Annotated in this window: 204 protein-coding genes, 3 tRNA genes, 1 other RNA gene, 2 pseudogenes and 2 riboswitches (1 of these 212 cut by a window edge); of the genes and pseudogenes, 112 read left to right on the forward strand and 98 right to left on the reverse strand. The window is 43.6% G+C overall.

Features of this window, described 5'->3' with window-relative positions; genetic code table 11:
• The 4 genes from RTJ53_RS00005 to RTJ53_RS00020 form a co-directional block, all read left to right on the forward strand.
• A partial coding sequence (locus tag RTJ53_RS00005; RefSeq protein WP_312275292.1) for a ComEC/Rec2 family competence protein occupies positions 1–1,430 on the forward strand: 1,430 nt, incomplete at its 5' end.
• 91 nt (positions 1,431–1,521) lie between these two features.
• Positions 1,522–2,604: a signal peptide peptidase SppA gene (gene sppA, locus RTJ53_RS00010; protein WP_312275293.1), complete on the forward strand. Its 1,083-nt coding sequence runs from the start codon at positions 1,522–1,524 to the stop codon at positions 2,602–2,604.
• A 116-nt stretch (positions 2,605–2,720) separates the two neighbouring features.
• Positions 2,721–3,548, forward strand: coding sequence for an alpha/beta fold hydrolase (locus RTJ53_RS00015; RefSeq protein WP_312275904.1), 828 nt, complete (start codon positions 2,721–2,723; stop codon positions 3,546–3,548).
• Between the two features lie 29 nt (positions 3,549–3,577).
• Positions 3,578–4,312 (forward strand): CPBP family intramembrane glutamic endopeptidase, encoded by a 735-nt coding sequence (locus tag RTJ53_RS00020; RefSeq protein ID WP_312275294.1) that lies wholly within the window; start codon positions 3,578–3,580, stop codon positions 4,310–4,312.
• Positions 4,313–4,329: 17 nt separating this feature from the next.
• Here the strand turns inward: RTJ53_RS00020 and dusA are convergent, their stop codons facing one another.
• From dusA to RTJ53_RS00035, 3 genes are all read right to left on the reverse strand, one after another.
• A complete protein-coding gene (dusA, locus tag RTJ53_RS00025) occupies positions 4,330–5,298 on the reverse strand; it encodes a tRNA dihydrouridine(20/20a) synthase DusA (protein WP_312275905.1) in 969 nt (322 codons plus the stop codon).
• A 121-nt stretch (positions 5,299–5,419) separates the two neighbouring features.
• Positions 5,420–6,742, reverse strand: coding sequence for an MFS transporter (locus RTJ53_RS00030; protein ID WP_312275295.1), 1,323 nt, complete (start codon positions 6,740–6,742; stop codon positions 5,420–5,422).
• Between the two features lie 299 nt (positions 6,743–7,041).
• Positions 7,042–8,607, reverse strand: coding sequence for a phospholipase D family protein (locus tag RTJ53_RS00035; RefSeq protein WP_472795532.1), 1,566 nt, complete (start codon positions 8,605–8,607; stop codon positions 7,042–7,044).
• A gap of 268 nt (positions 8,608–8,875) precedes the next feature.
• Here RTJ53_RS00035 and RTJ53_RS00040 point away from each other — a divergent pair, with 268 nt between their 5' ends.
• Positions 8,876–10,117, forward strand: a complete 1,242-nt coding sequence (locus RTJ53_RS00040; protein ID WP_312275297.1) for an O-succinylhomoserine sulfhydrylase — start codon at positions 8,876–8,878, stop codon at positions 10,115–10,117.
• A gap of 99 nt (positions 10,118–10,216) precedes the next feature.
• Here RTJ53_RS00040 and RTJ53_RS00045 read toward each other — a convergent pair whose 3' ends face one another.
• A complete protein-coding gene (locus RTJ53_RS00045) occupies positions 10,217–10,981 on the reverse strand; it encodes an NAD-dependent deacylase (RefSeq protein WP_312275298.1) in 765 nt (254 codons plus the stop codon).
• A gap of 165 nt (positions 10,982–11,146) precedes the next feature.
• Between RTJ53_RS00045 and RTJ53_RS00050 the strand changes: the two genes are divergently transcribed.
• The 3 genes from RTJ53_RS00050 (at position 11,147) to RTJ53_RS00060 (ending at position 13,526) form a co-directional block, all read left to right on the forward strand.
• Positions 11,147–11,476: a YbaB/EbfC family nucleoid-associated protein gene (locus RTJ53_RS00050; RefSeq protein WP_312275299.1), complete on the forward strand. Its 330-nt coding sequence runs from the start codon at positions 11,147–11,149 to the stop codon at positions 11,474–11,476.
• 147 nt (positions 11,477–11,623) lie between these two features.
• A complete protein-coding gene (gene recR, locus RTJ53_RS00055) occupies positions 11,624–12,232 on the forward strand; it encodes a recombination mediator RecR (RefSeq protein ID WP_239742825.1) in 609 nt (202 codons plus the stop codon).
• Between the two features lie 82 nt (positions 12,233–12,314).
• Positions 12,315–13,526 carry a ribonuclease D gene (locus RTJ53_RS00060; protein ID WP_312275300.1) on the forward strand — a complete coding sequence of 404 codons (1,212 nt, stop codon included), beginning with the start codon at positions 12,315–12,317 and terminating at the stop codon, positions 13,524–13,526.
• A 76-nt stretch (positions 13,527–13,602) separates the two neighbouring features.
• On the opposite strand, the gene RTJ53_RS00065 is transcribed toward RTJ53_RS00060, so the two are convergent.
• The 6 genes from RTJ53_RS00065 to gcvT all read right to left on the reverse strand — a co-directional run bounded on the left by RTJ53_RS00065 (position 13,603) and on the right by gcvT (position 21,237).
• Positions 13,603–14,994, reverse strand: coding sequence for a GntP family permease (locus RTJ53_RS00065; RefSeq protein ID WP_312275301.1), 1,392 nt, complete (start codon positions 14,992–14,994; stop codon positions 13,603–13,605).
• A gap of 169 nt (positions 14,995–15,163) precedes the next feature.
• On the reverse strand, positions 15,164–18,046 hold the full coding sequence (gcvP, locus tag RTJ53_RS00070) for an aminomethyl-transferring glycine dehydrogenase (RefSeq protein ID WP_312275302.1): 2,883 nt from the start codon (positions 18,044–18,046) through the stop codon (positions 15,164–15,166).
• A gap of 92 nt (positions 18,047–18,138) precedes the next feature.
• Complete coding sequence (locus tag RTJ53_RS00075; RefSeq protein WP_312275303.1) at positions 18,139–18,873, reverse strand: nitroreductase family protein; 735 nt, start codon at positions 18,871–18,873, stop codon at positions 18,139–18,141.
• 134 nt (positions 18,874–19,007) lie between these two features.
• Entirely contained in the window at positions 19,008–19,388 is a 381-nt protein-coding gene (gene gcvH, locus RTJ53_RS00080; RefSeq protein WP_312275304.1) for a glycine cleavage system protein GcvH, read from the reverse strand.
• 214 nt (positions 19,389–19,602) lie between these two features.
• Positions 19,603–19,989: an MliC family protein gene (locus tag RTJ53_RS00085; RefSeq protein ID WP_312275305.1), complete on the reverse strand. Its 387-nt coding sequence runs from the start codon at positions 19,987–19,989 to the stop codon at positions 19,603–19,605.
• Positions 19,990–20,103: 114 nt separating this feature from the next.
• On the reverse strand, positions 20,104–21,237 hold the full coding sequence (gcvT, locus tag RTJ53_RS00090) for a glycine cleavage system aminomethyltransferase GcvT (RefSeq protein WP_312275306.1): 1,134 nt from the start codon (positions 21,235–21,237) through the stop codon (positions 20,104–20,106).
• A gap of 140 nt (positions 21,238–21,377) precedes the next feature.
• Positions 21,378–21,511: riboswitch (glycine riboswitch) on the reverse strand.
• Positions 21,512–21,542: 31 nt separating this feature from the next.
• Positions 21,543–21,659, reverse strand: a riboswitch (glycine riboswitch).
• Positions 21,660–22,105: 446 nt separating this feature from the next.
• On the opposite strand from gcvT, the gene RTJ53_RS00095 reads away from it, so the two are divergent.
• Both RTJ53_RS00095 and ruvB read left to right on the forward strand, forming a co-directional pair.
• Positions 22,106–22,558 carry a hypothetical protein gene (locus RTJ53_RS00095; RefSeq protein ID WP_312275307.1) on the forward strand — a complete coding sequence of 151 codons (453 nt, stop codon included), beginning with the start codon at positions 22,106–22,108 and terminating at the stop codon, positions 22,556–22,558.
• Between the two features lie 93 nt (positions 22,559–22,651).
• Entirely contained in the window at positions 22,652–23,635 is a 984-nt protein-coding gene (gene ruvB / locus RTJ53_RS00100) for a Holliday junction branch migration DNA helicase RuvB (RefSeq protein ID WP_409418121.1), read from the forward strand.
• Between the two features lie 71 nt (positions 23,636–23,706).
• On the opposite strand, the gene RTJ53_RS00105 is transcribed toward ruvB, so the two are convergent.
• A complete protein-coding gene (locus tag RTJ53_RS00105; protein ID WP_312275308.1) occupies positions 23,707–33,138 on the reverse strand; it encodes a beta strand repeat-containing protein in 9,432 nt (3,143 codons plus the stop codon).
• A 345-nt stretch (positions 33,139–33,483) separates the two neighbouring features.
• On the opposite strand from RTJ53_RS00105, the gene RTJ53_RS00110 reads away from it, so the two are divergent.
• The 3 genes from RTJ53_RS00110 to rnt all read left to right on the forward strand — a co-directional run bounded on the left by RTJ53_RS00110 (position 33,484) and on the right by rnt (position 37,078).
• Complete coding sequence (locus tag RTJ53_RS00110; protein WP_312275309.1) at positions 33,484–35,079, forward strand: hypothetical protein; 1,596 nt, start codon at positions 33,484–33,486, stop codon at positions 35,077–35,079.
• A 175-nt stretch (positions 35,080–35,254) separates the two neighbouring features.
• Positions 35,255–36,337, forward strand: a complete 1,083-nt coding sequence (pyrC, locus tag RTJ53_RS00115) for a dihydroorotase (protein ID WP_312275310.1) — start codon at positions 35,255–35,257, stop codon at positions 36,335–36,337.
• 45 nt (positions 36,338–36,382) lie between these two features.
• Positions 36,383–37,078: a ribonuclease T gene (gene rnt, locus RTJ53_RS00120; RefSeq protein WP_312275311.1), complete on the forward strand. Its 696-nt coding sequence runs from the start codon at positions 36,383–36,385 to the stop codon at positions 37,076–37,078.
• A 67-nt stretch (positions 37,079–37,145) separates the two neighbouring features.
• On the opposite strand, the gene RTJ53_RS00125 is transcribed toward rnt, so the two are convergent.
• The 4 genes from RTJ53_RS00125 to RTJ53_RS00140 all read right to left on the reverse strand — a co-directional run bounded on the left by RTJ53_RS00125 (position 37,146) and on the right by RTJ53_RS00140 (position 40,799).
• Positions 37,146–38,360, reverse strand: coding sequence for an SEL1-like repeat protein (locus tag RTJ53_RS00125; protein ID WP_312275312.1), 1,215 nt, complete (start codon positions 38,358–38,360; stop codon positions 37,146–37,148).
• A 188-nt stretch (positions 38,361–38,548) separates the two neighbouring features.
• Positions 38,549–39,178 (reverse strand): 3-oxoacid CoA-transferase subunit B, encoded by a 630-nt coding sequence (locus tag RTJ53_RS00130; RefSeq protein WP_050325035.1) that lies wholly within the window; start codon positions 39,176–39,178, stop codon positions 38,549–38,551.
• A 17-nt stretch (positions 39,179–39,195) separates the two neighbouring features.
• Positions 39,196–39,903: a CoA transferase subunit A gene (locus RTJ53_RS00135; protein ID WP_060994364.1), complete on the reverse strand. Its 708-nt coding sequence runs from the start codon at positions 39,901–39,903 to the stop codon at positions 39,196–39,198.
• 260 nt (positions 39,904–40,163) lie between these two features.
• A complete protein-coding gene (locus RTJ53_RS00140) occupies positions 40,164–40,799 on the reverse strand; it encodes an FxsA family protein (protein ID WP_312275313.1) in 636 nt (211 codons plus the stop codon).
• A gap of 209 nt (positions 40,800–41,008) precedes the next feature.
• On the opposite strand from RTJ53_RS00140, the gene ruvC reads away from it, so the two are divergent.
• The 7 genes from ruvC (at position 41,009) to RTJ53_RS00175 (ending at position 48,288) form a co-directional block, all read left to right on the forward strand.
• The gene (gene ruvC / locus RTJ53_RS00145; RefSeq protein ID WP_312275314.1) at positions 41,009–41,611 is read left to right on the forward strand and encodes a crossover junction endodeoxyribonuclease RuvC; all 603 of its coding nucleotides are present in this window, start codon (positions 41,009–41,011) and stop codon (positions 41,609–41,611) included.
• 154 nt (positions 41,612–41,765) lie between these two features.
• Positions 41,766–42,626, forward strand: coding sequence for a formyltetrahydrofolate deformylase (gene purU, locus RTJ53_RS00150; protein ID WP_312275315.1), 861 nt, complete (start codon positions 41,766–41,768; stop codon positions 42,624–42,626).
• A 105-nt stretch (positions 42,627–42,731) separates the two neighbouring features.
• Positions 42,732–44,123, forward strand: a complete 1,392-nt coding sequence (locus tag RTJ53_RS00155) for an MFS transporter (RefSeq protein ID WP_312275316.1) — start codon at positions 42,732–42,734, stop codon at positions 44,121–44,123.
• Between the two features lie 86 nt (positions 44,124–44,209).
• The gene (locus tag RTJ53_RS00160) at positions 44,210–45,313 is read left to right on the forward strand and encodes a calcium:cation antiporter (RefSeq protein WP_312275317.1); all 1,104 of its coding nucleotides are present in this window, start codon (positions 44,210–44,212) and stop codon (positions 45,311–45,313) included.
• A gap of 266 nt (positions 45,314–45,579) precedes the next feature.
• On the forward strand, positions 45,580–46,089 hold the full coding sequence (gene lysM / locus RTJ53_RS00165) for a peptidoglycan-binding protein LysM (protein ID WP_007114907.1): 510 nt from the start codon (positions 45,580–45,582) through the stop codon (positions 46,087–46,089).
• Between the two features lie 759 nt (positions 46,090–46,848).
• Positions 46,849–48,054 carry an RtcB family protein gene (locus RTJ53_RS00170; RefSeq protein ID WP_312275318.1) on the forward strand — a complete coding sequence of 402 codons (1,206 nt, stop codon included), beginning with the start codon at positions 46,849–46,851 and terminating at the stop codon, positions 48,052–48,054.
• Between the two features lie 3 nt (positions 48,055–48,057).
• Positions 48,058–48,288 carry a hypothetical protein gene (locus tag RTJ53_RS00175; RefSeq protein ID WP_312275319.1) on the forward strand — a complete coding sequence of 77 codons (231 nt, stop codon included), beginning with the start codon at positions 48,058–48,060 and terminating at the stop codon, positions 48,286–48,288.
• On the opposite strand, the gene RTJ53_RS00180 is transcribed toward RTJ53_RS00175, so the two are convergent.
• The 6 genes from RTJ53_RS00180 to leuC form a co-directional block, all read right to left on the reverse strand.
• On the reverse strand, positions 48,285–48,971 hold the full coding sequence (locus RTJ53_RS00180) for a hypothetical protein (RefSeq protein WP_312275320.1): 687 nt from the start codon (positions 48,969–48,971) through the stop codon (positions 48,285–48,287). The two genes, RTJ53_RS00175 and RTJ53_RS00180, sit on opposite strands and share 4 nt — an antisense overlap.
• 270 nt (positions 48,972–49,241) lie before the next feature.
• Entirely contained in the window at positions 49,242–50,591 is a 1,350-nt protein-coding gene (locus tag RTJ53_RS00185) for a L,D-transpeptidase family protein (protein ID WP_312275321.1), read from the reverse strand.
• A gap of 210 nt (positions 50,592–50,801) precedes the next feature.
• A complete protein-coding gene (gene leuB / locus RTJ53_RS00190) occupies positions 50,802–51,872 on the reverse strand; it encodes a 3-isopropylmalate dehydrogenase (RefSeq protein WP_312275322.1) in 1,071 nt (356 codons plus the stop codon).
• A gap of 129 nt (positions 51,873–52,001) precedes the next feature.
• The gene (locus tag RTJ53_RS00195) at positions 52,002–52,640 is read right to left on the reverse strand and encodes a hypothetical protein (RefSeq protein ID WP_312275323.1); all 639 of its coding nucleotides are present in this window, start codon (positions 52,638–52,640) and stop codon (positions 52,002–52,004) included.
• Between the two features lie 285 nt (positions 52,641–52,925).
• Positions 52,926–53,576, reverse strand: coding sequence for a 3-isopropylmalate dehydratase small subunit (gene leuD / locus RTJ53_RS00200; RefSeq protein ID WP_007114912.1), 651 nt, complete (start codon positions 53,574–53,576; stop codon positions 52,926–52,928).
• Between the two features lie 9 nt (positions 53,577–53,585).
• On the reverse strand, positions 53,586–55,004 hold the full coding sequence (gene leuC, locus RTJ53_RS00205) for a 3-isopropylmalate dehydratase large subunit (RefSeq protein ID WP_099808268.1): 1,419 nt from the start codon (positions 55,002–55,004) through the stop codon (positions 53,586–53,588).
• Positions 55,005–55,250: 246 nt separating this feature from the next.
• Between leuC and RTJ53_RS00210 the strand changes: the two genes are divergently transcribed.
• Complete coding sequence (locus tag RTJ53_RS00210) at positions 55,251–56,141, forward strand: LysR family transcriptional regulator (RefSeq protein ID WP_095356087.1); 891 nt, start codon at positions 55,251–55,253, stop codon at positions 56,139–56,141.
• 52 nt (positions 56,142–56,193) lie between these two features.
• Here the strand turns inward: RTJ53_RS00210 and RTJ53_RS00215 are convergent, their stop codons facing one another.
• The gene (locus RTJ53_RS00215; RefSeq protein WP_312275324.1) at positions 56,194–57,597 is read right to left on the reverse strand and encodes a hypothetical protein; all 1,404 of its coding nucleotides are present in this window, start codon (positions 57,595–57,597) and stop codon (positions 56,194–56,196) included.
• Positions 57,598–57,869: 272 nt separating this feature from the next.
• Positions 57,870–58,574 carry a DUF3108 domain-containing protein gene (locus tag RTJ53_RS00220; RefSeq protein ID WP_312275325.1) on the reverse strand — a complete coding sequence of 235 codons (705 nt, stop codon included), beginning with the start codon at positions 58,572–58,574 and terminating at the stop codon, positions 57,870–57,872.
• Between the two features lie 402 nt (positions 58,575–58,976).
• Between RTJ53_RS00220 and RTJ53_RS00225 the strand changes: the two genes are divergently transcribed.
• A complete protein-coding gene (locus RTJ53_RS00225; protein ID WP_198001374.1) occupies positions 58,977–59,270 on the forward strand; it encodes a co-chaperone GroES in 294 nt (97 codons plus the stop codon).
• A 156-nt stretch (positions 59,271–59,426) separates the two neighbouring features.
• Complete coding sequence (groL, locus tag RTJ53_RS00230) at positions 59,427–61,067, forward strand: chaperonin GroEL (RefSeq protein WP_312275326.1); 1,641 nt, start codon at positions 59,427–59,429, stop codon at positions 61,065–61,067.
• Between the two features lie 227 nt (positions 61,068–61,294).
• On the opposite strand, the gene yaaA is transcribed toward groL, so the two are convergent.
• From yaaA to RTJ53_RS00270, 8 genes are all read right to left on the reverse strand, one after another.
• A complete protein-coding gene (gene yaaA / locus RTJ53_RS00235; protein ID WP_312275327.1) occupies positions 61,295–62,101 on the reverse strand; it encodes a peroxide stress protein YaaA in 807 nt (268 codons plus the stop codon).
• 98 nt (positions 62,102–62,199) lie between these two features.
• Positions 62,200–63,120 (reverse strand): ornithine carbamoyltransferase, encoded by a 921-nt coding sequence (gene argF / locus RTJ53_RS00240; protein ID WP_312275328.1) that lies wholly within the window; start codon positions 63,118–63,120, stop codon positions 62,200–62,202.
• A gap of 126 nt (positions 63,121–63,246) precedes the next feature.
• Positions 63,247–64,332: an alanine racemase gene (alr, locus tag RTJ53_RS00245; RefSeq protein WP_312275329.1), complete on the reverse strand. Its 1,086-nt coding sequence runs from the start codon at positions 64,330–64,332 to the stop codon at positions 63,247–63,249.
• Positions 64,333–64,359: 27 nt separating this feature from the next.
• Entirely contained in the window at positions 64,360–65,781 is a 1,422-nt protein-coding gene (gene dnaB, locus RTJ53_RS00250; RefSeq protein ID WP_036594166.1) for a replicative DNA helicase, read from the reverse strand.
• A gap of 275 nt (positions 65,782–66,056) precedes the next feature.
• Positions 66,057–66,515, reverse strand: a complete 459-nt coding sequence (rplI, locus tag RTJ53_RS00255; protein ID WP_060994380.1) for a 50S ribosomal protein L9 — start codon at positions 66,513–66,515, stop codon at positions 66,057–66,059.
• A 15-nt stretch (positions 66,516–66,530) separates the two neighbouring features.
• Positions 66,531–66,758, reverse strand: a complete 228-nt coding sequence (gene rpsR / locus RTJ53_RS00260; protein ID WP_036594162.1) for a 30S ribosomal protein S18 — start codon at positions 66,756–66,758, stop codon at positions 66,531–66,533.
• Positions 66,759–66,773: 15 nt separating this feature from the next.
• The gene (rpsF, locus tag RTJ53_RS00265) at positions 66,774–67,202 is read right to left on the reverse strand and encodes a 30S ribosomal protein S6 (protein WP_007114929.1); all 429 of its coding nucleotides are present in this window, start codon (positions 67,200–67,202) and stop codon (positions 66,774–66,776) included.
• A 145-nt stretch (positions 67,203–67,347) separates the two neighbouring features.
• On the reverse strand, positions 67,348–67,815 hold the full coding sequence (locus RTJ53_RS00270; protein WP_312275330.1) for a hypothetical protein: 468 nt from the start codon (positions 67,813–67,815) through the stop codon (positions 67,348–67,350).
• A gap of 409 nt (positions 67,816–68,224) precedes the next feature.
• Between RTJ53_RS00270 and RTJ53_RS00275 the strand changes: the two genes are divergently transcribed.
• Entirely contained in the window at positions 68,225–68,437 is a 213-nt protein-coding gene (locus tag RTJ53_RS00275) for a hypothetical protein (RefSeq protein WP_312275331.1), read from the forward strand.
• 184 nt (positions 68,438–68,621) lie between these two features.
• On the opposite strand, the gene RTJ53_RS00280 is transcribed toward RTJ53_RS00275, so the two are convergent.
• A complete protein-coding gene (locus RTJ53_RS00280) occupies positions 68,622–70,094 on the reverse strand; it encodes a L,D-transpeptidase family protein (protein WP_312275332.1) in 1,473 nt (490 codons plus the stop codon).
• A 689-nt stretch (positions 70,095–70,783) separates the two neighbouring features.
• Here RTJ53_RS00280 and prmB point away from each other — a divergent pair.
• From prmB to tfpB, 12 genes are all read left to right on the forward strand, one after another.
• Positions 70,784–71,806, forward strand: a complete 1,023-nt coding sequence (gene prmB / locus RTJ53_RS00285; RefSeq protein WP_312275906.1) for a 50S ribosomal protein L3 N(5)-glutamine methyltransferase — start codon at positions 70,784–70,786, stop codon at positions 71,804–71,806.
• A gap of 151 nt (positions 71,807–71,957) precedes the next feature.
• The gene (aroC, locus tag RTJ53_RS00290; protein WP_312275333.1) at positions 71,958–73,061 is read left to right on the forward strand and encodes a chorismate synthase; all 1,104 of its coding nucleotides are present in this window, start codon (positions 71,958–71,960) and stop codon (positions 73,059–73,061) included.
• Positions 73,062–73,136: 75 nt separating this feature from the next.
• Positions 73,137–73,958, forward strand: coding sequence for a hypothetical protein (locus RTJ53_RS00295; protein ID WP_312275334.1), 822 nt, complete (start codon positions 73,137–73,139; stop codon positions 73,956–73,958).
• Between the two features lie 121 nt (positions 73,959–74,079).
• On the forward strand, positions 74,080–75,183 hold the full coding sequence (serC, locus tag RTJ53_RS00300) for a 3-phosphoserine/phosphohydroxythreonine transaminase (protein ID WP_312275335.1): 1,104 nt from the start codon (positions 74,080–74,082) through the stop codon (positions 75,181–75,183).
• Positions 75,184–75,349: 166 nt separating this feature from the next.
• On the forward strand, positions 75,350–77,221 hold the full coding sequence (locus RTJ53_RS00305) for an extracellular solute-binding protein (protein WP_312275336.1): 1,872 nt from the start codon (positions 75,350–75,352) through the stop codon (positions 77,219–77,221).
• A gap of 14 nt (positions 77,222–77,235) precedes the next feature.
• Positions 77,236–78,036 (forward strand): hydroxyacylglutathione hydrolase, encoded by an 801-nt coding sequence (gloB, locus tag RTJ53_RS00310; protein ID WP_312275337.1) that lies wholly within the window; start codon positions 77,236–77,238, stop codon positions 78,034–78,036.
• A 47-nt stretch (positions 78,037–78,083) separates the two neighbouring features.
• The gene (yejB, locus tag RTJ53_RS00315; RefSeq protein ID WP_312275338.1) at positions 78,084–79,133 is read left to right on the forward strand and encodes a microcin C ABC transporter permease YejB; all 1,050 of its coding nucleotides are present in this window, start codon (positions 78,084–78,086) and stop codon (positions 79,131–79,133) included.
• Entirely contained in the window at positions 79,133–80,155 is a 1,023-nt protein-coding gene (locus RTJ53_RS00320) for an ABC transporter permease (RefSeq protein WP_312275339.1), read from the forward strand. The genes yejB and RTJ53_RS00320 overlap by 1 nt, the downstream gene beginning before the upstream one ends.
• A 21-nt stretch (positions 80,156–80,176) precedes the next feature.
• Positions 80,177–81,022: a hypothetical protein gene (locus RTJ53_RS00325; RefSeq protein WP_312275340.1), complete on the forward strand. Its 846-nt coding sequence runs from the start codon at positions 80,177–80,179 to the stop codon at positions 81,020–81,022.
• Between the two features lie 5 nt (positions 81,023–81,027).
• Positions 81,028–82,695, forward strand: coding sequence for an ATP-binding cassette domain-containing protein (locus RTJ53_RS00330; RefSeq protein WP_312275341.1), 1,668 nt, complete (start codon positions 81,028–81,030; stop codon positions 82,693–82,695).
• 186 nt (positions 82,696–82,881) lie between these two features.
• Positions 82,882–84,351 (forward strand): DHA2 family efflux MFS transporter permease subunit, encoded by a 1,470-nt coding sequence (locus RTJ53_RS00335; protein ID WP_312275342.1) that lies wholly within the window; start codon positions 82,882–82,884, stop codon positions 84,349–84,351.
• Between the two features lie 177 nt (positions 84,352–84,528).
• Positions 84,529–86,301 carry a type IV pilus assembly ATPase TfpB gene (gene tfpB, locus RTJ53_RS00340; RefSeq protein WP_312275343.1) on the forward strand — a complete coding sequence of 591 codons (1,773 nt, stop codon included), beginning with the start codon at positions 84,529–84,531 and terminating at the stop codon, positions 86,299–86,301.
• Positions 86,302–86,728: 427 nt separating this feature from the next.
• Here tfpB and RTJ53_RS00345 read toward each other — a convergent pair whose 3' ends face one another.
• The 15 genes from RTJ53_RS00345 to RTJ53_RS00415 all read right to left on the reverse strand — a co-directional run bounded on the left by RTJ53_RS00345 (position 86,729) and on the right by RTJ53_RS00415 (position 95,279).
• Entirely contained in the window at positions 86,729–87,013 is a 285-nt protein-coding gene (locus RTJ53_RS00345) for a hypothetical protein (RefSeq protein WP_312275344.1), read from the reverse strand.
• Positions 87,010–87,723: a hypothetical protein gene (locus RTJ53_RS00350; protein ID WP_312275345.1), complete on the reverse strand. Its 714-nt coding sequence runs from the start codon at positions 87,721–87,723 to the stop codon at positions 87,010–87,012. Before RTJ53_RS00350 ends, RTJ53_RS00345 begins: the two co-directional genes overlap by 4 nt.
• Before the next feature lie 142 nt (positions 87,724–87,865).
• Positions 87,866–88,537: a hypothetical protein gene (locus RTJ53_RS00355; protein ID WP_312275346.1), complete on the reverse strand. Its 672-nt coding sequence runs from the start codon at positions 88,535–88,537 to the stop codon at positions 87,866–87,868.
• Positions 88,538–88,578: 41 nt separating this feature from the next.
• Entirely contained in the window at positions 88,579–89,616 is a 1,038-nt protein-coding gene (locus tag RTJ53_RS00360) for a RecT family recombinase (protein WP_312275347.1), read from the reverse strand.
• Position 89,617: 1 nt separating this feature from the next.
• Entirely contained in the window at positions 89,618–89,875 is a 258-nt protein-coding gene (locus tag RTJ53_RS00365; RefSeq protein ID WP_312275348.1) for a hypothetical protein, read from the reverse strand.
• Complete coding sequence (locus RTJ53_RS00370; protein ID WP_312275349.1) at positions 89,872–90,903, reverse strand: YqaJ viral recombinase family nuclease; 1,032 nt, start codon at positions 90,901–90,903, stop codon at positions 89,872–89,874. Before RTJ53_RS00370 ends, RTJ53_RS00365 begins: the two co-directional genes overlap by 4 nt.
• A 3-nt stretch (positions 90,904–90,906) precedes the next feature.
• Entirely contained in the window at positions 90,907–91,092 is a 186-nt protein-coding gene (locus tag RTJ53_RS00375; RefSeq protein ID WP_312275350.1) for a hypothetical protein, read from the reverse strand.
• A gap of 2 nt (positions 91,093–91,094) precedes the next feature.
• On the reverse strand, positions 91,095–91,301 hold the full coding sequence (locus RTJ53_RS00380; protein WP_312275351.1) for a hypothetical protein: 207 nt from the start codon (positions 91,299–91,301) through the stop codon (positions 91,095–91,097).
• Positions 91,302–91,311: 10 nt separating this feature from the next.
• Complete coding sequence (locus RTJ53_RS00385; protein ID WP_312275352.1) at positions 91,312–91,680, reverse strand: hypothetical protein; 369 nt, start codon at positions 91,678–91,680, stop codon at positions 91,312–91,314.
• 70 nt (positions 91,681–91,750) lie between these two features.
• Positions 91,751–91,912, reverse strand: a complete 162-nt coding sequence (locus RTJ53_RS00390; RefSeq protein WP_312275353.1) for a hypothetical protein — start codon at positions 91,910–91,912, stop codon at positions 91,751–91,753.
• 547 nt (positions 91,913–92,459) lie between these two features.
• Positions 92,460–93,164 (reverse strand): hypothetical protein, encoded by a 705-nt coding sequence (locus tag RTJ53_RS00395; RefSeq protein ID WP_312275354.1) that lies wholly within the window; start codon positions 93,162–93,164, stop codon positions 92,460–92,462.
• Complete coding sequence (locus RTJ53_RS00400; protein ID WP_312275355.1) at positions 93,158–93,667, reverse strand: hypothetical protein; 510 nt, start codon at positions 93,665–93,667, stop codon at positions 93,158–93,160. The genes RTJ53_RS00395 and RTJ53_RS00400 overlap by 7 nt, the downstream gene beginning before the upstream one ends.
• Positions 93,668–93,720: 53 nt before the next feature.
• The gene (locus RTJ53_RS00405) at positions 93,721–94,062 is read right to left on the reverse strand and encodes an HIRAN domain-containing protein (RefSeq protein ID WP_312275356.1); all 342 of its coding nucleotides are present in this window, start codon (positions 94,060–94,062) and stop codon (positions 93,721–93,723) included.
• A gap of 237 nt (positions 94,063–94,299) precedes the next feature.
• Positions 94,300–94,491 carry a hypothetical protein gene (locus RTJ53_RS00410; protein WP_312275357.1) on the reverse strand — a complete coding sequence of 64 codons (192 nt, stop codon included), beginning with the start codon at positions 94,489–94,491 and terminating at the stop codon, positions 94,300–94,302.
• Positions 94,482–95,279, reverse strand: a complete 798-nt coding sequence (locus RTJ53_RS00415; RefSeq protein ID WP_312275358.1) for a S24 family peptidase — start codon at positions 95,277–95,279, stop codon at positions 94,482–94,484. The genes RTJ53_RS00410 and RTJ53_RS00415 overlap by 10 nt, the downstream gene beginning before the upstream one ends.
• 104 nt (positions 95,280–95,383) lie before the next feature.
• On the opposite strand from RTJ53_RS00415, the gene RTJ53_RS00420 reads away from it, so the two are divergent.
• The 32 genes from RTJ53_RS00420 (at position 95,384) to RTJ53_RS00575 (ending at position 120,536) form a co-directional block, all read left to right on the forward strand.
• On the forward strand, positions 95,384–95,620 hold the full coding sequence (locus RTJ53_RS00420; protein ID WP_067238553.1) for a hypothetical protein: 237 nt from the start codon (positions 95,384–95,386) through the stop codon (positions 95,618–95,620).
• 9 nt (positions 95,621–95,629) lie between these two features.
• Positions 95,630–95,947: a CII family transcriptional regulator gene (locus RTJ53_RS00425; RefSeq protein WP_248105711.1), complete on the forward strand. Its 318-nt coding sequence runs from the start codon at positions 95,630–95,632 to the stop codon at positions 95,945–95,947.
• Between the two features lie 9 nt (positions 95,948–95,956).
• Positions 95,957–96,166 carry a hypothetical protein gene (locus tag RTJ53_RS00430; protein ID WP_312275359.1) on the forward strand — a complete coding sequence of 70 codons (210 nt, stop codon included), beginning with the start codon at positions 95,957–95,959 and terminating at the stop codon, positions 96,164–96,166.
• The gene (locus tag RTJ53_RS00435; RefSeq protein ID WP_312275360.1) at positions 96,166–96,555 is read left to right on the forward strand and encodes a hypothetical protein; all 390 of its coding nucleotides are present in this window, start codon (positions 96,166–96,168) and stop codon (positions 96,553–96,555) included. The genes RTJ53_RS00430 and RTJ53_RS00435 overlap by 1 nt, the downstream gene beginning before the upstream one ends.
• Positions 96,556–96,658: 103 nt before the next feature.
• Positions 96,659–97,615, forward strand: coding sequence for a hypothetical protein (locus tag RTJ53_RS00440; RefSeq protein WP_312275361.1), 957 nt, complete (start codon positions 96,659–96,661; stop codon positions 97,613–97,615).
• Positions 97,615–98,406 (forward strand): ATP-binding protein, encoded by a 792-nt coding sequence (locus RTJ53_RS00445; RefSeq protein ID WP_312275362.1) that lies wholly within the window; start codon positions 97,615–97,617, stop codon positions 98,404–98,406. Before RTJ53_RS00440 ends, RTJ53_RS00445 begins: the two co-directional genes overlap by 1 nt.
• 4 nt (positions 98,407–98,410) lie before the next feature.
• Positions 98,411–98,800: a hypothetical protein gene (locus RTJ53_RS00450; protein WP_312275363.1), complete on the forward strand. Its 390-nt coding sequence runs from the start codon at positions 98,411–98,413 to the stop codon at positions 98,798–98,800.
• Positions 98,797–99,048, forward strand: a complete 252-nt coding sequence (locus RTJ53_RS00455; RefSeq protein ID WP_312275364.1) for a hypothetical protein — start codon at positions 98,797–98,799, stop codon at positions 99,046–99,048. The genes RTJ53_RS00450 and RTJ53_RS00455 overlap by 4 nt, the downstream gene beginning before the upstream one ends.
• A complete protein-coding gene (locus RTJ53_RS00460) occupies positions 99,045–99,452 on the forward strand; it encodes a DUF1064 domain-containing protein (RefSeq protein ID WP_312275365.1) in 408 nt (135 codons plus the stop codon). Before RTJ53_RS00455 ends, RTJ53_RS00460 begins: the two co-directional genes overlap by 4 nt.
• Positions 99,449–99,820: an antiterminator Q family protein gene (locus tag RTJ53_RS00465; RefSeq protein WP_312275366.1), complete on the forward strand. Its 372-nt coding sequence runs from the start codon at positions 99,449–99,451 to the stop codon at positions 99,818–99,820. The genes RTJ53_RS00460 and RTJ53_RS00465 overlap by 4 nt, the downstream gene beginning before the upstream one ends.
• A 566-nt stretch (positions 99,821–100,386) precedes the next feature.
• Complete coding sequence (locus RTJ53_RS00470) at positions 100,387–100,878, forward strand: hypothetical protein (RefSeq protein WP_312275367.1); 492 nt, start codon at positions 100,387–100,389, stop codon at positions 100,876–100,878.
• Positions 100,865–102,319, forward strand: coding sequence for a phage terminase large subunit family protein (locus RTJ53_RS00475; RefSeq protein ID WP_312275368.1), 1,455 nt, complete (start codon positions 100,865–100,867; stop codon positions 102,317–102,319). Before RTJ53_RS00470 ends, RTJ53_RS00475 begins: the two co-directional genes overlap by 14 nt.
• Complete coding sequence (locus tag RTJ53_RS00480; protein WP_312275369.1) at positions 102,319–104,541, forward strand: portal protein; 2,223 nt, start codon at positions 102,319–102,321, stop codon at positions 104,539–104,541. Before RTJ53_RS00475 ends, RTJ53_RS00480 begins: the two co-directional genes overlap by 1 nt.
• Positions 104,519–105,322: a flotillin family protein gene (locus tag RTJ53_RS00485; protein WP_312275370.1), complete on the forward strand. Its 804-nt coding sequence runs from the start codon at positions 104,519–104,521 to the stop codon at positions 105,320–105,322. The genes RTJ53_RS00480 and RTJ53_RS00485 overlap by 23 nt, the downstream gene beginning before the upstream one ends.
• Before the next feature lie 3 nt (positions 105,323–105,325).
• On the forward strand, positions 105,326–106,519 hold the full coding sequence (locus RTJ53_RS00490; protein ID WP_312275371.1) for a P22 phage major capsid protein family protein: 1,194 nt from the start codon (positions 105,326–105,328) through the stop codon (positions 106,517–106,519).
• Positions 106,520–106,577: 58 nt separating this feature from the next.
• Entirely contained in the window at positions 106,578–107,231 is a 654-nt protein-coding gene (locus RTJ53_RS00495) for a Gp49 family protein (protein ID WP_312275372.1), read from the forward strand.
• 5 nt (positions 107,232–107,236) lie between these two features.
• Entirely contained in the window at positions 107,237–107,578 is a 342-nt protein-coding gene (locus RTJ53_RS00500) for a hypothetical protein (RefSeq protein WP_312275373.1), read from the forward strand.
• Positions 107,579–107,615: 37 nt separating this feature from the next.
• Entirely contained in the window at positions 107,616–107,969 is a 354-nt protein-coding gene (locus tag RTJ53_RS00505) for a hypothetical protein (protein ID WP_312275374.1), read from the forward strand.
• Between the two features lie 61 nt (positions 107,970–108,030).
• Entirely contained in the window at positions 108,031–108,714 is a 684-nt protein-coding gene (locus RTJ53_RS00510; protein ID WP_312275375.1) for a hypothetical protein, read from the forward strand.
• Complete coding sequence (locus RTJ53_RS00515) at positions 108,698–110,104, forward strand: packaged DNA stabilization protein (RefSeq protein WP_312275376.1); 1,407 nt, start codon at positions 108,698–108,700, stop codon at positions 110,102–110,104. Before RTJ53_RS00510 ends, RTJ53_RS00515 begins: the two co-directional genes overlap by 17 nt.
• A complete protein-coding gene (locus RTJ53_RS00520) occupies positions 110,105–110,443 on the forward strand; it encodes a hypothetical protein (protein ID WP_312275377.1) in 339 nt (112 codons plus the stop codon).
• Positions 110,440–110,766 carry a hypothetical protein gene (locus tag RTJ53_RS00525; RefSeq protein ID WP_312275378.1) on the forward strand — a complete coding sequence of 109 codons (327 nt, stop codon included), beginning with the start codon at positions 110,440–110,442 and terminating at the stop codon, positions 110,764–110,766. The genes RTJ53_RS00520 and RTJ53_RS00525 overlap by 4 nt, the downstream gene beginning before the upstream one ends.
• A complete protein-coding gene (locus RTJ53_RS00530) occupies positions 110,763–111,209 on the forward strand; it encodes a GNAT family N-acetyltransferase (protein ID WP_312275379.1) in 447 nt (148 codons plus the stop codon). The genes RTJ53_RS00525 and RTJ53_RS00530 overlap by 4 nt, the downstream gene beginning before the upstream one ends.
• Before the next feature lies 1 nt (position 111,210).
• The gene (locus RTJ53_RS00535) at positions 111,211–111,879 is read left to right on the forward strand and encodes a DNA transfer protein p32 (protein ID WP_312275380.1); all 669 of its coding nucleotides are present in this window, start codon (positions 111,211–111,213) and stop codon (positions 111,877–111,879) included.
• Positions 111,880–111,887: 8 nt separating this feature from the next.
• Positions 111,888–113,321 carry a hypothetical protein gene (locus tag RTJ53_RS00540; protein ID WP_312275381.1) on the forward strand — a complete coding sequence of 478 codons (1,434 nt, stop codon included), beginning with the start codon at positions 111,888–111,890 and terminating at the stop codon, positions 113,319–113,321.
• 3 nt (positions 113,322–113,324) lie between these two features.
• Positions 113,325–114,128, forward strand: a complete 804-nt coding sequence (locus tag RTJ53_RS00545) for a phage tail tip lysozyme (RefSeq protein WP_312275382.1) — start codon at positions 113,325–113,327, stop codon at positions 114,126–114,128.
• Between the two features lie 136 nt (positions 114,129–114,264).
• The gene (locus RTJ53_RS00550) at positions 114,265–114,456 is read left to right on the forward strand and encodes a hypothetical protein (protein WP_312275383.1); all 192 of its coding nucleotides are present in this window, start codon (positions 114,265–114,267) and stop codon (positions 114,454–114,456) included.
• Positions 114,457–114,517: 61 nt separating this feature from the next.
• A complete protein-coding gene (locus tag RTJ53_RS00555) occupies positions 114,518–116,671 on the forward strand; it encodes a hypothetical protein (protein WP_312275384.1) in 2,154 nt (717 codons plus the stop codon).
• Between the two features lie 58 nt (positions 116,672–116,729).
• Positions 116,730–119,234: a hypothetical protein gene (locus RTJ53_RS00560; RefSeq protein ID WP_312275385.1), complete on the forward strand. Its 2,505-nt coding sequence runs from the start codon at positions 116,730–116,732 to the stop codon at positions 119,232–119,234.
• A 103-nt stretch (positions 119,235–119,337) separates the two neighbouring features.
• Complete coding sequence (locus tag RTJ53_RS00565; RefSeq protein ID WP_312275386.1) at positions 119,338–119,688, forward strand: hypothetical protein; 351 nt, start codon at positions 119,338–119,340, stop codon at positions 119,686–119,688.
• On the forward strand, positions 119,685–120,068 hold the full coding sequence (locus RTJ53_RS00570; protein ID WP_312275387.1) for a hypothetical protein: 384 nt from the start codon (positions 119,685–119,687) through the stop codon (positions 120,066–120,068). The genes RTJ53_RS00565 and RTJ53_RS00570 overlap by 4 nt, the downstream gene beginning before the upstream one ends.
• Positions 120,069–120,092: 24 nt before the next feature.
• Entirely contained in the window at positions 120,093–120,536 is a 444-nt protein-coding gene (locus RTJ53_RS00575; protein ID WP_312275388.1) for a lysozyme, read from the forward strand.
• Here the strand turns inward: RTJ53_RS00575 and RTJ53_RS00580 are convergent.
• The 5 genes from RTJ53_RS00580 to RTJ53_RS00600 form a co-directional block, all read right to left on the reverse strand.
• A complete protein-coding gene (locus RTJ53_RS00580) occupies positions 120,533–120,727 on the reverse strand; it encodes a hypothetical protein (protein ID WP_312275389.1) in 195 nt (64 codons plus the stop codon). The genes RTJ53_RS00575 and RTJ53_RS00580 overlap by 4 nt on opposite strands.
• 1 nt (position 120,728) lies before the next feature.
• Positions 120,729–121,034, reverse strand: coding sequence for a hypothetical protein (locus RTJ53_RS00585; RefSeq protein ID WP_312275390.1), 306 nt, complete (start codon positions 121,032–121,034; stop codon positions 120,729–120,731).
• 19 nt (positions 121,035–121,053) lie between these two features.
• Positions 121,054–122,301, reverse strand: coding sequence for a tyrosine-type recombinase/integrase (locus tag RTJ53_RS00590; protein WP_312275391.1), 1,248 nt, complete (start codon positions 122,299–122,301; stop codon positions 121,054–121,056).
• Positions 122,302–122,477: 176 nt separating this feature from the next.
• Positions 122,478–122,564: transfer RNA gene (locus RTJ53_RS00595), tRNA-Leu, on the reverse strand.
• Between the two features lie 161 nt (positions 122,565–122,725).
• Positions 122,726–122,799 (reverse strand) — tRNA-Cys (locus tag RTJ53_RS00600).
• 223 nt (positions 122,800–123,022) lie between these two features.
• On the opposite strand from RTJ53_RS00600, the gene folD reads away from it, so the two are divergent.
• The 6 genes from folD (at position 123,023) to RTJ53_RS00630 (ending at position 130,671) form a co-directional block, all read left to right on the forward strand.
• On the forward strand, positions 123,023–123,892 hold the full coding sequence (gene folD / locus RTJ53_RS00605) for a bifunctional methylenetetrahydrofolate dehydrogenase/methenyltetrahydrofolate cyclohydrolase FolD (protein ID WP_312275392.1): 870 nt from the start codon (positions 123,023–123,025) through the stop codon (positions 123,890–123,892).
• Between the two features lie 150 nt (positions 123,893–124,042).
• On the forward strand, positions 124,043–124,753 hold the full coding sequence (locus RTJ53_RS00610; protein ID WP_312275907.1) for a class I SAM-dependent methyltransferase: 711 nt from the start codon (positions 124,043–124,045) through the stop codon (positions 124,751–124,753).
• Between the two features lie 268 nt (positions 124,754–125,021).
• Positions 125,022–126,167, forward strand: coding sequence for a beta-ketoacyl-ACP synthase III (locus tag RTJ53_RS00615; RefSeq protein ID WP_312275393.1), 1,146 nt, complete (start codon positions 125,022–125,024; stop codon positions 126,165–126,167).
• A gap of 135 nt (positions 126,168–126,302) precedes the next feature.
• Positions 126,303–127,397, forward strand: coding sequence for a peptide chain release factor 1 (gene prfA / locus RTJ53_RS00620; RefSeq protein ID WP_060994394.1), 1,095 nt, complete (start codon positions 126,303–126,305; stop codon positions 127,395–127,397).
• A gap of 96 nt (positions 127,398–127,493) precedes the next feature.
• A complete protein-coding gene (gene lysS, locus RTJ53_RS00625; protein WP_239742753.1) occupies positions 127,494–129,041 on the forward strand; it encodes a lysine--tRNA ligase in 1,548 nt (515 codons plus the stop codon).
• Between the two features lie 277 nt (positions 129,042–129,318).
• Entirely contained in the window at positions 129,319–130,671 is a 1,353-nt protein-coding gene (locus tag RTJ53_RS00630; protein WP_312275394.1) for a S1C family serine protease, read from the forward strand.
• Positions 130,672–130,754: 83 nt separating this feature from the next.
• Here RTJ53_RS00630 and RTJ53_RS00635 read toward each other — a convergent pair whose 3' ends face one another.
• Positions 130,755–131,555, reverse strand: coding sequence for a pteridine reductase (locus RTJ53_RS00635; protein WP_312275395.1), 801 nt, complete (start codon positions 131,553–131,555; stop codon positions 130,755–130,757).
• Between the two features lie 97 nt (positions 131,556–131,652).
• Here RTJ53_RS00635 and RTJ53_RS00640 point away from each other — a divergent pair, with 97 nt between their 5' ends.
• Complete coding sequence (locus RTJ53_RS00640; protein WP_312275396.1) at positions 131,653–132,600, forward strand: alpha-glutamyl/putrescinyl thymine pyrophosphorylase clade 3 protein; 948 nt, start codon at positions 131,653–131,655, stop codon at positions 132,598–132,600.
• Positions 132,601–132,689: 89 nt separating this feature from the next.
• Here the strand turns inward: RTJ53_RS00640 and secB are convergent, their stop codons facing one another.
• The 4 genes from secB to rsgA form a co-directional block, all read right to left on the reverse strand.
• On the reverse strand, positions 132,690–133,121 hold the full coding sequence (gene secB / locus RTJ53_RS00645) for a protein-export chaperone SecB (protein WP_312275397.1): 432 nt from the start codon (positions 133,119–133,121) through the stop codon (positions 132,690–132,692).
• Positions 133,122–133,261: 140 nt separating this feature from the next.
• Entirely contained in the window at positions 133,262–133,522 is a 261-nt protein-coding gene (gene grxC, locus RTJ53_RS00650) for a glutaredoxin 3 (RefSeq protein ID WP_036589920.1), read from the reverse strand.
• A gap of 134 nt (positions 133,523–133,656) precedes the next feature.
• A complete protein-coding gene (locus tag RTJ53_RS00655) occupies positions 133,657–134,085 on the reverse strand; it encodes a rhodanese-like domain-containing protein (RefSeq protein WP_007114958.1) in 429 nt (142 codons plus the stop codon).
• A 131-nt stretch (positions 134,086–134,216) separates the two neighbouring features.
• Positions 134,217–135,287, reverse strand: coding sequence for a ribosome small subunit-dependent GTPase A (gene rsgA / locus RTJ53_RS00660; RefSeq protein ID WP_312275398.1), 1,071 nt, complete (start codon positions 135,285–135,287; stop codon positions 134,217–134,219).
• A gap of 202 nt (positions 135,288–135,489) precedes the next feature.
• On the opposite strand from rsgA, the gene orn reads away from it, so the two are divergent.
• From orn to RTJ53_RS00675, 3 genes are all read left to right on the forward strand, one after another.
• Positions 135,490–136,041 (forward strand): oligoribonuclease, encoded by a 552-nt coding sequence (gene orn, locus RTJ53_RS00665; RefSeq protein ID WP_099808247.1) that lies wholly within the window; start codon positions 135,490–135,492, stop codon positions 136,039–136,041.
• A 301-nt stretch (positions 136,042–136,342) separates the two neighbouring features.
• Positions 136,343–138,022: an AMP-binding protein gene (locus RTJ53_RS00670; RefSeq protein WP_312275399.1), complete on the forward strand. Its 1,680-nt coding sequence runs from the start codon at positions 136,343–136,345 to the stop codon at positions 138,020–138,022.
• Positions 138,023–138,108: 86 nt separating this feature from the next.
• Entirely contained in the window at positions 138,109–138,873 is a 765-nt protein-coding gene (locus RTJ53_RS00675) for an SDR family NAD(P)-dependent oxidoreductase (RefSeq protein ID WP_312275400.1), read from the forward strand.
• A 134-nt stretch (positions 138,874–139,007) separates the two neighbouring features.
• Here the strand turns inward: RTJ53_RS00675 and hemP are convergent, their stop codons facing one another.
• On the reverse strand, positions 139,008–139,172 hold the full coding sequence (gene hemP / locus RTJ53_RS00680) for a hemin uptake protein HemP (RefSeq protein WP_007114963.1): 165 nt from the start codon (positions 139,170–139,172) through the stop codon (positions 139,008–139,010).
• A 152-nt stretch (positions 139,173–139,324) separates the two neighbouring features.
• Between hemP and RTJ53_RS00685 the strand changes: the two genes are divergently transcribed.
• From RTJ53_RS00685 to obgE, 7 genes are all read left to right on the forward strand, one after another.
• Positions 139,325–140,344 carry an NUDIX domain-containing protein gene (locus tag RTJ53_RS00685; RefSeq protein WP_312275401.1) on the forward strand — a complete coding sequence of 340 codons (1,020 nt, stop codon included), beginning with the start codon at positions 139,325–139,327 and terminating at the stop codon, positions 140,342–140,344.
• A gap of 66 nt (positions 140,345–140,410) precedes the next feature.
• Positions 140,411–140,980, forward strand: coding sequence for a hypothetical protein (locus RTJ53_RS00690; RefSeq protein WP_312275402.1), 570 nt, complete (start codon positions 140,411–140,413; stop codon positions 140,978–140,980).
• A gap of 89 nt (positions 140,981–141,069) precedes the next feature.
• Complete coding sequence (locus tag RTJ53_RS00695; RefSeq protein ID WP_312275403.1) at positions 141,070–142,569, forward strand: PepSY-associated TM helix domain-containing protein; 1,500 nt, start codon at positions 141,070–141,072, stop codon at positions 142,567–142,569.
• A gap of 243 nt (positions 142,570–142,812) precedes the next feature.
• The gene (locus RTJ53_RS00700) at positions 142,813–143,406 is read left to right on the forward strand and encodes a lipocalin family protein (protein WP_409418122.1); all 594 of its coding nucleotides are present in this window, start codon (positions 142,813–142,815) and stop codon (positions 143,404–143,406) included.
• A 125-nt stretch (positions 143,407–143,531) separates the two neighbouring features.
• A complete protein-coding gene (locus RTJ53_RS00705) occupies positions 143,532–144,884 on the forward strand; it encodes a glyceraldehyde-3-phosphate dehydrogenase (RefSeq protein ID WP_312275405.1) in 1,353 nt (450 codons plus the stop codon).
• A gap of 68 nt (positions 144,885–144,952) precedes the next feature.
• On the forward strand, positions 144,953–145,645 hold the full coding sequence (locus RTJ53_RS00710) for a hypothetical protein (RefSeq protein ID WP_312275406.1): 693 nt from the start codon (positions 144,953–144,955) through the stop codon (positions 145,643–145,645).
• A gap of 57 nt (positions 145,646–145,702) precedes the next feature.
• Positions 145,703–146,923: a GTPase ObgE gene (obgE, locus tag RTJ53_RS00715; RefSeq protein WP_050325079.1), complete on the forward strand. Its 1,221-nt coding sequence runs from the start codon at positions 145,703–145,705 to the stop codon at positions 146,921–146,923.
• Between the two features lie 74 nt (positions 146,924–146,997).
• Here the strand turns inward: obgE and RTJ53_RS00720 are convergent, their stop codons facing one another.
• Complete coding sequence (locus tag RTJ53_RS00720) at positions 146,998–147,879, reverse strand: DegV family protein (RefSeq protein ID WP_312275407.1); 882 nt, start codon at positions 147,877–147,879, stop codon at positions 146,998–147,000.
• A 300-nt stretch (positions 147,880–148,179) separates the two neighbouring features.
• Between RTJ53_RS00720 and proB the strand changes: the two genes are divergently transcribed.
• The 6 genes from proB (at position 148,180) to clpA (ending at position 156,132) form a co-directional block, all read left to right on the forward strand.
• Entirely contained in the window at positions 148,180–149,328 is a 1,149-nt protein-coding gene (gene proB / locus RTJ53_RS00725) for a glutamate 5-kinase (RefSeq protein WP_312275408.1), read from the forward strand.
• Between the two features lie 86 nt (positions 149,329–149,414).
• A complete protein-coding gene (hemE, locus tag RTJ53_RS00730; RefSeq protein WP_312275409.1) occupies positions 149,415–150,524 on the forward strand; it encodes a uroporphyrinogen decarboxylase in 1,110 nt (369 codons plus the stop codon).
• Between the two features lie 21 nt (positions 150,525–150,545).
• Positions 150,546–151,613, forward strand: a complete 1,068-nt coding sequence (argC, locus tag RTJ53_RS00735; RefSeq protein ID WP_312275410.1) for an N-acetyl-gamma-glutamyl-phosphate reductase — start codon at positions 150,546–150,548, stop codon at positions 151,611–151,613.
• 289 nt (positions 151,614–151,902) lie between these two features.
• Entirely contained in the window at positions 151,903–152,763 is an 861-nt protein-coding gene (locus RTJ53_RS00740; protein ID WP_312275411.1) for a hypothetical protein, read from the forward strand.
• Positions 152,764–152,805: 42 nt separating this feature from the next.
• Entirely contained in the window at positions 152,806–153,279 is a 474-nt protein-coding gene (locus RTJ53_RS00745) for an ATP-dependent Clp protease adaptor ClpS (protein ID WP_312275412.1), read from the forward strand.
• 393 nt (positions 153,280–153,672) lie between these two features.
• The gene (clpA, locus tag RTJ53_RS00750; protein WP_312275413.1) at positions 153,673–156,132 is read left to right on the forward strand and encodes an ATP-dependent Clp protease ATP-binding subunit ClpA; all 2,460 of its coding nucleotides are present in this window, start codon (positions 153,673–153,675) and stop codon (positions 156,130–156,132) included.
• Positions 156,133–156,245: 113 nt separating this feature from the next.
• On the opposite strand, the gene RTJ53_RS00755 is transcribed toward clpA, so the two are convergent.
• The 7 genes from RTJ53_RS00755 to RTJ53_RS00785 all read right to left on the reverse strand — a co-directional run bounded on the left by RTJ53_RS00755 (position 156,246) and on the right by RTJ53_RS00785 (position 164,883).
• Positions 156,246–157,397: an AAA family ATPase gene (locus tag RTJ53_RS00755; protein ID WP_312275414.1), complete on the reverse strand. Its 1,152-nt coding sequence runs from the start codon at positions 157,395–157,397 to the stop codon at positions 156,246–156,248.
• Between the two features lie 253 nt (positions 157,398–157,650).
• Positions 157,651–157,735: transfer RNA gene (locus RTJ53_RS00760), tRNA-Leu, on the reverse strand.
• A gap of 111 nt (positions 157,736–157,846) precedes the next feature.
• The gene (locus RTJ53_RS00765; RefSeq protein ID WP_312275415.1) at positions 157,847–158,845 is read right to left on the reverse strand and encodes a serine/threonine protein kinase; all 999 of its coding nucleotides are present in this window, start codon (positions 158,843–158,845) and stop codon (positions 157,847–157,849) included.
• Positions 158,842–160,620, reverse strand: a complete 1,779-nt coding sequence (locus RTJ53_RS00770; protein ID WP_312275416.1) for a sigma 54-interacting transcriptional regulator — start codon at positions 160,618–160,620, stop codon at positions 158,842–158,844. Before RTJ53_RS00770 ends, RTJ53_RS00765 begins: the two co-directional genes overlap by 4 nt.
• A 108-nt stretch (positions 160,621–160,728) precedes the next feature.
• Complete coding sequence (locus tag RTJ53_RS00775) at positions 160,729–161,985, reverse strand: two-component system sensor histidine kinase NtrB (RefSeq protein WP_312275417.1); 1,257 nt, start codon at positions 161,983–161,985, stop codon at positions 160,729–160,731.
• A gap of 283 nt (positions 161,986–162,268) precedes the next feature.
• The gene (locus RTJ53_RS00780) at positions 162,269–164,134 is read right to left on the reverse strand and encodes a TonB-dependent receptor domain-containing protein (RefSeq protein ID WP_312275418.1); all 1,866 of its coding nucleotides are present in this window, start codon (positions 164,132–164,134) and stop codon (positions 162,269–162,271) included.
• A 260-nt stretch (positions 164,135–164,394) separates the two neighbouring features.
• The gene (locus RTJ53_RS00785; protein ID WP_312275419.1) at positions 164,395–164,883 is read right to left on the reverse strand and encodes a hypothetical protein; all 489 of its coding nucleotides are present in this window, start codon (positions 164,881–164,883) and stop codon (positions 164,395–164,397) included.
• Positions 164,884–165,225: 342 nt separating this feature from the next.
• On the opposite strand from RTJ53_RS00785, the gene recJ reads away from it, so the two are divergent.
• The 4 genes from recJ (at position 165,226) to RTJ53_RS00805 (ending at position 172,075) form a co-directional block, all read left to right on the forward strand.
• Complete coding sequence (gene recJ, locus RTJ53_RS00790) at positions 165,226–167,004, forward strand: single-stranded-DNA-specific exonuclease RecJ (protein WP_312275420.1); 1,779 nt, start codon at positions 165,226–165,228, stop codon at positions 167,002–167,004.
• Between the two features lie 263 nt (positions 167,005–167,267).
• Positions 167,268–168,338, forward strand: a complete 1,071-nt coding sequence (locus tag RTJ53_RS00795) for a helix-turn-helix transcriptional regulator (RefSeq protein WP_312275421.1) — start codon at positions 167,268–167,270, stop codon at positions 168,336–168,338.
• A 52-nt stretch (positions 168,339–168,390) separates the two neighbouring features.
• Positions 168,391–169,455, forward strand: a complete 1,065-nt coding sequence (locus RTJ53_RS00800) for a TerD family protein (RefSeq protein ID WP_312275422.1) — start codon at positions 168,391–168,393, stop codon at positions 169,453–169,455.
• A 382-nt stretch (positions 169,456–169,837) separates the two neighbouring features.
• Complete coding sequence (locus RTJ53_RS00805) at positions 169,838–172,075, forward strand: NADP-dependent isocitrate dehydrogenase (protein ID WP_312275423.1); 2,238 nt, start codon at positions 169,838–169,840, stop codon at positions 172,073–172,075.
• Positions 172,076–172,199: 124 nt separating this feature from the next.
• Here RTJ53_RS00805 and RTJ53_RS00810 read toward each other — a convergent pair whose 3' ends face one another.
• Positions 172,200–173,555, reverse strand: coding sequence for an adenylate/guanylate cyclase domain-containing protein (locus RTJ53_RS00810; RefSeq protein WP_312275424.1), 1,356 nt, complete (start codon positions 173,553–173,555; stop codon positions 172,200–172,202).
• Positions 173,556–173,594: 39 nt separating this feature from the next.
• The gene (locus RTJ53_RS00815) at positions 173,595–174,032 is read right to left on the reverse strand and encodes an HIT domain-containing protein (protein WP_036601311.1); all 438 of its coding nucleotides are present in this window, start codon (positions 174,030–174,032) and stop codon (positions 173,595–173,597) included.
• 228 nt (positions 174,033–174,260) lie between these two features.
• Between RTJ53_RS00815 and RTJ53_RS00820 the strand changes: the two genes are divergently transcribed.
• Positions 174,261–176,024, forward strand: a complete 1,764-nt coding sequence (locus tag RTJ53_RS00820; RefSeq protein ID WP_312275425.1) for a mechanosensitive ion channel family protein — start codon at positions 174,261–174,263, stop codon at positions 176,022–176,024.
• Here RTJ53_RS00820 and RTJ53_RS00825 read toward each other — a convergent pair.
• Entirely contained in the window at positions 176,021–176,191 is a 171-nt protein-coding gene (locus tag RTJ53_RS00825) for a hypothetical protein (protein WP_312275426.1), read from the reverse strand. The two genes, RTJ53_RS00820 and RTJ53_RS00825, sit on opposite strands and share 4 nt — an antisense overlap.
• A 516-nt stretch (positions 176,192–176,707) precedes the next feature.
• Entirely contained in the window at positions 176,708–178,996 is a 2,289-nt protein-coding gene (gene nrdA, locus RTJ53_RS00830) for a class 1a ribonucleoside-diphosphate reductase subunit alpha (RefSeq protein WP_312275427.1), read from the reverse strand.
• 538 nt (positions 178,997–179,534) lie between these two features.
• Here nrdA and RTJ53_RS00835 point away from each other — a divergent pair.
• The 3 genes from RTJ53_RS00835 (at position 179,535) to tadA (ending at position 181,409) form a co-directional block, all read left to right on the forward strand.
• On the forward strand, positions 179,535–180,023 hold the full coding sequence (locus tag RTJ53_RS00835) for a MaoC/PaaZ C-terminal domain-containing protein (RefSeq protein WP_312275428.1): 489 nt from the start codon (positions 179,535–179,537) through the stop codon (positions 180,021–180,023).
• 118 nt (positions 180,024–180,141) lie between these two features.
• Entirely contained in the window at positions 180,142–180,858 is a 717-nt protein-coding gene (ung, locus tag RTJ53_RS00840) for a uracil-DNA glycosylase (protein WP_312275429.1), read from the forward strand.
• A 17-nt stretch (positions 180,859–180,875) separates the two neighbouring features.
• Entirely contained in the window at positions 180,876–181,409 is a 534-nt protein-coding gene (tadA, locus tag RTJ53_RS00845; RefSeq protein WP_312275430.1) for a tRNA adenosine(34) deaminase TadA, read from the forward strand.
• A gap of 124 nt (positions 181,410–181,533) precedes the next feature.
• Here tadA and RTJ53_RS00850 read toward each other — a convergent pair whose 3' ends face one another.
• From RTJ53_RS00850 to ilvD, 8 genes and pseudogenes are all read right to left on the reverse strand, one after another.
• Positions 181,534–181,893, reverse strand: a complete 360-nt coding sequence (locus RTJ53_RS00850; protein WP_312275431.1) for a HopJ type III effector protein — start codon at positions 181,891–181,893, stop codon at positions 181,534–181,536.
• Between the two features lie 275 nt (positions 181,894–182,168).
• Positions 182,169–182,351, reverse strand: a pseudogene (gene csrA, locus RTJ53_RS00855) (carbon storage regulator CsrA); the annotation flags it as partial.
• A 318-nt stretch (positions 182,352–182,669) separates the two neighbouring features.
• Positions 182,670–183,953 (reverse strand): aspartate kinase, encoded by a 1,284-nt coding sequence (locus RTJ53_RS00860; protein ID WP_312275432.1) that lies wholly within the window; start codon positions 183,951–183,953, stop codon positions 182,670–182,672.
• 228 nt (positions 183,954–184,181) lie between these two features.
• On the reverse strand, positions 184,182–184,973 hold the full coding sequence (gene yghU, locus RTJ53_RS00865; protein ID WP_312275433.1) for a glutathione-dependent disulfide-bond oxidoreductase: 792 nt from the start codon (positions 184,971–184,973) through the stop codon (positions 184,182–184,184).
• Positions 184,974–185,269: 296 nt separating this feature from the next.
• Positions 185,270–187,942 (reverse strand): alanine--tRNA ligase, encoded by a 2,673-nt coding sequence (gene alaS, locus RTJ53_RS00870; protein WP_312275434.1) that lies wholly within the window; start codon positions 187,940–187,942, stop codon positions 185,270–185,272.
• 178 nt (positions 187,943–188,120) lie between these two features.
• Entirely contained in the window at positions 188,121–189,044 is a 924-nt protein-coding gene (locus RTJ53_RS00875; protein WP_312275435.1) for an HNH endonuclease family protein, read from the reverse strand.
• A gap of 70 nt (positions 189,045–189,114) precedes the next feature.
• The gene (locus RTJ53_RS00880; protein WP_312275436.1) at positions 189,115–189,771 is read right to left on the reverse strand and encodes a DUF262 domain-containing protein; all 657 of its coding nucleotides are present in this window, start codon (positions 189,769–189,771) and stop codon (positions 189,115–189,117) included.
• Positions 189,772–189,808: 37 nt separating this feature from the next.
• The gene (ilvD, locus tag RTJ53_RS00885) at positions 189,809–191,710 is read right to left on the reverse strand and encodes a dihydroxy-acid dehydratase (RefSeq protein WP_312275437.1); all 1,902 of its coding nucleotides are present in this window, start codon (positions 191,708–191,710) and stop codon (positions 189,809–189,811) included.
• A gap of 216 nt (positions 191,711–191,926) precedes the next feature.
• Here ilvD and RTJ53_RS00890 point away from each other — a divergent pair, with 216 nt between their 5' ends.
• Together RTJ53_RS00890 and pal are read left to right on the forward strand one after the other, a co-directional pair.
• Positions 191,927–192,514, forward strand: coding sequence for a DUF6231 family protein (locus tag RTJ53_RS00890; protein WP_312275438.1), 588 nt, complete (start codon positions 191,927–191,929; stop codon positions 192,512–192,514).
• A gap of 234 nt (positions 192,515–192,748) precedes the next feature.
• Positions 192,749–193,267 carry a peptidoglycan-associated lipoprotein Pal gene (gene pal, locus RTJ53_RS00895; protein WP_312275439.1) on the forward strand — a complete coding sequence of 173 codons (519 nt, stop codon included), beginning with the start codon at positions 192,749–192,751 and terminating at the stop codon, positions 193,265–193,267.
• Between the two features lie 73 nt (positions 193,268–193,340).
• Here the strand turns inward: pal and RTJ53_RS00900 are convergent, their stop codons facing one another.
• Positions 193,341–194,132, reverse strand: a complete 792-nt coding sequence (locus RTJ53_RS00900; RefSeq protein ID WP_312275440.1) for an SIMPL domain-containing protein — start codon at positions 194,130–194,132, stop codon at positions 193,341–193,343.
• A gap of 312 nt (positions 194,133–194,444) precedes the next feature.
• On the opposite strand from RTJ53_RS00900, the gene ffs reads away from it, so the two are divergent.
• An RNA gene (gene ffs / locus RTJ53_RS00905) (signal recognition particle sRNA small type) lies at positions 194,445–194,541 on the forward strand.
• 558 nt (positions 194,542–195,099) lie between these two features.
• Positions 195,100–196,677 (forward strand): annotated as a pseudogene (locus RTJ53_RS00910) (DEAD/DEAH box helicase); the annotation flags it as partial.
• Between the two features lie 822 nt (positions 196,678–197,499).
• On the opposite strand, the gene RTJ53_RS00915 reads toward RTJ53_RS00910, so the two are convergent.
• On the reverse strand, positions 197,500–198,516 hold the full coding sequence (locus tag RTJ53_RS00915; protein WP_312275441.1) for an alpha/beta hydrolase: 1,017 nt from the start codon (positions 198,514–198,516) through the stop codon (positions 197,500–197,502).
• 498 nt (positions 198,517–199,014) lie between these two features.
• Here RTJ53_RS00915 and RTJ53_RS00920 point away from each other — a divergent pair, with 498 nt between their 5' ends.
• Entirely contained in the window at positions 199,015–200,154 is a 1,140-nt protein-coding gene (locus RTJ53_RS00920) for an MFS transporter (protein WP_312275908.1), read from the forward strand.
• Positions 200,155–200,243: 89 nt separating this feature from the next.
• Here RTJ53_RS00920 and RTJ53_RS00925 read toward each other — a convergent pair whose 3' ends face one another.
• The 5 genes from RTJ53_RS00925 to RTJ53_RS00945 all read right to left on the reverse strand — a co-directional run bounded on the left by RTJ53_RS00925 (position 200,244) and on the right by RTJ53_RS00945 (position 206,306).
• Positions 200,244–201,737: an alanine/glycine:cation symporter family protein gene (locus RTJ53_RS00925; RefSeq protein WP_312275442.1), complete on the reverse strand. Its 1,494-nt coding sequence runs from the start codon at positions 201,735–201,737 to the stop codon at positions 200,244–200,246.
• 215 nt (positions 201,738–201,952) lie between these two features.
• On the reverse strand, positions 201,953–202,651 hold the full coding sequence (locus RTJ53_RS00930; RefSeq protein WP_312275443.1) for a VIT1/CCC1 transporter family protein: 699 nt from the start codon (positions 202,649–202,651) through the stop codon (positions 201,953–201,955).
• 168 nt (positions 202,652–202,819) lie between these two features.
• Positions 202,820–204,364 carry a DUF3482 domain-containing protein gene (locus RTJ53_RS00935; protein ID WP_312275444.1) on the reverse strand — a complete coding sequence of 515 codons (1,545 nt, stop codon included), beginning with the start codon at positions 204,362–204,364 and terminating at the stop codon, positions 202,820–202,822.
• 32 nt (positions 204,365–204,396) lie between these two features.
• Positions 204,397–204,954 carry a hypothetical protein gene (locus tag RTJ53_RS00940; RefSeq protein WP_312275445.1) on the reverse strand — a complete coding sequence of 186 codons (558 nt, stop codon included), beginning with the start codon at positions 204,952–204,954 and terminating at the stop codon, positions 204,397–204,399.
• A gap of 2 nt (positions 204,955–204,956) precedes the next feature.
• Positions 204,957–206,306, reverse strand: a complete 1,350-nt coding sequence (locus tag RTJ53_RS00945; protein ID WP_312275446.1) for a DUF2868 domain-containing protein — start codon at positions 206,304–206,306, stop codon at positions 204,957–204,959.
• Between the two features lie 164 nt (positions 206,307–206,470).
• On the opposite strand from RTJ53_RS00945, the gene RTJ53_RS00950 reads away from it, so the two are divergent.
• The 3 genes from RTJ53_RS00950 to RTJ53_RS00960 are packed head-to-tail and all read left to right on the forward strand — an operon-like array spanning position 206,471 to position 207,570.
• Complete coding sequence (locus RTJ53_RS00950; protein WP_312275447.1) at positions 206,471–207,061, forward strand: hypothetical protein; 591 nt, start codon at positions 206,471–206,473, stop codon at positions 207,059–207,061.
• A complete protein-coding gene (locus tag RTJ53_RS00955) occupies positions 207,027–207,269 on the forward strand; it encodes a hypothetical protein (RefSeq protein WP_312275448.1) in 243 nt (80 codons plus the stop codon). The genes RTJ53_RS00950 and RTJ53_RS00955 overlap by 35 nt, the downstream gene beginning before the upstream one ends.
• A gap of 58 nt (positions 207,270–207,327) precedes the next feature.
• Entirely contained in the window at positions 207,328–207,570 is a 243-nt protein-coding gene (locus tag RTJ53_RS00960) for a hypothetical protein (RefSeq protein ID WP_065263842.1), read from the forward strand.
• Here RTJ53_RS00960 and RTJ53_RS00965 read toward each other — a convergent pair.
• Positions 207,563–208,474 (reverse strand): ATP-binding protein, encoded by a 912-nt coding sequence (locus RTJ53_RS00965; protein ID WP_312275449.1) that lies wholly within the window; start codon positions 208,472–208,474, stop codon positions 207,563–207,565. The genes RTJ53_RS00960 and RTJ53_RS00965 overlap by 8 nt on opposite strands.
• A gap of 214 nt (positions 208,475–208,688) precedes the next feature.
• Between RTJ53_RS00965 and RTJ53_RS00970 the strand changes: the two genes are divergently transcribed.
• Positions 208,689–211,067, forward strand: a complete 2,379-nt coding sequence (locus tag RTJ53_RS00970; RefSeq protein ID WP_312275450.1) for a hypothetical protein — start codon at positions 208,689–208,691, stop codon at positions 211,065–211,067.
• A 120-nt stretch (positions 211,068–211,187) separates the two neighbouring features.
• Here the strand turns inward: RTJ53_RS00970 and RTJ53_RS00975 are convergent, their stop codons facing one another.
• The 6 genes from RTJ53_RS00975 to RTJ53_RS01000 all read right to left on the reverse strand — a co-directional run bounded on the left by RTJ53_RS00975 (position 211,188) and on the right by RTJ53_RS01000 (position 217,248).
• Entirely contained in the window at positions 211,188–211,532 is a 345-nt protein-coding gene (locus RTJ53_RS00975) for a YbeD family protein (protein WP_248107988.1), read from the reverse strand.
• A 216-nt stretch (positions 211,533–211,748) separates the two neighbouring features.
• A complete protein-coding gene (gene rpoD / locus RTJ53_RS00980; protein ID WP_312275451.1) occupies positions 211,749–213,653 on the reverse strand; it encodes an RNA polymerase sigma factor RpoD in 1,905 nt (634 codons plus the stop codon).
• 271 nt (positions 213,654–213,924) lie between these two features.
• Positions 213,925–214,185, reverse strand: coding sequence for a 2Fe-2S iron-sulfur cluster-binding protein (locus RTJ53_RS00985; protein WP_007115706.1), 261 nt, complete (start codon positions 214,183–214,185; stop codon positions 213,925–213,927).
• A gap of 40 nt (positions 214,186–214,225) precedes the next feature.
• Positions 214,226–215,359: a class Ia ribonucleoside-diphosphate reductase subunit beta gene (gene nrdB / locus RTJ53_RS00990; RefSeq protein WP_060994288.1), complete on the reverse strand. Its 1,134-nt coding sequence runs from the start codon at positions 215,357–215,359 to the stop codon at positions 214,226–214,228.
• 331 nt (positions 215,360–215,690) lie between these two features.
• Positions 215,691–216,284, reverse strand: coding sequence for a Dps family protein (locus RTJ53_RS00995; RefSeq protein WP_409418123.1), 594 nt, complete (start codon positions 216,282–216,284; stop codon positions 215,691–215,693).
• 277 nt (positions 216,285–216,561) lie between these two features.
• Positions 216,562–217,248, reverse strand: a complete 687-nt coding sequence (locus RTJ53_RS01000) for a YcxB family protein (RefSeq protein ID WP_312275452.1) — start codon at positions 217,246–217,248, stop codon at positions 216,562–216,564.
• 280 nt (positions 217,249–217,528) lie between these two features.
• Here RTJ53_RS01000 and serS point away from each other — a divergent pair, with 280 nt between their 5' ends.
• Both serS and RTJ53_RS01010 read left to right on the forward strand, forming a co-directional pair.
• Entirely contained in the window at positions 217,529–218,794 is a 1,266-nt protein-coding gene (gene serS, locus RTJ53_RS01005) for a serine--tRNA ligase (protein WP_312275453.1), read from the forward strand.
• Between the two features lie 190 nt (positions 218,795–218,984).
• Positions 218,985–220,811 (forward strand): ATP-dependent nuclease, encoded by a 1,827-nt coding sequence (locus RTJ53_RS01010; protein ID WP_312275454.1) that lies wholly within the window; start codon positions 218,985–218,987, stop codon positions 220,809–220,811.
• Positions 220,812–220,883: 72 nt separating this feature from the next.
• Here the strand turns inward: RTJ53_RS01010 and acnD are convergent, their stop codons facing one another.
• The 3 genes from acnD to prpB all read right to left on the reverse strand — a co-directional run bounded on the left by acnD (position 220,884) and on the right by prpB (position 225,717).
• Positions 220,884–223,490, reverse strand: coding sequence for a Fe/S-dependent 2-methylisocitrate dehydratase AcnD (gene acnD / locus RTJ53_RS01015; RefSeq protein WP_312275455.1), 2,607 nt, complete (start codon positions 223,488–223,490; stop codon positions 220,884–220,886).
• A gap of 98 nt (positions 223,491–223,588) precedes the next feature.
• Positions 223,589–224,761, reverse strand: coding sequence for a bifunctional 2-methylcitrate synthase/citrate synthase (gene prpC, locus RTJ53_RS01020; RefSeq protein WP_312275456.1), 1,173 nt, complete (start codon positions 224,759–224,761; stop codon positions 223,589–223,591).
• A gap of 62 nt (positions 224,762–224,823) precedes the next feature.
• A complete protein-coding gene (prpB, locus tag RTJ53_RS01025; protein ID WP_312275457.1) occupies positions 224,824–225,717 on the reverse strand; it encodes a methylisocitrate lyase in 894 nt (297 codons plus the stop codon).
• Positions 225,718–226,095: 378 nt separating this feature from the next.
• Between prpB and RTJ53_RS01030 the strand changes: the two genes are divergently transcribed.
• Positions 226,096–226,452 carry a hypothetical protein gene (locus tag RTJ53_RS01030; RefSeq protein WP_312275458.1) on the forward strand — a complete coding sequence of 119 codons (357 nt, stop codon included), beginning with the start codon at positions 226,096–226,098 and terminating at the stop codon, positions 226,450–226,452.
• A gap of 129 nt (positions 226,453–226,581) precedes the next feature.
• Here the strand turns inward: RTJ53_RS01030 and RTJ53_RS01035 are convergent, their stop codons facing one another.
• From RTJ53_RS01035 to metK, 3 genes are all read right to left on the reverse strand, one after another.
• Positions 226,582–227,148 carry a hypothetical protein gene (locus tag RTJ53_RS01035; RefSeq protein WP_312275459.1) on the reverse strand — a complete coding sequence of 189 codons (567 nt, stop codon included), beginning with the start codon at positions 227,146–227,148 and terminating at the stop codon, positions 226,582–226,584.
• An 84-nt stretch (positions 227,149–227,232) separates the two neighbouring features.
• The gene (locus tag RTJ53_RS01040) at positions 227,233–227,547 is read right to left on the reverse strand and encodes a DUF3144 domain-containing protein (protein WP_312275460.1); all 315 of its coding nucleotides are present in this window, start codon (positions 227,545–227,547) and stop codon (positions 227,233–227,235) included.
• Between the two features lie 88 nt (positions 227,548–227,635).
• Complete coding sequence (gene metK / locus RTJ53_RS01045) at positions 227,636–228,802, reverse strand: methionine adenosyltransferase (protein WP_007115720.1); 1,167 nt, start codon at positions 228,800–228,802, stop codon at positions 227,636–227,638.
• A gap of 441 nt (positions 228,803–229,243) precedes the next feature.
• On the opposite strand from metK, the gene uvrB reads away from it, so the two are divergent.
• On the forward strand, positions 229,244–230,686 hold the 5' portion of the coding sequence (gene uvrB / locus RTJ53_RS01050; protein WP_312275461.1) for an excinuclease ABC subunit UvrB. Its footprint extends 675 nt past the window's final position; the window shows 1,443 of its 2,118 coding nt (coding positions 1–1,443); it begins with the start codon at positions 229,244–229,246; the stop codon falls past the right edge of the window.

Below are 230,686 nucleotides of genomic sequence, written 5' to 3' on the forward strand. Positions count from 1 at the left end.
AATTTAGCGAGACAATAGGGACAGTTAGCGCCATTGAAATTAAGGATGTTAGTCATTTACTAGCGCCTACTGCACGCAGCGATGTGCTGAGTGGTTTTGTTAAAATCATAAGCCATCAATTCAAGGCATTATTAAAACTGCAAATTTGGCTATTTATTTGGATGCTGCCCATCGTGGTCTGGTTTTTTGGCAAAGTATCAGTCATCGGCATCTTGGTAAACTTGCTAGCCGTACCATTTTTAGGCTTGGTGGTTGTACCCTTGGATATGTTGGCAGGCGTCGTTAGTGGGCTACCTGTGGTGGGCGATTGGCTGAGTCAAATCATTTGGTCGATGCTAACAACCCTGCTCAATCTATTTCACTTTTTGCTCAACCAGCTTATCGACACGGGTGTTGCCAAACAATCATTTTTCGCCTTGTCACAAACGCAGCTTGCCCTGTGTTTGTTCATTGCGTTACTGGGGTTGTTAAAAGGCTTGTTGCCTAGAATGCTTATATTGCCACTGGCTATCCTATTGATATTATTGCCACTGCAGCAGCGAAGTTTAAGTAACAACAAACCGACTCTAGCCGTTGGTGATAACCCTAAACTGGTCATCAGTTTATTAAAGAAAGGCGATGATAGCTGGCTTATTTTGTCCGACAATCAAGTCAAAGCCACTCAGGTGGATAAACCCAATTTTTTGAAAACCAAACAAGCTATCCGTAATGTTTCGGTTGATGAAGAAATCAGTTCGCTGTTGAACCATGATATTTATCCGCTGTTGGCAAATCAGCAGGTTCATCGATTAACTGCGGTGATTAGTCAAACGCCCAGTGTCCGCGTCAATGAGCTGGTACAACAACTGGCAACCCATGTACCTGTTAAAGTCTACTGGCTGGCAGGGTATGATGTCGAACACAGTAGGCTTGATGTGACAGATAAGGCTGTATCTGCAAGTTTTCGTGCGATTACACCTCGCAGCTGCCAAACCGCGCAACGTTGGCAACAAGATGGCTTGGAAGTGACAGCGGTGTCGGGATGGCACTTGGATTTAGCCTTAACCGATGAGCAAAAGCTAGCGACCCAAACCTGTTATATTCGCATCCGTTTCAAGCCACCAGCAAGCAAACCCTACGATGTACTGATGTTGGCAGGTAATAGTGATATCCCGATGCAAATGACTGAAAAATTATGCACAGTATCGGCGACGCATTTACTCATTCAGCCTTATAATTTATCTATTAAACCATCGTGGCTAGTATTGACAAAACCTTCCTTACTGCATGTGGTGACAGGCGCGTATAAGTCGCAAAAACTGGGCGAAGATAGCCAATTATCACTGGCAAGTTGGTCAGTGGATAAGCCTGCAGACCACCCATTCGAAGTCCTGTATGCCGATCAAGTGGGCGCGGTAATTTACACGCTCGCCCCAGATGATACGGACTGATAATTGACGATTTGGCTACAAGGGAGTGATTGTAATTTTGACCGCTTCCCCCTATCATGGGCGGTAGATTACATATTGCTAAGGAATTTTTATGTCAGATAATTGGCCACCCGATCCCAACCAACCCTCGCAGTCAAAGCCACCTGTTCATCCAAACCATACGCAAAATTTGCCACCCAATGCGCCATACGCAGGCAAAGAATGGCAATTGCTAGAAAAAACCCTGATGGCAAGTCTTGTGGAGCAGCGCCGTGCAAGACGCTGGGGTATTTTCTTTAAGCTCATCACCTTGGGCTATGTGCTACTGTTTGGCGCGTTGGTAGCAAAAGGCTGTAGTGGCTCTGCCAAAAGTGGCATGAGTGATATCGATATGACCAATCCGCATTTAGCCGTCGTCGATGTCAAAGGCGTCATCAGCAGCGACAATGAAGCCAATAGTCAAGCGGTGGGCGAGGCATTGACGGAAGCGTTTAACAACGACCAAGCGCAAGCGGTGGCGTTACGCATCAACTCACCGGGTGGCTCGCCTGTACAATCCGATGAAATCTGGCAAACCATGATCGAATTGAGAAAAGCCCATCCTAACAAAAAACTGTATGCCGTTATCGAAGATATGGGTGCTTCAGGCGCGTATTATATCGCTTCTGCGGCTGATGAAATTTGGGTCAATCCCTCAAGCTTGGTCGGCTCAATCGGCGTGATTATGCCAAGCTACAATGTCCAAGGTTTGATGGATAAACTAGGCGTTAAAGATGGCACCATGACGGCCGGTGCGCACAAAGATATTTTAAGCATGAGTCGCCCGCTCTCCGATTTTGAGCGCCAGCATGTACAAAGTGTCCTTGATAACACCCACGCCCACTTTATTAATGCTGTCAAACAAGGTCGCGGCAATCGCCTCAAAAATCCTGACGCCAATCAGCTTTTTTCCGGGTTGTTTTGGAGTGGTGAGCAAGCGATTAATCTCGGTTTGGCGGATAAAAAAGGCGGCATCAGCACCCTAGAGTCTCAGCTAAAACTAGACAATGTAGTGGAATATAACCCAGAAGACCCAGTGAAAAAAGTGTTCGGTAAATTTGCTAGCCAAATCGGCTATGGGTTTGGCGAAACGGTCTCCAAAGGCTTTGCTAGCCAATTAACTCAAGCTGCTGCAAATGATAAAGGGATGCAATAACCATGTCATCTGAGACGAGCCAGCATCCGCTAGCCAATGGTTTGCCTTCTGCGCCAACGCTAGCGACAGGCATACAGGGCATAATAGAGATAGGAGAGGCAGGGCAGACAGGAGCGATAGCGCAAAAACCCTTGATACACTTTGCGCATGCCAATGGGATTCCATCACGGAGCTATCAATATCTGTTTGATTTGCTGAGTGATGAATTTGATATTGTCTATATTCCAGCGCTAGGCATTGACCCGCGTTATCCGGTTGATAATCATTGGCAAAAACTGACCCAACAAGTGATTGATAGCATCCAAGCGCACTTAAGCGCGCGCGAGCAAACCAAGGTCATCGGACTAGGGCATTCGCTTGGCGCATTGTGTACGCTGCAAGCCAGCTATCAGGCGCCCGAGCTATTTAGCCAAGTGATTGCCTTAGACCCACCGCTCATTCATGGCTACTATTCAATGGCACTACATTGGGCAAAACGCTTTAGCCCACGGTTGGTAGATAGGCTCACGCCTGCAGGTCTATCAAGCCATCGCCGTGATATATGGCCAAGCCGTGAAGTCGCCTACGAGCATCTGCGGCATAAAGCATTCTATCGACACTTTGATGAGCGCTGTTTTAATGATTTTATTCGTTATGGCTTGACTGATACTGCAGATGGGCAAGTGACGCTTACCATTCCAAAAGCGGTGGAAGTAGCGGTGTTTCGTACCAATCCTTCACTATACTGGCAAAAACCTAACCATCCGCCGGCTCTCCCTGCCAAGCAAATAATTGGTAAAGATAGCCTGTTTTTCAAACGTGGGTTTCCTGCGCTGGTCAAACAGCGTATGGGCATTGATTTTGAAGTGCATGAAGGCGGACATATGTTTCCGCTAGAATACCCAGCCAGTACGGTTGAACGAATCAAAGCGCTTATTCACTCAGTCAATCATGATATCCAGTAACAACACAAATGTCCATTAAAGGATTTAATGTGCAAAATCTATCGTTACAGCCTAGCACCCCCATCTACGATTTGCCTAAAACCATTGTGCTATCTATGGTGTTATTGGCGGTGTTTTTTGCCAGTCAATTGATTGGCATGGTGTTATTTGCACCATGGGTGCTACAAGATGCAGCAAATTTGGATATCGCTGAAAAAGTGTTGCAGGGCAGTGAAAACGGCACCTTAATGAGTCTATCGCTAGGCTTTACCTTAGCCATGGTGATAGGCTGCGTTTATTTGTTTATCCGATTTAAAAAAAGCCGTATCAAAGATTATCTTGCCCTTAAACCCTTTACTTGGTATCAGTTGTTACAATGTAGCGCGCTGCTGATTGTGCTAAATGTTATCATCAACCTAGTCACCGTCTGGCTGGGTCGCGAGCCGATGATGTTTATGGACAATCTTGCCGAGTCCGCGCATCCACGGTGGCTGCTGGTAATGGCGATGGTGGTTTTTGCGCCGATTTATGAAGAAGTGATATTTCGCGGGTTTATGTGGACAGGGCTTGCCAGCTCAAAGGTTGGTATGTGGGGTGCCAGTGTGCTAACCAGCATCCTATTTGCGGTGATTCATATGCAATACGGTGTGGTCGAGTTGTTGGGGATTTTTTGTCTAGCGATGTTATTTAGCTATGGGCGTATCATGTCAGGGTCACTGTTATTGCCTGTGGTGTTGCATATGATGAATAATGGTTTGGCGATGGGGCAATATTTGTACGGCTAGTCTTTTTTAGCTAACTTTTAGCCATTATTCAACGCCAATACCGCTTCACCGGCTTCACGAACTTGGGCGACCGAGAGGGATTTTTGCCCGCTAAGTGCCTGACGCCATTTACGACTGCCTGTCAATCCTTGAAACAAGCCCAAATAATGGCGCATAATGACCGTCAAGGGTGTACCACGCGCGTCACTGGCTGCCAAAAAATCTAGCAACTGATAAAAAATATCTGCTCGGCTAGGCACAGGCTCGCCCCACAGCTGCATGGCTTCGGCTAGAATATAAGGGTTGTGATAAGCTTCCCGCCCAATCATCACGCCATCGACTTTCGTCAGATGGGCTTTGATGTCATCAATAGTGGTGATACCGCCATTGATTTCCACAAATACATCGGGAAAATCCTGCTTTAAGCGGTACACATCCTCATAGCGAAGGGGCGGAATTTCACGATTTTGTTTAGGGCTTAAGCCTTGTAGCCAAGCGGTGCGCGCATGGACGATGACATGCTGACAACCTGCTTTCACCACATGATCCACAAAATCCGCCATAAACTCATAACTATCAAAATTATCAATCCCAATGCGATGCTTGACAGTGACGGGAATGTCCACCGCATCACGCATCGCAGAGACAATATCTGCCACCAATTTGGGCTCTGCCATCAAGCAAGCCCCGATTTTGTAATGTTGTACCCGATCGGACGGGCAGCCGACATTTAGGTTGATTTCATGATAACCGTAGTCCTGTCCGATTTTTGCACAGCGTGCCAATTCGTCAGGGTCTGAGCCGCCAAGCTGAAGCACCAAAGGGTGTTCATTGGGATAAAATCGCAGCTGATAGTCTGTATCTCCCTGCAATATCGCAGAGGTACTGATCATTTCAGTATAAAGGTAGGTATAAGGATTGAATAATCGAGCAAAGTAACAATAATCCCGTGTACTCCAATCAATCATCGGTGCGGTGGACAATCGTTTATGCTGCATGGTAGTCATAGGCAGGGTCATCGGCAAATATTCAAAAAAAGTGGCTAATCTATAGCTAATCTATCAGCTAATCAATAAAAGCGGGCGCTAAAAAAAGCGATGGCAAAACAACTATCAGCGATGAAAAAACTCAAGAATTCATCAGCCGCTTATCTTCCATGCGATACAAACCATGCAAATTGGTCAACAATATACCCATGATGATGCCAATCACACAGACAAACACCAGATACAATGCGCTCGAAAGCATTAATTTGCGTGAAAAATAAACCAATAGCACAGGCAATAATGCGCCTGTCAATGCATACGCCACGTTATAGGTAAAGCTAATACCGCTTAGGCGTACACTCACTGGAAACAGACGCACACAAATACTTGGGACTAAGCCAATCACGCCAGAGAAAAAACCTAAAATTGCATAATTAATCAGTAATAGCTCACTACTGTTTTTCAGTGAAATAAAGAAAACAATACTGGCTATGCTTAAAAATATACAGCCTAAAGTAAATACACGACCTGAGTTAAAACGATCGGCAAAATAACCATACGTTAAAGCCCCCAATCCACCAAAGATAATACCCACTCCATTGGATATCATCATCAAACTGGTATCGACATCAAAAAACTGGATGCCCAAAATCGGCAAAAGCAAATAAATCGTCAAATAAACACTGGCGGTAAACCAGGACAAACCCAGCGTCATCACCGTACCATAACGGTATTTGATAATAGCTCGGCGTATCGGCAGACGTTTAACCAAGCGATTTTTAGACTTAGCCATCAGCCAAAGCGGGGTTTCTTCAAGCTTGGCTCGTAAAAGTACTGCAAATAGCGTACCGATACTGGCGATGACAAAAGGAATACGCCAACCATATGATTGCATCTGGGTAGGGGTGAGCATATTTGATAACGTGGAGCTTAAAATATTGCCCATCAAAGTCGACAAAATCAGTGCACTAATAAGACCGCCACACACTGATCCTAATTGACGCCGGGGCATATGCTCAGCAATATATACCCATGAAGCGGGTACCTCAGCCCCATAGCCAAAGCCTTGAATTAAACGCAATAATAGCATGAGAACAATCGCTGCCACACCGATATGATGATAGGTAGGCAAACAGGCAATCACTAAACCAGACGCACCCACCAATAGCAAACTATACAGCAACACATGTTTTCTGCCATAGCGATCGCCGATATCACCCAATATCAAACCGCCTAGCGGTCTTGACATATAACCGGCTAAAATCAGCAGCAAAAAACAAATCGACTTTAACGACTCAGGTATATTTTCTGGGAAAAAAGCTTGATTGATACTATCATTAAAATAAAAATAAATCGTAAAATCAAAGGAAGCAAAAAAAGCCCCAAAAATCGTTAAATACACCACGTTTTTTTCGTAGCGATTTAAATCCCTAATTTCTTCGTTGGCATCATGAAAAAATGGCATAGTCGACAATATTACCTAGAAGCTGGCTAAAGGTTTACAAGCTTTATAATTAATGGACAAATAGGTTATCTAACGCGCTAAAGAATTAAATTCGTCATTATTCACCTGACAATTTAAATCACTTGACAATTTGAACAATAATTTATCAAAACTGCAATAAATTTAATTATTTAAATAAATATTACAAGCAAACGTCATGATTTAACAGTTGAGATATATTACTTTTTGAAACCGCATACTATAGTGATTTTGATACTATTTTTACTATCAAAAATGTGTGTTTTTTGTAATATAGCCGCTTACAATAAGCGCTTAAATGGCAAGGCAGAAAAAATCTTTAGCCAAAGTCCATTGACAAACGTCATATGCGGCTCTTTATCCAAGCTGATAAGCTTTTTATTGGTTTTATCATCATGGGTTTGCCACATCAGTTGTTCATTATCCTTAAGATGCACGCGATAACTGACATTGAGCATGGAGTTATCAAACGTATTATGAAAGGATTTGGCAAGCGCTTTATCTTCAATCAGCACACCAAGCTCGGTATTGATGTTGGCAGAGCGCGGATCCACATTGTAAGAACCGATAAACGTATATTTGTCATCCACCGCAAAGGCTTTGGTATGCAAACTGGTGCTATACTTACTGCGATATAAGCTACGTTTTTTGCGGCGAAAGTCTGCATCGGCAGAGGATTTTAGCTCATACAGTCCAATCCCTGCTTTGAGCATCGGCACGCGTGCCACGTTATACCCTGAATGCACGATAGGCACATCGGTTGATTCATACGAGTTGGTAAAAATATTGATTTTTACCCCGTTTTCCATGAGTTTGCTTAGCTGCAGCACGCCCAAGTCAGTGGGTACAAAATACGATGAGACAATGGTCAATTGCTGTTTTGGGGTGCCAATACGTGCCCGAAGCTGTGATACCAATCGGCTATCTTTATCATCTTGATTAAGCAGTTTTTTGACATCATCTGCCAAAAATTCCATTGGTTGCCAACGAAATTGGATTTTTTTGTTATACAGTTGTTTATCGACTATTGCGCCATTTTGTACCCGGTAAAGTTGCGAGCTTTTATGCAGATGGGACTGGCTGTTTATCGGTGCAATCGCAGTCAAAGTCCCCAAAAATGGCTCATCGCTTTTATTACGATCGGGGTTTTTTGAGGGTCTGACCAAACGTTCGATATCATACGATAGAGGGCTATCCCAATAATCTTCAAAACTATCATTGATTTGGTTGACCACTTTGCCGGCAAGCAAAACATCCAAATCAGCAAACTCAGCGATGCTATCTTTACGCAGATATTCATCGCCAATATTGCGCCCACCAATGATGGATAACTGGCGGTCAAAGGTCATGCTTTTATTGTGCATGCGGCGTTGGTAGCGGGGCAGTGCTACCACAAAATTGGCGGGGGTAAAGCCGCGCACCACTTTGGGATTAATCAATCGCACTTGGATATTAGGATGCGCAGCAAAGGCGAGTAGCTGTTGGTCAAGTTCCGGATTGGTGTTCAAATCATCGAGTAACAGTCGTACTTTGACACCACGATTGGCGGCTTGGTACAAGTCTTTGAGCATCAATTGCCCTGCTGCATCGTTGTGCCAAATATAGTATTGGATATCGATGGTTTGCTGAGCCATTTCGGTCAAAATACTGCGTGAGGCGAACGCATCACTGCTATCAATCAGCGGATAGTAACCGGAAAATTTGCTCGGTGAGGGGTTTTTGCTAGCACTGATACGGCTGATTAAATATTGACCTTGTATACGCGATTTTTCGGAAAATTTTTGCGCACTTGGCAACTGCATTGATACAGTTGGCGTAGCGGCGATATGGGGGTTGTTCGGCAACATTTGGCAAGCGGTAAGTAGCAATGGCAAGCAAAACGTCACAATTTTGGTGGTGAGTTTTTGCGATGCTAGTCTGACAAAGCCAACAGATACCGAATAAAATGCTGCTACCAAAGCCTGAATCCTTTTAAAAAAATCACTAATTAACGTGGCACTCACCTAAGAAAAGTTGGTTGTCATGGCGTTTTTGCGTAAAATACTGACTTGAAAGCCACCGTCAAATCCAACTTATGCTATCATAATTTATTTGATGCACAAAAGATGTAACATTATGACCCAATTAGACCCCAACTGGCAAAGTGATGCACTTGATTTAAGCCTAGAGTATGCCGACCAAACCATCGCCGTGCGCGGCGGTTACCACCGTACCGATGAAGGCGAACATAACGAAGCGATTTTTACCACTAGCTCCTACGTATATAAAAATGCCCAAGAAGCAGCAGACCATTTTAATGGCAATAAAAAAGGCAATGTCTACTCGCGCCATACCAATCCGACCGTGCGCGCTTTTGAACGTAGATTGGCAGCTTTAGAGGAAGGCGAGCGCTGCGTGGCAACCGCATCAGGCATGGGCGCAATTTTGACCATGTGTTTGGCGTACCTTCAAGCAGGTGACCATCTGCTAGCAGCCAAGCAATTATTTGGCTCCTCGGTCGCCCTGTTTGATACCTACTTTAAAGCGTTTGGCGTTGAGGTGAGTTATGTAGACTGTTTTGACAATGACGCTTGGCAGCAGGCGATGCAGCCAAATACCAAGGTGCTGTACTGCGAAAGCCCTTCCAATCCTTTGGCGCAAATTGCCGATTTAAGCTTTTTATCAAGGCTCGCGCATGACCACGATGCGCTATTAATCGTCGATAACTGCTTTGCAACCCCAGCCATTCAAAAACCTTTGATGTTGGGTGCGGATGTGGTATTGCATTCCGCCAGTAAATATATTGATGGTCAAGGTCGTGTGCTAGGCGGTGCACTGGTCGGTAACAATGACTTGATGGAAAAAGCCTTTGGGGTAGTGCGTACCGGTGGGATCAGTCTATCGCCATTTAATGCGTGGGTATTGCTAAAGGGTCTAGAAACCTTGTCACTGCGTATGAAAGCCCACTGTGAAAATGCCAATCAAATCGCTAAATTTTTGCACAATCACCCAAAAGTCAGCAAAGTGCATTTTTCAGGCTTGCCCGATCACCCATCCCATGACATCGCTAAACGCCAACACACCGCACTCAAAAATGTGCAAGGCGGTGCGTTTGGCGCCATTATTGGCTTTGAGGTGGCTGACCAAGCGGCAGCCTGGCATGTTATCGATAGTACCAACATGATTTCGATTACCAATAACCTAGGCGATGCCAAAAGCACCATTACCCATCCTGCGACGACGACCCATTTTCGCATGACACCTGAAGCAAGAATCGAGGCAGGCGTGAGCGAAGGCTTAATTCGCTTCTCGGTGGGGCTTGAAGATGTTGACGATATTATCGCTGATTTAAAACGCGGTTTGGATACACTCGCCTAACAGAAAGCCAAAACCCATTAGCTAGAACCCAAAAGCCAGTAGCAAAATTTACTGGCTTTTTTATGTCACTGTTTTATTGCGCTTTTTTATCTGACTTTTTTATTTCAGCGCCTTGACCAATAACGGCAATATTTTCCCTGCGTTGTCGGGTAACACGATGTCAACCGCTGTGGTGTGGGTCGGATTGGGATTAATCTCGATGACGGTTGCGCCACGTTGTTTTGCCAAATCAATCAAGCCCGCCGCAGGATAGACCACGCTTGATGTGCCGATACTCACCAATACATCACAATTGAGCGTTGCCGTTTCTGCCGTTTGCCAAGCCTCCTGTGGCAACATCTCGCCAAACCATACAATATCCGGGCGAATCAAACCGCCGCATTCACAATGCTTTAGCTCAGTGTCTGTGATAGCAATGGCTTTGGCATACGGCTTGCCGCAATCATGACAACGATTTTTGGCCAAATCCCCATGCAGTTTTGCCACCGTGGCACCGCCTTGCTCATGCAGATTGTCGACATTTTGGCTAAACAGCGTCCAAATTTTGCCTTGCTGCTTTGCCAATGCTTGCCATTCACCCAACGCAAAATGGGCAGGATTGGGCTGTTTATCGGCGATTTGCCCTCGCCACCATTGGTGCCATTGCCACACCAAGGCAGGCTCATTTTCAAATGCTTGAATGCTGACCAAATATTCGGCTTGGTATTGTTGCCACAGTCCGGTAAGTTTATCCCGAAAAGTCGAAATACCACTTTCAGCCGAGACACCTGCCCCCGTCAGGATGACAATATTTTGGGCGCATTTAATAACACTAGCGGCTTTATAGAGAGCGACCTCTAGCGATTGGGGTACAGTTGTTGTCATAGTCGTGGTTTTTTGCTGTTAATGGGTTTATGGTAGTGAGGTTATCTTAGCATTTTTATGTGAGTGATTTTAGATTAGCAGTTTGCACTAACGATTAGCAATAGACAGTTTGCGGTCAAATTCGCTACAATGAGCCACCAACATTAGAAACAAACAGGAACACTCATGAACTTACAAGCCCTCATGCAACAAGCGCAAATGATGCAAAAGCAAGTCGAAAAAAACGTTGAAAATGCCAAGAAAAAACTGGCAGAAAAAGAAGTGCATGCCGAAGCGGGTAGTGGCTTGGTGAAAGTCACCATGAATGGTCGCCATGTGGTCAAACGTTTATCAATCGATCCAGGCCTACTGCAAGACGACCCTGATATGATTGAAGATTTGATTGCGGCTGCTATCAATGATGCCGTACGTCAGGCCGATGAACTACACGAGACTGAAATGGCGAGTGCCACCAACGGCATGGGCTTACCACCAGGCATGAATGGTTTATTTTAAACCCACTAGGGCTATCCATAAAGCTATAAAGTAGCGCTATAAAATAGTGGAAAATTGCCTTGCGATTAGGCAGTCAAACCCCCATAAAAAGCTGATAATTCATTGTCAGCTTTTTTTATTTTTTATCATTTTTATAAGAATGCGCCTATGCTTACGCCAAAATTTGATGAACTTGTAAAACAACTCAAAGTGCTGCCTGGAGTCGGACCTAAATCTGCCCAGCGGATGGCACTGCACTTGCTTAGCTATAAACGCCCGCAAGGTCAAGCACTGGGCGAAGCCTTGATTGTGGCGATGCATGATATCAAGCAATGCCAAGTATGCCGTGGTTTATCAGATGAGGATATTTGCCCGATATGTAGCGATCCGCGCCGCAATGAGCGCGTACTTTGTATCGTAGAGACGGCAGCAGACATGATGGCAATCGAGCAAACCGCCAATTTTAACGGTAAATACTTTGTGCTTGGCGGGCATTTATCACCCATTGATGGCATTGGCGTGGAGCAGCTTGGCATCAATCAGCTGATTGGGCTGTTAAAGCAACACCAAGCCGCGCAAACTCCCGTAGAAGAAATCATCTTGGCAACCAGTACCACGGTAGAAGGGCAAACCACCGCGCATTTTATCAGTGAAGCGGTCAAGCCTTACGTCACTCATATCAGCCGGATTGCCCAAGGGATTCCGATGGGCGGCGAGCTTGAGTATTTAGATAGTATGACACTGGGTCAAGCCCTGCAAAATCGTGGACGGTTATAAAATCTTTTCATTAGTTTGACAAGACAAAATCCTAGATTCATCATAAAATACGCTTAAATTATCCGTCCACAAGACCCAAGTTATGCTCATCCAAAATCCGTTAAGCCCAGCCCAATTACAACAACTTCATGACTTGCCAATCCATTGGGTGAAAACTCAGGATGCGCTTTTTGCCCTGCTCGATGACCTAGAGCAAGTTGATACCATTGCGTTAGACACTGAGTTTATCAAGCGCGATACTTTTTTTCCCATTCTTGCGCTGATTCAAATCAATACAGGCAAAGCGATTTATTTGATTGACGCGCCCAAGCTGTATTTAGAAGAGTTTTGGGAAGTGTTAGCGGATATACCCACCGTGGTGTTACATGCGTGTGGCGAGGATTTGGGGATTTATTACTTACTCTCCAACTTGCCTGCGCTGCGTAATGTGTTTGATACCCAAATTGGTTTGGGTTTTTTGACCGGTGAAAACTCGCTTGGCTATCAAAAATCGCTGCAAGAAACAATTGCTGTGCATGTAGATAAAGGTGAAAGCCAATCAGATTGGTTGCAGCGTCCATTAACACCTGAGCAAGAAAGCTATGCGGTAGACGATGTGCGTTATTTATTGCCGATGTTTGTGGCCATCAAAACACAGTTGATCGAGCAAGGTTTATGGCAATATGCGGTTGAAGACTGTCAAAGCTATACCCAAGAAATTTTTGCCAACTTTAGCACGCCTGATAACGCCTTGTACTTGAGTGTCGCTGATTACCGCGATAATCGCGAGCAACTGGCAATGCTGCAAACTCTATGCGAATGGCGCGAACAACTTGCCAAATCAATCAATAGACCACGCACTTTTATCCTGCGCCCGCAGGCGCTCCGTGAAATCGTCGAAAAACCGCCTTTTAGTATGAAGCAGTTAGGTTTTACCAGTATCAAGCCCAATGTGATTCGCATGTATGGGCAAGAGATTTTGACGCTGATTGATAAGGTGCGAAAAGAAGATGACGCAGCCTATCCAGCCCTATTGCCCTTACCGTATCGCAGTCTGTCTAGCGATGTGCAAAAACAACTGGAAAAAGCGATTAAGCAGCATGGGCAAACCCTGTCAATTGATGAGACAGTATTGATGCGAAAAAAATGGCTGTCAGAGCTGTATGCTTACGCCGTCGCAGCAGAAAAACCGGCGTTGAGCCCTTGGCTTAATGGGTGGCGCAAAGCGTGGATTATGGCAGAGATTTTACCCATTTTGGATACGGTGATTGCCAAAAAACCGCCATCTAACGAGCATGAAACGACCGCTGAATAAATGAAAAAATCCCACCGCTGAGTGGGATTTTTTACTACTAAATGGCTTAAAAATAAACAGGTTAAAAATAAACCGCTTAAAACGAACCCAACATCGTACCCAAAGCAATAACCACCGTCACCGCAATCAGCGGAATTGCCATCGTCACCATGGCGACATCTTTATAAGATTGCTTGTGAGTCAAATGGCAAATGGCAAATAACGTAATCACCGCACCACTATGGGGTAGCGTGTCTAAGCCACCTGCTGCCATTACCGCGACACGATGCAATAACTCAGGATTTATCCCATGCGCCACTGCCTGTGCCAAATATTCTTTGCCTAAAATGGGCAGCGCGATACTCAAACCCCCAGAAGAAGAACCGGTGATGCCCGCTAAGGTAGTCATAGCCACGGCTTCTGAGATTAATGGGTTATTGGGCGATAGATTTAACACGCTATCACGTAACACCGCAAAACCCGCCAATGTCGCAATCACCGCACCATAACCGACTTCTGAACCTGTATTAAAAATAGGTAACATGGAGCTATAAGTGCCTTTATTAAGACTGTGTTGCAAATTTTTCCATTTGCCCAAGCGCAGCACAATCAACGCAATAATCGCCGTGACTAAAGCGATAATGATTGACCAAAGTCCCAAAGCGCCCTTGATATCCAAGTCTTTAAACTGCGCTTGCAGTGCAGAGAAATCCATACTCGGAAAAACCGCATACGTTAACAAAGCATTTATGCCGATGACCAATACCAAAGGAATCATCGCCACCATAAAAGAGGTGTGATGGGGGTCTAGGTTATCAGCATGCAGCTCATCATCTTCATGAATACCATATCCCTCGCCAGCCGTTTTGGCGCTATGGGCGCGTCGCTGCAGCCACAACATGCCCAAACCAAACATCACAAGCGAACCAATAATACCCAATATGGGTGCGGCAAAGGCATTGGTACCATAATAGGGAATGGGAATGGCATTTTGGATGGCCGGTGTCCCGGGTAACGCCGTCATGGTAAAGGTAAATGACCCTAACGCAATCGCCCCTGGAATCAGCCTTTTTGGCACCTCTGCTGACTTGAACAAATCTTTAGCAATCGGATAAATGGCAAAAGCCACCACAAACAGTGACACACCGCCATAGGTTAAAATTGCACAGACCAAAACCACAGCCAGTATGGCTTTATTCGCGCCTAATTTACTAACCACCGTTCTGGCAATCGCTGTGGCAGCCCCAGAATCTGCCATGAGCTGACCAAACACCGCCCCGAGCAAAAATATGGGAAAAAACTTCAATAAAAAGCCACTCAACGCTTTCATAAAAACGGTGGTATAGATAGGCAATGAGCTTAGAATATCACCTGACAGCGCAACCGCTAAGGTGGCCATCAAAGGTGCTAAAATTAATACAGAATAGCCGCGATAGGCAAAATACATTAATAGAAAGAGCGAAATAATAATCGCAATGGTACTAAACATAATGTCATCCTTGACTTATGATGGGTGTAAAATAACGCGTGGTGATTACAATTTTTTTGAGTCCCCTGCATCATAGCAGAATTTTTTTGACTAGCAATTGCCTTTATAGCAAAAAGCCACACATTTTTGCATGGCTTTTGTAAAAAATAGGTTAAGTGTTGAATGATGTTTACTCTGCGATTTCACCATTCTCATAGCTTGAGATATCAGGGCAAGAACAGATTAAGTTTTTGTCGCCATACACATCATCGATACGGCTCACCGATGGCCAAAACTTATTGTCGCGTACATACGCGAGTGGATAGGCGGCTTCTTCACGGCTGTATGGACGATCCCAGTCACCGGTCACCACTTGTGCGGTGTGTGGTGCGTTCACTAGCGGGTTGTTATCTGCTGGCCAGTCGCCGTTTTTAACTTTCATCGCCTCAGCTTTGATTTGAATTAAGGCTGAGATAAAGCGGTCTAGCTCTTCTTTGCTTTCTGACTCAGTCGGCTCAATCATCAAAGTACCTGCCACGGGGAAAGACATGGTTGGCGCATGAAAACCGTAATCCATTAAGCGTTTGGCGATATCAACTTCGGTGATACCTGTTTCGGCTTTTAGTGGGCGGATGTCAATGATACATTCATGGGCGACGCGACCATTTTCACCACTATAAAGTACAGGGTAATGGTCTTTTAATTTCATGGCCGTGTAATTGGCATTTAATAACGCAGCTTCTGTCGCTTGCACCAAGCCATCACGACCCATCATGGTGATATACATCCATGAGATAGGCAAGATGCTGGCTGAACCAAACGGGGCAGCCGATACCGCACTCATGCCATCTTGGGCATTGGGCACCGCAGATACAACGTGGTTGGCAATAAAAGGCGCCAAATGTGATTTCATGCCGATGGGACCCATACCAGGACCACCGCCGCCGTGTGGAATACAGAAGGTTTTATGCAAATTCATGTGTAGGACGTCAGCACCAACATCCGCAGGTTGCATCATACTGACCTGCGCGTTCATGTTAGCGCCATCCATATACACTTGACCGCCGTGTTGATGAATCAAGTCACAGATATCACGGATACCTTCTTCAAACACACCGTGTGTTGAAGGGTAAGTAATCATCAAAGCGCCCAGATTGTCGCTGTATTTTTCCGCTTTTTCAGTCAAGTCAGCAATATCAACGTTACCACGCTCATCGGTGGCTACCACGACGACTTCCATCCCCATCATCTGTGCCGTGGCAGGATTGGTGCCGTGTGCTGAGCGCGGAATCAGACAGATATCACGGTTGGGTTGACCTAAGCTTTCGTGATAACGACGAATCGCCAATAGCCCTGCGTACTCGCCTGATGCGCCTGAATTTGGCTGCATAGAGATAGCGTCAAACCCTGTGATGGCTTTGAGTTGCTCTTGCAAGCCTTCAATCATTTCAATATAGCCGCCCACTTGTTCGCGTGGCGCAAATGGGTGCACATTGGCAAATTCATTCCAAGTAATCGGTAGCATTTCGCTAGTGGCGTTAAGTTTCATGGTACAGCTACCCAGCGAAATCATACTATGATTCATCGCCAAGTCTTTGTTTTCTAGCTTTTTCAAATAACGCAGCATTTCATGTTCGGTGTGATAACGATTAAAGACAGGATGAGTTAAAATCGCATCGGTACGTAGCAGTGATGCTGGCAAAGACAAGCTAATATCATCAGATAATTGAGCGGCTACGCCTGTGAATAACTGTGTGAGTACACCAAAATCTGCTGCATCACTGGTTTCGTTAAAGGCAATGGCGATATGATTATCGTCTACTTTGCGCAGGTTATAGCCGATATTGAGGGCATTTTGATAGATTTGCTCAGTTTGACCTTCGGTATTGACCAACACGGTATCAAAAAACTGCTCATGCACAATCGACATACCAGCTTGTTTGATGGCTTGGGCAAAAGCGCTTGCTAACGCATGAATGCGGGTGGCGATACGTTTGATGCCTTCAGGACCATGATACACCGCATACATCCCTGCCAAATTGGCTAGCAACACTTGCGATGTACAAATATTTGAGTTGGCTTTTTCGCGGCGGATATGTTGTTCACGGGTTTGTAGTGCCATACGCAAGGCTTGTTTACCTTGGGCATCCACCGATACGCCAATAATACGACCTGGGGCAGAGCGCTTGGCACTGTCTTTAAAGGCAAAATAAGCCGCGTGTGGACCACCAAAACCCATCGGCACGCCAAAGCGCTGGGTGTTACCCAGTGCCACATCCGCACCCATGCTACCCGGTGATTTAAGAAGTACCAGACTCATCACATCAGCGGCAACGATTGTTTGCGTGCCTTTGGCTTTGACTGCACTGATGATATCAGTTAAATCAACCACATCGCCTTGCGCGCCCACATATTGGAAAATTGCGCCAAAGAAATCGCCATTCTTGGCAACGTCAAAATCACCGACCACTATATCCCAACCAAAATATTTGGCACGGGTTTTGATAACATCTAAGGTTTGAGGATAGATACGGCTATCAACAAAAAATTGGTTAGATTTACTTTTACCCACGCGTTTTGCCATCGCCATCGCTTCAGCCGCCGCCGTCGCTTCATCAAGCAAACTTGCGCCCGCCAATTCAAGACCTGATAAGTCAATACAAACTTGTTGGAAGTTGAGTAGTGCCTCTAAACGACCTTGGGCAATCTCGGCTTGATAAGGGGTATAAGCTGTGTACCAGCCTGGGTTTTCAAGCACATTGCGCGCAATGACGGCAGGTAGGCGAGTCGGATAATAGCCTAAGCCAATATAGCTTTTATTGACCTTGATTTTATCCGCCAACCCACGCAACTTTGCCAAGGCATCATGCTCAGTCATACTGAGGGGTAAATCTAACTCTTTGCTAAGACGTACAGAAGCTGGCACCGTCTGTTCAATAAAGCTTGCCATGCTATCAGCGCCGACGGCTTTTAGCATTGCTTCTTTTTCATCTTGGCTAATACCAACATGACGATGAATAAATTCTGATGATTGGAATAAATCAGCAAATGATTGAAAAGACGGTTGACTCATTCAAGTTTCCTTTAGCGTCTGATAAAACATTGAAAAAAAATAGCAGGTTTTGCCATGGCTACCATGACAAACATCGGTTGAATGGATAAAAATTACACTTTAACGATAAAGCGCTCACGCTCAAAACGGTATTGCTCACTATAGATACCACGCTCGTCGCGCTCACCGGCAGCAATCACCATACAAATATGCTGGTGGTCATTTAGGTCAAGCAATTTTTTGAGTTGTGGCTCATCAAATCCCCCCATCGGGCAACTATCAAAACCGTGCGCACGGAAGGCGAGCATCAAATTCTCGGCTGCCAGTGAGGTGCTAATGAGCGCCCAGTTTTTAAGGTCATCCGCATCATAGATGGGGTCAACCATCGCACCTTTGACTTTGCGAGTGGCTTGCGTCAGCGCCCATTTGGCAGGGGTAAACACATTCATCACACCGCGCGTCATGGTCAGCGGAATGAGCTTGCCGTAATAATCTTGCACGGGTTTTGGTACGGGTTTGACGGGAAAATACTTGATATTGTCTTTGGCATGTTGACGCCACGTGTCAGTACGAGCGACCACGACAATCAGCTTATTGGCGGTTTTTGCTGCATTTTGACTCATACAATAGGTCACAGTTTTTTGGCGTTTTTCTTCAGATTCAATCACAAAAAATTGCCAAGGCTGTAAATTACTTGAGCTAGGCGCTAGCATCGCCATATCGAGACAGGCGTTTAGCACCTCATCACTGATGGGCGTTTTGGTAAAGCGTCGTACCGAACGGCGAGTGCTCACCACCTCATAAAAACTGGCTTGTTTTGGGTCAGCAAGCGGGGTAAGTGTTGACATAGCAGCTCTCAAGTTAACAAAATAAAGGATGCATTACAGTTAATTGATAGGACAACAGACTAAGGTAATCAAGCGACTACCTTAGTGCTAGACTCTATAAAAAAGACGAGATAAAAACTATGAGATAAAGATGATTAAATACTATCTTGGTACTCGTCCGCGTCCATCAAGCCTTGGTAATCATCGGCATTGTCTGGTTTAATTTTAAAGAACCAACCTTCGCCATAAGGGTCTTCATTAATGGTTTCTGGGGCATCTACTAAAGCGTCATTGACCGCTAGGATTTCACCAGCGATGGGGGCATATACATCGGAGGCAGCTTTCACCGATTCGACCACGGCAATTTCAGCATCCACGTCAACGTGTTCACCCACTTCAGGCAATTCAACATACACGATGTCACCGAGCAAATCTTGGGCGTGGTGAGTAATACCAACGGTGATAGTGCCGTCTTCTTCTTGGCGTAACCATTCATGACTAGCCACATATTTTAAATCTGCTGGAATATTGCTCATAACTATTTTCCTCAAAGCGAAAGTAGGGGTGAAAATAAAAGGCTGTTAGCCAAGCAGTCACACTTGGCGCCTTTTTACTAAACATTTTTAAAAGCCTAGTATTTAAAAGCTAAGTAATTTAACAAACTGAGTAACAAAAATTTGGTCGATACAATGTATATCGACCAAACTTAAAATAACTTAGCGGTTTAACCCATTCAACAAGTGAATCGGATTAAATAGCATTACACACAAAGTTATAATTACGACCTTGTGAAGTCACGGTTAACGCACCTTCTGCACCTTTAACGCCCCAATCATACATGGTAGTTTTGGTCGTATTTGACAAAGTATAGCGGTTACCCGAACCTGACACATCTTGTTTTAACACCATCGCTGCTTGGTTTAGACCTAGCATTGGCGAGGTGATTTTTAAATTAGCGACATTGCTGCCGTTCTCTTCACCGTAGAACGCGACGACTTCAGTATTGTTGTCACATTTAAAGGTTTGTGAATTTGCTTGAATTGCCAACACTTGTGACGGACTAGGCTGTGCCACTGGGGTTGAAGTACAGGCCGCCAAACTTGCTAAAAACGGTACAACAAAGAGTAACTTTTTCATGATTTTACCTTCTAAAGTATGATGAATTTATTATCGGTTTTTCAAAGTACGCTGACTAATTATTTTAATGTTATTCATTAATAAGCGCTAAATCCATCATATCATGATAAAATCTTAGTTGAATTGTTTGTTGCCATTTCTAACAAACGGTAACGAAATGATACGTACTGGTGTCGGTGTGCCCCGCAAATCAACAGTGGCTGCTGTATCTGTCGTCTTCGGAATACGTGCAATGGCAATCGATTGTTTTAGGCTTGGGCTAAAAGTGCCGCTGGTGATTACCCCAGTTTTGCCATTGTCTAGCGTGACCGTCATGCCTTCACGCAGTACCCCACGTGACTCTAGCACTAAGCCTACTTGCATGACGTCATTACCCTCAGCAATCGCTTGGTCTTGTTTGGCTTGCATAGCTTGACGACCCACAAAATCCCGATCGTCTTTTACCGCCAACGTCCATGCCATACCGCATTCATACGGATTGATGGTTTCATCCATCTCATGACCATACAAATTCATACCCGCTTCAAGACGCAATGTATCACGGGCACCTAAGCCTGCTGGGGCGATGCCATGTTCTTTGAGTAAGGTAAAAAACGCTGAGGCTTGTGCTTGTGGCAAAATGACTTCAACGCCATCTTCACCCGTGTAACCCGTACGCGCCACAAACCAATCTGCGCCTTCAATGTCGGTCAAGTCTTTGCCCACAAATGGTTTTAAGGTAGCTAGGCTATCTGCCCAATTTGGTTTGGCTTGGCTCAGTTTGCGCAGGGCATTGGGGCCTTGTACCGCAAGCATAGCAAGTTCTGGGCGCTCGGTAATGGTGACAGCAAAGTCTTTGGCGACTTTGTCAAACTGTGCCAAATCTTTATCACGGGTGGCGGCATTTGAGACGATACGATACTCGGTCTCTGCATCGTTCATTCGGTAAACGATTAAGTCATCAATCACACCGCCGTTTTCGTTGAGCATGGCAGAGTAAAGCGCTTTACCGACAAATTTGAGTTTGGCGACATCATTGGCGAGCAGTTTTTGCAGCCAAGCTTTGGCATCTTTGCCGGCGATGTCAGTCACGACCATATGTGACACGTCAAACATGCCCGCATCCGTACGCACAACGTCATGTTCTTGAATCTGTGAGCCATAATGAATAGGCAATTCCCAACCAGAGAAGTCAACGATTTTGCCGTTGCTGTCGATATGGGATTGATAAAAAGGGGTGCGGTTTAAAGGCTTGTCTGTGGCTGACATGGCAAATCCTTGAGTGGGTAAAAATCAAATAACGGTTTGATGTTTGATTTGATGTTTTAATAGCGTGGGATAAAACGCTAAAACCAAACATCGCACATCAATAGAGCACTAAAACTAATCCAACCTGATGTCGGTAGCTATCAGCCCTATCTGTCCTGTTACCTGAGATTTTCAATCGACTTGTCACTTCTTACTTCTTATAGTACAGATAGACAAGTCAATCTTTTCCCCTTCGGTGGTATTGCAAAACAATACACTCTCCAGATTTGTTATATTTTGATGCAGTGCATACGCCACTGCCAAAAATTACGATTCCAGTCCTTTTACCTGAGCGATTATAGGGTCTTTACGCCTTCGGTGATGGTTTTGGTATTTCATAATTTGATGAAAAACAAAACAACATTCTCTCCTGAAATCTTCGGTTATTATGCTGGGTTTTTAACTTTTTGACAAGCAAATTTGCACAGATTTTATGACCGCCTGATGTTTTGGCAATACTGGATTATGAGCATTATTGTGTTATAGCAAATATAGCCAAAAGCAAGTATGATTAAAGCCACTGATGAGCGTAAAACTTTAACTATTTAAAAAAAGTTAAAGTTTTTAAATAAAGTGCTTAAATAATTTTTGTGGTTTTGGGTTAAATTTTTGCGCGCTGACCCCATTAAAAGCAGAATAATTTAGCCTTTAACATTTTGAATATCTTTGAATATTAACCCCAAATACCAAAATTTGTTATTAAAAGTTACTATAAACGTCGGTACTAACATTGCTGAGTGAAAATTGGCTGATTGAGAACTGGTAGATAAGTTGGGTTGTTACCTTATAAAGATGGCATGATAAAAGGAATAAAATAACGATGGACTTCATGAATATTTCGTTGGTAGGCATTTTAACCAGTTTAGCCATGGGGGGTACGTTGCCCGACGATAGCAAAACCCAACAGCAAGTGGCGCAAGTGTCGACTCATATTTTGCCAAATATCGCAGGACAGTGGCAGCTGCGACTTGATAAAACCGACGCTGCGCAGCCAAGTTGCCAAGAGCGGTATAATTTTGGGCGCGATCAGCAGTTTATCGGTTCAAGCGGTCAGGAATTTACGTACGGCAAATACTTGTATGCTGACACAGGGGATGGTTTACCTGCACTAGCGATTCAGACCCAATATGATAACAATGCAACAGACTGTTCTGGCAATCGCGTTGACCAGACGGGCGATATTTTGGTTGCTTATGTCAAACAGCAAGGCGAGCAAATGCAGTGGTGCAAGGATAGTAAAGGCACCCGATGTGATATGACATTGTACCGTGTGTTCCCTTAAATTTTTTACTTTTTCTCTCTACATCCCATAGCACTGGCAAGATTTGCCAGTGCTATTATTCCTGTTAAAACTTGCAACTAGTGTCAAATACTTATGATTCCACCTTTTTCAAGTACCAATTCGCAGCAACGTCTGATTAGCCCGATGGGGCGCTCAGAAGACCAAAATGACAATAATATCCGTCCAGCCTTACTCGCTGAGTATATCGGTCAGCCTGTGGTCAAAGAACAAATGGGCGTGTTTATCAACGCGGCGTTATCGAGAAAAGAAGCGCTCGACCATACCTTGATATTTGGACCGCCTGGACTGGGTAAAACTACACTCGCCAACATTATCGCCCGTGAGATGGGCGGTAATCTGCGCTCAACGTCTGGTCCTGTGCTTGAACGCGCGGGTGATTTGGCAGCGATGCTGACCAATCTAGAGCCTGGTGATGTGCTCTTTATCGATGAGATTCATCGTTTAAGTCCGATGATTGAAGAAATCTTGTATCCTGCGATGGAAGATTTTCAGCTTGATATTATGATTGGCGAAGGACCTGCCGCACGCTCCATAAAGCTTGATTTACCGCCTTTTACTTTGGTGGCTGCGACCACGCGAGCAGGTTTGTTGACCTCGCCACTGCGTGACCGTTTTGGTATTGTACAGCGATTGGAGTTTTATAATGTGGAGGACTTAACGACGATTGTCACAAGATCGGCAGGATTGCTTAACGTGCCTATGACCAAAGAAGGGGCGGTGGAAGTCGCTAGACGTTCGCGGGGTACACCGCGTATTGCCAATCGGTTGTTACGCCGCGTACGCGACTATGCCCAAGTTAAAGGCGATGGCACCGTCACCGCTGAAATTGCGCATAGCGCACTCGATATGCTCGCAGTTGATAAACGCGGGCTTGATAATCTTGATAGACGTTATCTTGAGATGTTAGAAGAGCGTTTTAATGGCGGACCTGCGGGGGTTGAGTCGATTGCGGCGGCTTTGGCAGAAGATAGAGGGACGCTTGAAGATGTGATTGAGCCGTATCTGATTCAGCAAGGTTATATCGTACGCACCGCGCGGGGGCGGATGTTGACTTAGTTTTTTGAATTTTTGCTAATAAAAAACCCCTTACATTGTGTAAGGGGTTTTCACATTAGATGGCAAATAAATTATGGTAATGGCGCTATACATTTTCCATCGTTGTTAATTTTAATGACATTAGCATACGCAAATGGACTTTTCCAATTTGGTCTAATAGTAAAGTCTGTAACGTCAGAAACAAGTACAGGGAATTCGATTCTTTGTAATTGGTTTCTCGATTCTGTGCCGTCCACCTTAGTTGACACTGTCAGTTTGGCAGTAAACCAGTTTGCTGTATCTTTTGGATAACGTAATTTGAAATCTAATTTACCAGTGTTATCAGTAACTAGTGTTGCAGTACCATCACCACTGAGGGCAACTGGTATACCATCACGACTGAGCAGCGTTACAGGATTAAATGGATCTAACTTACCATTAATATTGACATCCTCAAAGATATCTAATATACCATTGTTATTTATGTCTTCAGATTGGCAAGTAATCTCATCTAAGTTAGTGGCATATCTTAGTGATGTTGTATCAATTTTCATTAAGCTACTATCAGTAAAGTTGCGATAATACTGAAGAGCCCAATATTGAGTACCACTGCTATTCGTGAGGACCGTAAATTCACCACCTCTATAATAATCTGGTGATATAGCGATAGAAACAGGTTGATTTACTGCAGGTTTACCAAGGCTATTTACCACATAGAGCGAGCCGTCTTTAAAATAATAGACTGGATCATTTAAGGTGGTATCTAATTTGTCAGCTAGGCTTACACCGATATAAGAAGCTTGGTTTTGCACTGTCAAACTCGTATCTGTTGTTTGTGGACCTACATCTACATTAGTGTTACCAATACGAACAGTTTTTACCGTAGAACGTATGGTCACACCGTTTGTTTGTGTCGGAATTTTGCCAGAAAAATAACTGATAGTCGCAAGTCCACTATCATCCGTTAGAGCATAGCTACTGCCAATTCTACCGCCTGATGCATCTTTAATTAATGAGAACTCAACAATTGCATTTCTAATCGGTCTATCATAACCATCTTTAACGGTTGCGGTAATTTTTGCTTCGCCATTCGTGTTGACAATACTGATATTTGGATTTAGGAATAGTTTGCGTACATCTTTAGAGATGAATGTAACATTATCCGTTTTTAATTCAATAGCCTTATCTGTTTCAAATTTGATAGTGGCACTACCAGCCACATCAGAATTAATGGTTAATTTAGCTGTCCCATTACCAGCAGAATCAATAATAACAGGAACAGCAATACGAGTCCCCGTTTGTGTGCCCTGAATTAATGTACCTTTAGTCGTTGAAACATATATTACAGGGCTTATAGCATTATTAAAATTAGCTGAAGTGATAATAGCCTTTGGTACATTTAATGTAACAGCATGTGGATCAGTAACTGATACCTCGTTGTTAATAGCTTCATCAGCTTCAATAACAGTAGTAGCATTGTAGACAACCATTGCAATATTGGCTGAGTTAACTTTGGTTAATGTATAGATATCATTAAATACTTGATAAGTAGATAAAGCAGTATCACGAACACGTACAGAAAGGTTCAACTTGCCATTATTGTCAGTTGCACCTAAGTCAGAGACAATTTTATTCAATGTATATTGACCTACTGTATCAGTAATAATAGTTGCTAAAACTTTCGATGGATCAGCGCTATTAAATAACTCAAGTTCTGTATTTGCAATTGGTGTTTCAACACCATTCACTACTTGCCCAGTTACTAATTTGCCACTGAGTATCACAGTTTCACTGTCATTCACAGAAGTTTTAGATGCCGTAGGATTGCTAACTTTTGTACCTGTTATTTTAAATGCTAGCTCTTGTTCTTGTTGTTTATAAACACCATCATTGACGATGACTTTAATTTTACCTGTATGGTCGAGTTTTGATGCTAGACCAATATCAGATTGTACTAAGTCAACAATAACTAGCCCATTTGCATCTGTGGTAAGCTGAGAGGTTTTGTTAAATGATAATCCTTTATCGATACCATCAACCATTTGTAGCTGAACAGGAATACCTGCTTTGATGCCCCCATTGACGTCAGTCACTCTTATCGTTAAGGTTGAAGAATCATTAGCTGTAGTCAAATTCTGTTTTGATGGACTAACAAATAGCTTGTAGGCTTCAGTATTGGCATTGCTTGTCGCACCGCGGACGGTAGTAGTACCCACAGAAACACCAGATTGGGCAGTGACGACTACGCCATTTTGTAGTAAGGTCTTTTGAGCATCAGTCAATGATTTGACCTCAAGTTCAATAATCGCTTCGCCATTGGCGTTGGTATTCACAACCGCACCTGTGTTATTGACCAAGCCAGAATCCGTTGGAACTTTGAAGCTGACTTGCGCATTTGGCACGACGGCGCCATTTTTATCTATTGCCAGCGCTGTGACTTTAACTTTTGAGCCAATAGCCAATTGAATTGCTGAATCACTGGTTAATAGCAATGAGTTGACGCTATTGGCCGTAATCGCTTCTTGGGTTCTTAAGGTGACTGTTGAGCTAGTGATAGCACCGGCAGTTGCCTTAAATGATAGACCACTGGTTTGTAGATAATATTTTTGGTCTGGGGTGAGCGCACCGACTTTTAAAGTTAATACCGCTTCACCATTGGCATTGGTGGTTGCCTGAAGTGGGGTGGTATTAGTTATACCAGTTGCAGCTGCCGCATCCAATAGCGTAAAGCTAACTGGCATGTTCGCTAGGCTGAAATTTTTAGCATCACGCACTTGGGCAGTTACGTTGATTGTATCACCATTATTGGTAGTTAGCGTATTAACATCTGTGACCAAATTGACTTTAGCAATGTCATTCACTGTCGGTTGTGCGGCGGTTTTGGTGAGAGGTACATTGAGTGTTTGTGTTACATTACCGTTAGATACGGCTGTTACCATATAGCCACTTGCAATCAATTTTTCCGCTTTGGTTGGGTCGATCACGCGTAAACGGATATAAGCCGTACCCTTAGGAATAATTACCGCTCGCTCGCCAATCATCGGCTCTACAGGTGCAGCGACTTCACTGGTCAATACTGTAGAAGGTGATAAGCTCACAATGCCAGTAGTTGTCGGGTCGGGTAGGTTGAATGTAACAGGCGCATTGGTAACAGCACCGTTTTGAGCATCGACTGTGTGAGCCATCACAATGAACTCATTGCCTTGGCTCAATACGACTGGCGTATTTGGGAAATTCTCTAAGACCACTTTATCAATGCTCACTTCATTAACGGCTTTGGCTTTTAGCGTGATTTCACCTACAGCGCCACTTGGGGCAGTGACTTTAACTTTTAGACCATTTTGTAGATAGGCTTTTTGGCTAGCGGTTAATAAGTTTTTGACTTCTAAATCGATACTGGCTTCGCCTTTTTCGTCCGTTTTCACGGTTGTACCCGTGATATTAAAGACATTAGTCAACGCTGGATCTGGAATACTAAATGTCAAATCACTTGCAGCGACGCCGCCAAAGTTACCATTCAATGCAGAAGCAGTCACATGGACTTTAGAGCCTGCCATCATCAAGATATCATCTCTATCAGCGGTGACAGCAATAGAGGTAATCACGCTATCAATTCCTGCATCTCTAGCAGAGAGTTTAATCGGATTAATTTGGGTGCCATTTGGTACTGTCGCGTTGACTACTAAACCATTGGTAAGTAGATAATTACGTTGGGTTTTTGATAAAGAGTCAATACGTAACTTAATAACAGCTTTGCCTTGCGTATCGGTAGTAACTGTTGACCCTGATAAGTTAGCGATACCCGTTGATTCCAAACCTGGCAATGAGAAAGTGACAGGTACTTTGCTTAATGGGCCCTGATTGGCATCTGCTACTGTCGCAGTAATATCAAAGGTAGTACCCACGGTCAAATCGAAAATATTATTAGATAAACTACTACTCAATGCACCTTGTTTGACTAATGCAATGTTAGCTTCGACTGGCACTGCTGAAGGATCGATGCCTTTTAGGGTGATATTGCCTTTAACGTCAGCTGGTGTCGTGTTCATGGTATTCTTAGATACCGCTTGGATGCTGATACCGTTTTGAATCAGGTAGTCTTTGGCAGCTGTCGATTTGACTTCTAGCTCAATAGTGGCTTCCCCACTGGCATTGGTAGTGATATTTGAGGTATCAGAAACTGCATATACACCCGATACGGATGGGTTAGTTAGCAGATTGAATTCAACAGGTGCACCACCAATACCAGTATTATTACCATTGAGTACTGACGCAGTCACGGTAAAGCGTTCGCCAATTTTGATATTAAATGGATTAACGGGTGATGTTAATTTGACTGATTTGACATCAAGGCGTTTGACACTGGTATCGACGCCTTTTAATGTTAAGGCAGGTGCAGCTTTACCATTAGAGGTGGCATTGATGGTAAAACCGTTAAGCAAGGCTTGTTTCTGCGCATCGGTGAGGGACTGTGCTTGCAGCGTAATAGTCGCTTGACCTTGGGCATTTGTAGTGATAGTGGAAGGTGATAAACTCACCACACCATATTGAGTCACACTTGGCAAATTAAAAGTCACGGGCACATTCGCAAGTGCGCCATTTTGTCCATCTAAGGCTGTTGCTGTAATAGTAAACTGCGTACCTGTAGTCAAGGCAATAGCAGAAACATTAGAAGCTAACGTTAACTTACTGACTAATGCCTCGTTGACCTGTTTACCTAGTACAGTTGCTTGACCGATAGCACCGTTAGCTGAAACTGCTTGAATCTTAATGCCACTAAGTAGGGCTGCTTTTTGAGCCGCTGTTAACGTAGACTTGATTTCAAGCTCAATCACAGCTTCGCCTTTAGCATCGGTTTTAACCGTTGAGCCAGTTATATTGTAAAGGCCAGTGGTCGCTGGGTCAGGAAGACTAAAGGTTAAATTAGTATTGGCAATACCACCAAAGTTTTTATCAAGTGCAACAGCGGTGACTTTCACTTTACTACCCGCTGCCATTAAGATGCTGTCACTGTCAGCGGTCATAGATACAGATTTAACTAGAGTATCAACACTCGTGACTTGCTTAGCAGTCAATTTAAGTGGGTTGATCTTAGTACCATTTGGTACTGTCGCATTGACTACTAAGCCATTCGCCAATAAATAGTTACGCTGGTCAGACGTTAATGAAGCGATTTCCAAATTAATGGTTGCTTTGCCTTGTGCATCGGTAGTAACCGTTGATCCGGATAGATTGGCGACACCTGTTTGCTCAAGTCCAGGTAAGCTAAAAGTGACAGGAACACCACTTAAAGCACCCTGTGTAGCATCGGCAATATTTGCAGTCACTGAGAAGCTATTACCCACTGTTAAATCAAAGGTATTGCTTGGAGTAGTGCTAGATAATGTCGCTTGAGCTACTTTCGTAGTATTAGCACTAACCGTTGGATCAACCCCAAATACTTTAACCAATCCTGAGACATCTACCGGTGTGGTACCCATAGTGTTTTTAGCGATCGCAGTGATACTTATGCCTTGGCTTAATAAGCGTGCTTTTGCCGCTTCAGATTTAACTTCTAACTCAATGGTCGCTTCGCCGCTAGCATTAGTGATGATGTTAGAGGTGTCAGAGACTGCATACACACCCGTAACGCTTGGGTCTTCGAGTTTAAACTGAACAGGTGCGCCGCCAATACCAGTATTATTACCATTGAGTACTGACGCAGTCACGGTAAAGCGCTCACCGGTTTTAACATTGAACTTACTGATTGGACTGGTAACTTTTACCGCTTTAATATCAAAACGTTGAATTGATGTATCCACGCCTTTTAATGTTAAGGCAGGTGCAGCTTTACCGTTAGATGTCGCATTAACTGTAAAACCGTTAAGCAAGGCTTGTTTCTGCGCATCTGTAAGCGATTTCACCTCTAAAGTAATAACCGCTTCACCCTTATCATCTGTTAATACCGTAGAAGCGGATAAACTGGCTACACCTGTATCTGCAAAACTTGGCAGAGTAAACGTGACAGGCGTGTTTTTAACCACACCTTTTTGGTCGTCCAATACAGTAGCGACCACTTTAACTTGACTACCAATGATTAAAGGAATATTTGAGCCTGTTAGATTAACTGTGCTTACTGATACTTCATTGGCCGCTTTGGCAGCAAGATTAATAACCCCTTGTCGACCATTTTGTGCGGCTACAGTCACATTTAAACCATTTAAAAGTGCCGCTTTCTGAGCATCAGTCAAGGTTGTTTTAACTTCAAGGTCAATAATGGCTTCGCCTTTGTCATCAGTAGTAACGGTAGAGCCGCTTAAATTAAAGACACCTGTTAATGCTGGATTTGGAATATTGACGGTTAGGTTTTGGCCTTTAATCCCACCGAAATTCTTGTCAAGTGCAACAGCGGTGACACGTACACGACTACCTGCCGCCATAATAATATTGTTGGAATCAGCCGTAACTGAAATTGAATCAATTGTATTATCAGGCGTCGTAACGTTTTTAGCAGAGAGCTTTAGCGGTGAAATTACTGTACCATTAGGCACTGTGGCTTTAACTGTCAAGCCATTGGTAAGCAAATAGTTACGTTGGTCTGCAGACAATGATTTAATTTCAAGATTAATGATTGCTTCACCATTGGCATTGGTGACGATGGTAGAACCTGACAGATTAGCGATACCTGTTTTATCTAAATCAGGTAAGGTAAAACTAACAGGTACGTCATCTAATTTGCCATTGTTAGCATCTGCGATGGATGCGGTGATTGACAGCTTATTCCCTACCGTCAAATCAAATGGGTTCACGCTAGATACTAATAAAGCTTTACTGACTTTAGCAATATTTGCACTTAATGTTGGATCGGTGCCAAGAATAGTTTTCTTGCCGCTGACATCAGTAGGTGGATTATTTAACGTGTTTTTAGCAATCGCAGTGATAGTTACGCCATCAGTTAACAGTAATTGCTTAGCGGCTTCTGACTTAACTTCAAGCTCAATAGTCGCCTCACCATTTACGTTGGTAATAACATTGGTCGTGTCAGAGACAGCATAAACACCAGTCAAACTAGGATTATCAATAGTAAACTCAACAGGAGCGCCACCTATACCTGTATTGTTAGCACCTAATACAGATGCAGTAACCGTAAATCGCTCTCCTGTTTTGATATTAAATTTACTGATAGGGCTTGATAAATTGACTGCTTTTACATCAAAGCGCTTTATAGTATCCATGCCTGTTAAAGTAAGCGCAGGTGCCACTTTACCATTGGCAATTGCATTAATGGTAAAGCCTTTTAATAAGTTGGCTCTTTGGCTATCAGTCAGCGATTGAACTTGCAATGTAATAATAGCCTGCCCCTTGTCATCGGTAATAATGGTTGAGGGCGACAAACTTGTCACACCATAATCCGCTAAAGATGGTAGGTTAAAAGTTACTGGTGAGTTGGCAATGGTACCGTTTTGTGCATCGCTCACATTAGCAGTAACTGTGAACTGGCTACCGACAGATAGGGGAATATTGGTGACATTGGAAGTTAAGTTAACATTTGAAACTACAACATCATTGACTGCTTTTGCCGATAATTTGATTTGACCAGTTTTGCCATTGGCGGCAGTGATATCAACTACCAAACCATTAGCCAGTGCCTGTTTTTGTGCAGCAGTTAAGGCAGATTTGATTTGCAGGTTAAAAATCGCTTCGCCTTTTGAGTCAGTGGTAATCGTTGAGCCTGTAATATTGTACACGCCCGTAGTTGATGGGTCTGGAATTTTAACCGTTAGAGTTTGATTAGCCAAGCCACCAAAATTTTTGTCCAGTGCGATGGCAGTGACTTTTACAGTGCTACCCGCTGTCATCAAAATATTATCGCTATCTGCTACGACTGAAACACTTTCAACCGTAACAGGAAGGGTGGAAGATTGTTTCGCTGATAATTTTATAGGTGCAACACTAGTACCATTAGCAACTGATGCATTAACAGTTAAACCATTACTCATTAAGTAGCTACGTTGAGTTGCATTAAGAGAGGTAAGGGATAAATTAATAGTGGCCTTGCCTTGGGCATCAGTGGTGACTGTTGAGCCCGACAAATTAGCGATACCCGTTTGATCTAGTCCAGGCAAGGTAAATGTCACTGGTACGTTAGCTAACGCACCTTGAGATGCATCTAACACATTGGCAGTCACAGTAAAGGTATTACCGACTGTTAAATCAAACTCGTTGTTAGTAAGACTAGAAGAAAGACCGACTTTTGAAACCTTAGTAATATTTTCATTAAATGCGGGGTCTTTACCCAAGATATTTAATTTATTTGTTACATCAACAGGGGTAGTGCCGGTCGTATTTTTTGCAGTGGCGGTGATATTAATGCCCTGTGACAATAGTTTGGCTTTAGCAGCTTCAGATTTTACTTCTAGTTCAATGGTCGCCTCACCACTGGCATTTGTTACGACATTAGAGGTATCAGAAACCGCATAAACACCTGTCGCACTTGGGTCATCAAGTTTAAATTGGACAGGTACACCACCTAGACCAGTATTTGAACTATTTAACACTGAAGCAGTAACTGTGAATTTTTCACCAACTTGTACATCAAAATTGGTTTTTGTTGTCGTTAGATTGACCTTTTGCACATCTAGCTTAGTTGTCGTACTACCTTGCTCGACTCCCTTTAAATTAATAGTATTAGATGCAACACTACCTGTTCTCGCAGTTGAGTTAATGGTTAATCCAGTATTTAACAGGTAACTTATTTGTTCATCTGACAAGGATTTGAGCTCTAACTCTAAATTTGCTTCACCTCTGTCATTGGTTAACACACTTAAATTACTATTAGCAAAAATACCACTAAGAACTGAATTTCCAATATTAAAATCGATGGTCGTGTTCGGAATGATATTATTGTCTTTATCCACTGCTAATGCCGTAACATTAATTTTTGTACCTTTTTCCAACGCAATATTTTGGCTGTCGCTAATTAATAGTAAATTACTGACAGCCACAGTAGGCGTTGGGGTCGTCGTATTAACATCGGTGCCTTTGAGGGTTTTACTTGTTGAAACTTTACCTACTGTGGTAGTCACAACCAAACCATTTTGTTTTAAATAGTTTTTTTGATCATTGGTCAAAGAATTAATATCAAGTTTGATAACCGCTTTACCCGTGTCATCAGTGACTAAATTTGGACCAATTCCACTATACACGCCTGTTACGCTTGGGTCTGTAATCTGAACGCTTACCGGTACACTAGCAACACCGATATTATTACTGTTTAAGGCGTAGACAGTTAACTCTACACTATCGCCAACATTCATATAAAAATCAGAACTGGTACTGACTAATTGAACTTTCTTCACACTGGCAAGATTGGTCGTAGTGGTCGAATCTGTACCCGTGCTTGGGTTAGTGACACTGACCGTACCTGTTTTCACAGGCGGGGGCAATGTATCATTACCGCCACCACCGCCACAACCAGCGAGGGCAAGTGCGGTCGTTAATGCAGAAAGTTGAAAGGATTTGATTAGGTTGGTAGAGATAGCCATAAAGTTATCCTAGAGAAAGTAAGTAAGGCTGCTAAATAAATCGAGAGACATAAATAGAGTCAGAAAAAATTACCAATTTTTCGATGAGCAGAAAATGTTACGTGATTGATGCTAAAATATAATTTTTGATACTGTCTACTTTACTAAGTTTGCACAAAAGTTACAACAAATTCTAATCATAATTTGATGAATTTAATCGAATTGAAATGGTAAGGTATCAACAAGATTTCTAAATTTAACGCTATTTTTTTAGAGGGCGTATAAAGAAGTTGCCCTACATCTAGGATATTGCTAAAAACTCACTAACAACCCCAATGCCAAAAAATGTAAATTAAGTGACAAAAAATGCTGTCAAAAAACCTTTCAACGCCTTTTAATATCATTGACCATATATCGTTATATCATTTTTGGGCAAACGCTCTACCGCCATTGCTACCGATAGTCGCAGATGGGTCGCACATATCAATTTGTCATCTCAAAAAAGTGCTGCCTGAGCTGTTAAAAGTCATGCTGTATCAGTTATCGGCAAAAATTCAGCAAAATCCGTCATTAATCCATCAAACTTTGCCGCAGGTAACAGATAAAAATAGTTTTATCCCCGAATTTTTCACTGCTTTATTTACAAAAAATTTGACTGAAAACGGCATTAATTTTGTAACTCTAAAACAACTGTCTAAAAATAGCCCATCAATTTTTGAGCAGTTGTTTGATGATGAAACCCAAAAAACTATGATTGCCGGCGTGCTACTGGAAAAAACCCATCTACCCTTAGATAACCTGTTAACTATTTGGCAAACCATCACTGCATTAGTGTTGATAAATTTGACAGATATGATAAGTTCACTACGAAACACCATAAACTCAGGGCAGATTAATGAGTGGCTTGCGATGCAGCCGGTTTTTTTTATGTCACCACAAGATACGGGACTGATAAATGCAGTGGGTTTTAGGCGCGCTGTCAGTTTTCAAGCAGTACAACAACAGCAATTAAAATGGTCAAAAATTCAAAATATTGCGGAATCGCCTGTCTATCAACAGCATATTGTCCAGCAAATGACTATTTATAAAGCGTCCAATTTTTTTAACATTGCACCAATGACCATCCCGCATGCTCACCTCAATCTACATGTGATTTCAAACGGTAACCGCCAAATAAACAAAGCGGTGACGTCAAACACACAAACAGTCACTTCAGCCAGCGATATTTTTGCCAAACCGCAAGTTCGCAAACCCGCTCATTGGATAGATAAGTTACAAAAAAATTGGATTGCGACAGCCACCCTATTATCTGTCGCCGTTTTTGGCGGAATAGGGGCGTTGGTGAGCGTCAGAGATAAGTCTGCCGCCACCCAACCCTCAGCAAAAATGTCAGTGGCACAGCCAGTTTATCACGATGTGGCAATAGTAAAAGTCGCCTCTGTAGCAGATATGACTAATCCGATTACAATGACTGAGCGTGGCAAAAAAGCAGCTATCTCTGAATTACAAGATAGAAATGAACCGCGAGATAATCACAAATCACAAGATAATAAGCATTCAGTGCAAGCTGAAAAAGCGCGAGATAAGAAAAAATCCGACAAAAAACAGCCTAACAAAGACCGCAAAAAAACGACCAGCCCTGATTTTGGCAATGACTCTAATGCTGACTCTAAAAAAGATGTTAAAAAAGCTAACTTAGTGACCAAAGGTGACAAGCAACCCTCTGAAAAAACCGCTAACGCTAGCAAAAAATCAGCGGCCAACGATAAAACTGTAAAACAAAAATCGCCACAAAAAGCGCAGAAAGCCTTATCATCAACAACGACCACTGACAAAAAATCGGCTAAAAAGCCTGACAAAAGGGTAGATAACACGACGGATAACAAAGCGAATAACGAGGTGGGTAATAAGTTAAACAATGAGTCGAATAACAAACCTAGCAATAAATCCAAAACCCATTAACATCGTTATTAAAGCGACATAAACTGACGTATTATTTGTCGGTGTACTTGGCTTGCGAATATTTTCATGTCGTTTTTTGCCTAAAACTGCTATGATGCACAAGTTTTTCAACGCTTCAATTATCGGTTTTTGACGTTGTTTTTTTAAGGCATTCTCAAAACTGTTCGAGGAAATCATGAGCGCAGCGACTGCACCTATCAATACTTTTACTATTACTGCCCCTGATGACTGGCATATTCATTTACGGGATGGGCAGGCGCTTGCCACGACGGTGCCACATGCTGCGGCCAATTTTCGCCGCGCTATTTGTATGCCAAATTTGGTGCCACCCGTCAAAACAGCCGCTGATGCTATCGCTTATCGTGAGCGTATTTTGGCGCAAGTGCCCAACGACAGTATCTCCCAGCAATTTGAGCCATTGATGACGCTTTATTTGACCGAGTCACTGACGGCGGAAGACATCGAAGCTGCCGTTGATTCAGGTGTAGTAAAAGCAGTCAAGTTATATCCTGCAGGTGCGACCACCAATTCTGCGGATGGGGTGAGCCATATCAATCATTGCACCGATGTATTTGCCAAGATGGAAGCATTGGGTTTGCCGCTTTTGGTTCATGGTGAAGTGACGCACCATCATATTGATATTTTTGACCGTGAAAAACGCTTTATTGATGAAGTGATGGTCAATCTCATTGATAAATTTCCAAAATTAAAAATCGTCTTTGAACACATCACAACCAGTGATGCCGCTGACTTTGTGTTGTCACAGGGCAAAAATGTCGCAGCGACGATTACCCCGCAGCATTTACTTTTTAATCGTAATCACCTGCTGGTGGGCGGGATTAAACCGCATTTTTATTGCTTGCCGATTTTAAAACGCCAAAGTCACCAAAAAGTATTACTTGATGTAGCAACCAGTGGCAATCCCAAATTCTTTATTGGTACCGACTCTGCGCCCCACGCGACGCATACCAAGGAAAATGCTTGCGGTTGTGCAGGCTGTTATAGCGCATCGATTGCGCTGCCCTTGTATGCCCAGGCCTTTGACAGCGTGGGCAAACTTGATAAGTTAGAAGGATTTACCAGTATGCACGGGGCAAAGTTTTATGGCTTACCTATCAATAGTGATAAAGTGACCTTGGTGCGTGAAGCCTGGCAAGTCCCAGAGTATTATCCTTATCTTGACGGTAAAGATTTGACCCCGCTGATGGCTGGACAAACGCTGGACTGGAAAGTGATGCCATTTAATTTAGCCGTATGATTGTTCACCCTTTATTTTTTCTGTTTTTTTTCCGCAAGGTAACGTATGACCGCCACAACTGAACCCATGACTATTGCCAACCGTTTTCGCAATTACTTGCCCGTGGTGGTGGATGTAGAAACAGCAGGGTTCAATCCAAAAACCGATGCCTTGCTTGAGATTGCCTGTATTCCAATTTTGATGGATGATAGCGGGCGTTTTTACCCAGGTGAGGCGGTCAATGCCCATATTGAGCCGTTTGAAGGGGCAAACCTTGAAGCGCGCGCCCTGCAATTCACCGGCATTAATCCGCATAGCCCGATGCGAAAAGCCATTGCTGAAGATGAAAAAACCGCCATTCGCCGTATTTTTAAATACTTAAAAATGGTGCGTCAATCGACCCAATGTACTAAGTGCATTTTGGTGGGGCACAATGCGCATTTTGACCTCAGCTTTTTAAATGCTTTAATTGAGCGTACCCATAGCAAAAATCAAAGCCAATTTCACCAGTTCTCCGTGTTAGATACCGTCACCTTATCCGCGCTTGCGTTTGGTCAAACGGTATTGGCGAGAGCGTGCAAACTCGCTGGACTAGAATTTGATGGTAATGAAGCGCATTCTGCCTTATATGACACCCAAAAAACGGCTGAATTGTTTTGTTATATCTTAAACAATTATCCGATGCTGACGCCAAACTTGGCGAGCGATGAGCCTAATGATGAGGACGTACTAGTGCCATCTGAAGACCCAACTGATGGCTAAATTTTTTGGTAGTTATTGAGATATTTAACCTTGTTTAGTATCCAAATTGCAGCATTCATCCAAATCTTTAAACTTTAACTGCCACAAATATCAGTATCATGAATATAATCAGCGCCGCAGTCGCAAGCGCCATTTTTTTGCCATAGCTAGTATCTTCGCGCTGGGTTTGCTTGAGTAATGACAGGGTGGCAATACCTTGCGAAATGCGTATGGCGTCAGGGTGACCATGTGCCGCAGCCAGCTCTAGCCAGTATTTGCCCATCTCGCTATCTTGCTCGACCCCATGTCCTGCATAGTACAGTTTACTGAGTAATTTCTCCGCACGATTGTCTTGCTGCGAGGCTGCTTGTTGCAACAGTAGCAAAGCTTGTTGGGAATTTTGAGAAATCTTGAGTAAGTGATTGCCTTCAAATAGCCACAGTGCTCGACGCAGTAATGCATCAGCAAGACCATTCTCGGCAAATTCATCAATTATTTGTACGGCTTTTGCCAAATTGTCTGCTGAGATAGTGTTTTCGACTACATTTTCTTCGAATACATCATTTTCTAATAAATTATTTTCTAATACATTGATTTCTAATAAATTGCCGCTTGATTGCGCTGCTTGAATCAGCGCAACCGCTTTTTCATACATTGCTCGGTTATGCTCAGTCATGTCTGAATCAAGCCATTGAATGGTCTGCAAATCCTGTGCAAGCTCACCAAAAATCGCATGTTTGTTGACCACTGCCTGTGATTCGGCAATGGATTTGCGCTGATTGAGCAGTCCTTCATGCAGTGTGGGATTGAGTAGCGCGGCTTCAACTTCTGCCTTATAGCGCGCAACTTCCTCTGCTTGGCGCTGCTGTTCTTCAAGTTGTTTTTGTTGTTCGATTTGTTTGGCTTGGGCTCTTGCTTGCGCGATGACTTGGCGATTTGAGCGGGTTTTTGATGGGATTTTGCTGGTTAGCGATTGAGAAGTAAGGGGATTGTTAAGCGAAGTGGGCACCGCCGATGACGCCGTTTGTTCAGCGATGCGCAAAGATTTATCACTAGTAGGGGTGACATTTTCCAATACCACTTCATGATCATTGCGCTTATCCATCATATAGGGTGCATCAATCACCGGGGTGATTTGCATCACTGTTTGGCTAAAATCTGGCACCTCGGTAAAGTCAAACCGATAAATTTGCGGCAATGCCACGCCGTCATCGGCAGCCATCTCATTGGGATATTTACGATCAATCAGCGGATTGTCTTCATCGGTGATAAATTTGGGATGAGATAAACGAGATGCAATCATGGTGTTGGATAAATGTTGATAGTGATGTCATTATAGAGGACAAATAACCGAAAGTAAAAAAGCCAAAACAATAAAAAAGGATAGCGTGACTATCCTTTTTTATTATCGTTTTAATGGCAATTAAACGCTGAATTGTACTTTTGACAGCGCTATTTTACAGTCGTTATCTTGCAGGTGTTATAGTGCAATTATTGGGCAATGGTTACAGGCGTTTTTGATTGTAATTCTTCAAACGTGACACCGTCTGCTAGCTCAACCAGTTTTAGACCGTTATCGGTCACATCCATGATGGCTAAATCAGAGATGATACGATTCACCACTTTTTTGCCTGTCAAGGGTAGCGTACATTCAGCCAATACTTTTGGTTCACCATGTTTGTTGGTATGTTCCATCAATACAATGACGCGTTGAACGCCTGCGACCAAGTCCATCGCGCCGCCCATGCCTTTGACCATCTTGCCAGGAATCATCCAGTTGGCAAGATCGCCACTGTCTGAAACTTCCATCGCTCCTAAGATGGCAAGGTTGACTTTACCGCCACGAATCATGGCAAATGATTGTGAGCTTGAAAAAAAGCTCGCACCAGTCGCTGTAGTGACGGTCTGTTTACCCGCATTGATTAGATCTGGGTCAACTTTATCGGGTGTTGGGAATTCATCAATCCCAAGCAGCCCATTTTCTGATTGTAGCCAAACGTTGACGCCTTCTGGAATATAGTTCGCTACTAAGGTCGGTAAACCGATACCTAGATTGACATAAAAGCCGTCTTGTAGTTCTTTTGCGGCTCTTTGTGCCATTTGTTCACGAGTCCATGCCATGGTAATCTCCTTATATCCTAGTTTGTCTGTTCTTTGGTCGTCACTTTTTCGATGCGTTTTTCTGGGTTGGCATTGACCACGATGCGATGCACATAAATACCCGGCAAATGAATTTGGTCAGGGTCTAGCTCGCCAGTTTCCACCAATTGCTCAACTTCGACAATGGTGACTTTACCTGCCGTGGCGACATCTGGGTTAAAGTTTCGCGCCGTTTTGTTGAACATCAAGTTGCCTGCTTTATCGGCTTTTTGGGCTTTGACCAGTGCCACGTCAGCGACTAATGAGCGCTCAAGGATATATTGACGACCGTCGAATTCACGCTCTTCTTTACCTTCAGCAATTTGGGTACCTACGCCAGTGGCGGTAAAGAACGCAGGGATACCCGCACCTCCTGCACGCAATTTTTCTGCTAGTGTCCCTTGTGGGGTCAATTCAACTTCCAATTCACCCGATAAAAACTGCCGTTCAAATTCTTTGTTTTCACCCACATACGACGCAATCATTTTTTTGACTTGGCGAGTCTCTAGTAATAATCCCAAACCAAAACCATCGACACCAGCGTTATTGCTGATACAGGTCAAATCTTTAACGCCGCTATCTCGCAGGGCTTCAATTAAAGCTTCGGGGATACCACACAGACCAAAACCACCGACCGCAATCGTTTGTCCATCTTTGATGACGCCTTCAAGTGCCGAAGCTGCGCTGTCATATACTTTGCTGGTCATACATTCACTCCTTGTCGCTAACCAATGTTGTTAATATTATTTACCAAAAATAAAAATTACGCTCAAACCTAAAAATTCAAAAACGAAACAAATTGTATCATTATAGAATTTATATAACAAATTTTGTCTTAAGTAAATCACATTGCATGAATTTTTGCAAAAAGTAAACCCAGTTTTTCGCAAAAATAGGGCATAAAAAAAGGCATACTAGGGATGCCTTAAATTTATCAATTTTTAACAGTCAATTTTTTATCGATTGTCTAGTCATCATTGGCAGAACGGGTGATGCGTTTGGCGTTCGAGTTGACCGTTTTGGCTTGTCCGTCAATGGTCGTGCCAAATTTACCGCCGTTGTTATTTTTGCTACCAAAGCCCCCGAACGGATTTTGTCCGGCCATACCACCAAATGGATTTTGACCGCCAAACGGGTTTTGTCCACCCATGCCGCCAAGACCCCCTAAGCCACCCATTTTTGAGGGATCCATACCGCCCATTTTGCTTGCCATCATTTGCATCAATTTTTCTGGGTTTTTAGTGGCATAGTCTTTGGCAAAGGCTTTAAACTTATTTTGTACCGCAGGTAATAACACAATAAGTGCCGCAATATCACTCAAAATACCGGGCAGTACCAATAAGATACCTGCCACCGCAAAAGCAATCGCTTTAACCACGGAATTTTCATTGGGACGCATAGCAGGGTTAAGCATGGCGGCTTGGGCTTGTCCAGCCATCGGTTTTAAGGTGGCTATGCCTTTTTTAATGAGTGCGGCACCCACAAAACCCGCCAGAACAAACCATAAAAACACCCACCAGCCACTGACAAATTGTGCGATTAGATACCAAACCAGCATCTCAATAATCAACCAGACAATGGCAATCCCAACTATGTTTCCCATGAAAATACAATTCCTAAATTGTGAATAAACTATAAAGAACAAACGATGAATCATTAACCAATGCAATAATGATGGGGGTAATGAATAAAACTATCAAATAGTTTTTTGAAATTCAGCAAATTTTTCGTTAAATTTTTGATAAATGCTATAATTTGACTGCATTTTTAGCAAAATTTTTTTGTGGGTATCTTTTTGTACGAGCATCTTTTATGAGCATCTTTATTGGTATTGACCCAGGCTCACGTCTGACAGGGTATGGCATCATTCGATTGAGTGGAGATAAACTTGAACATTTGGATGCAGGCACGATTCATGCTTATAGCCAAGGGGAAACCATGCCCGAGCGGTTAAAACGTATATTTGATGGGGTTAGCCGTATCGTTGAGCACTATCAAAAATACACCAATGAACCCATGACCGCCGCCATCGAGCAAGTATTTATGGCATCAAACCCCGATACCGCGCTCAAGCTTGGGCAGGCGCGGGGTGCAGCGATTGCCGCCATGGTTGCCAAAGATTTGCAAGTTGCTGAATATACCGCACGGCAAATCAAACAAGCGGTATGTGGCTATGGCGCGGCAGACAAAGAGCAGATTCAGCTTATGGTCATGCGTTTGTTGAGCCTTGAGATACAGCCGCAAGCGGATGCGGCAGATGGCTTGGCGTGTGCGATTTGTCATGCCTATCATAGCCAGACACTGAATAAATTGCTCGGCGGTGCCGCGGTGATCGGTGGTCAAAGCGCAGGTGGACGCTCAAAGAAAAAAGGTCGCTGGCGCTTGACCGAAGTTGATTTGGGTAATTTAAGTTAAAAGATAGGTTAAAAGATAAGTTAAAAGGCAGTGGGCAAACGAATCTCAAGAAAATTTTTATATCCAACAAGGCTTTTGATGGGTTTAGACTTCTTTGTCAGCACAAAAATCGCTACAATGGCATCTTTTGAAAATTGAACACAAGAAGTACCTCATGAGCCAACTAGCTACTGCAACTTTATTGATTAAATGCCAAGACCGCGCAGGCATTGTGCAAGCTGTATCCGAATTTTTTTATCGTTATGGCGCCAATATTATCAGCCTTGACCAATACTCGACTGAGCCCGAAGGCGGTCAATATTTTATGCGCCTTGAAATGGCTATCAATGATTTGGACAATATCATCGATAATATGAAAGGCAGTTTTGAGCATACCGTCGCTCGCATCTATCAAATGGAATGGAAACTATTTGATAATAGTAAACGTAAAAAAGTGGCGATTTTGGTGTCCAAATACGACCATGCGCTACTTGATTTGCTGTGGCGCTGGCAACAAGGACAACTAGATTGTGAGATTACCTGTGTCGTCAGTAATCACCATGATTTGCGCCAAGCGGTAGAAAATTTTGGTGTGCCATTTCATCAAGTAACTGTGAGCAAAGACAATAAAGTACAAGCAGAAGCCGAGATTCAAGCGCTGGTAAAAAACTGTGATTTGTTGGTGCTGGCGCGCTATATGCAGATTTTGTCCGCTGAATTTACCGCCGCCTGGCACATGAAAATTATCAATATTCACCACTCATTCTTGCCAGCCTTCGTCGGCGCCGATCCATACCGCCAAGCCTATGAAAAAGGCGTCAAACTGATTGGTGCCACTGCGCATTATGTCACAGCCGACCTTGACCAAGGACCAATTATTGAGCAAGACGTGCACCGTGTCAGCCATCGCCACCATGTGGCAGAATTGCGGGCGATTGGGCAAGATGTCGAGCGTAGCGTGCTGACCCGTGCCGTGCGTTGGCATCTACAAAACCGGGTGATTGTCACAGGCAATAAAACGGTGGTATTTAACTAATTTTTCATCCGTTATTTATTGTCATTGCAGCTTATCTTGTTATATTAGGGCGTAGGTTTTACGCCCTTCTCATTATTATAAAAATAATCTACCTGTGGTAGTCCTATGCCATTATCAAAATCGCCTCCGCCACCATCTAACACTCATTTGACGCATTATAAAACCTTGGGCTTACTGCTCACCTTATATTTGGCTCAAGGCTTGCCCGCAGGATTTATCACCCAAGCCTTGCCAGCGATTTTACGTGAATACAAAGTCTCACTGGTTGCCATTGGTTGGTCAGGGCTGATTTTGGTACCTTGGGGGCTTAAATTCCTATGGGCTACTGTCGTGGACGGCTATTATTCACAGAAAATCGGACGCGCCAAAAGCTGGATTTTACCGATGCAAGGGTTGTCGATAGTCATCCTGATTGCGGTGGCATTTTTTGAACCGCATAATTTGGCACAAACCCCTTCGGTGATGACATTGTACGGGATGTTATTTACCTTAAGTCTCATTGGGGCGACACACGATGTGGCGACGGATGGGCTAGCAACCCGTTTGCTTAAAACGGCTATGGCGCCCAAAGAACCGCTGACCCATGATATGCCTGCGCCTGATTCGGTGAATCAAACGACCAATCACCATCATCGCCAAAGCCAAGGCAATGCCGTACAAGTCATCGGCTATCGGCTAGGATTTATCATCGGTGGCGGTGTTTTACTGATGCTGTTACAACAATGGGGCTGGCGTAATAGTTTTCTTGCCATGGCGGCTTTGGTGGCAATGAATACCGTGCCCATTGTGTTTTTTAAAGAGCACACCAACACCTCGATTGAACCCCCAAAAAAACAAGTGCAGGCAGCAAAATCTGGCAGTTTTAAGGCGCTAAAAAATTACCTTAGCCACCATTATCAGTATTTTTGGTCATCGCGGGAGATGCTGGCTTGGCTAGGGGTGTTATTGACCTATAAAATTGCTGATGGTATTTCAAGTGGCATGGTCAAACCGATGATGGTCGATGTCGGAGTCAACTTGCAGCAAATTGGCTTTTGGGCAACCATCTTGGGCTCGGCTGCCTCAGTCGCTGGGGCAGGGGTCGCCACAATTTTGATGAAACGACTCACTCGCTTTGCTTCACTACTATATTTTAATCTTGCCCAAGCGCTGACCACAGGGTTGTACGGCTTGGTCGCTTATGGGTTTTATCATCAGTTACTGACGGACTTTTTGTGGCTATATGTTGTCAATGCGCTGGAGCATTTTTGTGCATCGTTGGCGCTGATTGCGATGCTCACGACCATTATGCATTATTCACGCCCTGCCAATGCGGGGAGTGATTTTACCGTGCAGGTTTGTCTGTTGACGGTGTTGGGCGGCTCAGCGCATTTTGCCAGCGGCTATATGGCGCATTTTTTGGGTTATCAATGGCATTTTTTGGTGAGTATGCTAATTGGCTTTGTTTGCCTTGCACCAATAATTTACTGGCATAAATTACAAAATAATGAGAAATAATTTCATTTTTAATTGAATTTTGATATTTTTGACCATATTATCTATTTATATGATAAATTAGAAAATATAGATAGAGCGGAGGGGATATGGCAAAAACATTTTGGCTGAACCAAAAATTTAATATCAATTTACCCATTTGGACGTTATTGTCACCAACTATTGCCGCTTTAGTGCTTGCGGTGCATTTGATTTGGCATCCATCAGGTATCATCATGAATACCGTGACGGCGATTTTTTTGATGGGGTCAGTTTTTGCTGCCGTGCATCACGCTGAGGTGATTGCTCACAAAGTGGGGGAGCCTTTTGGTACGTTGGTTTTGGCATTGGCGGTCACTGTGATTGAAGTGGCACTTATTTTGGCACTCATGAGTAGTAGCACACCCACCGATGCCGCCGTGCTTGCCCGTGATACGGTATTTGCAGCAGTGATGCTGATTTGTAACGGGATTATTGGTATTTGCTTGTTAATTGGTGGTATCAAAAATTATGTACAGCGTTATAGTTTGCATGGCAGTAAAGCGGCAATTAGTGTGTTATTGGCGATTGCATTAATCGTATTTATTTTACCCAATTTTACCACCTCTGCCGCAGGCGGTTTCATGATTGGCGCTCAGCTGCTGTTTGTAGCGATCTGCTGTTTGATTTTGTATGCCGCATTTATCTTTACCCAAACCATTCGTCACCGAGATTATTTTATTGCTGACGGGGAAGAAGACCTGCATCACAGTGATAATGCGCTAACCACGGCGATGAGTGTGGGATTTTTGTTTCTCAGTTTGGTGACGGTCGTGGGTCTTGCTAAGATGTTGTCGCCTGCGATGGAAGCGGCGCTGCTCGCGATGGGCATGCCAAAAATCGTGTTAGGGATTATTATTGCTGCCTTGGTACTCTTGCCTGAATCTATTGCTGCGCTAAAAGCTGCCTACAACGACCAACTGCAAAACAGTTTAAATTTGGGGTTAGGCTCGGCTTTGGCGTCTATTTCGTTGACAATTCCTGTTATCGCGCTTTATTCAATCTTCACAGCAACGCCTGTCATGTTTGGGTTGTCTGCCAAAGAAGGGCTAATGCTAGTCATTACGCTCATGATAACCATCAATACTTTAAGTACCGGACGCACCACTTTTTTACATGGCATCATCCATTTGGTCATGTTAGCCACTTTTGTGTTTTTCTCCATTATCCCCTAAAGGAATAAATGGCATAGAAAATTGGCGTAATAAATGAAAGACTACTTGCAATCAGTAACATTCTTTTACTAAATACTCATGCTCATCAATTTAAGTTTTTGCTAATCTAGAGGGCAACTAGAATAACGCCATCATTAACACGATTATCATTGTAGTGATTTAAGGTTGTTCTAGTCATTTGAGGTGTTGAAACGGTCATTTAAGAGTTTCAACAAACCAGACATTAAAAATCGCACATTAAAATATTACAATATAAGGAAAAACAAATGGGACTATTTAGTTTTGCAAAAGACATCGGTGATAAAATCTTTCATCGTAACAAAGACGCTGCGCCAGCATCGACACCTGCATCAAACGTCGCACCAACCGCAGCGCCTGCCGCTTCTACTGAGCCATCTGCACAAGAGATTGCAAACTTATTGATTCAGCGCATCCAACAAAATGCCAAAATTGACAATCTATCAGTCAACTATGACGGTAACACTGACAAAGTAACCATTAATGGTTCTGCTGCTAACCAAGCAGAGCGCGAAAAAGCCATTCTAGCAGCAGGTAACGTACAGTATGTTGCACAAGTGGAAGACAACATCACGGTTGCGACGCAAGAGCCAGAATCTCGTATGTACACAGTGAAATCAGGCGATACGCTGTCAAAAATTTCAAAAGAAGTGTATGGCGATACCAACCAATACAACAAAATCTTTGAAGCCAACAAACCATTACTCTCTGACCCAAACAAAATCTATCCAGGTCAAGTGCTTCGTATCCCAGCTTAATTTTTACCTTAAGCCTTTTAAAAAACTAGTGACCCCTGTCGCTGGTTTTTTTATAAAAAAATTTGCATATCGACAAATAAAGTTTTATAGTATATCTCTGATTCATTAGTTTTGATAACATATCAAACTATGAATGCAATCAAATTTTTATTTCCGCTCTGTTTTGGCATTCCGATGTTAGTACCATCGCCAAAACCGCCACCCTAGCAAAAGGGAAAAAGGAGACACATGATGTCCGTACTTACTCACAACGTAAAACGTCTAAACAACACTGTTGATGTGTCTGCCGTCTGTTTTAACTAATTAAAATCTGGTTTTGTAACAGCGTATATGTCATACGCTCTATATTTACCGATTTTGATTTACTAAACCCAAAGTACCACCATCAATAGTAACTGACTGAGAATAAAGCGAATTTTGGCTTTTGATTGTGTTTATTGTGATGGTAACGATTTGGGTTTTTTGTTGTCTAAAATTTCCCTATTTTCCCATATCCCTAGTTTTACATGTCACAGAAATCGTCGGATAGCTAAAACGCAACTTGCGACAATAAACTTTTTCAGAGCAGTAAGTTTTTCAAGCGCATTTATGTATGTCAGTCTTGTTTGCCAGTCGTGTCAAACGATTGGACGGCGTCTTATTGTTTAAATTTACTTATCAAAGTTATTTCAAAAAATTTTAATTATCATTTATTGGTCTAAATTTGCTACGCTAAAATTTTAAGGGTGTGTGAATTTAGCATTCAAAAAGAAAAAATATATGAGTATTCAATTAGTATTAAATAAATCTGCGCAACATGGCGTACCTGTCAAAGTATTTACCAAAGATATTGAACAAGAAGCCATCCAGCAGTTACGTAATCTTGCCCAGCTTGAATTTATCCATCATCACATTGCAGTGATGCCTGATGTGCATGTGGGCAAGGGTGCGACTGTGGGTAGTGTGATTCCGACTAAAGATGCGATTATTCCTGCGGCGGTGGGTGTGGATATCGGCTGCGGCATGAACGCGGTGCGACTGTCGCTCAAAGCCCACCAATTGCCCGATAATCTAGCTAAAATCCGTACAGCGATTGAAGCCAAAGTCCCTGTCGGTTTTAACCAGCACCAAGCCATTACGGTGAAAATGACTACGCTTGACCCACTTACCAAACGCCTAAAACGCATCACCGATAAGCACAAAGGGCTGCTCAAAATGCTGCGCAACTTTGAGCGAACTTGGGCAAAACAGCTCGGTACGCTGGGCGGTGGTAACCATTTTATTGAGCTGTGTATCGATGAAAATGAGGATGTCTGGGTGATGCTGCATTCGGGCAGTCGCGGCATTGGCAACTGTATTGGCGAGTATTTTATTACCCTTGCCAAAAAAGAACAGCAAAGCCGCTTTGGGCATGTGCCTGACCGTGATTTGGCGTATTTTGCCCAAGGCTCCCATAGTTTTGACGATTACCTTGAGGCGGTACAATGGGGGCAGGATTATGCGTTAGAGAATCGCCGTGAAATGATGCGGCTGATTATCAATGTGCTACAGCGTGAACTGCCGCATTTTACCTTGACTCGCGAGGCGATTAATTGCCATCACAATTATGTCAGCCAAGAACACCACTATGGTGAGGATGTGTACGTAACCCGTAAAGGGGCAATTTCTGCTTTCGAGGGTGAGCTTGGTATTATCCCTGGCTCGATGGGGGCAAAATCCTATATCGTCAAAGGCAAGGGCAATAGCGAGGCGTTGTGTTCGTGTTCACATGGGGCAGGGCGACGCATGAGCCGTGGCAAAGCGATTCGGCATTTTAACCTTGATGACTTAAGAGCACAGACGGCGGGCGTAGAGTGCCGTAAAGACAAGGGCGTGATGGATGAAATTCCAGAGGCGTATAAAGATATTGATGCGGTAATGGCGAATCAGTCGGAGCTTGTCGAAGTCGTGCATACGCTTAAACAAGTGATGTGTATTAAAGGATAAACCATGAAAAACCAAAAACAATTAATCAAATTGGGCGAGCAACTGGAGAAAAATCTGTCAATCGCTCAATCCAATTTGGCTGTTAAACCTCGAAATTACTTGGCGTTAAATCCGCTTTTGCAAAAAGGCGGACTGCATGAAAAAGACGATGTCGAAATCGCCCGCAAAAAACAACGCAGACAGACCAAACAAAACTTGCGAAAAACGGATTGGCTAATCAGCCATGAGGGTTAAATCAATTTTGCTCTGAAATAAGGGGGATTCTTACGATGTTTGCCTAGATAGACAAAAATTTCTTTGGCTTTGATGGGGTCAAAAGCCGCAGGATCAGCATACGAAAACCATTCTACATAGTTATCAACAGTTAAAGTCGGCAGGGTAGGTGCGGATAACATTGTCGCCTCGCTATATTCCGCTTGCCAGCGATCGGGACTCAGATACACATACCATTCTGTCCCAGTAATCCCTAAATTAACCGAAGGGGCGATATCATTTGGGGCAAGGATGGTGGGTTGAGCTTGTTCACATAAATCCCGTACTCCAATATTCTTAATCTCATAAGCCCCAAAAATAACTTTTAAATGGTCAATAAAACGTACTAGCTCACTTTTATTTGGTTGGACAAGGGATAGAATAATGTTACAACACTTACCTGTTGTGGCATGACTAAATAAAAGCTGACACAATTCATTGGCTGAATTAAAACCTAACTCACAACGTTTTTTTCGGCATTTACGGTAGCGATCAATGGCTTTTTCTATATCATCGTGGTAATTGAGCAAATCATTGCTGGCAACTTCAAAGTGAATATGAAAAATATCAGTAAGTTTTTTCACCACCTCATGAACATCGGTCATTTTTTTATCCGATTTGGTGAATACGGAAATGAGTAATTTCGTGCGGGTGAGGGTTGGCATTATGTAGATTCACCTTTTACTAGCTAATAAATTTACCCTTTCAAGTTTACATCCCTAACTTTTAAAATTCTAGCATTGAGCCACGAATGACGAAAAGATTTATCTTACGCAACCTTTTAAATATAAAAGCTAGAAAATAAACATAAAACCATAAGCAGACCAAACAAAACCTACGCAAAAAAGACTGGCTAAGCAATTAGAATTAGACAAAATAAAAATCCCCCTAAAATTTGTAAGGGGGATTTTCAATCCAAATTTCTATCAAAGAATTTATTCAAAGACCACATCCGCCCCATCGGCTATCGTGCCATACAGACTTAAGGCATCCCAATTGGTCAAACGTACACAACCGTGTGATTTTTGCGCGCTGATTAACTCAGGCTCAGGCGAGCCATGAATACCATAGCTCCGTTTTGATAACCCAATCCAAGCGCGCCCCACAGGGTTGTTGGGTCCTGGTGGTAGCCACTTTTCTTTGGAAGAAAAATCAGTATTATAGGTGGGGTTTAATACACGGTTTTTAACTTTTAAGGTGCCAGACGGTGAGGGGGTATAGTTGGAACCCACGGTTGTTGGGTAGCTTGCAACGAGTTCACCACTGGCAGCATAGGCGTACAAGATGTTTTTCTTTTTATCGCTCACAACCTTAGTCACTTCCGTCATATTGGGCTGATAAGGATTGTAGACAGTGATAATGTTACCCGCTTTGAGTGGCGTGGTGGGGTTTAATCGACTCACCAGTTTTTGGCTCATATGGAATTTTTCAGCTACCGCTTCACGCGCTGATTTGTATTGCATGTCTTTGGGCGCTTTAGTAATAACCAAATCATCGCGCGTTAGCTGATAATTGATAAAAATCGGCTGCTTATTTAAAGTCTCGTTACTAGTTAACGCCGACCAAGTGGCTTCATCCATTGTAGTCGTTGCAGGCAGATTGTGCTTTTGCTGAAAAACCTGCATCGCTTTGATGGTATTTTTATTCATTATCCCTGTCAGCGCACCCACACTATGCCCATGCCAGTTAAGCAGTGCTTGGGTCTTAAATACAAGCAGTTCATCAGGCTTAATGAGCACTTGTTTTGATGGTAACGCGTCTTTGTTAGCCATGGATGACGGATTATCATTAGCCGATTGTTTGAGCGCAGCATAGTCAATAGTTGATTGAAAACCCGTCACAGATGGGGTCGCTGAAGCAGATGCGGTTGATGCCGCTTGTGACGCCGCCACCGCAGAGGCAGGCATGGCTGGCAAATCAATAGCGCCTGTGGGTGACCAACTCACTTGGTTCACTTGCTGGGCAACCATCGGTAAATTATCAGTGGTATAGGCAATCTCTGGCAAGGCTTGTTTCAGTCGTTGCTGCACCAAGCTTGCGCCAACAAACTGTTGACTGACATTGGCTTTTAGTGTTGGGGCAGGCGAAGAGGCAGCGACACTTGCGGTTGTACTGGCTGCAGTACTAGCTGCAGTACTAGCTGCAGTACTAGCTGTAGTACTTGCTGTCGGAACTGTGGGTACATCCATGGCTTGATTGGGTGACTGTTGACAGGCAGATAAACTGATAGCAAGCAGTAGGCCTGTAAAGCAAGGTAATATTTTATGATAAGCAGACATAGTCATTGAATTTTAAGAAAAATTTAGCAAGTGAGGATGGAAGGTTATCGAGGTTTTAGAGAAACGATAATGGCATACTATAGCAAAACTCGGTTGAAGATAAGCAGGATTTTACAAATTTTTCAAAAAAATGTTGGCAAAAATGCCGTAAAAAAAGGCAGGTTAGACGGGCTAACACTACCTTTAACGCAGGATAAAAATTAGGGTAATCAAAGATTATAAGTTAGCGATAACTGCATCACCCATGTCTGAGCAAGAAACCAGCGTGGTGCCTTGTTCAAAGATATCGCCTGTGCGTAACCCTTGCTGCAATACTTTTTGCACTGCTTGCTCAACTTGTGTGGCACGGGCTTCATCATTGAGGCTATAACGTAACAGCATCGCCAATGACAAAATGGTTGCTAATGGGTTGGCTTTATTTTGACCGGCGATATCAGGGGCAGAACCATGCGATGGTTCATATAGCCCTTTACCTGTGTCATTTAAGCTCGCGGATGGTAGCATACCAATAGAACCAGTCAGCATCGAGGCTTGATCGGATAAAATATCGCCAAAAATATTGCCTGTGGCGATCACATCAAACTGTTTTGGGGCTTTGACTAGCTGCATCGCTGCATTGTCGACATACATGTGAGTCAATTCAACATCTGGGTATTGGGCAGCCACTTCAGTGAAAATCTGCTTCCAAAACTCTGTGGTCTCAAGCACGTTGGCTTTATCAACTGAACAGAGTTTTTTACCGCGTTTTTGCGCCGCTTCAAAAGCGACTTTGGCAATACGGCGAATTTCTGATTCGCTGTATTTCATGGTGTTGTAGCCTTCTTTCTCACCGTTTTCAAGTGTACGAATACCGCGTGGTTCACCAAAATAAATATCGCCGGTGAGCTCACGGACAATCAAAATATCTAAGCCGGATACCACTTCAGGTTTTAAAGTTGAGGCATTGGCAAGCTCTGGGTAAAGAATGGCTGGGCGAAGATTGGCAAATAAATTTAAGTCTTTACGAATCGCCAGTAATCCACGCTCAGGGCGGACTGAGCGTTCAAGGTTATCATACTGTGGGCCGCCGACAGCGCCGAGCAATACTGCATCAGCCTTGCGACACAGATTTTGGGTAGCTTCTGGATAGGGTGAGCCATGCGCATCATACGCGGCGCCACCTAGCAGCCCATACTCATAGCGAGCGTCTAATCCTTGCTCGATTAATTTGTCCAATACTTTGACAGCTTGTCCAATGATTTCAGGACCAATACCATCACCTTGTAATACGGCGATTTGTTTTGTCATGTTACTTCCTTAACGTTAATACACAACTTTTTGCTGACAACGCAGCTTTTAAAATTTTGCTAGTTTCTAAAAAATAATTGAATCAAGCGTTATTGAATGACGCTTTTTGCGTGACGCTCTAAGGCACATCTATAAAGCCACTTTTACAAATTCATTCGATAAAGCGCCTTGCTGATTGGGTTTTTTACACCATTGATTGGTAAGTTTGGCATTTTCGTACAAATCAATACACAGTGGCGTTGGGGCAGACTGCGCTAGCAAACTATAATCGGTCTTTTGAATTTGGCGGTAGGCTTTGAGCTCATAGCGTTTACCGCTTTCAAAACGATGGATAAAACTAAAACTTTCAACCGTCGTCAAGTCTTCATCCAAATAAAAACGGGTGGCAACCATGTGCTGACCACTGGGAAAACTTACCAAGTAATTTGGTATAGTAGACTTGCTCTGCGGCTTACTCATGAAAGGTGTGACGGTCACTGGGCTAGTCACTGAGCTATGGTTGCCAAGTGTAGCGCTAGGGGTGTGAGTTGATTGATTAATAACTGACAACGTGCCAATACGATTGATTTCACAGGCATAAATACCCGTACATTTTAGGGTGCTTTTGCCTGCAGCAATCGGTTGCGGCGCTGTTACCACTGAGGGTTTGGCGCGTGCGCTTGGCTGATTTGTCATTGATTGACAGCCAGATAGCGCCACTGCTGAACAAATTGCAATGGCTACAACAGGCAAACAGTCAAAGTGAAAAAAGCGCTTCGTAAACATCATGGTCGTTATTCCCTCAAATCAAAAAAGCAATTAAAAAATTGCAGTAACAGGGTGCCTGCCATAGTTAGACGATGATAATCATGGCGGATGATGTCATGATTTACACACAGTCCTAGGCAAGCTAAGATGTGACTAACATAACCAATATCCCAACCTTTGTCAAAAAATGCCTTTTTAGACGCGGCTTATACGCAGATTGGGATACATGATGGATAAGCTCTCAATGATAGACTATCAATAATGAAGCGCTACTGACATTGTAGATTTACCTAACCAAGCAGTACTTCAAGCCGCGCCTGTGCCAAATACCCAAGGGCGTGATTGTTTGGCGTTTTCTTCATACGCTTTGATGCTATCAGCTTGCTGTAATGTCAGACCAATATCGTCTAAACCGTTGAGCAGACAGTGCTTACGGAATTCATCGACGTCAAACGCATAGCTTTTGCCAGATGGTGAAATCACTTGCTGTTTTTCTAAATCCACGGTTAATTGATAGCCATCTTGGGCAAAACATTCGGCAAACAATTCACTGACCGCATCTTCGCTTAAAATCACTGGCAACATGCCATTTTTAAAGCAGTTGTTGTAGAAAATATCGGCAAAACTGGGCGCAATCACCGTGCGAAAACCGTATTCTTCGAGCGCCCAAGGGGCATGCTCACGGCTTGAACCACAACCAAAGTTTTTACGCGCAAGCAAAATGTTAGCACCTTGATAACGGGGCTGATTCAAAATAAAATCAGGGTTAATAGGGCGTTTGCTATTGTCTTGACCAGGATAGCCTTCGTCTAAATAACGCCATTCATCAAATAGATTGGCACCAAATCCTGTACGTTTGATAGATTTCAAAAACTGTTTTGGAATGATTTGGTCAGTGTCCACGTTTGAGCGGTCTAGTGGGCAGACAATGCCCTGCTCAAGGGTATATTTTTTCATAGTTCTACCTTAATAATTTCTCACGTCAACAAAATGACCGGCTAATGCCGCGGCAGCTGCCATCGCAGGGCTGACCAAATGGGTGCGTCCGCCATTGCCCTGACGACCTTCAAAGTTACGATTGGAGGTACTGGCGCAATGTTCTTTTGGCTGCAATTTGTCCGCATTCATGGCGAGGCACATCGAGCAGCCTGGCTCCCGCCATTCAAAACCCGCTGCAGTAAAGATTTTATCTAGCCCTTCGCTTTCTGCTTGTTGTTTAACCAACCCAGAACCAGCTACCACAATCGCTTCTTTGACGCTATCTGCGACTCTGCGACCTTTGATAACAGCCGCCGCCGCGCGAATATCTTCAATACGTGAGTTGGTACAGGAGCCGATAAACACCCGATCGACTTTGATGTCAGTGACCGGTTGACCTGCGGTCAAACCCATATACTCATAAGCGCGTGTCCAAGCCTCTTTTTGTACGTCATCTTTTGCGGCATCTAGGGTAGGGACGTGCGCGCTGATATCCACCACCATCTCAGGGGATGTTCCCCAAGACACTTGGGGTGCAATGTCCGCGCCTGCCATCTCAATGACGGTATCAAACACGGCATCAGCATCTGAATGCAGGGTTTGCCAGTAAGCCACGGCTTTATCCCACATTTCACCCGTAGGCGCATAGGGACGACCTTTGACGTATTCAATGGTGGTGTCATCAACGGCCACCATACCAACGCGTGCGCCGGCTTCAATCGCCATATTACACACGGTCATACGCCCTTCCATGCTCATGTCACGGAACACATCGCCTGCAAATTCAATGGCGTAACCTGTCCCGCCCGCGGTGCCGATTTTTGCAATAATCGCTAGTACCACGTCTTTTGGCGTGACACCTTCACCCAATTTGCCATCGACTTTGATAAGCATATTTTTCATCTTGGTTTGCACAAGACACTGTGTTGCCAATACATGCTCAACTTCACTGGTACCGATGCCGTGGGCAAGACAGCCTAACGCACCATGGGTTGCGGTATGTGAGTCGCCACATACCACGGTCATCCCAGGTAACACTAAACCTTGTTCTGGACCTACCACATGCACAATGCCTTGGCGCACGTCATTGATGGTAAATTCAGTGATGTTAAATTTGGCACAGTTTTCATCGAGTGTGGCTACTTGCAGGCGAGAGACGTCATCTTTAATGCCTGCCACCCCTTCTTTACGTTCGCTCGCCACCGTCGGGACATTATGATCAGGGGTGGCGACGTTTGCTGACAAACGCCAAGGGTCACGATTTGCCAAAGACAAGCCTTCAAATGCTTGCGGGCTTGTTACTTCGTGTAATAAATGACGGTCGATATAGATAAGACTAGAACCGTCGTCTCGTTGATTGACTAAGTGATCTTGCCAAAGTTTATCATAAAGCGTTTGCGCTGCCATGACACATATCCTATGGTTTTTTATAAAAGGGCGTAGTAATTGGGTAAACAATAACGCCATTATAACAAAGAAAAATGATAATTTTAATTGATGATTTTTATATTTTATAAAAATTTTAGGAATGTATTGGACGATTAAATAAATTGTATTTGTCCATACGTTGTCTTATAATCTTATTTAATGTATTTTTTAAAGAATGAAACTTTTATTTATATCAAATGGTAGGGTTTTAGTTTTGGGGGAAAGATGAATACCACAAATTTAAATACTTTCTTAGCGGTTATGCAAACAGGTAGTATCTCGCAGGCGGCTGATAAACTATTTATTACACAGCCTGCAGTAAGTAAGCGTATCAAAAACTTAGAAGACGAATTTGATGTCACACTTTTTGATACTGTGGGTCGTGGTATTATCCCAACCCAAGCGGCGCATGACTTGATACCCCATGCCAAACGCTGGCTAGATGATTATGATAATCTAAAAATTAATCTTAAAAACCGCCAGCAAACGGTGTCAGGCAAGCTGATTATCGGTACCAGTCATCATATTGGCTTACATCATTTGCCAGCTGTCCTCAAACAATTTATCCAAAGCTATCCTGCGGTACAGCTTGAAGTGCATTTTGTCGATTCTGAGCAAGCGCATAAAGCAGTCCTTGATGGGGACTTGTCATTGGCTTTTTTAACGCTACCCCCTGTGTATGATAAACGTCTAAATTATCATATGCTATGGTCAGATCCGCTGCATTTTGTAACGGGTGTTTTATCGCCACTGGCGCATAAAATGAACGTGACGCTTGAGCAATTGGCGAATTATCCAGCGATTTTACCCGCCGCCAATACCTTTACCAGCCAAATCACTTTAGCTGAATTTGCCAAATATAACTTAAAACCGTATGCCACGATGAGTACCAATCCGCTAGAATCAATTCGTATGTTGGTATCGGTTGGGCTAGGCTGGTCGGTGTTGCCGCAAACATTAGTCAATCAAGATTTACAGCCGATTAATATGGATACCCCCGTTGAGTTGCAACGCTATTTGGGTTTGGTCACCAACCCCAATATCACGGTATCTGCAAGCATGGCAGCCTTGCTTGACATGTTGGGATTAGAGGTGGATGGTAAACATCGCGATTAATGGTTCGACATAAAAAAAAGCCTATCGATGTGATAGGCTTTTTTTATGGGACTTACTTCTTCTGATAAGTTAAACGCAGGCCGTAAATCCAAGCATCGTTGTTTTGGAAATCCCCCACTAAATCGCCATTGGGGATTTTTGATTTGGCATCGCCAAACATCAAATATTTCACGCCTGCCGACACGGCGACTTCGGGTGTAACATTGTACTTGGCGCCTAGACCCACATTCCAATGACCTTCCACAGGCCCTAAGGTGGTGGTAGGATCACCCGCGCCGCTATCCCAACCCACTGAGCCTGATACTGCCCATTGATTACTTAATTTTTTACCCAAGCCCACTTCTGCTGCCCAGCCATCATCTGAGTAATCAATCAAGTTTAAACCATTGGGGTATAGGGGTTTAAAATCCGCCCCTGTGGCTTTTTTGGTCGTTGCATTATAAAGAGGCGGTTTGATGGAAAAATCACTCCAAGGTACCCAACGCAGTTTTGCGGTCAATAGCGTGGTTGGGTTTAGACCTGTTTGAAAGTCAACATTCACGGATTTTGGGGTAGTGATGGTCATGTCATAACTGCCTGATTCGCTAGTTGCAGGCATGGACTCATACGCTACGGTGTTATGATCAATTTCAGAGCGATAAGTCAACGCCGCTTTAAGCGCAATCTCAGGTTTGCTATAGGCTAAACCTGCCATCCAACCATAACCATTCGATTGGGCAAAGATACCATCATAACCTTGGGTAGAATTGTAGGCTTTACCGCGTAAATGCACTTCACCTTCTAATTTTTGTAATACCGGCCCGCCATATACTTGCCAATTATTTTTTTCGCCAAATTTGACCCCCACCAAACCTGTGAAGTTTTTACTATCAACAGAGACATTGGTACCTTCGTTGGGGTGCTGAGCGATATTGCTAGCTAGATTGTAGACTGCCCCTGCTTGCTGTGCGGTTTTAAGCGCGTTAGCCGCGTTATAAGCGAGTGTTTGGTTGGTTGGATCTGCTTGGTAAGCAGCAGCAGCGGTTTTTGCAGCTGTGGCGGCTGCTTGCGCCGCTTGTCCTGCACCAGCAACCTGCTGCGCGCTGACTGTACCATTGACAAAGTTATTATTGCCTGTGAACTCAACATCCGCGCCCCACGGCTGGTCAAAAAACACACCCACACTGACTTTATCATTGATGTCTGCTTTTGCCCCATAATTGATAAAATCATAGTTTAGCGCCATGTTGTTGGTATCGCGACCTTCTTCATACGTGGTTGGCGAAGGGGTGGTGGCAGCGTTGTCTTTGCCAGTAATCGATGGGTCAATGGTAATTCGTTCGATGTAAGCAAAAGTGCCATCTTGCGTAAACCCCCAACTTGGCTGAGTTGAGCGGTCAAGCCCCGCGGCTTGGGCAGCGCTAGCAAATGAAATGCTGGCAATAGCGAGTGTTAAGGATTGCAATCTTAATGACATGAAATACTCCCTTTTACATGGATATTGATAAAGTGCGAATTGGAGAGCTTGCTAAAGGTTGCTAAAAGGTATGAAAAACTTAGACAGGATAGTGATGCCTTCCAATGGACTTACAAAGAATAGTTAAAAACTTACGCCTTGACAACTTATGGCTTACAAAAATGACGCCAATTTCTGACCTGATAAGTCACTAATAGAGTATTTACAGTGACATAAGTATAAAAAAACACCGATTGATATAATCGGTGTTTGAATCAAAACATGACAAAGTATTAATTTACTCTAGCCAAATTCATTTCCATTTTTCTACCATCATTGTTTTGAACCACTTTGACAGGCAGATAATCAAGTTTTGGGGCTAACCAAAAACTGGTTTGACGGTCTTTGTCATCATGCACGCGATCGATACGCACCACATCAAAAGTGCCCGCTGGCACAGTAATGCGAGTCATGGCAGATTTTTTAAAGGGCACCGCTTCAACTGTATTACGATCTGCCATGTAATAGTTACCACGGAATTTGCCTGCTTTTAAATCCTCGCGAATTTGAATTTCCAAACTCAAATCATCATACGCAGGCTGTGGCAAAGCAATGACTTTATTTTGACCTTTATAATTGGTGACTAGCTGTTTTTTTGCATTATTAAAGTTCAATGTGGTAGTTCGACCCGTTCCTAAGATTTTGTATTGGGTTAACGCGCTGACCGGTAAGATAGCGCCATTAGAATTGACAAAATTGGCGGTTTGCTTGGCACTGGCTAATTTACCGACACTTGCATTGACGTTATAAAAATACTGATTGCCAGTTTGGGTCAATACACGGCTTGCGGTACCATTGTATTTGCCTTCAATATTAAAATTATAGGTTGCATTAAAAGGGGCAACTGCTGCATTCGCCATAGGGGTGATAGCCATCGCTGACACCGCTGACACGAGTGAAGTACTTACTAACAGTTTTTTTACTAAAGAATTTTTCATGTTTCATCCATCAAATAACGTTCATAAGATAAGGTTAAATCTGTTTGGTATGCATACAGTAGTATTGACGGCAAGCAAATACAAGCTAGTTAACAAAAGATTGTGATTGTGCAATAAACGAAAGTCTTTATGAGGTATTTGGGTGAAGGGGTTAAAAAATTGACAACAAATTGCAAAATTTCGTAATTTTCTGCTTGAACAAATTGGCATACATCCCCACTGTTAGACAGTGAATTGATAACATGTGATAAGCATATGATTATTTATGCAAACAGATAGTTATCATCTTTTTGTGGTTGGCAAAATAGCGGTGGTCTTTTGAGCTGACCTCTGAGCTGATCACAGCTTTCAAAGCTAACTACGGCTTTCAAACAATAATTTAACAGTTAATTTATGGAGTAGATTATGGCAATTCGTCCTTTACATGATCGTATCGTCGTGCGTCGCAGCGAAGAAGAACAAAAAACGGCTGGCGGTTTATTACTAGCAGGCAGTGCCCAAGAAAAACCTTCTCAAGGTGAAGTCATTGCAGTAGGTAATGGTCAAATCCGTGAAAACGGCGATGTACGTGCGCTCGATGTCAAAGTCGGCGACAAAGTACTATTTGGTCAATATGCCGGCTCAACAGTTAAAGTAGATGGTGAAGAATTATTGATTATGAAAGAAAGTGATGTATTAGGTGTGATTGAAGGTTAATCAGTCATTGCTCTAAACAATCGTTTTTTACCCAAAAGCTAATTTACCCAGTCTTAATCTAACTGGTTAAGTACTTGGTAAAGTAATTGATAGCAACCGTGGTAGCAATTTGGACTACCTTATACAAATAAAAATTTATAATTTGGAGAATTTAACATGGCTAAAGATGTAAAATTTGGTATTGATGCCCGTGCAAAAATGATTGACGGCGTCAACGTATTGGCAAATGCGGTTAAAGTAACATTGGGCCCTAAAGGTCGTAACGTGGTTATCGACAAATCTTTTGGCGCACCCACCATCACTAAAGATGGCGTATCAGTGGCTAAAGAAATCGAACTTGATGACAAATTTGAAAACATGGGCGCACAGCTGGTCCGTGAAGTTGCAAGCAAAACCAATGATGTTGCAGGTGACGGTACTACCACAGCGACTGTTTTAGCCCAAGCAATTTTGCAAGAAGGCATGAAATCAGTTGCCGCTGGCATGAACCCAATGGACTTAAAACGTGGTATCGATAAAGGTGTACGTGCCGTTGTTGCACAAATCCACGCATTTTCAACCCCAGCCAATGACACCAAAGCCATCGCGCAAGTCGGCTCTATCTCAGCTAACTCTGACCAAACTATCGGTGATTTAATCGCTCAAGCGATGGAAAAAGTGGGTAAAGAAGGCGTGATCACGGTTGAAGAAGGTTCAGGCTTTGAAGATACCCTTGAAGTCGTTGAAGGTATGCAGTTTGACCGTGGCTACATCAGCCCATACTTCGCTAATAAAGCAGATACATTGACCGCTGAACTAGAAAACCCATTAATCTTGTTAGTCGACAAAAAAATCAGCAACATCCGTGAGTTGATTCCACTGCTTGAAAACGTGATGAAATCTGGTAAAGCCTTACTGATCATTGCTGAAGATGTTGAAAACGAAGCCTTGGCAACTTTGGTTGTGAATAACATGCGCGGCGGTTTAAAAGTTTGTGCTGTTAAAGCCCCTGGTTTTGGTGACCGTCGTAAAGCAATGCTTCAAGATATCGCTATCTTAACGGGTGGTACGGTTGTATCAGAAGAAATGGGCATGAGCTTAGAAACTGCGGATTTATCAGTATTAGGTACTGCCAAAAAAGTGACTGTTGGTAAAGAAAACACCGTGATTGTCGATGGTGCCGGTCAAAAAACTGAAATCGATGATCGTGTTGCCTCTATCCGTCGCCAAGTCGAAGAATCAACCTCTGATTACGACAAAGAAAAGCTACAAGAGCGTATTGCCAAACTCGCAGGCGGTGTTGCAGTTATCAAAGTCGGTGCGGCGACTGAAACTGAAATGAAAGAGAAAAAAGACCGTGTGGATGATGCCTTGCATGCAACTCGTGCTGCCGTCGAAGAAGGCGTTGTAGCAGGTGGTGGTGTGGCATTGGTTCGTGCTATCTCTGCGCTTGACAATGTCAACGGTGACAATGATGACCAAACCGCGGGTATCAACATTTTACGTCGTGCGATGGAAGCACCACTTCGTCAAATCGTCAGCAATGCAGGTGATGAAGCATCTGTAGTAGTAAACCAAGTCAAAGGCGGTCAAGGTAACTACGGTTATAATGCGGCAACTGGTGAATACGGCGATATGCTAGAAATGGGTATCTTAGACCCAGCCAAAGTCACTCGCTCAGCGCTTGAAAACGCAGCATCTGTGGCAGGCTTGATGCTTACGACAGAAGCAATGATTACTGACTTGCCGAAAGAAGATGCTGGCGCTGCTGCCATGGGTGGTATGGGCGGCATGGGTGGTATGGGCGGCATGATGTAATCGAAAGATTATATCCCACTCAAGCCATTTAGCTAAAATCAAAACCCTATTAAACTTCAGTTTAATAGGGTTTTTTAATTAGGGAAATTATCACAACCATGACGATGGAACTACCGACCGCTTTACTCCCACAAGCCAAAACTATCGGTGTATTCAATAAAAATGTGTTAAAAGATAGTATGAGTGGGAATTTATGGGCGGATATTTTGCGTTAAATGGCGGCGCAGTTAATCATTATCCCGTCTAAAAACATACTCAGTTGAGCTGGAAGCATTTTCAATAAACTGATAGCCTTCCAAGTTAAAGTCTTTTAACTGTTGCGCGGTTGTCAGCTGATTTTCAGCAGCAAAACGCACCATCAACCCGCGCGCTTTTTTGGCATAGAAGCTTATCACTTTATATTTACCATCTTTGCCGTCTTCAAAACGGGGCGTGATAATATCCGCGCTGATTTTTTTGGGATTGACTGCTTTAAAATATTCATTGGAAGCCAAGTTTACCAAAACTTTGTGTTTATTTTCTGGCATGCGTTGATTGATTAAATCGGTAATCGTATCGCCCCAAAATTGATATAAATTCTCGCCTTTGGGATTTTTTAGTTTTGTGCCCATTTCCAGGCGATAGGGTAGCATCAAATCAAGCGGTTTTAACAAGCCGTACAACCCAGACAATATTCCTAATCGCTCATTTAAATAGTGCACTTGTTGTTCAGTCATTTGCTGCGCTGCCAAACCTGTATAGACATCGCCATCAAATAAATACAGCACCGCTTTAGCAGGTATATCAGCATGATCGGTGCTAAATGGCTGAGTAGTGTCCCATCGCCAATTTTGGTTGCGCACGGCATTTAATTGCCCAAGTTTACCTGAGATACTCATCAACGCCGACAAATCGGTTGGTGCTAATGTTTTTAATTCAGCCATCAATTCGCAAGCGTGCGCCATCAAAGCAGGCTGGGTGTAATGTTGACTAAAATCGAAAGGTAAATCATTTTTTTCATTCAAATTTTTGGCAGGCGAGAGCACAAAGTACATGGGGTATGTTCCGTTTACTTTATCGGTTAAGAATTCGAGCGGTTAAGATAATGATAATGGCAGAGCAGGGCGCAAAGATAACGCCCAGACCACATAGATTAGGCGAGTTTGATTTTATCTTTTAACAAAAATTCCATCAATGCTTTTTGGGCATGCAGACGATTTTCGGCTTCATCCCATACCACAGCGCGCGGATCCTCAAGCAAATCATAGGAGATTTCTTCGCCGCGGTGGGCAGGCAGACAATGCATAAACAATACGTCTGGATCGGCTTTATCCAGTAATGAGCGGGTCACCATATATTGGGCAAATCGCCGCGCACGAGTATTTTGCTCGCTCTCTTGCCCCATACTTGCCCATACATCGGTGGCAACCAAATGCGAGCCTTTGACCGCTTCATTAACATCTTCAACCAGCTCTACACAGTACGAATACTGTTTTATGAGGTCGGCATTGGGTTCAAACCCATAAGGCGCTGAAACCCGCAATTGAAAGCCAAATTGATGCGCGGCATGGATAAAAGAAGCGCACATATTATTACCATCCCCAATCCAAGTCACCGTTTTGCCTTCGATGCTGCCACGGTGTTCCATAAAGGTTTGGATATCGGCTAGTAGCTGACAAGGATGCTGTTCGTCAGTGAGCGCATTGATAACAGGCACTTGCGAATACTGGGCGAATTTTTCAACAATACTGTGTTCAAAGGTGCGAATCATGACGATATCGACCATGCGAGAGATGACACGTGCTGAGTCTTCAATCGGTTCGCCACGGCCAAGCTGGGTATCGCGAGGTGATAAAAATATGGCATGGCCGCCAAACTGTCCCATCCCTGTTTCAAACGAAATACGGGTACGGGTACTCGATTTTTCGAAAATCATCCCCAAGGTACGACCGACAAAAGGCTGATAAATAACCCCTTCATGCTGCATCAAACGCAGTTCGCTGCCACGTTTAATCACTTGCATCAATTCTTCTTTGCTAAAATCCAATAACGTCAAAAAATGGCGGGTACTCATTGCCTGTCCTACATCCCAATTTTGTCAATAAACATTACAGTAAACTATCAGTATAGCGGATTTATCCAAACTGTCTAGCAAATTGACGCATTTGTGTCACTTTAACCTCAGTAGAGTAATTAACAGTTACGACTGATAAATCCACGTTGGACGTCGGGTGACCACGCTTAACAGCTCATAGCTAATAGTGTCATTCCAGCTACCCACTTCATCAATGCTCGGTGCGTTACCCCAAAGCTGCACAGGGCAGTCAAGATTCACTTTAGTAATGTGGGTCAAATCCACCATCAACATATCCATCGCCACGCGACCGATGATAGGCGCCTGTTGACCTGCGACGACGACATACGCATCATCGCTAATCACCCTTGGATAACCATCAGCATAACCCACACTGACAATGCCGATGCGCGCTGGGGCTTGGGCGGTCCAGCGACTACCATAACCCACGCTATCGCCCGCTTTTAGCATATGAATTGCCATGATACTGGCATTAAAATGCATGACGGGTTGCAGATTTAGCTGTTTGGCAGTGGCATGGTTTACAGGCGTTGCCCCATACAAGATAATGCCTGGGCGTACCCAATCATAATGCCGGTCTGACCAGTTGACAATCCCTGCTGAATTACACAAAGAGCCTTTAATCGCTGGGTTTACTTGGTCACGTAGCATTTGTAGGGTTAAATCAAATAACTCAAATTGTTGTTGGTTATTGGGATGATCGATGACATCAGCATTGGCAAAATGGGTGGTCAAAACAATCTTGTAGCCTGCCTCAGTGAGTTGCTGGGCAATTTCCTTGATTTCACCCGATGTAAAGCCAAGGCGGTTCATGCCGGTGTTTAGTTTTAGCCAGACGGTTGCGCCGGTTTTTGCAGGCTGCTGCAATGCCCAGTCTAATTGGCGTTGGTGGTGCACCACGCACTGGATTTGATGCGCTGTACAATATTGCCATTCCGCTAACGAAAACGCGCCTTCAATCACTACCATTAATTTTTGCCAGCCAGCCTGTTGCAGTTCTATCGCTTCTTGCAAACAAGCGACACCTAGGGCATCGGCTTGTGCTACGGCGGGTAAACAGTTGACTGCGCCATGCCCGTAGGCATTGGCTTTGACCATGGCTAACACCTTGGCGGTCGGGGCATAATCTTTGACGCGTTGTAGGTTATGGCTAAGCGCTGCTAAATCGATGGTGATGCTGGTTTGACGCACAATCTTGACCTTGTTGCAGTAAAATTTTTATTCATCAGGTTCGCTAAAGGAAGCGGTTTGGTAAAATTCAGGGGTTAAGTTACCAAAACGGGTAAATTGCCCTTCAAAGGAGAGTCGCACTGTCCCAATAGGTCCATTACGCTGTTTACCGATAATGATTTCAGCTGTGCCTTTAGCATCGCTGTTTTCATTATAAACCTCATCACGATAAATGAACATAATCAAATCGGCATCCTGCTCAATGGCACCCGACTCGCGTAAATCCGACATAATCGGGCGTTTGTTGGGGCGATTTTCTAAACTCCGATTCAGCTGTGATAAAGCGACCACAGGGCAATTCATCTCACGGGCAAGCGCTTTTAAGCTTCGTGAAATCTCCGAAATCTCACCCACGCGGTTATCGCCTAAGCCTGGGACTTTCATCAATTGTAGATAATCGACCATTACCATCCCAAGTTTGCCATCATTGTCTTTGGCAATACGGCGACAGCGCGAGCGAACCTCAGATGGCGGTAGCGCGGTACTGTCATCGATATACAATTTTTTAGCATGCAGATGGGCGATGGCATTGGAAAGTTTACCCCATTCATCTTCGTTCATTTGACCTGAGCGCAAGTGCGTTTGGTTGATCGCCCCCCAAGAAGACAATAGACGCATCACAATTGACTCGGCAGGCATTTCCATCGAAAACACCACTACGGGTAAATCGGTATGAAATAAAATACTCTCTGCCAAATTCATCGCAAACGTGGTTTTACCCATCGAAGGACGCGCTGCCACGATAATGAGATCGCCCGCTTGTAGCCCTTGGGTTTTGTTATTGAGTTCTTCAAACGGGGTCTTAAGCCCAATCATGCCTTCAGGATGGTCTTTAAGTTCTTGGATATTATTGACGACATTGGTAATAACATCGCTCAGTTGGGTAGGACCCTTGTGTTTTGACTGACGACTATGGGTTTCATTGATGGCAAAAATTTCGCTTTCAACGGTGTCTAAAATATCACTGACACTTTGATTTTTTGGGTCAAAGGCAAGCTCTAGCATATGACTGCCGGCTTTAATGATTTGGCGTAAGGTCGAAAATTCCCTGACCCGCTGTGCATAAGCAGTCAAGTTAAACAGCGTCGCTGGGCTTTGTGATAGGATATCGCCTAGATAATCGCTACCTCCCGCGGGCTCAAGCAGTTTTTGCATGTCGAGCCAGTCCATCACCATGGTGGCATCATACGGCTCATTGGCATTGGCAAGATGAGAGATGGCATCAAAAATATATTGATGGCGCTGTGCATAAAAATCATATTTGGTAATAATATCTGAGATGCGATCAAACGACTCTTCAAGGCTCATCAGCGATGCTAGGACGGACTTTTCTAAGTCCATACTGTGCGGTTGATGCTGCGTCAGCGAAGTAGTCTTAAGATCGTTCTCTTTGGTTTTATCGTCTGCCATGATGACCTGTGATAAAGTTATTTTAAATAGTTTGAGAGGGCAAAAGTTTGCTAAAAGTTATCGGTTGCAAATTGTGAGTCTAACACACGCATCGAAATAGAACAGTCAATATACCGAAAAAACCATCCAAATTCTAATGAGAAAAATATAAAAAAACGGCAATTTTTTTGAATGAAATCAGCTTGAATTTTAGGCTTTTTTGTTGAATTTTTACGCCGCAAACAATAAAAAAAAGAGACAGCAAAGCCATCTCTTTTTGATAAGTCAATAATCAATTAAGCAGCTGAATCTTCTGCCAAGATAGTGACTTGAATGTTGGTCATTACATCGTGATGTAATTGGATATCAACATTGTATTCGCCAATTTGACGTAATGCACCTTCAGGCAATTTAACTTCTGAACGGTCAACAGGTAAACCAGATTTGGTTAATGCATCGGCGATATCGCGAGTACCGATAGAACCAAATAGTTTGCCTTCATCACCTGATTTTGCACGGATGATAACATTAACGTCTTGTAGCGCTTCAGCACGGGCATTAGCAGCCGCTAATTCATCAGCTTCTACTTTTTCAAGTTCTGCACGGCGTGCTTCAAATTTTTCGATATTAAAAGCAGTGGCTGGTAATGCTTTACCTTGTGGTACAAGGAAGTTACGGCCGTAACCTGCTTTTACGTTAACAGTATCGCCTAGTTTACCTAGGTTAGCGATACGTTGTAATAAAATAACTTGCATATATCACTCCTCGGTTTATTTTTGGCTGTCAGTGTAAGGAACCAACGCAAGATAACGCGCTTGTTTGATTGCTACAGCCAATTGGCGTTGATATTTGTTTGAAGTACCAGTGATACGGCTTGGTACGATTTTGCCACTTTCAGTGACATACTGTTTTAGGATTTCGATATCTTTATAATCGATATGGGTAATGCCTTCAGCAGTAAAACGGCAAAATTTACGGCGGCGATAAAAACGTGCCATGATTAGTCTCCTTAATTATTCGTCGTTGTTGTCTTCAGCATCAACTTCTGACTCATCATCATTTGATTGATAGTCATCTTGAGCTGTATCGTTACGGCGTGAAGCTTTACGAGCACGTTTTTCTTCAGCACTTTTTGCTAATGGTGATTCTTCAGTAATCGCTTCGTCACGACGGATAACTAAGCTACGGATGATAGCATCGTTATAACGGAATAATTCTTCAAGCTCATCAAGCGTTTGTTGACCCGCTTCAATGTTTAATAGCACATAGTGAGCTTTGTGAACTTTGTTGATTGGGTAAGCTAATTGACGACGACCCCAATCTTCTAGGCGATGGATAGCACCACCTTGTTCTTTTACTAAGTTGATATAACGCTCAACCATGCCAACCACTTGGTCGCTTTGGTCTGGGTGAACCAATAATACCAGTTCATAATGTCTCATAAAGACTCCTCACGGATTAAACAGCCGTTGACCCCGTGTCAACAGCAAGGAGATTGAATGCACCTAAGTTAGAATCGTCTAACTATATTGGTATAAACAAGGTGCGCTATTATATAGTAGCGCACACTCAGTAGCAAGTTAATATTTACTTAACAAATTCACCCACGCATTGCTGCAAGGTATTCGATACCGCACGCGCCACAATGACATTGCGCGCGGTCGGGTCAACTGCTGCTGTGGTCAAATCGACAATGGTGACAGACTGCGGGGCTTTTTCGCTGACGCAGCTACAGACATTGCTCGCTACCTCTGCTTGCTTCTCGGAAGTCATCAACACGCTGCCCAAGCGCCAGTATTGGTTATTTTGTAATTGAGTCTGGCATTGTTGATTTACCGCGGCTTTAAATATCGCCATGCCGACATTGTTGGCAGTGCTGATAGTGCTATTAGCATCCATAACACCGGTACCTGTGGTAGAGGCGCAACCGCCCAAGGCGATGGCTGAGCCAACCACTGCAGCGGCACTTCTTAGGTGTTTAGTAGCTAGGCGTTTATTAGCTAGGCGTTTAGTAGATGGCTTAATAGCGGCAAAAAAAGAAAATTGTCGATGCATGTTAAATACTCCTGTCCTTTACTGTGTTAAACAATTGATAAACACCGCTAACATAGCAGATTATAGAAAATTTTTTTACCCAAATTTTTTAACCAAGTCATGTTATTGGGTCATGGTTACTAAAAAATGTGCCATCGAACTTAAAAAATGGGTGGAATTTTTTTTCATTAATGCTTATAAAGCTAATTAAATTCCTCGATATCAATGATATTAATCGGAAAAAAAGCTAATTTTTTAGATTTCTCAATACATTTGATTCAAATTAAACCTTACTAAAAATGTGGAATTGATAACCAATTGTTTTAGGTTGTGCATTTGTTTAATCTTTTTTTTCCTTGTTTTGAGTGTGGAATTGGACTATAACTATACCTAACAAATACATCTATTTACACAATCATAAGGAATTGTTATGAACTGGCAATTATTTAGCGTAATTTTCACAATCGCTTCTGGTGTGACTATCGGTGTTTTAATGACCATTGCGTTGGTGACAGGTTTTGATGAGGCTCAACACATTGTGACGGCAGCCATCATAGGGCTGGTATTGTCGATTCCGATTGCTTGGGTAGTGGTAAAAAAACTACAGAGTTTGGGTATGAATAAAACCTCTGTCACACCATAACTGTCATACCCTAAACGGCGCTTTGATAATGCAGCAGCTCACTAGATAATAATACATAGTAAAAACCGTTGAACTGAAAAAACCGCTTAACTAACAATAGCTAAGCGGTTTTTTTATGGCTAATAAGGTTAAAAGTGTATAGTACTCACGCTAAACTGTGGTGCTAACCCCTGTGGCTCAACAGCTACTGTAAATCTACTTTGGTGCCTGTATCAACATTGGCATACACTTCGAGCACATCCCAGTTCGTTAAGCGAACACAGCCGTGCGAGGCTTGACGGCTAATGCCTTCAGGAACGGGCGAGCCATGAATACCGTATGATGGCTTACTCAGTCCCATCCATACCACCCCAACTGGACCGTTGGGTCCTGGCGGCAACATAAACACTTTTTTATCTTTGCCTTCACCGCTACTGGCGCGGTACCAAGGGTTTTTGACGCGATTGACAATCGTCAAACTGCCAGTGGGTGATGGGGTGTCGCTACTACCGACCGTGGTAGGATAAGTAGCAATGAGCCTGTCACCGTTATAAGCGTATAAGATATTGTCCGCTTTTTTGGCAACCAAATGGGTGATTTTCTCATTGAGCGGCGTGCCTGGGTTAAAGACGGTGATGGTTTCACCCACAGTGAATTTTTTATCGCCATTAAGCTTTTTAAGATAGCGAATATCCATGTGGAAACGTTCAGCCAACATTTCTTGGACGTCTTGATAGTATAGACCTTTCATTTTAGATTTGGCTTCACTACCACTTGGTGTTGGCTGATAAGGACCTTTGATATCTTCTTGCGTCAAGGTATAACCGACCAAGACAGGCTGATTGGCAGGGATTTTTTCATTTAAGCGTTGCCAAACTTCTGCACTCATACGACCATCTTGGGGTAGTCCGTGCATGGCTTGGAAGTTTTTGAGCGCTTTTTTGGCATTCATACCCCAGCCGCCATCAATCGGACCCGGTGAAGCATGATTCCAATCTAACAAGGCTTGAAGTTTTAAGGTCGTTGCTGAGTTAACATTTTGACCGGGTTTCCAGTCGGCACTATTGACTAGCTGTGCGTAGTCAGACAAATTTAGGTTAGAAAAACTGGCAGGTGTCGTTGCTGTTTTATTGTTACCTACCGTCGTCGGGTCAAAAGTTGGCGCAGCCGTCGTGGTATTGTTGACTTCTTCAGAGCTCGCGCCTGCGACACCTGCCCCCGAGGTATAGTCACTGTCGATACCTGTTTGTGTGGTATCATCTTTAATGCCTAATGCCGTGGTGGTGGCTGGGATTGGAGTCAAAGGGATATCGGTTGCTGCTAGCGTTGGTTTTGCCGCCGTCACCGCAGTAGCCGAGGCGACTTTCGGCGTGGTGGTAGATTGTGTGACGCTCGCTGCGGGCTTGGCTGTTTGCGGTTTTTTAGCAGTAGCAGTCGCGGTTTTGCTTTGCGTTTTTTTAGCCGTTTTGCTATCGGTGGTGGTTTTTTTAGCAGTCGCGGCTGCGGTAGAGGCGCTAGCTGCTTTTGTGGTGGCAGTTTTAGTCGTGGTCGTTTTTTTGGTCACAGCTTTGGTGGCGGGTGCCGTTTTGGCGGTAGTGGTGTCTGAGACCGTGTTGGTGGCTGCAAATGCTTGATTGGCAATCAGACAAGCTAAGGTAGACAGTACAAATTTTTTCATAGATTGACTCAATAATCGGCAATAACAAATAAAAATAAGGAACAATATAAATAACGTACAACAAAAGCATAAATTGGCAGCAATTATACTATAAAAATCAACTTGTCGGGCAATGGCTCATTTGTTGGCAGTACGGCAATCTAAGTAGCGTTTGCCAAGGTGTTTAACAACCTTGCACCATGAAACCTCGCTGCACACTTAGTTTTTACGCCGTTAAATTGTTGTATAGATAAATTGTCCCATAGGCGAATTTACATGCTTTAAGTCTAACATTAACAAATCGCACCATAGACAATGGTAAAATTTTTTAACCAAGCGGTATTTTTATAGCAAGATTAAGGCAAAAAAGGGTTTAAAATATTTAAACCTGCGCGCAACATTTATTTTTACAATGTTTATTTAACAGTTCGATGATGAAAAATTGACTTGTACAAATCTGCGACCCTTTAGATTGTTAAATAACTTTAGCTCGTTAAATAATTTGTAAAAAAATCAAAGTATATTATAATTTTAATTCAAAATTTTTTAGGTTAACCACTATGTCATCATCGCCATTTGCATCAGCCAATGTTTCTCACACACCATCTTTTGACCAAAATCAAGATTCACAAGACTTTGACGATTTGCAAATCGATTTGCAAGCACTTGATATGGATGAAGAAAGCGAATCAGATGACATCTTTGACACCATGCAACAAGAGTTTGCTGAAGCCCACCAAACCCTAAAAACGATTCGCGATTTTATCCGTTTTGGGGTCAGTAAATTACGCGAGCATGATGTGGTAGTCGCGCAAGGTACCACAGATGAGTTTGCTGAAGCTTCTGCCATTGTGCTACAAACCTTGTCGCTTGATTGGTCTGCCGATGAGCAAATTTTAGATTGCCGCCTGACCAATAGCGAAAAATCAGAAGTATTGACACTGTTGCAGCGCCGTATCATTGAGCGTAAACCTTTGAGTTATTTAATTAATTTGTCTTATTTTTGCGATTTGCCATTTTATGTGGATGAGCGGGTATTGATTCCACGCTCGCCAATTGCTGAGCTGATTCGTCAGCAATTTTATCCGTATTTTGAGCCGAATGATTTGGTTGAAAAAATCGCTGGCAGCGACAACAACAAAAAGTTTTTTGAACACGGCTTGTATGATAAGCAGTTAGCACAGCCAGAGCGTATGCTCGATTTGTGTACAGGGTCAGGGTGTATTGCCATTGCCTTGGCAAGCCGTTTCCCTGATGCAATGGTCGATGCCAGTGATATCGATAAAAACGCGCTAGAAGTAGCAGCGGTCAATGTGGATCATCACCATATGAACCATCAGGTCAATTTGATTGAGTCAAACTTATTTGAAAAAGTACCTGCAGAAAATCAATATGATTTGATTGTGACCAACCCGCCGTATGTCGATGCGGCAACGATGGCAGATTTACCACCCGAGTTCTTGCATGAGCCAGACCATGCATTGGCAGCGGGACAAGATGGCTTGGATTTGGTGCATCATATTTTATATAGCGCCCCAGATTATCTAACTCGTGACGGCTTGCTAGTGTGCGAGGTGGGGGATAGTGAATGGGCACTGCGCCAAGCCTATCCTGAAATTCAGTTTGATTGGTTAACCTTTGCACATGGCGGGCATGGGATTTTTGCCATGGATTATGATGAATTGATGGAAAATCGGGCATATTTTGAGCAGTATGTGAGTGCTTGTTCGTAAGCCCTTGTTTAGGGTTGCTATCTTTAACTTGTTGATTGGGCTTGTTGATTTAACAAGTTAGATAATGGCTAAAAAAAGCAATATATGAAAAAGGTGCAACAAACCTATTATTTGATTTGCAAGCATTCATGAAATAGTAAACGGAGCGTAAATGGCAGGCAATACCATCGGGCAAGTTTTTACCGTCACCACCTGTGGCGAATCACATGGCGCAGGACTTATGGCAATCGTTGACGGTGTGCCACCAGGGTTGCCTTTAACCGAAGCAGATCTGCAAATTGACTTGGATCGTCGTAAGCCCGGCACCTCAAAATTTGCGACCCAGCGCCGTGAAGACGATGCAGTTGAAATTATCTCTGGCGTGTTTGAGGGTAAAACGACAGGTACGTCTATCGGGCTTTTGATTCGCAATACCAACCAAAAATCCAAAGATTATAGCGATATTAAAGACACCTTTCGTCCCAACCATGCCGATTATACTTATAGCATGAAATATGGGTTTCGCGATTATCGTGGCGGTGGTCGCTCATCAGCGCGCGAAACGGCAATGCGAGTGGCGGCAGGCGCGATTGCCAAGAAATATTTGAAACAACGGCTGGGGGTAGAAGTTCGCGGTTATGTGACCCAGATTGGACATGTGGTTGCCAAACAGATACCTGAAAATACGATTGATTGGGAATTTGTCAACAGCAACCCATTTTTTTGTGCGGATATAGATGCCTTGCCAAAGTTTGAGCAGCTGATTACCCAATGCCGCGAGCAAGGAACAAGCTGTGGCGCAAAGCTTACCATATTGGCATCGGGTGTACCCGTGGGATTGGGCGAGCCTGTGTTTGACAGGCTTGATGCGGATATTGGGCATGCGATGATGAGCATCAATGCAGTCAAAGGCGTTGAAATTGGCGATGGCATGGCAGTGGCGGGACAGTTTGGGCATGAGTCTCGCGATGAGTTAACCTTGGACGGCTTTAATGCCAACCATGCCGGGGGGATTTTAGGGGGAATTTCATCAGGGCAAACGATTGTAGTGAGTATTGCGTTAAAACCTACTGCCAGTATCACCACCCCGGGCCAAAGTATTGATATTCACGGCAATGCAGTAGAGATGCTAACCAAAGGGCGGCATGACCCTTGTGTCGGTGTGCGTGCTACGCCGATTGCAGAAGCCATGCTTGCCATTGTGCTGTTAGACCATTATCTGCGTCATCGTGGGCAAAATGCAGATGTCACTGTGCCGCTCACCCCGATTGTGTAATTTTTTACTAGGGGTATTTGGTTGCCATAAGATTGCCACACGGCGTTGCCCCATTCAACTTGAGTTAACATTGGTATGACTGTACCTGACCTTACCCTTGATGAGCAGCAGTACGATGCTTGGCAAAGCGAAATACTGGCGCAGATGGGCGTTACGCGTTGGGTGCGCCAAGATTGCCCTGTCAAAACGTTTGCTAATTTAGAAGATTTTGAGGTTGTTTCTTCCTATCAAGCGGTTGAGACGCTTGCTGCCATGCCACAGCAGTTACAACCCGCTCAAACTGGGTCAACTAGCGAACTTGCGCCCATTGATACAACGCCAGACTTCAATCATCCTGTTATTGCGGATGATGCCGTTGAGAGCGTAGCAGAATTACCGCCAGCGAGTGTGGCAGATTTTCACTCCCATGATGTAGCTTTGCCCAACGATTCATCTTTACCCCATGATTCAGCTTTCAAAAGTAACCCTGCGCCAAATAATGAACAGCTCAGTAATGAATTGCTCACTGTCAGTTTTAATGTGCAGGCGATAGTGGTGGGTGAGTGGACACTGGTGGTTGACAGTCATTTTTTGCAGACGGACAGCCGCCAACACCAGCTATGGCAACAAATCATCAGTGGGTTAAAAGCGTCAGTGCATTTTTTTAAGTTTCCTTTGCTCACTGATAACCAGCATTTACCCAAAGCCACGGTGCAATTAATGAGCAGCTACCCGATGGCAGTCGCAGGGTTTTCAGGATTTTTATACCGTATCAATCAAGGCAATCCCAAGGTGGGTGCATTGACGCCATTGCCTGACTGTCTAGATGAACAACCGATACAGCGTCTGCCTTATCTGGTAGATATGCTCGATGATTATCGCCTAAAACGCCAACTTTGGCAGTTGCTATCAAGTTGAGCGCAATGAGCTGCCGATTGATGACTCATCTTTATGATTCATCGACTAGCCATATTGTGGTAAAGTATTTTTTTATTTCATTTCACACGATAACATTTCACACGATAAAAAGGAACGTGCTATGAGTGTCAGCTTTGATCAACGTGTTGCTAACTTTTGTGCAGGACCAGCGTCTATGCCGACTGCGGTGCTGCAAAAAGCGCAAGCCGAATTGTTAAATTGGCATGGCTCAGGCATGTCGGTGATGGAGATGAGCCACCGTAGCAGTGAATTTGTGGGCATTGCCTCAAAAGCCGAGCAGAATTTGCGAAAGCTGATGAACATTCCTGACAATTATAAAGTGCTATTTTTGCAAGGTGGCGCAAGCCTGCAGTTTTCAGCCATTCCTTTGAATTTACTCAAAGGAGAAGCTGATTATTTAGACACCGGCATTTGGTCTAAAAAAGCCATCAGCGAAGCCAAACGCTATGAGCAAGCAGGGCTAGGCAAAATCAATGTCGTCGCTTCTGCCAAAGACAGCAACTATACCACTGTGCCCCCACGTGATAGCTGGCAACTTAATGACAACGCCGATTATTTCCATTATTGCCCCAACGAGACCATTAATGGCTTGGCGATGTTTGATGTGCCAGCGGTGAATGTACCCATCGTAGCGGATATGTCATCTTGCATCCTATCTAGCCCAATAGATGTATCAAAATTTGGACTGATTTATGCAGGTGCGCAAAAAAATATCGGTCCTGCGGGTTTGACACTTGTGATTGTCCGTGATGATTTGATCGGTCATGCCAACTTGGTTTGCCCAAGTATCTTGGACTATAAAAACCAAGCCGACAATGATTCGATGGTCAATACCCCAGCAACTTTTTCTTGGTATTTGGCAGGTTTGGTGTTTGAATGGTTACTTGAGCAAGGGGGTGTCGAGGAAATTTATCAACAAAATTTGTTAAAAGCGCAAAAACTGTATAAATTTATCGACCAAAGCGATTTTTACCAAAACCCTGTCAACAAAGACAACCGCTCAATCATGAATGTACCCTTCACCTTGGCAGATAGTCAACTTGATAAAACCTTCTTAGCTAAAGCCGACGAAGCAGGATTTTTGAATCTTAAAGGGCACCGTACAGTGGGCGGCATGCGCGCCAGTATTTATAACGCGATTGATTTGGCGACCATTGAAAAGTTAATAAAATTTATGCAGCAGTTTGAACAAACTAGCGTATAAAAAAGTTTAACAATCATGCTACATTAAGACTTAACAGCTAAAATGCTTGTTAAGTCTTTTTTATAATTAGCGGGTGTGGGGCATATGAGGGATAACAGCTAGCAATACCAAGGTTTTTTGAAAAATAGTTGAAGGGGTCAGGGGGATGCAAGTGAAAAAAGACAGGATGATAAAACCAGCCCACTGGATGAGGGCAGTCACTCGCCAAACATTCGGCAAAAAATGCTGGGTGCTGGGCTTATTAGTGGTTGCATCCGCTGCCAATACCGCTATCATCACTGGCACATCTATCGCTCACAATAGCACCGCGCAATTTGCCCAAGTCTCTCATTTACCTTATGCCAATCCCAACGCCCCCAAAGGCGGTGTGTTAAGCCTATCTGCCATCGGCACTTTTGACAGTATTAATAAATGGATTGATGTCGGTACACCTGTGACCGGAACCGATTATTTGTTTGAAAGTTTGATGACAGGCTCGCTTTCTGAAGCGTTTGTGCAGTACCCACTACTGGCGGATAAAGTCACTTATGACCCAGATGACCCAAGCTGGGTTATATATCATATCAACCCCAAAGCCTATTTTTGGGATGGCACGCCTGTGACGGCGCAAGACGTCAAAGCCAGTATGGACGCACTGCTCACAAAAGGCGTGATGAGTATGCGTAGCTACCTGTCGGATGTCAAAGAGACCCAAGTGATAGATCGACAAACCGTTAAATTTATTTTTAAATCTAAAGACAATCAAGAAATCAAACTGACCGTCGCGCAAATGCCGATTTGGTCAAAAAAATCGATTGATGGCTATTTTGATAAAGTCGGACTGACGCCACTGATGGGCAGTGGCGCGTATAAAGTCGGCACAATCGATGCAGGACGCGCCATTACTTATGTGCGTGACCCCAATTATTGGGGCGCCAAACCTGACGCAGGCGTGGTGGTAAATGTCGGTCGTTATAATTTTGACCAAATCAAATATGTGTATTATCAAAACCCCGAAGTGGCATTTGAAGGCTTTAAATCCGGCGAATATTTTTTCCGTGCCGAAAACAAAGCGCGGACATGGTCGACGGGTTATAACTTTCCTGCCGTCAAAGCAGGCATGATCACCAAAGCGCAAATCGCCAATAACAACCCAGTACCGATGCAAGCGATTGTGATGAATTTGCGCCGACCGATTTTTCAAGATATTCGGGTGCGCCAAGCGATGACACTGGCGTATGATTTTGAATGGCTCAATAAAACCATGTTTTATGGTCAATATGAACGCTTGCAAAGCTTTTTTCATGGCTCAGCGCTTGCAGCAAACGGCACGCCAACGCCCCAAGAACTGGCGGTTATCAATCCGCTATTACCTGACCTTGAGCCCATTCAAAGACAGGCTGTTTTAAGCGATTGGCAAGCCCCCAAATCAACTGGCGATGGATTTAATCGAGACAATTTATTAAAAGCGCGTGAATTGCTGCTGCAAGCGGGTTTCAAATACCACAATATGAAGCTGTATCAGCCCAATGGTCAGCCCGCCAAACTGGAATTTTTATCCGCCGATGACAAGAATGCGCGCATTGTGCTACCTTTTTTACGTAATTTACAACGACTCGGGTTTGATGCCAGCTTTCGCCAAGCCGATGTCCCCCAGTACCTAGAGCGCACTCGCAGATATGACTACGACATGATTATGGATATGTTTGCCCAAAGTTTGTCACCTGGCGCCGAGCAAACCTATATGTGGGGCTCACAAGCCGCAGACGAAAAAGGCAACCAAAACTCAGCGGGTATCAAAAACAAAGCCATTGATGCGGTGATTGCCAAACTCATAGTTTCGAAGAATCGTGACGATATTGTACTATACAGCAAAGTGTTAGACCGTCTGCTACAGGCGGGCTATTATGTCGTGCCGACTTATGGCAAGCATACTGACAATGTGGCGTATTGGAAATTTTATGAACATGGGCAGCTGCCAAGCAATGCCATCGGTATCGATTATTGGTGGGCGAACAAAGACAAACAAGCACAAGTCATGCAGTATTTAGGAAAATAATAAGGAATAAAACAATGCTAAAAATCCACCCAATCCCGGCCTTCACTGACAACTATATTTGGGCAATTATCAATGATGAAACACAAGAAGTGATTATTGTCGATGCTGGCGATGCTGAGCCTGTTTTAGAGTTTGTAAACCGTGAAAATTTAACCATCACCCAAATTTGGTTGACCCATCATCACAGCGACCACATCGGCGGCGTAACAGCATTGGCAAATGCGTTTCCAAACGCACAGATTTTTGCGCATGCCAATATTTACCCGTTAATCAATGCCACACAGTTAATCCCCGTCGCTGAAGGGCGCGAATTAACCGCTTGGGGCAGTCCTGTGCAGGTGTGGCAGGTGGCAGGGCATACCGAAAATCATTTAGCGTACCTAGTGACGCTTGATAACCGTCTGCATATTTTTTGTGGGGATACGCTATTTCGCGCAGGTTGTGGCCGTGTTTTCACAGGCACGATTGAGACGTTATTTGAAAGCTTTGACCGTTTTGCACAGTTACATGATGATGAAACGCTATTTTATCCTGCCCATGAGTATACCTTGTCAAATCTTAACTTTGCCCAGTTTATCGAGCCCAATAATCCAGCCATTGCACAGGCAATAGCGCATGACAGTGAGTTACGCCAGCAAAATACGCCAACCTTGCCAACCTCGTTAGCCGATGAAAAAGCCATCAATCCATTTATGCGTGCGGTGATTGCACCCAGTGATGAGATGATAAAAACCGTACAAACGCAGACAGGCATTGAGGATGACAGTCCGTTTGAGATATTTAAAGCCTTACGTCAACTAAAAAATAACTTTTAAGGGCAACAATTAAAGGTAACCATTAAGGCTAATAATGAGGGATAACCATGGGCAAATATATTCTTAAACGGCTGTTATTAATCATCCCCACCTTGTTTTTGATTTTGCTCACCAATTTCGCCATTGTCCAATCGGCGCCTGGCGGTCCTGTCGAGCAAAAAATATCCCAAATTGAAGCAGAACAAAAACAGGGCGCCACCCAAACCCAACTGTCAACGACCACTTATCAAGGCAGTCGGGGCTTATCGCCAGACATGGTCGAAGCTATCAAAAAACAATACGGCTTTGATAAATCCGCGCCCGAGCGGTTTTGGCTCATGTTGACAAGCTATGCCAAGGGCGATTTTGGCACCTCATTTTTTAAAGGCAAACCTGTGGCGCAGCTGATTTTGGATAAAATGCCTGTGTCGATTTCGCTAGGACTTTGGAGTACGCTACTGATTTATATAATCGCTGTGCCGCTGGGGATTGCCAAAGCCAGACGCCATAATTCACTGATGGATAAAACCACCGCGTTGCTGCTTGCGGTGAGTTATGCCGTGCCTGTGTTTGTGTTGGCGGTGGTGTTACTGGTGATGTTAGCAGGGGGGAGTTATTGGCAGATTTTTCCGCTGCAGGGCTTGGTGAGTGAGAATTTTGATAAGCTGTCCACGTTTGGTAAAATCAAAGATTATTTTTGGCATTTGGCATTGCCCATCACGGCAAGCACGATTGGCGGGTTTGCGGGACTCGCATATTTGACCAAGTTTAGTTTTATGGAAGAATTGAACAAACAATATGTGCTGACTGCTCGCAGTAAAGGGTTAAGCGAAAAAAAAGTGCTATACGGTCATGTATTTCGCAATGCGATGATGATTATTATTGCAGGCTTGCCGTCGGCGATTGTGGGGATATTTTTTACCGGCAATTTTTTGATTGAAGTGATTTTTAATTTGGATGGTTTGGGACGACTGGGGTTTGAAGCGATTGGGCAACGCGATTATCCGGTGATTTTTGGCACGTTGTTTATTTTTACCTTGATGGGGCTGATTTTACAGTTGATAAGTGATGTGACCTATCATCTCATTGATCCCCGTATTGATTTTGAGGGTCGCTAATGCTGATAAAACATCCTGTTTGGCAAGCGCGCATTCACCGCTTTCGCCGTAACCGGTTGGGATTTTTTTCGCTCGTCATGTTTAGCCTGATTTTCCTTGCCTGCATGGGGGCAAACCTTATCGCCAATGACAAGCCGATACTGGTTAATTATCAAAATCACTGGTATTTTCCCATCGTCAAGTCTTACCCTGAAACCACCTTTGGCGGTGTGTTCGAAACCGAAACCAACTACCAAGACCCTGTGGTCAAAGACCTAATCAACCAACATGGCTATATGATTGAGCCTATGATACCGTTTGCCGACCAAACGCCAAGTGTGAGTCGTGATGTGCCGTTCCCTGCGCCGCCAAATAGCGAGAACTGGCTCGGTACCGACGACCAAGGTCGAGATGTTCTGGCAAGGGTATTGTATGGCTTGCGTATATCGCTATTATTTGGGTTGGCGTTGACGGTGGCAGGGTCAATCATTGGCATTGCGGTGGGGGCGGTGCAAGGGTATTTTGGCGGCTGGACAGATTTGGTGGGTCAGCGGTTGATGGAAGTCTGGGGCGGTCTACCACAGCTGTTTATGATTATTATTTTGGTCAGTCTCTTTAGCCCAAGCGTGTTTGTGTTGTTTGGGCTGATGCTGCTCTTTGGCTGGATGGGGCTCGTTGGTCTGGTGCGTGCCGAGTTTTTGCGAGCAAGAAATTTTGATTATGTGCGGTCGGCAAAAGCGATGGGGGTGTCAGATGCCAAGATTATGTTTCGCCATATTTTGCCCAATGCGATGTCGTCGAGCCTGTCGCAGTTGCCGTTTATTTTGACGGCCAATATCACGGCACTCACCACGCTTGATTATTTGGGCTATGGCTTGCCTGCAGGTTCGCCGTCTTTGGGGGAGCTAATCTCACAGGGAAAAGATAATTTGGATTCTCCGTGGCTGGCGCTTGCCGGATTTTTTAGTTTGACGATTGTGTTGTCGCTGCTGATTTTTATTGGGGAAGCGCTGCGAGATGCGTTTGACCCTAGACAATCTTGATTTGATAATAAGGATAATATTATGAGTTCGTTTTCTGCGGTAAATTCAAAATACCAAAATGAAATTGAAGTCATTCCAGTTTATTTGTTGGATTGGGGTTGGGAAACAAGCTATAACTTTGATATTTTGGAAAAAGAATTAGACGTTAATCAAACCTATCTTGTCCCACAGACAATGGAATTTAACCCCTTATCAAGTTGGTTTAATCATCAATTATTTGATGAAAATGATTTAGGAAAAGAAAAAGTATTTCTGCAAACTAATCGTATGGCAGAAGTGAATGGTATGGAGTTTTTTGAAGAAGAAGTAACCTTTGATAAAATTGTAATTGGCAGAATTATCAAAATGAGCAAGCTTGTTGATAATATAGAACAAGCTTTACCAATGTTATTAAATACTCAAAGTTTTGAATATCATGCTTTAACCCCTACTTATCACATTGAAGTTAAAACTATTTTGCCACTTGTTGATTATTTAAATGACCCAAATCAACATAATCTAACCAAACTTGAAAATTTTAAAATTAAAGAAGGTATAAATGGATATCAATTTAATTTTAGCCAATTAAAATCATGTAAGTTAGGTTTTTTTAACAAAAACTCTTTAATTCCCTATCGGCTTGAAGCTCACCGTTTACCAAATAATTTAATCGTTATCTATACATCATCAAGTGAATATTCTCATCAATATTACTTTGTTAAAAGAGAAAACCAAGATAACCTTATAAACTATGTTGTAAGGTTTTATATTGATTACTTTGATGATAAAGACACTTATCAGTTAGTAAATTATGAATTATCTGCTGAAGAAATTGATTTATTAACGTTGCATAACCCACTATGCAAGAATTTTTTTGCAGGTAGCTAATTAAAATGAATGAATTGCTAAAAGTCGAAGACCTAACCATCAAATCCGCCAATCAAACGCTTGTCGATAATCTTTCTTACACCCTAAACTCAGGTGAAACGCTCGCCATTGTCGGCGAGTCTGGCTCGGGCAAATCCCTGTCAAGCCTTGCCTTACTCGGACTGCTACCAAATAGCCTAAGCATCACAGGAAAAGCCACTTTAACTGATGTTAGCGATAATGTTAGTGATACGCAAAACCCTAAACCAATCATTTTACCCATTGAAAACGATAGCCTAAGCACTTATTCCAAAAGCAGAAAGCAAAACGAAAATATTTTCCGCCAAATCCGTGGCAAACGCATCGGCATGATTTTCCAAGAACCGATGACCGCCTTAAATCCCTTGCACACGGTGGGCAAACAAATCGCCGAATCGCTTGCTATGGCTGGCGTGGCAAAAAAACACTGGCGACAGCGTACCCTAGCGCTGCTTTCCCAAGTCAATATTGCCGACCCTGAAAGCAAACTTGCCCGCTATCCGCACGAGCTCTCGGGTGGACAACGCCAGCGTATCATGATAGCGATGGCACTGGCGCAAGACCCTGACATTATTATCGCAGACGAGCCAACCACCGCCCTAGATGTGACTTTACGCCATGAGATTTTGGGGTTACTGCATCGGCTAAAAAATGAGCGGGGTATGGCGATGCTACTCATTAGCCATGATTTAAACCTTGTTAAACGCTACAGCGACAATCTCGTCGTCATGCAGCAAGCCAAGGTCATGGAGCAGGGGGCAACCCAAGCGATTTTTGACCAGCCACAACAAGATTATACTCGCTCATTGATTTATCAAGATTTTGGAAAAAGTTTGCCAATCATTGACAATTCCCCCAGTGTTTTGGAAGTTAAACAGTTAGCCATTGCTTTCCCCCAAAAAAACAATATATTGGGTCAAACCACTCAATGGTTTGAGGCGGTCAAAGGGTTAAACTTGACCCTTGCACAAGGGCAATCCTTGGGTATAGTGGGCGAGTCGGGTTCTGGCAAAACTACCACGGCTTTGGCACTCATCAAATTATTGGCTAATGCTGCCAAGGTGCAAGGTCAGATTTTGCTGTCAGCCAATGCCCACATGACGGACGTTTTAGCGTTGTCGAATAAAGCCTTTTTGCCGTATCGCTCGGATATTCAAATGGTATTTCAAGACCCGTATGCCAGTATCAATCCACGATTTAGTGTGTTTGAAATAATTGAAGAAGGGCTAACCATTCAAGGTATGGCAAAAACGGAGCGTGAAAAAGCCGTATTAGCAGCCTTAGACACGGTGCGGTTGCCACGAGATTTTATCAGCCGTTATCCGCATGAGCTTTCAGGCGGCCAGCGTCAGCGGGTGGCACTTGCGCGGGCGTTGGTGATGAAACCCAAAATTTTGTTACTCGATGAGCCCACATCGGCACTTGATAGCAGCACCCAAGTGGCAATGGTGAAGTTATTGCGAGATATTCAAGCAAAATTTGGCTTAAGCTATATTTTTATCAGCCATGATTTGCAGGTAGTTAAGGCATTGTGCCAAACGATATTGGTATTGAAAAATGGCGAAACACAAGCGTATGATACGATAGACAATATCTTCAGCCAACCACAAAATCACTATGTGACTGCCCTAATTGCGCACAGCAGTGAAAACTAGACGGTTTGCTGTCAAACTATTAGAAAGTTAACAATTATCGTGAACCACGTTGTTACGTAAGTTTGCTCGGTTATAGCCAATTTATCCTAGTCATTTAACCCTAGTGATTTTATTACAAGCACTTATATAGCTACTTGATTACATGCACTTCACTACAGCCCCTTTAGCAATTGTTAAAAGTTAACCATGCCAAATTCCATCATTACCGAAGACAAAAAGCCACAGCATGACTTATTTGCTATAGCAGCCTTGACCCCCGCGCAAACCAAATATTTGCCAATCGTGGTGGCAATCGCTTTGTTTATGCAAATCTTAGACTCAACGGTGCTCAATACCGCTTTGCCTGCGATGGCGCATGATTTGAATCAGCCTGCGTTATCAATGCAGTGGACAGTGATTAGCTATGCGCTCACTTTGGCAATTTTTACCCCGATTAGTGGTTTTATTGCCGATAAGTATGGCACTAAAACCACCTTTATGGTGGCAATTGGCGTGTTTACCGCAGGCTCGATGATGTGTGCGGTGTCGCCAACGCTCAATAGCCTAATTTTTTCTCGCGTGGTGCAAGGATTGGGCGGTGCGATGCTCATGCCTGTGGGCAAGTTAACGCTGATTAAAAGCTATCCGCGAGAACGTATGCTGTCGGTGATGAATTATGCGGTGATGCCTGCGATGATTGCGCCCGTGATTGGACCTTTGGTCGGGGGGTATTTGGTGGAGCTTGCAAGCTGGCATTGGATTTTTTTGATTAATATTCCCATGGGGGCATTGGGGATGTGGGCGGGGTGGAAACTGATGCCAAACTATCTACAGCGCAATCCCAGCATGGATTTGCTTGGATTTTTGCTGTTTGGTGGCGCGATGGCAAGCTTTACCTTTGCGCTCGAGTTTGCCAATAACATTCATGCCGATAATCTGGCTTCAGCGGTTTTTCCTGTGATGGTTGCTCTATTGGCGATTATGCTGCTTATTGGCTATTATTATCATGCCAAATACTCAGAATCGCGTAATGGACAACAACCGCTATTTGGCTTGGATTTGTTTCAAGTTCGTACCTTTCGCGTGGGCATTGTTGGCAATTTGCTGACCCGTTTGGGGATGAGTGCGATTCCTTTTCTACTGCCGCTACTGCTGCAAGTGGTGCAGGGCTATTCGCCGTCACAAGCGGGTTGGATGTTGGCACCGATTGCGGTGGGCGCGCTGTTGACCAAGCCGCTAGTCACGCGTATTGTGAAGCGATTTGGCTATCGTAGAACATTGGCGGGCAATACCTTGTTGATAGGCGTTAATATCATGCTGCTATCACAGCTCAATCAAACCACGCCGATTTGGCTAAGTGTGCCACTTTTGACTTTTATGGGGGCGTGTAATTCGCTACAATTTAGCACGATGAACACCATCAGTATTGCACGGCTTCGCCCAAGTCAAACCAGCAGTGGCAATAGTTTATTGTCGGTTAACCAACAATTGGCGATTAGTTTTGGGATTGGCTTTGGGGCGATGCTGTTACATTTACTGACACCCGCTCGCGCCTCGCTGGCACAGACGCAAACCGCATTTTCATACAGTTTTATCATTCTGGGTATCATGACGATTTTATCTGGGTTGTATTTTTTGCGGTTGCACCGATTTGATGGCAAAGGACTATACCAGTAGTCGCCCTTATATTTTTGCCCATATTGTTGATACCATGTTGTCAGTATAAGTTGCCCAGCCATACCGATGGGTAGCGTGGTAATTTATTTCACTCATTTTTATGATAATTTTAATCCTTTAACTCGATTGCCCTAGATTGTCCCTAATTGCTATGGGCGCAATCGTTTTGGAAACCCTATGCTCTCCAATGCTTTTTCAATGATAATTGATACCCGTTGGTGTCTTGATGAACTGCTAAAAGATGGCATCATTGACCAACGTGATTATAATTTGGTGATGACCCATAACCGCAAAACCTTGCATCCCCTGCAAGTGATTGCAGGCTTTCATCTGGTCGATAAAACCACGCAAATGGCGCTCACTCTTGACCAGCTTAATCGCTGGCTGGCACAAAAAGCCGGTGTTGATTATGTACGTATCGACCCGCTGAAAACCGATGTGCCCTCAGTGACATCGATTATGTCATTTGAATATGCGCGCTCGCAGCACATTTTGCCAGTCGCCGTCACCCAAGATACGGTGGAAATCGGCACTGACCAGCCATTTTATCAAGATTGGCAGCTCAATATTCAGCATATCGTGTCGCCCAAAAAAATCAAAACCGTATTAATCAGTCCCGAGCAAATCAACCGCTACCGCCAAGAATTTTATCAAGTCACCAAAGCCATTGCGGGGGCAAACCATCAGCAAAAACGCGCGGATGCCGATATCACCAATGTCGAAGCGTTATTACAACTGGGCAATGCCGCCAATATTGAAAACCCCGATGCCAATGACCAACACATCGTCAAAATTGTCGATTGGTTATTACAGTACGCTTTTGACCAGCGTGCCAGTGACATTCACTTAGAGCCGCGCCGAGATAAAAGCAACGTGCGTTTTCGTATCGATGGTATTTTGCATACCGTTTATCAAATGCCGACTGGGATTATGACCGCGGTGGTGGCTCGGATAAAAATTTTAGCAAGACTCAATGTCGCTGAAAAACGTAAACCACAAGACGGACGGCTCAAAACCCGTACCCCTAAAGGTCAAGAAACCGAGCTGCGGCTATCGACACTTCCCACTGCATTTGGCGAAAAGTTGGTGATGCGGGTATTTGACCCCGAAGTACTGGTGCGCTCTTTTGAGCAGTTGGGACTGACAGGGCGGGATTTGCAAAAATGGGATGACATGACCCGTAAAGCCAATGGTATTATTTTGGTCACAGGCCCGACAGGCTCGGGTAAAACCACGACGCTGTACAGTACCCTCAAAAAATTGGCAACAGAAGAAGTCAATGTCTGTACCATCGAAGACCCCATTGAGATGGTAGAGCCGTCGTTTAACCAAATGCAAATTCAGAACAACATTGATTTGACCTTTGCTGACGGTATTCGCTCATTGATGCGTCAAGATCCTGATATCATCATGATTGGCGAGATTCGCGATACCGAAACCGCAGAAATGGCGGTACAAGCCTCGCTGACTGGGCACTTGGTGTTATCGACCTTACATACCAATGATGCACCCAGTTCGTTAACAAGGCTACATGATTTGGGCGTTGCGCCGTTTTTAACCTCAGCGACCATCTTGGGCATCATGGCACAGCGTTTGGTGCGTACCCTTTGCTCGCATTGTAAATCCAATAAGCCCATGAGTGACATTGAGCAGAAGACTTGGCAGGCGTTAGTCAGTCCTTGGAAAGCCGCAGCCCCAGATACCATTAATCATGCTGTTGGCTGTGAACATTGCCGTAATACCGGGTATCTTGGGCGAGTGGGGTTGTATGAAATCATGGTGGTCAGTAATGCGCTTAAAAAATTGATTAGCGAAGGCGCTGACTTGTCGCAAATCGCGCAAAAAGCCTACCAAGATGGGTTGCAGCCGTTAAGACTGGCAGGGGCAAAAAAGATTGCCGAAGGGGTGACCACGTTTGAAGAAGTGATGAGAGTGGTGCCGATAACTTAAGCGGCTACCCATTATTTGAAAGACAATAAGTAAAAGTTAAAAAATAACCGGCAACAAAAAAGCCTAAACGTAAAAGTTTAGGCTTAATCAATGGTGCCCGGGGCCGGACTTGAACCGGCACGCTCGTAAGAGCGAGGGATTTTAAATTCTTAGATAGTTAAATTCATATAAAAACATGATAATTCATATCAATGCTTAAGGCTTCACAAACTCAGTGTTTTCAATGCTTGCAAGGTTTTTTAGACTTCATATAAATTCATAAAAAATCATGTAACGACATATTTCAAGTATATTTTCAGTATATTTTTAGCCAATTTCGCTGATGAAAAGTATATTCAATATACTCGGGTATACTGAAAATTAAGGGAAAAATTTCGGTTCTACGTCGGGATAATGATATCTATTTGAGTATAAAAAAAGCCAGCATTTAGCTGGCTTTCTTGTAATTGGCAGTACATTTGTAAGTCATGCGCTGTAAGAATCCATGTAAGACTCTTGCTTGATAGAGTACGACGCTCCGGCATGGTTTAGAGTATTCAAGCTTGTCGCTATCATTGTCGCGCCAACTTTGCAGTGTGCGAGGTGAGACGCCAATAAACGCTGCCGCATACTCAGGTGTGAAGTACTCGTCTGGACTGGCATGAGTCACAGCGGTTTTCATCAATTCTTTTTCGTGGGCGGTGTAAGTTGCCCACTTTTTGCGTGGTATCATGCCAGTTCTCCAAATAAATCAGGTTGATTTTCTTCAATGGTCTTTTTAGGCTTGGTGGCCGTTGACTTAACTTCGATGGTAGGCGCATAGCTAATACCGTTCACATCCAAAGCTGATTGAAAGCCAAAACTGCCTTCACTGCCAATAAAACCAAGTGGTTTTGGGGTTAAATGAAAATAGTATTTTTCGTACAAGTTATCTAAAAGCATGTAACCTGGTATTGCTACGCCTATGAAAAGGCCAGTCTTGCAATGCTTCATCATGCCTACGTATCGCATCTCAGGTGGGTTCCAACGTATATTACGGTCATTCATGCGACATTCTTCACCGTAGATGCCGTATGGTTCAAATCCCATGTTAAGGATTTTGAGAAGCAATCTCTCTTGGTAATACGTGCCACGAAATACCGTTCTGTGATACATGGTGCTGTAACCACTAACTATGTGTTTGTGGTGATAGTCCGCAAAATATTTACCAAGATACTTTTTCGGGCTTTTCTCAAGCATCTTGTAAAATGCCTCTTTTTCGTCATGATAAGGGATAACAATATCGTGATAGTCAATTGGCTCAATGACTTCGCCAAGCATGTTGCAAGTGACAAAGTAGCCATCTACTGCAATGCCAATATACTCACGGTTCTCGTAGTGATTGCCGTTATAAATCCATGCAATATTAGCTAGGATTTCGGCCTTGGTGGGTTTATTGCTCACGGCTTTCTCCTTATACTTTTATCCATCTTAATCGCTGGCATAGGCAGTGCTTTGACTTCCTGTTTAAACTTTATTTCGCGCTTCACCGACTCATGATAGAGTCGGTGGTTGTTTTGGCGGATGCGCTTGGCAGTTCTTTTGTTCACGCCACACGCTCCGATTTTTCAACCGCATTGACCAATTCTTTTAGGTCATCAAGCGAGAGGGTAAGGGTTTTACTTGTCGCTCGTCGGTCTAAAAAGATTTTGGCTTTGCCTTTTTGCACTTGATATCCCATGATGGGATTGGGCGTAAAAGGCTTATTGCGTGGTTTTTTGGGCGTGATTAATTTTTCGTACGGGGCGTCTTTGGCTTCTTCCAAGATGCTTATTTGTTTGACACCCTCATTAATTATGGCGTCAGGGTCGGTATTCGTATCGATAGCACTTGGATTATCGACCTTGGCACTTGGATTAGCGATTTCAGCACTTGGATTAATTAGGGTAGCTTCGTCGTTATCAGAGGAGCTCGACTCGTTATCATGGTAGTTAACATGGGGAGCTTGGGTATTAAGCTCCTTATCTTGCATATTTACAGGCGCTTCTTGGATATTAACGGCTACTGCATTTAATTCGTGGTCATCACGTGGCAAGTAATAGCCGTTTTCGTCTTGTTTAACGCCTTCAATCTTTGCCAATGTATTTTTGATGACAGTGGGGGATGAGTCGGTGGCATTGACTAGATCGTCGATTGTCATACTAATCATGCTGTCTTTTAAGGCTTCAGTGACTTTGCGGATGGTTTTCTTTGTTTGTGGGGTAAGTTTGGTTGTCATGGTTATCTCCAGTGCCACCGTTGCCAGTGGCACGTTTTTAGTTATTCAGTGGCTTGGTTGATAACGGTCTCAAGGATTTCGTTGAGCTCTTGCACGCGCTCATCACCTAGCTTGTCTTTGGCACCATAGATGCGTTGACGCATTTCTTGAGCATCATCTGTGGTTGACTGATTGATATCGTTTAGCAGCTCGTTATAGATGATAGATGCGCGCTGCTCAGCCCAAGTGTTTTGCAAGATTGACAGGTCATCACCGCATAGGTTCTCAGTGGCTTTGATCTGGGCAATGTCTTTCCCTAGCAGCATCAATTCATCAAGCGTGGTGGCTGATTGGATTTCTTTGACCTTTGGATCAATGTCAAAGCATTCAGCCGCTTGCGCTTCCATCACTGGCTCAGCCTTTTTAGCTTTGATACGGTCTTTGATTGATGCGGTGCCGCCGTTTTTGGTTGGCGTAGGGGTCACGTCTTTAGGCTGTGCGTTGCGGTCTTGCAGTTCATCTTCGCTATATAAGCCTAAGACAACATCTGGGCAGTAGAGACGCGCCCAACGCTTCGCCGCAAGGTAGGCAAGTTGCTGGCGTGGGTCAGCAGTCCAAAGTGGTGAGTTACGCACCGTGCCAACCTGTGCCATTGACAGGTCAAGGACGGTTGGCTCGTCATCACCGCGCATGGTTGCTGATACTTTGACACCTACATCTGCAGGGCTATCAGTCTTGGTTTTGACTTTTGACCAGTCGCCGTAGTATTCAAACTTCAAGCGACCAACGATAGGGGCTTTGCCATTGATGACAGCGATAATTAGCTGCGCTTCATAGCCCAATACGCCATTCACAAGATGGGTTTTTTGGGCAACTGCATAGGGGTCAAACCCCCAGCGCAATGCTTGACCGACGATGGCAAAACAGTCGCCAACATTGCCCTGCAAATGCTTGGGTACGGTGCAAGCGCCGCTTGCCATGATTTGCGCTAAGCGATGGCATTGACCGAACAGGGTATCATCAAGCGCGATTTGCATCGGGCTAAATGCGTCTGCTGTGGCTGGTGCTGTGATTGGGTTTGGGGTAGTTAGGTCGTTCATTTTAAACTCCAAGCGTTTTTAATAAGTTGAATACGCCGCGACCTTTTTTCTTCGTGGCGCGGTTGATGTATAGGCCTGTTGATGGGTAAAAATCGTAAATCACGTCATTGTGGCGCACCACTAGATGGACGCCATGATTATTGCTTTGAAAATTGATGCCACGCTCTTTTAGCAGTTCAGTTGAGCGATTTTTGTTATCTCCTCGCTTAGCGCGACGCATTTCGTTCAGAGCCTTAAAGTCTTCGGCCATCTCGCTCACGACTTCACCCTTAAAACTCGACTAGCTTCGCCAGTCTTAGTAAATTCGGCAAATTTCTCTGCCAGTTCGGGGTAGGCTTTGAGACAGCCTTTTTTGTTGAAAGTCTCACGACCTTTTTGCGCCTTGTATGTCATGACCAGTTCGCCATCGACCGCCAATACTTCGTTAAAGCCAATCAGGTTGATTAACTCGACTTGAGCTAACTCAAGGGCGGATTTGACAAGCTTTTCTTGGTCCTTTAGCTCAACATAGCGGTCAATGATAGCGATGTTGTCATCATCATTGAAATGCAAATCAAGCGTGCTGTCTGGAGTTGACGTTGCATATTTTTGCTTGGCATTGGCTAGGGTGGTGGGTGTTGGCTCAACCCTAGCTAATACATGATTGACCCAGAAGTTTTGAGCTTCATCAATCATGATTTCAAACAATTCGGCATCGAATTTGATGTTGTACTGGCGGTATTTGTTGCCCCCAAGTAGCAAGGCAAGGTCACATTGATCGACGCCTGTAATGCCCATGTACCATTGACACTGCAAGTTATAGTTATCTGGCACTTCGTCGGAGGCTTCATCACCCCATACATTTTTCATGTACTCGGATGCAGTTTTGACTTCAAGCAATTTGTCGGTGGTCAACTTACCGTCTTTGAGTCGCACGTTGCCGCTGATTGATGGGTTGATGACAGCGCGGTCAATGTTGGCTAGCGCAAAATCAAACTCAGGGTGACGGATCATGTAATTGACCTTTTGCACCTTGCAGTCATTACGCAGGGCGTATTCTTTGGCTACCACGTCTTCAAGGATTGTGCCCCAATAAGCCGCATCGCTTTGAGCATCTGCCACCACGTCATTGATTTTGTCGTGGTATAGGTCATACGCGGTTTTGTAGGGGTTAAAGCCCATGATGGCTGAGATATCGCTACCGCCAATACCGCTTTGGCGTAAGCGTAGCCAATCTTCACGGCTTAGGTCTTTGGTGGGGATTGCCAAGGCTTGCTTGGCAGTGCTTTGGATTGCTAAGTTGGTCATGGCTTAATCCTTATTTTGTTCGGCTTTTAGCTCAGCCTTGTAGTTTTCGATATAATCGGCTTCGGCTTTAGCCTGTGCGTCTAATCGACTTGGGATTGAATAAACAGCGATAATCACAAAGATTAAAGCAATAACGATGGCTACCAGTTTTAACACTGGCAGCCATGCTTTAAGGTGGTTGATTTTCATGCTCACCCCGCGACTGGATAAAGCTGATAGCCTTTTTGGTCGGCATCGGCTTCACTCATTTGCAGCACTTCTAAAAACTTAGGCGTGCCACGGTTAACTTCGCGTCTGACGATGTGACCACGGGCTTCCATCTTTGTGTCGCCTCCGACTAATTCGGTCATCGGGATAGGGCAAGCATTGCTCACCCAAGTGATTTCAAATAGTTTCATGGTTAGCCCCTTAAGCTGCGTCATAATGGTCGGTTTCAATCTCTGCGCTCTCGATAAAGCGCGTGATGATTGATTTGATTTCTTCGATACGCGCCATGTAGTTGATGCTGTCGCAGTCATAGCTATCTGCATAAGTGACTTTGAGTGCTGATACGCTTTTAACCTTGCTGTAATCATAAACGCGGCTGTACCAGCGACCACGGCAGATTGATTCATATGGATGCTCAACCTCAGCGCTAAAGTTAAAGCCAATCCATGCGCCGTTATCGCCGATTGCCAGATAAATAACGCCTTTTGCTTGGCTGCTACTGATTTCGATTTCGTGGTCGCATTCGCTATCAATGCGAAGTACTTGCTTTAAAAAGTCTAGTTGTGCCATAATTTGATTGCTCCTTTTTGAGTAAAGCCCTTTTGATTTCCAGTCGAGAAGGGCTTTTTTGTTGTCTTAATTAATTGTCATTTAGCGATAGGCTTGCTGTTGGGAATGTTTTAAAGCCAATTTTTTCAGCAAACTTATAGAGACGCTCATCAATATCTTTCTCGCCATTTTCTTGCTCTGTTTCATTAAAACCGCAATCAATAGCAATTTTTTTGATGTCTTCTTTTTTCATAATCATTCACCTTTGTTGAGTAAAGCCACTGTGATTTGACCGTCTAGTGGCTTTTTTGTTGGTTAATAATCAAAGAAATAAACTTTCTTTGTTGATAACTTCTTGTAGCAAACATACGGTTCATGAAATTCCAAGTTTGCATATTCTTCAAACTGATAAAATTTCTTAAAAAGATTATTAAAATTAAACATAATTTCACCTTCGGTTGTTGTTAATCCCCAACTGCTATCTCGTTGAAATAGCAGTAAGTGAGTAACACTTAGCGGTTCTCTGCACCGCGTTACAGGTTCCTAAGTTTTGATTGAATTTCACGATAATCGGCTTATCGTGTTGGTGAATTAATTATGAACTAATGGTTCTTATATGTCAATCTATATGAGAACTAATATTACAAAATATTAAGAATTATTTGTTCTTATATGAACTGATATGCAATAAAAAACCCGCATTTAAGCGGGTCAAATATTTGTAAGGAATTGTAAAAGGTGAAGTATAGGCAATAAAAAACCCACCGGGGTGGGTGGGTCTTTAATAAACGGATATTAAGTCAAGAGGCTAACATAAGGCTATAAGGCCGTATGTTTGCTACGCTAGATAAGATGCGACTTTCACTATCAAATTTTCGCTGATTGCTATCATCTAAAATTATATTAAATTTGAAATCATTATAAACTAGTTTAACATCCTGTATTTTTCTTAATAAAGCACCAGTGGATTGTCCATTTGGGTGAGCAAAGTCCACCAATGTATTATCTGCCTGAAAGCTAAACTTATGATTAAGACCAGATAGGCCTTTGTATTTAACTTTCGGAATAACATCGTTATATCTTTCTTTTAAAAAACGATAAATATTCTCTAAAATTGCCATAGATTCTTGATGATGGCTGCTCTTTGGCTGATAAGTTGTCAGCATAGCATAGAGGTCTAAAAACTCCCTAAAAGCCACGCCAATTTGGTTGCTCTTGGTCGGTCTAATAAGCGTAAAATGCTCAAACTCAATCCTGCTATCTAGCTTATCAAGCATAGAGCTCATCACTTCAGTAGCCTTACCTGGGTTTGGTAAAGACAAGGTCAACGCATTATGTGTAGAGCCGTAATCATCAAAGATAAAGTTATCAAAATCACGTCTAACAAAAAAACGCGCCGGGTCACCGCTAGCGAATACCTGAGGCGTAGTTACAATAAGATGCTGTCCACGTTCAGTTACATGGAACCCCTGTTGTAAAAATTGGGTTTTATCGAATCCTACCATAATGCTAACTCCCCTTCGTTTGGTGCAGTAACTTTACCCCTTATACTGATATTAGTAGTAGACTTGAAATATTCTAACCATTCATACCATGAAAAACTACTGTAGTTTTGTGGTCGAATTTCATGCACTTGGTTTATCTTATGGATATGTGCGCCAAATAAAAAGCTACCATCGAGATTTGTATGACTAACAATATCATCAGGATATATCTCCATTTGATAAAAAATATGTTGTTGTTCATTTTCTCGAATGAAAAGCTTGAATGAATGATACCAATAGTCAGCTTGAACCATCGACTTAAGAGTCAAGTACAGGCTTTCAATGACATCCCCACTTTCAACAGATAAAATATATGTACTTTGCCATTCTTTAAAGCCGTAGGGAGATTTTTTAGATTTTCTTGGATGTTCAGTAAAAACTATGTCGCTATTGATTTGTTTTGGCATTGTTAAATATTTATCAACATCATTTGCCGCTAAATCACATATTCGTCTGCTACCCATCAAATAAGCCTTTCAATAGAAAAATAAGTAAAATGAATTAGATGCAATTTTTCTTATTCATCTTCATAATCCAAATCAACCCAAACGCCATACATCGTATTGTCACGGCTAAAAATCTTAGCTCTGACAGTTAAGAAAGGCTGGGAGTAATCTTGTCTATACTCACGTGCGATTTGTCTTGATAAGTACCCAATGGGGCCAAGAGGGGACATAACTAGGACGGCTTGATTATCATAAGGATTGTTGTTCTCATGAATTAAGGTGACATCCACAAAAGCTGAGTTGCCTTGTTTAAAGCTTTGCTCGTGATTATATAGCTGTTTGAGCGTTTCAATGTAATTGCTTTCACCAACAATAGGCGTTAGAAATTGATAGCCGTTGTAAATATCTGCCATGATCCATCCTTATATATCCTAAAAATCAAATTTCCCAACTAAACCCTAAAAGGCGCCTTCCGCCCCGTCACCAATAACTGAGCGATATACACCAAGCTAAACGGCACCCAAGCATAAGCCAGAGCTGCTAACCACGTCGATAAAAACGCTGGTCTTACAATAAAAAGAGCGACAATGTCAGCAATCCATATTCCTGCAACGCACGTCCACAAAATCAACCAAATCCATCTGTTCATATCAAAAATCCAACTCAATCTCTCGATAAACACACCATCCCTTTGCCCGTGTCGCTGGCGTGATCAGCTCAGCATTGTAGATAAACCACACGATGAAGTAGTGGTCAGGGTCAACTTGGTCGAGTGACCAGCCTGTGAGTATTGGCTTGGGCGTGGTGTGGTTGTCTAAAAAATATGAATTATCTAGCTCCATTGTCTTTGCTTCCTATATCTCACATATTTCCCGTCAACCACTCCCACCAATCGACACTCGTTCATAGGTCGGATTTCTTGATTATGCCACTCTGGGTTAAGTGGTTTTAAGTACATATCTTCGCTAGTTTCACCCATGACTAACTGTTTAAACGTCGCTTCACCGTCACCGTCGCACGATACAACTACCAAGTCACCGTCGCGCAACCAATAGGGGTTAAATTCTGGCTCAACGTAAATAATCTCGTCAGGTTTAAACTCAGGCATCATGCTGCGGCCACGGATAACCAAACCGAACGCCATCTTAGATAAATGACTTGGGCGCGGTATCCACTCCATAACGTCAGTCAGGCAAGTTGATAGTACAGGTGTCATGTCACCAGCAGCTACCCAACTAATCACTGGCACATAACGCTCAAGCATGGCTTCAATATTATCGGTATCTAACTCATCATCGCCATGGTCAGCGGTCAAATGGTCGCGTAGGGCGGGTGGCATCGAATTAGGGTCATCGATTGCCATTCTGATTGCTGGCTTAGTGGTCATTTCGCCATTGCCAGTGGCGAGCCAGTCAAATCCAACGCCATAGTGTCGAGAAAGAATAGCTAAATTACTATGGTCAGGGATAGATTCGCCTTTTAACCATTTGTTTATAGCTCTATCAGAGATACTTAATTTAGTTTCAGCTAAAACCTTCTGAGCGCGTCCTCTTATTGGATAGCCTTTATCATCCAAAACCTTGTTTAAACGCTCAGCAAATTCAATACGTTCTTTTTCTGCAACTGTCATTTTTATCACCTTATGAACCTATTGTTCATTATCAAAGTTCTTGAAAGAAAAATCACTTCCTGTTAATATGAACCGTATGTTCTTATTTAAGGAATTATCAGTTCATGAAAACCCAAACATTACATGAGTTTTTGAAAGCTAATGGCGGCGTATCAAAAGTAGCCAAGGCTTTAAATCTTACTGCGCGTGGAGTTTATAAGTGGTCAAACAAAAATGCTTTGCCGCGCACTGAATACACTGGCGAATCTAATTACGCTGAAAAACTTTCTGAAATTTCAGGTGTCCCAACTGATGAAATCAAAGAAATGTTTAAACCTCAAACTCAACTCGAAACCGCCTAGGAGCGACCTATGTGCCATAAACCGATAAGTGAATTATCACCTGAGCTGCAGGAAATCGCACGAAAGAACGAACGGCTTTTATTGACTCGACTTTCCGAGATTGGTCAAAAAGAAGTGGGTGAGAAAGTTGGGACAAGTGAAAGCAGTATGTCAAAACTCAAAAGCGAAGGTCGTATTGAGTTTTTTGCTGTTTTGACTGCTGTGCTTGGCATCAAACTATCTGATAAAGATGACTTGATGTGCTCACCTGTCATTGCTGAAGCATTTAAAGAAATTTTAAAGAACTCGGCAGAAAGCCCAGAGTTTTTACAGATTTTATTTCGATAGGAGATACCAATGGCTAAATTCAATCCAAATGACTGCAAATTCTGCAATAACACAGAAGGCAGATGTTGCCATGAAGTGATCATGACTGACGAAAAAACGCCTCGTCATATCATCGACCCACAAGATGAGCATTACAACAAGCAGGCTGATAGCCATGTGTTTATGTTAAATGGCTTGCTAGTCGCTAAAGACGTGGCTATGCCAAAGGCGGGTGTGTGATGAGCGAGCTTGATAAATACAGCAAGCATGATCCATTGGCCAGACATTCAAGCCGACCAAAGAAATCAAAGATTAGCGTAGCTGATACTGATGCATGGTTAAAGAAACATGGTAACGGTATGGACCGACTTAAAAAAACCGAAAAGACGAGTGCGATAAATATCTGGTCCCAATACGGCAAAGTCAGCACTGTGACGCTCATCTACCGCCACTTAAACGCACATGGTGAGATTGTCCCTAGCGACATTCAAGATATGTCATGCCGTCGCTCAGTGCATGGTCAATGTCAGAAAATGGTTAAAAGTGGCGAGTTGGTGGCGTTTAAAGAGAAGCGCTTTATTAACCATGCCAATCAAAAGTATTTGGTCAACGGCTTTAAGCGAGCATGAAAAAACCCAAACGACGGCAATCGCTTGGGTTTTGGTATTAATCAATAAATCAATAAGCAAGGATATTTAACCATGAAAAATCTAAATAAGCAAGGGGACAACAATGTCAAAACAAGATGATGTATCAATCTGGATGCCGATCTATATCGGTGACATTCTTGCCATGACAACTAGGCTCACCACTGAACAAGTAGGTGGGCTTTACTTGCTCATGATGGATTATTGGAAGAATGGTGTTATCCCAAACGATGTAAAAATTATTGGTGCTATTACTGGCTTATCTTCATCTAAAGTAAAAGCCTTCATAAAAACTATCACAAATATTGGCATTTTTTCTATCGAAAATGATGAGTTATTTAGTACGTACTTGGATGATAAAAAATCACAAGCAACTGATAACAAAAATAGCAAATCAGAGAAAGCACAAAAAGCCGCGCAAGCTAGATGGAATAAGGCTTCAAGCGAAAATCAACAAAATGAAAGTGCATCAACCGAGCATACGCCAAGCAATGCTCAAGCAATGCAAACGCAATGCCCAAGCAATGCTACAAATATGCTTGAGCAATGCCCTTCAACATCAACATCATCTATTAATAATACACACACACAGCAAGCCAACGATTCGCAAAACGACAAAGCTGAACAAATCCGTTTAGAGCGTTCTCAAGAAATTCAAGACTGGCAAGCACCAACTTTGGATTTGATGAGACAAGAATTATCTCAAGCAGGGTTTATGGGTGTTTTAACCGAAAATATTTACCAAACCCACATCAAAGACTTCAAGGCGCATTACGCTGAACAAGCCTTAGTGGGTAAGCCGCTAAACACGGACAGCCTTAGAAAATCAAAACTTCGTCTTTGGATTCAATCAGCCAAGCCACCTAAGCAAGCTAAACCAAATCAAAAACTTGCTGGTCCCAATGACCCATTGGCGGTAAATCAAAAATGGCGACCAGGTGAGACGGGCATCGTTGCGCCAAATACAAACTTTGAATTTATTGACGGCCAGTTAGTGGCTACACCACTTGATACATCATCGCCAGTACAAGGAGCTTGGTAATGGACCTACAAGCATTTCGTGATTCATTCAAAAAATTTACTGCAGCATGTCCGATCCATGGCGAAACCAGTTTTAGCAAAATCATGGACTTCCCAGAGCGGTGTGACTTATGCGCAGCTGAACAAAAACGCATCAATGATGAGCGCCAAGCAAAACAAACTTACCGTGAACGTATGCTTAGTGGAATGGCAAGCTGTGGTATCAATATCAATGCCAAGGGTTTTGATGCTTGGGAAATTGATGAGACACAGCGCACGCGCCAAGAAGCGTTATTGGCTAATCTCAAAAAATATGCAACCGATTTTCATACTGGTATGCCAAACCTTTTGTTTTATGGCGGTACAGGGGCGGGCAAGACGATGTTAAGCAATGCCTTAGCGCGTGCCGTGTATCAAAGTCAGTTTAAGAAAAATTCACTATGCCCAGCCAAGTTTATTCGCTCGTCAGAATTTGTTGAGCATTGCAAAGAATCATGGAGTGATAAGAGTAAGCCCACTCAAAACATGATTATCGCTCGTTTGGCTAGTTTTGATTTGCTTGTGATTGATGACTTGGGTGACGGTGATACCACGGGTAATCAATTAAGTGATCGCAGCCGATTGGGTGGCTTGATTGATGCGCGTTATCAACAAAAACCAACGGTTATCACCACAAATTTAAGCTACGAAGAAACTAAAACCTTCATGGGCGATCGTGCATGGGATCGGTTTCAACAAAACCTAATCCATATTAAATGCGATTGGTCAAGCTATCGTCAAAAAGCAGGCGTAGCCAAGATTGGGGGATGGTAAGAGCATGAGCAAAGGCAGCCGTTATTTTGCCGTAAAAATCAAATTATATATGCCTTGGGTGAGTAACCCCAGGGCATGGTCATCAACCTACATCGAAGATTTGCTTTTTGATGAAGAAGAATACAGACCTTCTCACGCATACATTGAAGAATCAGCAAAAGAAGCGTTTGGACTTTTTGACCGCATCGAAATTCTAAATATCGAAGAACTGACAAAGGCTGATTTTGAGCATATCACCAAAGATGGTGATTGGACTGAGGAAACTTTCTTGGAAAAACATAGAAGAATCTTTGAGCAATCGCTAGAAGAACGCCGACGAATCAAAAGCATTGAAAACAGCCAGAACATAAAAAGACGCAAGCCAGTTTTTAAGGTTTTGGATGGTGGTAAATGACCCACCTTAGCCACCCAAATCACAAATTAACCGCTACAGGCTACTACGTCTGTGCGGTTAAGCGCGGCGAGCTCACTTGGCGCGACAACAGGACTAATGAGCTTAAAACAATCAAGTACATAAGCGGACGTATCACCAAAAGCCCACACAAAGAGAACTTGCACCCAGCGCAGTGGGCAAAATGGCGATTAGATGGACGGGCAATTAAACACGAATTTGGGGATTTAATTCTAGGGAGTGAGCAGTGACAGCAATCATGACACCAAAACAAGAGAAGAAATTATTTGCCCAAAAAGGTACCACAAAGGCACCCAAGGCGAAGAAGTCAAAGTATAAAAATATCCGGGTCCAATACAACGGCAAATGGTTTGACAGCAAAAAAGAGATGCACCGTTATCAGCAACTTGAGCTTTTACAGCGTGCTGGCAAGATTAAAAACCTATGCTGCCAAGTTACTTATGACTTGCTGCCAACGACTCGAATTGGTGGTCAGACGCAGCGAAAAACGACCTATATCGCTGATTTCGTTTATTGGGATATCGAAAAAGATTGCGAAGTCATCGAAGATGCCAAGGGCGCGAGAACGGATGTTTATAAAATTAAGCGCAAATTGATGTGGGAAATTCTGGGGAAAGAGGTTAGAGAAGTATGATCAACAAAATTGAAGAGTGGGGAAAGTGGGCAAGGCACCATAAAGACGATTTGGGGAGTCAATCAGCATGGTTATCGGTTATGCGTGATAACGTGCAAATGCACAAAGGGGTAAGATATTGTATTACTGATGATGAAGCATTAAAGGTCGATAGGGCTGTTTCAAAACTTGCTAAACACAGTGTTATCTTGCTCAATGTCCTTTGCTACAAATACCTTGCTGGGTGGTCACCAAGAGATATTGCAAAAAATTATCTAACGGTTTTGGAATATGGTATTAATAGTCGGAAACAGGTGGGAAAGGAAACTGCTTATCAATTACTAGCAAGAGCGGAAGGTTATGTGTTAGGAGTAGTTGAAAACAGTTGATTTGTCGGACAAGCTATGATATAAATTGGTTATAAACAGAAATTTACTTAAAGCAAGATTTTAACCTTGCTTTTTTTTGTGGAATCTATGAAAATTTTAAAATACGGCTTTCTAATAGCAGTTTTTTTATTGTATGTATTTTTAAGGCATGGAGCTGCAATAAGTAACGCTGTAATGCATCATTCTCAATAGTTAGTGTATTTGATTAAAAGGCGAAGTCGAAAGATTTTCGCCTTTTTTGTTGTCTGTTTATCGCCGATTAACTTGCTAAGCGGGGTGGGTTATGTAGAACAGTACGGGGCAAGCCCAAAACAAATCATAGCCGACTATAACCGATGTGCGTATTTGCATATCGGTTTTTTTTATATCCTGCAATTTGACCGTTGTAGAACGTACCTAAGTGTAAAAAATCAGATTAGGGGGTTTAGTCACCCCGCCCATTAATTAGCGAAAGTGGAAATAGGAGCCTTGTGCGTTGGGCGAATGTGAAAGCGAGTAGCACAATCTACTTGGCTTGCAATCTTAGCGATGGGGTTGCAGGTCTTTTTTATTTAAGGAGCGTAAGCATGGCGAAACTTACGCCAACCAAACCAAAATCAAATGCCGGAAGACCAACCAAGTATCGGTCAGAGTTCGCAGAGCAGGCTTACAAGTATTGTTTACTTGGGGCGGATGATAAAAAGCTTGCCTATCTTTTTGAAGTTGACGAGTCAACAATCAACCGTTGGAAAAAAGACCATAAAGAATTTTGCGAGTCCATAAAAAAGGGTAAGGAAATTGCTGATGCTGAAATCGCATCAAGCCTATTTCACCGCGCCAAAGGTTATTCACACCCAGAAGATAAGATTTTCAATAACCAAGGCGTTGAGCTAGTTGTCCCAACCATCAAACATTATCCGCCAGACACAACGGCGGCCATTTTCTGGCTTAAAAATCGTCAAAAAGATAACTGGCGTGATAAGCAAGAAGTTGACACCAACGTCAACATGAATATCAATAATTTAACCGACGACGAATTGGATGCAAAAATTCAGGCACTGATGAATGGTAACTCGTGATAAAAAACTTGAGCTATTGGCATTGCTTGAAGAAAAGCGCAGACGCGATGACGTATATCGCTATAAGCAGTTTGGTGAAAAACTCTATCCAATCCAACGTGAATTAGTCAAGCGCACTACAGATTACAGCCAGGTGTGTTTCATGGCAGCTAACCGCGTCGGTAAAACCATGACCGGTACTTACATGGATTCTATTCATGCACTTGGTCATTATCCCGATTGGTGGGATGGTTACGCATTTGATCATGCGCCGCTAATTTGGTTGCTTGGCTATTCTGGTGAAAAATGTCGCGACCTTTTGCAAAAACCTATCTTTGGTAGGCGCGATGATAGCGGCTGGATTGGTGGATTAATTCCACCTGAATACATCCTTGACCACGAATCGATGACAGGTACACCAAACGCGATGCGAACCGTGTATGTGCGTCATGGTGGCGGTGGTGATGTCCAACATGGCGTTTCAACGGTGCAATTTTGGTCATATAGCCAAGGTCAGCACGCTTTGATGGGTGACAGCGTTGATTGGTTTCACATCGACGAAGAGCCGAAAGACCAAACGATTTACCCACAGGTGCTAACACGTACCGCAACAGGTGACAAAGGTAACGGCGGACGCGGCATTTTGACGTTTACGCCTGAGAATGGTCGCACCGAGTTGGTTGTCCAGTTTATGGATAATCCTGCAACTGGGCAAATTATGCTTAACGCCGGTTGGGATGATGCGCCCCACTTGAGTGAAAGCGTTAAGCAGACATTGCTTGAATCCTATCCAGCGCACCAACGTGATATGCGTACCAAAGGTATTCCGATGCTTGGTCATGGTCGCATCTATGACTTAAGCGAAGAATTTATTACGTGTGACCCATTTGAAATACCTGATCACTTCATGCTGATTGATGGCATGGACTTTGGTTGGGACCACCCACAAGCGCAGATTCAGCTAGCCATAGATACCGAAAACGATATGTTTTATGTGACGCATGGTTGGAAGCAGCGACAAGTTTCACCCGATCAGGCTTGGACAGCGACAAAATCATGGTCGAAAGACGTACCTACCGCTTGGCCACTTGACGGACTCCAAACTGAAAAAGGCTCAGGCAAACAGCAAAAAGCCTACTACAAAGAAGCCGGATTTAAAATGCTTGGTGAGTATGCCACTTGGCCAGATGGTTCCAATGGTGTTGAAGCTGGCTTGCTTGAAATTCTTTTGTTGATGCGTGCGGGTAAGTTTAAAGTATTTGCGGGCTTGCGTGATTGGTTTAATGAATTTTTGCAATACCACCGCGATGAAAAAGGCAAAATCGTTAAGACAGGTGATGACTTGATGGATGCGACACGTTACGCCTATATGATGCGTCGTTTCGCTATCCAAAAAGGCTTGGTCGGTAAGCAAAAAGTTAAAGCGATACCAAAACCCCTTAAGAAAGGCTGGATGAGTTAATGAGCGATAAAATATTAGACGAAATCAAAACGCGCTTGAAATATGCTGAGGACTATTGGCAAGAAAACTATCAGCGCGGCGTTGAAGATAAAGAGTTTGTCACAGTCGAAGGCGCACAGTGGGGCTTGCATGAAGTCCAAAAGCGCAAAGATGATGGCAAGCCTAGCCTTGAGTTTAATATGTGCCGTGCTTATTGCCGTCAACAAATCAACACCCAGCGCCAAAACCGACCACAAGCTAAAGTTGTGCCAGTCGATAACGGAGCGGACGCGGACAAGGCAAACCTCATCGAGGGTTTAATCAAAGACACCGAAGAAGCCACGGACGCAGAATCCGCATACGATACAGCCGCAGAAAATGCCGTGTATGGCGGGCTTGGCTTTTATCGTTTGGTCACTGATTACGTCAGTGAATTATCATTCAACCAAGAACCAAAGTTTATGCCCGTGCAAAACCCTCATGCGGTTTACATCGACCCGTTGAGCCGTGCGCTAGATGGTTCAGATATGACGTGGGCAATCGTGGGTGATTGGGTCAGTAAAGACGATATCATCGAGCAGTATGGCAACGATGCTGCCGTTGACTTTGAGGATAGCAATTATTCAGACTGGTACGATGACAGCGATAAGACATTACGCATTGTCGAGTATTTTAAACTCGAAGAAGTCAAAGACACGCTATGGCTACTGACTGACGGCACGTCAAATTATAAATCTGTGTTGGCTGAACAATATGGTGAAGCTGAAAATATCCTGAAAAACGCGGGTATTTTACAAGCGACACGCCCAACGACACGCAAAGAAGTGAAGTGGTACAAAGTTTCTGGCGCAAAAGTGCTTGAAGAAAATACCTTCCCTGGTCGATATATCCCCATCGTGCCTGTCTATGGCGAAGTCACTTGGGTGCAAGAAAAGCGGTATATCTTTAGCTTGGTGCATTTTGCCAAAGACCCACAGCGATTATTCAACTACTGGAAGTCAACTGAAGCGCACATTTTGCAGAAAAACCAAGATGACATTTTGGTGGTTGATGCCGAGGGCGTGGCAGGACATGAAGAACAATGGAAAGACCCTAGCAGCTATTCAGCTGTTTATTATAACTATGCTAATGAGCTTGGCGACCAACGTCCTGCTCCATTTCGCATGGGTGCAGCTCAACCGCCAGTGGGCGTATTAAACGCAGCTGAAAGCGCAAAACAGGGCATTACTGACATTCTCAATATGCACGCGCCAGTGATGGGCGGTCAAGGTAACGAAACGTCAGGCGTGGCAATCGGTATGCGTCAACGTCAGTCTGAAACTGCCCAATTTCATCTACAAGACAACTTAAACAAATCAATTCGCCACGGTGCAAAAATCTTGCTTGGGCTTTATCAAGCACTCTACACCGTGCCGATGGTTAGACGCATTGTCGGTGTCGATGGTGAAAGCGAGCAAGTCAAACTGTTTGAAGAAACCGCCAAAGGCGTGATGGCTGATGTGACCGTTGGACGTTATGACGTACGCATGGATACGGGACCATCGTTTAATACGCAGCGTGAGCAAAACTTTGCGCTGATGATGCAGCTTTTGAGCATGAATCCGCAGTTGTTTAGCCTAATTGGTGATATCTTGCTGCAAAACTCACCACTGCTTAATGCCAAAGAGATTGCGGAGCGTATCAAGTCAACGATGCCGCCACAGCTCACAGGCAAAGAGCAGCAAATTGACCCCGAGCAAGCCAAAGCGCAAATCATGCAGCTTGACCAGTTGGTGCAAAAAATGACCGCTGAAATCGAGCAATTGCAAGGCTTGGTCAATGACAAAGATGCGGATAGACAGCTTGAGCTGGTCAAAATCCAACTGCAAGCGGAAAAAGACATCCGAGTCGCACAAATCAATGCTGAAAGTAAAGCCGATGTTGAGGAGTTAAAGGGCGTTGTGTCGCTACTCACTCAGCACATGGGCAACTTGCAAGCGGTTGAGCAAATGGTGCCACCTGAATGGATGGAAACCGAAGAATACGACCAAGAATTACCCGAACATGAATTACCCCCGCAGCATGAGATGGCCGAGCCGCCACCCATGCCAAGCGAAAACATTGAGAACCCTGCCGAATCCGAGCAGGGTTTTTTAATGCCTGAAGAAACGGCTCAAAACTTCGCCCCTGAATCTGACCAGTTTGGGGATAGCGTATCGGTCAATGATATGGAGCAACCCAATGCAGACGATGGACAATATTGATACTGACAACGTGGCAACCGCTGACACGGAAAATACTAGCGCAGATAGTCAAAGTATCGAACAGCCACAAGCCGAACCCGAAGCGGTTGAACAAACCGAAGAAGAAAAGGCAGAACAAGCCAAGCAAGAACAGGAAACTGAAAAGCAAAGCCGCTCGCAAAAGCGTATTCAGCAGCTCGCTCGTGAAAAAGCCGAACTACAACGTAAAGTAGCCGAGTATGAGCAAAAGCAATCAGAGCCTAAAGCGTCTGACGCGCCGAACATCGAAGATTTTGACGATTATTCGGAGTATCAAAAAGCGCAGCAGGAATACTATGTTGCCCAAGCTGAACAGCGTGTACTTGCCAAACTTGAAGCTGAAAAAGCCCAGCAATCACAGGTCGAACAACAAGCCGAATTTGAAACTGCTATCAGCGAGTTAAAAGATGGCGGTGTTGATGTAGATGGATTGATGGCGAAGGCTAATACATTACCACCGCTACCCATCACGCTTGACCAATTCGGACTGTCCGCCAAAGACACATTAAGTCTAGCTGCTGAACTACTGCAAAACGATGATTTATACATCGAGTTGTCACAGCTAAACCCAGTGCAAGCAGCGGTCAAAATAGGTCAGATGATTGCAAGCAAACAACCGTCAAATGCTGCACCCGCTAAGGTACCAACGGCTCCACCACCCATTAAACCCGTTACCGCCAATGCGCCCGTTGCTAAAGACCCTAGCAAAATGTCTGACGATGAGTGGTATCGACAAGAATCCCAAAAACGAAAAGGTAAATAATTTATGGCAAATCAAATCTTAACCCACCAAATGATTGCGCGTGAAGCGGCTAAAATGCTTGAAGAAGAAGCGCCGTTTTTAGCAAACATCAACAAAGGTCGCCAAGACGAGTTTGGCACCGACACACAAGGCTACAAAAAAGGCGATACTGTCACTATCAAAATCCCAACCGCGGGTAAAGTGTTTGATGGTGCCGTGTTCGCAGGTGGCGGCTCAGGCACTGACGTGGTGGAAGATAAAGTCAACTTGACGCTTGACACCCAAAAGCACGTTGCATTGCAGTTTGGCGCCAAAGAGAAACTGTTAAACATCACTGACTTCAAAGAGCGCATCTTGCGTCCACAAATGCAGACCCTAGCGTCCGTGGTTGAAGCTGACTTGATGATGCGCGGCGTGATTGGTACACCCAACCAAGTAGCGATGAATTTGGCAGGCTCAAACCCGTCTAATGCTTTGGCATTGGCACGCGCTAAGCTAAACCAATACTTAGCGCCAAAAGGCGACCGCAATGCGTTAATCACCAGTACCGCGAATGTGGCGTTAAGTGGCGAAGTATCTCGTATGTGGAATCCAACCAAGACCAGTGAAAAAGCCTATATTGACGGCTTCGTGGCGAATGCGTTTGGTCAAGATATCTTTGAACATCAATCCATCCCTGTATTTGCCAATGGTACAGCCGCAGGTATTACCGTGTCAGGTGCAAGTCAAGGCGGTAGCACATTGACTATGGCGGCTTCAACCGCTGGCACGTTAGTACAAGGCACAGTGTTTACTATCGCTGGCGTTAACGCTGTCCATCCGCTTACTGGCGTTGATATGGGTACATTGCAGCAGTTCGTGGTTAAAGAAACCAAAACAGTTGGTTCTGCAACCGCAGTAAGCATTTATCCTGCTATCAACCCACTTGCACCAAACAAAACCGTTACTGCTTCACCTGCCAATGGCGCGGCTGTCACTGTGGTGTCGGTCAATGGTCCACAAAACTTGGTATTCCACAAAGACGCGTTTACCGCAGCATTTGCACCACTGCCAGTTTTGGCAAGCTGTGAAGGCTACACTGCACGTCTGCCAAGTGGCGTAAACGTGCGTGTAATGACGTTTGGCGATGGTAACAACGATATCGAGCGTACCCGTATCGATGTATTGTATGGCTTCCAGACTGTACGTGGCATCCATGCAAGCCGCGTAACGCAGTAATCACATTAACCCATAAACAGGCGGCTTAGGTCGTCTGTTTTTATTTGGATAAAAAATCATGAAAAACCACGGATACAAATTAGGCGTTATCTCAGCAATGGCTTTAGCGGCAGCTTTACCAGAGCGAAAACTTACCAAGGATTTTTTGGAAAGTGAAATTGGTAATGTTGAGTATGTACGCATTGGCGAAAAAACCACTCATTGCACCATCACCACCAAAAGCGGCTTTACCTTTACTGGTGAAAGTGCGTGTGTTGACCCTAATAACTTTGACCAAAAAATTGGTGAAAAGTTTGCCTATGAGCAAGCATTTGAAAAAATGTGGATGCCGTATGGGTTTTGGCTGCATAAAGCATTGGCTGACCATGATAACCGATTGCAGCCACCAAGCGATGATAACAAAATTGAAGCGCAGGATTGGATGATTCCAGATGATGCGACATTTAGCTTTGGTGATGCGGTAGAGATATTAAAAAAAGGCGCTCGCGTGGCGCGTGAAGGTTGGAATGGCAAGGGTATGTTCTTGTACTACGTTCCTGAAAACAAATACCCTGCTAGTCGCAATGAACACGGCACGATGGTTGGTGTGTTTGAAGATGATATGGTGCCGTATGGTGCGTATATCGCTATGAAAACAGCCCAAAACAACGTGGTGCCTTGGCTTGCCAGTCAAACCGATGTACTAGCAGAAGATTGGCAAATTGTGGAGTAAAAACGATGGAATACCCCAAAGCATTATACCTTGGCGATACCGTCACGCATGAAATGGTTATCGTCCAAGATGAAGGCGAAGAAACCCAAGTCCGTGAGCATGGCGCGGTGGATTTTGGTGATTTACCAGAAGGTGAAGTGATTGAGCCGGTAGAGAATGACGAACTACCTGAAGCCTATGCCAATGCTATGGCACGGATTGCGGAGCTTGAAACCGAAGTACGCGGCTATCAGCTGAAAGATATGCAATCCGATGAGCTCAAAGCGATTTTGACTGAGCGTAAAATCGAATTCGGCAGCCGTGACAGCAAAGACACGCTTTTAAAATTGGTCATTGAATCGGAATAGTATGGTAAAATAGCTTAAATTCAATGGAGTTTAGGCTATGAATAAATTTCCTGTCACTGACAGCATTATCGGACTTTCAGCAGAAAACGTAGCGGATTTAACATATTCAGCGGCTATCGACTATCAAGGCAGAAGATACATTGCTGAGTCTAAATACTCTGAGCAAGAAGCTAGATTTTTTGCTATAAATGAATTTTTAAAAGAGTACCCAGAATTAACAGATTTGGTAAATGGAAAACTGCAAGAAGTTAAGCATAAGTTAATTGATGTGGGTGGTGCAGCAGCTTTTCATTTAGCTAACGATGAAAAATATGATGCACCGCTAGGCTCATTCAGAAACGAACAACTAGCCGAAAATATTAAAATGAAATACTACAACGACAAGTTGTAGCTGAGATTTTTAAACACAAGAACCTAGCCTAATCGCTAGGTTTTTTTATGGGTGAAACAAAATGAACGTCAGCAAAATCGTATCAGCCGCATTAAAGCAATTAGGCGTATTGGCAGCCGGCGAAAATGCCAGTGGCGAAGAAATTGCTGACGCGATTGAAGCCTTACAAGATATTTTAAGTCAGTGGGCTACGCACAAGCTGTATGTCCACAAAGCCACCACAATCACCATTCCATTGTCGAAAGGTCGCAATACTTACCTTGTTGGCAAGATTGAAGGTGATTGCTGTGAGTATGAATTAACTTGCTGTGGTGAGCTGCTTGCCCGTCCAGACGTTGCCGCAGAAATCGCTAGCATCTCAGATATCGCTTGGCTAGATAGTGAAGCAATCACTTTGGTACGTGATACCAATGACAGCAAATACGCTGGCGTGACCTACCAAGTTGATAACCCGAACTGGTCATTTATCGTTGATACCGATGGCGGTGAGCTTAAAATCAAAGCGTTTACCTTGCCATTTGACCTATGCCCACACGATGAATTACACCTGCCAAAGCAGTATGAGCGGGCTTTAAAACTGACCTTAGCTATTGAGATTGCCCCAATGTTTGGGGTCGAGCCATCGAGCGCATTGGTGGTCAATCAGCGCAATGCCATTAACTTGCTCAAACGCTCAAATATCACCCCATTGTATGTCAGCAACTCAATTAATATCGGAGTAGGTAATCGTGGCTGCACTTATTGATATCCCTATTGTAGGGCAGTCTTATCACTTGCAAGATTGGGCGATTGACTGCCAGCGCACACTTAATCTATATCCGCAGGTCATTGAAAGTGGCAATACGCAGTCAGTGAGCGCACTGCTACCCACTGAAGGACTGGTAAAACGCTTTGAATTTACCGGCGCAATTCGTGGGCTTTATACCCTGCCTGACCGTTTTTTGGTGGTGGCTGGCACAGCATTGTACGTTGTCAGAAATGACGTATCACAGCGAATAGGTGAGATTAGCGGCACTGACTTGGTGACGTTTGCTGATGACAGTGTGCAAGTGATGATTGTCGGTGATGATGCCTACCGCTACAAAATAGCGGATAACAGTTTGACCAAGCTACTGATTAACGATGATACAGGTTTTTTTGGTGCATCATCGGTGACGTTTTTAGACTCTCGGTTTATTTGGTCAGTGCCTAATAGCGGCAAAATACAATGGTCAAACTTATTAAGCACCACGACAACCGCGCTAAATTATGCCACGGCTGAAGCGCAAAGCGATAACCTAGTGCGTGTGATAGCCAGTAATGGGCAATTATGGTTAATCGGTGTCAAAACCACTGAAATTTGGAATAGCACAGGCTCGCAGGACTTGCCCTATCAGCGTACCAGTGGCGCATATATCCCAGTAGGCTGTGCGGCTAAAGACTCCGTTAGTGCGTTTGGTAGTAGCTTGATTTGGTTATCACAAACCGAACACGGTAACGCGCAAATAGTCATGACGCAAGGCTACCAAGTCAGCCGTATTAGCAATCATGCTATTGAAAATGAGCTTGCCAGTTACGCGCAGATTGATGACGCCTATGCGTTTAGCTATCAGCGCGAGGGGCATAATTTTTATGTAATTAGTTTCCCCACTGCCCAAAAAACATGGGTGTATGACGCGGCAACACAAATGTGGCATGAGCGCAGTTTTTACAATGCTGAAACCTTTAGCCACGAACATCATCGCGCTAACAGCCATTGCTTTTTTGATGGTGAGCATTTAGTCGGTGATCGTGCCAATGGGCTTGTGTATCGATTATGCCCAAACTGCCAAACTGATAATGGCAGCTTAATTATGCGTGAGCGCGTCACACCATGTTTAAACCCACAGGGGCAGCGCCTTGTTTTTGATGAGGTTGAGCTAATTGCCCAAGTAGGGCAGGATGATAATGCCAAGCCGCTAATTATGTTCGATTGGTCAGATGATAAAGGGCGCACCTGGTCGAATGATAGACAAGAAAGCTTAGGCGGTATCGGTGAGTATAAAAAACGGCTTATTTTTCGCAGACTTGGCCAGTCATTTAACCGCGTTTTTCGCGTTCGCATGACCGATGCGGCAAGATTGATTTTATTGGGCGCAAAAGCAAAGGTGAGATAAATGCCACAGATTCCCCGCGTATCGCAAGTCCCAATTATTGAGCCGATGTATACCAATGGCGTGATGAACCCAACATGGGTGAGATTCTTTGAGAAACTAGCGTCAATGCTCAACACAGGCGATTTGGCGGACTTGCTCACTTTATTGCAGCTATCAAGCCAACTGCCAACACAGTCGCTAACAGGGCAAATGTTGCTAAATATGTCTAATACCCAGTTTGATACAGTGGCATTGCCAGTTGTGCAGGCTGAAACTATGCCGATGGTTGCTGTATCTGTAAACCCATCACCCACTTTTGATATGGTCGCTATGCCAACCAGTGAGATTATTGCCCCATGATTCGATACCTAAACCCATTCAAACCGCAAAGTCTAGTTGCAGATAATAATATTGCTTATGTCGTGCCCGGGCTGTCAGTTGCACAAATTCGCGCATTAACATTTCACAACGCCACAGAAAGCCCGATTAGCATTGAGGTGTATTTAGTACCCGCCAGTGGCTCAGTGCAAGCATCTAATCGCTTGATTAAAAAAACACTGGGCACCAATGAAAGTTATCTTTGCCCCGAAGTTATTAATCATGTGCTTACCGAAGGTATGCAAGTGGTGCTTGTGGGGCAATATGCCAATGCTACGCTATCAATCATGGAACAGTCTGTATGATAACCATTAACCGCGAAAAATGGGCGGACTGCATTAATGAGCTTATGCCGCTATGTCAGCAGGTTTTTGCGTTAGAAGAAGCGCGTTTTACTGGCTTAAAACTCGATTTTGACACAGAAATGTATCACGCTGTTGAACGTTGCGACCGTTTTCATTGCTTGGTGATGCGAGAAAACGGTAAGGCTATTGGTTTTCACTGGTTATTTACCACGCCAATGATGCGGCATAAAGGTTATGTGCACGCACATACCGATGCGATTTTTGTATTGCCTGAACATCGCAAACACTCAGCAAAACTACTCGAATACTCAACGCAGTATATCAAAGAGCGCGCCAGCTTTTGGACGCTCGCAAATCTACAAGCCAAAGATAATAGTAAGCTTTGGCAGCACAAGGGTTTTGAGTCAATCGAAACGATTATGTTTAAAAAATTAGGGGAATAATATGTCATTTGTTACTGATTTTGTCGGCGATGTCATTGGTGACATAACAGGTGCTAATAAGCAAGCGAAAGCCGCGCAAAATGCGGCAAAAACCCAAGCAAAGGCAGCAGATAAAGCTAGTCAAATTCAAAAAGATATGTTTGAGCAGGTGCGAAGTGATTTAAACCCCTATCGCACAGCGGGCAGTGACGCACTGGCGCAGTTAATGGGCGGCATGGGGCAAAATGGTCAGTTTATGAAAACCTATTCAGGTCAAGATATTTATGATGACCCTAGCTACCAATTTCGCGTCAATCAAGGCAATAACGCCATTCAAGGTGGTGCGGCAGCACAAGGCGGCTTATTGTCGGGGGCAACGCTTAAAGCTCTGCAAAACTATGGTCAAGAGTCCGCGAGCCAAGAGTATCAAAATGCTTATAATCGGTTTAATGCTGACCAAACCAACCAGTACAACCGCTTGTCTAATTTGGTAGGCATCGGGCAAAATGCGGCAGCTCAAACAGGCAGCGCAGGCACACAAACCGCGCAAGCGATTGCAAACAACACCATGCAAGGTGCTAACTCACAAGCAGCAGGCACGATTGCAGCGGGTAATAGTGTCGCTAATGGTTTTGGGTCATTGCTTGGTTTGGCGGGCACGGCTGCAAAATTCTTCAATCCAGTAATTTGAGGTGAGTTATGTTAGACCCTAGTATCATCACCAATGGGACGATTAATGCCCAAACTCAGCAAGCCAATAACATGACTATGTTGGGTGACTTAGGCGGTGCATTTGGTAAATTACTGCTTGCCCGTCAAATTAACGACATGAATCAAATGGCAACACCTGAGGAAGAAAAGGCATTTGCCCAAAAACATAAGCTATTTGCCCCGCAGCTTATGCAGCAGTATGATGATAATCGAGCGGCTGAAGCCAAAGCCATGCGCGATGGCTTAAAGTTTGACGCAGAATTGAATAAAATTTATGCAGATACCGCGCAAACTTATGCCCTGGGCCGCAAAAATGATGCAGACGCAGGCAAGTCAACCGCTGAAGGCAAAAAGGTCGGTGTTGAGACCACAGGGCTTGATATTGACCAAAACGCCAAACTTGACTCAATGGTATGGGGGTCAGTGCTAAACGGCGGTAAAAACGCAGGCATTGCACAACTTGAGATTCAAAAGTCCCGCGGCTTGATTGATGAAGCAACTTATAATCAAAAGCTAGGATTGATTAACAATCTACCCGCTGACCCCGCGCAAGCACAGAAATATGCGTTTGCTATGTATAAGGGGATTCAAGACCCGAAATACAATCTTACCACAGCGGACCAAGTATTACAGTCAAACACACAAAAGTATGTGTCTGATAACTCGCTTGAGGGTACGAAATACGCCAGTGATAATAGCCTTGCGGGTACAAAGTACGCCAGTGACAACACATTAGAGGGTACAAAGTACTCAAGCGATAATTCACTTGAAGGGACTAAATACACGGCTAATCAAGCCACGTATCGCACTCAAGCAGAGATTGATGCTGCCAAAAAACAAGGCAAGCAGCAGCTAATCAATGGTTTGGTTTACACCGTTTACCCTGACGGCACGGCAGACGCTTTTATTGACCCTAGAACTGGGCAGCAAGCAACATCACTGGGCGATGGTAGCGGCAATAAAAACTCACCGCAGCAAGACATTAAACGAGCGCAAAATGTGCTATCACTTACCCAACAAGCCGAGCAAATCTTGTCGAGCGGCAAGGCTACAGGTAGCGGCATTGGCAGCCTATTGGACACTGGCGCAAGTTGGTTTGGTGTGTCAACTGAAGGAGCGCAAGGCACGGCACAACTTAGTACGATTGCGGGTCAACTTGTTTCAAATATGCCAAGAATGGAAGGCCCGCAGTCTGATAAAGACGTGGCGATGTATAAACAGATGGCAGGTGATTTGAGCAATGCAAGCTTGCCAGTTGCTACACGCATGGCAGCATTGAGACAACTGCAAGCACTCAATGAAAAATACCTAAAAAACGGCACAGGCGGATATCCTGCCGCATCTGCCCCGCCTGAAAGTATCGCTGCACCCAAAACGCCAAGCGGTAAACCAAGACCACCGTTATCAGCTTATGGATTTTAAATTATGGTAGCTAAATTGCTTGACGGCACCCCAGTCAATGTCGGGGTGTATAAAGCCTATCGCAATGCAGGATTGTCGCACAATCAAGCGATGGCAATCACGGCTGAAGTTGGGCGCGAAAATAGTTTTAACCCAAGTATTCTATTTGGCACGCATACAGACCCAGCCGCCAGTAAAAATGGCGGTGCCATTCGCAATGTCGGTATGCTGTCGTGGAACCAAGGGCGTGATACTCAAGTTCTAAACTATATGCGAAATGCTGGTGTACTAGGTCAGCAGAGCCAAGCCAACCTAAACGCACAAGCAGCGTTTTCTGTGCGTGAAATGTTGACTGGCTACAAAGGAAAATTACGCAACTTTCTAAATAATCCGAACGGTAGCCCTGAACAGTTCGCTCAGGAATTAGGGAGGAATTACATTGTTTGGGCGTATGGTCAAAATACGATACGCGGCAAAGGTGGTGGACGAGTACCTTTTAACTGGCAGAAACACGATGCGCGCCGAAGAAATTATCTATCTTCTCTCGCTGGTATGCTTGGCGATAAAAGTTATACACCCCAAAGCGGCGGGCAAGCTGCACCGCAAGGCATTGGCAGATTCAATGTCGCTGATTTGATGAAACAGTCTGCCCAAAAGCCGCAACCATTGGGTAAATTTAACGTGGCAGACTTAATGAAGCAAACACCGCAAGCGCCGCAGCCGTTAGGTCAGTTTAAGGTATCAGATTTACAAGCTCAGCCGCCAGTGCAATCTCAGCAAGGCATTGGAAAGTTTAACGTGGCGGACTTGATGAAAGGTGGTGGATAATTGTTGCTTAATTCTTAATAAATGAATTATAGTTGGTAAAAATTAATTTATTAAGAGATGGTTAATGAAAGGCACAATATTTAAAATCATCGGATATCTAATAGCATTCCTTATTTTCTATACCATAGTATCTGCGATGAAAGATAATCCTTTTCTTTTGGCGTTGGCAATCGTTCTGTTGTGGTACTCGGTAGATAAATTGCAAGGAAACATGGATTTAAGGATTAAAGAAGAAATCCGACTTGAGCAGAGAATAAAGGCACTTGAAGACCGTACCAATTCTTTAGATTGGAAAATCGAACGAGTTGAAAACAAAATCGACAACTAAGCTATATAACTACCTTTTACGACCCGCCAAGTGCGGGTTTTTTATCGCCCAAGGAAACTACATGGCAATCTCTAAAGAAACCCAAGCGAAAATCAACGCGGCACGCAAAGATGGCTATAGTGACGCAGAGATTTTTGCCCACTTGAAAAATAGCCCAAAGTACAAAAACCGCTTTACCATGGCGAAAAAAGACGGCTACACCGAAGGCGATATAGCCCAGCAATTAGGATTAAATATCACTATCACGGTCAAACAGCCTGAACAGCCAAAATATGAAAAACCGTCATTTTTGGCAGACGTTGGCGCAGGCATGGATGATGTATTTAGCGGTATCAAGCAAGGCGCACTGTACTTAAAAGATGGCGTTACTGGCGGTAATGACTACGAAAAATTTACCAAAGAAAAAGCCGATGAGAAAGCCTTTTATGAAAAAGCGCGAACAGAGTCGGGAGCAGGCACTAACTTTGGGCGTTTTGTTGGGCAAACCGTAGCAACATTGCCAGCTGCCGCATTTGCCAAAGGCTATCAAGGCGTCAATGCTGCAACGAAAGCGGGTAGAGTGGTGCAAGCCGCAGGCGTTACGGGTCAAAATGCGTTATCGGGTGCAGCAGCAGGCGGGGTGATGTTTGCCAAAGACGCAGATGAGCGATTGAAAAATACTCAGTATGCAGCGGCAGGCGGTGCCATTGGTGGCGCAGTCGCCCATCCAATAGGTAAAGGCATTGCTAAGTTAAACACTAAGCTATCGCCCAATGCGTCAAGCCGTGCGTCTGCTAGACTGGGTGCAACGATTGACGACCAAATTGAGATTGCGCTAACTTCTCGCAATATTCGCATGGGTGATTTGTCCGATGATATTTTGCGCGGTTTGCGTAAAGATGTTGGCGCAGCGTTGAAGTCTGGCAAGGCGATCAATAAAGAAGCCGTGGCGCGTAAAGTGGTGTTTGATCGTTTGGGTATTACACCCACCAAGGCGCAGCTTACAGGCGACCCTAAGCTATGGAACAAACAAGCTGAACTTGCCAAAATTCACGGTGCAGGCGACCCATTGCGCGACAAACTTATCCAAGACAATGAAAAGCTATCTACCCTGATGGATGATTTTGTGACCAAGGCAGACGGTCAAGCCATTGATCAGTATGGTGCGATGAGTAAAGCCGTTGACGCACTAGACAATCACAATGCGACCATGAAGCAGCAAGTCGGGCAAATGTATGACGCGGCTAAATCAGCGCAGGGCAATGATGTGCTACTAGACGGCGCAGGATTTGCCAATGACGCGATTACGCGCCTTGATGCAGATTATGCTATGTCAAGCCTACCGCAAAACGTGCATAAGCTAATCAAAGATATCGGCAACAACCCCGATAAATTCACACTGGGAAAATCAGAGGAATTTATCAAAATCCTAAACCGTGAGCACAAGGCAAGTTTGCAGAATGGACAACCCACAAGCACCACTCATGCTATCGGTGTGGTGCGCGATGCACTAAACAAGCGGCAAGAACAAGCCATGCAAGGATTGCTCACCCAAGGCAACAATGACGCCGCTCAAATGTATAACCTTGCTCGCACGGCTCACAAAATGCGCGTTGACCAAATTGAAGCCAATCCACTGCTAAAAGCCGTAGCAAAAGGCGAACAGCCTGACAAGTTATTTAATCAGCATATCTTAGGTGGCAATGTGGCTGAACTTGAAAACACGGTGAAATTACTGCGTAGCGTTGACGCTCAAGCGGTCAATGACATTCGCGGGCAAGTTGCCAAGTATATCTATGATAAAACTTTTAGTAGTTTAAATGGACAAGCAAGTCCCAAAAATATGGCTACAGCGTTAAAGCAAATCGGTGATAGACGACTGAATATCTTGTTTTCCCCTGAGGAAGTGGCAAAGCTAAAAGATATCGGCTCGGCAATGCACTATCTGATTACTCAGCCTATACAGAGTAATATCAATAACTCCAATACCGCCTCGGCTGCCCTAAATATGCTTGGGGGTATCTTGAATAAGCCTGGTGTACGCCTTGCGCTATCGCCGCTCAAAGACGTGCAGGACAGTGTAAAAGTTAACCGTGCGTTAAAAGGTTCGGTAGCCAGTGACGCAAAAGCGTCAAATGATATGTTAGACAATATCTTGTACGGTGAAGAAGAAAAGAAACTCATCGACATACTGACCAAACTCGGTGTCATTGGCGGTGCCAATACTGCCAAGTAATAGCAAGCCACTCAACAAACCACCCTAGCGGTGGTTTTTTATTATCTAAGGAAAAATTATGGTAAAAGCAGTCACCCCAATACCGTTTGTAAAGGCACGTTTCTTTGACCGATGCGGCAAGCCGTTGACAGGTGGGCAAATATATACCTACGAAGCCAACACGACCACACCAAAGGTAACTTACAAAGACCCCTACGGCTTAACGCCCAACACCAATCCGATTATCTTAGATGCGGCGGGTGAGGCAGATATTTACCTCGATGGTACTTATCGCATCCGCATTACAGATCGCAACGATGTATTGGTCAATGATGTATCAAAAATCGGCTCGTGGTTTAGTGACAATTTGCAAGACAGTCTTGATAATGTATCATCTGCAATGGGGGAAGCCCTAAAACCAACATTGCAAAATCTTAATGATACAGTGGATGCCGCTCAAGTGGAAGTTAATCGTAGAGTGTTTTTGTTAGATGGTGCCATTGCAACGGCTGCAGCAGCAGGGGCAGGGGCAAACGGTTGGACTGCGTTACTTGTCGCAGACGCAAGTGGCATGACTCAACAGCAAGTCAATGATAAAACTGCTATTTTTTATAATAGTGTAGCTGACATGGTTGCAGACACGAAGTTAAAAGCGGGTAAAGCGGTCATCACGCACGGCTACTACACGCCTAACGATGGTGGCGGTGCGCGTTATTTAATCAAAGATACACCAACAGATTACTCAATTCCTGTTGCCAATAACTTACACGCGGTATTTGCTGATACTTTTGATATTCGTAAGTTCGGCATACAAAACAATATTGAGCTGAATCAAGACGAAAATCTGCTGCGTATGAGAAACTATGCTGATAGTAGGGTTTATACAATAGATTTCTTGAATTACAAAATTATGACTCCTAAGCTGAATCCAAGCATTAAAAATAGAAGTTATGTACGGGGACTTTGGTTTGAGTATGCTCATCACTATAAAAATCTGTTTATAGCGCACGACAAAACAAGACGATTAAATTTTGGTGATAACTTACTAGTCTTTTGCCCGTCAATAGACCCAAAGCAAGTTCAAAATGTAGTGTATGAAAATATTACTATGGATTGTTGGTCAGACAATCGACAGGCATTTACAGATAATTACATTGGTTTTTATGACGGCTGTTGTCATGGCATCTTTATACATCCAAAACAGGATTGGGGTGCTCTCAAGCCATATTTGAATGCTAAAAAGACGTCAAACTACAATTTTGAGTTCAAAAATATCCACTTCGCGTCATCGGCTTATAGTTACAACATTACGCAAGCAGGTGTTCGTGCGAATACAGTCAAAGCAACAAATATTACAGGGGATTGCATTGTTGGTATCAACCTTGACACCTGTAATTTTAACGCTGATTTAGTCCGTATGAATGTTAGACTCGATTTAATTGAATCAGGAAGATTGATGGTTCAAGATGTTATTCACTACGAGCCAGAAGCAACAGGTCAGATTGACGCAGGAATTATCTATGAGTTTGATAGTATTGTTTTAAATCGTTGTTCAGCAATTCTCAACGGAGACCAAGTAGGTCAGCTTTTATGGGTTTCTCCTACATCCATAATCAAGGTTGGCGAGGTTAAGGTTACGCGGTCTAGTGGGGTTGTTGAGCTTTGTGGAGGTACAACAGGGGTTTCTGAGTTCGATAGTGTTCTTATTGAAGATTGCTTGAAAGATTTTTGGCTAAACGTGTATGGTAGAAATGATACTTCAAGAACAAAATTCAACAGTATTGTTCAAAGAAGGGTATCAAATAAAAAAATTACAGGTAACACTCTTCATCCATCATCAATGATAAAAACTGATATTAATAATTGTATTTACGAGTCATGTGAGTTGTTTGATGGTAACGGTGTAACAGAGAGTTTTGTACTATCTCCTACGATAAAACTTTTAATGTTGAAAGACTGTGAATTAATGACATCCAGTCAAGTTGGAAAATTTAATCATATTATTTGTGACGAGCTAGTGATTGATAATCTAAAAAATCCGCAAACTCCAAGTGTTTATGCGCCATTTCGTTTTCTCAGAACGCCTAAAGTGACAGTAAAGAACAGTACGCTTAAGAACGTATTTAATATGCAGTTTATATACGTGGATGCTACAGGTTTTACTAACTTAATCTATGATAATGTTAAATTTGAGCAGGGTGGGTTATATGCAGAGATATCAGGGTTTGTTGATTTCATAAATTGTGAGTTTAATGGAACAACACTACCTAATACCTCTTTGGGTCTGGCAAGTTGGAACGGTACAAGGACTTTAGAAAGTTCGTTTAGTAAAAATACGGCTAAACAGTTATTCAAACAACAATATACTTTAAGTGCTGTATCCATTCCTGCAAATGGTAAGTATTATGCAACGTATAGCGTCAATGCGATTGCAAAATATTTCGATGTTTCGTTACTTAATGCAGAATCCGCAATTCTGACAAAATGGTCACGCTCTGGCAACTCACTCATTGTCTGTTTTGAAAACACAACTGCGAGTGCAATAACACTAACAAACACTGTCATTGTTCGGCAATTTAACTAAGTTTTGTTTTTCAAAGCAAGTCGATAAAGATTGGTGTGTATAACGATACTCACATTTAAGACCCTAGTGTAAAAGCTAGGGTTTTTCATTTTTAGGGGGCGATATGCCAAAAGACTTAACAGTAACAGCCTTGGCAATGTGGGGGCTGTTTGCATTAGGGGTGATTGTCGGTACTTGTTACTGCTATTACTCTGATAATCACATTGATGAAAAACTTGGGGTCAGCAAAGGTAAAGTCAAACTAAGCGCCGCTATAATCAGCGGCGTTTTTTTATCCCTGCTATCTATCAAAGTAGCCAAAATGGAAATACCAGGTATCGAGCTTGCCGCGGTAGCTGCATTTTTGGCAGCTAGTGGTCAAACGGTGGTAGCAACATTGGTCGCATTGCTACCGGAAATGATGTCTAAAAAGTTGCGTGGTGCAATGGGTATTAAAGAGGAGGATGTGCAGTGAACTTTATCGTCACAAAACAAGGCGCGTTATTTGCACTGATGCTGATTGTTGCATTATTTGCTTATATCTACATCACCTCGCCGATACTTGATTTTATCAAAGTGTTTGGCTGCTCACTGTCTTTGCTACTTTTTCTGATTGCGATGCAAGCACGGCTTTGCAAGCACATTGATACAAAGCAGCTTGGCGCTGATTGGGCGCTGCTGTTTGTCGGAGCGTGCGGACTTTCGTTTTTCGTATTCTTTTGGGATTTGTCGGCTGGCTGCGTTAGTAATAAAGCGTGGTGGGCATTAATCATTGGCGTGCTGTGCCATGCAATTGGACTGGTATTTTGGTACGGGCAAAACTTACTTAACAAAAAACGCAAAACCGCCAAATAGGCGGTTTTTTTATGGAGAAAAGCAATGAAAACAAGTAACAAAGGTAAAGCGATTATCAAGCAATACGAAGGCTTTAGAGCCAAACCGTATTTATGTCCAGCAGGTGTGCCTACTATTGGCTATAGCGCGACATACTACACCGATGGGCGCAAAGTGACGCTAAGAGATGCGCCGATTAGCGAAGCGGATGCAGACAAGCTACTCGATAAAATGCTTGGCAAGTACGAGGATGCAGTCAATCGCTATGTGCAAGTGCCAATTACCCAAAATCAGTTTGATGCGCTAGTCTCATTTTGCTACAACTTGGGGCAAGAGAATTTACGCAATAGCACGTTACTCAAAAAAGTAAATGCCAAAGATTACAAGGGTGCAGCCGACCAATTCCTACGCTGGAATCGTGCAGGGGGCAAGGTATTAGCAGGACTTACCAAACGCCGCACTGATGAGCGCAAGTTGTTTTTGTCTTAAAGAAAATAATCATCACCACGGCTTTTACTCTCCAGCCGTGCGATTTTTTCTCTCAAACAAAGTAGCCGGTTTTCAAGTTCGTCGTCCGCGAGCTCTGCCACCATCTTATCGCCAATCTCAAGGTCGGGATTGGTGGCAAGGTGGTACAGGGCTTCGGTGATGATGCGATAGTCTAAGTTGTCGAGTTGCATATCAGTAAAGCCTTTCAAGACGTCTTTTTTCTTTGGTATATAAGTGTGAAGTCAACACAAAGTATCCAATGAAACCAAAAACCATTATACCTAATCCTGTCAGTTCGGTATAAGTAGCAACAAAATTTGCCAGCAAATCAAAGCTACTAGCAGCTTTGGTTTCTGATAGATTTCTTGCCATATTAATTAAAATCGTACCGATGACCATGACTAGCACTAAAAAAGCCATGGGCCCATAAAGAATAGATGATTTTCTATCAGTTATTTCACAGAATGTCCAAAATTCATCTTTAAGTTTTTCAAACATAGTCAATTCCTTTAACTTATTACTTATAAAATTTATTAATAACATCTTCTTGCGTCAATCCAGCTTCCGCAAAGTACACTTTCTCAATTTCATTTAATGCTTCACGAATTTCACGTTGGCTGATTTGGATATATTGTAAAGTCACATCGTCACTGGTCTTGCTATCTTGGTGATTGAGCAATCGCTTTAACACAGGATAATTCATCGATAGGCGATTGGCCACCGAAATAAATGTGCGTCTCAAATCATGTGGCGTAATGTATAGACCAGCTTTGCCACTGATAACTTCATAGCTTCCGCCCAAGTCTTTGACATGATCATCAATCCGTTTTATCTGTGACGGGAACACCCAATTGCTGCCTTGGGCAAATTTGGCGCGATGTTTCATTAGTGCCCAAAGCATATCACCCATTGGCAGCGGATAATCACTGCCATTTTTTGTATCTTTGAATAAAATCTTACCAGTCTTTAAATCGATATCCGACCATGCCAGTGTTTGAGCTTCGTTGAGCCTTACGCCAGTTAGCATAAACACAAGCATAATATCACGGGCATTGTGAGAGTAGGGCGCCTGTCTATGTGACCATCTATCGATATGCTCGAGCACGGCCTTTAAAAACTTGCCCAAGTATTCTTCTTCGACGTGACGCTTTTTAGGTTTAATCGGATTCCAGTCTTTTTTGACGTTAAGAATATTGATGGGTTGTTCTTTGATGATAGGTTCTTCATCATCGTCGAGAAAAGAGTGACGGCAATAATTCCAAACCGACCTAAGTACACGCATACTGGCATTGGCTTGCGCTGGACTATCTTTTGTAAGCCTAGCATGGCGGTCACTAATCATTGATTTGGTGATATCGTTAATTGGTAAATCGAGCCAATCTTTAAGCAGTGTTAATATTTGGCGGTCATAGGATTTAATCGTTTCATCGGTCAGTGTCTTTTTACTTTTAAAGTACTCATAGCATTCTCTGAGTGTTGGTACCGTGGCGGGGGAATCACTTTGCTTTTTATTGGGGTCAATGCCTTGGACCAAGTTACTGATAATTGTGACGGCTTTTTCTCGGGCTTCAGTCAGTGTGATAAGCGATATGTCAGATATGACAACTCGGTGCAGCTTGCCCGCCACACGTTTATTGACTATATAAGTTTTTCCAGACTTGCGGACAAACACGGCAAAACCAGCTAAGGATGAATCTTGGTAGATTTTATCTTTACCGTCGTACTTAAGATTATCAATGAATGTTTTAGAGAGTTTATTTGCCATGGAAATATACTACATGTGACTACATGGCAAGTATATTAATCCATTTAAAAAGGCTTGTAAAAGTATACGGATAGTATACTCGACAGCGAAAGACGTGTGATTTAGATAGCTTAAAAAAGGTAAATTTTGGGCATTAAAAAACCCCTGATATCAGCATTATCAAGGGTTTCAATATATGGTGCCCGGGGCCGGACTTGAACCGGCACGCTCGTAAGAGCGAGGGATTTTAAATCCCTTGTGTCTACCAATTTCACCACCCGGGCAGGGTAGTCACAGCACTGACGCTTGGCGTCGTGTGGTGTCTGTGTCAGAAGTGGGTGCTATTATAATCAGTTTTGTTAACTTTGCAAGCAATTTTTTACGATATTTTTTCGCGTTTATTGCTGACTCATAATAACAAAATAATAGTACCGCAAAATGAAAATGGAGGCTGAGGCCGGAATCGAACCGGCGTCCGCGGATTTGCAATCCGATGCATGGCCACTGTGCTACCCAGCCATTTCATTTAGGTTTGCTATGATAGCAAAAATTTTTAAAAGTGCAAGGACTTTTTTAGCCATTTGAGCGATGTAATGAAGGATTTTAAAGGGTGTTTAACCGATAATTTGGCGGTTAAACATTTTCAATGGATGTTATCACGCCGCAAAATCGGTTAAAATAACGCAAATTTTTTGCTAACCGACTTTTTGTTGACCGATTCGTTATTGATTGAGGAACCACCATGACTGCGACAGTGTTAGATGGCAAAGCATATGCCAAACAAATGGAAGCTGAACTTGCCGAGCGGGTTGCCAAGTTAAAACAAGACTCAGGACGCACGCCGATTTTGGCAACGATTTTGGTGGGCGATGACCCTGCCTCTGCAACTTATGTCAAAATGAAAGGCAATGCCTGTCAACGTGTGGGTATGGATTCCTTAAAAGTTGCCATGCCACAAGCCACCACCACCGAGCAGCTATTGGCAAAAATTGCCGAGCTTAACAACAATCCTGATGTGCATGGGATTTTGCTACAACACCCTGTGCCCAGCCAAATTGATGAGCGTGCCTGTTTTGATGCCATTGCACTGGCAAAAGATGTGGATGGCGTGACTTGTTTGGGCTTTGGCAATATGGCGATGGGCGAGCCTGCGTATGGTTCTTGCACCCCGCAAGGCATTATGTATTTATTAGAAAAAAACGGCGTTGAGCTTGCTGGTAAGCATGCGGTGGTCGTGGGTCGTAGCGCGATTTTGGGTAAACCGATGGCGATGATGCTATTAAATGCCAACTGTACCGTAACGATTTGCCACTCACGTACACAGAATTTGGCAGAATTGGTCAGACAAGCGGATATCGTGGTGGGTGCTGTGGGCAAACCAGAACTTATCAAAAAAGATTGGATTAAATCGGGCGCCGTGGTGGTCGATGCAGGGTTTCATCCGCGTACCCATGCGGATGGCACGAGCGGTGGTGTGGGTGATATTGAGCTGACAGGTATCGAAGCTATTGCCTCAAGTTATACCCCAGTGCCAGGTGGCGTAGGTCCAATGACCATCAATACACTCATCCGTCAAACGGTAGAAGCGGCAGAAAAAGCAGCAGCAAAATAATGGGTTTGAATTAAAAAAGGAAGTGTTTAAAGCTTCCTTTTTTTGTACATTTTTTTTGTATTCATTTTTTCACTATGACTCATGACTGGAAATCTTTACGTGACTGATGCTGAAACTTCGACCTATAAAACTTCTAACTATAAAAATTCAATGCCATCAAATGCTGCTGACTCATCAGCCGTTTTCAATCAACTGATTACCGCATTGCAGCAAGTGTTGCCTAGCGCTAATCTTGCCAAGACATACGTGCCATTATTGTCTAAGCCGAATCAACCTTTTTATTTATGGCTTATTGATCCAGATTTTTGTCATGAAGATTTGACGCCAGCGGTGATAGAACATCTGTGGAATAATTGTCCATATTGGGTGTTTGCATGGGCGTCAGGGCAAGTGTTGGCGCAGTATATTTTGCAGCAGCCACAGATGGTGCGCAATAAAGTGGTGATGGATTTTGGCGCAGGGTCGGGGATTGTCGGTATTGCCGCAAAAATGGCGGGTGCCAAACGAGTCATTTGCTGTGATATTGATAGCGTGAGTCTAACTAGCTGCCAAGCCAATGCGCAATTAAATGGGGTAACGGCTGAGCTGCTAGATAATTTATTTGAGTTAAAACAGCAATTGGGCATGGATAAGGTCGATGTGCTGTTGGTCGCGGATGTGCTGTATGACAAAGCCAACTTGCCGTTATTAGATGTGTTCTTACAATACGCCCATGAGGTTTGGGTCGCTGATAGCCGCGTCAAAAATTTTGCTCACCCGCGCTACCACAAGGTAACGACGTTGGATAACACAACCACCTTGCCTGATATGGATGAAGCCAAGCAGTTTAACCAAGTAGTGCTTTATCGCAGTACCGATTGACTGAGAAAGTAGCAGGGATGCAGTAGTATGGGTAGTATATGCTCGCAAAAAACCCTCGCCTTTGTTTTCTGTACTTTTAAGGCTATGAAATAATTTGTAACATAGTTATCGCATTATCGCTATTTTCAAGGCATAATAAGCCACACCCCTATTTTTAATCATCTATTTGTTCAATACCATCCCCGATGGCATGCACCGCGGTATCATTATTGATGACGACAGCTAGATGATTACCTTGCCATTTTACGTTTAGAAAAGGAATCCTAATATGAGTATTTGTATCACTGCCACAGGATTATACACCCCGCCTTACAGCATCAGTAACGAAGAGTTGGTCGCTACTTTCAACCAATATGTTGATAACTATAATGCCAAAAATGCCGATGCCATCGACCGTGGTGAGAAGACGGCACTTGTGCATTCGACTGCTGAATTTATCGAAAAAGCCTCAGGTATTAAATCGCGCTATGTGATGGAAAAAGACGGCATTTTAAACCCAGATATCATGGCGCCTGTGATTCCTTATCGCAAGCTTGGCAAAGAGATGTCTATCATGGCAGAAATGGGTCTAGATGCACTCAAACAAGCACTGGACAATGCAGGTTTACAAGGTAAAGACTTAGACGGTATTATTGTTGCTTGTTCAAATTTCCAGCGCGTGTATCCTGCCATCGCCATTGAAATCCAACAATATATTGGTATGCAAGGCGGTTTTGGCTTTGATATGAACGTCGCCTGTAGCGCCGCAACCTTTGGTATCGCCCAAGCGGTCGGTCTGATCAAATCTGGCACCGCCAAACGTGTCGCCATGGTCAATATCGAAATTACCTCAGCGCACCTTAACTGGCGCAACCGTGACAGCCACTTTATCTTTGGTGATGTGGCAACGGCGACGATTATCGAAGAGCTCGCTACACCCAAAGGCTATGAAATTTTAGATAGTCATCTGTTTACCCAGTTTTCGACCAATATTAAAAATGAATACGGCTTTTTGGATCGCAGTGAATTCTTAGCCGCTGGCACGCCGATGTATCCTGATATCGACGCGCCTGTGACCGACAAATTGTTCTTGCAAGAAGGTCGCAAAGTATTTCGTGAAGTATGTCCTGCCGTGTCTAATTTAATTCTTGAACTGCTCCATAAAAACCACATTGAGCCACAACAGCTCAAAAAAATGTGGCTACACCAAGCCAATGCCAACATGATTGATTTGATTTTACGCACCGTATTGGGCAAAGAAGCGGATAAATCGATTGCGCCTATGGTGCTAGCAGAATATGCCAATACCAGCTCCGCCAGTCCCATGATCGTGTTTCATAAACACCAAGAAAATATGCAATCAGGTGATTTGGGTGTGATTTGCTCGTTTGGCGCAGGTTACTCAATCGGGGGTGTGTTGGTCAAAAAAGTCTAAGCTTTTTGTTGTCTCTCACGAAACCCATGCAAATCCCCCCAAAATGTGGCAAAATATCCGATTATTTTGCCATTTTCTATTTTTAAGCCCTAAATTAAGCCAAAACTTTTAAGCCATTATTTTTAAGCCATCATTATGAAAGAATCTTTACGTTTTCGCCTTGACCAAATGTCTGACCGTTTCGAAGAAGTCACCGCCATGCTGTCTGAGCCAGAAACCATGAATGACAACAAAAAATTCCGTGAATTATCGGTTGAGCACAGTGATTTATCCGCATTGGTCGATGTCTGGGGCAAATACCGCCAAGCGGAAGAAGATTTGGCAACCGCTGAAGAAATGCTGTCGGATTCAACGGGCGATGGCGACATGAAAGAAATGGCGCAAGAAGAAATCCAAGCCGCCAAAGACACCATCAATGAGCTTGAAGACGTGCTCAATGTGATGATGCTGCCTAAAGACCCGAATGATAAAGTGCCTGCCTTCTTAGAGATTCGAGCAGGGACGGGCGGCGATGAAGCGGCAATTTTTAGTGGGGATTTGTTCCGTATGTATGAGCGTTATGCGGCAACCCAAGGTTGGACAGTGGAAGTATTGTCCGAGAACGAAGGTGAGCATGGTGGCTATAAAGAAATCATCAGCCGCGTCTCGGGCACGGGCGTATATGGCCGCTTAAAATTTGAGTCGGGCGCACACCGGGTGCAACGGGTGCCAGAGACTGAAAGCCAAGGACGGGTGCATACTTCGGCTTGCACGGTCGCGGTGATGCCAGAGGTTGAGATTGATGATACCGTGGATATCAACCCTGCTGACTTGCGTATCGATACTTATCGTGCCAGCGGGGCAGGTGGTCAGCATATCAATAAAACCGACTCTGCAGTGCGTATTACCCATATTCCAACAGGCACAGTGGTTGAGTGTCAGCAAGAGCGTAGCCAACACGCCAACCGTGATAAAGCTATGAAAATGCTGGTATCCAAAATTCAGCAAGAAAAAGTACAAAAACAAATCGATGCGTCAAGTGATATGCGTCGCAATTTGGTCGGTAGTGGTGACCGTTCGGAGCGCATTCGCACTTATAATTTTCCCCAAGGGCGGATGACCGACCACCGTATTAATTTAACCTTGTACAAACTCGATGCCATTATGCAGGGTGACTTAGATGAGCTTCTCGACAGCCTACTGCGTGAACACCAAGCCGATTTGATGGCATCGGTGAGTGGGGAAGAATAACGGGTATGTTGGATTAATAGGATAAAACTTTATTTTTACCATTTGGCATAAAAATTTTAACTTTTGATAGTGTAACTAAAATTGTGGGAAAACATCATGTCACAGCAAAACCAAACTGAAAATGCAGCAACCGAAGCGCATGTGGAAGACAGCCAAGACGTCAACGAACTTATCAAACAACGTCACAGCAAACTTGATTTAATCAAACAAGCCGGTAAAAACCCTTATCCAAACCAATTCAAACGCAAAGAATACGCCCAAGACTTGCAGCAGCAATTTGCCGATAAAGACAAAGAAGCATTGGCGAACAGTGATAAAGTCATGGTGACTGTCGCCGGTCGTATCATGCTCAAACGGGTGATGGGTAAAGCCAGCTTTGTCACCATTGCCGACATGACAGGGCGTATCCAAGCCTATGTCAGCAAAAACGACTTGGGCGAAGAGATTTATAATGACTTTAAAACATGGGATATCGGTGACATTATTGGCGTGACAGGTTATGTATTTCGTACCAACACCGGTGAATTATCTGTGCATGCCACTGAAGTTCAGTTATTGACCAAATCATTACGCCCGCTACCAGACAAATTCCACGGATTAAGCGATACAGAGGCTCGCTATCGTAGCCGTCATCTTGACCTGATGACCAATGAAGACAGCCGTAACGCCTTTATTATCCGTAGTAAAGTCATTGCTGGTATTCGTGAGTATATGTTAAATGAGCGTTACATGGAAGTTGAAACCCCGATGATGCACGTCATTCCAGGCGGTGCGGTGGCTCGTCCATTTGTCACGCATCATAATGCGCTTGATATGCCGCTTTTTTTACGCATTGCGCCAGAATTGTACTTAAAACGTCTAGTCGTGGGTGGTTTTGAGCGTGTGTTTGAGATTAACCGTAATTTTCGTAACGAAGGGGTATCGGCGCGTCACAACCCAGAATTTACCATGATTGAGTTTTATCAAGCCTATGCCGATTATGAAGATTTGATGAAACTGACTGAAAATATGTTTGAAAAACTGGCAAACGATATTTTAGGTACCACGGAGATTGATTATCAAGGTGAAGCAATTAGTTTTAAAGCACCATTTGAACGCTTGCCAATGACCAAAGCAATTGAAAAATATGCGGATAATTTTGACATGAGCAAGATTGCAGACCGTGATTATCTAGCGGATTATGCCAAAAATGTACTCAAACAAGACGTTAAGGACATCTTTGGGATTGGTAAACTGCAAACCATTATCTTTGAAGAAACCGCAGAAACCAAACTGCGTCAACCAACCTTCGTCACAGAATATCCTGCCGAAACCTCACCGCTAGCGCGCCGTAACGATGACAATAGCGAGATTACTGACCGTTTTGAACTGTTTATCGGTGGGCGCGAGATTGCCAACGGCTTTAGCGAGCTCAATGACCCAATCGACCAAGCCGAGCGGTTTAAACAACAAGTGGCTGAGAAAGACGCAGGCGATGATGAAGCGATGCATTATGATGCAGAGTTTATTGAAGCATTGTCCTATGGCTTGCCACCGACTGCAGGCGAGGGCATCGGTATTGACCGTTTAGTGATGTTATTTACCAATGCACCGAGTATTCGTGATGTGATTTTGTTTCCGCATATGCGCCGTAAAGACGTCTAAAAAATGCCAATACAGCGTTAATATAGCGATAGCCTTCAAAACCGCAGTCATTATTGTGACTGCGGTTTTTTATGATGATGCAGCACTCATCGAAGCCAGTCCTCATTAAAGCCAGTCCTCATTAAAGCCAGTAGTCAGGCCAGTAATATCAAAGATATCTTTTGAAACAAAACTAATAAAAAATCGGCTCAACTCACCAAATAATCAGTGTTAGACTAAACTGTATTTTTCGCTCAAACCCGTCTATTTTCTGACCTATCGTTGAGAAACGTTGACTATGACAGACCCCCGTTCAGACAAGCCTTTGGAAACCCCGCCTGTTTTGCCGCCTACTTATCGTAAACCTAACAAATTTACTCTAATCCTTCCTTGGATTTTGTTACTACTAGTGCTGTTGGCGGGCTTTTGGATGATGACCAAGCCACAGCTGCCTTGGCAAAAAAATCAAGCAGTGGTAGCCAGTCAGCCCGGTTGGCAGCCGCCGAAATCTGAGCCTGTCGATACCAAAAAACTCGGTGACAATCCAAATGCTGCGGTGGCATCTTATCACAATGCTGTCGCTGTCGCTGCCCAGTCAGTTGTCAATATCTATACCACGCAAAAAATCGAGGAGCATCCCTATATGAATGACCCGATGATGCGCCGCTATTTTGAATATCACGGTATCCCCAATGGCGAAACCGATAATACCAATTTAGGCTCGGGGGTTATTATTTCGCAAGATGGCTATATCGTCACCAACTCGCATGTGATTTCCAAAGCCGATAATATTATCGTCATGCTCAATGATGGTCGCAAGGCAACGGCAAAAGTCATCGGCAACGATGTGGAAAGTGATTTGGCGGTGATTAAGGTTGATTTGACAGGGCTGAAACCCTTAGGATTTCGTGAACAGTCGACCCAAGTGGGCGATGTAGTGTTGGCAATTGGCAACCCGTTTGGGGTCGGTCAAACCGTCACCCAAGGTATTATCTCGGCAACGGGTCGCACGGGACTGGGTATCAACACAGTGGAAGATTTTATCCAAACCGATGCCGCTATCAATCCCGGTAACTCAGGGGGTGCGCTGGTCGATGCTTATGGTCAGCTGGTTGGTATCAACACCGCGATTTTTTCACGCTCGGGCGGCTCGATGGGCATTGGATTTGCCATTCCTACCGAGATTGTTAAGCTTGTGATGAATGGCATTATTAAAGATGGTAAAGTGCACCGCGGCTGGCTTGGGATTGAATTACAAAGTTCGATGAAAGACCCAACCAAGCTAGGTGATGACACGCAGGGCGTTGAAGTGATGAACGTGATGCGCGATGGTCCTGCCGCCAAAGCGGGCTTGCAAAAAGGGGATATCATCACCGCAATGGATAATAAACCTGTTGATGATGCCAACATGCTAATTCAAATGGTCGCACGTAAGGCACCCAACAGTGTGGTCAATCTACAAGTGATGCGTAATAAAGCACAAAGCAGCGTCAATGTGACCCTAGGTGAAAGACAACCCCAAGAGGCTTTGACCGAGCTACCCACCTCACAAAACTTTGACCAAAACAATGACAGCGCTAATCAAAATGGCACCATCAATGAGGATGACATTCCAGCAGAATTAATGGAATTACTGAAAAAACATCATTAAACGTCATTCAAAACTTCAAAAGTTTGCTGCGTTGCGGTTAGTCAGGTGCTTTACTTGCTCTGGCTGCCGGCTGTGATTAGCTGTCATTGCCTGCTTTCATTACCTGCTAAGGTCAAACCACGCCCGCCATCCACTGCAATAATCTGCCCTGTGATATACGGGGCAGCTGCCAAAAATACCGCCACTTGCGCGATATCTTGCGGTGTGCCAATTCTTTTTAACGGTACGGCACGGCAGATTTTGTCAATCGTTTCAGCGGTGAGCGCTTGCTCAGAGCCCTCTATGGGTAAAATGTTAATACCCGGTGCAATGCCATTGACGCGGATATCGGGCGCTAGTTCGATTGCTAGCGACTGCACCATCATTTGGTGCGCGGCTTTTGCCATGTTATAGACTGTATAACCCCCAAATGGCTTGCCATTGGCGTGAATATCCAAAATGCTGATAATACAGCCTTGCGATTTTTTTAGATAAGGATATAAATATTGGCTGATAAATAACGGGGTTTGCGCATTGGTCAAAAATAAATTTTGCCAGTCTTGCTGAGAGATTTTACCAAAGGGCGTCGGGTAAAAGCGTGAGGCATTATGAACCAAACAATCCAATCGACCAAAACTGTTGATTATGCGGCAAGTCAATTGTGGCAGCGTTTCAAAATCCTCTAAATCCCCTTGCACGCTTTTTGCTGACTGTGGGCGAATGGCATTACAGTAATCAACAAGTTCAATGGCTTCTGATTCACTGGTATGATAGTGAACAATGATATTGTAATTGGCTTGGTGCAGTGCCAGCACAAGCGCCCGACCAATTCGTTTGGCGCCACCTGTGACACACGCCACACGGCACGGATTGGATACTTCGCTCATCGCTGCTTGATTTAACATTATTTGCTACCTATGTCTATTTGATTAAGCGGTTTGTCGTTTTAACCATTCATGCTTTAATCCATATGAGCCCAATTGGTTGGGATTGGAAAACCCCATGATTATCACACACCTTGAACGAGCGACACAACTTTATCAAGCGCTGCAGGATTATCAGCAAAGCACCCATGCCTTTAGCCAGCCGTTACAGCGGCAATTGACCGCTTTTGCTAATCATTTGGTCGCTAGCGAAATGCAAGCACAGTATTTGACCGCGTTAGCCAAGCGTACACTAATTACCCCAACTTATTGGTCGACGCAACGAGCCAATCCCAATAGCGCGTTTTTTGACCCTGTCAAAGCCATATTATATTGGCAAAATATCGATATCGCCGAGTCAATTTGGTTGGCTTTTTTACTCATTCATATCGGTGATAGCCCACAGTTACAGCTACAAGGCAAATCTGAATGGCAATATTTACGCCTATTGTATGGCAATTTTAGTGGTGCTGACGAACCTAGTAAACCCTTACTGAGTTGGGCAACTATGACCGCCAACCCTCAAGTAGTCATAGAGTGGGTTCGTGAGTGTCAAAGCCATGACATAAGCTTTAAATTCGGTAAACATCGCAAATATGAATCAATCAAACAGCTGCCCCAAGTAGTGGATAGTTACGGGCATTGGCTTACTGATATAGGTGGGATAGCAAATTTAACCAATGGAGGGATACAACAAGATTTGAGCGCTGAACAACGCTTTGCCCACTGGTATAAAACCCTAAATATCTATCGATTTGGACGATTAGCCAAATTTGAGTTTTTATCGCTACTTGGCTATCTAAAAATTTTAGCCATCAAAGCCGATCACTGCTATTTGACTAAAGCCACAGGCCCAAAACGTGGCGCAAAATTGCTCTTTGGTCATTACACCACAGACACTCAGTTAGAGCGGTTGGCGGTACAAACGGCAGAGGCAATTGGGGTTGATTATGCGGTATTTGAAGCAGCATTATGTCATTGGCAAGCCTCACCGAATCATGCACCAAGTCCTAACGATTTACCTTAAATTTACATAAAAAAAGAGCAGGGCTTATCCTGCTCTTAATTTTTGACACTTAAAAATTAGTTAACTTTTAATTACTTAACTTTAAAAAATTAGTTACCTTGCTCAAGCGTTTGTTGATAGGCTTGGTCAAAATTGACTGGCGCAAGTAACAATTGTGGGAAGCTACCACGGGTCACAATGTCACTGACCACTTCACGGGCATAAGGGAACAATACGTTTGGACAATACGCACCTAAAATTGCTCCCAATTGTTCTTCAGGGATATTTTGCAACATAAAGATGCCCGCTTGGTGTACCTCTGCAATAAACGCGGTTTCACCACCGTTATTGGCAGTCACATTAACAGTTAATACCACTTGGTAATGGTCATCATCCAACTTTTCAGCGGCACTTGATAGGTTGATATCAAGCTCTGGTTGCCATTCACGGGTGAATACATCTGCACCCGGTACTTCTAATGACATATCTTTAACATAGATACGTTCTAGTGCCAGTTGTGGTAAGTTTTGTTCGTCTGCCATGGTAGTGTCCTCAATTAACTGTTTTTACGTGGATTATAACAATATGACAGCTTTAACTTTTTCTAAAAACTATCAACTGTATTTATAATGGGGGTTATTTATCTAGTAAATTCTAATAAAGTTTTTTAATCTGCGAACGGTTAATCCGCTAATAAACCATCAAGTTTGCCTTGACGCTCAAGACCAGCGAGTTGGTCATAACCACCAATGAAATTATCACCAATAAAAATTTGCGGTACTGTGCGGTAATTATTGGTTTTTTGCGCCAATGCCTGACGTTCTTCTGTGGTCACATCATACATGTTAACTTCTTCAAATGCTTGGCCTTTGTTTTTTAATAACATTTTAGCTTGCATACAATAGGGGCAAGTCGGTGTGGTATAAATTTTTACCATAGCCATAACAATCTCCTTATTTCTGGATTTTTTAAAATGGGTTAAAAGCTTATTATCAGATAAAGATGAGATAATAAAGCGTTATTGATGGTTATGGGGCTTAGCGATTTAAATTTCAAATTGTGAACAGCCAACCAATCTTATTTGGTTTTGCCGGACACGGTTTTTTCTACCACTAAAGGTAAACCTGCGGCTTGCCAATTGGTAATACCACCATCGAGACGATAAACGTTGTCGTTACCAATCATTGCCACTGCGGTACCTGCAGTCATACCCATTTGGCAAACGATGATAATAGGATGGTCAGCACTGCGAAGTGCATCAACGTGATCTTTTAGCTCAGTAAACGGGATATTGCGGCTGCCTTTGATATAGCCTTTTTCAAAATCTTTTCGTGGCCGGATATCAATCAGCTGAGCGTTTTGGTTGTTGACCATCAAGCCCACTGCATTTGGATTGATTTTTTTGCCGCCGCGTTTGTTCTCAAGCATAAAAAATAGCACAATTAGCACAAACATGGTGCCAAATAAAAATGGGTGATGACCCATAAACTCAAACCAACGTTCCAAGATATCCTCCACAGGGGCTTTTCGTCAAAATTATCGTTTGATTGCCCATAAAAAATTGACTGTATTATAACGGTAGTTGTCAATTTTAAGAAACTTTTATTTAGTCTAATATTTAGTCTAAAATCGCAAGCTTAAAAATCCTGCGAGGCTGCTTCTTGTTGCAGTAGCACCAAATTCTCCACCCGCCTCGCTAGCACTTGCCCTTCTGTCACCGCCTGCCACATCGCACAATTGGGCGTGGACTCGGTATGTTTGCAATCGCGAAAACGGCAGTAGGGCGCAAGCGGCGCAAGCTCGATAAAGCCTTGCAAAATATCATCAGGGGTCAAATGCCAAAGCCCATATTCGCGAATACCGGGCGTATCAATAATGGCACCTTTGCTAAGCGCCATCGGGTCAAACGCTAAAAATCGGCTGGTGGTGGTGGTATGCTGACCCAACTGTGAAATGGTTGAAATTTCATTGACTGATTGTCCTGCAGCAGGCAATAACTGGTTGACCAAGCTGCTTTTGCCAACCCCTGATTGACCGGCAAAAATCACGTTCTTGCCGGCAACGGTGTTTTTTAGTTGGGTTAAATCACCATTTGATTGGGTCACCAAGGTGGCGTAGCCAAGCTGTTGATAGGCTGACAGTAGCTCTACAACCTCGCTATGACTACCATCTGCCAACAAATCGGCTTTATTTAAAATTAGCAATGGCGTGATGTCTGAGTGATGGCAAGCCACCAAATACCGATCAATCAGCTGGGCAGACGGTAGCGGTAGTGGCGCAAATACGACTGCTAAAATATCGACATTGGCGGCGATGGGTTTGAGCTTGTGATAACGGTCGGGGCGGTTGATGATGCTTTGTCTATCATAAATCGCTTCAATGCGTCCAAGTCCTGTATTTGGGTCGGCGACAAATCGGACTTTATCCCCAGTGGCAATCAGTGGCAAGTTGGTACGGGTGTGACAACGCCAAACACTGTGCAGGGTGATGGGTTGCCAAAACGGTTCTGGCTCGTCAGCGGCGACAATCGGTTTTTCAGGCAGGGTTTGCGGTAGGCTAGTGGCTTGGACTTCGAGCTGCTTGCCAAAGTTTGCGACAACAATGCCATCCATCAGCTGGGCATCGTCCAGCACTTGCTGGGATTTTTGTTGTTTTTGGATGCGGCGGGTTTGCTGGTCAGTGAGTTTACGTTTACGGATTAACGCCATACGCTATCCACTACATCAGCCACTAGGGGATTTTTTACCATACTAACACCTTATAAAATTTTGCAATACTTTTAGACACTGCTACATGGGCATGTATGGCTACATGAACACGTATGAGCAATCGCCAACAAAACCGATATTTTACCTGTAAAATCTGCTAAGATGGCGGATTATTTGTTAAAGAGTATGAAAAGGCAACAGTATGGCGGTTGATAAAAAACATCTGATTTGGATTGACCTTGAAATGACAGGTCTAGATACCCTCAACGATACCATCATCGAGATAGCGACGATAGTGACTGACAGTGAACTCAATATCTTAGCCGAAGGTCCTGTGTTTGCCATTCATACGCCTGACATTGTGCTCAACAGCATGGATGATTGGAATACGCGCCAACATGGGCAATCAGGACTGATTGACCGTATTCGCCGTAGTAATGTGACGATGGCTCAAGCAGAAAGCGAAACCATTGCATTTTTGAGTAAATATGTCGAATCAGGACGCTCACCGATGTGTGGCAATTCGATTTGCCAAGACAGACGGTTTTTGGCACGTCAAATGCCAACGCTTGAGCGGTTTTTTCATTACCGCAATTTAGATGTGTCAACGGTCAAAGAGCTAGCTTATCGCTGGCGCCCCGATATTTTGTCAAGCTTTGAGAAAAAAGGAAATCATTTGGCACTTGATGATATCCGTGATTCGATTCGTGAACTGCGCCATTATAAAGAGCACTTTTTTAAGTTTATTGGTTAACAGTAAAATTTTTAAAACGATACAATTCATATCATAATACTTGAAATTATCCAAAATTTTAGGCATCATAAGCTGACAAAAGGAATTTGTTAGCTTGACTTGGTACAAGTAAATCGAGATACAAGTAAGTCAGCACGAGTGTAAATCAGTGATAGTTGCGAGCCCATCGCAAAAAACTGGTTGTATCAACTCAAATTTATTTCAAGCCGGATTTATTTGAAGTCAGCGTTATTTTAAGCCAGTGGGTGACCTTTGACACTGGCACTTATTCCTATCTCATGGACGACATTAGGAGCCTGTCATGGACAATCTTGACACCCAAACCCCGCAATCTACCCATCCTGATTATCAAAGCTACATTGACCAATTCAATATCGACGAACTTGAACAGCAAATCCTGCAAGGTTGCCGCATCAAAGGTATCAACGCCTATGTGGAGTGTGTGGGTCGTCACGCCCAGTCTGATAAGGCAAATAAAGTTGCGCTAGTGCATGAAGACACCCAAGGCAATATCCATAAAATCACTTACGCGCAGCTCGATAAACTAAGTGGTAAAATGGCAAATCTGCTCACTTCTTTGGGGGTGAAAAAAGGCGATCGGGTATCAACCATGCTGCCGCGTACACCGACTTTGTTAGCAGTGATTGTGGGTGCATGGCGCATCGGTGCGGTATATCAGCCATTGTTCACTGCATTTGGTGTCGAAGCGATTGAATACCGCCTTGAAAAAGCCGCTACCAAAGTGGTTTTCACCGACAGCCATAACCGTGAAAAATTCAATGACATAAACCCACTACCAAACATGGTAATGGTGGGCAGCGAGCAAGCTGCCAAACAATATGGCGATTGGCATTTTGATAGCCTAATGGCAGCGCAAAGGGAAGACTGTGAACCTGTGATGCTAACAGGGGAAGATCCTTTCTTGCAAATGTTTACTTCAGGTACCGTGGGCAAGTCAAAAGGTGTGGCAGTACCACTTAAAGCGCTAACCGCATTTTATTTGTATATGGTACACGCGGTGGGTCTAAGCGATAATGATCAGTTTTGGAACATGGCTGACCCAGGTTGGGCCTATGGCTTGTATTATGCGATTACAGGACCTTTGCTAGTCGGTGCCACCACCCACTTTAATGAGTCAGGGTTTGATGCCAAGCATACATTAGATTTTATCAAAAACCATAAAATCACTAATTTAGCCTCATCGCCCACCGCATTTCGTATGATGAAATCAAGTGGTGTTTTTGACAATAAAGCTGATGAGTTACCGCTATTGACGCGTATTAGCTCAGCGGGTGAGACGTTAAATACTGAAGTGGTGACGTGGATTAATGACCATCTTGGCGCATCTATTCTTGACCATTATGGACAAACCGAATTGGGGATGGCGTGCTGCTGTCATCATAAGTTAACCCATGATCAGCCAATTGGCTCAATGGGTATGCCATTGCCAGGTTATCGCTTGGCAGTACTGGATGAAAACTTTAATGAACTAGGGGCAGGCATACAAGGTCAGCTAGCCGTTGATGTGGCGAACTCGCCATCCTTATTTTTCCAAGGCTATACGTGGAACGAAAAAAATCCGTTTGAAAAAGGCTATTATCTGACGGGCGATATGGTCGAACAGCATGATGATGGCACTTTTTGGTTTGTCGGGCGTGATGACGATATTATTACCACCGCAGGGTATCGCGTGGGTCCTACCGATGTCGAGAACACGGTAATGGAACACCCGTCGGTAGCGGAGACGGCGGCGATTGGTGTGCCAGATGACATACGCGGCCACATCATCAAATCTTATGTTGTACTCAAAGACGGATATGCCGCTAATGACGAGTTAGCCAAAGATATCCAAAGCTTGGTGCATGCACGGTTATCTGCCCATGCGTATCCACGTATCGTTGAGTTTATCGATGCCTTGCCAAAAACCCCAAGTGGTAAAGTGCAACGTTTTATGCTGCGTAGCATGAGCGTGGCGCACTAACAAAAATTTTATCCCTATGCAAAAGAGTAGCTAGCGTTATATAGGCTTTTTTTATCAACAAAAAATAACAGGTTAACGGAAAAATAATGCAAGTACAAAATAATACCTTTTTGGTCACAGGCGGTGCGTCAGGTCTAGGTGAAGCGACAACCCGCTATTTGGTGGTGCAAGGCGCAAATGTTATCATCGCTGATCTCAACCAAGAAGCCGGTGAGAAATTAGTGGCTGAATTGGGCGACAACGTGATTTTTGCAAAATGTGACGTCACCAGCGAAGCAGATGTCAAAAATGCGATTGAGGCGGGTGTGAGCAAATTTGGTAAATTATCAGGGTCAATCAACTGTGCCGGTATCGTGGTGGTGCAAAAATTACTGGACAAAGAAGGCAATCCAGCCGATTTAACCACCTTTGCCCGTGGTATCCAGATTAACCTCATCGGTACTTTTAATGTGGCGCGACTGGCGGCGGCGGCGATGGCAAAGAATACTGCAGACAGCAACGAAGATAAGGGTGTCATTATCAACACCGCTTCAATTGCCGCATTCGATGGTCAGGTCGGGCAAGGCAGTTACTCGTCATCCAAAGCAGGTGTGGTGGGCTTAACTTTACCACTCGCGCGTGAACTACAGCGCCATCAAATACGTATCATGACCATCGCTCCAGGGGTGTTCGGCACACCGATGATGGCAAGCCTGCCAGAAGCTGCCCGTACCAGTCTTGAGCAAGCCGTGCCTTTTCCCAAACGTTTGGGCAACCCAGAAGAATTTGCTAAATTGGTGGCACACATCATCGAAAATAGCTATCTCAATGGCGACGTCATTCGTTTGGACGGGGCTATTCGCATGGGTTAATTCAGGCGATTGTTAACGGTAACTGGGCACAGTGACTGGCAACAGTAACTATCAACTTAGCCCTCCAAAAAAGCCACTCTGAGGAAGATTGGCTTTTTTTATTAACAATTTCACCGAGATTATTTGGTAAGTCACTATTTGGTGAGTATTAGGCGGTTATTACGGGTCAATCGAAGACGGTATTCTTCGCCGTCATGCTGAATGCGAATCTCCTTGGTCAGCGCAAATAAATGATTGGAATATAGTGTTGGCAAGGAACTTTGTTGGATGAGATTGGCACGATTTAATAAGTGTAGCATGGGATACTCCTTTTCTCTGTAAGATGGGCGAATAGTGTTTTTAATTGATAATGATTATCATTTATATTTAATGGGTCGTCAAGTGACTTTTTTCACTTTTTCATCAAATTTAATGCTTTATAATGGGTAACAATCAACAGTTTGAGAAAAATATGTCAAAAGTCGTTAATGTGGCAGTCGCGGTGATACATTTTAACAATCAATATCTACTGGGATTTCGCCATGCCAGTCAACACCAAGGCAATCGCTATGAGTTTGTCGGGGGAAAAATTGAACCAGATGAAACCCCAACACAAGGGTTAATCCGTGAAGTCCATGAAGAGATTGGCTTGGATATAGCGCAAAATACCGCAGTCAAAATGGGGGTGATACGCCATGATTATGCTGATAAAACCGTGGCATTGCACGTTTTTAAAATTCAAGTGAGTCAGGCGCAGTTTGATGGTTTACAACAGGGTAAAGGTAAGGAAGGTCAAGCCGTCACATGGGTTCACCAGTCAGACTTAATTGCCAATCAGTACCCCTTGCCCGATGCCAATGCCCGCGTTTTAGATTGGTTAAAATTGCCCAGTGCGATTTATATCACGCAGTCTTTAGATAGTTTCGTTAGTATGGATAAGTGGGTTGATTTTTATAGCCAAAAACTACCCCACGATGCCCATTGTTATATTCGCCCGCAAACCAGCGATGAAAATGCCACCGCTATGATTGATGGCTTACTCACGATAAGGGCGGATATCACCCCGATTATTCAATATGCAACAGTTGAGCGCTTATTTGGGCGCTTGCCTGAGCGATTAGATGCGTGGTTAAAAAACGGCATGGTGCATTTGAATCACCAACAACTCGTCACGCTGGATTTCTTAAATTTATCAAAAAATTATCGCTATTTTGCCAGTTGCCATGACCAACATAGCCTAAGCAGATTAAATACCTTGTCAACCTCGCATACTGTCATGGGCTGTTTTTTATCGCCTGTGAAAGCCACACCGACACACCCAGAAACCTTTCAAAGTGGGGGCATGGGCTGGCAAACTTTGGGGGAATTGGCAAAAATCTGTGATGTGCCGGTGTTTGCGCTGGGCGGGGTGGGGCGGGCAGATTTAGCCACCGCCTATGAGCATGGGGCGATGGGAATCGCGGGTATTCGGTTATTGGTCGACAGGGTATAAAAACTAGCCAACAGGTTGATTTTTTGTTACAATTTTGTTACATATTTTGTGGCTAGTGCTAGCGATATGCCAATCCTATGGTTTAAATTCGCCAAACATCATTTTTTATCCTCCCGCGTTATGGCGATGGGGATGCTATTGGCGTGTTTTGCGTGGCTCATGCAGCTGTCACCGCTGCTTGCGCCTTTATGGCTGGATAAGGTGACATTGGGACATGGGCTGTGCGTCAAACTCGAGCCGCTGCTTGTAAGTCGTCAATTAAACCATCAATTAAACCACGAATTAAGCCACCAATCTTCTCAAGATTTATCCCAACAGCCGCATGCGCATCACCATACCCACTCTACTCATCATGCTCAGCAAGATTTAACCCATAAAACTCGTCAAGCCGACCCGCTAAACGACCCCCTAAACGACTTGGATAGCGACCACGCTGTATCACATGATTGTGATATTTGTCTGGCGTTATTGGCGTTTGAGATGCCAAAGTTTGATTTTGAGCTTGTGGTTCGCTTGTTGTTAGCCTACACGATTTTGTTACAGGCGCTTTATCGCGCATTGTCTCGGCGCTTTGTGGCGTTTTTGCGCCCACCAAGCCGCGCTTCGCCAGCATTTCACCCTGATCTTTGTTATTAATTCGTTTGCTGCCAATGACTTTTCTTAATAATTTAAGAGAAGCGTTTGCTGTTGCAATAACCTTATTTAAACAACTTCAGTGAAATGTTATGAAAAAATCTAAAATCTCCAGTTATTACACCACCATTTGGCGGTGGCATTTTTATGCAGGGGTATTTGTCGCCCCATTTTTAATAGTTTTGGCGGCCACAGGGCTTGGCATGGTGCTGCTTGCCAACACCACGGGGCGTGACAATGACCGCGTCAAGGTCTTGCCAGAAGCCACCAGCGTACCGATTTCCACCCAAGCCAAAAACGCCCTTGCGACTTTGCCAGATACTAAAGACGGGCTAGTCGCCCAATATACCGCCCCACGTAGTCAAGATACGGTGGCATTGTTTCGGGTTAAATCGCTAGAAAAACATATTGATAATATGGTTTTGGTGAATCCTTATACAGGGCAAGTAATAACAACTTTTCCTCGCCAAAGTAACCTGTATCACAAATTGGACAATCTTCATGGCGAATTGATGATGGGCAAAACTGGCGATTTTATCCAAGAGTTGACCGCTTCTTTGACGATTTTGCTGATTATTACAGGCATTTTTTTGTGGTGGCAAAAAAAACCTTCCGTGCAAAAGATGCTAATACCCAATAAAATCGATGACCTAAAAAAACGCTCAACCTTTCGCACTATTCATGCCACGCTAGGCAGTTGGGTGGCGTTGGTATTGCTGTTTTTTTGTATTTCAGGCTTGGCGTGGGCAGGGATTTGGGGTGAAAAAATGGTGCAAGCGTGGAATCAGTTTCCCGCAGGAAAATGGGGTGTGGAGCCGACCCCTGTTTCTGTATTGCCCAATTCGCCACCGCAAGCGATGCCTGCCACTTTGCCACCATCCATGCAAGGGCATATCCACGGGGCGGCGGGTGAGCAAGCGGTGCACGTTCACACCCATGGCAATACGCTCAATGACGGCAAGACCAAAGAAGTACCTTGGGTACTGGAGTTCACCCCAATGCCCCGTAGTGGCACCTCGCTAGGCAAAGAAGGCTTGCAAACGGGTATGCCAATTACGCTTGATAGCGTGGATAATTACGCTCGCCAGTTGGGTTTTGTCGGACGTTATCAAATTAACTTACCGCAGGACGACAAAGGCGTATGGACGATGAGCCAAGATTCGATGAGTTATGATATGACCCATCCGATGGCTGACCGCACCGTTCATGTTGACCGCTACACAGGCAAAATTTTGGCGGATATTCGCTATCAAGACTACAATGCGTTTGGCAAATTTATGGCAGCAGGACTTGCCTTGCATATGGGTACGATGGGATGGGCAAGTATCTTGGCAAATGTGTTATTTTGTCTAGCGGTGATAGTGATCAGTATCAGTGGTTTGGTGATGTGGTGGCAACGCCGCCCCGCCAATACCAAAGGCTTACAACCGCCCGCATCTGGCAAAAAACTGCCTATTCCTTGGCCATTTGCAGGGCTATTGCTCGTGGTGGCGTGTATTTTTCCGACAGCGATTATGGCGATAGGGATGATAGCGATACTGGACTTTGTTGTATTGCAACGGGTCAAAAAACTGCAATCATTTTTTGCATAGCTGTTTTTTACTTAGCCGTTATGCTTTTTAACTTAGTCGGTTTGTTGGTTACACTGTGTACAATCTTTAACTTAATGAAAAACGCCCATGACTGTTTGGGCGTTGCTGTTTGACAATAGCGCATTCATTGTAACAACTGGCTGACAAAAAATGCCCCAATAGTCACCGTTTGAGCGTTTATTTTAGGCTAAAATGATTACTTTAATGCGCAATAAGACTGAGCAAAATAAGGGGATATAGACAATGAAAATAATGAATAAAAAAACGCTAGCAGCGGCAGGTATTGCAGGTACATTAATTGCGATGAGTGCTTGCTCTACCACACCGACAACCGAAACCACCGCCAAGCCCACAAGCGTTGGCAAAGCTCAGGCGGTGCAAAGCGTCGATTTAAACCGTTATGCGGGTAAATGGTACGAAATCGCCCGTTTGCCGATGTTTTTTCAGCGTAATTGTGCCAGTGATGTCACCGCCACTTACACCCTACAACCGACAGGCAAGGTGGAAGTCAATAACCAGTGTATGGGCAAAGATGGCAAACTCATGCAAAGCATTGGTGAAGCCACCAAAAATGGCGACAGTGGCAGTAAACTCAAAGTTACTTTCTTGCCGCAAGGACTGCGTTGGTTGCCTGTGGGTAAAGCTGACTATTGGGTGCTTGCTTTAGACCCCAATTATAATCATGCGTTGGTGGGTACGCCAAATCAAAAATACTTGTGGATTTTGTCGAGTACACCCACGATGGATGAAGACACTTATCAAACAATGGTCGCTACTGCAAAATCTCAAGGCTATGATGTTAGTAAATTGCAAAAAACCGTACAAAATAGCCGATAAGCTGGCTAGCTGAAACACCCTGCTTTAAAATTGCTAAAACGCCTAAATTCCGTTACAATCTAGGCGTTTATTTTTGCTGCATTTTCCACAGATTTTATTTTTCCTTCACAAAAAAAGGTCATACTATGTCTGCCAATCTTTACCAAGACCACCTCACTACTCGCAAAAATCAAGAAGCCCAAGCGGTTCAGTTATTAGTTGAGCTAAATACCCTAGCCAATAAAGGCGTCAACGTGCTGTTTTTTGGCAACCGCATTGCGCTAAACCTTGTTGATATCATCGCCCATCATGATAAAAACGCCCTTAACATCGCTGATACACTCGCTTTTGCCACCGCGTTGAACGACCAAAATCTAAGCCATACCACGGTGGACTTGGGTCAAGCGCTCAAAGCAGGCAAACAAGCCGACAGCTTTACCAGCGGTGACGAAGTGCCTGCGACAGATGTCGTGTTGTACGGTTTTGGTCGTATTGGTCGTATTTTGGCTCGGTTGCTGATGAGCCGTCCTGCCTCAGACAAAGGCTTACAATTAAAAGCCATCGTCGTTCGTCCAGCCGGCGAAGCAGATTTGGAAAAACGTGCAAGCTTGCTTGAGCGTGACTCGGTACATGGCTGGTTTGATGGCTCAGTGGTGGTCGATAAAGCAAACAGTGGTATCGTCGCCAACGGTCGTTTTATCAAAGTCATTTATGCTGCTGACCCAAGCGAAATCGACTACACGTCTTATGGTATTGACAATGCCTTAATCATCGACAACACCGGTAAATGGAAAGATGAAGCAGGTCTTGGCAAGCATTTACAGTCAAAAGGTGCCAAAAAAGTGCTATTGACTGCCCCAGCGTCAGGCGATATCAAAAACATCGTCTATAATGTCAATGATGACACCATCGGCAGTGATACCATTGTTTCAGCGGCAAGCTGTACCACCAATGCGATTACCCCTACGCTCAAACTCTTAAACGATAAATACGGTATTGAAAATGGTCACATGGAAACCATCCATGCGTTCACCAATGACCAAAACTTGGTTGATAACCACCATAAAGCCGAGCGTCGTGGGCGTGCTGCAACCTTAAATATGGTAATGACAAGCACAGGTGCTGCCAAAGCGGTCAGTAAAGCGATTCCAGAATTAAAAGGAAAATTGTCAGGTAGCTCAGTACGTGTACCAACGCCAAACGTGAGCCTTGCGATTTTGAATTTGAATTTCAAAAACCCGGTCAATTCAAGCGATGAACTCAATGCTTTTATCAAAGAAGCCACTGAGAGCGAACAATGGCAAGCACAAATTGCTTATTCAGATTCGGATGAAGCGGTTTCTACCGACTTTGTGGGCTGTGAAAAAGTGGCGATTTGGGACGCCAAATCTACGCTTGCTCAAGACAACCGTGCGGTGATGTACCTATGGTATGACAACGAAATGGGCTATAGCACCCAAGTACTACGTGTCGCTGAAACCATGGCGAAAAATGTCTAGTTTGATTTTAGGTGTAAAAAAAGACAGTCATTTGACTGTCTTTTTTTATAAAAATTAGGAACATAAAAATGAAATTTAAAGAAAATTCCAAAAAAAATAGAAGTTACGATGAGTTGGAGAATAAACGTAATTGGGCTTGGTTAAATAATAAACCATGTTTTGACTACAATATGGGGTCCGAAAGACAATCAAGGCTTTTAGAAGATTTTGAAAAAGTTAAAAATCAATGTAATTCTTTAGGCTTAATATTGCCAAATTCGTTTATTGATTTTTTTAACACGCCAACTTATTGGCAAAAATTTTTATCTAGTAATGATGGATTCTTTTATTTGGATAAATCGGTCATTTTTTGTCCCTATACAAATGGCTACTTAATTCCTTTTATTGCAGATTCCCAACATTGTCATTATTACTATTTACATCTACAAGCTAATCAAAAAGATTATGAAATTGTATGGACAGAAGATATTTATTTGATGGCACTTTTAGCAACACCCGAAGAGCTAGAAACTGATTTTGCGGAAGGCGAATTTGATGAAACAGATATCTATTTAATCGACAATGATTTTGAGCGATTTATGTTTGATTGCTATTACGATTATTATGATTTCTTCAAAGGTACAAGACAGAAGTTAATTGATTACAGTTATTCCTACACCAACTTAGAGCAAAGAAAAAATGAGCAAAGTGATTTGGAAAACCAGTCAAAATTGCTATTGGGTATTGATGAAAAAATTCCTTTATTTAAAACTTTTAACTAAAATATCCGCTAATCAGTTATAATAATTGGTTATTCAAGAATTTAAGGAAAGTCTTCAATGCGTTTTATCGATGAAGCAATCGTAACAGTCAAAGCAGGCGACGGCGGCAATGGTATCGTCAGTTTTCGCCGAGAAAAATACGTGCCCAAAGGTGGCCCCGATGGCGGGGATGGCGGCAAAGGCGGGGATGTGTACGTGGTTTGCGACGACAACACCAACACCCTCGTCGATTACCGGTTTACGCGTCGCTATGATGCCAAGCGCGGCGAAAATGGCGGGGCTAAAAACTGTTCAGGTCGTGGGGCGGATGATATCTATCTATCTGTGCCCATCGGTACCACCGTGGTTGATACCGAAACAGGTGAGGTCTTAGCGGACTTGACCAAAAAAGGGCAGACAGCGAGGATTGCCAAAGGCGGTGACGGCGGGCAAGGTAATACCCATTTTAAAACCTCCACCAATCAAGCACCAAGACGGGCGACCCCAGGTTTCCCAGGCGAATTAAAAGTCTTGAAGTTTGAGCTAAAAGTGGTGGCTGACGTCGGTCTTATTGGTCTGCCAAACGCGGGTAAATCCACCTTTATTCGTCAAGTCTCTGCTGCCAAACCCAAAGTGGCCAATTATCCGTTTACCACCCTGGTACCGAATCTAGGTGTCGTGGATGTGGGCAAACACCGTTCATTTGTCATGGCAGATATTCCAGGGCTGATTGAAGGGGCATCTGAAGGGGCAGGACTGGGTATTCGCTTTTTAAAACACGTCGCTCGTACCCGTCGATTATTGCATCTTGTCGATGTACAGCCCATTGATGGTAGCGACCCTGTGGCAAACGCCCAAGTGATTTTTAATGAGTTAGAAAAATTTTCGCCAGAGCTGTCAAAATTGCCACAGATTTTGATTTTAAACAAAATCGACCAAGTACCTGAAGAGGCATTAAACCAACTTTGTACCCACATCGTGGCAGAGCTTGGTTGGACAGGGATGGTTTTTCGTACCTCCACGCTCACAGGGGAAGGGGTTGATGCCGTGGTTTGGCATTTGATGAACGAAATCGAACAAGAGCGCGAGATGGAAGAAACCGATCCTGACTTTGCTGAAAGTCAGCGGTTGCGTTTTGAACGACTGGAAGCGGAAGTGCGCGCCAATACGGAAGAGCAAAAAGAAGCGTATCGTGCCAAACGTAAAGCTGAGCGTGAAGGTCGCGCATTGGATGAAGATGATTTTGATGACGACGACTACGATGACGATGATGGCGTGGAAGTGGTCTACGCACCTTAGCGGTGATTGAAATAGCTTTAAAAAGGTTAGCGCAGGCTAACCTTTTTTATTAGCTGAATTTAGATAAGGACGGGTCATTTTTTTAATGCTTTGACAATGTGGGGTAATTCACCATAAAACACCCCAATGCCTGTTCCCATCAAGCCATGATTGGCAAGCGAAATGGTCGACACGCGAATGACAGGTAAATCATGCCAACCAAAATGGGTCGCCAATAAATATTTAAGATACTCGGTGCTTTCATGATGCCCCGTATCTGTCAAATAGATAAACGCTGGTTGATTTGCGGCAAATTTTTCGACGGTTTTTCCCATGGTAGTCAGGGTTTTTTCAAGCTTACGCACTTTTTCTACCGCGACAATCTCGCCAATTTGATTAATTTGCATAATCGGTTTGATATCAAATAAGTTGGCGACAAAGGCGGCAGGGGCGGACAATTTTTTGTTGCGAATAATATAGTCCAAGTCGCTGAGGGTAAATAAAAACTCACTGCGATGTCGCAAATCGTCAAGTTTTTTTGCCACGTTTTCAAACGATTCACCTTGCTCAATCAACACTTTTGCCTCGTACGCCAGCGCCCCTTCAGCAATATTAAGTGTTTTGGTGTCATACACAAAGATGTGCAGACGATTGGCATAATGTACTTTGAGTTCTTCTAGCATGGGCAAAGTTTGGCTAAATTTGGACGAGATACCGCAAACAAATACCTCAGTGACCCCGCGAGCAATCAAATCATTAAATAATAGATGCATCTCATGGATGGATGGCGGAAATGTCCTCGCCACCGATTTGAGGTTGGTTTTCATGATGGTTGCTAGGCGCTCACTGGTGATATTTTTACCATCGATAAAATCAACGTTATTGATGTTTACGTGTAAGCGCAGAATGTCCATGCCTTGCGACAATCCAAGGGCTTCAAGACAAGATGAGGAGGTGGTGACAACAGCTCTTTTCATAAATTTGATAAACCCAGTAGCACATGAAGATGAGCAAATTTATATAAAAGCAAAGTTGATGGCAAGTTATCCTCATCTAAATTGAGAAAACCTCAAGTCGATATTTTTTAGTTGACAATTTCAATTTGTTTTTTCAATGGTTGCTATTTGATTGGGATAAAAATGCGTATGATAAAAACATGTGATATTTAACGGCTACCGGCATCGAATTAGCATTTATAAAGCCAGTAAAAATTGTTACAATGCTCAGCCAAGCCATTATGGCATTTCATTTGATTAAAAAATTGCACTTGACCGCTTATGACTGCCAACGCCTCACCTAGCTCAACTAAAAAAGCCCTTAAGTCCAACACCATTGTGGTAAAAATTGGCTCATCGCTACTGACCAATAATGGTAAAGGCTTGGATCGCACCGCAATTTATGAATGGGCGAAGCAAATTGCCAAGCTGCATAATGAAGGTTACCAAGTATTGCTGGTGTCCTCAGGGGCAGTGGCGGAAGGGGTGGTGCGGATGAATTTGGAAGAACGCCCCAAAAAACTACAAGCCTTGCAAGCCTGCGCCGCCATTGGGCAGATGGGCTTGATTGAAACTTGGTGGTCGGCGTTGATTCAGTATGGTGTACAAAGCGCGCAGTTACTGCTGACACATGACGATCTTGCCAATCGGAATCGTTATCTCAATACCGCCAGTACGTTAAATCAGCTACTTGAATGGCGCGTGCTGCCTGTCATTAACGAAAATGACACTGTCAGTGTCGATGAAATCAAATTTGGTGATAATGACAGTCTAGGTGCGATGGTGGCAGCCATGGTCAAAGCTGATTTATACATTATATTGACCGACCAGCAAGGCGTATTCACCGATAATCCTCGCACCAACCCGGATGCGAAGTTGATTAAGAGCGAACGGGCAATGGCAGATTATTTGTTTGACGTGGCGGGAGATGGCGGCAAATTGGGTCGTGGCGGGATGATTACCAAAATTCGTGCAGCAAGGCTTGCGGCAATGGGTGGTTGTCCCACCGTGATTGTCAGCGGCAGCATCGATAACGTGATTAATCGCGTGGTCAAAGGAGAATCCTTAGGTACGATGCTCACTACTAATGACGATGATAAACGCATTGCCAAAAAACAATGGTTAGCCGCTCATCTGCGTATGGCAGGTCGCTTGGTGATTGACGATGGCGCAGTAGATGCCATCATTAAAAATAACAAAAGCTTATTGCCTGTCGGGGTGATTGAAGTGCAAGGTGATTTTGATGAGGGCGATGTGGTGGAGTGTGTTGATAAAACAGGGGTGCGTATCGCAGTCGGTCAGGTGGATTTCTCATCAAGTGAAGCTAAGCGCATTGCTCGCAAACGCAATAGCGATATCGAAGCGATTTTGGGTAAAAATGAGGAACGCCACGTGATGGTACATCGTGATAATATGGCGATTATCGTATAATTTTCGACAATTTTTGATTGAAATTTAACTACTTTTAGACTGATTCAATAGTATTTTTACCCAAGATTATTTTTAAAGGCAATGACATGATCCATAATTTTCCGATGTTAAAAAATGACCGTATTTTAAGAGCCATGCGTTTTGAACCTGTGGATGTAACGCCTGTGTGGATGATGCGACAAGCCGGTCGATATTTGCCTGAGTATAAACAAACCCGTGCCCAAGCCGGTGACTTTCTATCGCTATGCAAAAATACTGATTTGGCGACGGAAGTCACCATTCAGCCATTTCGCCGTTTTGAGTTGGATGCGGCGATTTTGTTTAGTGATATTTTAACCATTCCTGATGCACTCGGTTTGGGTCTGTATTTTGAAGCAGGAGAAGGTCCCAAATTTCACAAAACTGTCAGAAGCATGGCAGAGGTTGAAGCCTTGCCAACCGTTGCGATGGCAGATGCACTTGACTATGTGATGAAAGCGGTGACCAGTATTCGTCATGCGCTGGCAGGTCGCGCGCCATTATTTGGCTTCTCAGGTAGTCCGTGGACGCTGGCGACCTATATGATTGAAGGCGGTAGTTCTAAAGAATACCGCTATGCCAAAGCCATGTTGTATGGCGAACCTGACACCTTGCATGCGCTGCTCGCTAAAATCACCGATGCCGTGATTGATTATCTGCTAGCGCAAATAGCAGCAGGGGCGCAGTTAGTACAAATTTTTGATAGTTGGGGCGGGGCATTGGCGCATCGCCAGTTTGTTGAATTCTCGCACCATTACAACACTAAAATTGTCGCGGCGATCAAAGCAAAATACCCAGAAGTACCTGTGGTACTGTTTACCAAAGGTGGCGGATTATGGTTGGATACCCAATGCCATAGTGGCGCGGACGCGCTAGGGCTTGATTGGACAATGCCATTAGATAGAGCCCGCAGCATCGTCTTTGAACAGCAAAAAGCATTGACCAAATTGCACAAAAAGCTGCATACAGGCATCGCGCTGCAAGGTAATCTTGACCCCGCGACATTATTTGCATCGCCTGAGCATATTCGCCAGCAGACGCATTTGATGTTACAGGACGCCTATAGCCTCGGTGACAAAACAGGCTATATAGCAAACTTAGGTCATGGCATTAACCAATGGGTTAATCCTGACCATGCCAAAGCTTTTATTGATGCGGTGCATGAATACAAACTTTAATAATAATATCAGGAGACGACCATGATCAAAGTAGGTATTGTCGGTGGCACAGGCTACACTGGCGTAGAGCTAATTCGACTATTGAGTCGTCATCCACAGGCACAAGTGACGATGCTGACATCGCGCTCAGAAGCGGGCAGGCGCGTCGATGATATGTTTCCAAGTTTGCGGGGCGTGACCGATTTAACGTTTTCGGATGTGGATGAAAAAAAATTAGCAGCATGTGATGTGGTATTCTTTGCTACTCCCCATGGCGTCGCAATGAAGCATGCCAGATTTTTAACCGAAAATGGCACTAAAGTCATCGATTTGGCGGCAGATTTTCGTTTGCAGTCGCTACAAGATTTTGAAACTTGGTATAAACTTGAGCATGCTTGCCCCGATATTTTAAAAGACGCTGTGTATGGGTTACCTGAAGTCAATCGTGATGCCATTGCCAAAGCCAAGGTCATTGGCAACCCAGGTTGTTATCCCACCACGGCGATTTTGGGGTTAAAACCGCTAATCGATGCCCAAAACAGCCAGCAGCAGGCATTGATTGAGCCTTGGATTGTTATTGATGCCAAATCAGGCGTCTCAGGTGCGGGTCGCCAAGCCAAAATGAATTTATTATTTAGCGAGACCTCGGATAGTTTTAGCGCCTATGGCGTGGCAGGTCATCGTCACGCTCCAGAGATTACCCAAGGGATTGACCAAATATTGGGTCAAAGCAAGCGCTTTCAGCCGCATGATATCCGCTTTGTACCCCATTTAGTACCCATGATTCGCGGTATGTTTACCACGATTCATGTTCGGTTGACGGCGGCAGGTCAAGCGTTAGATTTACAATCTTTGTATGAAACCAGCTATCAAAACGAATATTTTGTAGACGTCATGCCAAAAGGGATGTACCCAGATACGCGTAGTGTACGAGGTAGCAACTATTTAAGAATTGCGGTGCAAACACTAGAAAATAGCCCAATGGCGACAATTTTGGTGGTACAAGATAATTTGGTCAAAGGTGCGGCAGGACAAGCCGTGCAAAATATGAACGTGATGTTTGGGCTTGCAGAGCAAACAGGATTGGCGTTGGTTGCCGTCGTGCCTTAAGTTATTTCTTTAATAAGTGGTTTTCTTAAGCTATTTATGGTCAGCCTATTTAGAAATATTAATGCCATAACAAGCATTGCTTTATTTTTTTTAGCCAAAAAAATATGACGCTATGATGAAATGGGTTAACTTTATTATTTTTTCAGTCAATAAATTTAGCTGAATTCATCATAATTTTTGTTTATAATGGGATTCGCTTTAATGGATGTCATATTCATCAACTCTTTTTGAGCTATCATCAGTACTGTGATTATCCATGTTTTGATCGTTTTTCAATTTGAGTATCTCTATGGATTTGCCCGAAGATAATAACTCTTCTCAATCTTTGCCAGAAGCACAACGCAATTATATTACCCAACCCAACAAAATATCTGGGTGGTTGATTGCGTTTGGGGTTAGTTTGTTGTTAGTTGCCATCATTGCACTGGTGTTAGGTCAACGCATTGGTTATCATCGCGGCTTAAGCTTTGCCGCTGAAGAAGCGAAAAAAACCGCCGCAGGTCTTGAAATCTCAGCAGAAAACATCAAATCATTAAAGCTAAAATCTGATGCTTTGCAAAGCCAATTAACCACCGCGCAGCAAGAGCGTGATATCAGCTTGGCGAACCTATCAGCACTGCGTACCGATATTCAAGATTTAAAAGTCACCAACTTACAGCTTGAACAAGGTCAGCAATTCTTAACCACCTCGCTTGCCAAAAAAGGTGGTATGAGTTTACAAGTCATCGGGGCAAAAATCGCACCGTTGCCAGAAAATGCCTATGAATACCGCTTTGATGTCGGTATGGTTGATCCGTCAAATCAACCAAAAAATCTGATACCAAAATTGACCTTGCTCGATGAAGTTAATATGGTCGAAGTCCCATTGCAACCCAATAGTTACTCGATTCATGGGATTGCAAGAATTCGCGGGCGTTTTTTAATGCCCAAAAACTTTGTACCCAAACAAGTGAAACTTGAATTAACCGCCGGCAACCAAAAAACTGAGCAAGTGTATGACTGGCAACTCGGTCAGCCGATTGATAACATGCCATATACGCTTGAAGAAACGCCTGAAGCGGATAAACGACCTGTGAGTTCGACCGATAGCACGCCAGTGGCAAGCACAGCCAATACGCAAAAACCTGCCGCAACGACTGCTGTAAAGTAGTATAATCAATGTTTAATCTAATCTTAGGTAAATGTTCAATTAATGATGCTTCAAACGCTTAATTTTTCTCGTCAATCGGTCGTATCACAGCCAACCACCACGAATATGGATTGGCACCTACCAGCATGGTTGCCAACACAGTCCCCTAAACAGCCACCTAGCCAATCACCAAATTCATTGCCAGCCCGTTTGACCGACATAGAAGGCGAGCCAAATACCGACCCCGTTGAAGATGTGCTATTGGCCGACCCTGAACTTAAAAAACCACAGATGTATGCCGTGGTCATGTATAACGATGACTATACGCCGATGGAATTTGTGGTGGATGTTTTACAAAATCATTTTAAACATACGCTAGATTCGGCTATCAGTATTATGCTTGCCATTCATCACCAAGGCAAAGGGATTGCCGGTATATACCCTAAAGACATCGCAGAAACCAAAGCCCAAACGGTCAACCGTGAAGCGCGTCAGGCAGGCTATCCGTTACTGAGTCAAATCGAACCCCAAGGTTAGTGGCAGTTTGCTAATTAACCCAGTTTTATTTTTGGTGGCACCTCCTTTCTATTTTTTATTCATCATTGAATTTTTTGCCATTTTAAAACCCGCCATTAACTACGTTTTATCACTTGAATTTATTAGCAATGTCATTATATTAAACGTAATGATTTTGATTTTTCCCATTTTGTCATCTTTCATTTTTACTTCCTTTTAACCGAACTTAGCATTACTACCCAGATATCAACAGGATATTTGGTGCTGAGGTGACGGCAAATGAAACTTGAGAAAACATCAACGCAAATAACCATCAACAGCAATAACGACGTCAAACCAATCAATTAGATAACGCATGATTTTTCAAGTAGGGTAAAATCAAAAACCGTCGGTGACAAGTATTAAGGACATCTTATGTTAAGTTTAGAATTACAAAGCACGTTGCGGTTGGTAGTGACACTCGCAAAACAACGTGCACATGAATATTTAACGGTCGAGCATTTGCTATTGGCACTGCTAGAAAATGAAAATGCGGTAGAAGCCTTGGTGGCTTGTGCAGTCAATGTGGATCAGCTTGGCAAAGATTTGACCCAGTATATTGATGAACATACCCCAACGGTCGATATCAACGAAGATTACTCGCCACAACCAACGCGCAGTTTTGACCGTATCTTGCAGCGTGCGATTTTTCATGTGCAATCGGTTGCCAGCAGCCGTTTGGTAGAAGGCTCAGATTTGCTAGTGTCGATGTTCTCAGAGCATGACACCTACGCGGTGTACCTGCTTAAAAAACAAGGGGTGACGCGACTTGAGTTGACCCAGTACCTATCGCATGGTCAAGACAAAAAAGTGCGCGACAAATTGACGAGCGTGGAAACTGAAGAAACGGGTGAAAAAGCCAATAAAGACCCATTGACTGAATTTACCATTAATCTCAATCAAAAAGCCTCTACGGGTGGCACCGATCCGTTAATTGGTCGCCAAGCAGAAATCGAGCGTACCGCGCAGATTTTATGCCGTCGCCGCAAAAATAATCCGCTACTGGTGGGTGACCCAGGGGTGGGTAAAACGTCGATTGCTGAAGGCTTGGCATGGCTGATTGTCAATGACAAAGCACCAAAACCATTATCAGGCTGTGTGGTATATAGTTTAGATATTGGTGCGCTGATTGCCGGTACAAAATACCGCGGCGATTTTGAAAAACGTATGAAAGCGCTATTAGATGCGTTAAAAGCCAAGCCCAATGCGATTTTATTTATTGATGAAATCCATATGATTATTGGCGCAGGCTCATCGATGAGCAGCAATATGGATGTGTCAAATTTAATCAAACCTGCTTTGGCATCCGGTGAGCTGCGTTGTATCGGTTCAACTACCTTTACCGAATACCGCCAAGTGTTTGAAAAAGACCATGCCTTAAGTCGTCGTTTCCAAAAAGTTGATGTCAACGAGCCATCCATTGATGAAACGATTGATATTCTGCGCGGTCTGAAAAAACAATATGAGAAATTCCATAACGTCAGCTATACCGATCAGGCACTACAAAGTGCCGTGCATCTGGCGGTAAAACACATTCACGAACGCTTTTTGCCTGACAAAGCCATTGATGTGATTGATGAAGCAGGTGCATTTGTTCGCCTGCAAAAACAAGCCGAAAATCATGTTGAATCTAGTGTGGGCAACAATCAATCTACTGATGCCGTCGCAAATGACAAGCTATCAAATCAGCCTGTGGTGGATGAAGACGCACTTGTCGATGATTTGGATGTTAGCCATGCAGCAGATGGTGTTGTCGAGCCTGAAGCTATGTTAAGCGAAGCAGATAATAAAGTGATTGATGCGGCACAACAAGATGGCGAGGTGGTGATTGATGTCCCACAAATTGAATACATTATCTCAAAAATTGCGCGCATCCCGCCAAAATCAGTCTCAACGGATGACAAATCGGTGCTACAAAATCTTGAAAGTAACCTAAAACATCTGGTGTTTGGTCAAGATGAAGCCATCAAAAACTTGGCAGATGCCATTAAGTTGTCACGTGCAGGCTTAAAACCAGATGATAAACCGATTGGTTCGTTTATGTTTGCCGGTCCTACTGGTGTCGGTAAAACTGAAGTCAGTCGTCAGTTAGCGAATTTGTTAGGCATTGAACTGGTTCGTTTTGATATGTCTGAGTATATGGAAGCACATACAGCGTCCCGCTTGATTGGGGCACCGCCAGGCTATGTGGGCTTTGATCAGGGTGGTTTATTAACCGAAAAAATCAATCAATTCCCGCATTGTGTACTATTGCTAGATGAGATTGAAAAAGCCCATCCTGATGTATTTAACTTGCTGCTCCAAGTGATGGATCATGGCTCGCTCACCGACAATAACGGCCGCACATCAAGCTTTAAACAAGTGATACTAATCATGACCACCAATGTCGGTGCTGATAGCATCAGTCGCAACAGCATGGGCTTTACCAAACAAGACCATAGCCGCGACAATAGTGAGGCGATGAAACGGATGTTTACCCCAGAGTTTCGCAATCGTTTGGATGCCATCATTCAATTTAACCCATTGGATCAAAATGTCATTGTATCCGTGGTTGATAAATTCTTGGTTGAGCTGCAAGCCCAGCTCGATGACAAGAAAGTGGTGCTTGAAATTGATGATGAGGTCAGAAACTATCTGGCAGAAAAAGGTTACGATCGTCTTATGGGGGCACGTCCAATGAACCGCTTGATTCAAGATGAAATCAAAAAACCATTGGCAGAGCAAATATTATTTGGTGATTTGGTGAATGGCGGTACGGTGTCGATTCGTATGAATGCCGATAAAACAGCAATTGAGCTTGTGCCCATTGATGAAAAGCAAATCGATAATGTCTAGGTCTAGGTCTAGGTTTAGTAATGTCTAGTATAAAAAAAGGAGCCAATTGTGCTCCTTTTTTTTATGCCTACTAATGATGTTTAATGACTGTAATTAATAATTAGGCTTAATAATTACACAAAACCAAATTTGGGTTTTTCTGCTTGTTTCTCTCGATAGGACAGATGATCCATGTTAGTTAATTCTGCCAACGAGTGCGGTTTATTGACGGTGATAGCTTTATCAATCGATGCCAAAAACGCGTTGGATTTTTCAACAGACAGTTCTTTGAATTTATACTCAGCTATCAATCGACCTTTACGTAGTAGCGCGGGGTCAATTTTCGAGATATCTGAGTTAAAGGTACAGATAAACTGGCACTCCAACACATCCGACAGCATACCATCAGCAATGTTCAAAATCGCCGATACCACATCGGTATTGGCGTTATCAATGCTACGCTCGGCAATGTAATTTTCACAGTCTTCAAGCACTAATACCGAGTTTTTGTTATCCACCAATAGTGACATAAATTCAGGGTTAGTCAAATACCCAATCATGGTAGTGGGTACAAAGATGAATTTTTTATTAGGTACTTGGCTGGTTAGCCATTTGATATAGTTAGTTTTACCTGAGCCCGCCACGCCATGCAACAGTACCACGCCTTTACCATCATGATTGAGCGATTCTTTGATATGCTGATGCACTGGCAGAAAATCCTCGTGATACATGGTATCCAAATTGATGGGAAATGGCCTGATACGATGGGTTTTAAACACAAAACCATGGACTTCTTTAAGTAAAATCGATACTTTAGCCTCTTGCGACACATACTTTTGCAAGTATTCATCAAACACGTTTTTGACACTCGCTGCCGAATGCGGATTGGTCGAAATATAGTAAATACTGACGACTTTTAACAGACCTGATTCAAAGATGTATTCGTCATAGTCATTGGACAAATCTTCATTGGTGAGCATGAACACTTCATATTTGGGATGAAAATAACAAGCTTCACGTTCATATAAGGTATTATTTTTATGCGAATAGGCGACGGTGGTAAAATCGGTGCAACGTTCAAAATCTTTAAGCTGCTCTTTGCGAATCACCATGTCATGGTTGCCAACATGTACCCCAGGAAAAATATCATCGAGTAGCGACTCAAAAGGGTTATATTTGCTAGCGTATTGGATGTTGTCTTCAATGAGTTGAACAGTATAGGGCGGCTCAGAGGAGGCGCTGAGCAGCTTTCGCGGTTGATAATAGGGCGATTGTAAAATTTTCATAGGAATATAGGCTTATAAAAGGCAGTAGAAAAATTAACATAGTTAGCAGTAAACAAGCTAACTATAGAGATGGGGCAGTTAATACTAGATGCAAGTTAAAAATTAGCTAGTTGGCAATCAGTTAAAAAATTTTTAGCAGCATAGTAAGCAACATACTGGCTAACAGTAAGCAGTGGTAAGATAAGATAGACAGGAATTTTAGGCATAAAAAAACCTGCGAGAGGCAGGTTAATTTAACTAATACCGATTTGAGTGGTGGGGCTGAAGAGACTCGAACTCTTACACCTCGCGGCGCTGGAACCTAAATCCAGTGCGTCTACCAATTTCGCCACAGCCCCATGAGTTGCCTCAAAGTGTTGACTCAATATTTGTATCAGTGTCTTTGTGGTTGGCTATTATATAGAAAAATTTCGCTTTGGCAAGGGGTTTTTTAAAAAAATCGCATTTTTTTATTGGTTAAGTAAAATTTTTAGCGCATTAATAATATTCGATAAGTCATTAATACGGTTTTCCACGCGTTTTGCCAGCAGCTTGTCAATAAAAGGCTGGCAAGCTTGGCAAGCAAATTCTGATAACTGATGATTTGGGCATAAAAAAGGCACGGGCTGTTGGCAATGCGCGATTGCCCAACCAGGATAATCATTTGCCATAAAAGGCAGACATCCTGTCAATAATTCGTACCATATCACCCCCAAGCTATAGTAGTCGCTAAACTTGTCAACAGGCTGTCCTGTGAATTGCTCAGGACTCATATAAGCAGGCGTACCAGCGGTGTAAGTTTTGCAGTTGAGAGAGTCATTTTTTGCCCTAGTATCAGTAAGAGCAATATTGTTAAAACCAATACCACTAAAACTAAAATCACTTAGACCAAAATCAATTAATACCACCTCAAGATTGGGTTTTACAATAAAGTTGGCGGGTTTGAGATCCAAATGCATCAGCCCACATTGATGTAAACGGTTGACCACTTGGCAACTATGTAAAAAAATGGTCATTTTTTGCTGAAGATTAAGTATGGGCAATTTAGCATGCGCATACAGCAAAGATTTTAACGTCTCGCCTGAATGATAGGACATGACCAGACAGGGACTAACAGGTTGCTGCGGCTGCTGTTGGTTAAAGATCAGGGTATCAGTTAGAAGGTTTGAAGCATACAGCGTGGGAATACCGCTTGTCGCATGGGTGCTATCAATCGCTAAACTTTGGCAATGGTGAAGGGCGTTAATTTCTTGCTCAAAATGGGCGAGATTGGTTGCGCTAAAGTGAGGTAGTAATTGTTTAACGACAACGGCCGTAGGCGGGGAGTGAGTTGAATGCCATACCCCGTACCAAAGCTCGGTATGATTGAGTGGATTTGAAGCTGATAGTGGCTGTAAGTCAGTAACGACCGACTGACAGCCATTTTTTATGATAACCAGTGCTGGGTGAGTTGACCTTGTCTCAATCATGATGGCTTAACGGGTCTACCTTCAATCAACTGTTGGTATTTTCGAGTCACGGTATTGCGCCCCCAACCGAGTAGGTCAGCCGCTTGTCCTTTATGCTGAGCAGTATGGGCGAGTGCCACTTCAAGCAAACATTTCTCAAACATCGGATAAGCGGTTTGCAATATGTCATACTGTCCTTCAGCCAGTGCTTGCTGTGCCCAAACTTGCAGCGGCGTGATCCAATCTGCGGTTGCGACAGTTTGTGGTGCGTGCAAGGTCGGTACGACTGTCGTAGCAGGCAAAGGCGTTGGCAGCTCACTCGAATGGGCACTTAGATTAGAACTAGCACTGGGGCTATCACTGGGAGCTGGCAAAGATGACGGATGTTCGCTAGCAGGTGCCTCAAACTGAGTTTCGGGCTGATAGTTATGTGTCTTATGTGTCTTGGGCTCACGTGTAGTTATAGGCGTGCTATCTTGCGATTCAAACGCTTGTAAAATCTCGGGTGGCAAATCACTGGGCTGAATGGTTTGTCCTGTTGTCATGACACTGAGCCAGCGGCAGGTATTTTCAAGTTGACGCACGTTACCTTGCCAATGATAGCTTTGCAAAATATGCATGGCAGATGGCGTGATGGTTTTGTTCGAGGTATGCATGCTTTTGGCAATGTTTTGCATAAAAAAATCGATTAACAGCGGAATGTCTTCGCGGCGCTCACGTAGGGAAGGTAGCGCCAGTCGAATGACATTGAGCCGATAAAACAAATCTTCACGAAACTTGCCTTGCTGCACAAGGGTTTCTAAGTTTTGATGGGTTGCTGCGATGATACGTACATCGACTTTAATGGGTTTGAGACCACCTACACGGTAAAACTCACCATTTGCCAAGACGCGTAGCAAACGCGTCTGGGTCGGTAAAGGCATATCGCCGATTTCATCCAAAAATAAAGTGCCGCCATGCGCCTGCTCAAAACGCCCTTGGCGCGTGGTAGTGGCACCCGTAAACGCTCCTTTTTCATGACCAAATAGTTCAGCTTCAATCAAATCATGCGGAATCGCCGCCATATTGAGCGCGATAAATGGTTTGGATTTGCGTGGTGAATGTTCGTGTAAGGCACTGGCAATCAGCTCTTTACCTGTACCCGATTCGCCGGTGATGAGGACTGTCATCGGCATATGCGACAAGCGACCAATCGCACGAAATACTTTTTGCATGGCAATCGATTGCCCGATGATGCCCGATGGGTTGGTGGTGGCTTTTTCTGGCTCGGCTGCCACGGGTTCAGTTGGCGGCTGCTGTGCATCACGAATCAGAGAGTCATTGTGGTTTTCAGGCTTACTGCGCTTTTGTGTTTGGTTTGACTGGCTTTGCAGGCAAGCTTTTTTCACCATGGCAATGGCATCATCCAACTCAAACGGCTTGGGTAAGTAATCAAATGCGCCTGATTGATAGCTATCCACCGCAGACTGCACATCGGCATGCGCGGTCATGATGATGACAGGAATTTGTGCAAAGGCTTGTTTGATTTTACTGCTAAAGTCCAATCCGTTCATCATCGGCATTCGAATATCGGTGACGATGACGCTTGGCAAGGGGGCACTATTGTCACTCTTTGGTTGGCTGTCTTGCCCACTATCTTGTAGTAGCCGCCACGCTGATTGCGCATTGCCAAAGGTTTGCACTTGAAACCCACTATCTGTCAGCGTATCTTCTAAAATCATACGTAGTGCTTGGTCGTCATCGATGACCCAAACAATAGGCTCGGTGATTGGCGTTTTATTATTGGTATAAGTCATATAAAAACCCTATATGGGAAACTGTATTGGTTTAAACATTATTGATTGAAAAATTCATAGCCGATCAGTCATGATGCTGTGGTGTATCAAGGTTAAACTATCAATTGGTCATTTGGTTATTTGTCGAATTTGCCAAGGTAAAAAAATCGTAAACAGGGTTTCACCTGGCTGAGAGGTCACACTGATTTGTCCTTGATGGCGCTGAATAATGTCATGAGCAAGTGCCAGTCCCAACCCTGTACCATTAGCGCGTCCTGTGACCAAAGGATAAAAAATTTGCGGCAACAACTCACTATCAATACCCAAGCCATTATCAATAAAATCGACGCGCAAGACGCTTTTATGTCGTATATCGCCAATAGTTTGTTGGTGCTGAATACGAGTCTTTACCGTGATGCTAGGCGACACAATGTCGTTTTCATTGAGCGCTTGTATCGCATTGTTGACGATATTCATAAATACTTGTACCAGCTGGTCTTTATCAGCGGTGATTTCTGGCAACGATAAATCAAAGTCTCTGACTAGACTAATATTGGGGTTTTGTATTTCTGCCAATGTTAGTACATGCTGCAGTGGCTCATGTACGTTGATTACTTGCCAGTTGGGCAAATTTGGCGCGCCCAGCAATTGGGTCACCAAGTTATTGAGTCGTCTGGTCTCATCCATGATGATACTGAGATAATTGGCGACCTTTTGCGCCTTGGTGTCGTTAATATAGCGGACAATCCCATCAGACTTCATGATTTGATTAAAATTCTTCTCAAGCAGTTGGCTTGCCCCAAGGATGCCAGCTAACGGGGTTTTGACTTCGTGTGCCATACTGCGAATCATTTGACGGGTTATCAAATGTTGGTGATTTTGATACTGTTCTTGTTGAATACGACTTTCGCGATCTTTTGCCCAAATTTCAATCAAATAGAAAAAACCCGCCTCGGTTTCTAATGGGGAAACTCCATAGTCGACCAATAATGGTGCACCAATCCCTTGGGCGCTTAGCCCTAAAATGGTGCAATCATGATGGATGAAGGCTTGGTACATTTTTTTTGTATGTTCAAATTGGTTTTGCAGCGCCAATTTGGCCTGCGCTTTGGTTTTTTTATGGGTTATCGGGTCATCATCCGTATGCGATTGCTCTGATGTTTGCGTTAGTAATTTTTCATAGTTTGCGGGGGTTAAAATATCGATAACATTTTTATGAAGTAAATGCTGCTGGCTTACTGACAAAATCTGCTCAGCCGTCGCGTTGATATAGACGCACTCATAGTTGCTGTCAGCGATAATTAACCCCGATAATAGGTTGTTGAACATGTCCTCAAACAGGTTCTGGTTGGATTCGAGACTATGTAAAAAAGTAGGATGGGTCATTGGATAACTACCACAAATTTGAGCAATGGTTAAAGTGCAATTTAAATGCCAACAAACTATTGAATAATTTCTGGATTATTTTCACAACAGATAAATAATGGAACGATGAGGAGCAAATCATTCATTTGATATTAAAAAATCACTCATTTATAGCAACAGGTTGATTGTAGTATGATATATTTTGAACCAAAATAGTGCAAAAGTTAAAACGTAATTGCTAAAAAAAGAAGTATAAAAAAAGGGCATAAAATCTATGCCCTTTGATGTACTGTAGCTATAAAAATTAGAACCATTGGTAGGTTAGTGAGATGAAGGAATTAATGCCTTTTTGGCGGTAGCCATAAACAGTCTCATAATCTTTATCTGTGAGATTGTTAAGTCGGCTGCTGATAGTCAAATATGGGTTGATGTAATAATTACCAGTTAAGTTTAGAAGTGTATAGTTGTCTAGTACTTTATCGGTATAATAACCATCATGACGCTCATCTACATATTCTAGTTCACTGCGGATATCAAATTTTGGTTGTTTATAACCTAAATATAGTAAACCTGTGTTTTTTGGAATCGTATTATCTGTTGTATATTCGCCTTGAGTTGCGTTACGACCTTCAACAGATTGATTGGTATAGCTTAGACCAAATAGGGTATTATTCACTGTCCAATCTGATACTAAAGTAACACCCTTAACCTTTGTTTCTGCACGATTAGTGCGAGTTTTATCACCTGAGGCTAAAGTCAAAGGAATGATACCATCTTCAATTTTTGATTGAAAACCTGTTAGGCGAGTCGTTTGGTAGGCATTACTGTGTTCAATAAATGCTTCCCAATTTTTGCTCGTTTCAGCTTTTAGATTTTCATTCCCAACATAGCCTGGATAATAGACGCCATCCCAACTAGAGCCTTCTGAATGTCCATATAAGTCATTAAAGCTAGGCATTCTAAAGCCAGTAGCGTAGGAGGCGCCGACACGAGTATTAGGCAATACGTGATAGGCACCGCCTACATTATAGGTTGTCTTATTACCATATTGGGTGTTCTTATCATATCGAATATTTGCTTGCGCATCATATTTGGGTTGCGAAACTTGATAGCCAAGAAAACCACTTTTAGTATTTCTGTCATGATCAGTATAACTAGCATCGCCATCAAAATTTTGTTTGAGATATTCTGCGCCACCAATAATTTGACCTACAGGCAGTTGATAGCCTAATTGTAGATTGGTTTGCTTTTGTTTGGTATTGAATTCGCTTGGTGCGCTTGAAAAATAACTTTTTGATTCATCAATACTTTCACCGTATTTAAGACTGGCAGAAAATTTATCTTGTTGATAATTAATAAAACCATTAGCTGAGCCATTTTCTTGTTCAGCATGGATATCTTGATAATTGCCACCATCAAGGTCAGAATTTGATTTGGCTTTCATTCCTGTTATGCCAACTTCAATATTGTCGTTGTAGCGATGTTTAGCGACAAAACTAATATTTTTAGAATTAAACCCATCCTTATCGCTATCAATCGAAGAGGCATATGAATTGTTTGGACTACTGATATTAATCCCATTCGTTTTTTCATAACCTGTGGATAAACTAATCGTAGTGCCATTATTAACATATTGACCCGTTAATTGACCTTTATAGCTGTCCTCTGAACCTGCACCCAAGGTCAAGGCTATATTTGATTGTTGGGCATTTTGACCTTTGGTGAAAATTTGAATCACGCCGGCTGTCGCATCAGCACCATATAAGCTAGAACCACTTGCGCCATATAGAACTTCAATACGGTCAATTTGATCAGCGGGTAATAAAGCAAGCTCTGCATACCCATTACTTAAAGATGTATAACGAATACCATCAATCAACACAGCGACATTTTTGGCAGATAAGCCACGAATACTAAAGTTACTTAATGTACCATCGCCACCATTTTGCTTGATATAGAATCCCGCCTTACCTCGTAACACATCCAGTACGCTTTGACCGCGATAACGTTGTAATTGTTCTTCATCGATCACGGTGGTTTGGGCGATGGTATTCTTGACAAGCGTCGGCGTTTTGGTTGCTGTGGTGGTAAAAGTAAGACTCGGCAAGGTGGATTCAGCTTCGCCATTAGCAGCTTCGCTAGTCGCTGCATGAGCGCTAACACCAGTCATGGACATGCCAATAATCACCAAAACGCTTTGCGTTATTGGATGGATATTAAAAAATGGCTTTTTGATAAAACGTGGTGATGTCTGACAGGTATAACGCATAACTTGACCCAAAAAAATAGTTTAAGGACACATTGTAGAAAAATATCGTTACATAAGCTATTACTTTTGGTTGGTTATTGCTCATTAAAGCTTGAGAATTTTTCAATAAAAAACCCCTCTAGTAACTAAAGGGGTTTTAATACAAGCCTCCGTATCAACAATTAGCTAGCTTGCTGCTGTAATTTTTTAGCTTTTTGGTAGCATTCATTGATGTGATTTTCAGCAATTTTTTTAAACATCAAATAACCGATGGTACCTGCCACTAATTGACCGCCAAATGGTACAAATTTGGTGACTTGCTTGGCGATAATACGGCTACCAAAGCCTTGAAAAGTTTTTTTGGCAATACTCCGCGTCACCACTAGCCCTGCAAAATCTACCGCTTTATCTTTTAGTTGGTTGATTTGCGCGCCGTTGTTCAAATCTACAGCTGCTTCAGGTTGTTCAATTAAACCAAATTTAGCAGAGATTTCAGGTAGCAATTTTGATAATAGACCTGCGTCAACCGCAACGTCTAGCAGCGGCACAGGGACAACCGCTGCTACGGCAGACATTTTGGCTTTGCTTTTAATCATCGCCTCACATTCGCGTTTGATTTTTTCTAAGTCAAGTTTTGGGTCGATGGTTTTGGTCAAATTTTCTGCTGACATAATTTTTCCTTCTAAAAAATTTCAATTATCAATAATAAAGGTAGTATTGCAAAACGCTTGCAACAAGAGATGATTATTCATTAATGGTTGGTGATGCTATTACATTAATGGTAAGTGATGACTCTTTGGTTTGATTATAACTGAGTGTAAACGTATGAATAAGCATCTTTTTGCAAAAAAATGCTAATGGTTTGTAGTGGCATTATTACGATATGCAAAACGCACAAATAGCTATGAAAGCTGATGGGATGTTTTTCACCGTTTAGCTGTTGTAATTTTGCCTATTCACTATCATTATGCTAGTTTGTTCTATCTATTTTATTTGACAACCATGATAATTTTATGTTGACTGTGACTCCCCGTTTTATTGCGACCCATATTGACGAGATTCCCCGTGATTTACAGCCCTTGGCGCAGACATCGATGACATTAGCACGCATTTTGGCTGGGCGAGGCGTGCAAGATGTGGCAAATTTAGACACCTCCTTTAATAAGATGTTACCTGCAAATTCGCTGACTGGCATTACCAAGGCCGTGGTGCTACTTGACAAGGCGATTGATTCGCAGCAAAAAATACTGATTGTGGGTGATTTTGACTGCGATGGCGCGACCAGCACGGCACTGATGGTAAGGGTGTTGCGGGAAATGGGCGCGAAGGTTGAGTTTTTGGTGCCCGATCGTTTTAAGTACGGTTATGGACTGACGCCAGAAATTGTTGCGCTAGGTATTGAAACCTATGATCCTGATGTGATTGTCACGGTTGATAATGGTATCTCTAGTCATGCGGGGGTCGAGCTTGCCAAAGCCAAAGGGCTAACGGTGATTATTACCGATCATCACTTGACGACGCAGGCGACACCAAACGCCGATGCCGTGGTCAATCCCAATCAGCTGGGCTGTGATTTTGCTAGCAAATCATTGGTAGGGGTTGGGGTGGCATTTTATGTGCTAGGCAATCTTGCCAAAGTCAGACGCCAAGCCAATAAATCCACCACCCAAGTGAGCCGCTATATTGATTTGGTGGCGCTCGGCACGGTGGCGGATGTGGGCGTATTAGACCAAAATAATCGCATCTTGGTGCACCAAGGTATCCAAGCTATCAAGCAAGGTCGTTGCTGTGTGGGTATTTTGGCGTTGTTGGAACAGGCAAGTCGGCAGGCAGCAGACATCACGGCTCAAGATTTTGGTTTTATTTTAGGACCCCGCATCAACGCTGCAGGTCGTATGGATAGTATGCGGATTGGCATTGACTGCTTACTCACCGATGATTGGGGGGAGGCACAGCGGCTTGCGCATCAGCTCGATAAACTCAATCAAGAGCGCCGCCAAGTCGAGCAGGGCATGCGACAACAAGCCGATAGTGTATTAAGGACGCTTGAGAATCCATCTGAGCAAAATGCTGTAAATCAAGTAACGCACCACAAGCGCGGTATTATTCTCTATCAAGATGAGTGGCACCAAGGGGTGATTGGTATCGTCGCAGGCAGGCTAAAAGAAAGCTACCATGTGCCCGCTATCGTGTTTGCGCCTGCTGATACGGCGTTGATTGAAGATGATGATCCTATCAAAGGCTCCGCACGCTCCATTGAAGGCATTCATATCCGTGATGCCATTGAATCAGTCGCGCAAACCTACCCCGAACTCATTAGCCACTTTGGCGGGCATGCGATGGCGGCAGGTCTGACAATCAAACGAAAAAACTTTGAGCCGTTTTGTAAAGCGTTTGATGAGGTAATTGCAGCGGTGGCTGATGAGGTATTTGCAGAGACGTTATATAGCGATGGCGAATTGACAGCCGGTGAATTCACGGTTGATTTTGTAGATAGCTTGCAGACGTTGGCTATTTGGGGACATGGTTTTGTGCCACCGATATTTGATGGGGTGTTTGTGGTGCAAGATTATCGGGTGTTAAAAGAGCGGCATTTAAAACTATGGTTATCGTATCCCGATGTCCCTTTTACTATCGAAGCGATTTGGTTTAATGCTGACTTTGACGCGATAGCTTTGTCTGCTATCAATCGCAGTGTGTCAAAAGTGCATTTACTCTATGAGATTGAGAAAAATTTATTTAATGGACAAACTAAATTGCAGTTAAGGGTAAAAAAGGGTGTACTCCTCTAGATAAGCGTTTTTGCTGATTCATACACAATCTGATAACCATAACACCCAATAAAGATGATAAACGACATAAAATGACATGTTAATATAATTTATCACCTATACCGCGCTAAATTTTGATAAATTATGCAAGGTATCAAGGTGTTAAATTTTAAATTTTGATAAAGCTTTAGCGCTTAGCTGGCTAGTATTTATTATTTAACCGTTTGTCTTTTAACTGGCTGTTTTTTAACTATCTGTCTTTTACCTGCGTATGGAGAATTGCCATGAGTAAATCGCTTGCCAACAATGCAACCGCAACGACGGCTCGGCAATGGCAAATCCTCTCACAGCTGGATCGCAAACGTTGGCTCGGTACCACCCATATCAAAGAACAGCTTGATTTGATGGGTTTTGATATCAGTTTGCGAACCATTCAGCGAGATTTAAACGCCTTGGCAACGCGTTTTCCGATTGAAAAAAACAACACCAATCCACAAGGTTGGCGCTGGCGAGAAGATGCGCCGATGCAAAGCTTGCCGCACATGAATTTGTCGCAAGCGGTAGCGTTTAGTATGATGCGTCATAATTTGACCCAGCTATTACCCCCGGCTATTTTGGATGAATTGATTCCGTGGTTTGACCTGGCGAATCGGCAACTTAAGGAAAGCAAAGTAGTAAACACTTGGCTCGATAGAGTCCGTATCCTGTCAGCCAATCAACCGCTCATCCCGCCATCGGTCAATCCAGCTGCCAAAGACGCCGTCTATGACGCATTGTTTCAAAATAAAAAACTCATCGCCTGTTATAAAGCGCGCGGGCGAGAGGAAGCGCAAAAATACACCTTAAATCCGCTAGCCATTGTGCAGCGTGGTGTGGTGATTTATTTGATTGCCTCACGAACTGACAGAGCGTCTGACGATGTGCGCCAATTTGCTTTGCACCGTTTTGAAAGTGCGGAAGTGAGCGCAAGCGACGCGCAAACCCCAAAAGATTTTAACTTAGACAATTACATCAACACAGGCGCGATGGGGTTTAATTACCCGTTGTTCCAAAAACTCATGCCTGACAGTGAAAAAAACAACCACGAGCCGCCCACGCAGCAAGTGCATTTATTGTTTCATCCGTTATCGGGGGCAAGTTTGCTTGAAAGCCCATTATCAACCGACCAGCAAAGCTGGGAAGATGACGAAGGATTGCATATCACAGCCACAGTGAACATGACGTCGCAGCTAGTATGGTGGCTACGTGGTTTTGGTAAAGGCCTGCGAAAAATCGAGCCTGAGATTTTATCAATCGCCGTCTTTGAAACCCAAACGCCCAACCAACAACCCACCGCCCAAACAATAAGCGAATAATTAACAAAAGCCCAAGTAAACTAACTACTTTGTCCGATTTTTCGAGAATCTTATGAAACATACTGATAATAACACCCTTGAATCCACTGCCACCGACACCAACTCACAGCAGCCTAGCAAGCCAAAAACCACGATTTTATACAGTGATTTGACAGATGATTCACCTATCACATCTGCCAAATCGCCCGATAATCTGACACCCAGCACTACCACAGAAACCTACCAGATTATTTCGACGCAGTTTGCCGACCCAACGCCATCGCAAACGGTTGAAATAATAGCGCCCGTCAACTCACCTAATTTGACCGATAAAAATACCAATGAGACGGTAGTGTCAGGCACCTTGCCGCTACACCATTCGCTACACAAAGCGCCAAAAATCAACTCAATGACTGATGACAAGATTTTGCAAAAAAGTCATCAGCTAGCAATCACCCGAGACGATAAACTTGAAGATGATAAAACGGCGACAGGTACAACCATCGAATATATGGATGTGGTACTCAAGCAGTGGTATTTTACCGTGCAATGGCAGCAAACGCAGATGCCAAAATCGGGGCTTTACAATAAATTTAAAAAACGTACGCAAGCCCTAGATATAGACTTATCCTGCTTGCTTTGTAACCGATATGGCGAGGTAATCGAAACTGTCTGGTTCAAAAATGTCCGTGATAAAGCGCAATCCGTACGCCATCAAGGCGATGAATTATTGGGCAAAAAACCATTAGGCGCTATCGATGACCGCCAAGAAGACCCTGACAACAATCAAAGCACCAAGGTCAATGATGTCAACCTCAATCAAGAAAGTATGGTGCTTTTTTTAAGTAAGCTTCCCCCACAAGTATTTCATGTGGTGATGATCGTGTCATCTTATCACGGCTATGCGCTTAGCAAAGCGAAACAAGCGTCTTGTCAGCTCAGTGATGATGAAGGCAATGTGATTAGTGAGTTAGCTTTTACCAAACTGCCGACTGATACTAAGGCATTATGGTTTGCCAGTCTGACCCGTTCTGCCGATAGCTGGCGCTATAACAACGAGCAGCAACCTTTAGACAACAACAAGATGGCGCTAATTGAAAAAGAAGTGAGTGAAAAATTGGTACGTACGGCCAGATGATTGGGCATGTAGCGTAAGCTTATTGTTTCTCATGGGTAAAATAACCAAGCAATTTTAAAGCCAAAAATTTATACATTTGACGACATTGCCATGGTGTCTGTCAGTGATTGGATATATTCGACACTGTGATACTGTGGTACACTATGACAAAAAAAGGGATTGTCTTAATCGATAGGGATACATCGCATCTGCATTATTTTTCTCCTAAATATAGGTATTCCTAGATACATTATTGACTCATTATGCGGTAACCGTATACTTTGCGTTTAAAATGGTCAATCACATTTTATCCCATAATTAGTAATGCTTACTGTGAAATTTCTCACGCTGCTAGATGCATCATCTAGTGTCTCAATTAACATTCATATAAAAGAGGTTCTCTATGGCTAGTGGAAAGTCAAATATTATCTATACCTTAACTGACGAAGCACCGCTACTGGCGACTTATTCACTACTTCCTATCATTGAAACATTTACCAAGCCTGCTGGCGTTGAAATCACTAAAACCGATATTTCCGTTGCCGCGCGTGTATTGGCAGAATTCTCTGACTATCTGACCCCAGAACAACAAGTGACCGACAATCTTGCTGAGCTTGGTCGGTTAACCCAAGACCCAGACACCAATATCATCAAATTGCCTAATATCAGTGCCTCAGTTGCTCAGCTGCAAGAATGTATTGAAGAGTTACAAGCCAAAGGCTATAAGATTCCCAATTACCCAGAAAACCCAACCACAGACGAAGAAAAAGCTCTCAAAGCCCGTTATGGTAAATGTTTAGGGTCTGCGGTAAACCCCGTATTACGTGAAGGTAACTCAGATCGCCGTGCCCCCGCTGCCGTAAAAAACTATGCCAAAAAACACCCGCATTCAATGGGTGAATGGAAACAATGGTCAAAAACCCACGTCTCTCACATGGAAGAAGGGGACTTCTACCATGGCGAAAAATCAATGACCCTTGATAAAGCGCGTAAAGTCAAAATGGAACTCATCACCCATAGTGGCAAAGCTTTGGTGCTAAAACCCGAAGTTGCATTACAAGACGGTGAAGTGATTGACTCAATGTTTATGAGCAAAAAAGCTTTAATCGAGTTTTATGAAAAAGAGCTAGAAGATTGCCGCGAAGGTAAAATCCTGTTCTCTCTACACGTCAAAGCCACGATGATGAAGGTATCACATCCTATCGTATTTGGTCACTGCGTGAGAGTGTATTACAAAGACGCATTCGAAAAATGGAATAAAACCTTTGACGAATTAGGTATTAATGTTAACAACGGTATGGCAGGACTATACGAAAAAATCGAAACCCTACCGACCACTATCCGTGAAGAAATCGTCCGTGACCTGCATGCCTGTCAAGAACATCGCCCCGCATTGGCGATGGTGGACTCAGCAAAGGGAATTGATAACTTCTATTCGCCAAATGATGTCATTGTAGACGCCTCAATGCCAGCGATGATTCGTAATGGTGGTAAAATGTGGGCAGCCGATGGCAAACCTTACGACTGTAAAGCAGTGATGCCAGAATCGACCTTTGCCCGTATTTACCAAGAAGTCATCAACTTCTGTAAATGGCATGGCAACTTTGACCCAGCGACCATGGGTACCGTACCAAACGTAGGTTTGATGGCGCAAAAAGCGGAAGAATACGGTTCTCATGACAAAACTTTTGAAATCCCAGAGGCAGGCGTTGCCAATATCACTGATATTGAAACAGGCGAAGTACTAATGTCGCAAAATGTTGAAGAAGGCGATATTTGGCGTATGTGTCAAGTCAAAGATGCGCCAATTCGTGACTGGGTAAAACTGGCAGTGACGCGTGCACGTAACTCAGGCATGCCAGCTATCTTCTGGCTTGACCCATACCGCCCACATGAAAATGAGCTCATCAAGAAAGTAAAAAAATACTTACAAGAGCATGATACCACAGGGCTAGATATCCAAATTATGTCTCAAGTTCGTGCGATGCGTTATACCCTTGAACGTGTGGCGCGTGGTTTGGACACCATCTCAGTCACAGGTAACATCTTGCGTGACTACTTAACTGACTTGTTCCCAATTTTAGAATTAGGCACGTCAGCCAAAATGCTATCAATTGTGCCATTGATGGAAGGCGGTGGTCTTTACGAAACAGGGGCGGGCGGTTCAGCCCCAAAACATGTCGAGCAGTTGGTTGAAGAAAACCACTTGCGCTGGGATTCACTCGGTGAGATGCTGGCGCTTGCGGTATCTTTAGAAGACTTGGGGATTAAAGAAAATAACCCACGGATAAAATTACTGGCAAAAACCCTAGACTTGGCAACGGGTAAATTGTTGGATAACGACAAATCACCATCACGCCGTACCGGTGAGCTCGACAACCGTGGCAGCCATTATTATCTAGCCAAATACTGGGCAGAAGAATTGGCGAACCAAGACCAAGATAGAGAGCTTAAAACCAAGTTTGCGCCACTTGCTCAAGCGTTGTCAGAAAATGAAGACAAAATCGTGGCTGAATTAAATGATGTTCAAGGTCAAGGTGCAGATATTGGCGGTTACTATCAACCAGACCAACAAAAACTAAGCCAAGTGATGCGCCCAAGTGCGACATTTAACCAAGCATTGGCTTCGTTTGATGCCTAATTCAATAGTATAAAAAAAGCCGAAGCTGAATGCTTCGGCTTTTTTAGTGTCTATAAATGGTTAAACATAGCTAAGCTAAGAATATAGCTGAGCTAAGAATATAGATGAACCAAAACCGTCAACATCATTGTTTGTTGTGCTTTTCTTCAACAAGCGCCAATGCAGATTTTAGCTGGTTAGTAATATCATTTTTATCATAATTACGAATATCATGAAAATTTAAATGCAGGTTAAACCCAGGCAAGCTAAAGTCCACCCAATCGGTTTGTTGCATGGATTCACTTTTGGGTTCGAGCAATTCCCAGACATTCATGGCATCTTGAAAGCCTTTAAATTTAAATTGCCCCACAGTTTGGCAATGATGGACATGACCAATTAAATTAAACGTACTTTCACTGATTAAAATTTGATTGTTTTGCGCGGCAGATTCAAGGCGAGAGGCAAAATTCGCTTCTTTTCCAACCACGGTATAGGTCATACGATTGCGGCTGCCAAAATTACCAACATAACAATACCCTGTATTGATACCCATACGTACATGCAGCCCTTCAAAACCGAGTAATCGCCATTGGTGGCGCAGTACTTCCATTTCACGGCGCATCTCAATGGCCATACTGGCACAAGCAATCGCGTTATCACGGTCATTACCACCGATATCGCCAAAATAGCACAATAACCCATCTCCCAAAAACTTATCGAGGGTCGCCCCATATTTTTGGCTCACTTGGGTCATACGGTCAAGGTAAGTGTTTAAAATATTGGCTAAATGGTCGGGGCTAATATGATCCGACAAATCAGTAAAACCAACAATGTCCGAAAACAAAATAGTTAGCTTGCGCCGTTGATTAATGACTTCAACCTTGGTGTTATTTTTGACAATCGGTTGCCAAATCTGGGGGGGCAAAAAACGGGTTAATTTATTGGTGACATTGACCAAGGTATCAATCCGTGCTTGCTGCTGCGTAAGCATTTGATTTTTTTGGCGTAAGCGAATCACCAGAGAACAAATATGATAACCAACAATCAAGATATCGGTAAATACGATGACAAAATTTAAAATATCTTCTTGCTTGGCGGACAAACTAATGGCGGGTAATAAAAAGTGCGCGAATATCAGACTAAGTAGACCCACTGCTACGGTTAATAATACCAACGAAACAGTGTATTTGGTATTTGAAAAAATCAAGCGAATTAAAATCAACAACCATAACGCAAGACTTGGGATATAGTTAAACTGCAACATACCCGTTGCCAACACCATCAAGGTTAACACACTTGCCGAAGTAATGTAGTGATGGGGCCGGATAACACTCAAAGCAGTGACAATAACGCCCGCTACCAACAGCAAAATACTGAGCGTATGATAAATAGGCGGTACATCAAGAGAGGTTAAGGTAAGCAATAAAATAAAAAATGCCGCCAGTTCAATGAATTTCGGACTTTTTAGATTGGTCGAAAGACCTTGAATGGATTCACGCAATTTAGTTTGTCTACCTCGTGCCTCGTGGTAAAATTTTTTTTAGACGTTCATTTGCCAATCAAATGGCATATCACGATGACCCCGCAGTGCCATCATCAGTGTCTGCTGCATATGGCTGAGCACTTCAGGGGTATAAGGGATGGCTGGATTACCCCATACCGGATTGGGCCAAGCAATGTCATTTTGGTAGCGCACGATATGATGAAAATGCAATTGCGGCACTTGGTTGCCAAGCGCGGCGATGTTCATTTTGTCGGCTTGAAAAGTTTTGGCAAGCTGACTTGATAGCCAGCTGGATTCACGTAAAAACTGGGCTTGGTCACTGGCGGATAGTTCATATAATTCTTTGATACCGGGCACACGCGGAATTAAAATCAACCAAGGAAATTGACAGTCGTTCATCAAGCGGCAAGTAGATAACGGAAATTCGCCCACCAAAAAAGTATCTTTTGCTAGTTGTGGATGTAAATTAAACATAATAACTCAATGCATTTAAAAGTGTTTTTGGAATTTAAAACTGATAAAATCAAATAATTCGCGTATTTTAGCAGTTATACCTACAAGACGAAATACTTTATTCAGAATAAGCGCATTGCAATTTAAGATTTCTTAAAGCATAAAGCAAGGCCGTTATCATCTAGGCTAACTATTAGCCTAACTATTAGCCTAACTATGTCTGAGCGTTTTACAAATTTTGGGAAGCTTATGCAGTTGTTAAAGTCTCTTAATCAATGTCAGCGTCATGCTGATGCACCATCTTTATACCGCCGTTGTTTTATGATGGCATTGTTTGCTTTACTCATGGTTATCACCAGTGTCAAACCCACCGCTGCATGGGCGGCTGATAGCAGTAAATCAGCCAGTAGCGCCAGCGGCACGGCAACCCCACAAGACACCTTTGGGCGTGACACCCCGCGCGGCAGCGTGCAAGGCTTTATTCAAGCCTTGGCAAAAAGTGATTGGATGCTTGCTAGCCGTTATGTGGATTTAAGTTCTACCAAAGACCCCAGTGGCACGCTCGAATCTTTAAAATCGGCACTCGATAGCGGCGGACGTATCAACGAGCAGCTTCAAATTAGCAATGACCCTACCGGCAATCTCGATGACAAACTAGCGCCCAATCTCGATAAGGTAGGGGAGATCAATAATCCCGACGCTGACAAAAAGAGTATCGACATCTTAATGCAGCGTGTCAAACAATCTAACGGCACCAATATTTGGCTGATTTCACAACAAACCTTGCAAGAAGTTGCGTCGTTATCACTCGTTACCCAGCCGACATTGGTAGAAAAGTACATTCCCAAACAATGGATTGAGAAAGATATTAAAGGCTATAGTCTTGGACATATTGGGGCAGTGATTGCGCTTATGATAGCGACTTATCTCGCCTGTCTATTGATTAGTCAAATCTTGTATATGATTATCACGCGGATTTATCTAGCGACCCACCCAGATAAAGAAAAGCAATTTCCGATTGATGGGCGCGTGGTCGTACCTGCCGCAATGGTGCTGACGGCGCTGATTATCAAAGAAGCCATGATTTTGGTGGGCATTAATTTGGTTGTGCGCAATATGGCGTCTAACCTTGCCGATATTTTATCTTGGGTATCCATGGTATGGTTGATTTTACGTATTTTGGATTTGATTTTTAAACGTGCAGAAAACTATGCCAGCAATAACCATCATCCAGAGCGGCTATCTGTCCTAAATCTGCTGCGAAAAGTCGTAAAATTGATTTTGATTGCGATTGCGACCATTGTGATTTTGGGTAATCTAGGCTACGACTTAACCACAGGTATTGCCGCATTGGGGATTGGTGGTGTGGCGTTGGCGTTGGGTGCACAAAAAACGGTTGAAAACTTAGTCGGCAGTGTATCGGTAGTCGCTGACCAGCCTGTGAATGTGGGCGACTACTGCCGCTTTGGCACGCAAGAAGGTACGGTTGAAGACATCGGTATCCGATCCACCCGTCTGCGCACCACGGATCGCACGGTGGTAACGATTCCCAATGGTAACTTCTCATCGATGAGTATTGAAAATGTCTCGCAGCGCGATATGTTTCATTTTTCGCAAGTGTTCTACATCTCGCGTGATAGCGATATTGATAAATTACGCGAATTTATGGAGCAAACACAAATTTATATCACTAATCATCCGGACACCAACAGTGTGTGGAATCAAGTGCGTATCTCTGGCACTCAGCAAGACGCGTATCTGGTTGAAGTGCGATGCTATCTCAATGTAAAAGGCGCGATGGATTTTAATCAAAAACAAACCGATATGATTTTAAAAATCGCGGAGATGATGAAAGAAGTGGGACTCAAAAATGCGTTACCGACCAGCCGTGTGATGATGGGCAAACCGATTGATGTTACCTATTCAAATTTTGCTAATACTGTACCTGTAAAAGATAAAGTAGCGGGGTCAGAAAAACTGGCACAATCAGACAAGCCTGATACCAAGCCTTAGTGACTCATAGTTTTGGCATTGGCTTTTGAATTGGGCAGGGTGGTGGCAGGTGTGGCATCACCCAAGTCAACATAGATAGGAATCGGACTGTCGTATGTTTGCGGCAAAGAAGCACACGAGGTAAGGTTCATCAGTAAAATGGCATAAACAATCAACGGGTTTTTCAAGTTCAAACATCCTATGTAATAAAAATCCATGCAATGAAAATTTCTAGGCTTTTAATAATAAAAACCTAGATGTTACATTGAAATAATTTAAGAGTTAAAATCTATTTGTTATTACTAATATAGATTTTAAAAGGCTTTCCATTCTTAGACACGATTTTCTTACCACTTTTAGTAGTAAAGGAATGCCTTAAAACATATGTACCTTTTTCATCTTTATATAGCATCATTTTTCTTAAAATGAAAATAACGACTATCACTTCAAGTAATTTTGATGAACAAGGAATATTGATTGCGTGTAAAATATCAGGCTCAAAACTTAGAGAAGTTATTTTACTATCAATACCACTTGTGGAAGTCGATAGCCTTAACTTCCTGATAATAGATACTGCTAATATCTATTATCACCAATGGCATAATCAGTTTAACGGGTTATGCCATTTTTATTTGTTTTTACTAAACATAAATCACTGAATAAAAACTAGGGATAATCCATCAGTATTATCCCTAAATAATCTTTTATAAAGTACAAGCGCCGCCAGCACAGCCATTTTCTAGGTCGTCTTGGGCATCATTTGCGCCATCACGGGTGTTATGATAGTACAGCGTCTTAACGCCCAATTTATACGCCATCAACAAGTCTTGAATCATTACCTTCATCGGTACACGGCTATCTTCAAACTTGGTTGGGTCGTAGTTGGTATTGGCTGAGATACTTTGGTCAATGAATTTTTGCATAATCGCCACAAGACTCAAATAACCTTTATTATTTGGCATTTGCCATAATAGCTCGTATTGATCTTTGAGCTTATCAATCTCAGGTACCACTTGTTTTAAAATACCATCTTTTGATGCTTTGATAGATACCAAACCGCGTGGTGGCTCAATGCCATTAGTTGCGTTAGCAATCTGGCTAGAGGTTTCTGATGGCATCAAGGCAGTCAAGGTTGAGTTGCGAAGACCGTGGGTTTTGATATCGTGACGCAGTGCTTCCCAGTCGAGTTGTAGCGGCTCATTACAAATCGCATCAATATCTGCTTTATACGTATCAATCGGTAAAATACCTTGTGAATACGTGGTATCGCCAAATGCAGGACACGCGCCTTGCTCTTTAGCCAGTTTATTGGACGCCACCAACAGATAATACTGTAAGGCTTCAAAAGTGCGATGGGTTAAACCGAGCGCCGTAGGATCTGAATATTTAGTACCATTTTTGGCAAGATAATAGGCGTAGTTGATGACACCAATACCCAGCGTGCGGCGTTTCATAGAACCATTTTTAGCAGCGATGACAGGGTAGTCTTGGTAGTCAAGCAAGGCATCTAGCGCACGCACGATCAGTTCCGCTGGCTCTTTGATGTCTTCTAGTTGGTTGATTTCACCCAAGTTAATCCCTGATAACGTACAAAGGGCGATTTCACCGTTTTCATCATTGATGTTGTCAAGCGGTTGGGTCGGTAGCGCGATTTCCATACACAGGTTGGATTGGCGAATTGGCGCGACACTTGGGTCAAACGGACTGTGGGTGTTGCAATGGTCAACGTTTTGCACATAGATACGACCCGTGCTGGCACGCTCTTGCATCATCAGGCTAAACAACTCTTGCGCGGGCACACTGCGTTTGCGAATGGAGTCATCTTGCTCATATTGCTCATACAAACGCTCAAACTCGGCTTGATCGGCAAAGAAAGCATCGTACAAACCTGGCACATCCGATGGTGAAAACAGGGTTACGTTTTGATTTTTAATCAAACGTTGATAGATCGTTTTATTGATTTGCACGCCATAATCCATGTGGCGAACACGGTTGTCTTCTACACCGCGGTTGTTTTTGAGCACCAGCAGATTTTCCACTTCTAAATGCCAAATCGGGTAGAACAAGGTCGCTGCACCACCACGCACACCGCCTTGTGAGCAACATTTAACGGCAGTTTGAAATAGTTTGTAAAAAGGAATACAGCCAGTGTGCTGCGCTTCACCGCCACGAATTGGGCTACCTAATGCGCGAATACGACCCGCATTGACACCAATACCGGCACGCTGTGACACATAACGCACGATGGCACTGGTGGTGGCATTGATACTGTCTAAGCTATCATCACATTCAATGAGTACACATGAGCTAAACTGACGCGAGGGAGTACGCACGCCCGACATGATTGGCGTTGGCAGTGAGATTTTGAAAGTAGAGGTCGTGTCATAAAAGCGCTTGATATAATCTAATCGCGCGGCCTTGTCATATTGTTTGTCGTAACTGGCAAACAGGCACATACCGACGAGCATGTACAAAAATTGTGGGCTTTCAAAGACTTGTTTGGTGACGCGGTCTTGCACCAAATATTTGCCTTCCATTTGTTTGACGGCGGCATACGCAAAGCTCAAATCACGGTTGTGGTCAATATAGTCATTGAGTATATCAAATTCTTCTTTGCTAAAGTCTTGCAAAATATGCGCATCGTAACGACCTTCTTGGGTCAGTTTGGTGACATGGTCAAACAAATGCGGCGGCTCAAACTGACCAAATGCGATTTTGCGTAAATGAAAAATTGCCAATCGCGCTGCCAAGTACTGATAATCAGGCGTTGCTGCAGAAATCAAATCCGCGGCTGATTTAATGATGGTTTCATGGATGCTTTTGGTGGTGATTTTGTCATAAAACTGGATGTGTGAACTGATTTCTACTTGCGAAACAGACACATTATCGAGCCCTTCTGCTGCCCACTCGATGACTCGGTGAATCTTATCCAAATCAATTTTTTCCAAACGCCCGTCGCGTTTTTGCACGAGGATGTCTTCAGTACGAGTCATAATACGTTCCTTTTTTTTACCTGTTTATCAACGTCATATGTGTATGTATTAAAAAGGCGCTGAGTGAGAGGTGGTGAGATAAAAATGCCAAGTAAAACAGCTAACCGAAAGTATAGTAAGTGTGTGTGCCGCTTTTAAATACCGCTTTTGAGCCAAAGCTACATCACGTATGTAGCATCGCAAAGTCATTACCGTATTATTGCAAGGTTTTGCAAAAAACTACTATATCTAGGGGTTGTTTTATTATTTCGCACAATATAGCCTAAAAAAATTTGTAATTCTAGCTTGTATTTTTTTCAATTTTTTGCCTATTTTTTTGCAAAAATCCTAGACGCTTGATTTTATTAGCAGTTCATCAAGTCAAGCAAAAAGATAAAAAATTTGTAATTGTTAAAGTCAGATGGATTCATGAATGCGTAGTCATTGTCATAAAAATTTGAAAAATTTATGCTATAGTCAAACTTATAGTCAAATCATCAAAACGATTTTGTAATCGTGGTTTTTATGAAATTAATCAACAAGAACAATAGGACGGACAATGACAACTTTTAGTAATTTTACCTATGAGGAATTAAGTATCGGGCAAACTGCCAGCATGACCCGCCAAGTGACAGCAGATGATGTCAAAGCATTTGCGCTTGTTACCCATGACTACAACCCTGCGCATCTCGATAATGAGTATGCCGAGCAAAGCCAGTTTAAAGGCGTGATTGCGCATGGTATGTGGACAGCAGGTCTATTGTCAGCCTTGATTGGTACCAAATTTCCAGGCTTGGGGACAATTTATCTGAACCAAAGTTTGTCGTTCCGTCGTCCTGTGCATATCGATGATACCTTAACCGCGACCTTGACGGTGAAAAGTAAAGACGATAGCAAAAAATGGGTGGTGTTAGATTGCCAAGTGACCAATCAAGACGGTAAAGCGGTAGTGACAGGCGAAGCACAAGTAATTCCACCCACTGAAAAAACCAGCCGTGAAGCGGTCAAATTGGACGATTTTACCCTGCGTCAAACCTTCACAGAATAATCAGTCGGTACAAAATAGACAGCATCAAAGTGTTCCACTTATTGACGACAATTATTTGCTACAATAAAGCCAAGAGATTCTTTGGCTTTTTTTATAATTTTTTGATAGCAGATAAACCATGAAAACATTAACGCCTGAACAACAACAAATTTTAGCCAATGTCAAAATGCCGGACGATTGGAAGCATGCCTTGGCGACAGAGCTAACCAGCAGCAATATGGATAAGATTCGCCAGTTTTTGCGAGATCAATATCATGCACAAAAAGTGATTTATCCCTCGGGTAGTCAGATGTTCAATGCGTTTAATTTGACGCCATTGTCGCAGGTTAAAGTAGTGATTTTGGGTCAAGACCCGTACCATGGCGCGGGACAAGCGATGGGGTTATCTTTTTCTGTGCCCAAAGCCATTCCCAAACCCCCGAGTCTACAAAATATTTTACGAGAGCTTGCCGCCGATTTGGGTATCGCGCCGTCAAAACATGGCGATTTGACCCATTGGGCAACCCAAGGGGTGCTGCTGCTTAACAGTATGTTATCCGTAGAAGCAGGACAGGCCGGCAGTCATCAGCGTATTGGCTGGGAAACGTTCACTGATGCGGTGATTGAGGCTGTCAATCAGCAATGCGAGCACTGTGTCTTTATCCTATGGGGGAGTTACGCACAGAAAAAAGGCCGTTTTATTGATACCTCTAAGCATTTAATCATTACAGGCACGCATCCATCACCGCTTGGCGCCAATCGGGGTGGTTTTTTTGGCACGCGTCCTTTTTCCAAAGCCAATGATTATCTGATAGCGCACGGCAAAAGCCCAATAGATTGGCAGTTGCCACAGTAGTTTGGGTGGTATCATAAATGAATGCTAGTGAGCATAACTGTTGTGCAACAGGCTTTTGTGACAGCGATGACGCCTTTATGCAAGCGGCGCTTGATGTTGCAGCCGAGGGCGGAGAGAGGGGGGAAGTGCCAGTGGGTGCCGTGATTGTGCATCAAGGCACCATCATTGCCAAAGGCTACAATCAACCGATTTTAAGTCATGATGCCACGGCCCACGCTGAAATAGTGGCAATAAGGCGAGCATGTCAATATTTTGATAATTACCGTCTGCCAGCGGATTGTGAGCTGTTTGTCACGCTTGAGCCTTGCACCATGTGTCTAGGAGCGATTATTCACGCCAGAGTATCGCGCTTGGTGTTTGCAGCGACAGAGCCGAGAGCAGGGATGATTGTGAGTCAGCAAGATTTTAGCCAAGTGACGTTTTATAATCATTTTTTGACCGTAAAACAAGGCGTAATGGCAGAGCAAAGCCGCGCGTTGTTGCAGGATTTTTTTCGCCATCGTCGTGAGCAAAAAAAACAAATGCGCGAGCAGTTAAGGGCAAACCAATAACCAATGAGTCTCTCAAAACCATTCTTTAAAATAAAAACCATTGGATAAAAAAAGACAACCCATCGGCTGCCTTGTTTGACGCAAAAAACGGTTAGATTTTGAGACTTAAGTATTTTCGATGAGGTTATGACGCTTTTGGCATTAAACAATTACGCTGCATCAAAAAGCCTTGCCAGCCAAAAAAGCTAAAGTTACGGATATTGGCATGGTTTGTACCTTTTGGCTCTGCTTTAACACTGTCATAGTGCTCAGCAAACAGTTTTAGCGTATCTTGTTGGGTCAAATGGTTGAGTAGCGCAAAGCCGAATACTTTCGCACTGCCTTCATTTTCACCTGCCGCATTGTGCACTTCGCCATTGACAAAATCAGTTGGGCGGTAGTTATAGTAACTATCGATAATAGCCAGTACGGAAGCAAAATCTAGTGATTTGTTTTCTAATTTAGCTAATAGTTTTGATAGTTCTAGCTTATCAATAGCGCTCATAATTACTCCAAAAGTCAAAATAGCGACCGTCATTAACGATTAAAATAATCGTCCTCAAACGGATCAAAAGCTGGGTTAAAATTATTGTTGGTCTGACCAAAACCGCGGTTTTCCACACGGTTTTCTAGATGACGCATTTGCTGACCGCTGTTGCGCGGTTGAGAGGGTTTACTGCGCTCTTGGGGAAAGGCCTCATGATTGGCTGCCCCAAAACCACTGCGGTCTTGACCCATTCTATCCTGGGCTGCAAAATCGACTGGGTGATTATCATAACCCATGCGTTCATGCCCAGTTCGTTCATGCAAAATTCTTTGATAAATCTCTTCACGGTGTACGGCAATGTCTTTTGGCGCATTGACGCCCAGTCTGACTTGGTTACCTTTTACACCCAGTACGGTGACACTGACTTCATCACCTATCATTAACGTTTCGCCAACACGGCGAGTCAAAATTAACATGCGTCACACTCCTTATGTCGCAACAAGTACCATCAATGTCCTATGATGATTCAACGATAAATTAGCTAAATTCGTCAAATATATTATCATGTATCATTGCCCAATGATACGTTAAAGACAGACTGCAAGGGCATAATTTAAGCGAACTCATCATGCTTGGCGGCTATTTGCCAACAGTCAAAATAGGAATTGAGGGGTTAGTTGCGTTTGTGCCCAATAAACGAGATGCCATTATAAACGAAATGCTGAAGTAAAAAAAAGGTTAACACCCGCAAAACGCGGATATTAACCTTGTTTTTGTGGAGAATTACAAATTTCTTATAATCCAGCAACCTTGCTTTCACCGTCTTCACGGTCAAGACCAAAGGCGGTATGTAACGCTTTGACCGCTTTTTCCAGTTGTTCTTCTTGAATCAGTACCGAGATTTTGATTTCGCTGGTAGAAATCATTTGGATATTGATGTTGTTTTCCGCCAGCGTTTCAAACATTTTGCTTGCCACGCCTGCATGTGAACGCATACCCACACCCACCAGTGATACTTTAACCACTTTGTTATTGCTCACGATTTCTTTGCCGCCAATCTCCGCAAGATTGTCACCCAAAATCGCTAGGGTTTTATCAAAATCCCCACGGTTAACGGTAAAGGTAAAGTCGGTCAATCCGTTTTCTGCGATGTTTTGGATAATCATATCGATTTCGATATTGGCAGCACTGATTGGGCTTAAAATCGATGACGCAATACCAGGACGATCAGGCACTGCTAGGATAGATACTTTAGCTTCGTCACGGTTAAAGGCGATGCCCGAAATAATTGGTTGTTCCATGCTGTCTCCCTCATCGGTGGTAATTAATGTACCTACATTCTTTTTAAAATCATCATCGAATTTACCATCGGCGTTTTCATCAAAACTGGATAAAACACGCAGTGGCACTTGGTATTTTCCGGCAAATTCAACCGAGCGAATTTGCAACACTTTTGAGCCAAGGCTTGCCATTTCTAGCATTTCTTCAAAGGTAATTTTTGATAATTTTTTGGCTTTTGGTGTCACCCGTGGGTCAGTAGTATACACGCCGTCAACATCGGTATAGATTTGACATTCATCGGCAGATAGGGCAGCAGCCAGTGCAACCCCGGTGGTGTCTGAGCCGCCACGACCTAAGGTGTTGATATCACCTTTTTCATCTACCCCTTGGAAACCCGCCACCACAACGACCATGCCAGAATCGAGTGCGGCGCGAAGCTGACTATCATCGATGTGTTGAATACGGGCTTTGGTATGACTGTCATCGGTACGAATCGCCACTTGTCCACCCGTCATTGACTTGGCGCTCACACCGATTTCATTTAATGCCATGGCAAGTAAAGAAATTGATACTTGCTCACCGGTTGACACCATTTGGTCGTATTCACGAGCGTTTGGTTCTTTGCTGATTTGACGTGCCAAATCAATCAAGCGATTGGTCTCACCACTCATGGCAGAGACGACAACCACAACCTGATGACCATTGTCATGCCAACGTTTGACGCGCTGTGCCACATTTTTGATACGTTCGACACTACCCATCGACGTACCACCGTATTTTTGTACGATTAAAGCCATTGTCAATACACCCTATAATATCGCGCACATTGTTTGCCATCGCTATCCAAGACTTGCCATACCAAGTGCCTGATGGATTACTTAGCAGACTGTTTACAATGTCACGAAACGTAAATTAAACGGTACTTTATACCATATTTTCCAATTTTGGGGCAAGGCAAAATTGCCAAAAACCCCCAAATGACTGGCTGAAAATTGGATGGGTATTGTGAACAAAATGTTATCAGTTTAGGCAATCGGTTGTAGGGGTAAGGTTACAGCGCGTTGCACGGCAGGGCGGTCATGCAGGCTTTTTGCCCAGCGTTGTAGATGGGTGTAGTTTTGCACTTGTAAAAACTCGCCAGCGTTATACAATTTGCCCAGTGCCAACTGACCATACCATGCCCAAATCGCGATATCCGCGATACTATAGTCATTACCTACCATAAACGTGTGAGTCGCTAAATGTTGGTCGAGTAAATCTAATTGGCGTTTGGTTTCCATGGTAAAGCGATTGATGGCGTATTCAAACTTCTCTGGGGCATATGCATAAAAATGCCCAAAGCCGCCACCGACATACGGTGCAGCGCCCATTTGCCAAAACAACCATGACAAACATTCGGCACGTTTGGCGGTGTCTGCTGGGATAAACTGCCCAAATTTTTCGGCAAGGTATAGCAAGATAGCCCCTGATTCAAACAGTTTAATCGGTGGATTAACACTGTGATCCACCAGTGCAGGGATTTTAGAATTGGGATTGATATCAACAAAATCTGAGCCAAATTGGTCGCCATTCATGATGTCGATTTTGTAGGCGTCATACTGTGCGCCTTCAATACCGAGCTCTGCCAATTCTTCGAGTAACATATTGATTTTGATACCGTTTGGGGTGTTAAGGCTGTAGAGCTGCAAAGGGTTATTACCAATCGGTAAGTGTTGCTCGTGGGTCGCTCCTGCGGTGGGGCGGTTGGTACTGGCAAATTTGCCACCGTTTTGGCTATCGTTTGTCCAAATTTTGGGGGGCTGGTAATGATTGTCCATGATGTTTCCTTATTGATTATAAGTGTTTTAAAGCGCTAGGCGTGATTTAAAGCTATAAGAAGCGTAATTTAAAGCTTCGTTGGTTGATAAGATGCTAGATGTGATTATAGAGACGATTATACACAATGTGGTTTAGGCTTTATGATACCGAATGTTTGGCTAAAGTAAATGGCGCTTTGATTAAGCCTAATTAAACTCATGCTTTATATAGCCGCATAAATATAGCTGCATAAAAAAAATAATCCCATAAAAAAAGCCGAATAAGTCATTCGGCGTTTTTTTAGGGATAGTTTTAATTAGGCAAGTCGCTCAGCCAACCAATTTGGTAGTGCCTCTAATACGGCTGGCAATCCTGCCACATCAGTTGCGCCGCCTTGGGCAAAGTCGGGTTTACCGCCTCCTTTACCGCCAAGCTGCTCGCTTAAGTGTTTGATGATATCGCCCGCTTTGATTTTGCTCGTTAAGTCTTTGCCGACACTGGCAGTCAGGGCAATTTTATCGTCAGCCACACCAGCGAGCACCACGATGCCATCATGCAATTTTGATTTCATGTCATCGGCAATCGTGCGTAATGCTTTACCATCCATGCCTTGTAAGCTTGCAATCAGCACTTTTTGTCCATTGAGGTCTTGCACGTTGTTGATTAAGTCTTTAGCTTGGCTGCTGGCCAATTTTTGCTGCAAACGCTCAAGCTGTTTTTCAAGGTCGCGTGTTTTGTCGGTCATTTGATTGACACGGTCGGCGATTTCGTCGCGCTTCGCTTTGAGCTGACTGGCAAGTTGATTGAGCTGTTTTTCGCCTTGCTGCACATATTTGACTGCGCCCATGCCTGTCACCGCTTCGATACGGCGAATGCCTGCCGCGATACCTTGCTCACTAATAATTTTGAATAAGCCGATATCACCCGTGCGTTGTACATGCAGACCACCGCATAGCTCGATTGAAAAAGGCTTGCCGTCTTTATCTACTGTACCCATCGACAATACGCGAACCGTGTCTCCATATTTTTCACCAAACAGTGCCATCGCGCCTTTATCTTGCGCTTGCGTCATGCTAAGCATTTCTACAGTGGCAGGTTGGTTGGCAAGGATTTGTTGGTTGACGATGTTTTCAATGGTGATGATGTCTTGCTCAGTCAAGGCTTTGTCATACGAGAAATCAAAACGCAACACCTCGCTATTGACCAATGACCCTTTTTGGGTGACGCCTGTACCAAGATGCTCACGAAGGGCAGCGTGCAGTAGGTGAGTGGCGGAGTGGTTCTTGGCACTCATGGCGCGTACTTGGCTTGCCACGCGTGCTTCGCTTGACTGACCTTGACGGATACTACCCATTTTGACCACGCCATGATGGATGATGGCTTGACCAGATTTTTTGGTGTCTTGAACTTCAAATACGCCGGTTTCGGTTTGGATGTCACCCAATTCACCCGCTTGACCACCGCCTTCAGCATAAAAAGGCGTTGCCGCTAATACGATGACCCCTTCATCGCCTTCCTGCAATTGTTCAGCAGATTTGCCCTCAAGGTATAAGTGGGTGATAGTGCTGCTGTGTTCTGCTTTGTCATACCCCAAAAATTCAGTGGCACTGTCAACTTGAATTAATTGGTTATAATCAACGCCAAATTTACCTGCTTCACGGGCGCGGGCGCGTTGCTGCGCCATGCCTTGTTCAAAACCGACTTCATCAATGCTGATGTCGCGTTCGCGCACGATGTCGGCCGTCAAATCGGCAGGGAAACCATACGTGTCATACAGTTTAAACACTGTTGCACCCGATAAAGTATCGCCAGATTTTAAGCTATCTAATTCTTGGGATAGCAGTTTGAGACCTTGTGATAAGGTTTTGGCAAATTGCTCTTCTTCTTTTAAGATGGCTTGCTCAATGTTGGCTTGTTGTTCCCGAAGCTGTGGGTAGGCATCGCCCATGATTTGAGCCAGTGGCGCGACGAGCTTATAAAAGAAGTTGTCATTAGCGCCTAATTTGTTGCCATGACGAACCGCGCGGCGGATGATACGACGCAGCACATAACCACGACCTTCATTGCTTGGCAATACGCCATCTGCAATTAAGAAAGAGACGGAGCGGATATGGTCAGCAAGCACTTTGAGTGATGGCTCAGACTGTAAGTCGATATCGTTTGGCAAGCCGATTACTTGCGCCGCGTGCTGCATGAGATGGGTAAACATATCGATTTCATAGTTGCTATGCACGCCTTGCATGATGGCACTAATACGCTCTAAACCCATCCCGGTATCGACACTCGGCGCAGGCAGTTTTTCAAGAGTGCCGTCTTTTTGGCGGTTAAACTGCATAAAGACGTTGTTCCAAATCTCGACAAAACGGTCGCCGTCTTCTTCAGGCGTACCTGGCAGACCGCCCCAAATATGCTCGCCGTGGTCATAAAATACTTCGGTACAAGGACCACAAGGACCTGTGTCACCCATTGCCCAAAAGTTATCCGATTGGTATTCACCGCCTTTATTATCACCAATGCGGATGATACGTTCGGCAGGCAAGCCCACCACGTTATGCCAAATATCAAAGGCCTCATCATCGGTGTGATACACTGTCACATAAAGTTTATCTTTGGGTAATCCAAGCCACTCATCCGATGTCAAAAACTCCCAACAAAATGGGATGGCTTGTTGTTTAAAATAATCGCCAAACGAAAAGTTGCCGAGCATCTCAAAAAACGTATGGTGACGCGCGGTATAGCCGACATTGTCAAGGTCATTGTGTTTACCGCCTGCGCGCACACATTTTTGCGACGATACCGCACGTTTATAATCGCGTTTGTCTATCCCTAAGAACACATCTTTAAATTGGTTCATACCGGCATTGGTGAATAGCAGGGTAGGGTCATTGTGTGGGACTAGGCTCGATGATGCCACTGGGGTATGACCATTTTCGGCAAAATAATTGATAAAAGCTTGACGTATATCGGCTGAAGAAAACGGACGGCTCACAGCGGCTCCTTAAGAGTTTTCAAAATTAAATTTGGCATATATTATCAAAAAAATGTAAACATTGTATTTTAGCAGAACTTCTTTAGTGTTGATATTGTTTTGATATCTTGTAGGTTAAAAGGAGTAAAGTATAAGATTGTAGAAAGACCATTAATCCAATAATATATAGTATTTTTTTCTAAATACTCCAATGTTTAACTGCAACATCAGCCATCATTCTTTGACGTTTCTCTATCGAATCTTTATTCCAATTTTCTTCGTCAGAAATTATTTTTGTAAAATAAAAAGGTGAAGAGGCAAAAATAATTTTTTTAGACTTGAAATTTTCGTTGCCTATGGAACTATTGGCTGTGGAAGACAATAGAGCTATATTTCCTAGTCTATTTGTATAGGAGCGTTGTTCATCTGCATTAAAGATACTATCCCAATATTCATTGGTGTTTTGTGGTAAGACATGTTCTGAATTAACAGCTAGAACATCAGAGTTTACAATGACTTGACTATCTTGAGCATTGGCTTTTTCTAACTCTCTTAAATAATATCTGGCAATTCTTTGTTTAGATACACTAGCTATTGCAAAGCCATCCCTAAATGCTACATCGCTAGGTACGTTTTTAAAAGCTAACAATAATTCCTTCGTATTCTCTATAGATTTTTCAGTAATTTGCTTAGCTGTGTCAGAATAGAGTTTTTCCAAAGAACCACCACCTACACCTCCTACTATTTGGTATCTTACGGCTATTGATACCAATTTTTTAAAGCTTAAGGTAATTTGTTTATTTTCGAAATTATTTAGAATTGCAATTAAGAGAGGTCTAATTTGAGTCATTCCTAATAAATTTAAGGTTTCTATGGAAGTCTTAACGCTGATTTCAAACTTAGACCAAAATTCATGGTCAATATTTATTAATGCAGAATAAGCCTGAACATTCTCATATAATTCATTAGAGAACTTTAATGCAAGATTTTTGGTTGATATTTTTTTCTTCAAAAAATTAAATAGCTCTTTTTCACGTATCAAACCATATTTCGACATAGTAAAATGTCTTATGTAAGTAACTATTAATGGATCATCTGCACTACTTTCTAAAACTGCAACCATTGATAACCATCTATTTTTAGCTTCTTCTAATTTATCTCCTGATCTATGGAATAAATAGTTTTTTACTAAGTCAGATATTCAAGGTTTCAAAGATTACGAAAGCATTGCTATCGTCTGGTGCTGTTACTACAATAATTTTTAAATTTTCTTCAATATAATCGAGCCAAGAATGCAATAAATCTTCTGCATCTCTACTTTTATCACATAAATCACTTAAATATTGGTAACAAAATTCATAGCATTCAATTAATCGTTTGTGAGACATTCGTCTAATTTTTTTCTTATCCGAATAGTCATAGATATCATCAATCATTTGCTGATAAATATCATTATCTGTCTCATTAAGAATAATCTTTGATTCTTTTTCCTTTGTTCTTCTATCTGTTTTAGAAAGAAAATCTTGTTGAATTGATATAACTGCTTCATTATCTTCAAAACTTCTGAAAATATTTTTTATTGCAGAAATTATTAGACTCACCGTTGTGAGTCTTTGTTGACCATCAATAACTTCAAATCTACCATTGCTACTTGAAGTAAGAACTATTGAACCAAGGAAATACTCTTTTTCTTTGTTAGTTAAGGCATCTCTGATATCATTTAAAAGTGCATCAACATGATCTGTTTCCCAAGCATAGGATCGTTGATAAGCAGGAACTCTGAATTTCTTTGACTTGATAACCGAGCCAATTCCATCCAAATTGATATTTAATTGTTGGACTTGAGACATTTAGAGTTCCTGGTATTTATTAATTGAAAGATAGATATTATTTCTCTACTTGACTGACATCACGCACCGCGCCGGTATCCGCGCTAGTAGTCATCGCTGCATACGCCCGCAAGGCGGCTGAAACTTGGCGCTCACGATTGACAGGTTTCCAAGCTTGGTTGCCACGGCTCACCATCGCCTCTCGGCGTTTTTCCAGTTCGGCAAAATCAACCGCCAAATGAATCGAGCGATTAGGGATATCAATCTCGATGGTATCGCCTTCATTGACCAGACCGATGGTACCACCTTCAGCGGCTTCTGGGCTGACGTGACCGATGGATAAACCCGACGTACCCCCTGAAAAACGACCATCGGTGAGTAGCGCACAGGCTTTACCCAGACCTTTTGATTTTAGGTAAGAGGTCGGATACAACATCTCTTGCATACCAGGACCGCCTTTTGGACCTTCATAGCGAATCACCACGATGTCACCTGCGACAATTTGGTCTGCCAAAATCGCTGCGACGGCGTCATCTTGGCTCTCAAAAACACGGGCACGACCAGTAAATTTTAGGATGCTGTCATCCACGCCCGCTGTTTTGACGACACAGCCACGTTCAGCGATATTACCAAACAATACCGCCAAACCGCCGTCTTGTGAGTAGGCAAATTCTTTGCTGCGGATACAGCCAGATTCGCGGTTGACATCAAGATTGGACCACGCATTGTTTTGGCTAAAGGCTTGCGTGGTGCGTACCCCACCTGGGGCTGCAATATAACGCTCACGTGCCTCGGTATTATCAGGATTCATGATATCCCATTGGCTAAGCGCTGCTTTGAGTGAAGCACTATGAACGGTGGGAACATCGGTTTGTAGCAGGTTTGCGCGATCAAGCTCGGCTAAAATTGCCATCACACCCCCAGCGCGGTGCACGTCTTCCATATGATATTTTTGTGTCGCAGGGGCAACTTTCGATAGACAAGGCACACCGCGGCTTAGACGGTCAATATCCGCCATTTTAAAATCTACTTGGGCTTCATGGGCAGCGGCAAGCAAATGTAAAATCGTGTTGGTTGAGCCGCCCATGGCGATATCAAGGCTCATGGCGTTTTCAAATGCTGCTTTGGTCGCAATTGAGCGTGGCAATACGCTGGCGTCATCTTGCTCATAATAACGTTTGGCAAGTGCCACGATACGGCGACCTGCTTCTAAGAATAAATCTTTACGTTTGGCGTGAGTGGCAAGTAACGAGCCATTACCAGGCAGGGATAAGCCTAAGGCTTCGGTCAAACAGTTCATCGAGTTGGCTGTGAACATACCTGAGCATGAGCCACAAGTTGGGCAAGCAGAGCGCTCAGTTTGTGCCACATCTTCGTCACTAATCAAGTCATCTGCTGCATCAATCATGGCGTCGACTAAGTCAAGTTTGCGAATTTTTTCACCCAATTCATTCATCACGGTTTCATGGGTGGTATGTCCATCGCCCAACGTGGATGCCAATACTTTGCCCGCTTCCATTGGACCGCCCGACACAAAAATCGTTGGGATATTAAGGCGCATCGCTGCCATCAGCATACCAGGGGTGATTTTGTCGCAGTTGGAGATACAAACTAGCGCATCGGCGCAGTGAGCATTGACCATATACTCCACGCTATCAGCAATTAAATCACGGCTTGGCAAGCTATAGAGCATACCCAAGTGACCCATGGCAATACCATCATCCACCGCAATGGTGTTAAATTCTTTGGCAACACCACCTGCCGCTTCAATCTCGAGGGCAACCAACTGACCCAAGTCTTTTAGGTGTACGTGACCGGGTACAAACTGGGTAAACGAGTTGGCAATCGCGATAATCGGTTTGTTAAAGTCCTCATCTGTCATACCTGTTGCACGCCAAAGTGCGCGTGCACCCGCCATATTGCGGCCAGACGTGGAGGTTTTTGAGCGATATTGTGGCATGGTTGTTCCTTATTTCTAACAGTCAATACAAGTGATAAATTTAGCACTTAGTGTACTCTGTCTCGACCAAAAGGGCTAGTCATGGCTCATGATAGATAGTTATAATTGGTTTTAAAGAATGGCATATTAGCCACCCTTATCATGGCTATATCACGGCTATCATTCAACCGTATCTATCAACAGTATCTAATAAAAACTCATCAAAAGGATTTTATTTTGACCAATCCCACCTTAAGCATTACGGATGTCGTCCGACAAAGTCTGGCATTTCTAAGTAAAGATAGTTTAAGCAAACATGATTTGAGCAAACACGATTCAAGCAAAGATAAAAATGCCGCATCAACAAATCAACCATTCACCGGGCTGATTATTGGTAATGACACGCTGTCGGTTTTTACCCAAATTCAAGCCATTGATGAAGCTATTAATCAAGCCGTGAAGTGGGAAGCGTTTGATTATCAAGAGTTTATCGCGCATCGGTTTGCCAAGCGCTATGACTTGGCAGTGATAATATTATCAAGCGATAGCGCTATCGATACCCAAATCATTCAGCGCTGTCGCGACTTGTTTGCCAAGCATTGTTTGGTGGTGCAAAACTTATCCCAGCCGGCAACAGGTGTTGATGTGGTGAGCTTTGGTTTTAGCCGATTACATGAGCAGCCGATTGTGGAAAATGACCAAGATCACCATACAACAAGCTACCAAGTATGGCAATTTAATCTGTTTGACTATAAACATTTGCCAGATTGGTTTAATAGCAAGTTTTGGGCAAACCCTGAACTATGGAATAAATTTCGCTGGTAGCGGTTTTAGACATCACTGTTTTAGACAGTTTGTGTTGTTATCACTTATCTTATAAGCGGTAAATTTTTTTAAGCTACTTGTTTAATCTAAAAATTAAACTGCTTTGAGAACTTTGAGAAAAAGTTGGCTAAAATTTACAGTAACACTGTTTACAAAAAGCGCGAGATTGATTTACTCTATCGAAAAGTAACAAAATAGGTAAACGCGTTAAATAATAATTTTTGAGGAAAGACTATGAAATTAACGATGCTAAAAGTAGTAAGCGCTGCTGCGATGATGGCAACCATCGCCTTAACAGGGTGTTCTGCCAAACGTAATGGCACGTCTGAAGTGGTGGTTGCACCGATGGGCGTTCCCGGTGGCGTAGGCTACTATAACGGGGGCGCTGTGGTAACAAACTCGACGTCAGTCATTACCGCCGCGGGTGCAAATCCCAATGCCGTGTATTTCGGCTTTGATAGCAGTGAAATAGACGCTCAAGGTCAAGCCGTGTTAAATCAACAAGCGCAATTCTTACAAGCCAACCCAAGTGCCCGTGTCGCTATTGCGGGTCACACCGATGAGCGTGGTAGCCGTGAATATAATTTGGCATTGGGTGAGCGCCGTGCCCAAGCCGCACAGGCCTACTTAGCAACGTCAGGGGTATCAGCTTCACGTATGGAAGCCATCAGCTATGGTGAAGACCAACCTGCCGATCCCGGTCATGACGAATCAGCATGGGCAAAAAACCGCCGTGCAGAAATTTCTTACTAAGTATTTCTTAGTGAGTAAAAGACAAACAAAAAAACCTGTTGATTCAACAGGTTTTTTTGTGGTTAACAGCAGCTTATTTTACCAGTTGTACGGTACCGTTGGCAGTGACTGTAATGGTGCTATCGCCCGCTTGGAAGTTTTGGTCAGCGACTTTGGCACTGGCGGCTTCTAGCATCATTACACTGCCATACGCACGCGGTGCACGATAATCGCCTCCTTGACTAAACTCCAACGAGACTAATTGATAGCCTTTTGCGCCCCAGACAGGCAGCAGCGTTTGCGCTTGGCGCTGGAAGTTTTTGGAAGCTTCCATCATCAATTCTTGCTCGGTGGCTTTGCGCGCGGCATCAGACACACTAAAGTCTAATCCATCAACCGTCATAAAACTTTGCAATTCAGCAATCAATTTGCTAGCGGCAACTGTGTCGGTGCTTTTTAAATTCAAGCTTGCAGTTCCCGTCCAACCAATGATTTTTTGGTTTTTATCATATTGCGGATAGGTGGCTTGATTGCCCGTACTGACTTGCACTTGTGGGTATTTTTTGGCAATGGCAACCGCTTGGTTCAACGTGGTAGCAATTTGATTAGCCACCTCACTGCTTGATTTGTTTTGCACAGTTTTGCTAAGGGTGGCATTGATTTGGTCATTGCTGACTTTTTTACTCGCTGAGGCAGCAAAGTTAAGCAAGCCGTAGTTTAAAGTATTGGTCATTGATGGGTTCGCAGGGGATGGGTTCACAGGGTAGGTGGCGGCTGAAACACTGGTAAAAGGTAATAGCGTCGCCATAGCAAGCAAGCTGGCTGCAATACCTTTGGTCATTGTATGATTGGGATGATTGTTAGTTGCGGTGCTTAAGTGTGTCATAGTGTTTCCTATTGTTTTTTTCCTAGTTTTTTCTAGTGCTTGTTTATATGGGGTGGCATGAATCTGTTGCTGATTAAACTGCTATTTAGCTCATTCAATATATTATTGAATGGGCATTATAAAATATTTTGTAACATTTGCAGCGGAAGAATTGTAGAAAAAGGGTAAGAAGTTCGACAAAAATTTACCCAAATGTTGCTTGCTGATGGTTTAGCGTGTGTAAAAAGGAAATAAATAAAAAAATTTGGCCTATATGATAAAAATAGTTTGCATTCAGTCGCCAAATTCTCTAGAATACCGCTTCGGTAACCCCATTGGTAGCTTCGCAACTAGCTGCTGTGAACCCCGCCAGGACCGGAAGGTAGCAACGGTAGCAGCCAGCCAGTGTGCCGAAGATGTGCTAGTGGGGTTATCACTTTTTTAAGTAGGTGTTTTTGATGCCTATTTCACTTGGTAAGTTTTTTAATTGCGAAAGAAAACTGACCAATAATGACTCATATACGCTAAGAGCAACGTCAATTTTCCAATTAATCTAGCTTATCCATCTGCCTATATATCAAGCGCGCCATTGTAAGCGCTGATAATCTTCCGATGATAACCTAATATTTAGCATTGTATTTTTTTAAGCATTCTTGTGAATGCCGCGATACGAACTTTTTGATGGTTTTACTGTTTCAAAAGTTTTGATAAGTCTGACAGTAGGTTTTGTCACTATTTTTATAGTGAAAATAAGTCTTACAGACACGATTACAATGCTTTAAAGCGATTAACACGATATTTGTGATTAATGATAGCTGATAATTTTGCCTATTCATTTTGCTTATCCATTTTGAAAGTGCAGTCAGCTTGAGGGCTTTTGCTTGTTGCGTGTTTTCAATCAAGGTTACCACCGACACTTTGATTAACTTATTTTTTAAGGACTTACATGACTGATTTTAATTCAACCACAGATTTTGCTGATAACTCAATCGATAATTTTTTTAGCCACAGCCAAGCCAACAGCAATCAGCCTACTGACAACACCCAAGTTGATGATACAGAAGCAACTGCGACAACGGATGTTGTAGCGGCTGATACTGTAGCAACAGATGCGCCAACGACTGACGATGCTAACCTTAGCGAAAATGGTTTTACTGCACTAGGTATTTCAGGTTCATTACTAAAAAGTATTGTCGCAACGGGTTATACCACACCAACGCCTATCCAAGCGCGCGCGATTCCTGCTGCATTAGCGGGTCGTGATTTGCTATTATCAGCACAGACAGGTAGTGGTAAAACCGCCGCGTTTGTATTACCAATTTTGCATCAATTAAGTGAGCTACAAGCCAAAGAAAAAGCGGCAGAAAAAACCGCAAGTGGTAAACGTGGTCGCCAACAGCCAAAAGTCGTACAAGCCTTGATTTTGACACCGACGCGTGAGCTGGCCAACCAAGTACAAGACAGCATCCGCAAATATGGCTCAGCCATGAAAGATTTGTACAGTGTGCCACTTGTTGGCGGTGCGGCATACAGTGGTCAAATCCGTGCGCTAAAAAAAGGCGTACAAATCATCGTGGCGACGCCTGGTCGTTTGCTAGATCATATCAATGCCCAGCGTGTGAATCTCTCTGATTTGACCATGTTGGTACTTGATGAAGCAGACCGTATGCTAGACATGGGCTTTGCCGATGACATCAATGCGATTTTGGAAGCCACACCCGCGCATCGCCAAACCATCATGTCATCTGCGACATGGGATGGTCCAGTCGGTAAAATCGCTGAAAGCTTTACCAAAGACCCAGAGCGTATCAACATCAAAGTTGAAACCGCACACATCGATGAAAAAGTGTACTTCTGTGACAACTTTGATCACAAAAATAAATTATTAGAGCAGCTGATCTGTGACCCAGAGCGTGGTCAAGCGATTATCTTTACCGCGACCAAACGCAGCAGTGAAGAAGTCGCTGAGCGCTTACAACAATGGGAACACAAAGCCTGTTATCTGCATGGTGACTTGCCACAAAGCAAGCGTAATCGTATCGTCTCAGATCTACGCAGTGGTAAATTTGACATCGTGGTAGCAACAGACGTGGCAGCACGTGGTCTTGATTTACCCAACATTACCCATGTATTCAACTATGATTTACCGCGCCAAGTGGAAGATTATGTGCATCGTATCGGTCGTTCAGGTCGTGCCGGTCGTACTGGTATTGCTATCAACCTATGTAGCCGCGATGACCGTCGTCAATTTGGCAATATTGCCCGTTACCTAAAACGTGATATCAATGAAGCGCAAGTTGAAGGTTTAGAACCGCGTTTTGTGGAAAAATTTGAAGGTCGTGGTAAGCCTAATGGTCGTGACGGTCGCGGTCGTGGTCGCAGCGGCAGTGATAGCCGTGGCGGTCGTGATGATCGTGGCAGTCGCTCACAACGTTTTGCTGGTTCAAGCGACAGACCTTCAAGCGAGCGTCGTTTTGCGGACAAGCCACGTGACAACCAAGAACGCTATGGCAAATCAGCGAGCAACGATAGTTCAGCACGTTTTGAAAAACGCGAGCGTTTTGACAAAGGTCACCAAGGCAACAGCGATAGTCGTTTTGGGCGTGATGATGCTAGTGCGCCGCGTCGTCACCGTGATTCAGATAACCGTCATGGCAACAGTCAGGGCGATTTTCACCGCGCCGCTAAATCATCGGACAAACCAAACTTTGACCGTGATTCACGCCAAGGCAATCGTGAGCCTCGCCAAGGTGAGTATGCAGATCGTCGCCGCGATGATAACCGTAGCTTTAACAAAGATGGCTTTAAAGGCTATCAAGGTGATAAACCACGTTACAACACTGACCGTAACAGCAGTGAGCGACAAGGCGAGCGTCCTAACCGCTTTGAAAAAAATGACCGTTTTGGTGACAAACCTTTTGCCAAAAAGACTGAACGCTCTAGCGAGTTTCGTGGCGATGACCGCGCTCGCAAGCCACGTCCAATCGTAGAAGAAACCTTTGGTCAACCGCTTAAAAAACGTAGCGACAGACCGTATCCGGCAAAAGAGGGTCAACGTGCTGGTGATTCACGCTCAAACGGGTTTAAATCTGAGGGTTTCAAAAAATCAGATAAACCATTTGCAGGTAAATCGTCAAGATCGGAAGGATTTAAGTCATCGTCTGACCGTTATGCCTCATCAAGCAAGCCATCCGCTAAACCTGCGGGCAAACAAGATGGTTGGGATGCGCCAAAACGTAGCCGTCGCAATAGCACAGGCAAACCGCTATAAGTTATAAGCAGTAAAAAAAGCACCTAATTGGGTGCTTTTTTATTGGCTAGATTATTTTGGCTTGTTATCAGACTGGGCAAATTTTATCCGGCTGTGCAGGTGTTTTGGGGCATTGGGTTATTGGCAAAATTCGCCAACGGTTTGATACAGTTGTTTGCATTGGTCAGGGCACAGATTTTCCATATTCAAAAACGCGTGCGGCATATCCGCAAAATGGACGAGTTGGGATGGCGCGCCTGCGGCTTTTAGTACGTCATGATAGCCGATATCTTCATCACGCAGCGGGCAATAACCAGCCGTTAGGTGCAGTGTGTTTGGGGCTTGATACGGCGAATGATGCAGTAGGGTAGCCATATCGGTCCAAAACGGTGAGCTCAGCTCACGGTCATCATAGTCTGAAAAATAATTGTCAAAATACCAGCGGATTTTGCTGGATTCCAGTAAATAACCCGTGCCATTTTCCTCAATCGAGGGCTGTGACATGGTGTAGTCTAGACTGGCATAAATCAAAATTTGATGGGTGATAGCTAAGTCTGTGCTCACACGGTTGGCAAGCCAATCTTGCACCAAGCTAGCAGTAATCGCCCCGCCAGCGCTATCACCTGCTATGATAAGCTTGCCGTTACAGGCATAACCGACTTGCTGTAGGGTCGCCGTTAAATGCGTTAAAATCGCGTGGGCATCATCAATCGCCGCAGGGTAACGATTTTCTGGTGCAAGGCGATATTCGGGCGCTACCACCACACAGCCTGTCGCTTCGGCCAATTTTTTATAGAGTTTATCATACACAGTGACGCTACCTGCCATGCCACCACCGCCATGAAAATACACCATTACCGGCACGTCAGTCGTTGCTTGTTCATTTGGCATGGGGCAGTTGCTCGGTACAAATAGCCTAAGTGGTACGTTATAACCACGAAAATTGCTTGGCGTCACCAGCACCGTATCGATGATTTTTGCCATATTGGGTGCGTCAGTGACAAATGCGGTTGTCAAATTGGCTAACGCCTCACGTGCGTTGATGGCATTGGGCTTAACCCCTTGCGCTAACAGATACGGAACAATCACTTGATGTAACTGTGTCAAATACGCTTGCATGGCAGCGGGCATTGGCTGTTTTAAATTCTCTGGCATAATTCAATCCTATTGATTTTAAGGTTAATTACCACAATGTGCTAAATATTACTGCAATTTCGTCATGGCTGGGTAGTGATGTTTTGAAAAATCCTGATATGTTTTGGCAAATAGTCATGTGTTAAAAATATTACACGCTAGGGCGCCAAATTTGGCATTGAAGGGTTTTTAAATACCCATCAATTCACGTGATTGGTTTGAAAATTACAGCTTAAGGTTAAACTTCTTTTAACAATAAATACCGCGCTTTAGTGCTAGTATAGGCATTTCTTTGACGGGCACTACTCTGTAAAAAGGTCACTTATGACTTCTCAACCACAATATGCCATTGGGCATTTGGATTCTTCCAATCATTCCACCGATACTGATACTCATACACTAATATCCAGTAACTTAACTAGCCGCAATCCATCCCATAGCCAACCGCAAAACCAACCGCCTTCTCAACAACCGAATGCTAAACCACCGACAACGCCACCCTCATTGATAGTCAAAATCATGATTGGCATGATTGGCGCGTTTGCATTTTTGCAAGTTTATTCGATTCAAGCGATTTTGCCAATTATGATGCAAGCGTTCTCAGCGACTGAAACGCAAGTGGGTATGACAGTTGGGGCGACGGTGATTGCCATTGCCATCATGTCACCGTTTATGGGGATGTTGTCCGATGCCGTGGGTCGTAAAAATATCATTGTGGCATCCATTGCCTTTATGGCAATACCCACTATGATGATTGGGCTGTCTGACTCACTCTCCAGTATCATTATTTGGCGATTTATGCAAGGGTTGGCGGTACCTGGCATTACAGTGGTCACGATTGCCTATGTAGGGGAAGAGTACGCGGGCAAAGAGATGGCAAAAATGATGTCCTACTATGTCTCAGGTACAGTATTTGGGGGATTTTTAGGGCGCTTTATCTTGGGGCATTTAGAAGAGCTTATCGGCTGGGAAAAAGGCTTTGTGTTCATGGGCATGTTGACGGTGCTAGGCGCTGGCTTGGTGGCTTGGTTATTACCGCGTTCACGTCATTTTCATGCCAACCCAAACTTTGCATCGGCGCTGCACATGCTGAGTAAACATGTGCGCAACCGTTATGTGGTGACCGCAGGACTGCTTGGCGCGTGCGTGTTGTTTTCATTAGTGGGCTGTTTTACCTATGTCAATTTGCACTTGGCAGACGCACCCTACAATCTATCGAGTGCAGGGCTTGCTAACATTTTTGCGGTGTATTTGATTGGGGTGGTGGTCACACCGATTGCAAGTAGTTTGATTGCCAAATACGGCGCTGCCCGTATGGTGCGCGTGGCAGTGATGATTTCGATGATGGGCGTGCTGATGACACTGGCTGCGCCTATCTCTTTGGTGATTGTAGCGCTTGCGGTGATGTCAACCGGGGTATTTATTACCCAATCGGCGACCATTACTTATATCGCGGTGAATGTCAAAGAAGGGCGGTCGCTGGCGTCAGGTTTATATTATATGGCGTATTATATCGGTGGTAGTATCGGGGCGTGGGCGTGTGGTCTGGCATATGCACAAGGCAAATGGATATATACCGTCTATACACTGCTGGCTGTACAGGTCATCGCCTTACTGATTGCGTTTTTTGGGTTAATTAAAATCCCAATCAAAAGATAATCATTCATCACAAAAATAAACCCCAATCAATGGGGTTTATTTTTTTAACGGCTGTTAAATGAAAGCATTAAAGCAGTCACATATTAAAATTAGGGTACAAAGCGATCATGGTTGGGATGTTCACCGAATTCTTTACGGTATTTGGCTGAAATTTCATCCCAAATTGGCGCATTGTGTACGCCATTGGCGCGCGCATCATAGATCGGATCTTTGCCTTGTTTGACCTGTGCTTCATAATCGCGCAGTGCAGCAAACGCAGGTTTTTGCAAGAATAAGATACCAATGATGTTGAGCCATGCCATCAAACCAACGCCCAAGTCACCCAGTGCCCATGCCAAGTCGGCGGTTTTTAAGCAGCTATAAATTACCACAAATAAAATCACTACTTTGAGTACAGGGATTGCCCAATTTAGCTTTACGGTACGAGTGAGATAACGGATATTGGTTTCTGCAATATAGTAGTAAGCCATGATGGTAGTGAAGGCAAAGAAGAATAGCGCAATCGCTACAAATACTGAGCCAAAACCTGGCATGATGTTTTCCATCGCAGTTTGAACATAACCTGGACCTGCGGCAACGCCTTTAACCCCTTGATACAAGAAGGCTTCTTTGTTGGCAGGGTTTTGTACGTTGTACATACCAGTAATGATTAGCATGAAACCTGTCGCCGAACAAACAAATAGCGTATCAACATACACTGAAAACGCTTGTACTAACCCTTGTTTGGCTGGGTGTGATACATCAGCGGCTGCCGATGGGTGAGGACCTGTACCTTGACCTGCTTCATTTGAGTAAACGCCACGTTTCACACCCCATTGAATGGCAAGACCCAACACAGCACCAAACGTAGAATCCATACCAAACGCAGAGCGGAAAATCAACGCTAGCACTTCAGGTAATTGACCGATGTGCATGATGATGATAACAATCGCTACGATGATGTAGGCAAGTGCCATAAAAGGTACAATCAACTCAGCCGAGGAGGCAATACGTTTGACACCACCAAAGATGATAAAGCCTAGTAGTGCCGCAATTATCGCGGCTGAAACGCTAGGTGCGACACCCAGTGAATTGTTCATCGCTTCAGCAATCGAATTGGCCTGTACGCCTGGTAACAATAAACCACAAGCGGCGATTGCCGATATCGCAAATAACACCGCGTACCATTTTTGACCCAGCGCTTTTTCAAAATAATAGGCTGGACCACCGATAAAAAAGCCTTTATCATCACGTTCTTTATAAATCTGCGCAAGCGTTGACTCAACGAATGCGGTACTTGCACCCAAGAACGCTACCATCCACATCCAAAATAATGCCCCGGGACCACCAAAAGTAATCGCCGTTGCGACACCGGCAATATTGCCTGTACCCACACGACCGGCGAGTGACATAGCGAGTGCTTGGAATGAAGACACACCTTGATCGGTGCTTTTGCCGTCCATCAGCAATCGAATCATGCGACCAAAATGGCGCACTTGTAAAAAACGACCACGAATTGAAAAATATAAACCAACCAATAAACATAGATAGATTAATGCGGGACTCCATACCCAATCATTAATCGCATTGACAAAATCTTGCATTACCTTATCTCCCACTACCGTAGAAAGCTAAAATCCGATAGGATTTTTGACTATTTGCCAACTGTTTAATTTATAGAAACGATAATCTATCACCCAATAATAGTTTCTATAAACTTGCTGAATTATTACAGTTTCCTTATCTTATAAGAAAAAATTGGTTTTGCAAATGGTAATGATAAAAATTGGCGATAAATAATGCGATAAAAAGTGATTGACTAACCTGTTTTTACCCCAAACATTTCACCGATAAGGTTGGTAGTAACTAACGCGACAACGCCCCAAATGACCACCCGCACAATGGCAGGGAAAATTTTGGCACCCCCTAAATACGCCGATAACCACCCCAAAAATGCTAATCCTATCAAGGTAATTGTACCCAAACCGCCGATCATATATTGCTTCGGTAACAGCCAAATACACAGCACCGGCATTAGCGCCCCTGTGATGAAAGATAGAGCCGATGCCACGGCTGCCTGTAGGGGGTTGGCGGACGCAGTATCGGTAAGTCCAATTTCATCGCGTGCGTGCGCTTCTAGGGCATTGTGAGCAGTGAGCGCTACCGCAACATCATGTGCCATGACAGGCGTTAAGCCGCGCTGAACATAAATATGCGTCAGTTCTTTTAGCTCGCGGTCTGAATTGTGCTCAAGTTCATAGGCTTCTTTTGCCAAGTCGGCTTTTTCGGTGTCCGCTTGCGAAGAGACGGAGACATATTCGCCCGCTGCCATACTTATTGCGCCAGCAATCAGCGATGCTACCCCTGTCAACAGCAAGGTGTGACTGTCTACTTGCGCTGCCGCAACCCCCATCAACAGACTAGCAGTGGAAATCAAACCATCGTTGGCGCCGAGCACGGTTGCGCGAAGCCAGTTGTTGCGATTACTAAAATGCGGTTCATGATGTGCTGAATACATGGTCTTGTCCTCAAAAACAAAAAATTGACATAGATTAAAAGACAGATTAAAAGGTAAAAATAACAAAATTAGCTTAATAAATTCTTATAATGGGCTTAACAAATAATAGCCTTAACAAGGCTAGATAGTTTTCAGCCAGATTCTTTACCATGTTTGTACCCTAATAAATCAGCGTCTTAATTGACGTGATAGTTGCCAAGCTGCCTCATCGCGCAGCTCATGCGACTGCTTGGCAGACACAGTGGCTTGTCTGCCTGTGTTGAGCGATGACCATTCGGGCTTACCACGCGCTTTTTTGAGCAAACTTGGCAATCTATCAACTGACCAAGGTGCGAGCGATTGGTTCGCCATGATGCTATCAGTCGCCGCATGACCACGATGGCGTAGCGCAGTCAGTAGGTCCATCGCTCGAGTCGCCAGTAAGGTCAGGGTAGCAGGATCTATGTGCAGCCGTTTGACGCCACTGATTTTGTCGGCAATCGCGCTGGTGTTTGACAGTAAGCCACCTGCCAAACCACCAAGCGCCGTACCTAGCCCCAGTGATGTGCCAAGGGTGGCGACATCGATACCCAGTCCAATCAGTGCGCCTGCCGCTGCACCACCTGTGGTACGAATCCCATAACTGGCTAGTACTTCTTTATCGAAGGGATCGCGGCGATATTCAGTCAGCTCAAGCGGTGTGGTGGTGACGGTATTGTCATAAAATTTATACAGGTTTAAAAGTTCATCTTGCATACTGCGTTCAGCTTGGCGTACTTTTTCTTGCATTTTTTGTAAGGTAGGCAGCGGATCATCCTCCTCATGAATGGTTTCAACAAAGGCGGCAACGTTTAATAAGAAATGCGAAATGATAATATTGGCATCATCGTACAAATTATCCCAGTCGGCTTTACGACGCTCAATCAGCTGTTTGATAATTTCCGGTTGTATCAGCATGGTTTCTAAGTTTTGCCACAGTTTGATTTCATCATCAAATTCAAACGCCACTGAGTCAAACCGCGTAGATACATGTAAGTTGCGGCGCGCGAGCATCTGCTGCCATTCATTGATATTGCTATCTTGACCCTTGGTAAAGTTAAATACGGGCATGACGGGGATGGCTGACCATGACAGCACCGTCAACTCATCTTTATATTTGCCGAGCACAGGCTCACGCGCATCAATCACATAAACGGCCATGTCACTGGCAATCAGCTGACGAATGACCTTGGCTTCTTGGCTAAACTCGTCTTGCGCAGGCGCACTTGCCAAAAATTGCTGTAACCGCTCCACACCGTCACGGCGGGCAGCGGTGTTGTCTTCTAACCAATCAAGTAGCCCTGACGCATCTTCTAGACCTGGCGTGTCATACAGTGCCACCAAGCCTTGCCCCGTTTGGCTATCATTGATCATGGCTTTTTCCACATGGCGGGTAGTGGCAGGCGCATTTTTGACTTCGCCAAAGTACATATCACGCAACAGGGTGCGTAGTAACGAAGTTTTACCGGTATTGGTATGTCCAACGACCGCCAATTTTAACGCTTCATTTTCACCAATGCTGATTTTGCGGCTTGAATAGGGATTTTGTTCAGCTTGGGCTAATGGATGATTGATTGGCTGCGTAGCGATATCCGCGCTTGGATGGGTCGCGCTGTCAGTAGCCGTCGCTGGCAAATAATCTTTGGCTACATCAATTGTCAATTTTTCTTGGGAGGTTATGTCTTTGTTATCCATTATTTTGTTAACCTTTATGTATTCAGCGTGAGCTATTTTTGGCAAGTTCTTTTGGCAAGTTCTAAGGCATGGGTGACATGATTGAAGGCAGTTTGGGTCAGTGGATGTGCCAGCCAATCATTAAAACTATGGGCAACATCATCTATGTTTTCGCTACTATCTTCTGCCAGTTGGTCGTAATAATCCAAATAGCCTTCAGCAGTTAAAATCACCCAACCATCACTCACTGCAGATTTTTCTTCCATGGCTGTCAAAGATAGATAAAACCCAAGCATATCAAGCATCAGCAAAATCGCATCACTGGTGCTGTGTGGATAGCTATCGCCCATAGCAAACATGATGTCATCGAGCGCATTTAGCGCCTGTTCGATGCTATCGGTTTGCCAAGTTTGAGTATTTACGGCGTCAAACAGGGCTTGATAGTAAGGTTTTTCACTGTCGAGTTCATTGTCAAGCCAATCGGCTGGTAGATTTTGAACAAATTGACGCAGTAGATTTTGCACAAAGGCGCTTTGCGCTGCGAGCGTAAGCTGTGAAGCAGTTTGGGCAATGCTATTAATCACATCGGCATAGCTTGTCGTGGCATTCATGGTTAATTTTCTCTTACTAGGGCAATTTGGCGTTCTGCCAACGCGGTTTCCCATTGTAGCTGACGGGCTTTGATGGTTTCAATTTCGCTTGGACTCGGCAGGTAGCCTTGATTGACATCGAGCAGTTGTACAATCATACCCCCTTTTGCCGCGCTTGCGATATTATCGAGTTTTCTCAAGGTGCCACGGTCGGGGAGTGCGAGATTGGAGATACCGACGAGCACTTGAACAGGGTTGCTTTGAAGGTAGGCAATCAGTTTTTCCAAGTCATCACGATCATCGATACGACCAAAGTTTTGTGCCGCCATACCAACTGTTTTGGCATACCATTGCGGGTTGGCTTGCGGGTATTCGAGCAACACGGCAAGTTTATTGGCTAGGCTGATTTGGGCAGTGGGCGCGATAGGTTTTTGCTCAGCAGGGCTGTCATCGGGGTCGATTACTTTGCGCTGCCAAAAGTCGATAATTTTTTGATAGTACGGCTGTTTGATATCAAGTTTCATACGGCTTGAGCGTACCATTATCAGACAACATAGCCATGCGAGCAAACGTGGCACGATACCGTACATCAGTAGGCTGCCGATTAATAACATCGCCCAGCGAAACGAAATCATCTGTGGCGTGGTTTCAGGATTCATCTGCGCGGTGATAATATCTTGCGCCGTTGGTGTAGGAAAACCTACCCAATGGGGGAGCCAAGCCATCAGCTTGACCACTTCCACCACGTTGCTGTCTTGCAGTAGGGTTGATTCCCATACAAAATTATAATTTTTGACCAATAACAATAGAATTAACGACACCAACATTCCCGATAGACTGGCTAACCAAAACTGGTGGCTGATACGACTGACGTACCATTTGGTGCCAGCGTGATTGAGCTGGTCTTGATACAGTTCAACCGCCGTTTGGGTGACAATATCTTTGCCACGCACTAGGGCTGCCGGGGTGAAAAAAGCACCAAAAAAACTGGGTTTGTTGCGCGGTGAGAACAGCATCCAACCGAGCCAAACCAGTAAAATAATGGTATTAAACCCTAATAAACTGGCTAGCACATAAAAAAAGTTCACCACCTGCGCTTGCATCAAGCCAAATAACGCGACAAAGCCCAAAACAAACCACAGGACGGTCAATCCCCAGATCACGCCATTGACGCGGGTGTCAATGGTGGTGAGTAGCTGCGCAAGTTTGCCGTCATTATCAATGCGTGTGGCACGGCGGCGCAATTTGCTCAGCGGTTCGCCCGGTTCATGTTGCAGTTTTTCCGTGATAAGGATAGGGTCGGCGGCAAAAATATGCTGTTTTTCTTCTAGCCTGCGCACCAGTTCGGTCAGTTGGTCTTGAGATGTGTACATTTTTTTATATTCTAGAAATAATTTGTCTTATGATAACAGAATTTATTTTGAACTTAATAATTAACGACTGATTAAAAAATCTATCAATTTTCATATTGATAAATATATTTTAAAAAGATAGAATAACGATAAATTATAGATAAAAAACTTAGGTGATAATTTAAGTGAATAGTATTAGTCAATTAGATTTAATTGAAAATTTAAATTTCGACAACCTACTTAAAGGTTGTTCAAGTTTGAATGATATTTATTTGACTTTAGAACTAAGTGGTTTGAATACCACTAAATGGCTTCCAATTGAATTAAATAAAGAAAATTACTCTGATAAAGAAGCGATTAAAAAAAGTATATGCGATTTATTGAATAATGTTAAAAATAATATAAGAAAAAATATAGAATATTTAGATTTTGCTCTTAGTTTACTTGTAGAAGCTATTAGAAAACCTGAAAACTATATCAGAAAATACAGCATTTATAATAATGAGTATTTTTTTCAACTTTCAGAAAATTTAAAAGCTAAATTTTCAAATCGTAGTTATCAATGTGACATTGAGTTTATATTAGTTTTTTTCAGTAACTTTAGAAAATATTATCAAAAACTAGTTGTTAACTTTACAGAGTACATTGTGTCTGAATACATTCATAATATTTCTTTTAATAAAGCGTTTAGTTTAAAAGTCAATTTATTAACTTTTAATCATTTATTAAGAGAAAGAATTTATGCGAGAAATCAAAAATTTAGATATATCAATTAATACTTTTAATTTCAAGAATTGTAATAATTTTCAAATCAATCAAACCATTATTCTTACGTCTGAATTGGCTGAGACTGATGTGAAAGTAGTTGCAATAGAAGATATTGAAGAAAAGGCAAAAAAGCTAGAAGTTTTAGCGTCAGTTATGAATATTGTAGCTACTATTTCGCCAATAGTATTGCCATTTTTTATGAGTATAACTGTTTAATTTAACGTGATAAGTGCATTTCTGAGAAACAGTAATGCACTTATTTTAAGGTAATAGAATGTCGGCTAAAAAAGAAGATACCCAAACTAAAGCTCAAAGAATCCAAATTGATTTATCACCCAAAGCAGTAGAGACGTTAAAACGTCTTAAAGAAGAAACGGGCTTAAGTACCTATAGTGCTATTATCGCTCAATCGTTAAGTTTCAAAGACCAAATTATGAAAGAATTGGCGCGGGATGATAGTAATCGCTTATTGATTGTCAATGATAAGGGTGAGGCAACTCAAATCCTTATTACTTAATATTTTGTAGTCGTTTCATCCCAATAAAATACCGACTAAACTGATAAGCCACGCGCCCAGAGCGTCCACCGCGTTCACTGGCAAAGCGCAAGGCAGCGGCTTTTGCTTCCTCATCAAAGGGCAAACTTGCTTGCGCCAAATAATGCGCACAAATATCCAAATACACAGGCTGGGTCATGGGATGGAACGACAGCCACAGCCCAAAGCGGTCAGACAACGACACGGTTTCATCAATCGTCTCGTACGGATTGACTTCATCGGTTTGCCCATTATAAATGCTCACATTGTCTTTCATCAGTTGCGGTAGTAGATGACGGCGGTTACTGGTCGCATACACCAGTAGTTTGTCTTGCTCGCTATCTAGCGCGCCATCGAGCACACTTTTGAGCGTGCGATAATTCTCATCTTGTCCATTGAACGCTAAGTCATCGCAGTACACCACATAATGACAGCCATGATTGGGCTGGGTTGTATGAAGGTCTCGTACCGCTTGGCGAATCGGCTCTAACATCACCAAATCATCTCGTGACACTTCGATAATACGAAGACCATCCGCTTTATATTGATTGAGCAATGCCCGAATGAGCGAGGATTTTCCTGCGCCACGCGTGCCTGTCATGAGTACATGATTGGCAGGTAAGCCTGCTAAATATTGGCGCGTGTTTTGAACCAGTTTATTTTTTTGCCCATCAATGCCAAGCAAATCATCCAACGTCAATCGCAAATCTACGGTTAAAGGCACCAGTTCACCACTGCCCGTGAGGCTATTGGATTGCCAGCGGTAGGCAAGCACGCTGGGGTCAAGTTGTATGGGCTTGGGCAGCTGCGCCTGTAAAAATTGGGTTAGTAAGTGTTCTAAATTAGCGGGTAAATTAAGATTAGCGGGTAGAGTGAGTTGCGACATACAAGGGTTCTTCTGAGTGGTTTTTAAGTGATTGGTTTTTAAATGAGTAGTTTTTAAGCAATTTTGCGGTATTTAATCCGTATGATAGCAAAACTCCGTTAGATTACCCATTATCTTTGTAAACATTGCAGCATAACACTGGCTTTTTGTTTACAAAAAAAATCAATTCAGTTATAAAGATAGGCTCTATAATAAAATTTGTTAAGGAAGATCAATGAATGCGCAACAAGCCATCGCCTTTAGTATCAAGCCTCTCACTTTTGCCATCGTCTTGCTGGGGATTCACGGCTGTGCCACACAGCCTAGCGTGAGTCAACCGCTTTCTCAACGTGTGTTGCAAGCCAACCAAAATTTGGTCAGTCGCCAAAGCTATGCTTATGACTATCGAGTCAATGTGGTGCGCCCGCCCTTACGTAGCGCACAAGCTTTAGCTGCAAGCCCTAATCGTTTGAAACTTATAGGTCAGCTTAGCGCAGCACAGCACCTTGATGCTCGCCAACAAGCCTTGGTCACAGAGGGGGTTAATCACCAAACCCGTGAACAAAGCGAAGCGGGGCAAGTGATGGATATTTTAACCAAGCGCTTTGAGTTTGCATCCACAGGTGTGGTAGATCTTCGCCGAGGGCAAATGTCAATCGTGCCTGAATTTCGCTACGTGCAGAACAATGCAGGGGCGTTTATCAAAGTGCCGCTTGCGGCTGATTTTGCGCGCTCCAAAGTATATGCTGACTTGTCGGGACTCTCTGAGTTTGCCACCGACCCCCAATATGATGGACGCTACATTGAATATGACTATAGCAAACTGCTAAAAGATAAAAAGATAGATAAAAGAGCCTTATTCAAGGTATTTGAACAGATGTCACTGCTAAATGCCACCCTTGCTAAAGAAAGCGATTATCAGTCATTGGCTTTGACTACTGAAGATAAAGCCAAAGGTGTGAGCCAGCGCATTGGCTACCGCATTGGCTACAATCAAATGCTAGCCGAGTATTTGCTGTTCTTCCACGTCAATAAGCGCTACCTAAAATCATTCATCAATCCAGCCGATTTTGCCAAAGATGATGAATTAAAGCAGCTTGGCAGTCTTGCTGTTAGCCCACGGTATCTGATGAAAAAAGCCTTTGACAGCCATGAGTTGGCAAGCGTTGAGGAAAAAGCGTATGAATCTGCCATGCGCCTGTATGAAGCCATTGACAAAATGCGCGCGCAATCAGATGATAGCGCTGCTGACCCAGCCAGTGCCGATGCTGCAGAGGCAATGAACAGTTTAGAGACTCAAACAGCCAATGACGATTCAACCACTGATGAGTCGACCAGTGGCGAATTGGGTCAAACTGCAAAAGCCTTAGCAGCCTTTGACAAATACCAATCAGACAAATTGGTCAGTGCCGCTGCACTGGCAAAAATCATCGACGCCAATCCGCAAGCCTTTAAAGCGCTGCAAGCTGAGATAAGCAAAGAGGCAAATAGCGGCTTTATCTCAATCGATGACGACATCCGTATCAGCTATGGACTCAACCGCCACAATCAACTACTCAATATGGTGGCAATGAGTGATTTACCAGCATTTGAAAACACCACGCCGACAGCCAATCAGCCCAAGACACAAATGCGCACAGTGGTTAACTTTTATGATTATGGCAAAGCCCGCGTCAATCCTGATATCTTCAACAAGGCAATCACTTGGCAACAAGCATCAAAAGATAACAATCTATGGGCGGCGACAAAACAATCCAAAACCTTTGACAGTGATAAGAATTTAGAAGCCTTGTCCTATAGCTTACTCAAACAAAACAAAGGGTTTGTCGAGACCTTTGTCACCCTTTATACCTACCAGTTTGTGTTGCAAAAAGATGAAGCAAGCCTCAATGAAATAGATATGGCGGCGCTAAACGCCGCTGCAACCAAACTTGCAAAAATACAGGCCGATAATTATGCGGTCATGAATACCGATAGCCGTCAGCAAGAAGCGGTTACAGACGTTGATGCGTATGTCGATGATGAGCTTGCCGAACATATCGCAGGGATTGTTGATAAAACCTATCGCAATCAACAATACTTGCAACAGATTGCTAGACTTAAAGCGCAAGGCAAATCTGACGCCCAGATTTTTAGCCAGTTGTATCAAACTATTAGCGACAAACCCAGCAATGTAGAAAGTGCCGCTGCAGTGGCGGCGGAAGCTGCAGTAGATGTTGTTGAAGAAAGCGAAGAACAACAAGCTTGTTCGCTACTGTTGGACACAGATAAACTTGATAAAAAATCACGCACCCGCCTTGCCAAAATCTGTGAAAAAATCGACACAGCCACCGCCCAAGAACAGGCAGCCAGCCAACAATCTGGCAGCGCTGATACTGCATCCGTCCGCATGACCGCTGCCGATATCGCCAAGCAAAAGCAGGCGCGCGATAAGTTTAATCAATTACTTGGCGAAATCGCTATCGAAGACATGCAGACCCAAGCCAAGCATATCAGCCTATCTGATGAAGATGATGAGTTAATTGAAAAACTCAAACCTCACTTTGAGGCGAGCTATGATTTTAATTATGATGCCTACAAGGCTGCCTATCAGTTGTTACTTTTGAGCCAATAATCGGGCAAACGAAGCATCAACTGCTGATAAGCCATATAAAACAGATAAAAAAAGCGGGATAACTGATGTATCCCGCTTTTTTGTACGTCAATCACTCGTGCCATTTTAACCATAACAGGTTTATAATACGGTACGAATACTTGCCGCTTCATCGAGCATTTTATACAAGCTATTGACTTGCTCGGCGTCTGTCAAATATACATTAGCGCGTACTGAATGGAAACGACCGGTACGCGAGGGATTGATAGTTAAACTTGCCAAATCAAATTCAGGAAATAAAGTACCCAAAATTAATTTTACTTCATCAAGTAGCGTCTCTTTGTGACCCTCATGACCGATGATGCTAAGCGGATAATCCATAGGAAAATTCCACAATTCTGGGTGCTGGATATCCGTAGGTTTCGCCGCTCGCGTACTACATGCAGCGGCTTCCAAGTTATTAAGCGTAATTGTTTTATCGTTCATAGCATCACCTAAGGTTGTATCAATTTCTTTAGGGTCTAAATGAGGGTAAAACCGATAATTTCAAGACGTTGGGGTTTAGCGTTGAAAAAAGCGCCATTCATAAACCTATCCCTAACCCCATCTATAAAAAGCCACATTTATAGATAAATCACATTCATAAACCCGCCCATAAAAAAACCGAGAACATTGTCTCGGCTTTTTTGGATGGAGATAACATTAATCATTCTCTAGGAATGAACGTAAATGTTCAGAGCGAGAAGGGTGGCGCAGTTTACGCAGCGCTTTGGCTTCAATCTGACGAATACGCTCACGGGTGACATCAAATTGTTTACCTACTTCTTCTAAGGTATGGTCGGTAGACATATCAATACCAAAACGCATTTTAAGCACTTTGGCTTCACGTTCGGTGAGGTTGGCTAACACTTCACGGGTAGCTTCTTTTAACCCTTGTGCCGTTGCTTCATCCACTGGGCTTGAGATGCTTGAATCCTCAATAAAATCACCCAAGTGACTGTCTTCATCATCGCCGATTGGGGTTTCCATTGAGATTGGCTCTTTGGCGATTTTGAGTACTTTGCGGACTTTGACTTCGTCCATCTCTAAGCGTTCGCCCAATTCCTCAGGTGTAGGCTCGCGTCCCATTTCTTGTAATAGCTGGCGCGATACACGGTTGATTTTATTGATGGTTTCAATCATGTGCACAGGGATACGGATGGTACGCGCTTGGTCAGCAATCGAGCGGGTGATGGCTTGGCGAATCCACCAAGTGGCATAGGTCGAGAATTTATAACCACGGCGATATTCAAATTTATCTACCGCTTTCATCAAGCCAATGTTACCTTCTTGAATCAAATCAAGGAACTGCAAACCGCGGTTGGTGTATTTTTTAGCAATCGAGATGACCAGACGTAAGTTCGCCTCAACCATTTCTTTTTTGGCGCGGCGGGCTTTGGCTTCACCCACAGACATGTTACGTGCGACCACTTTCATTTGGTCGATGTTCATACCAAGATTTTGCTCATGCTGCTGAATACGTCCTTGATACTGTAACACTTCATCAAGTACCCGCTCTAATGTATCTGCAAAGGCAGGTTTGCCTGCGATACGGTTAGGGAGCCAGTCAAGGTTGGTTTCATTATGCGGAAAGGTTTTGCGAAACTCATCTTTTGGCATTTTACCGCGGCGAATCACCAGTTTCATGATGTGACGTTCGTTTTTACGCACGTCTTCATACACCTCGCGCATCATATCCATGATATTGTCAGAGACGCGGCTATTGAGCTTAAACAGCATAAAGCAGTTGGCAAGCTCATTCATCGCAGTTTTGACCACCTCACTATCACGGTCATGGGTGGCTAATAAATCTTTGACCTTGGTGAACAATTGCTCTAATTCTTCAAAACGCAGACGCACTTCTTCAGGGTCAAGACCGCTCGCTTCTTCGGTATCGGCATCTTCACTGACTTCGCCATCGGCTTCTTCGATTTCATCGGCGTTTTCGGCTTCATCATCGAGTTCATCTTCGGCTTTGTCGTCTTTGACTTTGGGTTTGATAATCGGTAACGCAATTTCTACCTCTTCGTCATCGGCAAGGGGAATGACATCAGCGGCTTCAGGGTCAAGAAAACCTGTAATAATATCCGAGACTTTCTTTTCACCTTCAAAGGTTTGGTGGTATTCATTAATGAGCATGGCCACCGTACCTGGCCAAAAGGTCATGGCATGTTGTACATCTCGAATACCATCTTCGATACGCTTAGCAATCGCAATCTCACCTTCACGGGTGAGTAGGTCAACCGTACCCATCTCACGCATATACATACGCACAGGGTCGGTGGTGCGACCTGGCTCAGATTCTACTGAGGCAAGTACCGCAGCGGCTTCATCGACAGCAATTTCGTCATCATCCGCATCATCGCTAAGCATAATGTCGTCTTCATCAGGCGCGGTCTCAAAAATCTTGATGCCAACGTCTGTGAGCATTTGAATAATATCATCAATTTGGTCACTTTCAGTTACCGATTCGGGGAGTTGATCATTAATCTCAGCATAGGTGAGATAACCTTGCTCTTTACCTAATTGAATCAGCGTGGCTAATTGAGAAGTTGAATGTTCGCTCATGAGGGCTCGCTTTGATATTGGTTAAAAAAATAAATAATGTAATAGCACGACAAATAAGCTAATGACTGTATTTCTTCATTTTTATCAAGGGATACACCCTGCAAATGACAGTCGAGGACTAAATAAAGATTTAGTATGATTAAAAAGCGGTAGTCAACCTATTATTATAACGGATTATATGAGGTTCGCGGGGAGAAAATTAAAGGCAAAGCGGGTAAGTTTTCGCTTTATGCGGCATTTCGCGCAGTTTTTGGCGGGTTATTTTGGTAAATCAATCGATATCAAGCTCGATTGCCCCTCTAACTTGACAACAGCAGGGTAGGATTTCGTCATCATCTAACATCACCAGTGGCTCATTGATGTATTCGATACGGGTGTCATGGTGGCGACGGCGGTATTTGAGCTTACAAGTACCGCAATAACCTTCAAGGCATTGGTGATTGGCAGGGATTTTTGAGCGAAGCATGCCTTGTAGCAACGTCTCGGCGTCATGCAGATAAAACTGCGTATTGTTGGTAAAAATCCATGCCATAATCGATTATATTGCCTAAATAAAATAAGCGTATGACGAATTACAATTCAAAATCATCAAACGCATCATCACTGAGCTCTGCGTCAATTTGACCGACTAAGTAAGAGGTGATTTCTGACTCTTGGGGCGCGACTTGCACGTTGTCTGAGGACAACCAAGCATTGATCCAAGGAATCGGATTATTTTTAATTGCCGCAAAAATAGGGGGCAAGCCAATCGCATCCATACGTAGATTGGTAATGTACTCGACGTATTGCACCAAGATATTTTCATTCAAGCCAATCATTGAGCCATCTTTAAACAAGTATTTTGCCCATGCTTTTTCTTGTTCAGCCGCGTCTTTGAAAATTTCAATGGCTTGCTGTTGGCAATCTTGGGCGATTTCTACCATGTCAGGGTCATCTTTACCCGATTGCATCAAATTAATCATATGCTGGGTGCCGTTTAGATGAAGCGCTTCGTCACGGGCAATCATTTTAATGATCTTGGCATTACCTTCCATCAGTTTGCGTTCAGCAAAGGCAAATGAACAAGCAAACGACACATAAAAACGAATCGCTTCTAGCACATTGATAGCCACCAAACATAGATACAATTTGGTTTTAAGCAGGCGTAAATTAACCTCAACGGGCTTGCCATCGATGACATGACGACCTTCCCCGTATAGATTGTATAGCTGAGATAGTTGATACAGCTCGTCATAGAACTTGGCAATCCCTGTCGCGCGCTCTAGGATAAAAGGATTGTCAACGATATCGTCGAATACTTTGCTTGGGTCATTGACCACGTTACGAATAATGTGCGTATAGCTGCGAGAATGGATGGTCTCAGAAAATGACCATGTTTCAATCCAAGTTTCTAACTCAGGAATCGACACCAGCGGCAGTAGCACGGCATTGGGGCTACGACCTTGAATCGAATCAAGCAAGGTTTGGTACTTTAGGTTGCTTAAGAAGATATGCTGTTCATGCACTGACAAGTTGCTAAAATCCAAGCGGTCTTTGGAGACGTCAATTTCTTCTGGACGCCAAAAAAACGACAATTGCTTTTCAATCAACTGCTCGAAAACAGGGAATTTTTGTTGATCGTAACGTGCCACATTGACAGGCTGACCAAAAAACATCGGCTCAAGCAATGGGTCATTTTTGGTTTGGCAAAAGATGGAATATGACATAGCGGTGAATCTTCTTCAATCAAAGTTCAAGACAAGTGGCGTAGCAGTATCAGTTTAAAAATAAATCAGCTAACAAATAAATCAGTTGAAAATGAGCAACTGGCTAGTGTGCTTGGCTATTATAGATAACAACATATAGAAATTGCAATCCACCCAAGGATTTGATTTTTAAGGATAAAATTTATAAAGTATTGAAATATATACATATTTGCATATCAAAAAATTAGTAATTAAATTCATTGACATTTGAAAATCTATATATTGTGTTTTTATTTTACCACGCAATAAAAAAGACGACTGTCAAAGCCGTCTTTTTGGTCAGATGGGACGATTAGCCAAGATAGGCATTGTACATCCACACCAATTTTTCTTGTTCTTGTACATAGGCAGTCAATTGGTCGGCAGTACCTTGATCGTCGTCTTCGTCCGCTAGGTCAATGATTTCGCGTTCTTTAGCGATGGTCATAGTCAGACCCGTTAAAATACCTTTCACACATGCCACACCGTCAGAGACGTTTTTATCTTCTTTGATGCTTGAGATTTTCAAGAAATCACTATAAGCATGTAGTGGTGTACCTTGTAAGGTCAAAATGCGTTCAGCAATTTCATCAATCTGGATTTGGAGTGCAGTATATAACTCTTCAAACTTCACATGAAGGGTAAAGAAATCTGAGCCACGTACGTTCCAGTGATAGCCACGCACATTGGTATAGAATATATGATAATTGGCTAATAAGGTATTTAATTGCTCAACAATGGCACTCATGTCTGCAGCGGCTAAGCTGATATCACGTGTTTTACTTGAGCCAGATTTGGAGGCGATAGATTTGGAGGTAGTCACTTTTTCACCTGATTTATCGGTATTGTCTAATTGTTCTGAGTCTTGTTTGGTTGCTGATTGCTTTATAGTGGCTTGTTTTGCCATGTTGTTATCTCCTAAAATGATGATTTTTATTTGTTTACGGCTTAATTGTAAGCCTAAACAATCTGTTATTAAAATTAATCGTTTTTATCAGTACGTTTAATTTTATCAATTAAAATGTACGGTATTACCCTAAAAATAATATCAAACATTTGGTACAGCTGTGTGCAAATTTGGTAAATAGTTTTGCTTGCCGCCATAAAAAAACTGCAGTTTCTTGGCTGCAGTTTTTGTGGTCATCAATAAGTAGTTTTTTCTTAATTGTTGTCTTAGACGTTTCTTAATTGTTTTCTGGGAAATATTTATCAGTCGGTTTGTCGGTTAAATCAAAACCTTGTTTTCCGATGTTTTGCTGTAAATGATGACGTAAAGTATCAATGGGGAATTTTTGGTTGGCAAGGCGTTTGGGGACGATTTGGCTGCCTTGTTGGCTTTCACCTGTTTTTGGATTTTTGACATCAAACATCATAAAAATATAATCAGGGGTTTCTTGCCAGTTGGTGACACTATCCCATTTGATGACCGCTTGCTGCATACCGCTACTACGTACCAAAGGCTGATTGTAGCCGCGTGGCATGGCGGGCATGTTGGGTGCAGGCATGGACATCACTACCCCGTGCTGCTGTACGCCAAGCTTGATTTGTTGCATCTCTGGCGGCATGCTTTGGCTTGCCATTTGTTTTTCAAATTCTCGTTTGACATACCATTTAAGACCGTAGGTACGCGCTAGTAAATAAATCACTACACCCACGAGCATCAACCAAAAAATAATGGTGGAATAACCGTGCACAAAAATCAGACCTAAAATCGCTAGCACCACGATGACTGCCAAAATTGCCCAAGTTTTTGGGGTGATTTTGGTTAAAGTTTGGTTGTTGGCATCAAACAGCTGTAGCTGTGCTTGACGAAACTCGTCCTCGGTCAGATTCAAATCCACAGGTTGTAGGGTGTAAGGGTACAGAGCCATAAACAATTCACTTGGTTACAAAACGATAAAAGAAGGCTTATCTTACCCAACCTTGACCCAAAAATAAACCTAACAACGCACTTTTTGATAAATTTTTGTTTTACCGCCAATGCAGCGAGGTGCGAACGCCGATAAGCGCATACCGATAAATCGTCAATTTGCCGTGTATTTCTAGTCGCTACCGTGAAAAATCGCTGCAATCTTGGTATCATACACGCTGATATCAACAGCCATTTTGCTGCTTTAACTCAAGTTTGAACAATTTAAGGAACTTATCGCCATGATCGACCCAAAATTACTACGTACAGAACTAGACACGGTCGCCGAAAAACTTGCCAAACGCGGCTATGAGCTTGATAAAGCATTTTGGCAGCAAGTCGAAGAACAGCGTAAATCCATTCAAGTCAAAACCGAGGAACTGCAAGCCAAAAAAAATGCGGGCGCCAAACAAGTCGGCTTGATGAAACGTAATGGCGAAAATACTGACGCCTTAATGGCAGAAATGGCAACCATCAGTAGCGACATGAAACAAGCGGAAGACGCGCTCAAAGCCTTGCAGGAGAAAATTCTAGCGGCAGCTTTAACCATCCCAAACTTGCCTGATGACAGCGTGCCCGCAGGTAAAGATGAAAACGACAATGTCGAAATGCGTCGATGGGGTGAGCCGCGCCAATTTGAGTTTGAGGTCAAAGACCATAGCGACTTGGGCGAAGACTTGGGGCTACTTGACTTTGAAATGGCGGCAAAACTCACTGGCTCACGGTTTAGCGTGCTAAAAGGTCAACTCGCCAAACTCAACCGTGCCTTGATTGCCTTTATGCTTACTACCCATACCGACAAATACGGCTATACGGAAATGTATGTACCGTATATGGTCAATGCCGACAGCCTACTTGGTACAGGGCAGCTACCAAAGTTTGAAGAAGACCTATTTAAGCTGCGCGGTGAAAAAGAGTATTACTTAATTCCTACTTCAGAGGTACCGCTTACCAACAGCGTGCGTGATAAAATCCTAGACCCCGAAACCCTGCCCATTAAGATGACTGCCCATACTCCATGTTTTCGTAGTGAAGCGGGCAGTGCAGGACGTGATACTCGCGGCTTGATTCGTCAGCACCAGTTTGAAAAGGTCGAAATGGTGCAAATTGTCCATCCTGAGACTTCAATGCAAGCCTTAGAGGACATGACAGGACAAGCGGAATATATCTTGCAGCAGCTTGGTTTGCCGTATCGGGTGATTGTGCTGTGTGGCGGTGATATGGGCTTTGGCGCGGTGAAAACCTATGACATCGAAGTGTGGCTACCGTCTCAGACGACCTACCGTGAAATCTCTAGCTGCTCAAACTGTGGTGACTTCCAAGCGCGCCGTATGCAAGCGCGTGTCAAAGACGGCAAAAAAACTGAGCTGGTGCATACCTTAAATGGCTCAGGTCTTGCGGTGGGTCGTACCTTGCTAGCGATTATGGAAAATTACCAAAATGCGGATGGTACGATTACGGTGCCTGAAGTGTTACGTCCGTATATGGGCGTTGATGTGATTGGTTAGTGGTAAGATTGAAAAAACAGCCAGTTGATTGACTGGCTGTTTTTTTGACTAATTGATAAACCTGCCTAAATTATCTGGCAGGTGGGATAGGTTGTACTGAAAAACTGCTAAGTGATAATAATGATTTCTTAGAAAATTTCATTATATTTTCTTAGAAAGAAACATCAAAAATTATTTTGAGGGAGATGTTATGCAGATTCAATCAATTAAAATTAAAAACTATAGAGGAATAAAAGAGGCTGAAGTTAAATTTGGCTCATTTAATTCAATAATTGGTAAAAATGATACGGGTAAGACATCCATATTATCTGCTATTGCTTCTTTTTTTGATATGAAAAACTATCCTATAACAGTAAATGATTTCAATGATTCTAAATTACCAATTGAGATTGAACTTGAATTATACGAGGATGCTTTAAGAGAAAAATTAATGGAATGTTTTAAATCTAAAGTTAAAAAAGACGCAGGTTTAGAAGATTATGTTGAATCGTTTATTCACAGTAATAACCTTAAATATAGGAAAACTATAAACTACGGACAAAATAAATTCGATGAGGAAAGTATTCTTTGCACAGATTTTGAAAGAGAAGATTTGAGAAGTCTATATTTAAAATCTGACGATGCAATAAATCAAATTTTAGAAGCTTACAATATTAGTGTACCAGTAAAAGGTAAAGGTAGAAATTCAAAATTCGAAAAAATAGGAGAAATTAAGAAAAAATTTATAAACGAAAAGCTTATTAATTTTTGGGTTAATGATGAGTATAAAATTCGTGGAATGTTACCAGGGGTCGAGTTTTTTAAAGCTGATTACGGACTTGAAGCAGATACTAAATTCAAATCTCAGTCAGTGACTGAAATCGTTAGTTACTTTGAAAAGGAATTGAATCAAGAAGCATCCAAGCTAAAAGCTATAGAAGCAGAAATTTTTGATGAAATGCAAAATGAGGCACTAGCCATCAAAGATTTTATGAAAGATTATGCGGCTAACCTTGAAGCTATTGAAATTAAGCCATCACTTTCTTGGAAAGACATAGTTAAATCTGTTGATGTTAGTTTCAAATTTGATAATGATGAAAAGATGATACCTATGACACATAAAGGTGCAGGTTATCGAAGAATATTCATGGTTGCTCGATTTCGATACTTAGCGGAAAAATACCATAAAAATAATATAATTTATTTGATTGAAGAACCAGAGACTTTTTTACATCCAGCTGCTCAATATGATTTAATTGAAGCCTTTAAAGAATTGTCTGAATCTAACCAAATTTTCATTACTACTCATTCACCAGTATTTACTGGTTCAACATCTCTTGATTCAGTTATACTTTGTACAAAAACCAATCAATCTAATTATGAATATAAAAATGAATTAAATGAAGAAACATTTTTGAAAAAAGTTATAGGTGAATTGGGAATAAAGCCTAGCTATAATTTAATGGATGAACATGAAAAGATAGTATTTGTAGAAAGTCATAATGATGCCAAATTTTATGATTGTATTTGTAAAACTCTAGGTTTAGGAAATTTATTAAAGAATCCTAAAATTTTAGTTTTACCGTTTGGTGGTGGTGAGGATATAGATAGTTTTCTTAATATTGATTATTTCTCAAATTCAAATAGAAAGCTAGTCTTAATAATTGATTGTGATTTACAAAACGGCGAAGATAAAAAAATAAAGCAGACTGCTAGAGTTGAAAGTTTTATTTCAAGAAAAGACAGAGCAACAGGTTATGTTTTGAAAAAAAGTTGTATTGAAAATTATTATCATCCCAAAGCTTTTGAAAGATTTTTATCGACATTAGGAGCTACAGGTCATACATTTAATTTTTTCGATGAAAATACAAATGTAAAGCAATTCATCAAAAATTTTATCGAATCGAATGATTTAAGAGGACTACCCTTAAAGCACAAAAATAATTTTGAAATTTTTCAAATGACCACTGCTGAAGAATGGAATGAGGTTCTTGAACCAGAGTTAGTGCAATTTTTGAAAGAAATATTGGAGATTTAATTTAAAGGAGATTTAAATTAAAATAGGAGAGATGAAGTGTGGTAATTCATCTCTCTTTTAATTTCATAAAAATTACGCCACTTCACCTTTTAAGAAGTCTTGCGCGAATTTTTGCAATACGCCGCCGGCTTTATAAGTATCCACTTCTGCCTGCGTATCCAAACGGCAGGTCACAGGCACTTCAAGCGGCTGAGAGCCTTCTTTATTAATCACCAGCGTCAAATCACAACGTGGCGAGATGTCACCAATCACATCATACGTCTCAGTCCCATCTAGCCCTAGCGTGATACGCGTCGTCCCAGCTTTAAATTCAAGCGGCAGCACGCCCATACCGATAAGATTGGTACGGTGAATCCGCTCGAACCCTTCCGCCACAATCGCTTCCACCCCAGCCAGACGCACGCCTTTGGCAGCCCAGTCACGGCTAGAGCCTTGACCATAGTCCGCCCCGGCGATGATGATGAGTGGTTGCTTACGGTTCATATAAGTCTCAATCGCTTCCCACATCCGCATCACTTGACCTTCAGGCTCAACGCGAGCCAGTGAGCCTTGTTTGGTACTGCCATCGTCATTTTTCACCATTTCATTAAATAGTTTTGGATTGGCAAAGGTCGCACGTTGCGCGGTTAAATGGTCGCCGCGGTGGGTGGCATAGCTGTTAAAGTCTTCTTCGGGTAAGCCCATTTTTGCCAAGTATTCGCCTGCCGCCGAGCTTGCCAAAATCGCATTGGACGGCGACAAGTGGTCGGTGGTGATATTGTCAGGCAAGATGGCGAGGGGGCGCATGCCTTTGAGGGTGCGTTCACCCGCTAGCGCGCCTTCCCAGTAGGGTGGACGGCGGATATAGGTTGACATGGGTCGCCAGTTGTAAAGTGGGCTGTCAGCTTTTTCGCTGCGGTCAAGGTTGAACATCGGGATATAGATTTGACGGAATTGCTCAGGTTTGACGTGTTTTGTCACAATCGCGTCAATCTCTTCATCCGATGGCCAAATGTCAATCAGGCGAATCTCTTTACCATTGACCACGCCAAGTACGTCTTTTTCGATGTCAAAACGAATCGTCCCTGCAATCGCATACGCGACGACTAACGGCGGGCTTGCTAAGAAGGCTTGTTTGGCATATGGGTGGATACGTCCATCAAAGTTGCGGTTGCCTGATAGCACCGCAGTGGCATACAAGTCACGGTCGATGATTTCTTGCTGAATCGCTGGATCTAACGCACCCGACATACCGTTACAAGTGGTACAGGCAAATGCCACGATACCAAAGCCGAGTTTTTCCAGTTCTGGCAATAGGTTAGCGTCTTGCAAGTACAGTTCAGCCACTTTTGAGCCCGGGGCGAAGGATGATTTCACCCAAGGTTTACGTGTCAAGCCAAGTTCGTTGGCTTTTTTGGCAAGCAATGCCGCTGCCACTACGTTACGAGGGTTTGAGGTGTTGGTACACGAGGTAATAGCGGCGATAATCACCGCCCCATCAGGCATTAAGCCATTCTCTGACTCAGGCACGGCTTCACCTTCGGCATGGGCAATGCCTTTGGCAGAGAGCTCAGAAGTCGATACGCGCGCGTGGGGATTTGAAGGACCTGCCATGTTACGGGTGACAAGTGACAAATCAAACTCAAGCACACGCTCATAGTCGGCATTGACGAGGTCAGATGACCAAAGCCCTGCGGTTTTGGCATAGTTTTCTACCAGTTCGACTTGTTTGTCTTCACGACCTGTGAGGCGTAGATAGTCGATGGTTTGCCCATCAATATAAAATAACCCTGCGGTTGCGCCATATTCTGGGGTCATGTTGGCGATGGTGGCACGGTCGCCAATGGATAGGCTGTCTGCACCTTCACCGAAGAATTCCACATAGGCACCGACTACGCGCTCTTTACGCAAAAACTCAGTGAGTGCAAGTACGATATCGGTGGCGGTGATGCCTGCTTGGCGTTTGCCTTTGAGGTGTACGCCCACGATATCAGGCAGACGCATCATCGATGGGTGACCGAGCATCACGGTTTCTGCTTCCAGTCCACCGACACCCACCGAAATCACTCCCAGCGCATCCACGTGTGGGGTATGGCTGTCTGTGCCCACGCAAGTATCTGGGTAGGCGATGCCGTTTTGTACTTGGATAACAGGTGACATTTTTTCCAGATTGATTTGGTGCATGATGCCGTTGCCTGCTGGAATCACGTCGACGTTTTCGAAGGCAGTCTTTGTCCAGTTGATAAAGTGAAAACGGTCTTCGTTGCGGCGGTCTTCGATGGCGCGGTTTTTTTCAAACGCATCTGGGTCATAACCACCACATTCCACAGCAAGCGAGTGGTCAACAATCAGCTGGGTTTGTACCACAGGGTTGACCTTGCTTGGGTCGCCGCCTTGCTCAGCGATGGCATCACGCAAGCCTGCCAAGTCCACAAGGGCAGTTTGACCCAAGATGTCGTGACACACCACACGGGCAGGGTACCAAGGAAAGTCTAGGGTACGCTCGCGGTTGATGAGCTGTTTGAGCGCAGCGGTCAGTTCGTTTGGGTCGCTGACTTTACGCACCAGTTGCTCAGCTAAAATACGCGAGGTGTAGGGGAGTTTGTCATACGCGTCTGGGGTGATGTCATTCACCGCTTGGCGGGTGTCAAAGTATTCCAAATCAGAATTGGGTAAGGGCTTGCGGTATTGGCTTGTCATTTGGCTTAACCTTAAAATTAATAATCCATTAGAAAAAAAGCCCTTCAAATCAATGGGTAAGCTGACCTGAAAGGCTTTTTATACGATTAAAACGCTAATTATTGGCGCTCATCCAGCGGTACAAATTTTTGGTCATCAGGGCCTGTGTAGTTGGCAGATGGACGGATGATTTTGCCATCGGCACGTTGCTCAAGCACGTGCGCTGACCAGCCAGCAGTACGCGCAATCACAAATAATGGGGTAAACATGGCAGTGGGCACGCCCATTTTGTGGTAGCTGACCGCTGAGAACCAGTCGAGATTTGGGAACATTTTTTTGTTGTCCCACATCACGCTTTCTAGGCGTTCTGCCACATCAAATAGGGTCATGTCGCCCGTTTCTTTGGATAAGTTGCGAGCCACTTCTTTGATAACCACGTTGCGTGGGTCGCTCACGGTATACACAGGGTGACCAAAGCCAATGATAACTTCCTTTTTCTCAAGACGTTCAAGGATGTCTTTTTCCGCGTCGTCGGCATTGCGGTAGCGTTTTTGGATGTCATACGCCACTTCATTGGCGCCGCCATGTTTTGGACCTTTTAATGCACCGATTGCGCCTGAGATGGCGGAGTACATATCCGAGCCAGTCCCCGTGATCACGCGGCTGGTAAAGGTTGATGCATTAAACTCATGCTCAGCGTATAAGATGAGTGAGATGTGCATGGCTTTGATATGGCTTTCACTGGGGGCTTCGCCTTGTAGCAGCTCAAGGAAGTGACCGCCAATGCTGTCTTGGTCGCTCTCAAGGCTGATGACTTTGCCATTGTGGCTGTAGTGGTACCAGTACAACAGCATTGAGCCTAATGAGGCGATAAGCTTGTCGGCGATATCACGGGCTTCTGAGGTAGGTTGGCTTTCACGCTCGGGCAAGGTGCAGCCGAGTGCCGATACGCCAGTACGCATCACATCCATCGGGTGGGCGTGGGCAGGCAGGGCTTCAAGCACCGCCAGTACATTGACCGGCAAGTTACGCAGGGTTTTGAGTTTTTTCTTGTACGCTGTTAGCTCATGACGGTTTGGCAAATGACCATGAATCAGTAGGTGCGCCACTTCTTCAAACTCGCTGTCTTTTGCCAAATCCAAAATATCATAACCACGATAGCTTAAGTCATTGCCTGTACGACCTACGGTACATAGGGCAGTGTTACCGGCAGGTACGCCTGATAGGGCAACGCTCTTTTTGGGTTTTGGCTTGTTGTCAGTCGTGTCTGTCACTGGGGTGTCTTTTGACATGGTAAAACTCCTTTTTAGCTTTATTAAATGTTTGGTATTAAGTGTTTGGCATAGTTCGCCAATTATTTTTTTGATTTAAATAATGCGTCCAATTTTTGCTCGTATGAGTGGTAGTTTAAGAAATCATACAATTCCATGCGAGTTTGCATGGTGTCGACCACGGAGGTTTGTACGCCTTCATCTTTTAACGCTTGGTAGACATTGAGGGCGGCTTTATTCATGGCACGAAACGCAGATAATGGATAAAGCACCATGTCAACACCCACGTCAAACAGCTCTTTGGTGCTGTAAAGGTCGGTTTGCCCAAACTCAGTCATATTGGCAAGCACGGGAATGTCTAACACGTCGGTAAATTTGCGGTACATGGCGATATCGGTCAACGCTTCAGCAAAAATCATGTCCGCGCCTGCTTCTTGAAACGCCACCGCACGTTCAACCGCAGCATCCAAACCTTCCACTGACAGCGCATCGGTTCGTGCCATCACCACAAAATCTGGGTCAACTTTGGCATCCAGCGCAGCTTTTAGACGGTCAACCATCTCGCTAGTTGAGACGATTTCTTTGTTGGGGCGATGACCACAGCGTTTTTGCGCCACTTGGTCTTCGATATGGATCGCGGCAACGCCTGCTTTTTCCATTTGTTTAATGGTTTGGGCGATGTTAAATGCGCCGCCCCAACCTGTGTCGATGTCAACCAATAATGGCGTGTCAACCGCATTGGTGATACGGGTGGCATCGGTCAATACATCGTTAAGGCTCGTCATACCAAGGTCGGGCAAACCGAATGAGGCGTTAGCAACACCGCCACCTGAAAGATAAATCGCTTTATGACCGACTTGGCTTGCCATCATGGCAGTATAGGCATTGATAGTACCAACGATTTGAAGGGGACGACCTTCGGCTTTTTCAGACTCGATGGCGTCACGGAATTTGCGACCTGCAGAGATAGGTGCCATGTTGCTTCCTTTTTACATGATTGAAGGGGAAAATAGCAAAGTTAGGGTTAATCAGCCCTGCTTTAGGTTTTGGGCAAGGCAGGTTATTTGCTGCTTTGCCTTAGTATACCCACAAGTATACGCACAAAAAAACTAGCTGTCAGTACCGGATTTTTAAAAATTAAGTTAAGTAAAAATAACAGTATGTGAAAAATGAATAGTAAACTTCTATTTTTACATAATTAGTCGCTTTGACTTTTAAAAGGTGAATATTTTGCTCAAAATATGAATCGTTTATTTACATTTATTTACAATAAACAGGCGCTCGTTGCTACATTCTTCTAAAATAAGTTTAACAAACTAGGCATGATATACAGGTTAAAATTTGAGGAATTACTTATGGCACAATCAACGTTACCGAGTCATATCAAACAACTGGTCGATAAAAAAAACTACGTCATCGCCATCAAAACCCACGCACAAGAGCAGGGGATTAGCTTAGACGAGGCAAAACAACAAATTGATGCGTATGAAAATCAAGCGTTAGCAGCAAAAATCCAAACGCCGCCTATAGCCCATCCTGCGCCATCAGCAGGGACTAAAGAGCAAGGCTTTAGCACATTGACACAAGGGCTTGATAATCATCTTAAACAAGAAAATATCAAAGTGCCATTGATTCCACGTTGGGTGTGGCGAGTGAGCGTGATTATATTAGTCATGGTGCTGATGGGCGTGCTATTATCGCGTTTATTCTAAGTTTATTAGCACGCTTATCTTCTGAGTTATTCTAGGTATTGATGGGTTGAAGCAGCTTATTAGGCTGAACTTAGCATTTTTGTCTGCCTCATCTTGGGTTGTTAAATTGGGTTATTCGGTGGTGGTTTGTTATTCAGTGATCACCATTTTTTTTTGTTTGACAGTTTTGATAAGATTGAATTTTTTGGCTTTATCATTCCATACATTCACGTAATAGGTAACATGGCGTTTGGCGGTGTTGCTGTTTTCAATAGGCGCTTGCTCACAAGTACGAGTAATCAACAAACGGCTATTGGGGTAAAAACTCACTCGTTCATCTTCATCGCTATCATCGACTGACCAACAGCCAAAGTCATACGCAGTTTCTTCGTTAATGGGTAGCGGATACACACGTCCCGTACGTTTATCTGCCATTGCCCCACTGATACACCCTGTGCCACAGCCCCACATTGTCACCACAAAGTTGCCCCCAAAACCTATCTCACCTTGTTGATAGGCTTCAGTAATCCGAGTTTTAAACAACTTTGCAATTGGGTCGCTTTTATAGTTAAGTTTGGCAGGTTTGCCTATATATAGTGGGGCAGGGTAATTTTCAAAGCGATAGCCTGCCACTGTTTCGGCATGGCTGGATAAGGTGGATAGACCAAGCAATGAAAGAACAGGAAAAAGGGTAGTAAGGGCGATTTTGACGGACATAGCAATCTCTTTAGTGGGATGTTAATTTTTAATCTATCCAACTATCGCCCTAAAATCAACGAAAATTTGTTGATAAAATAGTTTTTATTGTTTGCCAATTTGCATGTATTTTTGGAAGTTTTCGGCGTAATCATCGATATTATCCGACAGCATACGCTCAAAATTCTTGGTAAAGTGCTCAATGATGTCTTGTTTTTCTTTGGCATAATCAGTGCCTTTCACAAAGCCAGTGGCGGCTGTCCAGGCGCTAAAACGCGCGACCGCATACAGCATGGAGGCATTGATTTTACCTGCGTGTATATCATCGGTGCGAAGGGTATTGGCAAGCTGGATAAACTCATCAGCGCGCTCATAAAACGCATTCATTTCTTCGGTGATTTGGTTGGTGTTTTCGCTCATAAATTTTCTCTACAATTTTCTACCATCAATAAAAAGTTAAAAAGGTGCGTAAAACGCACCCTACAAATCTTGTACTTCGTCAATAAAATTATAAACCTGCGTCTGCTCTAAGTAATGCTGCGCGGTCAGTACGCTCCCAAGTAAAAGCGGTTTCAGTGCCTTGGCGACCGAAGTGACCATAGCTCGCTGTTTGCTCATACATGGGTTGGAGTAGGTTAAGCATACGCGTGATACCATACGGACGTAAATCAAAATGCTGGCGAATAAAGTCGACAATCTTGTCATCGCTGATTTTGCCCGTGCCAAAAGTGTTGACAGAGATAGAGGTTGGCTCTGCCACCCCAATGGCATAACTTACTTGAATTTCACAGCGCTCCGCCAGTCCTGCCGCTACGATATTTTTGGCAACATAACGCCCTGCATAGGCTGCACTACGGTCAACTTTTGATGGATCTTTACCTGAGAACGCGCCGCCGCCGTGACGCGCCATACCGCCATACGTGTCTACGATGATTTTACGACCCGTCAAACCTGCATCCCCCACAGGACCACCAATCACAAATAACCCCGTTGGGTTGATATGATACTTCGTGTCTTTGTGCAGCATCGCGGCTGGAATGACAGGCTTGATGATTTCTTCCATCACCGCTTCATGCAAGTCTTTTTGCGAGATACTGGGATCATGTTGGGTTGATAGTACCAGCGCATCAATAAACGCAGGTTTGTCGCCATCATAGCGTACCGTGACTTGCGCTTTGGCATCGGGACGCAGCCAAGCCAATGTGCCGTCTTTACGCAATTGAGCTTGCTTTTCCATCAAACGATGAGAAAACTGAATGGGGGCAGGCATCAACACATCCGTCTCATGGGTGGCATAACCAAACATCAAACCTTGGTCACCGGCACCTTGCTCTTCAGGGCGCGAGCGGTCAACGCCTTGGGCGATTTCGGGAGATTGTTTGCCAAGCATATTGATAACCGCGCAGGTGGCGCCATCAAAGCCCAACTCTGAGCTGTTGTAGCCAACGCGCAGGACGGTATCACGCACGATTTTTTCAAAATCAACATTGGCGGTGGTAGAGATTTCACCCGCCAGCACCACGCCACCTGTTTTGGTCAAGGTTTCGCATGCCACACGCGCATGGATGTCTTGCTCAAGGATGGCATCAAGGATAGCATCAGAGATTTGGTCAGCGAGTTTGTCTGGGTGACCTTCACTGACAGATTCAGAGGTAAATAGTTGATATTCACGCATTTAATTTTCTCATTACATTAAGGGTGATAGAAAATTAATCGCTTTGCAAACCTATCTCTATTTTACATTTTTAAAACAGAACAAAGCAAAAATAGAAAGTCACGGACTGCGATACAGCACGAGCAAGTTTGCAAAATGATTAACGAAAAAATGATTAATATGACTAATAGCAAAATGACTCATACAAGTCACTGCCGCTACAGTGGAAAAAGTCAGGGGGTATTATAAGGGATTTTGCCAAATTAACCTAATGCTTTTAAATGCCTAACTGGAATAGGCTAATGGGGTGATTTTAACAAATTTGATGAGGGCTGGTTTGTTAATGGGTGGTCTTTTTCGATATAACCAGTCACTGATACAATATTTCGCGTTATTTTGCTTTAACTTCTCAATCATCAACCCCATTATTTACCCATCTGTGACTACGATAAAGACAATAAAATGCGACCACCTCAATCTTCCCGCTCCGAACGTGAACTTAGTCAACTTGCCCGCCAAATCCAAGATAATGCCCAAATCACAGGTGTCAATGCCAGTGGCACCCAAATCTCAAGTAAACCTTTTGAGATGGTGACCGAATTTGAACCCTCAGGCGACCAACCGCAAGCGATTGCCAAATTGGTTGACGGTGTCGACAAAGGCATGCACGGTCAGCTGCTCTTAGGGGTGACAGGCTCAGGTAAAACCTACACCATGGCAAAAGTAATTTCACAATGCCAGCGTCCCACCATTATCATGGCACACAACAAAACCCTTGCCGCCCAGCTATATGGCGAGTTTAAGGCGTTTTTTCCGCACAATGCTGTGGAGTATTTTGTCAGTTATTACGACTACTATCAGCCTGAAGCATATGTGCCTGCCAGTGATACCTTTATCGAAAAAGACAGCGCCATTAACGACCATATCGACCAAATGCGACTGTCCGCCACGCGTGCGCTACTTGAACGTCGTGATGCCATTATCATTGCATCGGTATCTTGTATCTATGGTTTGGGTGACCCAGAAAGCTACCTAAAAATGCTTCTTCACATCGTAGTGGGTGACAAAATCGACCGCACTGCCATGCTCAAACGCTTGGTGGAGCTGCAATATACGCGTAACGAGCTTGACTTTGGGCGAGGTACTTACCGCTTGCGTGGTGAAGTACTGGATATTTACCCCGCTGAGTCTGAACAGCTTGCGGTGCGTATCAGTATGTTTGATGATGAAGTGGAAAAAATCACTTGGTTTGACCCGTTGACAGGTAAGAACGTGCGCAGTGTGCCACGCATTACCATCTATCCAAAATCACACTATGTCACCCCACGAGACAAGTTAGAAAGAGCCAGTGGCACTATCAAAGCCGAGCTTGAACAACGTCTTGAGTATTTTCGAGCGCATGACAAACTGATTGAAGCGCAGCGTATCAAAGAACGCACCACTTATGATTTGGAAATGATTCAACAGCTTGGCTACTGTAACGGCATTGAGAACTATTCGCGCCATTTATCGGGACGTCCTGCGGGTGAAGCACCGCCGACGTTGTTTGATTATATTCCGCCCGACGCCTTGCTATTTATTGACGAAAGCCATGTAACTGTGCCACAAGTCGGCGCAATGTACAAAGGCGATAGAAGTCGTAAAGAAACCTTGGTCAATTATGGCTTTCGCCTCCCATCTGCGATGGATAACCGCCCGCTGATGTTTGAAGAATGGGAGCGTATTACCCCTGCGACCATTTTTGTATCGGCGACCCCTGCCCAATACGAGCTTGAGCATAGTGAGCAGATCGTAGAGCAAGTGGTACGTCCGACCGGTCTAGTTGATCCTCAGCTGGAGATTCGTCCTGTCTTGACTCAGGTTGATGATGTGCTATCAGAAATCAACATTCGTAAAGCCAAAGAT

The organism is Moraxella sp. CTOTU46711 (assembly GCF_031975715.1).
In the GTDB taxonomy this organism is placed as follows: Bacteria; Pseudomonadota; Gammaproteobacteria; order Pseudomonadales; family Moraxellaceae; genus Faucicola.

What these genes read in the sequence shown, in the direction of transcription:
- RTJ53_RS00720 (WP_312275407.1), bottom strand. Translation starts at nt 147,879, where the DNA reads ATGAAAAGAGCTGTTGTCACCACCTCCTCATCTTGTCTTGAAGCCCTT.
- serC (WP_312275335.1), top strand. Translation starts at nt 74,080, where the DNA reads ATGAGTGTCAGCTTTGATCAACGTGTTGCTAACTTTTGTGCAGGACCA.
- RTJ53_RS00325 (WP_312275340.1), top strand. Translation starts at nt 80,177, where the DNA reads ATGAGTTCGTTTTCTGCGGTAAATTCAAAATACCAAAATGAAATTGAA.
- sppA (WP_312275293.1), top strand. Translation starts at nt 1,522, where the DNA reads ATGTCAGATAATTGGCCACCCGATCCCAACCAACCCTCGCAGTCAAAG.
- prmB (WP_312275906.1), top strand. Translation starts at nt 70,784, where the DNA reads ATGCAACAAGAGTTTGCTGAAGCCCACCAAACCCTAAAAACGATTCGC.
- RTJ53_RS00140 (WP_312275313.1), bottom strand. Translation starts at nt 40,799, where the DNA reads ATGGGAAACATAGTTGGGATTGCCATTGTCTGGTTGATTATTGAGATG.
- RTJ53_RS00985 (WP_007115706.1), bottom strand. Translation starts at nt 214,185, where the DNA reads ATGGCATGGATTTTTACCAACAATACGCAGTTTTATCTGCATGACGCC.
- RTJ53_RS00945 (WP_312275446.1), bottom strand. Translation starts at nt 206,306, where the DNA reads ATGTACACATCTCAAGACCAACTGACCGAACTGGTGCGCAGGCTAGAA.
- RTJ53_RS00505 (WP_312275374.1), top strand. Translation starts at nt 107,616, where the DNA reads ATGAATAAATTTCCTGTCACTGACAGCATTATCGGACTTTCAGCAGAA.
- RTJ53_RS00540 (WP_312275381.1), top strand. Translation starts at nt 111,888, where the DNA reads ATGTTAGACCCTAGTATCATCACCAATGGGACGATTAATGCCCAAACT.
- RTJ53_RS00175 (WP_312275319.1), top strand. Translation starts at nt 48,058, where the DNA reads ATGAAAAACCAAAAACAATTAATCAAATTGGGCGAGCAACTGGAGAAA.
- RTJ53_RS00030 (WP_312275295.1), bottom strand. Translation starts at nt 6,742, where the DNA reads ATGCCATTTTTTCATGATGCCAACGAAGAAATTAGGGATTTAAATCGC.
- RTJ53_RS00155 (WP_312275316.1), top strand. Translation starts at nt 42,732, where the DNA reads ATGCCATTATCAAAATCGCCTCCGCCACCATCTAACACTCATTTGACG.
- ruvB (WP_409418121.1), top strand. Translation starts at nt 22,652, where the DNA reads ATGATTCCACCTTTTTCAAGTACCAATTCGCAGCAACGTCTGATTAGC.
- RTJ53_RS00770 (WP_312275416.1), bottom strand. Translation starts at nt 160,620, where the DNA reads ATGACTTATACCAATAATAAAACGCCAATCACCGAGCCTATTGTTTGG.
- RTJ53_RS00085 (WP_312275305.1), bottom strand. Translation starts at nt 19,989, where the DNA reads ATGAAAAAGTTACTCTTTGTTGTACCGTTTTTAGCAAGTTTGGCGGCC.
- RTJ53_RS00490 (WP_312275371.1), top strand. Translation starts at nt 105,326, where the DNA reads ATGGCAAATCAAATCTTAACCCACCAAATGATTGCGCGTGAAGCGGCT.
- RTJ53_RS00160 (WP_312275317.1), top strand. Translation starts at nt 44,210, where the DNA reads ATGGCAAAAACATTTTGGCTGAACCAAAAATTTAATATCAATTTACCC.
- RTJ53_RS00955 (WP_312275448.1), top strand. Translation starts at nt 207,027, where the DNA reads ATGCGAGAAATCAAAAATTTAGATATATCAATTAATACTTTTAATTTC.
- obgE (WP_050325079.1), top strand. Translation starts at nt 145,703, where the DNA reads ATGCGTTTTATCGATGAAGCAATCGTAACAGTCAAAGCAGGCGACGGC.
- RTJ53_RS00685 (WP_312275401.1), top strand. Translation starts at nt 139,325, where the DNA reads ATGTCAAAAGTCGTTAATGTGGCAGTCGCGGTGATACATTTTAACAAT.
- nrdA (WP_312275427.1), bottom strand. Translation starts at nt 178,996, where the DNA reads ATGACTCGTACTGAAGACATCCTCGTGCAAAAACGCGACGGGCGTTTG.
- RTJ53_RS00135 (WP_060994364.1), bottom strand. Translation starts at nt 39,903, where the DNA reads ATGACCAGCAAAGTATATGACAGCGCAGCTTCGGCACTTGAAGGCGTC.
- RTJ53_RS00740 (WP_312275411.1), top strand. Translation starts at nt 151,903, where the DNA reads ATGGATTTGCCCGAAGATAATAACTCTTCTCAATCTTTGCCAGAAGCA.
- RTJ53_RS00755 (WP_312275414.1), bottom strand. Translation starts at nt 157,397, where the DNA reads ATGAAAATTTTACAATCGCCCTATTATCAACCGCGAAAGCTGCTCAGC.
- RTJ53_RS00485 (WP_312275370.1), top strand. Translation starts at nt 104,519, where the DNA reads ATGCAGACGATGGACAATATTGATACTGACAACGTGGCAACCGCTGAC.
- dnaB (WP_036594166.1), bottom strand. Translation starts at nt 65,781, where the DNA reads ATGGCAGACGATAAAACCAAAGAGAACGATCTTAAGACTACTTCGCTG.
- RTJ53_RS00575 (WP_312275388.1), top strand. Translation starts at nt 120,093, where the DNA reads ATGAAAACAAGTAACAAAGGTAAAGCGATTATCAAGCAATACGAAGGC.
- RTJ53_RS00050 (WP_312275299.1), top strand. Translation starts at nt 11,147, where the DNA reads ATGAACTTACAAGCCCTCATGCAACAAGCGCAAATGATGCAAAAGCAA.
- RTJ53_RS00465 (WP_312275366.1), top strand. Translation starts at nt 99,449, where the DNA reads ATGATCAACAAAATTGAAGAGTGGGGAAAGTGGGCAAGGCACCATAAA.
- RTJ53_RS00805 (WP_312275423.1), top strand. Translation starts at nt 169,838, where the DNA reads ATGGCTAGTGGAAAGTCAAATATTATCTATACCTTAACTGACGAAGCA.
- tfpB (WP_312275343.1), top strand. Translation starts at nt 84,529, where the DNA reads ATGCTCTCCAATGCTTTTTCAATGATAATTGATACCCGTTGGTGTCTT.
- RTJ53_RS01035 (WP_312275459.1), bottom strand. Translation starts at nt 227,148, where the DNA reads ATGTCCGTCAAAATCGCCCTTACTACCCTTTTTCCTGTTCTTTCATTG.
- argF (WP_312275328.1), bottom strand. Translation starts at nt 63,120, where the DNA reads ATGAGTACCCGCCATTTTTTGACGTTATTGGATTTTAGCAAAGAAGAA.
- hemP (WP_007114963.1), bottom strand. Translation starts at nt 139,172, where the DNA reads ATGCTACACTTATTAAATCGTGCCAATCTCATCCAACAAAGTTCCTTG.
- RTJ53_RS00470 (WP_312275367.1), top strand. Translation starts at nt 100,387, where the DNA reads ATGGCGAAACTTACGCCAACCAAACCAAAATCAAATGCCGGAAGACCA.
- RTJ53_RS00400 (WP_312275355.1), bottom strand. Translation starts at nt 93,667, where the DNA reads ATGGGTAGCAGACGAATATGTGATTTAGCGGCAAATGATGTTGATAAA.
- RTJ53_RS00405 (WP_312275356.1), bottom strand. Translation starts at nt 94,062, where the DNA reads ATGGCAGATATTTACAACGGCTATCAATTTCTAACGCCTATTGTTGGT.
- RTJ53_RS00675 (WP_312275400.1), top strand. Translation starts at nt 138,109, where the DNA reads ATGCAAGTACAAAATAATACCTTTTTGGTCACAGGCGGTGCGTCAGGT.
- RTJ53_RS00560 (WP_312275385.1), top strand. Translation starts at nt 116,730, where the DNA reads ATGGTAAAAGCAGTCACCCCAATACCGTTTGTAAAGGCACGTTTCTTT.
- RTJ53_RS00670 (WP_312275399.1), top strand. Translation starts at nt 136,343, where the DNA reads ATGGACAATCTTGACACCCAAACCCCGCAATCTACCCATCCTGATTAT.
- ruvC (WP_312275314.1), top strand. Translation starts at nt 41,009, where the DNA reads ATGAGCATCTTTATTGGTATTGACCCAGGCTCACGTCTGACAGGGTAT.
- RTJ53_RS00930 (WP_312275443.1), bottom strand. Translation starts at nt 202,651, where the DNA reads ATGTATTCAGCACATCATGAACCGCATTTTAGTAATCGCAACAACTGG.
- RTJ53_RS00820 (WP_312275425.1), top strand. Translation starts at nt 174,261, where the DNA reads ATGCAGTTGTTAAAGTCTCTTAATCAATGTCAGCGTCATGCTGATGCA.
- RTJ53_RS00215 (WP_312275324.1), bottom strand. Translation starts at nt 57,597, where the DNA reads ATGTCATTAAGATTGCAATCCTTAACACTCGCTATTGCCAGCATTTCA.
- RTJ53_RS00880 (WP_312275436.1), bottom strand. Translation starts at nt 189,771, where the DNA reads ATGTCTCAAGTCCAACAATTAAATATCAATTTGGATGGAATTGGCTCG.
- RTJ53_RS00280 (WP_312275332.1), bottom strand. Translation starts at nt 70,094, where the DNA reads ATGAAAAAATTTGTACTGTCTACCTTAGCTTGTCTGATTGCCAATCAA.
- RTJ53_RS00330 (WP_312275341.1), top strand. Translation starts at nt 81,028, where the DNA reads ATGAATGAATTGCTAAAAGTCGAAGACCTAACCATCAAATCCGCCAAT.
- orn (WP_099808247.1), top strand. Translation starts at nt 135,490, where the DNA reads ATGGCGGTTGATAAAAAACATCTGATTTGGATTGACCTTGAAATGACA.
- RTJ53_RS00965 (WP_312275449.1), bottom strand. Translation starts at nt 208,474, where the DNA reads ATGTCGCAACTCACTCTACCCGCTAATCTTAATTTACCCGCTAATTTA.
- RTJ53_RS01030 (WP_312275458.1), top strand. Translation starts at nt 226,096, where the DNA reads ATGGCACAATCAACGTTACCGAGTCATATCAAACAACTGGTCGATAAA.
- rpsR (WP_036594162.1), bottom strand. Translation starts at nt 66,758, where the DNA reads ATGGCACGTTTTTATCGCCGCCGTAAATTTTGCCGTTTTACTGCTGAA.
- prpC (WP_312275456.1), bottom strand. Translation starts at nt 224,761, where the DNA reads ATGTCAAAAGACACCCCAGTGACAGACACGACTGACAACAAGCCAAAA.
- RTJ53_RS00345 (WP_312275344.1), bottom strand. Translation starts at nt 87,013, where the DNA reads ATGATACCACGCAAAAAGTGGGCAACTTACACCGCCCACGAAAAAGAA.
- RTJ53_RS00640 (WP_312275396.1), top strand. Translation starts at nt 131,653, where the DNA reads ATGATTATCACACACCTTGAACGAGCGACACAACTTTATCAAGCGCTG.
- folD (WP_312275392.1), top strand. Translation starts at nt 123,023, where the DNA reads ATGACTGCGACAGTGTTAGATGGCAAAGCATATGCCAAACAAATGGAA.
- RTJ53_RS00105 (WP_312275308.1), bottom strand. Translation starts at nt 33,138, where the DNA reads ATGGCTATCTCTACCAACCTAATCAAATCCTTTCAACTTTCTGCATTA.
- RTJ53_RS00435 (WP_312275360.1), top strand. Translation starts at nt 96,166, where the DNA reads ATGAGCGAGCTTGATAAATACAGCAAGCATGATCCATTGGCCAGACAT.
- RTJ53_RS00590 (WP_312275391.1), bottom strand. Translation starts at nt 122,301, where the DNA reads ATGGCAAATAAACTCTCTAAAACATTCATTGATAATCTTAAGTACGAC.
- RTJ53_RS00800 (WP_312275422.1), top strand. Translation starts at nt 168,391, where the DNA reads ATGAAACATACTGATAATAACACCCTTGAATCCACTGCCACCGACACC.
- RTJ53_RS00065 (WP_312275301.1), bottom strand. Translation starts at nt 14,994, where the DNA reads ATGTTTAGTACCATTGCGATTATTATTTCGCTCTTTCTATTAATGTAT.
- RTJ53_RS00710 (WP_312275406.1), top strand. Translation starts at nt 144,953, where the DNA reads ATGAAATTTAAAGAAAATTCCAAAAAAAATAGAAGTTACGATGAGTTG.
- RTJ53_RS00545 (WP_312275382.1), top strand. Translation starts at nt 113,325, where the DNA reads ATGGTAGCTAAATTGCTTGACGGCACCCCAGTCAATGTCGGGGTGTAT.
- RTJ53_RS00180 (WP_312275320.1), bottom strand. Translation starts at nt 48,971, where the DNA reads ATGCCAACCCTCACCCGCACGAAATTACTCATTTCCGTATTCACCAAA.
- RTJ53_RS00780 (WP_312275418.1), bottom strand. Translation starts at nt 164,134, where the DNA reads ATGACTGGTGTTAGCGCTCATGCAGCGACTAGCGAAGCTGCTAATGGC.
- clpA (WP_312275413.1), top strand. Translation starts at nt 153,673, where the DNA reads ATGTTAAGTTTAGAATTACAAAGCACGTTGCGGTTGGTAGTGACACTC.
- RTJ53_RS00900 (WP_312275440.1), bottom strand. Translation starts at nt 194,132, where the DNA reads ATGACACACTTAAGCACCGCAACTAACAATCATCCCAATCATACAATG.
- RTJ53_RS00420 (WP_067238553.1), top strand. Translation starts at nt 95,384, where the DNA reads ATGAAAACCCAAACATTACATGAGTTTTTGAAAGCTAATGGCGGCGTA.
- RTJ53_RS00170 (WP_312275318.1), top strand. Translation starts at nt 46,849, where the DNA reads ATGAGTATTCAATTAGTATTAAATAAATCTGCGCAACATGGCGTACCT.
- RTJ53_RS00095 (WP_312275307.1), top strand. Translation starts at nt 22,106, where the DNA reads ATGAATATTTCGTTGGTAGGCATTTTAACCAGTTTAGCCATGGGGGGT.
- RTJ53_RS00745 (WP_312275412.1), top strand. Translation starts at nt 152,806, where the DNA reads ATGATGCTTCAAACGCTTAATTTTTCTCGTCAATCGGTCGTATCACAG.
- RTJ53_RS00305 (WP_312275336.1), top strand. Translation starts at nt 75,350, where the DNA reads ATGATAAAACCAGCCCACTGGATGAGGGCAGTCACTCGCCAAACATTC.
- RTJ53_RS00765 (WP_312275415.1), bottom strand. Translation starts at nt 158,845, where the DNA reads ATGATTGAGACAAGGTCAACTCACCCAGCACTGGTTATCATAAAAAAT.
- RTJ53_RS00455 (WP_312275364.1), top strand. Translation starts at nt 98,797, where the DNA reads ATGACCCACCTTAGCCACCCAAATCACAAATTAACCGCTACAGGCTAC.
- RTJ53_RS00385 (WP_312275352.1), bottom strand. Translation starts at nt 91,680, where the DNA reads ATGGCACAACTAGACTTTTTAAAGCAAGTACTTCGCATTGATAGCGAA.
- RTJ53_RS00275 (WP_312275331.1), top strand. Translation starts at nt 68,225, where the DNA reads ATGAACTGGCAATTATTTAGCGTAATTTTCACAATCGCTTCTGGTGTG.
- gcvH (WP_312275304.1), bottom strand. Translation starts at nt 19,388, where the DNA reads ATGAGCAATATTCCAGCAGATTTAAAATATGTGGCTAGTCATGAATGG.
- RTJ53_RS00555 (WP_312275384.1), top strand. Translation starts at nt 114,518, where the DNA reads ATGGCAATCTCTAAAGAAACCCAAGCGAAAATCAACGCGGCACGCAAA.
- RTJ53_RS00500 (WP_312275373.1), top strand. Translation starts at nt 107,237, where the DNA reads ATGGAATACCCCAAAGCATTATACCTTGGCGATACCGTCACGCATGAA.
- yghU (WP_312275433.1), bottom strand. Translation starts at nt 184,973, where the DNA reads ATGGACAATCATTACCAGCCCCCCAAAATTTGGACAAACGATAGCCAA.
- proB (WP_312275408.1), top strand. Translation starts at nt 148,180, where the DNA reads ATGACTGCCAACGCCTCACCTAGCTCAACTAAAAAAGCCCTTAAGTCC.
- lysM (WP_007114907.1), top strand. Translation starts at nt 45,580, where the DNA reads ATGGGACTATTTAGTTTTGCAAAAGACATCGGTGATAAAATCTTTCAT.
- RTJ53_RS00535 (WP_312275380.1), top strand. Translation starts at nt 111,211, where the DNA reads ATGTCATTTGTTACTGATTTTGTCGGCGATGTCATTGGTGACATAACA.
- RTJ53_RS00795 (WP_312275421.1), top strand. Translation starts at nt 167,268, where the DNA reads ATGAGTAAATCGCTTGCCAACAATGCAACCGCAACGACGGCTCGGCAA.
- RTJ53_RS00130 (WP_050325035.1), bottom strand. Translation starts at nt 39,178, where the DNA reads ATGGCATGGACTCGTGAACAAATGGCACAAAGAGCCGCAAAAGAACTA.
- RTJ53_RS00690 (WP_312275402.1), top strand. Translation starts at nt 140,411, where the DNA reads ATGCCAATCCTATGGTTTAAATTCGCCAAACATCATTTTTTATCCTCC.
- RTJ53_RS00185 (WP_312275321.1), bottom strand. Translation starts at nt 50,591, where the DNA reads ATGACTATGTCTGCTTATCATAAAATATTACCTTGCTTTACAGGCCTA.
- serS (WP_312275453.1), top strand. Translation starts at nt 217,529, where the DNA reads ATGATCGACCCAAAATTACTACGTACAGAACTAGACACGGTCGCCGAA.
- purU (WP_312275315.1), top strand. Translation starts at nt 41,766, where the DNA reads ATGAGCCAACTAGCTACTGCAACTTTATTGATTAAATGCCAAGACCGC.
- RTJ53_RS00375 (WP_312275350.1), bottom strand. Translation starts at nt 91,092, where the DNA reads ATGAAAATCAACCACCTTAAAGCATGGCTGCCAGTGTTAAAACTGGTA.
- RTJ53_RS00195 (WP_312275323.1), bottom strand. Translation starts at nt 52,640, where the DNA reads ATGATGTTTACGAAGCGCTTTTTTCACTTTGACTGTTTGCCTGTTGTA.
- RTJ53_RS00995 (WP_409418123.1), bottom strand. Translation starts at nt 216,284, where the DNA reads ATGGCAAAACAAGCCACTATAAAGCAATCAGCAACCAAACAAGACTCA.
- dusA (WP_312275905.1), bottom strand. Translation starts at nt 5,298, where the DNA reads ATGACTACCATGCAGCATAAACGATTGTCCACCGCACCGATGATTGAT.
- rsgA (WP_312275398.1), bottom strand. Translation starts at nt 135,287, where the DNA reads ATGGCGTTAATCCGTAAACGTAAACTCACTGACCAGCAAACCCGCCGC.
- leuB (WP_312275322.1), bottom strand. Translation starts at nt 51,872, where the DNA reads ATGACAAAACAAATCGCCGTATTACAAGGTGATGGTATTGGTCCTGAA.
- gcvT (WP_312275306.1), bottom strand. Translation starts at nt 21,237, where the DNA reads ATGTCAGCCACAGACAAGCCTTTAAACCGCACCCCTTTTTATCAATCC.
- RTJ53_RS00390 (WP_312275353.1), bottom strand. Translation starts at nt 91,912, where the DNA reads ATGAAAAAAGAAGACATCAAAAAAATTGCTATTGATTGCGGTTTTAAT.
- groL (WP_312275326.1), top strand. Translation starts at nt 59,427, where the DNA reads ATGGCTAAAGATGTAAAATTTGGTATTGATGCCCGTGCAAAAATGATT.
- RTJ53_RS00940 (WP_312275445.1), bottom strand. Translation starts at nt 204,954, where the DNA reads ATGAATGCCACGACAAGCTATGCCGATGTGATTAATAGCATTGCCCAA.
- RTJ53_RS00860 (WP_312275432.1), bottom strand. Translation starts at nt 183,953, where the DNA reads ATGGCTTTAATCGTACAAAAATACGGTGGTACGTCGATGGGTAGTGTC.
- metK (WP_007115720.1), bottom strand. Translation starts at nt 228,802, where the DNA reads ATGCGTGAATATCAACTATTTACCTCTGAATCTGTCAGTGAAGGTCAC.
- RTJ53_RS00270 (WP_312275330.1), bottom strand. Translation starts at nt 67,815, where the DNA reads ATGCATCGACAATTTTCTTTTTTTGCCGCTATTAAGCCATCTACTAAA.
- RTJ53_RS00520 (WP_312275377.1), top strand. Translation starts at nt 110,105, where the DNA reads ATGCCACAGATTCCCCGCGTATCGCAAGTCCCAATTATTGAGCCGATG.
- RTJ53_RS00445 (WP_312275362.1), top strand. Translation starts at nt 97,615, where the DNA reads ATGGACCTACAAGCATTTCGTGATTCATTCAAAAAATTTACTGCAGCA.
- RTJ53_RS00915 (WP_312275441.1), bottom strand. Translation starts at nt 198,516, where the DNA reads ATGCCAGAGAATTTAAAACAGCCAATGCCCGCTGCCATGCAAGCGTAT.
- acnD (WP_312275455.1), bottom strand. Translation starts at nt 223,490, where the DNA reads ATGACAAGCCAATACCGCAAGCCCTTACCCAATTCTGATTTGGAATAC.
- RTJ53_RS00630 (WP_312275394.1), top strand. Translation starts at nt 129,319, where the DNA reads ATGACAGACCCCCGTTCAGACAAGCCTTTGGAAACCCCGCCTGTTTTG.
- RTJ53_RS00565 (WP_312275386.1), top strand. Translation starts at nt 119,338, where the DNA reads ATGCCAAAAGACTTAACAGTAACAGCCTTGGCAATGTGGGGGCTGTTT.
- rplI (WP_060994380.1), bottom strand. Translation starts at nt 66,515, where the DNA reads ATGCAAGTTATTTTATTACAACGTATCGCTAACCTAGGTAAACTAGGC.
- RTJ53_RS00850 (WP_312275431.1), bottom strand. Translation starts at nt 181,893, where the DNA reads ATGAGCGCTATTGATAAGCTAGAACTATCAAAACTATTAGCTAAATTA.
- ilvD (WP_312275437.1), bottom strand. Translation starts at nt 191,710, where the DNA reads ATGCCACAATATCGCTCAAAAACCTCCACGTCTGGCCGCAATATGGCG.
- RTJ53_RS00960 (WP_065263842.1), top strand. Translation starts at nt 207,328, where the DNA reads ATGTCGGCTAAAAAAGAAGATACCCAAACTAAAGCTCAAAGAATCCAA.
- gcvP (WP_312275302.1), bottom strand. Translation starts at nt 18,046, where the DNA reads ATGAGTCAACCGTCTTTTCAATCATTTGCTGATTTATTCCAATCATCA.
- nrdB (WP_060994288.1), bottom strand. Translation starts at nt 215,359, where the DNA reads ATGTCATATTCCATCTTTTGCCAAACCAAAAATGACCCATTGCTTGAG.
- RTJ53_RS00775 (WP_312275417.1), bottom strand. Translation starts at nt 161,985, where the DNA reads ATGACCCATCCTACTTTTTTACATAGTCTCGAATCCAACCAGAACCTG.
- yejB (WP_312275338.1), top strand. Translation starts at nt 78,084, where the DNA reads ATGGGCAAATATATTCTTAAACGGCTGTTATTAATCATCCCCACCTTG.
- RTJ53_RS00510 (WP_312275375.1), top strand. Translation starts at nt 108,031, where the DNA reads ATGAACGTCAGCAAAATCGTATCAGCCGCATTAAAGCAATTAGGCGTA.
- RTJ53_RS00475 (WP_312275368.1), top strand. Translation starts at nt 100,865, where the DNA reads ATGGTAACTCGTGATAAAAAACTTGAGCTATTGGCATTGCTTGAAGAA.
- RTJ53_RS00425 (WP_248105711.1), top strand. Translation starts at nt 95,630, where the DNA reads ATGTGCCATAAACCGATAAGTGAATTATCACCTGAGCTGCAGGAAATC.
- RTJ53_RS00335 (WP_312275342.1), top strand. Translation starts at nt 82,882, where the DNA reads ATGCCAAATTCCATCATTACCGAAGACAAAAAGCCACAGCATGACTTA.
- RTJ53_RS00610 (WP_312275907.1), top strand. Translation starts at nt 124,043, where the DNA reads ATGCCATCAAATGCTGCTGACTCATCAGCCGTTTTCAATCAACTGATT.
- RTJ53_RS00525 (WP_312275378.1), top strand. Translation starts at nt 110,440, where the DNA reads ATGATTCGATACCTAAACCCATTCAAACCGCAAAGTCTAGTTGCAGAT.
- rpoD (WP_312275451.1), bottom strand. Translation starts at nt 213,653, where the DNA reads ATGAGCGAACATTCAACTTCTCAATTAGCCACGCTGATTCAATTAGGT.
- grxC (WP_036589920.1), bottom strand. Translation starts at nt 133,522, where the DNA reads ATGGCTATGGTAAAAATTTATACCACACCGACTTGCCCCTATTGTATG.
- RTJ53_RS00380 (WP_312275351.1), bottom strand. Translation starts at nt 91,301, where the DNA reads ATGAAACTATTTGAAATCACTTGGGTGAGCAATGCTTGCCCTATCCCG.
- rnt (WP_312275311.1), top strand. Translation starts at nt 36,383, where the DNA reads ATGACCGCCACAACTGAACCCATGACTATTGCCAACCGTTTTCGCAAT.
- RTJ53_RS00815 (WP_036601311.1), bottom strand. Translation starts at nt 174,032, where the DNA reads ATGTTTAATTTACATCCACAACTAGCAAAAGATACTTTTTTGGTGGGC.
- RTJ53_RS00210 (WP_095356087.1), top strand. Translation starts at nt 55,251, where the DNA reads ATGAATACCACAAATTTAAATACTTTCTTAGCGGTTATGCAAACAGGT.
- RTJ53_RS00220 (WP_312275325.1), bottom strand. Translation starts at nt 58,574, where the DNA reads ATGAAAAATTCTTTAGTAAAAAAACTGTTAGTAAGTACTTCACTCGTG.
- yaaA (WP_312275327.1), bottom strand. Translation starts at nt 62,101, where the DNA reads ATGTACTTTGTGCTCTCGCCTGCCAAAAATTTGAATGAAAAAAATGAT.
- RTJ53_RS00370 (WP_312275349.1), bottom strand. Translation starts at nt 90,903, where the DNA reads ATGACCAACTTAGCAATCCAAAGCACTGCCAAGCAAGCCTTGGCAATC.
- RTJ53_RS00705 (WP_312275405.1), top strand. Translation starts at nt 143,532, where the DNA reads ATGTCTGCCAATCTTTACCAAGACCACCTCACTACTCGCAAAAATCAA.
- RTJ53_RS00920 (WP_312275908.1), top strand. Translation starts at nt 199,015, where the DNA reads ATGATTGGCATGATTGGCGCGTTTGCATTTTTGCAAGTTTATTCGATT.
- secB (WP_312275397.1), bottom strand. Translation starts at nt 133,121, where the DNA reads ATGGCAGACGAACAAAACTTACCACAACTGGCACTAGAACGTATCTAT.
- argC (WP_312275410.1), top strand. Translation starts at nt 150,546, where the DNA reads ATGATCAAAGTAGGTATTGTCGGTGGCACAGGCTACACTGGCGTAGAG.
- RTJ53_RS00075 (WP_312275303.1), bottom strand. Translation starts at nt 18,873, where the DNA reads ATGTCAACACTTACCCCGCTTGCTGACCCAAAACAAGCCAGTTTTTAT.
- RTJ53_RS00875 (WP_312275435.1), bottom strand. Translation starts at nt 189,044, where the DNA reads ATGGTTGCAGTTTTAGAAAGTAGTGCAGATGATCCATTAATAGTTACT.
- lysS (WP_239742753.1), top strand. Translation starts at nt 127,494, where the DNA reads ATGTCACAGCAAAACCAAACTGAAAATGCAGCAACCGAAGCGCATGTG.
- RTJ53_RS00430 (WP_312275359.1), top strand. Translation starts at nt 95,957, where the DNA reads ATGGCTAAATTCAATCCAAATGACTGCAAATTCTGCAATAACACAGAA.
- leuC (WP_099808268.1), bottom strand. Translation starts at nt 55,004, where the DNA reads ATGGCAGCGCAAACGCTTTATGATAAACTTTGGCAAGATCACTTAGTC.
- tadA (WP_312275430.1), top strand. Translation starts at nt 180,876, where the DNA reads ATGAATGCTAGTGAGCATAACTGTTGTGCAACAGGCTTTTGTGACAGC.
- pal (WP_312275439.1), top strand. Translation starts at nt 192,749, where the DNA reads ATGAAATTAACGATGCTAAAAGTAGTAAGCGCTGCTGCGATGATGGCA.
- RTJ53_RS00440 (WP_312275361.1), top strand. Translation starts at nt 96,659, where the DNA reads ATGTCAAAACAAGATGATGTATCAATCTGGATGCCGATCTATATCGGT.
- hemE (WP_312275409.1), top strand. Translation starts at nt 149,415, where the DNA reads ATGATCCATAATTTTCCGATGTTAAAAAATGACCGTATTTTAAGAGCC.
- RTJ53_RS00035 (WP_472795532.1), bottom strand. Translation starts at nt 8,607, where the DNA reads ATGTTGCCGAACAACCCCCATATCGCCGCTACGCCAACTGTATCAATG.
- RTJ53_RS00110 (WP_312275309.1), top strand. Translation starts at nt 33,484, where the DNA reads ATGCTGTCAAAAAACCTTTCAACGCCTTTTAATATCATTGACCATATA.
- gloB (WP_312275337.1), top strand. Translation starts at nt 77,236, where the DNA reads ATGCTAAAAATCCACCCAATCCCGGCCTTCACTGACAACTATATTTGG.
- RTJ53_RS00295 (WP_312275334.1), top strand. Translation starts at nt 73,137, where the DNA reads ATGACTGTACCTGACCTTACCCTTGATGAGCAGCAGTACGATGCTTGG.
- RTJ53_RS00635 (WP_312275395.1), bottom strand. Translation starts at nt 131,555, where the DNA reads ATGTTAAATCAAGCAGCGATGAGCGAAGTATCCAATCCGTGCCGTGTG.
- rpsF (WP_007114929.1), bottom strand. Translation starts at nt 67,202, where the DNA reads ATGAGACATTATGAACTGGTATTATTGGTTCACCCAGACCAAAGCGAC.
- RTJ53_RS00125 (WP_312275312.1), bottom strand. Translation starts at nt 38,360, where the DNA reads ATGATTGCATCTCGTTTATCTCATCCCAAATTTATCACCGATGAAGAC.
- RTJ53_RS00550 (WP_312275383.1), top strand. Translation starts at nt 114,265, where the DNA reads ATGAAAGATAATCCTTTTCTTTTGGCGTTGGCAATCGTTCTGTTGTGG.
- RTJ53_RS00450 (WP_312275363.1), top strand. Translation starts at nt 98,411, where the DNA reads ATGAGCAAAGGCAGCCGTTATTTTGCCGTAAAAATCAAATTATATATG.
- RTJ53_RS00040 (WP_312275297.1), top strand. Translation starts at nt 8,876, where the DNA reads ATGACCCAATTAGACCCCAACTGGCAAAGTGATGCACTTGATTTAAGC.
- prpB (WP_312275457.1), bottom strand. Translation starts at nt 225,717, where the DNA reads ATGGCACCTATCTCTGCAGGTCGCAAATTCCGTGACGCCATCGAGTCT.
- pyrC (WP_312275310.1), top strand. Translation starts at nt 35,255, where the DNA reads ATGAGCGCAGCGACTGCACCTATCAATACTTTTACTATTACTGCCCCT.
- RTJ53_RS00835 (WP_312275428.1), top strand. Translation starts at nt 179,535, where the DNA reads ATGACAACTTTTAGTAATTTTACCTATGAGGAATTAAGTATCGGGCAA.
- RTJ53_RS00585 (WP_312275390.1), bottom strand. Translation starts at nt 121,034, where the DNA reads ATGTTTGAAAAACTTAAAGATGAATTTTGGACATTCTGTGAAATAACT.
- RTJ53_RS00410 (WP_312275357.1), bottom strand. Translation starts at nt 94,491, where the DNA reads ATGGAGCTAGATAATTCATATTTTTTAGACAACCACACCACGCCCAAG.
- RTJ53_RS00925 (WP_312275442.1), bottom strand. Translation starts at nt 201,737, where the DNA reads ATGCAAGATTTTGTCAATGCGATTAATGATTGGGTATGGAGTCCCGCA.
- RTJ53_RS00970 (WP_312275450.1), top strand. Translation starts at nt 208,689, where the DNA reads ATGAATGCGCAACAAGCCATCGCCTTTAGTATCAAGCCTCTCACTTTT.
- RTJ53_RS01000 (WP_312275452.1), bottom strand. Translation starts at nt 217,248, where the DNA reads ATGGCTCTGTACCCTTACACCCTACAACCTGTGGATTTGAATCTGACC.
- RTJ53_RS00615 (WP_312275393.1), top strand. Translation starts at nt 125,022, where the DNA reads ATGAGTATTTGTATCACTGCCACAGGATTATACACCCCGCCTTACAGC.
- RTJ53_RS00580 (WP_312275389.1), bottom strand. Translation starts at nt 120,727, where the DNA reads ATGCAACTCGACAACTTAGACTATCGCATCATCACCGAAGCCCTGTAC.
- RTJ53_RS00320 (WP_312275339.1), top strand. Translation starts at nt 79,133, where the DNA reads ATGCTGATAAAACATCCTGTTTGGCAAGCGCGCATTCACCGCTTTCGC.
- ung (WP_312275429.1), top strand. Translation starts at nt 180,142, where the DNA reads ATGAAAACATTAACGCCTGAACAACAACAAATTTTAGCCAATGTCAAA.
- RTJ53_RS00355 (WP_312275346.1), bottom strand. Translation starts at nt 88,537, where the DNA reads ATGACAACCAAACTTACCCCACAAACAAAGAAAACCATCCGCAAAGTC.
- RTJ53_RS00360 (WP_312275347.1), bottom strand. Translation starts at nt 89,616, where the DNA reads ATGAACGACCTAACTACCCCAAACCCAATCACAGCACCAGCCACAGCA.
- RTJ53_RS00975 (WP_248107988.1), bottom strand. Translation starts at nt 211,532, where the DNA reads ATGAACGATAAAACAATTACGCTTAATAACTTGGAAGCCGCTGCATGT.
- RTJ53_RS00045 (WP_312275298.1), bottom strand. Translation starts at nt 10,981, where the DNA reads ATGACAACAACTGTACCCCAATCGCTAGAGGTCGCTCTCTATAAAGCC.
- RTJ53_RS00480 (WP_312275369.1), top strand. Translation starts at nt 102,319, where the DNA reads ATGAGCGATAAAATATTAGACGAAATCAAAACGCGCTTGAAATATGCT.
- RTJ53_RS00695 (WP_312275403.1), top strand. Translation starts at nt 141,070, where the DNA reads ATGAAAAAATCTAAAATCTCCAGTTATTACACCACCATTTGGCGGTGG.
- leuD (WP_007114912.1), bottom strand. Translation starts at nt 53,576, where the DNA reads ATGAAAAAATATACCCTTGAGCAGGGCATTGTCTGCCCACTAGACCGC.
- RTJ53_RS00785 (WP_312275419.1), bottom strand. Translation starts at nt 164,883, where the DNA reads ATGTCAGCAGAAAATTTGACCAAAACCATCGACCCAAAACTTGACTTA.
- RTJ53_RS00935 (WP_312275444.1), bottom strand. Translation starts at nt 204,364, where the DNA reads ATGGATAACAAAGACATAACCTCCCAAGAAAAATTGACAATTGATGTA.
- prfA (WP_060994394.1), top strand. Translation starts at nt 126,303, where the DNA reads ATGAAAGAATCTTTACGTTTTCGCCTTGACCAAATGTCTGACCGTTTC.
- RTJ53_RS00415 (WP_312275358.1), bottom strand. Translation starts at nt 95,279, where the DNA reads ATGACAGTTGCAGAAAAAGAACGTATTGAATTTGCTGAGCGTTTAAAC.
- RTJ53_RS01010 (WP_312275454.1), top strand. Translation starts at nt 218,985, where the DNA reads ATGCAGATTCAATCAATTAAAATTAAAAACTATAGAGGAATAAAAGAG.
- RTJ53_RS00700 (WP_409418122.1), top strand. Translation starts at nt 142,813, where the DNA reads ATGAAAATAATGAATAAAAAAACGCTAGCAGCGGCAGGTATTGCAGGT.
- RTJ53_RS00495 (WP_312275372.1), top strand. Translation starts at nt 106,578, where the DNA reads ATGAAAAACCACGGATACAAATTAGGCGTTATCTCAGCAATGGCTTTA.
- RTJ53_RS01040 (WP_312275460.1), bottom strand. Translation starts at nt 227,547, where the DNA reads ATGAGCGAAAACACCAACCAAATCACCGAAGAAATGAATGCGTTTTAT.
- recR (WP_239742825.1), top strand. Translation starts at nt 11,624, where the DNA reads ATGCTTACGCCAAAATTTGATGAACTTGTAAAACAACTCAAAGTGCTG.
- RTJ53_RS00395 (WP_312275354.1), bottom strand. Translation starts at nt 93,164, where the DNA reads ATGGTAGGATTCGATAAAACCCAATTTTTACAACAGGGGTTCCATGTA.
- RTJ53_RS00530 (WP_312275379.1), top strand. Translation starts at nt 110,763, where the DNA reads ATGATAACCATTAACCGCGAAAAATGGGCGGACTGCATTAATGAGCTT.
- RTJ53_RS00060 (WP_312275300.1), top strand. Translation starts at nt 12,315, where the DNA reads ATGCTCATCCAAAATCCGTTAAGCCCAGCCCAATTACAACAACTTCAT.
- recJ (WP_312275420.1), top strand. Translation starts at nt 165,226, where the DNA reads ATGTTGACTGTGACTCCCCGTTTTATTGCGACCCATATTGACGAGATT.
- aroC (WP_312275333.1), top strand. Translation starts at nt 71,958, where the DNA reads ATGGCAGGCAATACCATCGGGCAAGTTTTTACCGTCACCACCTGTGGC.